Source organism: Clostridium sulfidigenes, assembly GCF_052067195.1.
Lineage (GTDB): Bacteria > Bacillota > Clostridia > Clostridiales > Clostridiaceae > Clostridium_J > Clostridium_J sulfidigenes.
On the sequence record NZ_JBQHQR010000003.1, the window covers coordinates 1 to 230,686 of the forward strand.

Sequence of the window (230,686 nt, forward strand, 5' to 3'; positions counted from 1 at the left end):
TATGCTTTTGATGGATACACCCGTTCCCATACCGAACACGAAGGTTAAGCATCAAGAGGCCGATAGTACTGCACGGGAAGCTGTGTGGGAGGGTAGGTTGTTGCCAGGTCAATGTTCCGCGATAGCTCAACGGTGGAGCACTCGGCTGTTAACCGATAGGTTGGAGGTTCGAATCCTCTTCGCGGAGCCATTTCTTATAATTATAAATTTTATGTAGATGATTTTGTTAATTATCTACTTTTTTTTGTTTTAAAAATAAAATGCTATCACTTCAAAAAAGTACAAACAGTGTTGTTATAAGATATTTTTATAAGGAAAGAATATTAGTTAATTTAAGAAATATAAATAGATATAAAGCTATATTATGGTTTTATTTTATTTATAATTGATTAAATATTATAAATATTCTAACATTTGAAGGAAATTTTGATAATGCATAGAATAAAATATATATTTAATACAATTTTATAAACTTAATACATCCAAATTTAATTTAGGGGGTACGCCTTATGAAAGAGTATAAAATTAATAATTTAAGAAATGTGGGAATAATTGGTCATAGTGGTTCGGGCAAAACAAGTTTGATGGAAAGTTTACTATATTACACTAAAGAGATTGATAGGATTGGAAAAATTGAGGATGGAACTACTGTAAGTGACTATGATGTAGAAGAAAAAAAGCGAGGAATATCTATTTCTACAGCTGTTGCTCATTGTGAATGGAAAGATGTTAAAATTAACTTAGTAGATATGCCAGGTTATTTTGATTTTGAAGGAGAAATAATTGAAGGACTAAGTGCTATCGATATGGCAATGATAACTGTGTGTGGAGTTGCAGGAATTGAGGTAGGAACAGAGAAGGCATGGAATTATGCAGTTGAGCGTAAATTACCGAGAGCTATATTTGTGAACAAATTAGACCGTGAGAATAGTAGCTTTGAAAAAGTTTTAGAGCAATTAAAAAACAAGTTTGGTATGTCTGTTGTGCCTATACAATACCCAATAGGAAAAGAAACAGAACTTAGGGGTATAGTAAATATTATATCTAATAGAGCTAGAATATTTAATCCTAAGACTCATACTATGGAAGAAGGAGAAATCCCAGAGGAGTTAAGAGATAAAGTGGAAGAGTGTAAACAAATGCTCATGGAAGCGGTAGCAGAAACTGATGAAGTTTTGTTAGATAAATATTTTAATGATGGGGAATTAAGTGAAGAAGATATATATCATGGGTTAATCAAAGGGTCATCTACAGGTGATATATGCCCTATAATGTGTGGTTCAGCTATAGCAAGTATAGGAACTGAAACATTATTAGAAGATATAGTAGAATGTTTCCCATCTCCAATAGAGACTAATTTATATATGGCTAAAGATATTAAAAACAATGCATTTATAAATATAAAAATCAATGAAAAAGAACCATTTTCTGCATTGGTATTTAAAACAATAGTTGATCCATTCATTGGTAAATTATCTATGTTTAGAGTTATAACAGGATCTGCAAAATCAGATACTGTTGTATTCAATTCATCTAAAGAAAAAGACGAAAAACTTGGATCACTATATTTTATGAAAGGGAAAAAACAATATCCTACTACAGAAATAAAAGCTGGAGATATTGGAGCAGTTTCAAAATTACAATTTACTAGTACTGGAGATACCATATGTGCTTCAAACAGACCTATTGTATTTAATAGAATGAAATTTCCATTACCAGTATATTCTAGAGCTGTAATACCTAATACAAAGGGAGATGAAGATAAAATATCAAGTGGACTTTCAAAGTTATTGGAAGAAGATCCTACATTCTCAATATCAAGAGATATAGAAAATGCTGAGGTGGTAATTTCAGGTATCGGTACAACACATCTAGAAGTTTTAGTAAGTAAATTGAAAAATAAATTTGGGGCAGATGTAAACCTTAGAATTCCTAAAACACCATATAGAGAAACAATCAAAAAAATTGCAGATGTACAGGGAAAACATAAGAAACAGTCAGGTGGACATGGACAATATGGAGATGTAAAGGTTAAATTTGAACCTAGAAATGATGGGGAAGAGGAATTAGAATTTGTTGATGCAGTAGTAGGAGGTGCTGTTCCTAGACAATATATACCAGCTGTAGAAAAGGGGCTTAGAGATTGTATACTTCATGGAGTACTTGCAGGATATCCAGTTATAAGATTAAAGGCAACATTGCATGATGGTTCATTCCATCCAGTAGATTCCTCAGAAATGGCATTCAAAATAGCATCTTCTTTAGCTTATAAGAAAGGTCTTCAAGAGGCAAATCCAATTCTTTTAGAACCGATAATGTACCTAGAGATAGATATTCCAGATGATTATATGGGAGATGTTATAGCTGATATAAATAAAAAACGTGGAAGAATACTAGGAATGGAGCCGGGATTAAAGGGGCAAAGAATAATAAGTGAAGTACCTCAAGCTGAATTGTATAACTATGCTACTGATTTAAGAAGTATAACAGGGGCTAGAGGAAGCTTTAGAAGTAGATTTGAAAGATATGAAGAAGTTCCAGGCGACTTAGTAGATAAAATTGTATCTGAAAATAAAAAGGAAGCATAAAAATAGTATAGATTTTGTGTAGATATTCTAATTTTATATAAATAGATAAACCTAGTGATAATAGAAATTTTATCACTGGGTTTATTTTTTGTGCAGTGGGTTAATATATAATTAATTACTTTTGGATATTTAATACTTCAAAGAATATATGACTTAAATAATAATGTATAAAAATATGTGAACTTTAACAAACTATAAATAATTATATAATAGGGGGTTGTTTATGTCAGACTATAAAATGAATATATATGGACAGATTAGATTAAGCGATTATAGTTCTATTCATGACTATATGGGAATAATTGGACCGTTAGATAACTTCCAAATTGAGATGAGCGAAGCCAAAGTAGAAGATGCAAAAGTATTATGTAACATTTTGGAAAGCGATAAATTTGATATAGTTGAGAGAGGAGGAAGAAATGATGGTAAGTACTATATTCATGCCACAAAACGAAGATGAAAAATTATTAAAAGATGAATTTGGAATTGGAACTCATAAAATTGTTGAGCAAAACGATAATCTTATGCTACTAGATGAGTTGTTTCATGATACAAAAGTGTTACCTAATAGAATACAATTAGAGAAATTTGATATTTATAAGGATTAATGCGCTAGTATAATTAGTAGGTTTTAGATAGTATGCAAGTATGTAAGTTTTAAGAGGAATTACTATTTGCATATTTTTTTACTTATATAAAAATCTTAATATTCTTAGATATGAATTAAATGTATAAGCATACAATTTAAATGGGGTATATTTGCATATTTAGAGAAGTTATATTAAAATTGGTATATTAATAAGTTTTAATTTAGTGTAGGAGGAGAAGAAGTGACAACAACTGTATATTTAACTCGTCATGGACAAACTCAATGGAATGTAGAAGGGAGGATGCAAGGTTGGAATGACTCTCCTTTAACAGAGCTAGGAGTAAAACAAGCAGAATGGCTTGGAGAGAGATTAAAAGGAATTAATTTAGACAAGATATACTCAAGTTCTAGTGGTAGAGCCTATAAGACAGCAGAAATAATTAATGAAAATAAGAGTGTTGAACTTATAAGTCATGATGGACTAAGAGAATTGAAGTTAGGTAAATTCCAAGGATTGAACCAAGATGAAATAAAGAAAATGTATCCAGAGCAATATTATAATTATTGGAATAAACCAGAAATATATAAACCTGTAGGCGATGGAGAGACCATTGAAGAGCTCATTGAAAGAATTGATAAAGCAATTATGAAAATTATAGAAGAAAATACAGGAAAAAGTATTCTTATAGTTACACATACTATGCCTATAAAAGCATTACTTTGTAGTTTAGAAAATATCGATATAAGTAATTTTTGGATGGAGCCATACATAAAGCAGACAAGCCTTACAACTATAGAGTTTGATGATAAAATACATAAGATAGTGCAGTGTGCAGATATATCACACCATGAATATCAAGTGAAAGAATATAATGAATAGGAAGATAATCATTGGGGGATTGTTAAGTTATGGATAGTTTCTCACTTAAACTATTGGCCTGTGTAACTATGCTAATTGATCATACAGGAGCCATATTTTTCCCAGAAATAATGTTTTTTAGAATCATTGGAAGAGTGGCATTTCCTATATATGCATTTTTAATAACGGAGGGATATAGTAGGACTAAGAATATAAAAAGATATATGTTTAGGCTATTTATTTTAGCTATCATATCACAAATACCTTACATGCTAGCATTTGAGACTAAAGGACTAAATGTATTTTTTACACTTCTTTCAGGAATATTTATTATGATAATACTAGACAAAAAAGTTCATTATTACAAGTTAAAGCATGATATTAAGATATCCAAAGAAGTATTTGATATTTCTATATATATAATTAAATTTGTCATTATATTAGGAATACTATATATCTTAGAGAAATTTCAATCTGATTATGCAATATATGGAGTTTGTATCATATTATGCTTTAAGATGTTTAAAGAGAATTTTAAAAAATTAACCCTTTCTATGATAGGATTGAATTTTTTATATACTATACCATATTTAAAATATTTTATGGAACCATTTGGAGTAAACTTTAGAGTTTTTCTTCAAGCAACTTGCATTAATAGTTTATTTTTTATTTATCATTACAATGGGAGTGAAGGTAAAAAAGTACAATTTCTATTTTATGGGTTTTATCCAGTTCACTTATTAGTTTTAGTATTTATTAGATATATTCTAATAAATGGTATATAATAATTATTGGGGTTTATAGAAAATATTGATGAAAAGGGGATTAATTATGAATAAGATTTTTTTTGTTACTAACAGACAAAAGTTAGGGGATGTGCTTTCTCAAAATTCTATAGCTATCTTTTTTGCTGGACAAGCTCCTTATAAGTCCGCAGATGAGACTTATCCATTTACACCAAACAGAAATTTTTATTATTTAACCGGTATTGATGAAGAAAAAGTAATTATGGTGATGATAAATATTAATGGCAAAGTGTCAGAAATGTTATTTATACAAGAGAATGATCCTGTTATGGCTAAATGGGTTGGCGAAACAATAAGTGAAGATAGAGCAAAAGAAGTTTCAGGTATAGAGGATATTAAGTTTTTAAAAGATTTTGAAAGTACCATTGCAAGTTATTTTGATAGATTTAGTATTGATAATGTGTATTTAGATTTAGAAAGACAAGAATTTAATATTCCACAAACATCATCTCAAAATTTTGCGGTAGATATTATGAAAAGATATCCATATGTAAGAGTTAAAAATATATATCATGATATAGCTTTACTTAGAACTATAAAAAGAGAAGAAGAAATTGAATTAATTAAAAAAGCTATAGATATAACTTATGATGGGATAAAAGAAATATGGAGTAATGCTAAACCAGGCATGAAAGAGTATGAAATTGAAGCATATTTTAATTATATTTTAAAGAAAAATGGAGTTAAGGATTTTGCATTTCCAACTATTGCAGCCACTGGAAAGAATGCAACTATACTTCATTATGTAGATAATAATACTAAGACTGAAGATGGAGAGCTTATGCTTTTAGACTTAGGAGCACAATATAAATATTACAATGGGGATATAAGCAGAACTTTTCCTATCAATGGGAAGTTTTCAGAAAGACAAAAAGAAATATATAATATTGTATTAGAAGCTAATGAAACTGTTATGAAAGCAGTAAAACCAGGAGTTACTACTGGTGAATTACAAGACATAACTAAAAGAGTTCTTGCTCAGGGATGTAAGAGAATTGGCCTTATAAAGGAAGACTCAGAGTTAAACAAATACTACTATCATGGTGTAGCACATCCATTAGGATTAGATACCCATGATGTAGGACCGAGAAATATAGAGCTTAAACCAGGTATGATTATTACAGACGAGCCGGGACTTTATATAGAAGAAGAAGGTATAGGCGTTAGAATTGAAGATGATATTCTAGTTACAGAGGATGGTTATGTAAATCTTTCTGCTCATATAATTAAAAGTATAGAAGATATAGAAATGTTTATGAGTAAAAATAATAATTAATTTCTTAGCACTGAAAGTTTTTTTGTTGAAGATTTATGTATATTAATTAAAGAGTATTTTAATAAGCTCATAGAGAATTTAAGCTTCAGTAGAAGGAGTTTTTCTGCTGGGGCTTAAAACTTGTTTACAGAACAATTTTTTTAATTTTACTAGGAGATATGGAGGAATTTTAATGTTAAAGAGATTTATATCTTATTACAAACCACACAAAACTCTATTTATAATTGATATGATATGTGCATTTTTAGTAGCAGCCATGGATTTAGTATTTCCTATGTTTACAAATTACCTATTAAAGGATGCAATTCCTAATAAGAATCTAAGAACAATATTAATATTTACAATTGTCTTAGTATTATTGTATGTAGTTAAGCTTATAGCAAATTATATAATAGATTATTGGGGTCATGTAATGGGTGTAAGGCTTCAATATGATATGAGAAAAGAAGTTTTTGCCCATCTACAGACATTACCATTTAGCTATTTTGATGATAATAAGACTGGAAATATTATGTCACGTATTGTTAATGATCTAATGGATATTTCTGAGCTGGCACATCATGGACCAGAAGATGTATTTATTTCAATAATAATGCTTATAGGATCCTTTGGGTTACTATGTGCTATAAATATAAAATTAACATTAATAATATTTGCTTGTATACCTATAATTATAATATTTACTATGACTAAGAGAATGAAAATGTCCAAGGCATTTTATGATGTTAGAAAGAAGATAGCTGTAGTTAATACTAAGCTAGAAAATAGTATATCAGGAATAAGAGTTGCTAAATCTTTTACTAATGAAGAATATGAAATGGAAAAGTTTGATGAAGGAAATACTCAATTTAGAACTAGTAGATCTTCTGCTTATAAATATATGGCAGAGTTCATGTCTGGAATGAGATTTTTTGTAGACATGCTAAATGTAGTTGTTTTAGGGTTTGGAGGTTACTTCGTATATAAAGGGGAATTAGGCGTAATTGATCTATCTACTTATTTTCTATATGTAGCATATTTTATGCAACCAATAAGAAGATTAACATCATTTGTGGAACAATATCAATCAGGTATGTCAGGATTTAAGCGTTTTGTAGAGTTAATGGATACTAAACCAGACATAGTAGATAGTGATAATGCAAGAGAATTTAAAGATGTACAAGGTGAAATTGAGTTTAAAAATGCTACCTTTAAATATGAAGGTAGTGAAGAAATATTATCTAATATAAATTTAAAAATAGAAAAAGGTAAGACTTTAGCATTAGTTGGACCATCTGGTGGTGGTAAAACAACTATTTGTCATTTAATTCCAAGATTTTACGAGCTAAATAAAGGAAAAATTACCATTGATGGAGAAGATATTAAGGACATAACATTAAAGTCCTTGAGAAAAAATATAGGAATAGTACAGCAAGATGTATTTCTATTTACAGGAACTATAAAAGATAATATTCTCTATGGAAATCCTGAAGCTGACGATGATGAGGTTATTGAAGCAGCTAAAAATGCTAATATTCACGATTTTATCATGTCACTACCAGAAGGATATGAAACTTATGTAGGGGAAAGAGGAGTAAAATTATCTGGGGGTCAAAAGCAAAGAATATCTATTGCTAGAGTATTTTTAAAGAATCCGCCTATATTAATATTAGATGAGGCTACATCAGCTCTTGATAATACTTCAGAGCTTATAATTCAAAAATCTTTAGAAAAGTTATCTAAGGGAAGAACATCTATTATAGTTGCTCATAGACTATCAACTGTTAAAAATGCAGATGAGATTGTAGTATTAACAAATAAGGGAATAGTTGAAAAAGGTGCTCACAAAGAATTGATTAATAGTGGTGAAATTTATGCTAGGTTGTATAACTCACAGTTTAATGGATATTTTAATGATTCGGAATTAGAGTTCTAAAATTATTAATGATATATCTTTAATAATCCAATCATATTATGTTATTTATTTAAGTAAAAATCATATGATAATATGATTTTTGCTTAAAATAATCTATTATATGAAATTAAAATTATTTATAATACTGGAGGAAAAGATGATTAGAAACAAAGAAAATATAGACAAACTATTAAATGATTTAAAGGAGTTTAGCTATGATAAAGATGGTGCTCTTATTGATGTAATTTTAAATGAAAATCTAAATGTTAAAATAAGATGTTATGAAGAAAAATGCATTAAAATAGAGTATTATGATTATGACAATGCTATATCTACTTTATACAAAGATAGAAAATATATAAATAAAGTGCTTTTCCAATAGGGAAGGTACTTTATTTATATACATTTTTAAAAAATATATTTTAAAAATAATTACAAATTATGGTTTGTCATTGCTGGAATTGGATAGACTAAATATTATAGTATTAGCATTTTGCTATATAGATAAAGGGGTTAGTGTAATGTTTAATAAATATAATGATAGAGCAAGACAAGCATTGATGTATGCTCACGGAGAAGCAAAAAGATTTAGACATGGATATGTAGGCACTGAACATGTACTATTAGGTATTGTGGAAGAGGGCGGCATAGCAGCTAAGGCTCTAGAAAATATGTGTGTTGATGAAATAAAGATTAAAGATAAAATAGAAAAATTAGTTGGCTATGGTGAGGATGAGATATATCCAGAAGAGATATATTTTACGCCTAGAACTAAAAAGCTTATGGAAGTTAGTTTAGTAGAAGCCAGAAATCTAAATGATAAATTTGTATCTCCGGAGCATATATTATTAGCTATACTTAAAGAAGAAGAGGGCGTAGCCTATACAATATTAGATAACTTAGGAACAAACTTCAATGAGTTGCTAGGAATGTTATCCTATAATAAAAAACAATGTGAAATATCATTAAGCAGTAATTCCGACTTTCATGACAGTAGAACTGAAATGAAAATAGAGGAGCCATACAAGTCTAAAAGAAATAAAACTCCAATGATTGATAAGTATGGCAAGGATTTAACTAGATATGCTAGTGAAAATAAGCTTGATCCAGTTATAGGAAGAGAAAGGGATACAGAAAGAGTTTTAGAAATATTATGCAGGAGGCTAAAAAATAATCCATGTTTAATTGGGGACCCTGGAGTGGGCAAGACAGCCATAGTTGAGGGATTAGCACAAAAAATTCAAAGTGATGATGTACCAGAAATGTTATTAAATAAGAGAGTAATCAGTATAGACATGGCTTCTATGGTTGCAGGAGCAAAGTATAGAGGAGAATTTGAAGATAGGTTAAAATCTTTAATGGATGAAGTTTGTAAGAGTGAGGATATTATTTTATTCATTGATGAAATTCATACTATAGTAGGAGCTGGTGGTGCGGAAGGTGCAATAGATGCTTCTAACATTTTAAAACCTGCCCTTGCAAGAGGTGAGCTTCAATGCATAGGAGCGACAACCGTAGATGAATATAGAAAGTATATTGAAAAGGATTCTGCTTTAGAAAGAAGATTTCAACCAATTATAATTGAAGAACCTTCTAAGGAAGATGCTATCCAAATACTTAAAGGGTTAAAGAATAAGTATGAAGAACATCATTCAATTAGAATTACAGATGAAGCTATAAGTGCAGCAGTAAATTTATCAGATAGATATATATCAAATAGATACCTGCCAGATAAAGCAATAGATCTTTTAGATGAAGCAGGGGCTAAAAGTAGAATAGAAAATTTACAAAGAAATGAAGTTGGAATTTTGGAGCAGAAGCTTAAGAAAAAAATTGAAGAAAAATCACAAGCAATAGATATTCAAGATTTTGAAAAGGCAGCATCCATTAGAGATGAGGAATATGAATTAAGACAACAATTAAACTCTAGAAAAAGAACGTTAGTAGAAAGTAATGAAGAAATCAAGATAACGGTAGATGAGGCAGAGATTGCAAAAGTTTTATCAACATGGACTAAAATACCTTTAGAGAAACTTACATCTAAAGAAACTGATAGATTATTAAATTTAGAGAATATTCTTCATAAAAGAGTTATAGGTCAGGATGAAGCTATTGAAGCTATTGCAAAGGCCATAAGGAGATCAAGGGTAGGACTAAGAGATTGCAAGAGACCTATAGGGAGCTTTATATTTCTAGGACCAACAGGGGTAGGAAAAACTGAATTATCTAAAGCGCTTGCAGAAACTATGTTTGATGATGAAAATTCAATAATTAGAATAGATATGACGGAATATATGGAGAAACACTCTGTATCAAAGCTAATTGGTTCACCACCAGGTTATATAGGGTTTAATGAAGGAGGTCAATTAACAGAGAAAGTTAGGAGAAGTCCATATTCTGTAATACTATTTGATGAAATAGAAAAGGCACATGAAGATATATTTAATATTTTACTTCAGGTACTAGAAGATGGAAGACTTACGGATTCTAAGGGAAGGGTTGTAGATTTTAGGAATACTATAATTATAATGACTTCTAATGCAGGCGCATCTACTATAAAAAAACACCGTTCTATAGGATTTGAAAGATTATCTGATGATAAAAATTGTGATAATGAATATAAAAATATGAAAGAAATTATACTTGGCGAAATAAAGAATATCTTTAAGCCAGAACTTTTAAATAGAATTGACGATATAGTAGTATTTCATAAACTTAAAGATGAACACATAATTAAAATTGTTGATATAATCACAAATAATCTATGTGAAAGAGCTAAGCAAAATGATATTATATTAAGGTTTACAGATGAAGCTAAAACATTCATAAGTAAACAAAAAAGAGATAAAGAGTACGGAGCTAGACCCTTAAGAAGAATTATAACTGATATGATTGAGGATAGACTATCTGATGAGATTCTTAAAGGAAATTTCAAAAAGAGTGATATCATACAAATAACAGTTGAAAAAGATGCGTTGAAGTTTATTAAGTGTAGCTAATTACTTCATTGTGTTTAAACAAAAATAGGTATATAATTATGATAGGTATAATACCATATATTTTTAACCACTTTATATAAGTGGTTTTTTTATAGTTAAGAACAATATAATTTACTATATAAAATAATGGTTAAACTCATAGTATAATAAGTATTTTAATTAACGGTTAAGAAATAATAAATTAATATAAAAAATTTAAGGAGCAGATTATGGCAAAGATTAAAAAAGTATATATATGTAATGAGTGTGGCTATGAAGCTCCAAAGTGGTATGGAAAATGTCCTGGATGTAATAGCTGGAACACTATGGGAGAAGAAGTCAAAAGTGAAGCAGTAACTAATTTTAAAAGGTCAGTTACTATGTCTTCTGGAAATAAGCCAAAGAATATTACGGATGTAAAATCCAGTGAATATGAAAGGTTAGATACAGGAATTGGGGAATTAAATAGGGTTGTAGGTGGTGGACTTGTAAAGGGATCATTAACTTTAATATCTGGAGATCCTGGTATTGGTAAGTCTACTATATTGCTACAGAGTGCCAGTAACATTTCACTAAAGTATGGAAAGGTTCTGTATGTATCTGGAGAAGAATCAGAAGAGCAAATAAAAATGAGAGCAGAACGTCTGAAAGCTACAGGAAAAGAGCTTTATGTGGTATCAGAAACCAACATAGATATTATAGAAGAGCATATAACTGAAATGGAGCCAAGGTTTATAATAATAGATTCTATTCAAACATTATATAAACCAACTATTTCGTCTGCTCCAGGGAGTGTATCTCAGGTAAGAGAATGTACTAATGATTTAATGAGAATAGGAAAGACAAAGAATATTCCATTATTTATTGTTGCCCATGTAACTAAACAAGGAGAATTGGCTGGACCAAGAGTTCTTGAACATATGGTGGATACAGTTCTATATTTTGAGGGAGAGCGAACACAAGAGTTTAGAATATTAAGAACCATAAAAAATCGTTTTGGAACTACTAGTGAAATTGGTGTGTTTGAAATGAGAGAAAGTGGTCTTGAGGAAGTAAATGATGCATCTTCAGTATTTTTGCAAGAAAAATCTATGCAACAGGAAGGATCAGTAGTCATTGGGATAGTTGAAGGAACTAGACCTATTTTAGTAGAAATTCAAGCTTTAGCAAGTGAAACTAAAGCTCCGATGCCACGTAGAACTGCAGTAGGTGTTGATAACCAGAGATTAAGTTTGATATTAGCGGTATTAGAAAAAAAATTAAGAGTTCCTTTTTATAACAGTGATGTGTATGTTAACGTGGTAGGTGGACTTAACATTGACGGTACATATGGAGATTTAGGAATAGTTTTAGCGTTAATTTCTAGTGTCAAAGCAAAGGAAATTAAAATAGAAAATTTATTAATTATAGGAGAAGTAGGGTTAACTGGAGAAGTTAGGCCTATAGCGCATGCAGAGAAAATTATAAATGAAGCAATAAAGATGGGTTTTACTAATATAATACTACCAAATAAAAATAAAGCAAAAATAACTAATAAGGGAATAAATTTAATTGGAGTGGATACAGTTAGAGAAGCGGTGTCAAAGATTTTTTAATAATATATAAGAGGACAGTAAATTGTTAAATTAATAATGGAGGAAAATAATGAGGGAACAAGAGCAAAAAGAACTTATGGAAATACTAAAAATTATGTCCCCGGGAACCCTACTGAGGGAAGGATTAGATAATATATTAAGAGCTAAAACTGGAGGATTAATAGTATTAAGTGATAGTAATGCCATATTAGATATGGTAGATGGAGGATTTTCAATAAAATCAGAATATACTCCAGCATATATATATGAACTAGCAAAGATGGATGGAGCTATAGTTATAAGTAGTGACTTAAGGAGGATATTATACGCTAATACACAGCTGATGCCAAATCCATCTATAACTACTCAAGAAACTGGAACTAGACATAGAACAGCTCAAAGAGTTGCAAAGGAAACTGGTGATATAGTAGTAGCAATATCTCAAAGAAGGAATATAATCACTGTATATAAAGATGATATAAAATATGTTCTTAGAGAAAGTAGTGATGTATTAGCTAAGGCTAATCAAGCTATTCAAACCTTAGAAAAATATCAGTTAGTTTTAGAAAGAGTAATAAGTAATCTAAACTTACTGGAGTTACAAGATTTATCGACCCTTTTAGATGTAGTCACAGCAATACAGAGAAATGAAATGGTTATGAGAATAGTTTGTGAGATAGAAACGTACATATGTGAGTTGGGGAATGAAGGTAGACTTATATCTATGCAATTAGGAGAATTAATCAAGGGCGTTGAACAAGAAGGAGTATTTCTTGTGAGAGACTATTGTAGTGATGCTGAGAAATATCTTGATGTTTATAGGAATATAGAAAAATTATCATCTATAGAGTTATTGGATCTTGATATGATAGCTAAGGTATTAGGATATGGTGGAGTTCCTTTAGTTGATAATTTAATATCTACAAAAGGATATAGAATATTAAACAAAATACCTAGATTACCATCGGCAATTATAGAAAATTTAATAAAACATTTCGGAGAGCTTCAAGTGGTAATGAAAGCATCTTATGATGATTTAGATTTAGTTGATGGTGTAGGAGAAGCAAGAGCTAAAACCATTAAAAATGGTCTAAGAAGATTAAAAGAGCAATTTATATTAGATAAACAAATATAGCACAAAGCAATTAAGTTTGTGCTATATTTGTCATCTTAAGTTAATTTTATCGAAGGTAGTTATGTTTTTGTATTCAGTTAAGAGTACATCATATAAGTTTATATCTAAACTATTACATAAGGAAGTTATATAGAATAGGTGATTGCCAATTTCTCGTTCGATGATTTTACGGCAATTATCACATAGCTCTCCTTGTATATGGGAACTAAGAGGTATATCTAAATCATCTAAGGTTAATTTATCTATGGTGTTTTCCTTATCATCATTCAATGAATAATTTATACCCTGTTTTTCAGCTTTAATTTTAACACAACCGCAACTAGTAACAGCTTTTACTACGGATCTGTTAACTCTACTTTCAGATTCCTGCAATTTGCTTAGTATGTCAAGTATACTTTTATGTCTTAATAAAGAACTATCTACAGAATTTTGAAATTCATCAAATATTAGATCCTTCATAACTTTCACTCCTTTATAAATAAAGTTACTTACTTGGAATACCTTTATTTATATAATATATCAATATTACTATTATTCATAGGGGGTAATTTTACTGTTAACAATTTATTTTATGTAAAGAAGTGGGAAATGTGAGTATTACAAATATCTTTATCTTGAAAATTATTTGTTAATTATTATTTGAGAATATCAAACATTTTAAATGTTAATATTATATATAGTTAATCAAATTTTAGTTAATATTCTAATAATCCATTGAAATGTAATTAATGATAATATATATTTAATTTAGTAGGATATTATGGAGAAAATTTGTAAATAATCACAATATAGGTTAAAAAATTAAGGAGGTGCTGTGGTGTTAAAGAAAATATTAAGGGCTTTGTTTACCTTAATAGGAGGAACATTAGGATATGTTTTAGGTGCATGGGGAAATTCTACGGAACTTTTACCTAAGTTAGGAATAAACAATACAGGTTTTATTTCAATAATATTTGTTGTATTATGTATTATTTTTATTGGACTTATATTTTATTTTATTTCACCTTTTATAAACTCAGGAATTGTTAAAGCTATGGAATACTTAGAAAGGTCTGCTCAAAAGATTCCAATAGTAGATATTGTATTTGCAGGTATAGGAGCTTTAATTGGACTTATAATATCAGTATTATTATCTACACTTATTAGAGTGGATTCCATAATAATAACCATAATATCCGTAATTGTTACGGTAATAATTACTGTTTTATTTGCAGATATATGCGTAAGAAAAAAAGATGAAATTATACATGTGTTTACAAGCTTTAAAAAGCCTGGAGCTAATAAGGATTCTAAGATAAAGAATGTTGGCGATAAGCTAAGCCCTAAGGTGTTAGACACATCAGTAATAATTGACGGAAGAATATTTGATATATGTCAAAGTGGTTTTATTGAAAGTACTTTAGTAATTCCTACTTTTGTTTTAGATGAGCTTAGACATATTGCAGATTCCTCAGATTCTTTAAAAAGGACAAAAGGAAGAAGGGGATTAGATATACTTAATAAAATACAGAAAGAGTTAAGTATAGATGTAGAAATATGGGAAGGTGATTTTGAAGATATTAAGGAAGTAGATGTTAAATTACTTAAACTTGCTCAAGTATTGAATGGAAAGGTAATTACTAATGATTATAATTTAAATAAAGTTGCAGAACTTCAGGGAGTACCTGTATTAAATATTAATGAGTTGGCAAATGCTGTAAAACCTGTTTTATTACCAGGAGAAGTTATGAAAACACAGGTAATTAAAGATGGAAAAGAGTCAGGTCAAGGGGTTGCATATTTAGATGATGGAACTATGATTGTCATTGAAGAAGGTAGAAAATATATTGGTGAAAATATATTTGTAGTAGTTACTTCAGTACTTCAAACAGCAGCAGGAAGAATGATATTTGCAAAACCAAAGGAACAATAGTTTTTTATTAAGAAAAATTAAGCGCTAATTTATCATTAGTTTAAGGTTAATTTATTGGAGGAATTATGAGAAAAAATACAGCGATAATATTGGCTGCAGGACAAGGGAAAAGAATGGGATCAAATGTAAACAAGCAGTTTTTGACTTTGGCAGAAAAACCAGTATTATATCATACTATAAAGGCTTTTTCTGACAATAAAAATATAGATGATATTATAGTTCTGTGTGCAGAAGATGAGATGGAGTACTGTAAAAAGAATATAATTGAAAAATATGACCTTAAAAAAGTTAGAGCTTTAGTAAAAGGTGGGAAGGAAAGACAAGACTCTGTATACAATGGATTAAAGGCAATAGAACCTTGTGACATAGTATTAATCCACGATGGAGCTAGACCATTTGTTACTGAGAATATAATAAATGATGGCATTAAGAATGCTGAAAAATATGGTGCATGTACTTGTGGAGTTAAATCAAAGGACACTATAAAAATTAAGGATAAAGAAGGGTTTGCCAAGGAAACCTTAAATAGAGAGGATACTTTTATAGTTCAAACCCCTCAGTGTTTTAAGTATGATATTATATTATTCTGCCATGAAAAATTAAGAAAGACTAAAGAGCAAGTTACTGATGATGCTATGGTTGTTGAAAAATTTGATAGAAAAGTATATCTTTATGAGGGTAGTTATTTAAATATAAAGCTTACAACTCCAGAAGATATGATAATTGGAGAAAATATTTTAAAAAATAAATATAAATATGTAGGCAATATTTAAATATGTATGATATAATGATATTTATTAAAATTTAATATTAATATGTGATGAGGAAGAATAGTAGAAACATACCCACAGAGAGAAAATTCACCGGCTGAAAGATTTTCACACGTTTTGAACCTGTTTCTGAGCAGTAGTTTTAACTACCGGCATGAGCCGTTATAAAATGAAGTATAAATTTTAGGTGGTACCGCGATAGAATTCGCCCTAATTAGGGTGGGTTCTATTTTTTTATTAATAAATATAATTACGAGGTGAATGGAAGATGAAGTTATCAAAGATGTTAATAAGTACACTAAGAGAAGTTCCAGGTGAAGCAGAGATAGCAAGCCATCAACTTATGTTAAGAGCTGGAATGATAAGAAAATCAGCTACAGGAATATACACTTTCATGCCAAATGGAGTTAGAGTGTTAAAAAATGTAGAAAATATAGTTAGAGAAGAAATGGATAGAGCAGGTGCTCAAGAATTTTTAGCTTCTGCACTTATACCAGCAAATCTATGGCAAGAATCTGGAAGATGGGATGTAATGGGATCAGAGATGATTAGGCTTAAAGATCGAAATGGAAGAGATTTTTGTCTTGGACCAACCCATGAAGAAGTATTTACAGATTTAGCGAGAAATGAAATTAAATCTTATAAACAATTACCATTAAATCTTTATCAAATTCAAACCAAATATAGAGATGAGAGAAGACCTAGATTTGGAGTTATGAGATCAAGAGAATTCATAATGAAAGATGCATATAGTTTTGATAAAGATAATGAAGGGTTAGATATATCTTACATGAAGATGTATGAAGCATATAATAAGATATTTACTAGATGTGATTTAGAATTTAGCGCTGTTGAAGCAGATTCAGGAGCTATGGGAGGATCAGGTTCAGCAGAATTTATGGTTAAATCTGATATAGGAGAGGATGAAATAGCTTTCTGTACTGGTTGTAATTATGCTGCGAATACAGAAAAGGCTACATCTAAACTGGAAGATGCAGAGAAAGAAGAAGAAAAGGAATTAAAGAAGATAGCAACTCCAGATGTAAGAACTATAGAAGAGTTAGTAACTTTCTTTAATACTAGTAACAAGAAGTTTGCAAAGACTCTAATATATAAAGCTGATGGCAAAGTTGTGGCAGTAATGGTTAGAGGAGATAGAAGCTTAAATGAAACTAAGGTTTCTAATGCATTAGGTGGAATTATGGAATTAGAGATGGCCGATGCAGAAACTGTCTTAAAGGCTACATCAGCAGAAATAGGATTTGCTGGTCCAATTGGATTACAAGTAGATACACTACTTGTAGATGAAGAAGTTACTAGAATGAGTAATTTTATAGTTGGAGCTAATGATACAGGATATCACTATGAAAATGTAAATTATGAAAGAGATTTTAACGGCATAGTAGGAGATTATAAACTTGTAGCAGAGGGGGATATGTGTCCTAAGTGTGGAAGCCCAATAAATATTAGAAGAGGGGTAGAAGTTGGACATATATTTAAGCTTGGAACTAAGTATTCAGAATCTATGGGAGCTAACTATTTAGATGAAAATGGTAAAGAGAAACCTCTAGTAATGGGATGTTATGGAATTGGTATTAACAGGACTGTAGCAGCTATAATTGAACAGCATCATGATGAAAATGGAATCCTTTGGCCAATGGCTGTTGCACCATATAAAGTAATAGTAATGCCTGCTAATGTTAAAAATGAAGAACAAATGAATAGAGCAGAGAAAATCTATGAGGAGCTTAAAACTAGAGGAGTAGATGTACTTTTAGATGATAGAAATGAAAGAGTTGGAGTTAAGTTTAAGGATGCTGACTTAATTGGAATTCCAATAAGAGTGACAGTAGGTAAAAAAGTAGTGGAAGACATAGTTGAATTTAAGTTAAGAAAAAATCAAGATATTGAAGAAGTAAATATAGAAGATGTAGTAGGCAGAATAGAAAAAGAGTTTATAGCAAATAATTTAAAATTTTAATCATTTGCTATAAAGTAAATTATTTCATTGTAAGTAAATAGGACTGTATTAATAAAATATAGTCCTATTTTACTATAATTTTTAATATTGGTTTTTAGAAGGCCATGTGGTTAATCAAAGTAATAAAATTTAAAGAGAATTTATATTTTCATATAATATATATTCAACTATATAAATATGTTAATAGGAAACTATATAAATATATAACTATATAACTAGTTAACTAGTTGTTGTGGACTCAAGGGGTTCAGAGATTTTGTTATTTTGAAAGAAGTGAAAATAGCCAATTATATTCTATCACTGTAATTTTCAATAGAGCCTATTAAAAATAGAAGAAAAAGATGAAGACAGTGAATAATTAGGGCTTTTAATAACTATATTTTTTAATAATTCATTAATAATAATTGTGTTAGGAGAAAGTTAGATTTGACTATGAAATCTTGAAAATATATAATTATTATGTTTAATTATTATAATAGGATTTATCTCATTAAGGAGAAAAATATGGAATTTGATTTATTGAAAGAAAAATTTAGTGCAAAAGAAGCACATTTAATAAACCCATTAACTCTTGCATTTATAGGTGATGCTGTGTATGAAGTGTTTATAAGAACCTATTTATTAGGCGAAAATAAATCATTGAAAGTACAGCAGTTGCATTTAAAAACTGTTAATTTTGTCAAAGCAAAATCACAGAGTAATTATGCAAAATTAATTTTAGATATGTTTGACGAAGAGGAAATGTCAGTTTTTAAGAGAGGAAGAAATACTAAATCTAGTGCCCCTAAGAACGCAGATGTTGGTGAGTATAGGTGGGCAACAGGATTTGAAGCTGTAATAGGATATTTGTACATTTCAGGAAAGAATGACAGATTAAATTATTTGCTTAATAAAATTATTGAAATGAGTGATAATAATGATAAAAGTTAAACTTATGGAGTTTACTCCAAATCCAGAAAAAATAGTAGCTGCAGCAGCTAAATTATGTTATAGTTCAGTAGGAATTGAGGAAATAACAGAAGGATTAGATGAAGAAACTACAAGTAAATTTATAAAAATGTTGAATAGTTATGGTCATAACTCTCCAGTTGAACATGTAAGCTTTACTTTTGGTATTGAGGGGGTATCCAGAAGCTTAACACATCAATTGGTTAGACATAGAGTTGCTTCTTATTCTCAGCAAAGTCAAAGATATGTTAAGTTAGATGCTTTTGAATATATAATTCCACCATCTATAGAAAAAGATGAGAAGTGTAAGGCTATCTTTGTAGAGGCGATGAAAAAAGATCAGGAAGACTATGATAAATTAGTTGAAGTACTTAAAACTTCTAATTTAGATGTATATATTAATGAACATAAAGCAAGAAAAAAATGTGAAGAAATCACAGAAAAAGAGATGAAATCATTAAAGTCCAAAGCTGAAAAAAGTGCTATTGAGGATGCTAGATATATATTTCCTAATGCATGTGCAACTAAAATTGTAGTTACAATGAATGCTAGAGAGCTTATGCATTTCTTTAGTCATAGATGCTGTATGAGAGCTCAATGGGAAATAAGGGATTTAGCAGATGCTATGCTTAAGGAAGTAAAAAAAGTAGCGCCAAATTTATTTGAAGGATGCGGTCCTAGTTGTGTTAAGGGAAGTTGTTCAGAAGGAGCTATGACTTGCGGTAAGGCTATAGAAATAAGAAATAAGTACTTATCTATATAAAATGTAAATTGATATAGGAATAGATGATAGGAGCGATATAAGGATGGAAGATAAAAGACAAGGTAGTAAAAATGCTAGACCTAAACGTATAGGGAAAAATAGAAGAGATAATAATAGATTTGTAGGTGATGTAAATAGTGAAAGAAGAAATAATCAATCCTACAGAAATGAAAATATTCATAGCAATATAAAAGTTGAAAATTTCAATACAACCTCAAGAGAAGATATGATTGAAGGTAGAAATGCGGTTATTGAAGCTCTAAAATCTGATAGAACAATAGAATATATAATGATAGCACAAGGAGATACTAAAGGATCCATAAGTGTAATTACAGCATTAGCTAAAGAAAAATCTGTAGTAGTTAAATATGTGGATAGAGCAAAACTAGATGGTATAAGTGAAACGGCTGCACATCAAGGGGTAATTGCAATAGTAACTCCATACAATTATTGTGGTATAGTAGATATAATTAATAACGCTAAGGAAAAAGGAGAAGATCCCTTTATATTAGTATTAGATGAAATTGAAGATCCTCATAATTTTGGGTCCATAATAAGAATAGCAGAAGTTTGTGGAGTACATGGGATAATAATTCCAAAAAGAAAAAATGTAGGAGTTACACCTACTGTTTATAAAACTTCAGCTGGGGCTACAGAATACATAAAAATTGCTAAAGTTACAAATATAAATGTAGCTATAGATGAACTAAAGGAATCTGGGATATGGGTATATGGAGCAGATATGCATGGGGCCCAATACTGCTATGATTCGGATTTAAAAGGACCTATAGCTTTAGTTATAGGAAGTGAAGGAAAAGGTATTTCAAAGCTAACTAAATCAAAGTGCGATGTGTTGGTTAAAATACCTATGGTAGGAAAGGTTAATTCATTAAATGCATCAGTAGCATGTGGAATGATAGCATATGAAATATTAAAACAAAGATTGAAGTAGAAGTAAATGGGGTATAGAGTTGAAGCAAATTTTTGTGGATGGGTATAATGTAATTAATAGCTGGCCAGAATTAAATACTATAAAGGACTATAGTTACGAAGCTGCAAGAAATAAGCTTATTGACTTACTTCTTAACTATGCAGCCTTTAAAGGGTGCAGAATAACACTGGTATTTGATGCACATATGGTAAAGGGAAGTATAGAAAAAAAGGATAGAAAAGGAAATTTGACTATAGTTTTTACAAAGCATGATGAAACTGCGGATAGTTATATAGAGAGGACTGTAAATCATATAGGGAGAAAATCAGAGGTCTATGTTGTAACATCTGATTCTCTAGAGCAACAGTTAATATTTCAAAGAGGTGCTAATAGAGTATCGTCTATAGAGTTTTACAGTTGGATTGAGGAAGCAAACAGAAAGATATCTAGGCAGTGTGAGAACAAAAGTTTTCACAATAGAAATCTTTTTGAGGAGGCCATAGATAAAGAAGTGGCAGAAAAGCTAGAAAAGATAAGGAGAAGTAGATAATATATCTTGACTATCTAAATTTTGTTAATGTATAATTCTAATTAGGGTCATTTATGCTTTGGAGGGGATATTGTTGGGAAATACAAGTGGCAATGATGAGTTAAACTCCATGTTTACGGGTAAAAAAGATGAAGATATAGTAGCTATGGCTAAGACGGGGAATAATAGAGCCTTAGAATATCTTCTTTGTAAATATCAGAACTTTGTGAAAGCTAAAGCAAAATCATATTTTTTGATTGGTGCTGATAAAGAAGATATATATCAAGAAGGTATGATTGGTTTATTTAAAGCTATAAGAGATTTTAAGGATGATAAGTTAGCATCTTTTAAGGTTTTTGCAGAATTGTGCATAACAAGACAGATAATCACTGCTGTAAAAACTGCTACAAGACAAAAACATATTCCGCTGAACACTTATATATCACTGAATAAGCCTATATATGACGAAGAATCAGATAGAACTCTATTAGATATATTATCAGGTATAAGGGTATCTGATCCCGAAGAATTGATAATAGATAGAGAAGAGATGGAGAACATAGAAAGTAAGATACAAGAAGTATTGTCAGGCTTAGAAATGGAAGTTTTGAATTCTTATCTTGATGGTAAATCTTATCAAGAAATTGCCAGTGATTTAGATAGGCAAGCAAAATCTATTGATAATGCACTTCAGAGAGTAAAACGTAAACTTGAAAAGTGTTTAGAACAAAGATGAAATCGTATTGACAAACAAAAAAAAATCATTTATAATAAGGAACTGACAAAAATATTTTAAAATAAATACATTATGTATTGAATGCTCATATAGCTCAGTAGGTAGAGCGTCACCTTGGTAAGGTGGAGGTCACCGGTTCAATCCCGGTTATGAGCTCCAGTTATTTTGCAACACACGTGGATAAGTTTACATTAAAAAAGTGAAAATAAAAATGTTTTCTAATTAAGGAGGAATAAGAAATGGCAAAGGAAAAATTTGAAAGAAGCAAACCGCACGTTAATATTGGAACAATAGGACACGTAGACCACGGTAAGACAACATTAACAGCAGCAATAACAACAGTATTAGCAAGTAGAGGATATGCAGAAGCATTCAACTATGCTGATATAGATAAAGCACCAGAAGAGAAGGAAAGAGGAATCACAATCAATACATCACACGTAGAGTATCAAACAGAAACAAGACACTATGCTCACGTTGACTGTCCAGGACACGCAGACTATGTTAAGAACATGATTACAGGAGCAGCACAAATGGATGGAGCAATCCTAGTAGTAAGTGCAGCAGACGGTCCAATGCCTCAAACAAGAGAGCACATACTTCTAGCATCAAGAGTAGGAGTACAATACATAGTTGTATTCTTAAATAAAGCAGATATGGTAGATGATCCAGAATTATTAGAATTAGTAGAAATGGAAATCAGAGAATTATTATCTGAGTATGACTTCCCAGGAGACGATATTCCAATAGTAACAGGATCAGCATTAAAAGCATTAGAAAGCCCAACAGATGAAGCAGCAACACAATGCATCATGGACTTAATGGCAGCAGTAGATAGCTATATCCCAACTCCAGAAAGAGCAACAGATAAAGCATTCTTAATGCCAGTAGAGGACGTATTCACAATAACAGGAAGAGGAACAGTAGCAACAGGAAGAGTTGAGACTGGAATACTAAAAGTTGGAGACGAAATCGAAATCGTAGGATTAACAGAAGAGAAGAGAAAAGTAGTATGTACAGGAGTAGAGATGTTCAGAAAACTTCTAGATGAAGCACAAGCAGGAGATAACATCGGAGCTCTATTAAGAGGAGTACAAAGAGCAGATATACAAAGAGGTCAAGTATTAGCAAAAAGTGGATCAGTACATCCACATATGAAGTTCGTAGGTCAAGTATACGTACTTAAAAAAGAAGAAGGTGGAAGACATACACCATTCTTTGATGGATACAGACCACAGTTCTACTTCAGAACAACAGACGTAACAGGATCAATCAAATTACCAGATGGAATGGAAATGGTAATGCCAGGAGACCACATAGATATGAACGTAGAATTAATCACTCCAATCGCAATGGATGAAGGATTAAGATTCGCAATCAGAGAAGGTGGAAGAACAGTAGGATCAGGAGTTGTAACTTCTATAATCGAATAATTAAGATTTAAAATAGGACTGGGTTCTAAACCTAGTCCTTTTAAAAGAAAAATCAATAAGGTATCTTTAATAATTTTATAGTATAATGATTGCAAGGAATTATTTACAATTGACATAAGTGGTAACTTGTGATAAGTTGTTTAAGTAGCAATTGCAGTTAACGATATATTATCAAGAAAAAATTATTGGTTTTATAAATAAAATTAAATACGCATAAACTAGGAGGTGTAGATTGTGAGAGTTAAAATAACTTTAGCATGTACTGAATGTAAACAAAGAAACTACAACACAATGAAAAATAAAAAGAATAATCCAGACAGGATCGAAATGCAAAAATACTGCAGATTCTGCCACAAACATACACTTCATAAAGAAACAAAATAGTTCTTTAAGAACTTCAAATATTTTGGGGATGTGAAAATTATGGCTGAAAAAGTTGAGGGTAAAGTAATTAACCCTAAAAAACGAATGAAGATAGTACAGTTTTTTATCGACTTAAAAGCGGAATTTAAAAGAGTAACATGGCCTACAAAAGATGAGCTTAAGAAAGCTCTTATGGCGGTAATATGCTTTTGTCTTCTTTATGCAATAACTGTAGGTTTGTTAGATGCTGGTTTTAAAAACCTTTTTAATTTGATTTTTAAATAATTTAAAAGGGAGGTAAGGGGACGGTATAATTACGCCCCTGTAGCTATGACAGGAGAAAAAGCAAGATGGTATGTAGTTCATACATATTCTGGATATGAGAATAAAGTTAAGGCTAATCTTGAAAAAGCTATTGAAAATAGAAATCTTGAAGAGTTCGTTCATGACATTCAAGTTCCTATGGAAGAGCAAGTAGAAATCAAGGATGGCAAAGAAAAAGTTACATTAAGAAAAGTATTTCCAGGATATGTGATGGTTAAGATGGTTATGACTGATGATTCTTGGTATATTGTTAGAAATACTAGAGGGGTTACTGGATTTGTAGGTCCTGGATCAAAACCGGTGCCTTTAACAGAAGATGAAATTCACAATATGGGAATAGTTGAAAAACAAGTTACTGTAGATGTTGAAGTTGGAGAACAAGTGAAGGTTGTATCAGGACCATTTGAAGACTTCATTGTTGCAATTACTGAAATATCTATAGAAAAACATAAAATTAAAGGATTAGTTAACATGTTTGGCAGAGAAACCTCTGTTGAACTTGATTTTAATCAAATACAAAAACTTTAAGACTTAGTAGAATGATGTCTAAAAGACTAAATTCTATTTAAGTGGGAGGACTTATAAAAGTCCGATTACCACAATATAGGAGGTGTAAACTCATGGCTAAGAAAATAACAGGAATGATAAAACTTCAACTTCCTGCAGGAAAGGCAACACCAGCACCACCAGTAGGACCTGCACTTGGTCAACACGGTGTAAATATTATGGGATTCTGTAAGGAGTTCAACGCAAAAACTGCAGATCAACCAGGTATGATAATACCAGTTGTAATTACAGTTTACCAAGACAGATCATTTAGTTTTATACTAAAAACTCCACCAGCAGCAGTATTATTAAAAAAAGCAGCTGGAATAGAGAGTGGATCAGGCGTTCCAAACAGAACTAAGGTTGCAACAGTTTCAGCAGCTAAAGTTAAAGAAATAGCTGAATTAAAGATGCCAGACTTAAATGCTGCATCATTAGAGGCTGCTATGAGCATGATAGCTGGAACAGCTAGAAGCATGGGAATAGTAATCGAAGAGTAATTTCAATTAATTCGGTGGGAGGCAAAAACCGTTAATACCACAAAGGAGGATGCAAAATGGCTAAAATGGGAAAGAATTACATAGAAAGCGCTAAGTTGATAGACAAGAATGCTCTATACACACCAGCAGAATCTATGGAACTTACAATAAAGACATCAAAAGCTAAATTCGATGAAACAATAGAAGTTCACGTAAGACTTGGTGTTGACCCAAGACATGCAGATCAACAAGTAAGAGGAGCAGTAGTACTTCCTCATGGAACAGGTAAAACTGTTAGAGTATTAGTTTTCGCTAAAGGAGATAAAGCAAAAGAAGCAGAAGCTGCTGGAGCTGATTTCGTTGGAGCAGAAGAACTAGTAGATAAAATCCAAAAAGAGAACTGGTTTGAGTTTGACGTAGTTGTAGCTACTCCAGATATGATGGGTGTAGTTGGAAGACTAGGTAGAGTATTAGGACCTAAAGGTTTAATGCCAAACCCTAAATCAGGTACTGTTACATTTGATGTAGCAAAAGCTCTAAATGATATTAAAGCTGGTAAAGTTGAATACAGAGTAGATAAAACAGCTATAGTTCACGTAGGAATTGGTAAGAAGTCTTTCGGATCTGAAAAGTTAATGGATAACTTCCATACTTTAATGGATGCTATTGTTAAGGCTAAACCAGCTGCTGCAAAAGGACAATATATTAAATCTGTTACTGTAGCATCAACTATGGGACCAGGAGTAAAAATTAATCCAACAAAAGTGTTAGATTAATATTGCATTAAAATTTTTAATGTGCTATAATACAAAAGTTGAATATATTCCGTAGACAGTAGGTGCTGAAAAGCGTAACTAAATACCTACCGAGGATGCTAATAAATGATTTTATTGGTCTCTTCGTGTCTACGGAGAGACCTTATTTTTTTAATATACAGTGAAAGCTGTAAGGAGGTGGATACACAGTGCAAAGTAAAAATAGATCTTTAAAAGAAGCAAAAGTTGCTGAAATAAAGGAAAAGTTAGAAAAAGCTCAAGGAGTTGTTCTTAGTGAGTATCAAGGACTAAATGTTGAAGAAGATACACAATTAAGAAAAGCACTAAGAGAAGCAGGTGTTGAATATAGAGTATATAAAAATACACTAGTTACATTAGCTGCAAAGGAATTAGGAATTGAAGGATTAGATCAATATCTTCAAGGACCAGTTTCAATAGCTTTAGGATATGATGATCCAACATCACCAGCTAGAGTTTTAAATGACTTTGCAAAAACTCATAAAAAACTTCAATTAAAAGCAGGAGTAGTCCAAGGTGAGTTATTTGGTGAAGCTCAAATTAAAGAGATCGCATCAATTCCATCAAGAGATGTACTTATTGCAAAACTACTTGGAAGCTTCAAAGCTCCACTTTCAAACTTAGCATATTTATTAAATGCTATAGCTGAGAAAAAAGGTGAAGAAGCAGCAGAGTAATTAGTCTAAGTAAGAATTTAGAAAACGTAGAGAAAATAAAAATATAATTTAAAAATTTCGGAGGTGCATTTTAAAATGACAAGAGAAGATATGATTCAAGCTATAAAAGATATGAGTGTTTTAGAATTAAACGAGTTAGTTAAGGCTTGTGAAGAAGAATTTGGAGTAAGTGCAGCAGCACCAGTAGCAGTTGCAGGTGGAGCAGTTGCTGGAGCAGCAGCTGAAGAAAAAACTGAGTTCGACGTAGTATTAACTAATGCTGGAGCTGGAAAAATAAAAGTTATAAAAGTTGTTAGAGAATTAACTGGATTAGGATTAAAAGAAGCTAAAGATATAGTTGATGGAGCTCCTAAAACAATTAAAGAAGCTGTAAGCAAAGATGATGCTGAAAGCATGAAAGCTAAACTTGAAGAAGTTGGAGCTACTGTAGAAGTAAAATAGTAAGTCAATGGATTTACGTTGTGGAGTACTTAAATTAAGTACTCCATTTTTGTAACAAAAGAAATAAAGATAACTTAATAAATAAGTTTATTATATATTGACATTAAATAAAAATAATGATAATATAATTCAATGCGAATAAGTAAATCAAGTTATGTATACGTCCATATTTATGGAAAAAGTTCTTCGTATATTTATATAGAATTATAATTATGTGAATATTTTTCTACAAATTGGATAGAATTGCATGATGAATAAGTGTAAGTCCGAAACACAAAGTCCTAGGGGAAAGTGTGTCTTGGGTTATTTTAGTTTATACAAGGGGTGAAAATTATATGGTACATCCTGTAAAAGTTGGTAAAAGGGAAAGAATGAGCTTTTCCAAAGTAAAAGATACAGCTGAAATGCCAAACTTAATCGAAGTTCAAATTGATTCATACGATTGGTTTTTAGCTGAAGGATTGCACGAGGTATTTGATGATATTAATCCTATACAAGATTATACTGGCAACTTATCTTTAGAATTTGTCAACTATAAATTGGATATGGAGAACATTAAGTATTCTGTTGAGCAGTGCAAAGAAAGAGATACTACTTATGCAGCACCATTAAAGGTGAAAGTTAGGTTACAAAATAATGAAACAGGAGAAATAAAGGAACAAGAAGTCTTTATGGGTGATTTCCCAATAATGACTGATCAAGGAACCTTTGTTATTAACGGAGCTGAAAGAGTTATAGTAAGTCAGTTAGTTAGATCTCCAGGAGTATATTATAATTATACTGTTGATAAAACTGGTAAAAAGTTATTTTCTTCAACAGTTATACCAAATAGAGGAGCTTGGTTAGAATACGAGACTGACTCTAATGATGTAATTTATGTGAGAATAGACAAGACAAGGAAGTTACCTATCACAGTACTTATGAGGGTAATGCTAAACTATGGAAGTGATGCTGAGATTCTTGAGGTTTTTGGAGAAGAAGAGAGACTTAAAGCATCCTTAGAAAAAGATAATACAAAAGAAAAGAATGATGCATTACTAGAGATTTATAAGAGACTAAGACCTGGTGAGCCACCAACTGTGGATAGTGCCATTTCATTGATAGAGTCTTTATTCTTTGATGCAAAAAGATATGATTTATCAAAAGTAGGTAGATACAAATTTAACAAGAAGTTAGCTGTTAAATGGAGAATTACTAATCAAATAGCTGCTGAAAACATAATTAATCCTTCTACAGGTGAGATTATAGTTGAAAAGGGAAATAAAATAAGTAGGGAATTAGCTGCAGAAATACAAAACTTAGGTATAAATTCTGTAGACATTCAGGTTGATGATAGAGTTATAAGAGTTATAGGAAATAACTTTGTTGATTTATCTAAACATGTAAGCTTTGATATTTCTGAGCTAAACATTAAAGAATATGTTCACTATCCTACATTAAAAGCGATATTAGAAACGTATCATAATGAAGATGAAATTAAAGAACAAATAAAGGCTAGCGCAAACAAGTTGGTTCCAAAACATATAATTAGAGACGATATATATGCTACATTAAGCTATGAGTTGGGATTGGCGTATGGAATAGGATATGTAGATGACATAGACCATTTAGGAAATAGAAGATTAAGATCTGTAGGTGAATTATTACAAAACCAATTTAGAATTGGTTTATCAAGAATGGAAAGAGTAGTCAAAGAAAGAATGACTGTTCAAGATCAAGAAATAATTACTCCACAGGCTTTAATAAATATAAGACCTGTTGTGGCAGCTATAAAGGAGTTCTTTGGAAGTTCACAGCTATCACAATTCATGGATCAAACAAATCCATTATCTGAGTTAACACACAAAAGAAGATTATCTGCATTAGGACCAGGAGGACTATCAAGAGAAAGAGCAGGATTTGAAGTAAGAGACGTTCACTATTCTCATTATGGTAGAATGTGTCCTATAGAGACACCAGAAGGACCTAACATAGGGTTAATTAACTCATTAGCTACATATGCTAAGGTTAATGAATATGGATTTATGCAGACTCCATATAGAGTTGTTGACAAGGAAACAGGTAAAGCTACAGATAAGATTATATATATAACTGCTGATGAAGAAGATAATTATCTTGTAGCACAAGCTAGTGAGCCGTTAGCTGAAGATGGAAGCTTCATAGATAAAAAGGTTACTGTTAGAGAAAAATCAGAAGTTATAATAGTACCAAGAGAGCAAGTAGATCTAATTGATATTTCTCCAAGACAAATTGTATCAGTTGCTACAGCAATGATACCTTTCTTAGAGAATGACGATGCTACTCGTGCACTGATGGGATCAAACATGCAAAGGCAAGCAGTTCCACTTCTAAAAACACAAGCACCAGTAGTTGGTACTGGTATAGAATATAAAGCTGCAGTAGACTCAGGAGTATTACCTAAGGCTAAGAATGCAGGAGTTGTATCTTATGTTAGTGGAAATGAAATAAGAATAAAAAGAGATATAGATGGTGGTACAGATGTATATAACCTATTAAAATTCAAGAGATCTAACTCTGGTACTTGTATAAATCAACGTCCTATAGTTGATAAAGGAGAAAAAGTTGATATAAATACGGTTTTAGCTGATGGTCCTTCTACAGATTTAGGAGAAATTGCATTAGGTAAAAATATTAGAATTGGATTTATAACTTGGGAAGGTTATAACTACGAGGATGCTATGCTTATATCTGAGGAACTAGTAAGAGATGATATCTTTACTTCAGTTCACATTGAAGAATATGAGTCAGAAGCTAGAGATACTAAACTAGGACCAGAAGAGATTACAAGAGACATACCAAACGTAGGTGAGGATGCTCTAAAAGATATAGATGAGCGTGGAATAATAAGAATAGGTGCAGAAGTAAGATCAGGAGATATTTTAGTAGGTAAAGTTACTCCTAAGGGAGAGACTGAACTAACAGCAGAGGAAAGATTATTAAGAGCTATATTCGGAGAGAAGGCAAGGGAAGTAAGAGATACTTCACTAAGAGTTCCTCATGGAGAAGCTGGTATAATTGTAGATGTAAAAGTATTTACAAAAGACAATGCTGATGAACTTCCACCGGGTGTAAATCAATTAGTAAGATGTTATATAGCTCAAAAGAGAAAAATATCTGTTGGAGATAAAATGGCGGGAAGACACGGTAATAAAGGTGTTATATCCAGAGTATTGCCATTAGAAGATATGCCATTCTTACCTGATGGAAGACCACTTCAAATATGTTTAAATCCTCTAGGAGTTCCATCACGTATGAATATAGGTCAGGTACTTGAAGTTCATTTAGGATGGGCTGCTAGTGAACTTGGATGGCATATAGCTACTCCAGTATTTGATGGTGCTTTAGATACAGAAATTCAAGATTGCTTAGAAAAAGCAGGATATAATAGAGATGGTAAGACTGTACTTTATGACGGAAGAACAGGAGAAGCGTTTGATAATAGGGTTACAGTAGGCTACATGTATATATTAAAGCTGCACCACTTAGTTGATGATAAGATACATGCTAGATCTACAGGTCCATACTCATTAGTTACTCAGCAACCATTGGGTGGTAAAGCTCAATTTGGAGGACAAAGATTTGGTGAGATGGAAGTTTGGGCCCTTGAAGCTTATGGATCAGCTCATACACTTCAGGAAATTCTAACAGTTAAGTCAGATGATGTTGTAGGTAGAGTTAAAACTTATGAGGCTATTGTAAAAGGAGAAAATATACCTGAGCCAGGAGTTCCAGAATCATTTAAGGTACTTATTAAAGAACTTCAAGCATTGTGCTTAGATATTAAACTTTTAGATGAGAATCATGAGGAAATTAAACTTAAAGAATCTGTTGATGACGAAGTTGAAGATTTAGAGGTAAACATAGAAGGTAAAGAGGATTCCTTTACTAAAGAACCTGTAAAAGAATATATTGAGCCAATAGATACTGATTCATCAGAAGTAGAAGAGGATTCAGATTTTGAAGACATAAAATTAGATGATTTCGATGATGAATTAGAGCCAAATCTAGATTCAGGTTTAGATATTGATTTAGAATCTGACCTAGACAGTGATTTAGTTTTAGATGATTTTAATGATGAACATTAAATTGAAGGGAGGATGTACCCTTGTTTGAATTAAATAATTTTGATGCAATACAAATAGGGTTAGCTTCACCAGAACAGATCAGAGAGTGGTCTAGAGGGGAAGTAAAAAAACCTGAAACAATCAACTATAGAACATTAAAACCGGAAAGAGATGGTCTGTTCTGCGAGAGAATATTTGGACCAATGAAAGACTGGGAATGTCATTGCGGTAAATACAAAAGAGTTAGATACAAAGGTATAGTGTGTGACAGATGTGGAGTTGAAGTTACAAAATCTAAAGTAAGGCGTGAAAGAATGGGGCATATAGAACTAGCTGCCCCTGTATCTCACATTTGGTATTTTAAAGGAATTCCATCTCGTATGGGATTAATCCTTGATATGTCACCACGTTCTTTAGAGAAAGTACTTTATTTTGCTGCTTATGTAGTGTTAGATCCAAAGGATACACCACTTGATAAGAAGCAAATATTAACAGAAAAAGACTATAGAGAAGCTGTAGATAAATATGGCTATGATGGTTTTGTAGCAGGAATGGGTGCAGAATCTGTAAAAGTCTTATTGCAAGATATAGATTTAGATAAGCTTTCTGCAGAACTTAAAGAAGATTTTAAAACAAGTACAGGACAAAAGAAAATAAGAACTATTAGAAGACTTGATGTTGTAGAATCATTTAGAAAATCAACTAATAAACCAGAGTGGATGATTATAGATGTAATACCTGTTATACCGCCAGATTTAAGACCAATGGTACAATTAGATGGTGGAAGATTTGCTACATCTGACCTAAATGATTTATACAGAAGAGTAATAAATAGAAATAATAGACTTAAAAAATTACTAGATTTACAAGCACCTGATATTATCGTTAGAAATGAGAAAAGAATGCTTCAAGAAGCAGTAGACTCACTAATTGATAATGGAAGAAGAGGTAGACCGGTAACAGGTCCAGGAAATAGACCATTAAAATCTCTATCAGATATGCTTAAAGGAAAGCAAGGAAGATTTAGACAAAACTTGCTTGGTAAGCGTGTTGACTACTCTGGACGTTCAGTTATCGTTGTTGGACCTGAACTTAAGATGTATCAATGTGGACTTCCAAAAGAAATGGCATTAGAATTATTTAAGCCGTTTGTTATGAAAAAATTAACTGAAAGTGGAGTTGCACACAACATTAAGAGTGCAAAGAGAATGGTTGAAAGAGTTCAGCCTCAAGTATGGGATGTCCTTGAAGAGGTAATTCAAGATCATCCAGTATTACTTAACCGTGCTCCAACACTTCATAGATTAGGAATTCAAGCCTTCCAACCAATACTTGTAGAAGGAAGAGCTATAAAACTACATCCGCTTGTATGTACAGCATATAATGCTGACTTTGATGGAGACCAAATGGCGGTACACGTCCCTCTATCAGTTGAAGCACAAGCAGAAGCAAGATTTTTAATGCTTGCAGCGCACAATATTATGAAAGCTTCAGATGGTAAACCGGTTTGTGTACCTACTCAAGATATGGTTCTTGGCTCTTATTACTTAACATTAGATAAAGAAGGCGCTAAGGGTGAAGGAAGAATGTTCTCATCACCAGAAGAAGTGATGATGGCATATGAAGTTAAGGATGTAGATATACATGCAGCTATTAAAGTTAAAGTATCTAAAATTATTAATGGAGAAAAACGTTATGGAATTATAGATACTACATTAGGAAAGCTTATATTTAATGAATCAATACCTCAAAATCTAGGTTTTGTTGATAGAACTCTACCTGAAAATGAATTCAAATTAGAGATAGATTTCTTAGTCAGCAAGAAAAACTTGGGAAATATAATAGATAAATGTTATACATTATATGGTCCTTCTGAAACATCTAAGATGCTTGATAATATAAAAGCAAAAGGATATCATTTCTCTACTATCGGAGCTGTAACAGTAGCTGTTTCTGACATGGAAGTTCCAGAAATTAAGAAAGAATTACTTGCAGAGGCTGATAATACTATTGAAAAGATAGAAAAGATGTATAGAAGAGGATTCATATCTGAAGATGAGAGATATGAAAAAGTTATAGACAAGTGGACAAAAACAACTGAGGAAGTAGCTGACGCTCTTATGGATAGCTTAGATAAGTTTAATCCGATAAATATGATGGCTGACTCAGGAGCCAGAGGATCTAAGAGCCAAATTAAACAATTAGCAGGTATGAGAGGACTTATGGCTAGTCCATCAGGTAAAATCATTGAGCTTCCAATCAGAGCTTCATTTAGAGAAGGACTTGAAGTATTAGAGTATTTCATATCTACTCACGGAGCTAGAAAAGGAAATGCTGATACTGCCCTTAAAACTGCGGACTCTGGATACTTAACAAGAAGACTTGTTGATGTTAGTCAAGATGTTATAGTAAGACAAGAGGATTGTGGAACTAAAGAAGGTTATGAAGTTAGTGAAATTAAAGAAGGAAATGAAGTAATTGAACCACTAAGTGAAAGACTTTCTGGAAGATATAGTGCTCAAGATATAGTTCATCCAGAAACAGGAGAAGTTCTAGTTAAATGTGATGAGTATATGAATGCTGCTATGGCAGAAAAAGTTGAGAAAGCCGGCGTTAAGAAAGTTAAAATAAGATCTGTATTTACTTGTAACGCTAAAATAGGGGTATGTGCTAAATGTTATGGTATGAACATGGCAACAGCTCAAAAAATCGACATAGGTGAGGCTGTTGGTATTATAGCAGCTCAATCTATAGGAGAACCAGGAACTCAGCTTACAATGAGAACATTCCATACAGGTGGAGTTGTTGGAGCAGATATTACTCAGGGTCTTCCAAGGGTTGAAGAATTATTTGAAGCCAGAAAACCAAAGGGGCTTGCAATAGTAAGTGACTGTGCAGGTACAGTAAGAATGGAAGAAACTAAGAAAAAGCGAACTGTTATAGTGACAAGTAACTCCGGTGAAGAGTTTACTTATGAAATACCATTTGGTTCAAGAATTAAAGTAATCAATGGAGATATAATAGACGCTGGAGATGAAATCACTGAAGGATCAGTAAATCCACATGACATAATAAGAATTAAAGGTGTTAAGGGTGTTAAAAACTATCTTTTATCTGAGGTTCAAAAAGTTTATAGATTACAAGGTGTTGATATAAACGATAAGCATCTTGAAGTAGTTATAAGACAAATGACTAGAAAAATAAAGGTAGAAGAATCAGGTGATACTGAGTTACTACCAGGAACAATGATGGATATATTTGATTTTGAAGAAGCAAATGAAAAGGCTTTAGCGCTAGGTGGAAAACCAGCTGAGGGTAAGATTGCACTATTAGGAATAACTAAAGCAGCACTAGCAACTGATTCATTCTTATCAGCAGCGTCATTCCAAGAGACTACAAGAGTTCTTACAGATGCAGCTATCAAAGGAAAGATAGATCCGCTTGTAGGATTAAAGGAAAATGTAATTATAGGTAAGTTAATTCCTGCTGGAACTGGTATGAATAGATACAGGGGAATTGAAATCTGTGAAAATCAGCCAGTTGCAGAGGTAGAAATTAACGCTTAATCTTAGAGTTAGTTCTATTGACATGAATTATATAAAGTGATAAAATACATTTTGTATGTGATTGATAAAATAGTATTTTATCACTTTATGAATTGAAATTATGAGGGGGGTTAGTATGGTGACTAGACTTGTTGGGGAAAAAGTTGTTGGAGTAAAGCAAACAGCTAAAGCCTTAAAGAACAATCTAGGTTGTAAGCTGTATGTTGCAAAAGATGCAGATAGCAAACTACTAGAACCTATACTTAAATTAGCAGTAGACAGATCCCTAGAAATTATAGAAATTGATACTATGAAAGAACTAGGTGTATTATGTGGAATTGATGTTTCAGCTGCAACTGCACTCATAATTTAAGGTTTGCTAATGACTAATTTATTATAGAATATCTATCATAATATTATTGTGTGAATAGATAAGCATTAGTAATTATTTTAAGGAGGTGAAATAATGCCAACTATAAACCAATTAGTAAGAAAAGGTAGAATGACATTAGCTTCAAAATCTACAGCACCAGCATTAAAAGAGTGTCCACAAAAAAGAGGAGTATGTACTGTAGTTAAAACAAGTACTCCTAAGAAGCCGAACTCAGCGTTAAGAAAAGTAGCGAGAGTTAGACTTACAAACGGATACGAAGTAACTGCTTATATTCCAGGTGAAGGACACAACCTACAAGAGCACAGCGTTGTTCTTATAAGAGGAGGAAGAGTAAAAGACCTTCCAGGTTGCAGATACCACATAGTTAGAGGAGCTTTAGACTCTGCTGGAGTAGCAAACAGATTACAATCAAGATCTAAATACGGTGCTAAGAGACCAAAACAAAAATAGGTCTTAGTTAAAGAGTGCTATGCCTTCGAATTTATATAGATTTACATAGATTATAAGAGCAGAGCACTTTGCGGTAGAGATATCGAGTACCTATGAGTTAATTTTACAATGTTAAGGAGGGAAGAAAAGTGCCAAGAAAAGGATTTATTGCAAAAAGAGATGTATTACCAGATCCAATGTACAATTCAAAAGTTGTTACTAAATTAATAAACAGTGTTATGGAAGATGGAAAAAAGGGTGTAGCACAAAAAATATGCTATGATGCTTTCGATATCATTCGTGAGAAAACTGGAAAAGAACCTCTAGAGGTTTTTGAGGCAGCTATGAACAATATAATGCCATTACTTGAGGTTAAAGCTAGAAGAATAGGTGGAGCTACATATCAAGTACCTATCGAGGTTAGACCAGAGAGAAGACAAACATTAGGTATTAGATGGATGTTGCTAGCTTGTGAAAAAAGAGGCGAGAAATATATGAGAGAAAGATTAGCTAATGAGTTAATCGATGCCTCAAACAACACAGGAGCTGCAGTTAAGAAGAGAGAAGATACTCATAAAATGGCTGAAGCAAATAAGGCTTTTGCTCATTACAGATACTAATACAAAGACTGTTTTGGCTAAGGCCAAAACAGTTTTGTCGAATTTAAAATTACTCGTTAAGAGGAGGAAATAGGAATGGCTAGAAAATACCCTTTAGAGAAATTTCGTAATTTCGGAATTATGGCTCACATAGATGCAGGTAAAACTACAACAACAGAGCGTATTTTATTTTATACTGGTAAAACTCATAAGATAGGAGAAACTCATGAAGGTGCATCTCAAATGGACTGGATGGTTCAAGAACAAGAAAGAGGTATAACAATTACTTCTGCTGCAACAACATGTTTTTGGAATGATCATGAATTAAATATTATAGACACTCCTGGACACGTAGATTTCACTGTTGAAGTTGAGAGATCATTAAGAGTACTAGATGGAACGGTTACAGTACTTGACGCAAAGAGTGGAGTTGAACCACAAACTGAAACTGTTTGGAGACAGGCAGACAAGTATGGTGTTCCAAGAATGATTTATGTTAATAAAATGGATGCTACAGGTGCTGATTTCTTTAGATGTATTAAGACTGTAAGAGATAGATTAAAAGCTAATGCAGTACCAATACAAATTCCTGTAGGTGCAGAAGAGAACTTTAAGGGAATGATAGACTTAATAGCTAATCATGCTATCATAACTTATGATGATTTAGGAACAGATGTAAGAATTGAAGAAATTCCTGCAGAATTAGCTGATAAGGCTGAAGAGTATAGAATGGCTATGGTAGAAGCTATAGCAGAAACTGATGAGACTTTAATGGAAAAATACCTTGAAGGTGAAGAAATCACTGAAGAGGAATTACATGTTGCTTTAAGAAAAGCTACTATAGCAAATGAAATAGTTCCATGTATATGTGGATCATCATATAAAAACAAAGGGGTTCAAGAAATGATAAATGGCGTTGTTGCTTATTTACCATCTCCATTAGATATCCCTGCTGTTAATGGTACTACATTAGATGGAGAAGAAGATTCAAGAGAAGCATCAGATGAAGCTCCAATGTCTGCTTTAGCATTTAAAATTGCTACTGACCCATTTGTAGGGAAACTTGCATTTACAAGAGTTTACTCAGGTATAATGAAAGGTGGTACTTATGTACTTAACTCAACTAAGGGTAAAAAGGAAAGAATTGGAAGACTTGTTAAAATGCATGCTAACCATAGAGAAGAAGTAGAAGAGTTAGAAGCAGGTGAAATCGGAGCAGTTATTGGACTTAAAGGAACTACAACAGGAGATACTTTATGTTCTGAAGATAAACCAATAATTCTTGAATCAATGGAATTCCCAGAGCCAGTTATATCTGTAGCTATTGAGCCAAAGACAAAAGCTGGTCAAGAAAAATTAGGAATAGCTTTAGCAAAACTTGCTGAAGAAGATCCAACATTCAAAACTTATACTAATCAAGAAACAGGTCAAACAATCATCGCTGGTATGGGTGAGTTGCACTTAGATATTATCGTAGATAGATTAACAAGAGAATTCAAAGTTGAATGTAACGTTGGTGCACCACAAGTTGCTTATAAAGAAACAATTAGAAAAGCTGTTAAGGCTGAAGCTAAATATGCTAAGCAATCAGGTGGTAAAGGACAATATGGTCACTGCGTAATAGAAATGGAACCAATCGAAGGTGAATATGTATTTGAAAATGCTGTTGTAGGAGGAGCTATTCCTAAAGAATATATTGCTCCAATTGATAATGGTATAAGAGAAGCAGCTAAGAATGGTATAATTGCTGGTTACGAGACTATCAACTTTAAGATTAGACTTGTACACGGATCATACCACGAAGTTGACTCATCAGAAATGGCATTTAAAATTGCTGGATCTATGGCATTTAAAAATGCTATGGCTAAAGCAGACCCAGTATTACTTGAGCCAATGGAAAAAGTTGAAATTACAGTTCCAGAAGAGTACATGGGAGATGTAATGGGAGATGTAAACTCAAGAAGAGGAAGAATTGATGGTATGGAAGCTATTAATGGAGCTCAAATTATTAGAGCCTTCGTTCCATTATCTGAAATGTTTGGATATGCAACTACTTTAAGATCAAAAACACAAGGTAGAGGTGTTTACTCAATGGTATTTGATCACTATGAAGAAGTTCCAAAGAGTATTCAAGAGCAATTAGCTAAAAAGTAATTAAGAATATATATAAAGTGAAAATAAAAATGTTTTCTAATTGAGGAGGAATAAGAAATGGCAAAGGAAAAATTTGAAAGAAGCAAACCGCACGTTAATATTGGAACAATAGGACACGTAGACCACGGTAAGACAACATTAACAGCAGCAATAACAACAGTATTAGCAAGTAGAGGATATGCAGAAGCATTCAACTATGCTGATATAGATAAAGCACCAGAAGAGAAGGAAAGAGGAATCACAATCAATACATCACACGTAGAGTATCAAACAGAAACAAGACACTATGCTCACGTTGACTGTCCAGGACACGCAGACTATGTTAAGAACATGATTACAGGAGCAGCACAAATGGATGGAGCAATCCTAGTAGTAAGTGCAGCAGACGGTCCAATGCCTCAAACAAGAGAGCACATACTTCTAGCATCAAGAGTAGGAGTACAATACATAGTTGTATTCTTAAATAAAGCAGATATGGTAGATGATCCAGAATTATTAGAATTAGTAGAAATGGAAATCAGAGAATTATTATCTGAGTATGACTTCCCAGGAGACGATATTCCAATAGTAACAGGATCAGCATTAAAAGCATTAGAAAGCCCAACAGATGAAGCAGCAACACAATGCATCATGGACTTAATGGCAGCAGTAGATAGCTATATCCCAACTCCAGAAAGAGCAACAGATAAAGCATTCTTAATGCCAGTAGAGGACGTATTCACAATAACAGGAAGAGGAACAGTAGCAACAGGAAGAGTTGAGACTGGAATACTAAAAGTTGGAGACGAAATCGAAATCGTAGGATTAACAGAAGAGAAGAGAAAAGTAGTATGTACAGGAGTAGAGATGTTCAGAAAACTTCTAGATGAAGCACAAGCAGGAGATAACATCGGAGCTCTATTAAGAGGAGTACAAAGAGCAGATATACAAAGAGGTCAAGTATTAGCAAAAAGTGGATCAGTACATCCACATATGAAGTTCGTAGGTCAAGTATACGTACTTAAAAAAGAAGAAGGTGGAAGACATACACCATTCTTTGATGGATACAGACCACAGTTCTACTTCAGAACAACAGACGTAACAGGATCAATCAAATTACCAGATGGAATGGAAATGGTAATGCCAGGAGACCACATAGATATGAACGTAGAATTAATCACTCCAATCGCAATGGATGAAGGATTAAGATTCGCAATCAGAGAAGGTGGAAGAACAGTAGGATCAGGAGTTGTAACTTCTATAATCGAATAATTAAGATTTAAAATAATAAATTATTTATTGTCCTGAAAAGGAAATGTGCACAATAAAACCTAGGTAAAAAGAGAGATGGGGACGCCTATCTCTCTTTTTTATGTCTAAATAACTTCTCCTACAATATATACAATAATGAAATATGAATTGTATAAATAAATATGGAGAAAAATCTATAATAATAGATTTTCATTATTTTACCTATTGAATTTAAATGTTATATGATGTACTATACATAAATATAACTTATATAGTATATTTAATTAAAAATAAAAAAAGTTTACTAATATCTTTATATATTCTGAATTTTAGGCAATTATATAAACAAATAGTTAGTAAAGTTACATATTAAATATATAATATTTTTATTAAAGAAAATTAAAGATATTAAAAATTTACAAGAGTAAAAAATGAATAAAAACTCTTGTCAAAGCTAACAAAATAATGTATACTATAGAAGTTGCAATATGGTAACAGCGATGAGGTAAGAGGTTGCCGGGCTTCCGGGGGAATTCTTAACCGAGCATGCTCAATCAAGAATTGGGCGACGGGGTCTGTTGTGCTGTTGTGTTTCTTAAAACAAGAAACGCCAGGAGCAGTTTACAGAACTTCCGCTGTTGCGCGTAAGAAGTAATAGCGTGCGATGAAAAGGAGGGAATGAAATGTCAAAACAAAAAATCAGAATCAGATTAAAAGCGTTTGATCACACAATACTAGATCAATCAGCAGAGAAGATTGTTGAGACTGCTAAAAACACAGGAGCTAAAGTAGCTGGTCCAGTACCGCTACCAACTGAGAAAGATGTAATAACTGTTCTAAGAGCTCCACACAAATACAAAGATTCAAGAGAGCAGTTCGAAATCAGAACTCATAAAAGACTAATCGATATATTAAGTCCATCACCAAAAACTGTTGATGCGTTAATGAGATTAGACTTACCAGCAGGTGTAGATATCGAAATAAAATTATAATCGTACATAGTACATGAAATTGAACTATGATGTACGGGTAATAGAAAAACTATTACTAACTATTATGATCACAATGTGGTCCGCTAATAAGTAGGAGGTGTATTTAAATGAAAAAAGCTATAATGGGTAAAAAATTAGGAATGACTCAAATATTTGATGAAAATAGAAGAGTAGTACCTGTAACAGTTGTAGAAGCTGGTCCATGTGTAGTAATCCAAAAGAAAACAGTAGAAAATGATGGATATGAAGCCATAAAAGTTGGATTTGGAGATATAAGAGAAAAGTTAGTGAATAAACCTAAGAAAGGTGAATTCGCAAAAGCTGGTGTTGTTGTAAGAAGACACATAAAAGAATTTAGATTAGAGGATACAAGTGCTTACGAAGTAGGTTCTGAAATAAAAGCAGAAATCTTCGCAGCAGGAGATAAAATTGACGTATCTGGAATATCTAAAGGAAAAGGATTCGCTGGCGTTATAAAAAGATGGAACTTCCACAGAGGACCAATGAGCCACGGTTCTAAATTCCATAGAGCAGTAGGTTCAATGGGAGCATCATCAGACCCATCAAGAACATTTAAGAATAAAAAAATGCCTGGTCATATGGGAAATGTTAATACTACAGTGCTAAATCTAGAAGTAGTAAGAGTAATACCTGAAAAGAATATTATTCTTATAAAAGGCGGAATACCAGGACCAAACAAAGGTTTAGTAGTAATAAGAAACGCTGTTAAAGCATAAGGAAAGGAGGATGCAGAATGCCTACAGTAAAAGTGTATAACACTGAGAAAAAAGAAGTTGGAGAAATTCAATTAAATGATAGCATTTTCGGAGTAGAAGTTAGTGTTGAAGCAATGCACCAAGTTGTATTAGCTCAATTAGCTAATAAAAGACAAGGAACTCAAAGTGCTAAGACAAGAGCTGAAGTAAGAGGCGGAGGAATTAAGCCTTGGAGACAAAAAGGAACAGGAAGAGCAAGACAAGGTTCTATAAGAGCTCCACAATGGATTCACGGGGGTATCGTATTTGCACCAAAACCACGTGATTACAGAGTTTCCGTTCCAAAGAGTATGAGAAGAGTAGCTATGAAATCAGCTTTAACTTCAAAAGTACAAGATAATGAAATGATAGTATTAGAAAGCTTGGCTTTCGATGCACCAAAAACTAAAGATATGGTAAAAGTTCTTAATGCTTTTGAAACTAAAAAAACATTAATAGTTGTAGCTGAGTCTAATGAGAATGTTTATAAATCAGCAAGAAACATTCCTGGAGTAGCTGTAGTGCCTGTAAACAACATAAATGTTTACGACATATTAAAGTATGAAAACTTAATGATTACTAGAGACGCTGTATCAAAAATTGAGGAGGTGTATGCATAATGAAAATGACTAGTTATGATATAATAAGAAAACCTGTTATAACTGAAAAAAGTATGGCTGCTATGGCAGAAAGAAAATACACTTTCATCGTTGACATACACGCAAACAAAGTTCAAATAAAAAAAGCTGTTGAAGAAGTTTTCGGAGTAAAAGTTGAAGATGTTAAAACTCTAAGAAATTTAGGTAAAACTAAAAGAGTTGGAGTTCACATTGGAAAAAGAGCTGACTTCAAAAAAGCAGTTATTAAATTAGCAGCTGACAGCAAAACAATTGAATTCTTTGAAGGAATGCAATAATATAACGCATTTATTGGCTAGAGCCAGATAAGCGAAAAGGGAGGGAAACCTAATGGCAGTTAAAAAATTTAACCCTACCACTCCTTCAAGAAGAAATATGACTATGGCTTCATTTGAGGAAATAACAACAGATGTACCTGAAAAGTCACTTCTTGTAAGTAAGAAAAAAACTGGTGGTAGAAATGCTCAAGGTAAAATTACTGTTCGTCACCACGGTGGTGGAGCGAAACAAAAATATAGATTAATAGATTTTAAAAGAACTAAAGATGGTATACCAGCTAAAGTTGCAACTATCGAGTACGATCCTAATAGATCAGCTTACATCGCATTAGTTGTATATGCAGATGGTGAAAAGAGATACATAATAGCTCCAGTTGGATTAAAAGTTGGAGATGTTGTAGTATCTGGATCAGATGCAGACATTAAAGTTGGAAATACACTTCCAATAACTAACATACCAGTAGGTACAATAATTCATAACATTGAATTACAAGTAGGAAAAGGTGCTCAACTTGTTAGATCAGCAGGTTCTTCAGCTCAATTAATGGCTAAAGAAGGAGCTTACGCTCAAGTAAGACTACCAAGCGGAGAAGTTAGATATGTAAGAGTAAACTGCAGAGCTACAATAGGAACAGTTTCAAACTTAACTCACGAAATTGTTAATATAGGTAAAGCAGGAAGAAAGAGACATATGGGTATCAGACCAACAGTAAGAGGATCTGTAATGAACCCTAATGACCACCCACACGGAGGTGGAGAAGGTAAATCTCCAGTAGGTCATGCTAGTCCACGTACTCCATGGGGTAAACCAGCTCTTGGATACAAAACTAGAAAAACTAAGAAATACTCTGACAAATTTATTGTTAAGAAAAGAAATAGTAAATAGTTAGAAGAGAAATAAATTCTCTTCTGATTATAACTACTTTACATGAAGGGAGGCCACTAATAGTGAGTAGATCAATTAAAAAAGGACCTTTTGTAAAAGAGTCTCTTCTAAATAAAATAGAAGAAATGAACAAAGCTGGCGAGAAGAAAGTTATAAAGACTTGGTCAAGAAGCTCTACAATTTTTCCTCAAATGATAGGACACACAATTGCTGTACATGATGGAAGAAAACATGTTCCAGTATATGTTCAAGAAGATATGGTAGGACATAAACTTGGAGAGTTCGCTTTGACTAGAACTTTTAAAGGTCATATCGCGAAGGAAAAATCAAGTAGAATGAGATAGTACGGGAAGGAGGAAATTACCAATGGAAGCTAAAGCTATAGCTAAATATGTAAGAATGTCTCCTATGAAAGTTGGGATTGTTCTTGACCTTATAAGAGATAAGAATGTAAATGAAGCTTTCGCTATATTACAATATACTCCAAAAGATGCAGCTGTTGTTATTAATAAGTTATTAAAATCAGCTGTTGCGAATGCAGAAAACAATTTTAATTTAGACAGAAATAGATTATATGTTGCAGAGGCTCATACAGGTGCAGGTCCAACATTAAAGAGATTTAGACCACACGCTCAAGGTAGAGCATTCAGAATTTTAAAAAGAACTAGCCATATAACTATAGTAGTTAAAGAAAGAGCATAAGAAGGAGGGATATAGAGTGGGTCAAAAAGTACATCCACACGGCCTAAGAGTTGGTGTTATCAAGGATTGGGACGCTAAATGGTATGCAGACAAGAAAAATTTTGCAGATAACTTAGTTGAAGATAATGCTATCAGAGAATATATAAAGAAAAGATTATTCACTGCTGGAATATCTAAAATTGAGATAGAAAGAGCAGCTAAAAGAGTTAAAATAAATATACATACCGCAAAACCTGGAATGGTTATAGGAAAAGGCGGTCAAAGTATAGAAGAGCTTAAAGTTGCATTAAAAGAAGTTGTTAAAGATAAATTTGTTTTAATTAACATAGTAGAAGTTAAAACACCAGAAAACAATGCACAATTAATGGCTGAAAACATAGCAGCTCAATTAGAAAAGAGAATATCTTTCAGAAGAGCTATGAAACAAACGATTCAAAGAGCTATGAGAACAGGTGTTAAAGGAGTTAAGACTGCATGTTCAGGAAGATTAGGCGGAGCTGAAATCGCAAGAACAGAGCAGTATCATGAGGGAACAATCCCACTACAAACTTTAAGAGCTGATATCGACTATGGATTTACAGAAGCTAATACAATCTATGGTAAAATTGGTGTAAAAGTTTGGGTGTATAAAGGTGAGGTTCTTCCAACTAAGAAAGTTCAGAAGGAAGAAAGTAACTCATAATAACGTGTAAGGAAGGAGGAATTTGACATGTTAATGCCTAAAAGAGTTAAACATCGTAAGGTACAACGTGGTAGAATGAGAGGTAAAGCTACAAGAGGTAACTTCATTGCTTATGGAGATTATGCTTTACAAGCAACAGAGTGCGGTTGGATTACAAGCAACCAAATCGAATCTGCCAGAATAGCTATAAATAGATACGTTAAAAGAGGAGGAAAGGTTTGGATAAAAATCTTCCCTGATAAGCCAGTAACTGAAAAACCAGCTGAAACACGTATGGGATCTGGTAAAGGTTCACCAGAGTACTGGGTAGCAGTAATTAAACCAGGTAGAGTATTATTTGAAATATCTGGAGTATCTGAAGAAGCTGCTAGAGAAGCTATGAGACTTGCGTCTCACAAATTACCAGTAACAACCAAATTTGTTACTAGAAGAGATTTTGAGGAAATGGGTGGTGAAATCAATGAAGGCTAATGAATTGAAAGAGTTGAGACAAAGTACTCCTCAAGATTTAAATGTAAAACTATCTGATCTTAAATCAGAATTATTTAACCTTAGATTTCAGTTAGCTACAGGACAGTTAGAAAACCCAATGAGAATTAAACAGGTTAAGAAGTCTATAGCCCAAATTAAAACCATCCTTAGAGAAGAAGAATTAAGGGCTTGTGAGCAGTAATACTGAAAGGAGGTTCATCTTGTGGAAAGAGGAAATAGAAAAAGTAGAATCGGAAGAGTAGTTTCTGACAAAATGGATAAGACAATTGTTGTTGCTGTTGAAACTAAAGTTAGACATCCATTATATGGAAAAACAGTTAATAGAACAACTAAATTTAAGGCTCATGATGAAAATAATGAAGCAAAAGTTAACGATAGAGTATTAATAATGGAAACAAGACCATTATCTAAGGATAAGAGATGGAGACTTGTTGAAATCATGGAAAGAGCTAAATAGTTAACTGAAGGGAGGGTATTTACATGATACAACAACAAACATTATTAAAAGTAGCGGATAACTCTGGTGCTAAAGAAATAATGTGTATTAGAGTACTCGGTGGTTCCAAAAGAAAATGGGGAAACATCGGAGACGTAATTGTTGCTAGCGTTAAAAGTGCAACACCAGGTGGAGTTGTTAAAAAAGGTGACGTAGTAAAAGCAGTTATTGTTAGATCAGTTAAAGGTTTGAGAAGAGCAGACGGGACTTATATCAGATTTGATGAGAACGCAGCTGTTATTATAAAAGACGATAAGAATCCAAAAGGAACTCGTATCTTCGGACCTGTTGCTAGGGAGCTAAGAGATAAAGAATATAATAAAATATTGTCACTAGCACCTGAAGTACTATAGGATAGGGGGTAGCAAAGATGAAAGTTCATGTTAGAAAGAAAGACACTGTTATGGTTATCTCTGGAAAAGATAAAGGTAAAACTGGAGAAGTTTTAGCTGTTTATCCTAAGACTGGAAAAGTTGTAGTTGCTGGCGTTAACGTAGTAACTAAACATCAAAAACCAAACAGACAAAATATGCAAGGTGGAATAGTTAACTTTGAAGCAGCTATTAACAGCTCAAAAGTTATGCTATATTGCGATAAATGTAAGAGCGTAACTAGAATAAGCAATAAAGTACTTGATGATGGTACAAAAGTTAGAGTTTGCAAAAAGTGCGGAGAAACATTTTAATTCGCGAAAGGAGGTTTAACAAATGGTTACAAGACTACAAGAGAAATACAATAGTGAAGTAATACCAGCTATGATGGATAAGTTCGGATACAAAAATATAATGCAAGTACCTAGACTTGAAAAAATAGTTATAAATATGGGAGTTGGCGAAGCTAAAGATAACTCTAAAGTTTTAGATGCTGCTGTAAGTGATATGCAATTAATCACTGGACAAAAAGCTGTATTAACTAGAGCAAAAAAATCAGTTGCCAACTTTAAAATAAGAGATAACATGGCAATTGGATGTAAAGTTACATTAAGAAAAGATAAGATGTTCCAATTTGCGGACAAATTAATGAATATAGCATTACCAAGAGTTAGAGACTTCAGAGGCGTTCCTACTAAGTCATTTGATGGAAGAGGAAATTATGCTTTAGGAATAAAAGAACAATTAATATTCCCTGAAATAGAATATGATAAAATTGATAAAGTAAGAGGAATGGATATAATATTTGTAACTACTGCAAAGACAGACGAGGAAGCAAGAGAATTATTAAGATTCCTTGGAATGCCATTTGCTCAATAAAAGGAGGGAATGACTTGGCACGTAAAGCTTTAATAGAAAAGTGGAAAAAAGAACCAAAATATTCAACTAGAGAATACTCTAGATGCAGATTATGTGGAAGACCACATTCTGTCTTAAAAAAATTTGGTATTTGCCGTATATGTTTCAGAGAACTTGCTTATAAAGGACAAATTCCTGGATGCAAAAAGGCAAGCTGGTAATATACAGATCATAGCGAAAGGAGGCACAATTAATGAATATGACTGATCCGATAGCAGATTTGCTAACACGTGTAAGAAATGCAAATATTGTTAGACATGAAATAGTAGAAGTTCCTTCTTCAACAATAAAGAAAGGCATAGCAAATATTATGCTTCAAGAAGGATATATTAAAAATATAGAAGAATATCAAGATGGAACTGTTTCAATGTTAAGACTTAGCATGAAATATGGCCAAAATAAAGAGAGAGTTATAACAGGACTTAAGAGAATATCTAAACCAGGACTAAGAGTTTATAGTGGTAAGGATGATATCCCTAAAGTTTTAAATGGATTAGGAGTTGCAATAATATCAACTTCTAAAGGATTAGTTTCTGATAGAGAAGCTAGAAAATTAGGATTAGGCGGAGAAGTTATCTGCTACATCTGGTAGTTTATGAACAAGGAGGTGCGATTATGTCAAGAGTAGGAAGACTTCCAATAGCTATACCAGCTGGTGTATCTGTTACAGTAACGCCAGACAACGTTGTTACAGTTAAAGGACCTAAAGGGGAATTAACTAGAACAATGGTGAAGAATATAAACATAGCTATAGAGGATAATCAAGTGGTCGTTACAAGACCAAGCGATATAAAAGAACATAGAGCTCTACACGGATTAACTAGAGCATTATTAAATAATATGGTAATTGGAGTAACTAATGGTTTCGCTAAGACATTACAATTAGTTGGTGTTGGATATAGAGCAACAGCAAAAGGTAAGGGATTAACTTTAAACCTAGGATTCTCACACCCAGTTGAAATAGCTGCTGTAGATGGAATTACATTTGAATTAACAGATGCTAATACTATAGTAGTAAAAGGAATCGACAAGGAATTAGTTGGTAAAGTTGCAGCTGATATAAGAACTTGGAGAAAACCTGAGCCTTACAAAGGAAAGGGTATTAAGTACTCTGATGAAGTTATCAGACGTAAGGAAGGTAAGACTGGTAAATAATAGCTATTAGAAAGGAGAGAATTTCATGTTCAATAAAGCTGATAGAAAGCTATCAAGAGAAAGACGTCATTTAAGAGTACGTAAGAAAATTCATGGAACAGCTGAAAGACCAAGACTTGCAGTGTTCAGAAGTGAAAAGAACATATACGCTCAAATTATAGATGATGTTGCTGGAAGAACATTAGTTGCTGCATCTAGTTTAGATAAAGACTTTTCTCTAAAAGTTGGTAGCAATAAGGAAGCTGCTAAACTAGTTGGTGAAGTAGTAGCTAAAAAAGCAATAGAAGCAGGAATTACTGAAGTTGTATTCGATAGAGGTGGATATGTATACCACGGAAGAGTACAAATGCTTGCAGAAGGTGCAAGAGAAGCAGGACTTAAATTCTAAAAAAAGGAGGTACACACATGAAAATAGATCCTAGCACACTTGATCTTAAAGAGAAAGTTGTACACATAAACAGAGTTGCTAAGGTTGTTAAAGGTGGTAGAAACTTCAGATTCAGCGCACTAGTAGTTGTTGGTGATGAGAACGGACACGTTGGTGTTGGAATGGGAAAATCTATCGAAATACCAGAAGCAATTAGAAAAGGTATCGAAGATGCTAAAAAGAACATCGTTAAAGTTGAATTAGATGGAACTACAGTTCCTCATACTATAGATGGTAAATTTGGAACTGGTACAGTTCACATAATGCCAGCTTCAGAAGGAACAGGTGTTATCGCTGGAGGTCCAGCAAGAGCAGTACTTGAGCTTGCAGGATTAAAAGACGTTAGAGCTAAATCATTAGGTTCAAATAACCCAAGAAATATGGTTAGCGCAACTATAGATGGATTATCAAAATTAAGAACAGCAGAGCAAGTTGCAAAACTTAGAGGCAAAACTGTTGAAGAAATTCTAGGATAGGAGGGGAAAACCTTGGCTAAAGTTAAATTAACATTAGTAAAGAGTTTAATTGGTAGAAAGAAAGATCATATTGCTACTGTAGAGGCTCTTGGATTAAGAAAAATAGGTAAAACTGTTGAGCACGAGGAGACTCCTCAGATCAGAGGTATGATTAATAAAGTAAGTTACCTACTAAAAGTAGAAGAAGCTTAAACTAAGGAGGTGTAAATATGAGACTTCATGAGTTAAGACCTGCAGAAGGTGCAAAAAAATCTCCTAAGAGAATCGGTAGAGGTACTGGTTCAGGTTGGGGTAAAACTGCTGGAAAAGGTCAAAAAGGACAAAACTCAAGATCTGGTGGTGGTGTAAGACCAGGATTTGAGGGAGGTCAAATGCCTTTATATAGAAGACTACCTAAGAGAGGATTTACAAATATATTTGCTAAAGAATATACTTGTATAAACGTAGATAGACTAAACATATTTGAGGATGGAACTGTAGTTACTCCAGAGTTACTTCGTGAATCTGGAATGGCTAAGAGAGTAAACGATGGGATAAAGATTCTTGGAAATGGTAACATTGAAAAGAAATTAACTGTTAAAGCTAATAAGATTTCCAAAGCTGCAGCAGAGAAGATTGAAGCGGCAGGAGGAAAAGTTGAGGTGATATAGATGTTATCAACCCTACGAAACGCTTGGAGAGTTCCTGAGCTAAGAAAAAGAATACTATTTACATTAATGATAGTGGTAATTTTTAGAATGGGTGTGTTTATCCCAGTACCAGGAGTGGATGCTAGTAAGATTGCAACTTTAGTTAGTAGTAATTCTGGTTCCCTTCTAAGTTTCTATGACATGATTGCAGGAGGGGCTTTTAGTAAGTTTAGTATATTTGCTTTAGGTGTTACTCCGTATATCAATGCATCGATTATAATTCAATTACTTACAATTGCAATTCCTTATTTAGAACAACTTTCTAAAGAAGGTCAAGAAGGAAGAAAAAAAATACAGAACTATACTAAATATGCAGCTCTAGTATTTGCTGTTATTCAAGCATATGCAGCATATGCTTTAATTAAAAGCTCAGGAGCTATATTGATAGAAGGTTCAATGGGCCTTTTACTAATAATACTAACAATGACAACAGGTACAGCTTTGTTAGTATGGATAGGTGAACAAATTTCAGTATATGGAATTGGAAGTGGTGTTTCTGTTATTATATTTGTAAATATAATATCTTCACTACCACAAACAGCTTATCAAATAGCAGGGCTTCTTAAAACAGGAGAAGTTAGTCCGGTAGAGGTTGTAATATTCGTAGCAGTAGCTTTAGCTTTATTAATTACAGTAATTGTTATAAATTTAGCAGAACGAAGAATTCCAGTGCAATATGCCGGTAAAGCAATAGGAAGAAAAGTTATAAAAGGTCAATCATCACATATTCCAATAGGATTAAATTCTTCTGGAGTTATGGCGATAATCTTTGGTATGTCAGTAATGCAATTTCCAGCGGTTATAGCACAAATATGGCCTGAATCTTCCTTTGCGGTATTTGTTAATAAGAGTTCTTGGAGTATATTTCAGCAAGATACTATGAGATATGTAGTAGCATACTTTTTATTAGTACTATTCTTTGCTTGGTTCTATACTATAATTACTTTCAAACCAGATGAGATGGCAGAGAATATGAATAAATCGTCAGGATTTATTCCAGGTATAAGGCCAGGTGAAAAAACTGAAATTTACTTAGAGAAGATTTTGACAAGAATATCCCTTTTAGGTGGAACATTTGCTGGAATTATAGCTATAGTGCCTATATTAGCAGCTATATTCAGTAATTTTAAGGGAGTTTCATTTGGTGGAACTAGTTTACTAATTTTAGTTGGTGTATCTCTAGATACTATGAAACAATTAGAATCCCAGCTAGTAATGAGACATTATGAAGGGTTCCTTAAATAAAAATTTTAATTTGGAGTTGATACTAGTGAGAGTTATTTTATTAGGTCCTCCTGGAGCCGGAAAAGGAACTCAGGCAAAGTCAATCTGTAATAAATACTCTATACCACACATATCTACTGGAGATATTTTTAGATATAATATCTCTCAAGCAACGCCTTTAGGGATTGAAGCTAAAAAATATATAGATAAAGGTCATCTAGTACCAGATGAATTAACTATCGATTTAATTAAAGATAGATTAAAGCAGGATGACTGCAAAAATGGATTTTTACTAGATGGTTATCCAAGGACTGTAAATCAAGCAGAGGCTTTAGAAGTTTTACTTAAAGAAATGAGTTTAAAACTAGACACTGCCTTATTGATTGAAGTTCCTAAGGGTTTTATTATAGATAGAATGACAGGAAGACGTGTATGTACTACTTGTGGAGCTAGTTATCACGTAAAATATAATCCTACTAAAAACGATGGAAAATGCGACGTTTGCGGTAGCGTTGTAATACAAAGAGCAGATGATAATGAAGCGACAGTAAGTGAAAGACTTGAAATATATGATGCACAAACACAACCGTTAATAGAATATTATAGAGAGAAAAATCTATTAGCAGAGGTTGATGGAACGCAAGCTATTAATGATGTTTTTAAGAATATCTGTGGTATCTTAGGAGCGATAAATAGTGATGAATATTAAGAGTGATACAGAACTAGAATATATGAGGAGTGCTGGTAAGGTTGTTGCCGATACCCTAGCAATGATTCAAAAGGTAATAAAACCAGGAATAACCACTGCAGAAATTGATAAACTTGCTGAAGAGTTTATATTAGCACAAGGAGCTATACCTTCTTTTAAAGGATATGGAGGATTCCCAGGATCAATATGTGCATCAGTAAATGATGTAGTAATACATGGTATCCCGAATGACACCGTATTAGTTGAAGGAGATATAATCAGTGTTGATTGTGGAGCAATACTTAATGGCTATCATGGTGATGCTGCACGAACTTTTCCAGTAGGAAATATTTCTAAGGAAGCACAACATCTAATAGATGTCACTAAAGAATCTTTCTTTAAGGGCATTGAAAAAGCAGTAGTGGGGAACAGACTTACCGATATTTCAGCAGCTATTCAAAAGCATGCTGAGAGTTTTGGATATTCTGTGGTTAGGGATTTTGTTGGACACGGCATAGGAACTTCTATGCATGAAGACCCACAAGTTCCTAATTACGGCACTGCTGGTAAAGGTCCTAAGTTAGTACACGGTGTAGTACTTGCAATTGAACCTATGATAAACATGGGAAATTACAAAGTTAAAATTAAGCCAGATGGTTGGACTGTAGTGACTAGTGATGGAAAGTTATCTGCCCATTATGAAAATACTATAGCAATAACTAATGAAGGTGTAGAAATACTAACTTTGAGCTAATGAGGTGACTAATGTGGATGATGACAGCCTTTTAGGTAAGGTAGTACATTCAAAATCAGGAAGAGATAAAGGAAAATACTTTATCATTATTGGTATAATAGACGATGAGTATGTCTATATTTCAGATGGAGACCTTAGAAAAATTGATAGGCCAAAGAAAAAGAAAATTAAACATTTATCTTTTACAAATATTTTGGCTGAAGATATTAGAAGTGCTATCTTATGTGATGGAAAGATCAGTAATTCTAAAATAAGAAAATTTTTGCAGGTTGAGGATATAATAGAGGAGGTTTGATTACCCTTATGTCAAAAGATGATATAATTGAAATGCAAGGTGTCGTTTTAGAAACTCTACCTAATGCAACTTTCCAAGTTGAATTAGAGAGTGGGCACAAGATACTTGCTCATATTTCTGGAAAGTTAAGAATGAACTTTATAAGAATTTTACCAGGCGATAAGGTTACAGTAGAACTTTCTCCATATGATTTGACTCGTGGGAGAATAACTTGGAGAGATAAGTAATAAGGAGGGTTAGCTATGAAGGTAAGACCATCAGTTAAACCTATATGTGAAAAATGTAAAGTTATAAAAAGAAAAGGAAGAGTAATGGTTATCTGTGAAAATCCTAAACATAAACAAAAACAAGGTTAATGAAAATAAATAAGTAGTGATACTTAGGAGGTGTAGATTGTAGATGGCAAGAATTGCAGGTATTGACCTACCAAAAGAAAAAAGAGTTGAGATAGGTCTAACTTATATATTTGGTATAGGACTACCAAAATCTCATGAAATACTTGAAGCTACAGGAGTGAATCCTGATACAAGAATCAAGGATTTAACTGAAGATGAAGTAAACACATTAAGAGATTATGTAAATAAGAGCATAATGGTTGAAGGTGATCTTAGAAGAAAAGTTGCCTTAGATATAAAGAGACTTAAAGAAATCGGATGTTATAGAGGAATAAGACATAGAAAAGGTCTTACAGTTAGAGGTCAAAAGACTAAGACTAATGCAAGAACAAGAAAAGGTCCTAAGAAGACTATAGCAGGCAAGAAGAAATAGTAAGGAGGGAATATAATGGCTCAAAAGAAAGTTAGAAGTAGAAGAAAAAAAGAAAGAAAAAATGTTGAGCACGGTGCTGCACACATAAAATCTACTTTCAATAATTCCATCGTTACACTTACTGATGCAGCTGGAAACGCATTGTCATGGGCAAGTGCTGGTGGATTAGGATTTAGAGGTTCAAGAAAAAGTACTCCATTTGCAGCTCAAATGGCAGCTGAAACAGCAGCTAAAGCAGCGATGGAACATGGTTTAAAAAGCATAGAAGTTTATGTTAAAGGTCCAGGAGCAGGTAGAGAAGCGGCTATAAGATCACTTCAAGCTGCAGGATTAGAAGTTACTTTAATCAAAGATGTAACTCCAATTCCACACAATGGATGTAGACCACCAAAAAGAAGAAGAGTTTAATTAACAGGAGGTGTAATGAATGGCAAGATACACAGGCGCTACATGCAGACTTTGTAGAAGAGAGGGCCTTAAGCTTAACCTTAAAGGTGACAGATGCTTCACTGAGAAGTGCGCTTTTACTAGAAGAGGTTATGCACCAGGTCAACACGGTCAAAGCAGAAAGAAAATGTCAAACTATGGAACTCAATTAAGAGAAAAGCAAAAAGCTAAGAGAATATATGGAGTTCTAGAAGGACAATTTAGAAAGTACTATGAGAAAGCTGAAAAGCAAAGAGGAATTACAGGTGAAAACCTATTAAAATTCCTAGAATTAAGATTAGATAACGTTGTTTATAGATTAGGATACGGAAGCTCAAGAGTTGAAGCTAGACAATTAGTAAACCACGGACATTTCTTAGTAAATGGTAAAAAAGTAGATATCGCATCTTACTCTGTTAAAGCTGGAGATGTTATATCAGTTAGAGAAAAAAGCAGATCTTCTGAAAAATTCAAAGTTTTTGCTGAAAATCCAAAAACTCTACCAACTTGGTTAGAAGGAAATATTGAATCATTTGAAGGTAAGGTTGCTTCAATACCAGCAAGAGAAGACATAGACGTTCCTGTTAACGAAACATTAATCGTTGAGTTATACAGTAAATAGTCAATAATGTAATCAGTTGCCCTCGATATAAAAAAACCACTAAATTTAAAAGGAGGGTTATAAATGTTAGAAATTGAAAAGCCAAAAATAGAATGTGTTGAAACCGCTGAAAATGGTACATATGGCAAATTTGTTGTTGAACCATTAGAAAGAGGTTATGGAATAACTTTAGGTAATGCATTAAGAAGAATTCTTCTTTCTTCACTACCTGGAGTTGCTGCTAATTCGATTAAAATTGATGGTGTTTTACACGAATTCTCAACTATACATGGAGTTAAAGAAGATGTTTCTGAGTTAATTCTAAATATAAAAGAATTAGCACTTAAGATGTCTGGTGAGGGCCCAAGAACAATATATATTGATGCTGAAGGTCCTGGTGAAGTTACAGGAGCAGATATTAAAGTGGACGGAGATGTTGAAGTAGTTAATAAGGATCTTCATATTGCTACCCTAGATGATGGTGGAAAGTTATTTATGGAGATAAATATTAATAGTGGTAGAGGTTATGTTTCTCAAAATAAGAACAAAACTGATGATAAGCCAATATCAACTATACCTGTTGATTCAATATATACTCCAGTTAAAAGAGTTAACTTTACAGTTGAGAATACAAGAGTAGGACAGATCACAGATTATGATAAATTAACTATAGAAATTTGGACAAATGGAACTATTAGACCTGATGAAGCTATTGGTTTATCAGCTAAAATTCTTATTGAACACTTTAAACTATTTATGACATTAACTGATCATGCAGATAATGTTGAAATAATGATAGAAAAAGAAGAAGATAAGAAAGAAAAAGTTCTAGAAATGACTATAGAAGAACTAGATTTATCTGTTAGAAGCTTTAACTGCTTAAAGAGAGCTGGTATTAATACTGTTCAAGAGTTAACAGAAAAATCAATGGATGATATGATGAAGGTAAGAAACCTAGGAAAGAAATCTCTTGAAGAGGTTGAGCAAAAACTTGAAGGCTTAGGATTGGGATTCAAACCTAGCGAGGAGTAAGGAGGTATAGAGATGGCACAGCAACGTAAGTTAGGACGTCCAACTGATCAAAGAATGGCAATGCTTAGAAATCTTACGACTAGTTTCTTAAAGCACGGTAGAATTGAAACAACTGAAGCTAGAGCAAAAGAAACTAAAAGATTAGCTGAGAAAATGATAACTTTAGCTAAAAGAGGAGATCTTCATGCTAGAAGACAAGTGCTTGCATTTGTTACAGAAGAGGATGTTGTTAAGAATTTATTTGATAACGTAGCTCCAAAGTACGCTGAGAGAAATGGTGGATACACTAGAATAATGAAAATGGGACCTAGAAGAGGCGACGGAGCAGAGGTTGTTGTATTAGAATTAGTATAATAATTCAAGGGGATTAAGTAAGGCTAACTTAGTCCCCGTTTTGTTATAAAATTGAGTATTAGATAGTAACTCTCTAATGGAGGGATAATTGATGGAAACTAATATAAATTCTAGAGATAATCAAATTGAAAAGCTTAATGAAATTAATAAAATAAATAATTTAAATTCATCCAGTGAAAAAGTACCGGAAGTTATTAGTGAAAACTTGAGATACACTTATCCTCCGGATAGTGAAGGTAATATAAAATTGGCTATAGATGGTGTTAATATTACCATTAATAAGGGTGAGTTTGTAGTTGTATTAGGTCATAATGGATCAGGAAAATCTACTTTTGCAAAACATATAAATGCACTCTTAATTCCAACAGAGGGCAAAATTAGTGTGTCTGGATATGATACTAGTAAAGAAGAAAACATATGGAATGTAAGAAGCAAAGCGGGTATGGTTTTTCAAAACCCTGATAACCAAATTGTTGCAACTATAGTAGAAGAGGATGTAGCTTTTGGACCTGAAAATTTAGGCGTAGAACCTAAGGAGATAAGAAGAAGAGTAGACGAGTCACTTAAGAGAGTAAACATGTATGATTATAAAAAACATGGACCACATCTTCTATCTGGGGGTCAAAAGCAACGTGTAGCTATTGCTGGTATATTAGCTATGATGCCTGAATGCATAGTATTAGATGAGCCAACAGCCATGCTTGATCCATCTGGAAGAAAAGAAGTTATAAATACGATAATGGATTTAAATAAAAACAATGGGATTACAATAGTATACATAACACACTTTATGGAAGAAGCTGTTGCAGCAGATAAGATATATGTTATGGATTCAGGAAAAGTTATAGTAGAAGGAAAGCCAAGAGAAGTATTTCAAAATGTAGAAATTATGAAAAACTTAGGTTTGGATGTACCGCAAATGACAGAATTGGCTTATGAATTAAATAAATCAGGTGTTAATATAAAATCGGATATATTAACTATAGATGAGATGGTGAGAGAATTATGTCAATTAAAATAGAAAATTTAACTCATATATATATGGCTAAAACTCCCTTTGAAAAGGTTGCCCTTAGTAATGTTAATGTGAATATAAATGATGGCGAATTTGTAGCCCTCATTGGACATACAGGCTCAGGTAAATCTACTTTGATACAACACATGAATGGGTTATTAAAACCTAACAAAGGAAAAATATTTGTTGATGGTGTAGATATTACTGCTAGTGGAGTTAAGCTTACGGACATAAGAAAAAAAGTTGGATTAGTATTCCAATATGCAGAGTATCAACTTTTTGAGGAAACAATAGAAAAGGACATAATGTTTGGACCTAAGAATTTAGGGCTTAATGATGTGGAAGCTTTAGCAAGAACTAAAAGAGCCATGGACATGGTAGGTTTAGACTATGAAACTTACAGAAATAAATCTCCATTTGACCTAAGTGGAGGACAAAAAAGAAGAGTAGCAATAGCTGGAGTTGTAGCTATGGAACCAAGGGTTTTAATATTAGATGAACCAACAGCTGGATTAGACCCTAAGGGGAGAGATGAAATTCTAGGAGAGCTATATAAGCTTCATAAATCCTATAACATGACTATCATTCTTGTATCTCATAGCATGGAGGATGTGGCAAAGGTTGCAGACCGTATATTGGTAATGGATGAAGGAAAATGTGTATTAGATGGTACACCACAAGAAATATTCAAAGAAGTAGATACATTAGAAAATGTAGGTCTTGCAGTTCCACAGGTAACATATCTTATGCGAGAATTGAGAAGGGTTGGATTTGAATTACCTGATGATATTTTCACATTAGAACAAGCTAAAAAAGAGTTACTTAAGATACTAGCAAAAAACTAGGCTCTTTTATAAAGTTGTGGAGGAGTAAATATGATTAAAGATATTACCATAGGCCAATATATACCTGGAGAGTCATTTGTCCATAAATTAGATGCTAGGGTAAAAATACTATTTTCCTTACTCTTTATAATAGACTTATTTTTAATAAAAGAGTTCTCAGGATATATTGTTATTTTTATATTTACAATGATGGCTATAATTGTATCTAAGATTCAATTTAGATATATATATAAGGGATTAAAGCCTATATTTATATTAATGATAATAACGGCACTATTTAATGTGTTTTTAACTAGAGGTAACGTATTATTATGGCAATGGGGATTTATTAAAATATATAAAGAAGGTATAGTAACAGCTATATTTATGATACTAAGACTTACTTTTCTTATTATAGGAACATCTCTATTAACATTAACTACATCACCAATAGAACTTACTGATGGAATAGAAAAATTACTAGGACCATTTAAGAAAATTGGTGTACCAGCTCATGAACTTGCCATGATGATGACTATAGCACTACGATTTATACCTACTTTAATGGATGAGACTGATAAAATAATGAAGGCTCAAAAGGCAAGAGGTGCAGATTTTGAAAGTGGAAGTATAGTTAATAGAGCTAAAAGCCTTATACCACTACTTGTACCGCTATTTATTAGCTCCTTTAGAAGAGCTGATGAATTAGCAATGGCAATGGAAGCTAGATGCTATAGAGGTGGAGAAGGCCGAACTAGAATGAAGATACTAAAAGTAACTTCGAGAGATTATGTAGGAATGATTGTTATGTCTGCATTAACTATAATAGTTATATATATGAGATTTTAGATGTAGTAGAATAAAGGGATATATATATGAAAAACGTTAAGTTAATACTAGAATATGATGGAACTAATTATATGGGTTGGCAAAAACAGCCTAAGGGAGAAACCGTTCAAGGAACAGTTGAAAATGCAATCTCTAAGATCACTGGGGAAAAAGTTGAAGTGATTGGTTGTAGCAGAACCGATAGTAAAGTCCATGCTAAAGGATACGTATGTAATTTTAAGACTAGTAGTAATATTCCTGTAGAAAAGTTTAGAGAAGCATTAAATCATGTATTACCAGAAGATATATCTGTAATTAAGTCCTCACAAGTTCATGATGATTTTCATGCTAGATATGATTCAAAAGGGAAGATGTATTGCTATACAATACTAAATACAGAAGTAAGAATGCCCATATGTAGAAATTTTTCATATCACTATAAAAAGAGTTTAGATATAGAGAAAATGAAGGATGCTGCAAAATTTTTTATAGGAACTCATGATTTTGAAGCTTTTAGGAATATTGGAAGTTCAGTTAAAACGACTACAAGAACTATTAGTAAAGTTGATATAGTTAAGAACGAACACTATATCAAAGTATATATAGCTGCTGATGGATTTTTATATAATATGGCAAGAATTATGATAGGAACGCTTATAGATGCAGGAAATGGAAAAATAAAAGCAGAAGATATACCTAAAATAATATTAAGTAGAGATCGAAAAAAAGCAGGCAAAACATGTTCACCCCAAGGTTTGTGTTTAATTGAAGTTTATTATTAATAATAGTAAAAATCATTGACACACCCGGGAAATTGTATTATAATGAATTTTGTTCGTATAATAAATATTTGTGTGTAAGATCCATTAGCCCCGGATCTTTATCCATAGAATTATAATTGTTAAAAATCAGGGAGGTAGTAAGATGAAATCATACTTAGCTAAACCAAGTGAAATACAAAGAAAATGGTATGTAGTAGACGTTGAAGGAATGACTTTAGGTAGAGCTGCAAGTCAAATAGCTTCTATATTAAGAGGTAAAAATAAACCAGAATTTACTCCAAATGTAGATACTGGAGATCACGTAATAGTTGTAAATGCAGAGAAAATTGTTTTAACAGGAAAGAAATTAGATCAAAAAATGTTAAGACATCACTCATTATACCCAGGCGGATTAAAAGAGATCCCTTACAGAGAAGCATTAGCTAAGAAACCAGAATTCGTATTTGAAGAAGCTGTAAGAAGAATGCTTCCAAAAGGAGTTCTTGGAAGACAAATGGCTAAGAAGCTAACAGTTTACAGAGGACCAGAGCACAAAAATCATGCTCAAAAACCAGAAGTATTAGAATTAAAATACTAATATAGTATTGTAAGGAGGAATAAATAATGGCAAAAGTTCAACATTTTGGAACAGGTAGAAGAAAGAAATCAGTTGCTAGAGTAAGACTTGTACCTGGTGAAGGTAAAGTTGTAATAAATAAAAGAGATATGGATAACTACTTTGGATTAGATACATTAAAATTCATAGTTAACCAACCATTAGTATTAACAGGAACTAAAGACAAATTTGACGTTTTAGTTAATGTACACGGTGGTGGATACACAGGTCAAGCTGGAGCTATCAGACACGGAATATCAAGAGCTTTATTAAAAGCTGATGAGAGCTTAAGACCAGAACTTAAGAAAGCTGGATTCTTAACAAGAGACCCAAGAATGAAAGAAAGAAAGAAATACGGTCTTAAAAAAGCAAGAAGAGCTTCTCAATTCTCAAAAAGATAGTATTTGTACATACAACTGTATGTTATATAAAAATAAGGAGTATATATGCAAATATATACTCCTTATTTTTATTTTGTGTAAATTTTTTAGGTAAACTCATTTTATATATAATCAGTAGTGAAGTTTAAATTATAACATTACTTAATATGTTTATAAAAAGTTATGTTAAATTCGTGTTAAATATGTAAATAAGTATTAACATGTTTTTGATTATAGTGTATTATTAATATGGAATTTTAATGGACAAAGAAAAAGTACATATTGTGGAATGAGATTTATTGTAGGAGGTAAATTGATGTATAATATCATATTTTTGATTATTAACCTTTTAGGAGGATTGGGACTTTTTCTATATGGGATGAAGCTTATGGGAGATGGTCTTGAAAATGCAGCAGGAGATAAACTGAAGGGTATTTTTGACAGGATAACATCTAATCCAGTGAAAGGTGTGCTAACAGGTACCATTGTCACTGCTATTATTCAAAGTAGTAGTGCTACTACAGTAATGGTTGTTGGATTTGTTAATGCAGGACTTATGAATTTATATCAAGCAACATCTGTTATAATGGGAGCTAATATTGGTACTACAATAACAGCCCAATTAATAACATTTAAATTTGATGCTTTTGCACCTGTATTTTTAGCCATTGGTGCAGTTATGATACTTTTTTGCAACAAAAGAAAAGTAAAAGAAGTGGGTCAAATTATCCTTGGATTTGGTATATTATTTTTAGGATTAAAACTTATGTCAAGTGCAATGTCACCGCTTAAGGACTCAGTATTCTTTACAAATTTAATACTAAAATTAGAAGGACATACTATATTAGGGCTTTTAATAGGAATGATGATGACAGCTGTCCTTCAAAGTTCATCAGCTTCTACTGGTATACTAGTAGCATTAGCATCTACAGGAAGCTTACCATTAACAGTAGCAATACCAATATTATTAGGTAATAACATTGGTACATGTGTAACAGCATTAATATCTAGCATAGGAACTTCAATAACGGCAAAAAAAGCAGCAGTTATTCACTTGTTATTTAACCTTATAGGAGCTGTTATATTCTTAATTATTCCAGTTACATTCTTAGCTAATATAGTTTTATCAATAAGTCCAGATGTAGGTGCTGAAGCTATACCAAGACAAATAGCAAATGCGCATACCTTATTTAATTTGGTAAATACATTACTATTACTTCCTTTAATTAAATATCTTGTTGCATTTGTTAATAAGATAATTCCTGGTGAAGATGAAAAAGATGTACCAGGTGTTAAATATATAGACGAAAGATTGCTAGAGACTCCAGCAATAGCTTTTGGCCAAACAACTAATGAAATAGTAAGAATGGGTGAGAAGGCAAAGGAAAATTTAAAAGTAGCTATGAATTCTTTTTTACAAGGAGATGAAGAGCTAATAAAGGTAGCATATAATAATGAAAAGATAATTAATCTATTAGAACATGATATAACAAGATATCTAGTTAAGTTATCTAACTCAGATTTAGGTGACGAACAGAGAGCAGAACTAGCTGCATATTTCCATGTGGTAAATGATATTGAGCGTATAGGAGATCATGCAGAGAATATTGCAGATCTTGCTAGTGAGAGAATCACAAAAAGATTAAGTTTTTCTCCAGATGCTATGAATGAAATAAAAGGTATGTTTGACTATACTATAAGTGCAGTAGAAATGAGTATAGAGTGTTTTAAAAGTTATAATAGAGAAAAAGCAGCAGGGATAAGAGGAATAGAAGAAAGAATAGACTCCCTAGAAAAAGAACTAAGGGCATCACACATAAAGAGATTAAACACTGGTGTATGTAATGCTGTAGTGGGAACAATTTTCTTGGATTTGATAAGCAATTTAGAGAGAATAGGGGATCACTCAGTAAATATAGCTGAAATAATATATGAAAACTAAAATTAATAGTTTTTTATAGCTTATGTTAAAACCTTTTGGATAATATATATCCAAAAGGTTTTTATTATATAGGTAAAAGAATAATAGTATGAATTTATGAATAAGTATAATTACAGAGTAATAAAAAAGGTGGGGGAAACCATTAAGAACACTAAATTAATATCAATACTTACAGTAATTATTTTAGGATTCATATGCATGTCTGTAATTAATGTAAACAAGGTGGTTACAACTTATAAAAATGCTGAATCAGAACAAGAAAAAAATAAAGTAATACTAATTGATCCAGGACACGGAGGAATAGATGGAGGTGCTTCATCTAAAGATGGAACTACAGAAAAGGATATAAACCTAAACATTGGACTTCTATTAGGTGCAAATTTAAAAAGTCAAGGATATAAGGTTGAATTTACAAGAACAGAGGATATAGGACTTTATACTGAAGGAAAATCAGTAAAAGAGAAAAAATATGAGGACTTAAATAAAAGAGTAAGTTTGAAGGAAGAAACAAAGTGTGACATATTTGTTAGTATACATCTAAATACATTTCCAGAATCATATTGTAAGGGTGCTCAAGTATGGTACTCCAATTATGAAGGAAGCGAAAGGTTAGCAAATATCATGCAAGGTACATTAAAAGATAAATTGGACCAGTCCAATAAGAGAAAAGCAAAGGCTGCAGGCACTCAATATAAAGTACTGAGAGGAAATGATACTATGGCAGGAGTTATTGTAGAGTGCGGATTTCTAAGTAATCCTGAAGAATATCAAAAGTTAAAGGATGAAGAATATCAAAAGAAAATTGCAGATGCGTTAGCTGAATCTATAAGCATTTACTTGAAAGAAGGAGCAAATTAAAGATAAGAGCCTACTTTTTCTATAAAAGGTGGGCTCTTTATAGAATATACAAAAATGTGAAATTGCAAATGATTAGTCCATATGATATTATGATTAAGGATTGGATTAAGCCATTGGTCCAAAGGGTCAGGAGATGAGATTTTGAACATTACAATTGATAAAAAAAATGGGATACCTCTCTATATCCAAGTAAAAAAACAAATAATGCATCTTATAAAAGATGGAACTTTGAGAGTTGGAAGTAAAATGCCGACAGAAAGAGAATTGTCTCAAGAGTTAGTTGTTAGTAGAAATACCATTAGCGCTGCCTATAATGAACTAGAAGCTAAGGGAGTATTAAAATCTATTCGAGGAAAAGGAACTTTTGTAGCAGAAGAAGTAGTATCATGGCAAAGTTATGATAGCAGAAGGAAGATAAATAAATTTGTGGATTTAGCTCTAGAAGAAGCTTTAGAATGTGGTATAGATCCAGATGATTTTTTAGATATAGTAACAAATAGGGTTAGTGAGAAAAAGGATGTTATGAATAAAGTTACTTCAGCATTTGTAGAATGTAATATTGAGCAAGCGAGAATGTTTAGTAAAGAAATAACATCAATAACAAGTATGAATACGATACCATTTACTTTAACGGACTTAGAAAAAATGAGTGATGACACAAAGGACAAGCTTTCGACTTGTGAAGTAATTATATCACCTTTCAATCATGTAAATGATGTAGATGGATTTTTAAAAGGCTTTAACAAGGAAATACTAGGAGTAGCAGTAAGCCCTAATCTAGAATCCATTGTAAGAATCGCTAGACATCCTTCAGGAACAAAATTTACTTTTATTTGTTTATCTGAAGAGTTTATATTTAAAATTAAGTCAGCACTTGATAATGCGGGTCTTTCAGATTTATCAGTTGAGTATTTTAGTATAACTGAAGAAGCTAAATTAAAACGCATAATTGATAAATCGGAGGTACTAATAGTAACTCCAGGTAGATATAAGGATGTTTGTAAGCTTAACCATGAAAATAAAGAGCTTATAGAATTTTCTTACAACTTAGACTCTACATCAGTGAAGGCGCTTAAGTCAAAAATTGTAGAATTAAAGTATCAAAAAAATTAATTCAGGAGGAATTAAAAATGGAAAAGAAGACATTAGTTCTTGGTGTTATTGGAGCAGATTGTCATGCTGTAGGTAACAAAATCATGGATTATGCATTAACAGAAGCAGGGTTTGAAGTTATCAATATTGGTGTACTATCACCACAAGAAGACTTTATAAATGCTGCAGTGGAAACAAATGCTGATGCAATAATTGTTTCTTCTCTTTATGGACATGGAGAGATTGACTGTAGAGGCTTAAGAGAAAAGTGTGATGAATCAGGATTAAAAGATATCCTTATCTATGTTGGTGGTAACATAGTTGTAGGTAAACAAGATTGGGATGAGGTTTATTCAAGATTTAAAGCAATGGGCTTTAATAGAGTTTACCCACCAGGAACAAGTATAGACACTACTATACATGACTTGAAAGAGGATTTAGGAATAGAATAGACATAAGCACATAAACTAACTAATTAAAGTAGATTTTACTTGGAGTTTTAATAGAGAGCTGGAGTGATTTAAATGAATGCATATTTACTTTTAGACTTTGGTAGTACTTATACCAAATTGACTGCAGTAGATATAGATAATGAAGAAATATTAGCTACAGCCAAGGACATAACAACTATCGAAGATGATATAATGATAGGATTTAATAAAGCTTATGATAAGCTAATGAATAAGCTAGAAGGTAAAGAAGTAAATTTTGTTGAAAAGCTTGCTTGTTCATCTGCAGCTGGAGGCTTAAAGATGGTTGCAATTGGGCTTGTGCCAGATCTTACAGCAGAAGCTGCTAAGAGAGCTGCTTTAGGAGCAGGAGCTCGAGTTATAAAAGTATATAGTTATGAATTAACTAAGGATGAAGTATTAGAGATAAAAAATTCTGATGTAGATATAATTCTTTTAGCCGGTGGTACTAATGGAGGAAATAAACAATGTATTCTACATAACGCAAAGATGCTAGTAGATTTAGATGTTAATCTTCCTATAGTTGTTGCTGGAAACAAAAGTGCTAATGATGAAATAAAAGAATTATTTCAAAAAGCTGGATTCTATTTCAGCATAACAGAAAATGTTATGCCTCAATTAAATGCTTTAAATGTGGAACCAGCAAGAGAAGAAATAAGAAAAGTATTTATGGATAGGATAACTGATGCAAAAGGACTATCCAACGCAGAAAATTATATAAATGGTATACTAATGCCTACACCAGCAGCTGTACTTAAAGCAGCTAGAGTGTTGGGAGAAGGCACCGATGAAGAAGAAGGTATTGGAGACTTAATCATTGTTGATATAGGTGGAGCTACTACTGATGTACACTCTATAGGATATGGAGAGCCAACAAAGGGTGGAGTAAATATGAAGGGGTTAGAGGAACCTTTTGCAAAAAGAACTGTAGAAGGTGACTTAGGTATGAGATATTCAGCTGTGTCTCTTTGGGAAGCAGCAGGTAGTAGAAAGCTTAGAGCATACTTAAATGATAAAGATAGAAAAATACAAATTGAAGAAAGATGTAAATATAGGAATAGCAATATTAAAATGGTACCTGAAACAGATGAAGATATAAAATTTGATGAAGCTATGGCAAAGGCAGCTACAGAACTTTCTATGGAAAGACACTGTGGCACTGTTGAATGCATATACACTCCAATGGGAGCTGTATATAATCAATTAGGAAAAGATCTTATGGATGTAAAATATATGATTGGCACAGGTGGCGTTTTAGTTCATAGCGAACATCCAGGTGAAATATTGAAAGCAGGAACCTTTGATAAAGAAAATGCTACTTCTTTAAGACCTAGAAATCCAAAAACTTTAATAGACAAAACTTATATATTATCATCAATGGGTCTGTTAGCTCAGGATTATCCTGACAAAGCAATAAGAATAATGAAAAAATATTTAGTGGAAGTGTAAATTACTAGGAGGTAAATTAAAGTGGAACTAAAAAACAAAAAGTGGACCGAGGAAGAGTTTTTTAAGACAAGAGAAGAGGTTTTAGCACAATGGCCAACAGGTAAAGAAGTAGATTTACAGGAGGCTATAGACTACAACAAAAAAATTCCAGCACACAAGAACTTTGCTAAAAAATTAATGGAAGCAAAGGAAGCGGGCATAACATTAGCTCAACCTAGGGCCGGTGTAGCTTTATTAGATAGCCACATAGAATTACTAAACTACTTAGACAAAGAAGGTGGAGCAGATCTTCTACCATCAACAATAGATAGTTACACAAGACAAAATAGATATGAAGAATGTGAAGTTGGGATACAAGAAAGTATAAAAGCTAGAAGATCACTTTTAAATGGATTTCCAGGGGTTAACCACGGGGTTAAAGGATGTAGACAAGTATTTGAATCTGTTAACTTACCATTAGAATCAAGACATGGTACTCCAGATGGTAGATTACTTGCAGAAATTACTCATGCATCAGGTTGGACATCAAATGAAGGTGGCGGTATATCATATAATATACCATATGCTAAAAGTGTTACTCTAGAAAAAACTATTCTTGATTGGCAATATTGTGATAGATTAGTAGGTTTCTATGAAGAGCAAGGTATATCTATTAATAGAGAGCCATTTGGTCCATTAACAGGAACTTTAGTACCACCAAGTACATCTAATGCAGTTGCAATAGTAGAAGCATTACTTGCAGCAGAACAAGGTGTTAAGAATATTACAGTTGGATATGGTCAGTGTGGTAACTTAATACAAGACGTAGCAGCAATTAGAGCTCTTGAAGAGCAGTGTAGCGATTACTTAAGAGCGTATGGTTATGGTGATGTTTACCTAACAACAGTATTCCATCAATGGATGGGAGGCTTCCCAGCTGATGAAGCTAAGGCTTTTGGTGTTATATCTACTGGAGCAGCAGCTGCTGCATTAGCAGGGGCTACAAAAGTTATAGTTAAAACCCCACATGAAGCTATAGGTATACCAACAAAAGAAGCAAATGCTCAAGGTATAAGAGCAACTAAAATGACTTTAAATTTATTAAAAGGTCAACAAATGCACTTATCTGATGAACTTAGAACTGAAATTGCTATAATTAAAGCTGAAACAAGATGCATGGTAGATAAGTTATATGAAGTAGGAAACGGTGACTTAGCGAAAGGTGCTGTTAAAGGCTTTGATATGGGAGTTATAGATATTCCATTTGCACCAAGTAAATATAACGCTGGTAAAATGATGCCTGCAAGAGATAATAATGGAGCAGTAAGATATCTTAAATTTGGAAATGTTCCATTTACAGCAGAGCTTAAAGCTTTCAATATGAAAAAGCTAGACGAAAGAGGAAAATACGAAAATCGTCCAGTTGGATTCCAAATGACAATAGATGATATATTTGCTGTAGGAAAAGGAAAGCTTGTTGGAAGACCAGAAAAATAACATTTATAATTTATAAGCTAACAATAAACTAATATAAAATTCTTAAATTATAGAAAGCAAGGTGTATTTAAATGAAAATTGTTGATGTAGTATGTTCTGCAGGAAGAACTGGATTTTATTTTGATGACCAAAGAGCAATAAAAGCTGGAGCTGGTCATGATGGATTTACTTATATTGGAGAGCCAGTAACTGAAGGATTTACATCTATAAGACAAGCAGGAGAATCTATATCTGTAATGTTAATACTTGAAGATGGTCAAGTAGCACACGGTGATTGTGCAGCTGTTCAATATTCAGGAGCAGGTGGACGTGATCCATTATTCTTAGCTAAAGATTTCATACCAGTTATAGAAAAGGAAATAGCACCAAAACTTATAGGTAGAGAATTAACTAACTTTAAATGTTTAGCTGAAGAATTTGATAAAATGTTGGTAAATGGAAAAAGACTTCATACAGCTATAAGATATGGAGTAACTCAAGCTATCCTTGATGGTGTAGCAAAAGCTAAAAAAGTTACTATGGCTGAAGTTGTAAGAGATGAATATAATACTGGAGTAGAAATTAATAGAATTCCTATATTTACTCAATCAGGAGATGACAGATACAACAACGCTGATAAGATGATTATCAAGGGAGCAGATGTTTTACCTCATGCTTTAATAAACAATGTAGAAGAGAAATTAGGCTTAAAGGGCGAAAAGCTTCTGGAATATGTTAAATGGTTAAGTGATAGAGTTTTAAAATTAAGAACTAGTGAAGACTATAACCCAATATTCCATATAGATGTTTATGGAACTATAGGAGTTGCATTTGATTGTGATACAAAAGTAATGGCAGACTACATAGCAACATTGGAAGAGGCTGCTAAACCATTTAAATTAAGAATAGAAGGACCAATGGATGTAGAGCATAGAGAAAGACAAATGGAAGCATTAAAAGAGTTAACAGATGAACTTGATAATAGAAATATCAATGTAGAATTAGTTGCAGATGAATGGTGTAATACTTATGAAGACGTAGCATTCTTTGCAGATAACAACTCAGGACATATGCTTCAAATAAAAACTCCAGATCTTGGAGGAGTAAATAATACAATAGAAGCTATATTGTATTGTAAGAAGAAAAAGGTTGGAGCTTACTGTGGAGGAACATGTAACGAAACAAATAGATCAGCAGAAGTTTGCACTAACATTGCTATGGCTTGTGGAGCAGACCAATGCTTAGCTAAGCCAGGTATGGGTGTTGATGAAGGTTACATGATAGTGAACAATGAAATGAATAGGGTTGTTGCCTTAGTAAATAGAAGAAATAAATAATACATTAGGTATATAGTAAAAAGGCGGTTTAATTAAAACTGCCTTTTTACTTATAATAATTATAAAAATGAGATATATTATTCATGGGATTTAAATTAAACTGTATTAGTGAATTAATATTGAAATAATATATTTAATCAATGAGTTTAGGAGGATTATATATGAGAGAAATTAAAGTTTCACAGATAACAGAAGCTATAAGAAAATTATGTATAGATGCAAATTACTATCTAGGTAGTGATATTAAAAACAGACTTATAAAATCTCATGAGGAAGAAGATTGGGATATTGCAAAGGGAATATTAAACAAAATATTAATCAATGCTGATATAGCTAAAAATGAAGATATGCCTATGTGTCAAGATACTGGTGTGGCATGTGTATTTATAGAAATAGGTCAAGAGGTTCAGGTAGTTGGAGGAGCACTAGAAGATGCAATAAATGAAGGTGTTAGACAAGGATATAAGGATGGCTACCTAAGGAAATCTGTAGTTAAGGATCCTTTAGATAGAGTAAATACAAAGGATAATACTCCAGCTATGATCTACTATAATATAGTTCCAGGAGATAAGCTAAAAATCACTGTGGCACCTAAAGGCTTTGGTTCTGAAAATATGAGTCAAATAAAAATGTTAAAACCTTCTGATGGGCTTCAAGGTGTTAAAGATTTTATAATAAAAGTAGTTAAGGAAGCAGGTCCCAATCCATGTCCACCAATTATTGTTGGAGTAGGAATTGGAGGAACCTTTGATAAGGCTGCAACAATTGCTAAAAAAGCACTTATTAGATCCATAGATGTAAGAAATGAAAATCCATTCTACGCAGAGTTAGAAGAGGAACTAGTAACTATGATAAATGAACTAGGTATAGGGCCTCAAGGATTTGGCGGGAAAACAACAGCATTAGCTGTAAATATAGAAACATATCCAACTCATATTGCAGGCCTTCCAGTAGCTGTAAATATTAATTGTCATGCTACAAGACATGCAGAAATAGAGCTATAATTAGGGGGTAAGGTTTATGGAAAAGAGAATAACTACACCACTAACAGAAGAAAAGGTAAAAGATTTAAAAGCTGGAGACAGTGTTTTATTAAGTGGAGTTATATACACAGGTAGGGATGCAGCTCATAAGAGGCTTGCAGAACTTTTAGAAAAAGGAGAAGAACTTCCTATAGATGTAAAGGATGCTATTATATATTATGTAGGGCCAACTCCAGCAAAGGAAGGAATGGCCATAGGTTCAGCAGGACCAACTACTAGTTATAGAATGGATGCATATACACCAGCACTTTTAGACCATGGTTTAAGAGGAATGATTGGTAAAGGATTAAGAAATGCTGAAGTAATAGAATCTATGAAAAAGAATAAAGCTGTATACTTTGGAGCTATAGGTGGAGCTGCAGCCCTTATTGGTAAATGCGTAAAAAAAGCAGAAATAGTGACTTATGAAGATTTAGGAGCTGAAGCTATAAGAAGACTTGAAGTAGAGAATTTACCTATAGTTGTAGTAATAGATTCAGAAGGAAATAATTTATATGAAGTAGGTAGAGAAGCTTACTTAAGTAGTAAAAAATAAGTTTTATAGGTAGAGGTGATTTAGATGGAAATTAATAAAATTTCAAAGGCTGGAACCCTAGAATCCAATGATATATACGTTATAATCATGCCTAATGAAGAGGGCGGAATAGCTATAGAACTTGAGAGTATGGTTATGAAACAATTTGGAGCTGAAATAGAAAGAGCTATTAGAGAAACTTTAGATACTTTACAAGTAAAAAATGTCATTGTTAAAGCTCAAGATAAAGGGGCTCTTGATTATACAATAAGAGCTAGAATTGAAACTGCAGTAAAAAGAGCGCAGTAGGGGGTATAAATATGAAATTAAGAAGAACTATGCTTTTTATGCCTGGAAATAATCCAGGAATGTTACAAGATGCTGCAATCTTAGGTTCAGATTCTATAATTCTTGATTTGGAGGATGCAGTAAGTCTTACAGAAAAAGATAGTGCTAGAATTCTTGTTAGAGAAGCAATTAAAAATGTTGATTATAGTGGAGTAGAGGTGGTAGTTAGAATAAATCCACTTACTACAGAATTTTCAAGTGAAGATATAGAAGTTATCGGAAGAGTTAAGCCAGATGCATTAATGGTTCCAAAGGCAACGGAAGATGAACTTATAGAGATTAGCAGTAGACTTGAAAAAATAGAAAAAGAAGAAGGCTTTGGAGACAAATCTATAAAGTTAATACCAATAGTGGAAAGTGCTTATGGTGTTGAAAATGTATATAGCATTATAAAATCATCAGACAGAATAGTAGCAGTTCTTTTAGGTGGAGAAGATTTAACTTCTGATATGGGAATTAAGAGAACTAAAGAAGGTAGTGAGATATTTTATGCTAGAAACAGGGTAGCTGTGGCTTGTAAGGCTATGAGAGTAGGGGCTATTGATACTCCATTTACAGATACTAATGACTTTGAAGGATTAGAAAAGGATACTCTACTTGCAAAATCCCTTGGAATGACTGGCAAAGCATCAATTAATCCAAGACAAATTGATACAATACACCAAGTATATGCTCCAACTAAAGCGGAGATAATCCATGCTCAAAGGGTATTAGATGCTATGGAAGAAGCTGAAAGAGAAGGTAAGGGAGTATTTTCTCTGGATGGTAAAATGGTAGATGCACCAGTTATAAATAGAGCAAAAACCACTGTGGAATTAAGTAAAAAACTAGGCCTTATTTAATGAGGGGATTGAGGTGATAATAATATGAAGAATGTATTAGGAAGAGAAATTCCGGAGTATATAGATGGATACGGAAATGTAAAGATTTTTGAAGGTGCTTTTAAAAATATGAATCCTTTAAAAAAGGTGTCAGCAAAGATTAAACCTGTAGTTCCTGGAGATGCAAAGTTAGTAAATTCTTTAGAAGAAGTTTTAGATAAAGTGGAAATTAGGGATGGAATGTGTATATCTTTTCACCATCACTTAAGAAATGGGGATTATATTCTTAACATGGTTGTAGAATCCATGGCTAAAAGAGGAATAAAGAATTTAACTGTGGCAGCAAGTTCTATATTTCCAACTCATAAGCCGCTAGTTGCTTATATTGAAGATGGTACTGTATCTAAAATATATGCAAATTATATATCAGGACCTGTAGCAGATGCTATATCACATGGAAAATTAAAATATCCAGCTATAATGCATACCCATGGTGGAAGATCAAGAGCTATTGAAAGTGGAGATTTACATATCGATATAGCCTTTTTAGCAGCACCTTCTAGTGATATGTATGGTAATATAAATGGACTTACTGGCAAATCTGCTTGTGGCGCTTTAGGATATGCAGTTTCTGATGCAGAATATGCAGACACTGTAATAGCTATTACAGATAACTTAGTGCCATATCCAAACTTCCCAATGGAAATAAACCAAGTTTATGTAGATTATGTAGTGAAGGTAGATTCTATAGGAAATCCAGCAGGAATAGTATCAGGAACTACACAAATTACAAAGGATCCTATAGGCCTTAAAATTGCAAAGAATGCTTTAGATACTATGATAGCTTCAGGACTAGTTAAAGAAGGTATGTCATTTCAAACAGGAGCTGGAGGAATATCTCTAGCTGTAGCTGCAGAGCTTAGAGAATATATGAAGAAGAATGAAATCAAAGGTAGCTTTGCATCTGGTGGAATAACTGGTTATATTGTAGATATGTTTGAAGAAGGATTATTCCAAAGTTTACTAGATGTACAATGTTTTGATTTAAAGGCAGTAGAGTCTTGTGCTAAAAATGAAAAACATATAAATATGTCAGCTTCTATGTATGGAAATGCTCATAACAAGGGAGCTGTAGTAAATAACTTAGATATAGTAATACTTGGAGCAACAGAAATAGATACAAACTTTAATGTAAATGTTACTACTGCTTCAGATGGAACTATAATGGGGGGTTCTGGTGGTCATGCAGACACCGCAGCAGGCTCTAAACTTACTATAATAGTAACAAAACTAACTAAGGCAAGGTTACCAATAATAAAGGATAAGTTAACTACTATAACTACTCCAGGCGAAACTATTGATGTAATAGTAACTGAAAGAGGAATAGCTGTTAACCCTAAGAGGGTTGATTTAATTGAAAAATTAAAAGAAGCAAACCTTAATGTGGTAACTATAGAGGAGTTAAAGGAAATAGCTGAAAAAATAACAGGTACTCCTAAAGCAATAGAATTATCTAAGGATATAGTTGCAGTTGTAGAATATAGGGATGGAACTGTTATAGATGTAGTTAGAAAAACATTATAAATAAAATAACACCTGTCTAAGATATTTTATTCTTAGATAGGCGTTATTTTTTTGTGTTAAATCTTGGTTAGGAAGTTTAAATTTTCTTAATATATGTACAAAATTATTTGGCAATAAGTTAAATTTATATTGTTAAATAAAATAAGAAAGAGTGATGAAATAATGTGGCCTAAAGAAAAATTAAAATTCAATAGAATATTTAAGAAAAAGTTTAACATCAAGACCAGATTAATTTTAGCTTTATCAGTATTAAGCATTAGTACAATAATATTTGGAGTATATTCTATATTTCAAATGATGAAATTACATAATAGCATAGAAGGTATATCAAGTATATATGGTGGTAAAATTCAAAAGTCAGATGAACTTAGTTATCATGTTTTAAATTTTAGAACTAAAGAATATGGATATATAATGGAGACATTTTCAGAAGAAAAAAATAGAATAGAACAAGAAATGAAAGAATCAAAAGGAAATATACAATTAATTTTAGAGGATTATTTTAATTATTGTGATAGCAATAGTGAAAAAAAGGATATTGAAAATATACAAGAAAAACTTAAAGTTTACTTAGAGGTTAATAATGAAGTTATAGAAACAAATAAAAAAAATAAAGAAATGAGAAATGTTTTAACTTTAATTAAGGGAAAATCTAAAAATCAATTTGATGAATTGATAAGCTCTATTGATGAACTTAAACAAAAGAATTTAATTTATTTAGACAGTATAAATAAAGAAGCTAATGAACGTTATAAAAGAGTATTAATTACATTTATAAGCGTAACTTTTGGAATAATTTTATTTACTATTGTAGTGTGTATATATTTAACAATTTCAATTGTATATCCATTAAATAGATTAAAGGGGAAGATAAATGAATTAGTAAATAAAGGTGGTGATTTAACTCAAGATATAATTGTTGAGTCAGGAGATGAAATAGAAGAATTATCACAAGCTATCAATGTGTTTATGAATAATATAAGAAAGATAATAGTGGAAGTTAATAATTCATCAGATAATGTTTTAAGCTCTTCTAGGGATACAGCTAGGTATATAAAAGAGCTTCATATGAATGCAGAAAGAACAACGAATACTGTAGATGAAATTTCCATGGCCATTGAGGAAGCAGCAGTAAACTCTAATGAGGTTAGTGGTTTATCTTTAGGAGTAGAGAGTTTTATAAATGATATAACCCATAAGGCTAAAGAAGGAGAGAAAACTGCAATAGATATTAGAGGGAGGGCTAATGAATTAAAAGACAATGTGGAGGTATCTAACAAGAAGGCACTTCAAATATTAGAAGAAACAAAGAAAAATCTCATAGAAGCTTTGGAAAAATCTAAATCCGTCAGTGAGATAGAAAATTTATCAGGATCAATATTAGATATTGCAAATCAAACAAATTTACTAGCTTTAAATGCATCTATAGAAGCAGCTAGAGCGGGTGAGTACGGTAAAGGCTTTACTGTGGTTGCAAATGAAGTTAGAAATTTAGCGGAACATTCAAGAGTTACCGTAGAAAATATGCAACAGGTAATTAAAAATGTTAAGGAATCTGTAGATACTCTATCTATAAGCTCCAATAAGATTTTAAAATTTATAGATGATATAATAATTAAAGACTATAAAAAAATGTACATCATGGGGGAACAATATAATAGAGATTCTATAATTATAAATGAGTTAACAGAAAGATTTAGTCACATAGCAAAAGAATTAAAGGCTGTTGTATCTACTATAACAAGTTCCATGGTAAATATAAGTGAAACAGTAAATAAAGGATCAACAGGTATAGTTGAAGTTGTAGAAAAGACCAGTTGTTTATACATCAATATTGGAGAGATAGAAAATCAGATGTTGCGAAATGAAGAAAGTGCTAGGGGATTAAAAGTGATTATATCTAAATTTACAATATAAGTTATATAATAAAGTTTTCATTATAAATTATTAATGAAGACTTTTTTTATATTGCAATTAGAATTTATATTACAATACAAAATGGGGAATAAAGATTTTATTTACAGTGCTACTATGATAACATATAAGGAGAAAGTAAATTATTTACTTAGGAGGTTTTTCAATGTCTAAGTTAAAAGATCCTTTTAAGAATGTATGAAAAAGAGAATATAATGGAGGCAAGTATGCCTATAATACCACATTAATAGCAGGAATTATAATAATAAGTATGTTATTTATTATATTAATTTGTCTGTCCTAATATTATAATAAAATTTTTAGTCAATTTATTAATAAAGTAAACTTTATTAAATTAATATCGTATTATTTATATAAAGAGAGGGAAGAAGATGAAGGAATCGCAAGGAAGAGCTCCTATAGAAGATGCCATTCTTGTAAGCAATGTATTAAAGGGAGACGTAGATAGTTTTCAAGTTATAGTTGAGAAATATCAGCTTAATATACTTAGATTTATTTATGGAATGATAAAACAGAAGGAAGCAAGTGAGGATATTACTCAAGAGGTATTTATAACTGTATATAATAAATTAGATATGTATAATAATAAATATAGTTTTATAAATTGGGTTTTGCAGATTGCAAAAAATAAAACCATAGATTATATGAGGAAATATAGAAAGGTTTATGAAAGTGATATTGATGAAGCATATAATATATCATCTTCTGAAATGGGACCGGAAGAATCTTTAGAATATTTAGAAGTAAAAGAAAATGTAAATAAATATATAAAAACTCTAGATCAAGTTGATAAGCAAATATTAAATTTAAGGTATTCTCAGAATTTAACTTTTAGAGATATAGGTGAAATTCTAGATATTACAGAAACTACTGTGAAAAGGAGATACTATAAAGTAAGAGATGGATTCAAAGTCTTTTGCAAGTAAGGTTAGGAGGAGTCACAATGAAATGTAGTCAGTTCAAAGATAAGTTAACAGAATATATTGAAGAAAATTTGTCAGCCGAAGCAGATGAAGAAATGAGGAGTCACCTTTTAACCTGCCAAAGTTGTAAAGAGGATTATGACAAAGAAGTTTTAGAATATAAAACTTTTAAAGAAGCCTTTTCTTATGAAAATATTAACTTTAAAAACTCTACAGAAAAAATAATGGAGAGTATAGATAAAAATAAATATACAAGGGGGAGAAGAGGAATGAAAAGAAAATACAAAGGAGCGTTAGCTATTGCAGCTGCATTTTTATTAGGAGTTATAGTTACTCCTGTAGCTATGAAATTAATGGATGGTAAAGAAATATTTTCAGCAGCTTCATCAGGAAAGGAAGAGAATTCTACTAAGCAAGAAAATATAGTTAAATCTGAAATTGCAGAAGAAAACAACAGTAACGAACCTATAGAAAGCGTTCCAGAGACATCATCAAATGAAGAAAAGACTAGTGATGATATAAAGAAATCAGCAAATGTGAATATTGTTGACTTATATAGTAAATCGGAAGTGACTATGTCTAAGGAGTTAACTTTTAATACACCATTTATAGCTACAGAAGATGGTAAATATGAAGCTAGTATAGAAGGTAAAGGAGAAAAGGCTATAGAAGAGGGAATAGGTATACTTTATGTAAAAGATACGTCTACAAATAAGATGTATGAGTATACTGCAACAGAGAAAGAAAGTCAGCAATCACCACTATCAATAAGTTGGTATGATGACACTCATCTTATGATAGTTCATGGTTTAGGATATGGAACATTAGTTAATGGTGAACGTATTATAATCGTAGATGTAACCACAGGTGAACAAATGCTTATAGCTACGGCTAAGGATAAAGAGCGATTTGTATCTATAACAAGAAAAGATGATAGCTTAATATTAAAATATGTTCTTTATTTAGATGACATGATGAATGATAAAGAAGACAAATCTAAAACTTTTGATAATTATATTCTTGGAGATGTAATAGAAGTAGAATAAGATAGTGTATTGCAACTAAAGGTTGCAATACCTTTTTTCTTATTCATAGTTATTGATAATAAAACTAGTAACATGATAAAATTAGTTGTAAAAAGATATATAGGAATAGATACTATAAAATATAATAAGTTATAAAATAAAATATAAGTGGTGAAGTGATGGTTAATATAAATAAGACTTATAAAAAGGCAATGGATTTTTATTGTGATGGAAGATTAGATAAAGCATTAAATTATTGTGATAGGGTATTAAACAAAGATAGAAGTCATTCTCCTACATTGAATTTAAAGGGACTAATATATTATATTCGTGGACAATTAGAAGAAGCAAAGACTCTTTGGAAGTTAAGCTATAAATTAAATGGAGATATGGTATCTAAAAAGTATTTAGATGATTCTAGACATGATGAAGGGGATATATATATATTTAGTCAAGGTGTACATCTATTTAATGAATTTAAGGTAAAAGATGCTTTAAGGTGTTTTCTAAAGTGTGAAAGTTCCCATTTTAACAGTATAAATCTTTGGAAATACATAGCTAAGTGCCATATGCAATTAGGGCAGCATAATAAAGCTGTTAAATATATAGAAGATATTTTAACTATTGATAAACATAATCCAGAAGCTTTAAGCTTAAAAAAGAAGTTAATAGAATTAAATTTTATACCCAAAGAGACTAGGGTAAAATTTAAGAAGTTTATGGTGGTATTAGGAACAAGTATAGTTGCAGTGTGTATTGTATTATTAATAGGCATTGGAATATTTAAAGGATACAGCAAAACTCATCAATGGTTACAAATCAAACAAGAAAAAAAGAATGAAGCAATTAATAAGGATAAAACAAATTTAGACAATTTCCAAGGAAATAGTGAAAAAATAGAGGGGAATTCTCATAAAGAATCAGAAAGTAATGAAATTAAAAAAGAAATAGAAAAAAATGAGAGTTCTAATATTGAAAATGAAAGTTTTAATGTAAGCACATTAAAATCCTACGTAAAGGCGAAAGACTATGAAAACATTATTAAATACATAGAAAAATATGATATAGAAGGTTTAAGTATAAATGATAGGAACATAGCTCAAAATGCAGTAACTTTAATAAAGGAAAAAGGAGTATTGTCCTTATATGAAAAAGGAGTTAGTTATATTGCAGATAAGAAGTATGATAATTCAATAAAGAACTTCACCTTAGTTTATAAATATAGTGAGGGTATGTATCTAAATGAACATATACTATTTATGATGGCCAGTTCTTATGAAGGTTTAGAAGATATAGAAAATGCAAATAAGTATTATGAGATATATGTAGACAAGTATGAAAAAAATGGTTCATATATAGAACAATGTCTTTACTCTCTAGCAATAAATAATGAGGGAATAGATAAAGAAAAGTCAAAAAAATATGCTGAAATTCTTACTAATAGATTTAGTAAATCAGAATATAACAATAGTAGGATAAAGGCTATATTAAAATAGAACCTATTTATAGTTCTACCATAAATAGAGAGAATGGACTACTTTATAGCTCCATTCTCTCTAATTTTATTTTAAAGTTATTAGACTTCAATTCTAGTAGGATTAACTCTATTAAGGGTATCTATGTGATATGGAGATATAATAATGATGTTACAGAAAAGTAAAAGAATCAAAATGAATTTTTTCATATAATTCATCTCCTTTTTCAGTAATTGCTATTTAGGTTATTATACTCCTTAGTAAAATTTTTATACATTTTTTCTATTTTATCATAGGCTTCATTACTTGAAACATAAAGTGAGTCCATAAAATCTTCCTTTACATCCTTACTATCTCTACGAACTTTTTCAGTTAAAATAGCATATTTAATTTCATATAAGTAATCATTATATGAGGATACAACTTCCGTAAAATCTTTATATAGTGATGAAAAATCATCGGGTATAGACATTTGAGATAAAATGTTTTGTACTGAAGCTAATTTTTTAGAAGTATCATCTATATTAGAAATTAAAAGTTCATAGGTCATATTGCCACTACGACATTTTAAGACATCTTCATAGAAGTTATATTTTAAGCTATCTAGGGATATAACTAACTCTCTTAAAGTATGAATAAATTTAGTAATATCTGCTGATTTTAAATCAGATATTTTCTTTAAATTATTAGAAGATATACAATAGTCTATAGTTGAATCAATTACTGAATACATAGGAACACCTAGATCATAATTATAATCTTTTTTTAGCTTGATTAAGTCATAATAGTTTTCTGTAGCATCTCTGAAGGCTTTTAAATTATTAGCTGCTAGCTGAATATCACTTCCATTAGGATTTTTCAGCATTGCTTCAAGTTGCTCAATAATGAGAATATTTTCATTTAGGCCCTTAGATAAATTTTCATAATTTTCTGGTGAAATTACTTCTTTAGCAGAAGGGTTTGAATTTAAATCTATAGATATATCTATCAAGTCAGCTTTCATTTTGGGTAAAACACTAAGAGCTTTTTCAACATCTATATTATTATCTATTAGGATTTTACAGCTATTATTAACCTTCCATATAGATTTCATAGTGTTAGAAATATATCTTTCTTCTTTGTTAAAAGAAAACTTACTAAAAAAACCATAACTCATAAAAAACAAAATTATACCTATAATAAAAAAGCATAAATATTTCATTACTATGTTGTCTATTATTAATTTTTTTTCACTCACTTACAGCATCCCCCTTTGTATTTGTAAAAAATATATTATAATTCTTTATATTAAAGTTAAAACTAAAATATTCGTGGTTATTAACATTTATTTAATTAAAATATTTTTGTTCTAAAAATTAAAATTTATATTACAAATAGAAGTATTGGTGTATAATTAAAATAGTATTATCGTTAGGTGGTGACTATATGGAAAGCTTTAATGCACTCATAAATATTTTTAAGGGAATGACTATATTTTCTCTAATTGACATTATTGTAGTTTCTTTTATATTTTATAAAGGTTATACATTAATAAAAGAGACAAGAGCAGAACAATTATTAAAAGGAATTGTACTTATATTTTTATTAATACCAGTAAGTGATGTTTTAAACTTAACAACCCTAAATTGGATATTAGAGAATACTTTAACAATTAGTGTTATTTCTATTATAATTATATTTCAGCCTGAAATTAGAAAGGCTTTAGAACATATTGGAAGAACTTCTTTTGTAGATAAAATAATTTATGAAGATGAAGAAGTTATGAAGAGTGTGGTTAATGAAATAGTAGATGCTGTGGAAGTATTGGCTGAAGATAGAGTTGGAGCACTTATAATAATAGAACAAAAGACTGGTCTTGGAGATATTATAAACACGGGAACTAAAATAAACGGTGATGTATCTTCAGCACTTCTTCAAAATATTTTTGTTGTAAATACTCCACTTCACGATGGTGCCACTATCATAAGGAATGATAAGGTTGTAGCATCAGGTTGCTTTTTACCCCTTACAAATGATGATAAGTTAAATAAACAGTTAGGCACAAGGCACAGGGCTGGAATAGGAGTTACAGAGGTAGCAGACTGTATAACTATTATAGTTTCAGAAGAAACGGGGGTAATTTCTTTAGCTATAAATGGAAGATTACTTAGAAATTACGATAAAGATAAGCTGAGAAATGTACTACTTAAAATAATGAAGAGTAGACAAAATAGAAAAGAATCATTTAAAGAGAGGGTAAAGCTATGGATAAGCAAAAAAGACAAGACATCATAATAAGAATTTGTTGTGTAATAGCAGCACTAGTATTGTGGATGTATATTCGTAGTAGCGAAGACCCTGTCACTACTAGTGTAATAAAATATGTACCGGTAAAGATACTAAATGAAGATACTCTTGCAGATAGAGATTTAGTACTAATACCAAATCAAGATTTTTATATAAATTTAACAGTAAAGGCTCCGGCATCCACAATTAAAGATTTAGATAAAAAAGAGTTCACTCTAGTAGCAGACCTTCAAGGGTATGCACTAACCCCGGGAGAAAATAAAGTTCAAGTTAAAGTAAAAGAAGCAATTCCTGGAGTTTCTGTTGTAAACTCTGATGGTCTTCTAATGAAAGTAGATGTGGATACTTTAGCAGATAAATATGTAAATGTAACATCTGGAATTGTAGGTGAAGTAGCTGAAGGATATTATAATGATGATTCTGTAATATCACCTAATTCTGTAAAAATTTCAGGGCCACAAAGATATTTAGATCAAGTGGTAGGAGCGGTAGCTCAAGTAGATATAACTAATACAAGCACTAATATAGATAAAAACTGTAAGGTTACTTTAGTAGATTCAGACGAAAGAGAAGTTACTGGACTATCTATATATCCAGAATATGTGCAGGTGAAAATCCAGGTGAAAAAAGGAAAATATTTGGGGATAAATATACAGACTACTGGAACAGCAGTACCAGGAGTAACTATAGTAAGTACGGAAGCAGCACCAAAGAGTATAGAGGTAGCTGGTGTAAGTGAAATAATAGATAACATAAAAAGCATTAATACAGAACCTATAAATATTAGTAATATAACTGAAAGCACTACGGTAGATGCAAATCTAATAATGCCGGAAGGTGTACACAGTGTAAATAATGAGAAAACTGTAAAAGTTAAAATTACAGTTAAGAAAATTAGTGAAAAGACTTTAAGTATACCAATAAACTATACTAATTTGGGAGAAAAACTTACACTAGAAAACTCAACTCCAACATTAAAGTTAGTTATTACAGGAGAAGAGAGTGAACTAAGTAAAATCAGTGAAGATAAACTTAAGGCTACAGTAGATTTGAAAAGTTTAACAGAAGGCTCCCATGAAGTTAAGATACAATTAGTAGGAGTACCAAATACAGTACAAGTTAAGAGCCAAACACCTGAAAATATAACTATAACCATAAAAGCCAAAACAGAGGAGACAGGTAATAATGACGGTTAAGATAAATAATTTAGTTTTAGGAATAAATGAAGATAGTTTAGCCACCTTAAAATCAAAGGTGGCTAATAAACTTAGAATAAAAGAAAGTGATTTTAAATCCTTTAAAATTACTAAGGAATCTATAGATGCTAGAAAAAAATCAGAAATAAAAATAAATTATGCTGTAGAAATTGAATGTGATAATGAAGCTAAAGTAATAGCTAGAGTAAATAGTAATGATGTTAAATTAGGTGGAGATAATTATAAAGCTGATTTTGAAATTGGAACAAAGAAGCTAGAGAGTAGACCTATAGTAGTAGGAATGGGACCAGCAGGGCTATTTGCGGGACTTCTTTTAGCTGAAAAGGGATATCATCCTCTTATAATTGAGAGAGGTGAAGATGTAGACAGTAGAACTAGAACTATAGATGGCTTTTGGAATAATAGGATACTTAATACAGAAAGTAATGTTCAATTTGGAGAAGGTGGAGCTGGTACTTTTTCAGATGGAAAGCTAACAACTAGAATTAAAGATCATAGATGTGGATATGTTCTAGAAAAACTTGTTTTAGCAGGTGCACCAGAAGAAATTACATATATGGGGAAGCCTCATATCGGAACGGATATATTAAAAAATGTAGTGAAAAATATAAGAGAAAAAATTAAGGAATATGGTGGAGAAGTAAGATTTTCATCTAAACTTGAAGATATATCAATAAGAAATGGTAAAATTTCTGAGATAGTAGTAGAAGGTGAACATATACCTTGTGATAATCTTATACTTGCTACAGGTCATAGTGCTAGAGATACTTATGAAATGCTATTTTCAAAAGGTGTTTCTATATCACCAAAACCCTTTGCCGTTGGTTTTAGAGTTGAACATTTACAGTATATGATAGATGAAAATCAATATGGTAAATATGCAACTCATCCAAAACTAAGGGCTGCAGATTATAAACTAACCTATACGAGTAATAAACTATCTAGATCTGTATACAGTTTTTGTATGTGTCCAGGTGGTCAGGTAGTGGCTTCAGCATCAGAAGAAAATACTGTAGTAGTAAATGGTATGAGCAATTATAAGCGAGATGGGATAAATGCTAATTCTGCTTTAGTAGTATCAGTAGACCCTAGTGATTTTGAAGGAAATACCCCATTAGGGGGAATTGCTTTTCAAAGACGTTATGAAGCTTTAGCTTATGAAGTTGGAGGAAGAAATTATAACGCCCCTGTTCAGCTTGTAAAAGATTTTTTAAATGACAAAGTATCAAAGAATTTTGGAAGGGTGAAACCAACATATACTCCAGGAACTGAATTTGTAGATTTAAAAAGCTGTGCACCAAATTTTGTTGTAGATGCTATAAAAGAAGCATTACCTGTATTTGATAGGAAAATACAAGGATATGCAGGAGAAGATGCAATATTAACAGGTATGGAAACAAGGACTTCTGCCCCTGTAAAAATAAATAGAAATGAAAATTATGAAAGTGTTAATGTTAGAGGATTGTATCCAACGGGTGAAGGTGCTGGATATGCAGGAGGAATTGTATCAGCAGCAGTAGATGGACTTAGAGTGGCAGAACAGATTATCACAGAATATTCACCAAAATAAAACAAAGAGAAACTTGATATTTATATTATCCATTGATAATATAATATTTAAGAAGATTATTTTATCCATTCTTCTTTTCTTTTACGGGGATATGAGTTTGCAGCAAGAAGTGAAGATAGGATTTAGGATAAACAGATTTCTTAGAGCTTTTGCTCATTAGAGATTGTTATCCTTTAGGATAAATTTTGCTAAGATTTAGAAATATATAAATTTTATATACTTCTAAATCTAATGCAAAAAAATTAAAGCTAATATAAATATTTATGTGGAGGTATAGTGATGAGGGAAGATAAGCAAGTATTAGTGATTAATCCAGGATCGACATCTACGAAAATAGCTGTATTTTTGGGGGAGGAATGTATAGCCTCAGCTAGTTTATCTCACAGTGCAGAGGAAGTGAAAAAGTATTCTCATATATGTCAACAAAAGGACATGAGAACGGAAGTCATATATAATTGGCTTAATGAAAACGATTATTCACTTGAAAAGTTTCATGCTGTAGTAGGTAGAGGTGGACTTTTAAGACCTATGCCAGGAGGAACTTATAAGATAACTTACAAGATGTTAGACGACCTTATTGTTGGGTTTCAAGGACAGCATGCTTCAAATTTAGGTGGAGTTATTGCCTTTGAAATTGCAGAGAAGGCAGGAATACCATCTTATATAGTAGATCCTGTTGCTGTTGATGAAGTTGACGAAGTAACAAGAATATCAGGCATGGAAGATATATCTAGGCGTTCTCTTGTGCATGCTTTAAACATTAAAGCTGTAGTAAGAAAAGTATGTGCTGATAAAAACTTAGATTTTGAGAAAAGTAATTTCGTAGTAGCACATATAGGTGGAGGAATAACTGTATCACCAGTAAGAGGTGGCAGAATAATTGATTGCAACAATGCAAATGAAGATGGACCTTTCTCACCAGAAAGAACAGGAGGTCTTCCAGTAGGAGATTTAGTGAAGCTTGCCTTTAGCAATAAGTATACAATGCAAGAATTAAAAAACAAAATTACAAGAGAAGGTGGATTAGTAGCTTATCTTGGAACTAATGACGGAAGAGAAGTTGATAGACGTATCGATGAAGGCGATAAAAAAGCAGAATTAATATTAAGAGCTATGGCATATCAACTTAGTAAAGAAATAGGTGGAATGGCTACTGCACTATGTGGTAACATTGATGCTATAATTTTAACTGGTGGAATAGCTTATAATAAAAGAGTTACTAACTGGATTACTGAAGATGTAAAATTTATTGCACCTGTAGAAATTGTACCAGGTGAAAATGAAATGTTAGCCCTTGCAGAAGGAGCATTAAGGGTATTAAATGGTGAAGAAACACCAAAGATATATGACGATGAAGTTAAATTTGATTAACATTTGGGGGGAATCATAATGATTAAAACATTTGATGAGGTAATTTCTAAGGTTAAATCTCAATCAATGAAGAAAGTAGCAGTAGCAGTAGCACAAGATGAACCAGTGCTTGAAGCTATAAGAGATGCTAAAAAAAATGGCATTGCAGATGCTATCTTAGTTGGAGATAAGGAAGAAATAGTAAAAATTGCAGAAACAATAGGAATGAACATAGATGAGTATGAAATTATAGATGAGAAAGATGTAAACAAGGCATCTATAGAAACTGTTAAACTTGTATCTTCAGGTAGAGCAGATATGATGATGAAGGGCTTAGTTGATACAGCTACCTTCTTAAGAGCAGTACTTAATAAAGAAGTAGGACTTAGAACAGGAAAACAGATGTCACACATTGCAATATTCGAAGTTCCTGGCTATAATAGATTATTATTCGTAACAGATGCAGCTTTTAATATGTATCCAGAACTTAAAGAAAAGATAGATATTATAAAAAATGCAGTTCAAGTAGCTCATGCTCTTGAAAATAACATGCCAAAGGTAGCGCCAATTTGTGCAGTTGAGGTTGTAAACCCTAGTATGCCAGCTACACTTGATGCTGCAAACCTTTCCAAAATGAATGAGAGAGGTCAAATTAAGGGTTGTATAATTGATGGACCATTAGCTCTTGACAATGCACTTTCAAAAGAAGCTGCAGCACATAAAAAAATATCAGGTCCAGTAGCGGGAGAGGCTGATATATTATTAATGGCAAATATAGAAGCAGGAAATGCTGTTTATAAATGCTTAACATATACTACAGAATCTAAGAATGGTGGATTATTAATGGGAGCAGCAGCACCAGTTATAGTAACATCAAGAGCAGATTCACCAGAGACAAAAATGAATTCTATTGCCCTTGCATCATTAGTAGCAGGAAGATAATAAGGAGGAAGAAAATGGGACATAAACAATTGATAATAAATCCAGGTTCAACATCAACAAAGATAGGTGTATATGATGATGAAAATCCTATATTAGTTGAAACTTTAAGACATTCAGCAGAAGAAATAGGTAAATACAAAGAAATATATGACCAATTAGAATTTAGAAAAGAAGTAATATTACAAGTACTAAAAGAAAAAGGCTTCGATATAAAAGAATTATCAGGAGTAGTAGGTAGAGGTGGACTCTTAAAACCTATCGAAGGTGGAACTTATAGTGTAAATGATGCTATGATTAAGGATTTAAAACAAGGAGTTTTAGGACAACATGCCTCTAATCTAGGTGGGATAATAGCTCATGAAATAGCTACAGAAATAAATGTACCGTCTTTTATAGTAGATCCAGTTGTAGTTGATGAGTTAGAAGATGTGGCTAGAATATCTGGTATGCCAGAAATAGATAGAAAGAGTATATTCCATGCCTTAAATCAAAAGGCTGTAGCAAAGAGATATGCTAAAGAAACAAATACTTCTTACGAGGAGCTAAACCTTATAGTAGCTCATATGGGTGGAGGAATATCAGTAGGAGCTCATAAACAAGGAAGAGTTGTAGATGTAAACAATGCACTAGATGGAGAAGGCCCATTCTCACCTGAAAGAAGTGGAGGACTTCCAGTAGGAGATTTAGTTAAACTTTGCTTTAGTGGAAAATACACCATGGATGAAATAAAGAAAAAGATAAACGGTAAAGGTGGAATAGTAGGTTATCTACAAACTAATGATGCTAAACTTGTTGGAGACAGAGTAGCAGAAGGAGATAAGGAAGCTAAATTAATATTTGATGCTATGGCATATCAAGTAGCTAAAGAGATAGGAAGATGTGCTACAGTATTACAAGGAAAAGTTGATGCAATATTACTAACTGGTGGAATTGCATACGGAAAATATATAGTAGAATACATTAAAGAAAGAGTAGAATTTATATCACAAGTAGTTGTTTATCCAGGTGAAGATGAATTACTTGCCTTAGCAGAAGGTGGACTAAGAGTATTAACAGGTCAAGAAGCTGCTAAGGAATATAAATAGGGTGAAGATATGAGTAGAATAAGGGTTTTTACAGGTCACTTTGGAAGTGGAAAGACAGAAATAGCAATAAATTATGCAATTAAGTTAGCTAAAGAAGGGAAAAAAGTAGCCCTTGTAGATTTAGATATAGTAAATCCATATTTTTGTATTAGAGATCTTACACAGGAACTTAAGGAAAAATATAATATAAAGGTTATTTCTTCAAATCCTGAGTATGTTAATGCTGAACTTATGGTAGTACCAGCAGAAGTTAGAAGTGTATTTAACGATAAAAGTTATGAGGTAATTTTTGATATTGGAGGAGATGATTCAGGAGCAATAGCACTTGGTCAATATAACAAACATTTTAGAGAAGAACCTTATGATATGTACTTTGTGATAAATGGTAATAGACCATTTACATCTAATGACAAAGATACTATAGAGTTTCTTAGAGATATAGAAAGAGCTTCAAGATTAAAAGTGACTCATCTAGTATCTAATACAAACTTATCATATGAAACTACAAAGGAACATATAATTAAAGGGGATATGGAAATAGCAGAGATTTCTAAAGAGTTAGATATTCCTCATGCATATACTGTGTGTTCTGAAGAACTTGTAGATGAAGTGGAAGGTAAGATTTCAGGAAAGATATTCCCAATTCACATATATATGTTGCCACCATGGAGAAAAGATTCAATTTAGCACTAATTATCAAGTGCTAAGTTGACATCTTGTACTAAAAAGTGATAAATTATATATATGTAAACGTATTTATATATTATCCTTAGGTATATGGGACAATAAAATGTAAACGTATTACAGCTTAAATGCAGGTCTTAAACAATATATAGTAAATAAAACATTCTAAACTTTCTATATAAGGAGGTAAGTATTATGGCAAAGGTAACTTTTAGGGAAGAAAGATGTAAGGGATGTGGACAATGTATAATTGCATGTCCAAAACAAATCATAACTTATTCTGAGGAACTAAATGTAAAAGGATATCATCCAGCTACAGTTACAGAAGAAAATATGCCTAAGTGCATTGGTTGTGCATCATGTGGAAAAATGTGTCCAGATCTTGTAATTACAGTGGAGAAATAATAGGGGGGAAAGATTCATGTCAGAAAAAGTTTTAATGAAGGGTAATGAAGCCATAGGTGAAGCAGCTATCCAAGCTGGTTGTCAATGTTTCTTCGGATACCCTATAACACCACAAACAGAAATATCAGCATATCTTTCAAGAAAAATGCCTAAAATAGGTAGAGTTTTTCTACAAGCTGAAAGTGAAATTGCTGCAATAAATATGGTATATGGAGCAGCAGGAACTGGAGTAAGATGTATGACATCTTCAAGTTCACCTGGAATAAGTTTAAAAGCAGAAGGAATATCTTATATAGCAGGTGCAGAACTTCCTTGTGTTATCATTAATATAGTTAGAGGTGGTCCAGGCCTTGGTGGAATTCAACCAGCTCAATCAGACTACTTCCAAGCTACTAAAGGTGGTTCTCATGGAGATTTCAATATGCCAGTATATGCACCATGTTCAATTCAAGAAATGGTAGATTTAGTACAAGATGCTTTCGATGTAGCTGATATGTACAGAACTCCTGTTATGGTTATGGGAGATGGAATGCTTGGACAAATGATGGAGCCAGTAGAGTTTAAAGAAAGAAGTGAAAAAAATCTTCCAGAAAAAACTTGGGCTGCTAATGGACTAAACGGAAGAGCTAACCATAATGTAATAAACTCTTTATACTTAAAACCTGAAGGTCTTGAAGCTCATAACTTGAAATTACAAGCAAAATATAAAGCTATAAAAGAAAATGAAACTAAATATGAATTATACAATTGTGAAAATGAAGTAGATTTAATAATGGTTGCATACGGAACAACTTCAAGAATATGCAAGACTGTTATAAAATTAGCTGAAAAAGAAGGAATAAAGTTAGGTTTAATAAGACCAATAACATTATGGCCTTTCCCAGTAGAAGCTTTTGAAAAAACTGTGGACAAAACTAAACATGGTTATGCATCAATAGAGCTTAGCTGTGGTCAAATGGTAGAAGATGTTAGACTTTCTGTTGAAGGAAGAAAACCAGTATTCTTCTTTGGAAGATCAGGTGGAATGGTTCCAAGCCCTAATGAAGTCCTTGAAAATGTTAAAAAATTCATAGGAGGTGCTAAATAATGGCAATAGTATTTCAACCAACAAAAGCATTATTAGACGTGCCTACCCATTACTGCCCAGGATGTACTCATGGAATAATCCACAGACTAGTAGGGGAAGTACTTGAAGAATTAAATGTTATAGATAAAACAATAGGTGTAGCTCCAGTTGGATGTTCAGTTTTGGCATATGACTACTTTGCATGTGATATGTTTGAAGCTGCACACGGAAGAGCACCAGCAGTAGCTACAGGAATAAAAAGATCTAATCCTGATAAAGTTGTATTCACATATCAAGGAGATGGAGACTTAGCAGCTATAGGAACAGCAGAAATTGTACATGCAGCTACAAGAGGAGAGAACATAGTTACAATCTTCGTAAATAACTGTATTTATGGTATGACAGGAGGACAAATGGCTCCAACAACATTACCAGGACAAGTTACAGAAACTTCTCCATATGGAAGAGATGTTAAACTTCAAGGTCATCCAATAAGAGTTTCTGAAATGATATCTACATTAGATGGTGCTTGCTATGTAGAAAGAGTATCAGTAGATAATGTACCACATGTAAATAAAGCTAAAGCTGCTATTAAGAAAGCTTTCCAAAATGCCATTGCTGGAAAAGGTTTCTCAATGGTTGAGGTTCTATCAATATGCCCAACTAACTGGGGATTATCAACTCAAGAGTCACTTGGATGGTTAAGAGATAACATGATGCCATTCTATACTCTAGGTGTTAAAAAAGATACAACAACTGAGGAGGGGAAATAATATGGCATCACAAGAAATAATATTTGCTGGATTTGGTGGACAAGGAATATTATCAATGGGTAAATTCTTAGCTTATGCTGGAATGGATGTTAATATGAATGTTTCATGGTTACCTTCTTATGGACCAGAAATGCGTGGAGGTACTGCAAACTGTTCTGTTATTGTTTCAGACGAAGCTGTTGGTTCTCCAATAGTAACTAACCCTACATCACTAGTTGTTATGAATAGACCTTCCCTTGATAAGTTTGAAAAAGAAATTTTACCAGGTGGACTATTAATATTAGATAGTGACTTAATTGAGAGACCAGTTGAAAGAGAAGATATTGAAGTTATAAAAATACCAGCTCAAACAGAAGCTGATAGCCTTGGAAGTAAACAAATTGCAAACATGGTGCTTCTAGGAGCATTAGTTGCAAAAACACAAATAGTTTCTATGGAAACTTTACTTCAATCTCTAAGAGATCACGGAAAAGAAAAATTCTTTGAAATCAATAGAAAAGCTTTAGAAATTGGAGCATCATACGTAGTAAAATAAGCTTATTAGCTAAAAGTGGCTTTCGCAAAATTAGCTAATCTAAAAGAAATGTTGACCATGCCCATATATTATTAACGCTCAGCCGTTTCGGAATATTGATTTACTAAAGCATTTATTCAAGGCAAAATCTACAATACAACAACTCGTATACACTCAAACAGGTTGTATTGCTTACGATTTTACCATTCATAAATGCTAAGTAAATCTAATATCCCTGCAAATGGCATTCGCTAACAATAATATAAAAGGCAAGCTCAACATTTTTAAGATTAGTAATATATTTTGCGAAAGCCACTTTTTTATATATAACTAAGTAAGAGAATAAGAGTAAAAGTAAAAAGTATAAAACTTAGTGTATAAGTTTTATACTTTTTATTTATGAAAAAAATTGTATAAAAATTCAAAAAACTATTTACAAGCGTAACAATGTTATGTTACTATAACAATATGATAAAAGATTGTTGAATATATGGCTATTTACTATATTAAAGAGCTGTGAGTAATTAGTTGATGTAACATTATTACGTGTAAATAAAATGGAGGTATAAATTATGGTGAGTAATGAACAGTTTGGAGATTTAAAAATATCAGGTTCAGGGAGTGCTGCAGGAGGAAGATATAGGATTGCATCTATCAGTGGAAGTGGAAAAATTGTTGGAGATGTAAACTGTGAAAAATTTAGTATTAGTGGTAGTGGAAAAGTTGAAGGTGCTGTTATAAGTAATGGTTTTAGTATTAGTGGATGCGGAAAGGTAACTGGAGACTTAAACTGCGTTACTGGTAGTATAAGTGGGAGTGGTTCTGTTCTTGGTTCTATTCATGCAAAGAAATTTAACATCAGTGGAAGTGGTAAAATAGGTGGTAATTTTAAAGGTGAAGAGCTCACTGTGGCAGGAGCAGGAAGAATTGAAGGAAGAATAAATGCAACTAATGTTAAGCTTTTAGGTTCAATTAGAGTAGGTCATGGTATTGAGGGAGAGATTATAAATATTAAAGGTGTACTAAAAACCCTAGGAATGGTAAATGGGGATGAAGTAAATATAGAGTTAAATGGTGGTTGTGAGGTTGAAGAAATTGGAGCAACTAAGGTAAGAGTTTTAAAGGAATACTCTACTATGAATGCTATAGGAAGATTTATTTGTAAATTATTTAGTAAGAACTTTGGATATTTAACTATTAGAACTATTGAAGCTGATGAAATTTATTTGGAAAACACCATAGCAGATGTGGTTCGTGGAGGAAAAATTACCATAGGAGAGGGGTGTAAGATTAAAAGAATAGAATACAGTGAGAGTCTTGAAAAACTAAATTCAGAATCTGTTATTGAAGAAGAAATGAAACTATAGATTTTATAATATTTAAATTACTAAAGATAAAAAGTTTAATTAAAGCTAAAAACTAAACTAAAAAAGAGGAGGAAATAAAGTGGAAGAAGAGTTAATTTCTAAAAAAGAAATATTAGATATGACGGGAATATCTTACGGACAACTGTATAGATGGAAGAGAAAAGAACTTATTCCAGAGGAGTGGTTTATAAAAAAATCAAGTTATACAGGTCAAGAAACATTTTTCCCTAGAGAAAAGATAATAAATAGAATAAATAAAATTATAGATCTTAAGGATGATATGCCTTTAGATGATTTAGCAGCTATGTTTACTAACAAACCTAAGGTAGATGATGTAAGTGAAGAGTATCTTATAGAAAAGGAAATTATAAGAGAAGAAACCCTTCCTATATATAAGGATATATTTAGAGAAAAGGAAGAGTATAATTTTAAAGATGTGTTACTCATGGATATTCTTCAAAGGGAATTTGACTTAGGAAAATTAACCATTAGTGAAATAGAAGTTATACTAAAGCTTATTAATAAGGAATATAAAAGTATAGAAGAAAAGGATGGAACACTATATATCATAAGAAGATTAGGAATCGGGATTTGTGTAGTAGCATACAGAGAAAAAATAATTGTGGATGATGGTAGCAAAATCATAGGAGAAATAAACATTAAAAATATTATAGAAAATCTAAAAATGAGATTAACGCTATAGTTAATAATTAATAGTATAAAAATGGGGTGTAAAAATGAATTACGACAATTGTAATGATTTAAAAATAAATGATGACTGGATATCAGAAGGTGGAAACTATAGAGATATAAAAATAAGCGGAGATGGAACTATAAAAGGGGATGTTAATTGTAGAACTATCAATGTTAGTGGAGATGCAGAATTAAAAGGAAATGTATACTGTGAAGACTTGTTTAAGGTAAGTGGAGATGTGGACATAAAAAGTAGCCTGCAATGTGGAATTTTTAGGGTTAGTGGTGATGCAGATATTCATGAAAACTTATCTGTAAAAGACGAATTAAAGGTAAGTGGAGATGTAAATGTTGATGGGAGAGTGGATTGTGGAACTCTTAAAATAAGTGGGGATATCGATGTAAAAAGTAATCTGAATTGCAGTGGTCTATTTCATTTAAGTGGAGATGCGGATATCAGAGGAAACTTGAAAGCAGATAAGATAGAAGCTTCAGGAGATATAGAATGTGGAGGTAAAATTACTGGGGGAGATATAGTCATATCTGGAGATGTAACTGTAAATGATGGCATAGAAGGAGAAAAAATAACTATAAGTGGGGATATAAACAGTAATGGACTAATAAATGGTGATGAGATATACATTACCATGTCAGGAAATCATCATATTAAAGAAATAGGTGGAAGATTTGTAGCAGTAACAGAAAATATATCAAGGAATGGAATAATAGGTTCACTATTTTCAAATTCATTTAAAAATAAAGGAAGCCTTCAATGTGAATGTATAGAAGGTGATGACATACTACTTAAAAATTCTAAGGTAGATATAGTAAGAGGGAAAAATGTTACCATAGGAAAAGGTTCAATAATTAACAAAGTTGAATATTCAGGGGAACTTATCATAGAAGATAATGGAATAGTTAAAGAATCTATAAGGATATAAGTATTAACAGTAAATATACTTTACAATGAGGGGGAAATCATGGAGGAAAAATTAAAAAATCATGGAGAAAATATAAGGTTATGGAATAAGAATTTTTTCTTGCTTTGGCAAGGACAACTAGTATCTATGTTGGGGGACATATTATATATTATGGCATTAAACTTTTGGATACTAGATATTACTGGATCTACTGGACTCATGGGGCTACTAAGTGCGCTTACAATGCTACCAAGAATAGTTTTAGGACCTTTTGCAGGAGTCTTTGTAGATAAGTGGAATAGAAGGAATATCATAGTTATAACAGATTTTATAAGAGGTATAGTTGTTACTTTTGTAGGTATTGCAGGTATATTTGGATTTATACAGGTATGGATGGTATTTGTAGTAGGGATAATTAGTGGCTTATGTTCTGCTTTCTTTGGTCCAGCAGTAAGTTCTATAAAGCCAGAATTAGTTCATGAGTCTAAATTTGTAAAGGCTAATTCAGTTACAAGTCTTGCAACATCTGGTATGGATATGATAGGGAGCGCTGTTGGTGGAATTATATATATTACAATAGGTGCTCCATACATGTTTTTAGCTAATGGTGTATCTTATTTAATTTCAGCTTTTACAGAAATGTTTATAACTGAACCTAAAAGAGAGAAAAAAGATGAAAAAATTACTTTTGTAGATGATTTTAAAGAAGGATTTAGATTCCTTTGGAACTTTAAGGCATTAAGAAACTTATTCTTACTTGCATCATTACTAAATCTGTTTGCTAATGCTGCATTTATATTAATACTCCCATATTTTAAAACTATGCCCTTCCTAGGTGAAGAAAGGTACGGATTTTTTATGGCAGTGATTCCTATGGGAATGTTAATAGGTAGTGGACTTTTATCAATAATTAATATCAAAAAGAATCAGAAATTTAAAATTTATAAATTTGGTGCATTGATATGTCTTGGAACATTACCTTTTGTATTTATAGTGGAAAATTTTTATGTAATGATACCTATAGCATTTATATCCTTTTTATGTAATGTAGTCTTTAATACTATATTTAATTCTGCAATTATGCTTGTAGTACCATCAGACAAGAGAGGCAAGATTGGAGCATTAATGAGTACAATAAGTGGAGGGTTACAGCCAATAGGAGCTTTAGTTGGTGGAGTCTTAGGTGAATTTTTACCTATAAGAGTAGCAGTATTATTTCTTCTAGGAATATCATTTATATTCACTATAGCTTTGGTTTTTGTTAAAGGAAGTAAAGAATTAATGGAGTATGAAAGCAGTGATGGTACTGTAGAAGAGCTTATAGAGAAAACAAATGGTATTGTATTAGAAAGTTAATATGAGATAAGAATAATATATAATAAAAGCAACACAAATTTTGTGTTGCTTTTGTTCATATAGAATGTATAATGGTAAACTGTTATTGTTATGATACATAATTTGTATTATAATTAACCTGTATGTTGTAATGAGAATTTCACATAGTAATGTAAACTTAATAGAAAAAATAAGATTATTGAAGATAAAAAATCATACTAAGAGGAGAAGATTTATATATGAGTAGAATGTTTGGAACCGATGGAGTAAGAGGAATTGCTAATAAGGAATTAACTGTAGACCTTGCATATAAACTTGGAAAAGCGGGAGCATTAGTTTTAACTCAGTGCACTAGCAAACCTAGAATAATCGTAGGGATGGATACAAGAATATCTGGAGATATGCTTGAATCAGCTTTAGTTGCAGGGATTTTATCAGTAGGAGCAGAAGCTCTTTGTTTAGGAGTAGTTCCAACTCCAGCTGTTGCATATTTAACAAAGAAGTATAAGGCAGAAGCAGGGGTTGTAATATCTGCATCACATAATCCTGTTGAATATAATGGTATTAAGTTTTTTAATAAAGATGGATTTAAATTAAGCGATGAATTAGAAGATAAAATTCAGAAGTTAATAGAAAGTGATTTTGAAGGAATCGATATTCCTACAGGAGGAATGTTAGGTAGAAAATACATAGGAGAAGATGCTATAAATGACTATGTAGAATTTGCTAAATCTACTATTGATGGTGATCTAAGTGGTATGAAAATTGCCGTTGACTGTGCCAATGGTGCAGCTTATAAAACATCAGTAAAAGCGTTAAAAGAACTAGGAGCAGAAGTTTTTATCATTAATAGTGATCCAGATGGAATCAATATTAATAAGGATTGTGGATCAACTCATCCTGAGGATCTAATGAAATTTGTTGTTGAAAATAGATGTAACTTAGGATTAGCTTTTGATGGAGATGCAGATAGATGCCTGGCAGTAGATGAAAAAGGAAATCTTGTAAATGGAGATTTCATGATGGTAATAGCAGCTAAACACCTTAAATCTATAGGTAAATTAAATCATGATACAGTTGTTGTAACTGTTATGAGTAACCTTGGACTACACATAGCTTTAAAAGAAGCTGGAATTAAAACTGTTAGTACTAAAGTTGGGGATAGATATGTATTAGAAGAGATGGCTAAAGAGGGCTATTCTATTGGAGGAGAGCAATCAGGTCACGTTATATTCTTAGATTTCAATACAACAGGAGATGGTTTAGTTTCAGGTCTTCAACTTGCAGAGACAGTAAAGAGTACTGGAAAACCATTAAGTGAACTTGCAGCAACAATGAAGGAATTACCACAAGTGTTAGTAAATGCTAAGGTGCCAAACAACATGAAGGACATCCATGAAAAAGATGAAGAAATCATGGCAGATATAAAAGCAATGGAAGATAAAATGGCAGGTTGTGGTAGAGTGTTAATAAGACCTTCAGGTACAGAACCACTAGTAAGAGTAATGCTAGAAGGTGAAAATCAAGAAGAGATAGACAAAATGGCTCATGACCTAGCTAAAAAAATAGAAGAAAAAGCAAATAGATAAATGATAAAAGGGGCTTTCACAAAATAAGCTAATCTAAATAAATATTGAATAAGCACTTATATTATTAACGCTCAGCCGTTTCGGAATATTGATTTACTAAAGCATTTATTCAAGGTAAAATCTACAACACAACAACTCGTATACACTCAAACAAGTTGTGTTGCTTAACGATTTTACCATTCATAAATACTAAGTAAAGAAATGTTTTAGGAGGTTCTTCTAATAAATTAGAAGAACTAAGTTCGAATTACTAAATCATAGATTTAGATTCTTACTTATGCAAATGGCATTCGCTAACAATAATATTAAAGTGCATCTTCAATATTTTATATAAGATTAGCAATATATTTTGTGAAAGCCCCTTATTGGAAGATCAGACTAAAGCTTTTTACTATAGTATACTTGTAGAATTACAAATATAACCATAAATATAATAAGGACAGTCCATAGAGTCCAGAATACAGCAAGGTTAAAAATTCCAGATATCATCAAACCGATATATGCAAGAATATTTATTATAATAGAAGCAGAGCACAAAGATTTTTGTGTGATCAATTGATTTCTTTCATCTTGTTCCTCTAATCTTTTTTCTTTTAATTTCTTTTCATCTTTTAAAAGTTTTTTTATCTTAATGATAAATATTAAACCTATTGTAATTAGCGAAGCACCGATTCCTGTATAAAATCCACTTAAAAAATCAGGTAGATAATCATATTTTCCAACAGAGAATATAAAGCTAATAGCTAGAGTGGCTACTCCTAGAATAATCACAATGTAAAGTAAAGAAATTCTTTTCTTTAGTACTTTTTTGTAGTCCTTATCCGTTGTTGCATTAGATATAATGGCTTCTAATAACATAAATTTTCCTCCTCTAAATCAAAAATAAAGATATCTTCAATATTCATTTCAAAATATTGAGCAATTTTATGGGCCAGCACCAATGAAGCTTTATACTTCCCGTTTTCTAAAGAGATAATTGTTTGTCTAGTAACATCTACAGCATCAGCAAGTTCACTTTGCGTAACACGTTTTTCTTTTCGAAGTTCTTGGATTTTATTTTTCAACTTATCACATCCTGTTCTATTAATGTTATTTGTAATAAATATTAGAATTTAAATGTATAGTATGCTTTACAATTTAAGTATAGTATGCTTTACATTCCATGTCAAGCTTACTATACATTTTTGTATTATTTATTTTATATTTTAAATGTGAAAAACCTTGAAAGCCGCATGGGGAGAACAACTAGTTAACTAGTTATATAGTTTTATAGGTAAATAGATTTATAGTTTCATAGTTAAATATTTATATATAAAAAATTTTAGCTATGTTTATATATAAATATTTGTATAATTTGCATTGAAATTAAATAAATATTAATAATTGTGGAATTAATTTGAAATAAGATAATATTTAATTGAATAATATTATAATTAGGATATGTATATATATAGATGAATTTCATTTAATAGACACTATTAATAAATACCATTGACCAAAATGTATTAAATGAATATAATATAATGAGGTTAATTGGTTTTAGATTTTGGATAAATAAATATTAAAATTTGGTTTTAAAAATTAATTTTAATATTAAGTTCACAAACTTTATTATTCTTTATATCGTATATGTGGAGTATGAGTATAGGAGAGTATATAAAATGTGGACATCCTAACTCTTTTAAAATACACTTTGAAAACCAAGTGTTGGAAAGGAGGGAATAGTCTAACCACGTAACTAAGCGCCAGGACTCTGAGGAGTTGACGAGGATGGGGAGTATCGAATCTTCGGCGGGTGCCCCACGGTATCGCACTACCGTTAACGATTGATAAAGGCAGGAAGTGATTCCTGTTACAAAGCAATCTGGTGTAAAACCTTAACTAAATGTGGATAAGTTGATAAGTATTTTTAAAATCATACTAAATCAAAGGTTTTTCTTATTCATATAGAGTTAAATCTAATTTGAAATAGAAGACATTTAGGAGGAAGATTTTTTTATGTGCGGAATAGTAGGTTATTTTGGAAAGAGAGAAGCAGCGCCATTGCTTATTGAAGGATTAAGTAAACTGGAGTATAGAGGATATGACTCAGCTGGAGTATCTATACTAAATGAGAAGGGTATTGATCTTACAAAATGCAAAGGTAGACTTGCAAATTTAGAAGAAAAGTTAGAAGAAGATCCAATAAAAGGACATATAGGTATAGGACACACTAGATGGGCTACTCATGGTAAGCCATCAGATTTAAATTCACACCCTCATACTAATGGGGATGGAACTATATCTGTAGTTCACAATGGTATTATAGAAAACTATATGGAACTTAGAGAATGGCTTATGGAAAAAGGCTATGAGTTTAAGTCAGAAACAGATACTGAGGTTATTCCAAACCTTGTAGATTTCTACTATAAAGGGGATTTGCTAAAGGCAGTAATGGAAGTTACTAAAAAGCTAGAAGGAAGCTATGCTATAGGAGTTATAGCTGCTAATGAGCCTGATAAACTAGTAGCTGTAAGAAATGAAAGCCCATTAATAGTTGGTCTTGGAGAAGATGAAAACTTCATTGCTTCAGACATACCAGCTGTATTAAATCAAACAAGAAAAGTTTATCTTTTAGAAGATAAAGAATTTGTTGTTATGACTAAAGATGGAATAAAAATATATGACCAAAATGAAAAAGAAGTTAAGAAAGAAGTATTTAATGTAACTTGGGATGCTGATGCTGCTGAAAAAGGTGGATATGATCACTTCATGATGAAGGAAATCCATGAGCAACCAAAGGCTATAAGAGATACTATGGCTTCAAGAATTATTCCTGGTCAACCAATAAGAATCGATGATATAACTATTACAAAAGAACAAATAGAAAAATTAAACAAGGTATATATAGTAGCATGTGGAACTGCATACCATGCTGGATTAGTAGGGAAAAACATTATTGAAAAACTTGCTAGAATACAAGTTGAAGTAGATATAGCATCTGAGTTTAAATATAGAGATCCAATAATAGACGAAAACACTCTTATGATAGTTGTTAGCCAATCTGGAGAAACAGCAGACACTATGTCAGCTTTAAGACTTGCTAAGAAAAAGGGTGCTAGAGTAATAGCTGTTACTAATGTAGTTGGAAGCTCAGCTTCAAGAGAAGCCGATGATATACTATACACTTGGGCAGGTCCAGAAATAGCAGTTGCATCAACAAAGGCTTATGTAACTCAATTAATAGCTATGTACACAATTGCTCTATTCTTTGCAGAACAAAAGGGTACAATACCTCAAGATAAGATAGAAGCTATTAAAACAGAAATGTTAGCTCTTCCGGAAAAAGCAGAAGCAGCACTTAAGTGTGATGATGCAGTTAAGGCTCTAGCAGTTAAAACTTGCTGTGAAAATAACATGTTCTTCCTAGGAAGAGGCCTTGACCATGCTGTAGCAATGGAAGGATCTTTAAAATTAAAAGAGATATCTTATATTCATTCAGAAGCTTATGCTTCAGGAGAATTAAAACATGGTCCAATAGCTTTAATTGAAGAAGGAACAGTAGTAGTAACTATGGCAACTCAAGAAGACTTATTTGATAAGACTGTAAGCAATATGAAAGAAGTTATTGCAAGAGGAGCTAGAGTGTTTGCAGTGGCTCAAGAAGGTCACACAGATATAGAAAAATCTGTAGAATCAGCAATCTACATTCCAAAAGTAATGGACTTATTAGCTCCAGTTATAGCAATAATTCCAATGCAACTATTCTCTTACTACATGTCCATGGAAAAAGGTTGCGATGTAGATAAGCCAAGAAACCTTGCAAAATCAGTTACTGTTGAATAGATAGTAGAAACGTGATGTAAAAATATTTAATTTTAAGATAAATATTGATTATTTGTAATAAAATCGAATTAAAGTTTAATAAAGCAAAAAGACTAGACATTTTAAAATAAAAATGTCTAGTCTTTTTTTATAACTTCTTATGTTTTTTATTGTTATACATATTGCTATCAGCAGTATCCAATGTAGATTGCATTTTTGAAGTAATATGTTCATTAGTAAATACGGATTTTAATACCCTTGCAATTTTTCTAATAAGCATATCACCACTTAAATGCAAAAAGAGTTATTATTATATTTTAAAAATATAGTTAATAATAATATGAAAATTACACAATACTAAGAGTATAAGATTTATATTATATAATACTAACACAAAGATGAAGGAGAATTAATTTATGAAAATAGAAAAAATATCTGACAAAATAATGTACAATGATGAATCCTTAACTAAGAAAATAATTTACAAAGAAGATAAGATATTGAATTTTGTTTTAAATTTTAGACCAGGGCAAGGCGTGCCACCACATAATCATGAGCAAAGTGATTTACTTATTCATGTACTTTGCGGAGATGGCGAAATGACTGTAGATGGAAATTTAAATAAAATAACACAAGGAGATGTAATTCATTGTAAAGGAGTAGAGGTGTTTAGTATAAAAAATACTGGCAATGATGATATGTCATTATTTGTAGTATTAGCTCCAAACCCATCAGCAGTATATTCAAAAGGAATATAAAAGGGGGGTGAATTAATATGACAAATAGGATTATTATAATCGGAAATGGAATAGCAGGAATTACTGCGGTGAAAGCCATAAGAGAAGTAGATAAAGAGTCAGAAGTATTTATATTTGGAGAAGAGAAATTTTACCCATATAACAGAATAAAATTGTCTAAGAATCTATTTGATGAACTCTCTGAAGATAATACTCTTCTTCTAAAGAAATCTTGGTATGAAGAAAATAAGGTTAATATTTACGTAAGCAAAAAAGTGGCAAAGATTAATATTGAAAATAAAGAAGTAGTTTTATGTGATAAAAGTATACTTAAGTATGACAAACTTTTATTAGCAAATGGAGCAAGAAATAATAAACCTCCAGTTGAAGGAATAGAAAAACCAGGTGTATTTAACTTAAGAACGTTACAGGATGCATGGGATATTAAAAGTAAAATGCAAAAGGGTGAAAGTGTTATAAACATTGGTGGAGGAATACAAGGGTTAGAAACTGCTTGGAATTTGAATCAGCATGGAATCAACGTTTCTATTGTTGAGATTCAATCTAGACTAATGCCAAATCAATTAGATGAAAAGGCATCTAAAATACTTCAGGATTCAGTAGAAAAGTTTGGTATTAATATATACTTAAATACGAGAGTTAATAAAATAGCAGGAAATAATGAGGTTGAAGGTGTTGTAACAAGTTCAGATGAATTTATGCCTTGTAACAAGGTTATATATTCTGCTGGAATAAAGCCTAACATAGAAATGTTTGAAGATACGCCTATTAAGTGTGAAAAAGGAATTGTTATAAATGAGAAGATGGAAACTAATATAGCAGATATATATGCAGCTGGTGACGTTGCTGAACTTGATAACTTTGTTCCAGGACTGTGGAATATATCAATAGGCCAGGGTAAAGTTGCAGGATATAATATGATAGGAAAAGATAGTACTTATAAGCATATTGTTCCTGTTACTACTTTAAACGCTTTTAAATTATCCTTATTTTCTATGGGGTGTGTAGATGAAAATGATGCAACTAATGTTCTTGTAGAGGATAATGATGAAGGCCAATATATGAAGGTGTTTGTAAGAGATAGAAAAATAGTAGGGGCTATTGTAATTGGGGATACAAAACGATCACCAATATTAAAATCAGCCATTGAAAAAGAAATATCTTTAGAAGCTATTGATTTATCTAAAATTTCAGTAACAGAATTATTGAATAACATACAAAGTAAAAAATAAAGGAGAGAATAAATATGACAGAAATAAAATTTTGTGAAAATAATTTTACATATGGAACTGAAGATACCATGAAGAAATTACAAGAGAATTATCCTGACGTAGATGTAACAGTAGAATCATGCTTAGGATATTGTGGAGACTGTGCCACTAATCCATATGCACTTGTTAATGACGAAATGATTCTGGCAGATTCGGCAGATGAATTATATGAAAAAATTGAAGAGTTAATATAAAGTCTTTGGCTCATATTGATAACACATAAATATCCTCTTTTTCAATAATTTATTTCCCTAACTTAATTATATCACTTAAAAAATGCAAAATATAGACTTTAAATTTCTAAATTTTGCTATTAAACTAAAGATAATAATTGTTTGGGGGATGGTGCTTTGTACAAAGATTTATTTAAAAATAAAAACTTTACTTTGTTATCTATTGGAGGATTTATTTCTTCTATAGGAGATTATCTTTACAATATAGGTGTAACTGTATACATATATAGCTTAACAAAATCCGTTGGTGCAGTGGCTCTTATGTGGCTTTCTAGGGGTGTTTTAAGAATTCCTATGCTGTATTTATCAGGACTCATAGCTGACTTTTATAATAAGAAAAGGGTTATTATGGTTACTAATCTAGTTAGTGTGATTTTTGCTTTTCTCTTTATTTTTATTAATGGACAGAGATTATGGCTCGTGTATATTCTAGCATTTATTCTGCAATCTCTTAATGACATTGATGTAAGCTCTGAAACTGCCATTCTTCCTGAATTAGTATCTAAGGAAGAGCTGTCCTACTCTAATTCTATTTTTTCATTTTTACAATCCACCAGTGTATTTCTTTCTCCTGCCATTGGAGGAGTTCTTTATAAGCTTTATGGTAGCAATATTTTGTTTACTATAAATGCTATAAGTTTCTTAATTGCTGGAGCCTTATTTAGTCTAATTAAATATGACTTTATAAAGTCTGATAAAGCTGCAACAAGGTCTGGAATAATAAAAAGTGGCATTGAAGGATATAAGATATTTTCAAGATATTCTAGTGTTAAAACTGTATTTATTATAATGAGCATGTTTGCAGTATTAGGAAGGTTTTATGAAACCTATAAAGTAGCAGTTTCTGATATTTTATTAAACCTAAACCCAGAAGGCATTATTTACTTTTCTTATGCTCTGGCTCTTGGAGGACTTTCAGTACCTTTCGTAGTTAAGGTATTATATAAGAAAAATCATGTAATATTATTTACTCTTTCTACAGTAATTATTGGTATTAGCTATATCATATTTGGATATTCACAAAGTTTTATTATAACCTTTGGAATCTTAATTATCTTAGGTCTAGCTCAAAACCTTCAGGGAATATATTCTAGTACTATAATTCAAAATAGTATACCTAAAGAGTATCTTGGAAGAGTATTCTCCTTCTACAAAATACTACTAACTCTCTTTGCTATCCTAGGACTTTTAATTGCTACTCCACTATACAATTTAATCGGTATAGGCAACTCCTTTACAAGCATTGCAGTTATACTAATTATCTTATGTGTGTTGAATTTAAAAAGGAGTTTTAATAGAGCTGTAGATGAAGTTTTAGATATTAGTGAGATATAAATATATTTCATAAATACAGAAGCCTATATATTAATTTACTAGTTAAATTAATATATAGGCTAATTTTGCTTTATAACTAATCAAGTTGCCTGCTGCTTAAATCTATATTTATTTTCATAACTATACACAATTTTAAAAGTATACAATAACTCATATCTATATTATATCATTAATTAATGTAATAATATTACAATTTTTATAAGTGTGTAATAAAAATAAAGGCATGGTGCTCTTGTTATTGAACAATATGTAGATTATCAAGAGTAAATTTCCAAAATACTGTAAAAATACAATGGTCCTAACAAAATAAATTAATTCTTGACATCTCATTCAACATAGAGTAATATGAAGTTAACTTCACATGAAGTGAACTTCATATTACTCTATGTTAGGAGCGATTCGTTTGAAAAACAGATTTACTGAGCTTTATTTATGCTCATTGGCAATTCTCATAATGGGTTTATTTGAAATAACTTTTAATTATACAAGAGCTAGTATTACAGAAGGACTTTATTCAGGTATTATAATGTTTTTCGTAGGGGTAGGGTTTTTAGTTTTCGCTATAACTTCCCACATTAAATATAATGCTAATAGAAAACAGTTGGAAAGAGAGATGTCAAAAGAATATGATGAAAGAGATGACTTAATAGAAGGAAAAGCTTCACATTTTACCATGAGAATTCTAATGAGTGTGATTATGCTTATGATGTTTCTTTCAAAATGGATTACAATTCCAACAAATATTGCTTTATTTATGATTATAATATTTTGCATGATTACCAATATATTAGCTAAAAAATATTATAATTACTTTCTTTAATTAGGAGAACGCTATGAAAAATAGGATAAAAGAATTGCGTTTAGAACATAAGATAACACAACAAGAATTAGCAGATAAAGTATGTGTATCTTCAAGAACAATTATTTCTTTAGAAAAACAACAATATAATCCATCTGTTTTGTTGGCATATAAAATTTCTTCGGTCTTTAACCTACCAATTGAAGAAACTTTTATATTTGAAGAAGATGACTAATTATAAAAATGTATACAATAAAATTGTTAAAATAAAAAATAATGAGCGGAGGAAAATATTATGATAATTCAAAAACTATTATTTATACTTTTCGGAGTAGTATTAATATTATGGGGAGTATATAGAGTGAAAACAGATGAGGCGTTTGTAGGGAAAACACAAACAAGAAAAAATATTTTTAACCTTTTAATACTGGGAGAAGCATCTGGAATAGGCCAATTGTTAGGTGGAATTATATGTATAGTTTTAGGCGTTTTATCTTTTATAATTAAGTAATTTGTAATGTTGAGGAGTTAAGGTTAATAAAAAATGAGATAAAAACCATGATTCTTGAAAACAAGTTTCATGGTTTTTTCATTTAAAGGGATTTGAATGATGACTATAGAATAGTTTAGAGAAAGTTATTAAAAAATTTAAACTATTAATTTATTTAAGTAATAAGGAGAAGAATCATGGAAGAGTTGAAATACAAAGTTCCCAATCGAAAGATAGCTGAAAGAATATTAGAGGAAGCATCTATTTTAAATCCTGGTCCATGGGTGGAACACTCAAGATACGTAGCAGAGGCAGCAGCTTTAGTTGCTCAATATGATAGTGATTTGGATGAAGATACAGCTTATGTACTGGGATTGCTTCACGATATTGGGAGAAGAAATGGTAGACATTATGTAAGACATGCTATTGATGGATATAACTATGCATTAGAAAATGGATATGATTTTGTGGCTAGAATTTCAATCACTCATGGTTTTCTATGCAGTAATGTAGATGATATATGTGGAGAAATGGATTTAAATAAAACAGAATACAACTTTATTAAAAATTATTTAGGTAATATTGAATATAATTCATACGATAAATTAATTCAATTATGTGATGTATTAGCTCTTCCATCAGGATTTTGTTTAATAGAAAAAAGGATGGTTGATGTGGTTATAAGATATGGATTTACTGATTTTACACTAGAGAAATGGAAGAAAACCTTTGAAATAAAAGAATATTTTGAGGGCAAAATAGGAAAATCTATTTATAGTATCTTGCCAGGAATAGAAAAAAATACTTTTGATTAAACTTTTAAATGTCGTAAAAAAGCAAGAGAACTACTAAAACAAAGAATAGGAATAGAAATGTCTTTATGTGGAAGGTGTATTGAGATATGTCCATATACACAGCAATATATTAAAAGAAATTCCAATAGGTGTGATTAGAATATTTTTAAAATATTTAAGTAAGAGATAAGAAGGCTAACTAAATCAATGTTACCTGATTTTCTCTTTTTATTTTGAAGAAAGTTAGAGAGAAAATTAAAAATAAAATAATATAACTCTAAGTTAAATTTCATTAAATTCAATGTTTTTATGTTCTTACCTCCTTAAGCTATTGATCTAACTAAGGCTAAGTCTCCTAGAGTAAAGCAATATTTTAATAAAAACTAGCTTTCACTAATACTTTTCCAACAATTATAAATAAACATTTATGTATAAATATGTTATTTAAGTAAAAATGGTGTTATACTATATACATATTTAGTTAAACGTTAGTTAAATGGTTTAATAAATTAAATAACATTAATATAATGTAAACTATTACTGAGGTGAATAAACAATAGATATATAATATTGTTCAGAGGGGAGGATTCAATAATATAAAGTAATAGACGGGTATGTAAATGGGGGGAAATTATGAGATTAGAAAGTAAAAATTATAATGCGGGGGATATAATTAAAATTCCATTTAAATTTGCACCAGCACAGGCTACATTAATAGCAATACAAAAACTTTTGGATGGTTTAGTTCCAACACTACAAATTTTGGCTACGGCTAAGTTTCTAGATATTGCAATTTTAATATTTAAACAAGAAAAAGATATTAAAGATATAGTAATGCCTTTATTATTTGTGATACTTCTTTTAGCTTACGACTGGATTTCTACGCAATTATCAAAGTTTGCAGAGGTTCAGATTAAAAACAGATTAAGAGGTGAATTCAGGGTAAATATTGTAGAAAAGATAGCAACATTGAGATATAAATATATAGAAAGTCAGGATAGTTGGGATTTGATATCTAGGGTTATAAAGGAGCCAGAAGTTCAATGTACTAAGGCCTATATTTCATCTTTAGATATGATAGCAATGATTTTAAAAATAACAGGAATACTAGTAGTTTTATTTATTCAGGTATGGTGGTCTGCAGTTTTAATTGTTTTAATTTCTGTACCTCTATTTTTTATAGCTTTAAAAAGTGGAAAGGAAACTTATGAAGCAAATAGAGAAGTAGAGAAGAATAAAAGAAAGGTTAAATACTTAGAAGAAGTGTTAAATGGTCGTGAGGCAGTGGAAGAAAGAACCTTGTTTGGCTATTCTGATAAGATTAATAACCAGTGGCATAAAGAGTTTGAAACTGCTAGAAAGCATGAACTTAAGGTAAGCCTTAAATGGTACGTTAATATGAAAACCGGTGGGGTTATTATTGCCATTTTATCTGTATTGATAGTGTTAATTTTAATAGGGCCTGTAACTAGTGGAATTTTATCCATAGGAATGTTTATGTCCATTGTTAATAGCGTATTTGAATTAATACAATATTTAGCTTGGAGCCTTCCTCAGTATGGAGATAATTTAGCAAAGAATAAAGAATATCTTGTTGACTTAACTAACTTTTTAAAATTAGAAGGGGATGAAGGATACTTATTAAGACCAGCTAAGGAGGTTAGCAAATTAAAGTCCTTAGAGTTTAGAAATGTATCTTTTAAATATCCAGGCACAGAAAAGTATATTTTAAAGGATATGTCTTTTGTCATAGAAGAAGGAAGGCATTATGCTTTTGTAGGTGCTAATGGAGCTGGTAAGACTACAATAACTAAGCTTATAACTGGCTTATATGAGGACTTTGAAGGAGAAATTTTGATAAATGGAAAATCTATAAAGGCATATGGACAAGATCAGTTAAAAGCAATGTGCTCTGTAGTGTATCAAGATTTTGCAAGATATTGTATTTCTTTTAGAGATAATATTTTATTAGGAGATATCAATAGCTTTGATAACCTAGATAATATGAATATGGCTATAGAAACTGTTGAACTGCAAGATGTTGTTGGAGGATTACCTCTAGGTATAAGTTCAAACTTAGGTAAAATTAAAAATGATGGTGTAGATTTGTCAGGAGGACAGTGGCAACGTATAGCTATGGCAAGGGGAATTGTAAGTCCTGCATCCATTAGAATTTTAGACGAGCCAACTGCAGCCTTAGATCCTATAAGTGAAAGTAATGTCTATGAAAAATTTGAAGAGATAAGTAGGGGACAAACTACTATATTTATCAGTCATAGGCTTGGCTCAACAAAGATTGCAGATGAAATTTTCGTTATAGGAGATGGAGCCATTGTAGAAAGTGGTTCCTATGAGGAGCTTATGAAGAAAAATGGAATTTATACAAAAATGTATGAAAGTCAAAGGAGTTGGTATATATAATGGAAGGGAAAAGTAAAGATATTTCTTTTTTAAAGATAGTAAGGACGGTTGAACCTATGATAATTAAATCATGTCCTATACTTACAGTGGCAGCTATATTAACTTCAATACTACATAGCTTGGCTTATGTAGTAAATACTTTCATGACACAAAAGTTTTTTGACTCCATTACAGCTACTTTCTCAGGGAAAGTAGAGTTAAAAATAGTATATTTTATGCTAGGAGGACTATGTATTTCATTAGTTCTTACACAAGTGCTTAATGGGATATCTAACTTTTTAGCTAATGCCTTAGTTAATAAGGCAAAAGGAACTATAGGTAAGATATTAAATCATAAAAGCTCAAAGTTAGATGCCGCTGATTTTGAAAATCCAACATTACTTGATGATATTAATAAGGCTCAGAAGGGATTAGAGGGTGGACTTTGGATGTCTTTGATATTAATTGTAATAGTAACCTTCTATATTCCATATTTTATTTTTATGGGTATATATCTTTATAAATTAAAGCCTATACTTTCTATTTCTATTATATTAGTATTTATTCCTGTAGCTATATCACAACTAATTAGAATTAAGATATTCACTAATTTAGAAGATAAGGTAGCTCCAATAAGAAGAGAATATGAACATTATGAAAAATGTATAATGGATAGAGAATATTATAAGGAAACAAGGCTTTTAGGAGGGTTCTTCTATTTCAAAAAAAGATATATAAGTACCTTAGAGCTTATGAATAAAAATAATTGGCAAGCAGAAAAAAAATCAGGACTTGCAGAGCTAGCCATGAAGATGTTAACATTACTTGGTTATATGGGGGTTTTAGCACTTCTTGTATATGCACTTTTAGATGGTTCTATATCAATAGGTGCCTTTGGGGCAGTATTTTCATCTATAGGCTTTATGTTTTCTTTAATGAATGAGCTGATATGTATGCATATAGGAAACATGGCTGAAAATTTAGGTACAGTGAAAAACTTTATTAGATTTTTAGAAATCCCTGAAAGAGAAGGGGAGGACATAGAAATTGTAGGAGTGCCTAGCATTTCAATTGATAATGTAAGCTTTACTTATCCAGGAACTGATACAAGTTCTTTGAAAGACATATCTTTAAAGATGAATTCAGGAGAAACCATTGCCATTGTTGGGGAAAATGGAGCTGGTAAGAGTACCTTAGTTAGGATTCTTACAGGAATATATAGTCCTACTAAAGGTAATGCTTCAATAAATGGTATAGATATAGATAAAATATCAGCTAAAGAATTATATAGGGTTACATCAGGGGTATTTCAAAAATACCAACGATATAAAATGACTTTAAGAGATAATATATCTATAAGTGAAAAATCTAATGCAACAAAGGAAGAACTACTAAAAGATGCTATAGATAAAGCAGATTTTCAGGTTTCAAAGGAAAAATTTGAAGATGGTTATGATACCATGCTATCTAGAGAATTTGATGGTATAGATTTATCTGGTGGGCAATGGCAAAGGCTAGCTATAGCTAGGGGTTTTTACAAGGATAGTAATATGATAATTTTAGATGAACCTACAGCGGCCATAGATCCTATAGAAGAGACTAAAATATATAAGAAGTTTAAAGAAATGTCCAGGGATAAAACTGCTATAATCGTTACTCATAGACTTGGTTCTGCTAAGATTGCAGATAGAATAGTAGTTATGGATAAGGGTGAAATTGTACAAGTAGGTACCCATGATGAACTTATAAGTATAGATGGAAAGTATAGTGAGATGTATGAAGCTCAAAGTAAGTGGTATCTAACTGATCAGGATGAAAAGGCAGTTTGATTTAAGGGATTAATGCAAAATATTTAAAGGTTTGAGTCTGAAATGGGTTAGTAAGTTGGGATATAAAGGCTCTATAAGAGTTTGTAAATTTAAAAATCATGGATAGATATCAGTTATTTATACTGAACTATCCATGATTTTTTTATATTATATTACTAGAGATAATTTGGATACAATCCTAATACTATTGAACATTATACATGCCATTCTTCTCCATGTATTGGAATATAGCTTCTCCGTGTTTTTGTTCTTCCTTTTGTATGTGATTTAATACATCACGAACTCTAGTATCTCTAAATTCGAATATTGTAGTATCATAGGTTCCTGACACATATTTTTCAGTCATCAATAAATCTGTACACATATCAGCATCGGATAAATTAACTCCTCCTGATTGCATATTATTTGTATTAGTTGTGGAACCTTGAGCTGTCATATTTTGTCCTGAGTTTTGATTTTGACTTTGCTGATTTTGTTGACCTTGTTGTTGCTGACCCATTTGAGGAAGTTGACCACTTAATAATTGATTGATACTACCTAGATGGGTTCTTTCTGATTGTCCATTGGCATTAAAAATATCTTTTAACTGACTGTCCTTAGCTTGATTTGCATAATTTGTATACTTTTCAATGCAAATTTCCTCATGTTTTTTTTGATCCTCTAGTAAAGTTCTTTCTTTTTGTGATAATGTTATTTCCATAATACTGCACCTCCGATTATATTTTGTGTAAAACCAATTATTTTATACTAGTAAATGAAATAGCATTGAAATTTAAGAATTAGAATAGAAAAAACAGGTTAACACTCAATTTAGGTGTTAACCTGTTTAGTATATAGATGACATAACAAAGAGAATTATATTACTATAGGGATTTATTTTTTACAGTTTCAGAATTAAAGATTTCTTCATTAAATTCTCCTTCAGCCTTTGCTACAATCATTGTACATACTGCATCACCGGTGATATTGACAGAGGTTCTTGCCATATCTAGAATCCTATCAATACCCATGATTAAAGCTATACCTTCCACTGGTAAACCTACTGATTGTAATACCATGGATAACATGATCATTCCTACACCAGGTACTCCAGCAGTTCCAATTGAAGCTAAGGTGGCTGTTAAAATAACAGTTAAGAAAGAACTTAAGGTTAAATCAACACCATAAATTTGAGCAATAAATACGGTAGCTACACCCTGCATAATAGCAGTTCCATCCATGTTAATAGTTGCCCCTAGTGGTAATGTAAAGGAAGCAACATCCTTTGAGATTCCTAAATTTTCTTCTGCAATTTCCATGGATACTGGTAAGGTTGCACTACTACTTGAGGTAGAAAAAGCTACTGAAATGGCTGGGAAGAATTTCTTGAAAAATTTTATAGGACTTAATCTAGTAAATAATTTTAATAGCCCACCATAGACAATAGTAGCATGAATAAGTAAGCTTATTAAAACTAATGACATATATTTTATTAAAGGTATCATTGCATCAAAGCCTTGAGTGGCAAAGGTACGAGCGATTAAACCAAATACTCCAATGGGTGCAATTATCATTACGAAGTCTACGATTTTCATAATAAGGTCATTTAATTGTTGAAAAAGATTTGTTATCATTTTAGTTTTCTCACCTAGAGTAGATAATCCTACACCTATTAACATGGCAAATACAATAATTTGTAGCATGTTCCCGTTTGCCATGGATGCAATAGGGTTGTTCGGTATCATATCAAGGATAACTTCAACTAATGGTGTAGCTTCTTTAATAGTAACTTCACTTAAGTTTGAACTTGATAAATTTAATCCTACACCTGGTTTAAATACTGTAGACAATGATAATGCAATTGAAATGGCAATAGCGGTAGTAGCTAAGTAAAATAATACTGTTTTTACTCCAATTCTACCTAACTTTTTAATATCTCCCATGCTGGCAGCTCCGTTAACTAGAGAAATAAAAACTAAAGGTACTACAAGCATCATAATAGCTTTTAAAAATGCCTGTCCAACTAAATAGAAAACTCCATTAATTAATAATTCATCACGAATGAAACCCTTTGGAATAAAGTTGAATATAATACCTGTTATTAAACCCAGGATTAATCCGATAAATATTTTTGTTGATAAACTTATTTTGCCTTTTTTCATTTTACCAATCCCTTCTAATGATTTTTATTATATAAATTAAATTTTTGCCTAAAATTATAGAATTATATGGTGAGTAAAATTATATAATGAATAAAAACAAAAGTCAAACTGCAATTATTGGAAAAGTGAAAAATGAATATGAAATATTTTAAAATCAATATAGCATTACTTAATTGAGCGTTAATCTAGTGATAGCGCACATTATCATGGTTATAGATATGGATGTTGAATGTATAAAACTTTTGATATATATAATTAGATTTTGAAGGATTTTAAAATAATTATGCAATATCCGTATAAATAATATCAATGTAGTTAAGAAGAAAGATAAAACTTAAAAAGTTGTTTGAATAAATTAACAAATAATAACATATAAAGGATTGTAATTTGCATGGATATATTTTACACTTAGTATAGTAAGTTAAAAGATACTGTTTATCCGATGCCTACAAGCTCTAATACTCCAATATTCTTTAAAGTGGGAGTAAAGAGCTTTGTTTATATTAAACTTTTTAGGAGGGGAATTTATGTTATTTATATTTATGGGGCCAAGCTGTTCAGGGAAATCTTCAACAGCAGAAGAATTGAAAAAACTTACAGATGTACAGATTTACAGTGGAAAAGATTATTTACGTATGGACAAAAATGAAAATAATGCATGGAAACTATTTGAGGAAATGTTGAAAGAAGGTTGTAATAACAAAGATATACACTCGAAATCAATAATCTACGTAATCTCAGAAAAAAAGGATACAGTAAAACTTAAATTCATTAAGGATGCTATTACTATAAATTTTACAGCGGATGCAGAAATAATAAAATCTAGATTTGCAAAAAGGATGAATGGAGTTTTACCAAAGCCAGTAGAAAGTATGATAGACAAGCAGTTACTTGAATGGAAAGACATAACTGCAAAGTTACATGTAGATACAAGTAAAGACAGTCCTAGTGATATAGCTAAAAAGATATATGATCTAGGATTAATAAATAGTGATGTATAGGTATTTAAGTTGAAGATAGTTATTCATAGAAAGGGAGATAAAAGTGCCTAATAAGAATTCTGGGAAAGCTACACAGGGAAGCAGGCTATATTTACAACAATATATGTTAAATTCTAAAGAAAAGTTATCAGAAATGATAATTTCAGCATCACCTTCATTATTAGCATTTGTTGAAAATGAAGTAAAAATAGATTGGAAATCACCATTAGAAAAAACACAGAAAGGGGAATTCTATGAGTATAGGGATGACTTTCTGGAGGTTTTAGATCTAGATGAAGCGAATTATAAAAAGTTAAAAGAAAAACTTAAAGAATTTTGGCCTAAGAATGGACCACAATGGGATGGATTAGCAGTTATAAATGGAAGTAACAAACAAAGAGGGTTTTTACTTGTAGAAGCAAAGGCTCATATTGATGAAACAAAATCTGATTTAAAAGCTAAGTCAAATGAGAGCATTAATATAATTCAAAGATCTATTCACATAACTCAAGAATATTGTGAAATTGAATATAATGACTGGACAAAGCATTATTATCAGCTAGGTAATAGAATAGCATATTTGTATTTTATGAATGAAATTCTTAATATACCAACTTGGTTAGTATTAATTAATTTTACTGGCGGAGCATATAAAAGTACAAGTTTAAAGGAATGGTTAATACATTATAACCAGATATATAGAAATATGGGCATACATGAAAATTGTAACTTGCTTAATAAAATTATTCAGGTTTTTCCTAACCCTATATAATATATGAATATAAAGATTTATAAATAAGAATGAGAAATAAAAACAGGGATTGTACCAAAAAAAGAAATTTTGTTTATTTTAAGAATAACGCAATTCAATAAAATAACCTAGGGCTTATATTACAGAGTATTATAAGTTCTAGGTTATTTTATTATATCCATTTATGTTACTTAATTGAATATTATGTATTTATATTAAATATCTGTTGTAAAATGTAAAAAATAAAATTATAATATGGTTAAACCATTTTTTACTGATAATACAAAGGTTGCAGTAGCTGCTGGTGATGGGTATTTGCTGCATCCTTTATAAGTAACTATATCGGTAATTATTGATATTATCCATGTCTTGGTTATTTTACCTTAATCTAAAACATCATTTTCGACTAGTAACTAATTTTAACATTGGATATGGAGAGCTGATTAGATGAGTTGGGATTTACTTTTTAGAATAATATTTTTATTGGTATAACAACTGATTGTATTAAACATAAAAGAAGTTTAATACATATACTTTTGTATATTAATTTAATACTATTTACTTTAGATAGCTTCTTTAATTTATTTGCGATCAATATTATAACATTTATTACAACTATTTTTATAGTGGTATTAAGTGCCGTTTATTTGGAGGTCCTTTTTCAAAATTAACTAAATTAGCGGGATTGGCACAAAAATCAGGATTGAAAGGTGTATCATTAAAGGCGGTTAAACTTGTTGCTCAAGGAACAAAAATATTCATCAATATGATAATAAAACCAATGTCACGAAAATATGGTGAATCATGGTTCAGCGCAGTAAGGAGGGTGTTTGCATGAAAAAGATAATTGGAGTAGGTATAATTATTATTGACATAATAGCATTTATCTTGCTATTTAAATTTGTATATAAGAAAGGCGTATATAAAGGAGATATTATCGAACTTCTTTTAGATTCATGTGAGGTTATAGGGCTATTTATAGCTGTATTATTAACTGGAATTGTATTAATAATAATCGATTAAAACAGTAAGTGGTCTGCAAGCATCCCACTAGGGTAACCGTAGCAAGCAGGGTGTACTGACGTCCACCCTGCAAGGATGACTGTCACTTGTCGAATATGCTTATGACAATAATGATAGAGCTACTGGAATTACCCCAACTTCAACAATACCTTATAGCTATGGGGATACCAACTGTAAGGACAAGCTTACTACATATAATGGAAAAGCTATAACCTATGATGCTATAGGTAATCCTTTAACCTATGATGGATATACTTATACATGGGAAATGGGAAGAAGTTTGAAGTCTATATCTAAAACTGGACTTGATATGAGCTTTAAGTATAATGAACAAGGAATAAGAACTGAAAAAACAGTAAACGGTAAAACTACAAAATATTACTTAAATGATGATAGGGTAACTTATGAAACTGATGGTACAGATAAAATTTACTATACCTATGATAGTGATAATAATCTAATAAGTATGAATTTAAATGGTATAGAATATTATTATATAAGAAATGCTCAAGGAGATATAATTGGGTTACATGATAGTGCTGGAGTAGAGGTAGTAAGCTACAGATATGATTCGTGGGGTAAGTTAATATCAATAACTGGTACATTGAAAGATACCGTAGGAGTAAAAAATCCTTATCTTTATAGAGGGTATAGATATGATAAAGAGACAGGCTTCTATTACCTACAAAGTAGATATTATAATGCAGAGTGGGGAAGATTCATTAATGGGGATGATGTAGCAATTTTGCAGCTAGCACAAGGGGAATTGTTAGGAGCTAACTTATTTACTTATTGTGTTAATAATCCGGTAAATTATAGAGACTCAAGTGGGTATTGGCCTTGGTTTGTTCACTGGGGAATCATTATAGGTGAGCTTCTTGGATTGGGTAGCTTTATTAAAAGTGGTGCCTATATTAAAGGCTTAATCAAATATTGGATATGGCTAATACCATTTTTGCTGCTAATATAAAGGTTGCAGTAGCTGCTGGTTATGGGTATTTGCTGCATCCTTCATAAGTAACTATATCGGTAATCATTGATATTATCCATGTTTTGATTATTTTACCTTAATCTAAAACACCATTTTCGACTAGCAACTAATTTCAAACATTGGACACGGAGGGCTGATTAGATGAGTTGGGATTTGCTTTTTAGAATAATATTTTTATTGTGTATTTGTATTGGTATAACAACTGATTGTATTAAACATAAAAGAAGCTTAATACATATACTTTTATATATTAATTTAATACTATTTACTTTAGATAGTTTCTTTAATTTATTTGCGGTTAATATCATAACATTTATTACAACTATTTTTATAGTGATATTATTCATTATTAAATTGTTTAATAAGTGGTTTAAGTAATGTGGTTAGTTAAGGATTTTCTTCCAATATAGATGATATAGATATGATTAGGAGACAGGCCTCAATTACCTACAAAGTAGGTATTATAATGCTGAAATGGGTAGGTTTATTAATGGGGATGATGCGATCGTTTTACAGTTAATAAAGGGTGGTATTCCATATATATAAAATAAAGGAGGTAGTAGCTTGAATATTAATTTAACACATAATTCAATTCGTGTACTAAACTATGTTGAATCTTTTATAATTCTTATATCACAATTTAGTCGAAGAATTTATAATCATTACCTTTTGAGTATTTTATTTTTTTTAATTTTACTATTATTTTTATTCTACTTAAGAGTTAGACTAAATCATTATAGGCAATGTTTTCAAGTAAAAAAATCGCTTATATATTTTTTAATTGAAAACAGTATATTACTAATGGGAATTATATATGTATTGTTAATAGACAATCTTGTTTTTAAAGGATCCAGTGAAGTGAATGTCTTGTTTGTGTTTCCGATAATTATATTTTTATTCCCATCCTTTATCGTAAATCAAAGATTATCTGATAAAGGAAAACAAAAATAACATTTAACTGGGGATAAGGTTACTTATGAAACTGAGGGTGCTAGCTGGCTTAGTTGGTGCATTTGTGGGAGGATTAATAGCAGGTTATGCAAGCGGAGGTCATTGGCTCGTATGTCTTATTGGTGGCTTTGCAGGTGGTGTTGCAGGTGCTATTTTATATTATAAGATCATGCGACCTGATGGAACTGTAAATATTAATTATTATAAAACTTTTTATAGAAAAGCGTGGTAAGTAAAAATATAAAAATTTATGTAGGGAACAATTAAAACATCTTTTTAATTGTTCAAAAGCGAGGGAGAGAAAATATGAAAAAAAAATTATGAAGATTATATGCGGTTATATTCCTATAGTAATTGTAATTATGCTAGCGTCTTTTTCAATAACATATTTAAGAGAAAAATGCGGAGTGCAACCTAAGGTAGCAGCATTGATTGGTATATTTGAATTGTTATTTTGTTTTTATGGATTTATATTTGCAGTTATTGCTATGAAGAATAGATGAGTTTTGTTTATTATTAAGGTACAAACATAAAAGAGGTTATATTATTTTATAGGGTAAGAAAGACAGTCTGAATTTTTTCACTGTCTTTTTTAATTATTTTTTTGACATAAAGTAACATGATGATAAAATTCTTCTACTTCAGCAATAGTTTATAGCAATGGTGATATCAACTGGAAGGACAGGCTAATTGAATATAGCGGAAAAGCTATAACCTATGATGCAATAGGTAATCCTTTAACTTATGATGGGTTTGAAAACCCAACCACTACTACATTAAAAGACAACTAGGCTATTTTATTATATGAATTTATGTAATTTAATTGAAAATAATACATTTAAATTAAATATATGTTGTAGAATGTAAATAAGAAAATTATAATTAAAGAGTATAAAATATACAATTAATCTTATAAATTACATCTAGTGTGGTGATATTTTGAAAAAATTAATATTAGTATCGTCTATCGTTTTAATTTGTTTTGTAACCATCTTTTTTATTGTTGAGATTATCACAAAAAGAAATAATTTAATCATGTCAGCCGAATTACAAACCATATTGGGAATAGGTTTTTTGATTATCAGTATATGCATTTTTGCCTTTTTAATAGTTGTTTTATTGAGGAAAGTAAAAATACCAGCATCTATTGAAGTTAACTTATTGGAGATTTTTATTGCTGCTATATTAATGTTGGTTGTTTCATTTTTCTTAATTTTAGGTAAATCGATTGGGGTGATTTAATGGTTATAAAAATTTATGGAGATATCCCTTCAGAGGAAAGATTGTCAATTAGAATTAACAATGAGGTAAAAATACTGGACAATATAAGTCAAGATGTTTCATTCATCATCAATGAAAGGAAGAGGTATGAAATTGATATTGAACAACAGATTTCAACAAGTAATGTGAAACCAATCTTTATACTACTCTATCTCCTTACTGTCATCATTCAAGGAGTGTTTAATATACTTTTAATGAATACTGACTCAAAATGGTACAGAAATATCAAGGCATATTGCTTAAAAGCAAAGTTAATTATTGATATGCAGCAGGACACAGATGTATGTTTGACATATGTTAACTCTAAATATGATGAAAAAAATAAAATTTGGAAACTTCCAGTATTTACATGTGAACCAAATTTTGTTTCAAACGTTAGTTTTATTTTGAATCCGTGTGATTTTAAAAATCAATACTTTAATTATATTAAGAGAGTAGTATCTGTCGCAGTCATAATAATTTTAGTATTTGTTATCCTTTTATATATTGCAGTAGTCAATTCAAATAACATTGCTATAATTATCCTTTCTGTTTTAATGCTTGGTATAATATCTTTAGTTATGATGTTATCATTTTCGGAACACAAAAGGCTCAAAAATCTTTACCAATCTTTTTTAAAGCAAATACAAGTTGAAATAGAGTAAAAAAATTCAATGGAAAACAATGAGAAAAAAAGCTGTGCCACCGTTAAGATGACACAGATCGTTTTAAAACTATTATTTGAATCATACATGTAAACCAACTATAAGGGGTGCACTAAAGTATCTGCTTGTAGGTGCAACTTCAGGAGGATTAATAGTGCTTCTTTCAAAAATAAGTCTAGTTTTAGGAGTTATTGTTGCTTCAATTATTGGGTCTTATATAGGTCATTGGTAAAATGGGGGTATATTAAATGAGAAAATATAGTGTTGTATGTTTGTTATTTGGAATAGCATTAGGTTGCATTTTGTCAGTAGGTAATAAGGTGGATAAAATTGATAGTATATATAATGTAAGTACTAACATAATTATAGTTTTAATAACATTAGCGTCCATATTTATACTATCAATGTTAAAAGTTGATTATAATATAAAAGTATCACAAGTTATTTTTGGTTATGTACTTGAAATCATTGTTGCTTTAATGGTCAGTTTTATGCTTAATAAATTATAAATACCAAGAAATTTAGTATAGCATATCACATGAGAGTATTATTTTTACCTTTATCATTTTATGAGATTTAATAGTTGATAATTATGGAGATAATAACTGGAAGGACAAGCTAACTACATATAACGGAAAAGCTATAACTTATGATACTATAGGTAATCCTTTGCCCTATATTGGATTCAATAATACCAAGTTTAATTATGTTAATTTGGCTTATATTATTAATTAAATTAGGTGTAAAGAGAAAGCATGAATAACATATTTATTTAATTTATTGTAGTTTTCTATAATTTAGTTTAAGAAGTGAAAGATTTAATTAATTTTCTGTAAAAATAAATGCTGTAATACTTAATGCTAACTAATTGCAAGGAGGAGAGGAATAATGTTTAATAACCCCAAAAAGAACTTTACAAGAATCATTTATGCTTTAGCTAGCTTATCAATGGCATTAGATGTATTTTTAGATATAGTTATAAATCAAAAAGAAATTATAATAGGAATAGTAATATCTTGTGTATTTTTGCTTGTGGCCTTTATGTTTCTTGTTAGAAGCAACTTCATATCATTAAAGAGAAACATAAAAGAAGATCCATCAACTATACAAAGTGCAGATTCCCTTGGGTTTCTTTTAGTTATTTATTTGTTTTATATGGCAATATTTTAATGTGCTAATTAGATGATTTTCAATTATAGATAGTATATTAGAAGAGATTGCAAGTTATATAATTTTAGATAATAAATGTATTATAAAGATATAAGGTTAAATTGAGAACTTGGTTGAAGAGCATGAAAAGTTTAGTATTAATATTGGATAGATTATAATTAATTTACAATAGGGATATAGGTATGAGCTGCATATCTATATCCCTTTCAAAGGAGATAAGTATGTATAGTTTTATTTACAATATAATTGCAATTATAATTGGAGTTATATTTATAATAATAAGCATGTATATTCACGAGATGTCAATTGGAGCTGAAAATTTAGTGTTTTATCCTATGGTAACAATATTTTTTCTGTCATTAGGAATGTGTTTATTATGCTTAGGTATTTATAGCAGAAATAAAAAGGATATTAAAAATTTAGCTATTAGAGCTCTCATTGCTACTCCATTGATTATATTAGTAAGTAGTATTCTAAGTGCTTTTGGAATACCTAATAATTCATGGATAAGAAATATAATTATTGTTTTAGTGGTGTTTTTTCTTTTTAGAGGAATTAAGTGATAGGGAAAAACTTTAATAATGTATATTTCTTGAGGGATTAATTTTATGGAAGGTAGGTATAAAAATGGAATTTGCATTTTCTATAGTATTTCTAATAATAGGTATGGTAATGGGGATATTGCAAGTCATGTTCCTTATAAAACAGCAGAATATTGCAAAGTATAATACATTTAAAATTTCAAAGCATTTAGAAGCAAAATTATCCTATATAGAGGATGGAAGAGTAAGTCTTTACTATAATGAAATGCTAATTGATTATGTTTTAGGATCAAGAGAGGGTGTTTTATATTGGTATATTGTGGGAAATGAGGGGCTATATGTTGTAAATAGATTAAAATCCACCTACGAGATTTATGCAGATATTGATGCTGTTCCTCAAAAGTATGAAAATAATTTTAAAGAAATAATTTAATTAAATTAAGAGGAGTTAATATTTTCAGTTAAGCTTTAGATAAGGAGATGTATATATGAAACTTATAGGTTCTATAATATTTGCAATCACACTAACATTAGGGTTTATCACAGAGCTAATTCAATATAAAAGAGCTCATGATTTTATATTAAATAAGAAGGTTTTTAGCATATCTAAACATATGATGTTGAAAATTATTGATATAGAAACACAAGAAAAGACAGTGTTTCATCATGATAGAAAACCTATTGATAATATTTTAGCAGCAAAGAAGGATATGTTTCGTTGTTATTTAGTAGGAAGCGATGGTTTATATATTATAAACAGATCAAAATCAGCTTATAAAGTTTATGAAGATATTAATTATGTTCCTGTAAAAGAGCAGAAACATTTTAAAGAACTATTACAAGATAATTTAAGTAAATAAATCTGGTGAAATTATTTAGTAAGACGAGTTACTATTCTATTAATAGAAAGAAAATTTAAAATATTTATTTACTTTATAAGTTTTCCATGGTAAAATTTACACATAATATATGGGAGGTGCTATAAAGTGATTATTGCTACTTGTTAATTAATTTTTAATGTAAAAATTAATACTAAAAGAAGTCTTAACTACCTAATTATTTAGGTTTATTTGTTGTGCTTCTTTAAAAAATTTACAAGTAAGCGATGTGAAGTTTATAGAACTAAAATTAAAATCTTTTTTACACTTTATATAGTATATTTATTTTGTAGTGTAAAATATTGTAGATATTTTGGTTGTAATGAGGCGTTGCTTTATTACAGCCTTTTTTAATTTAGTTGAAGAGGTAAAACATCTAACCCTTTAAATTAGATAGGTAAAAATGAAAAAATAAATAGGATAAGGGGTATGAGTATATGAAAAATCAAGTAAATAATAAATTTAAGGAAATATTAAATATATTTAATGAAGCCTATGTTAAAAGGGATATTAATGAAATAGATATCTTTATGGATAAATTATTTGATAAGGATGAAAGTGTAACTATAGTAGGTACATGTGATGACGAGTGGTGTATTGGATATGAAGAAGTTAAGGATATATTTTCAAGTGACTGGGAATATTGGGGAGATTTAAGAGTTATAGCTGATGAGGCTACTGTAATGGAACTTGAAAATACAGCTATAATTTATACTCCAGCTACAGTGAAATATTCTTTTAACAGTAGAAGTGACACATATACACGTTATTTAGGATATATTAAAGAATATTTTGATGAAAGTTCTGATGAAAGTAAAAAATCTAATAAGGTTAAATTAACAGAAATTAATTGGTCCTTGTGCCATTTATTAAATCAAAGGGATGATATAGAAAGAGATTATCTATGGGATATACGCATTTCCTTTATATTAATAAAAAAAGAAAATAGATGGATTATAAAACATATGCAGTTTTCTTTACCTGTAGTTGGACATCTACCAGATGTAAGGGAATATAAAGATAGTTATGATAGAACTGAGGTTAATAAAAAAATAAAGGAACTAGAAGAAGCTTATCATAAAAATAAGTTAATGAAAAATGAAATAATAGATTTAATAAAAGACTTTAATAGTGAGTATCTAGATAAGAATATGGAATTAAATTCAATAATTGATAAATATTTTTCTTCTAATAATATATTTGTTGCTAATACAGATAAAGAAATATTCACTAGTAAAGAAGAAATTAAGAAGTTAATTAAAGATCATAGAGGATGCTATGATGAGATCAGGTTAGATAGTGAAAATTCTATGGTTGATTTTAATGAGGATATAGCTTGGGTAGTAATAAGAGGTACTATGGAAAAAGTTATTTCAGAAGAAGAGTCCTTTGAAAATACAGTTAATAAAATAAAGGATATATTTAATAAGGATTTAGATGATAAAGAGAAGCTTTTTAACATTAGAAGAAGAATTGCTGAAACCTTCAAAGAAAATGCTAAAGGTGAAAATTGTATATGGCCATTTAGATTAGAGGGTGTGCTTATTAAAGAAAATAATAAGTGGGTATTTAAATATCTCCAGTTTGCTTTTCCTTTTAATTATATTCTTGAGGGAAAGACAGAAGCGGCATCTCTGATAAAGAAAAATTAATAACAAAGAGACTAGTAGGGGAAATCCTTACTAGTTTTTTTGCATATGTAAGGTTTATTCAAATAGTATGAAAAGCAATTAAAGGGAATAATATAAATCTCAGTTAATGCAAATAAATATAATTGGGTGATGTAAATGGATAAACTTATAAGCAATAAAAATCTTATAAAAATCAGCTCTAAGACAATAATTATAATTTACTTTATTTTTTTATGTATTGATTTTATAACCAAAGATTTAAAAAACACATATTCAGTGACATTAAAATATTTAGCTATAGTGCTTTGCTTTATCATATCCTTATTAATTAAATCCCATGGATATGGCAAAAGAGATAAAAGTTTAGTTCAGCTTGCTCGGATATTTACTTTAATTGCAGATTATTTTCTTGCAATTTCAGGCAATTATATCATGGGAGTTTTTTTCTTTTCTCTAGTTCAAATAACTTACATAATAAGGCATAGTATTATGGAAAATAGTAACTATAAAAATTTAATGTTTTTTATAGTATCATTGTCCATAGCCTTAACAATTTCATTAAGAATAGAAATAACATCAATAGAAAAAAATCTTGTTGTTCTAGCACTTATATATGCATCTTTATTAATCACTAGTCTTTACTGCTCAGTGAGTACCATAACTAGAGGTAAATATTCTCAAAAAACTTCATGGATAATTGCTTTAGGTATGTTTTTATTTTTTATGTGTGATTTAAATGTGGGACTTTATAATATAGTAGCAAGAGGCAACATAAAATTTTTTCTGGGTTTTTTAATATGGTTATTTTATCTTCCTTCTCAACTTTTACTTACACTAAGTGGATTTAAAGTTCAATATCTAGAGAAATTTTTTAGTAATATTTAACTTTCAAATATTATGAATAATTATTTAAAATCCTACAAAATATAAATACTTAGATAAGAAATGTATTTAGATTAGGATGAAATTAGAGTTATTTAGCTATAATTTCAAATGATTATTATATGTTAGAAAGGAGATGTAAAATAGTTACTTATTTTATTAAAATTTAGTGTATAAGTGTGTTAAAGTATACTCATAAGAAAGGTGTGAGTATATTAAATGCAACATATTACAAATTATAAACCAAAAGATTTTGTTGAATTTTGGTTTGAAAGATTTTTAACACAATTTGACACTAAAATAATAGTTGTTAACAATGAAAGTCTTTCACATCAAGAAGAATTAGTTCAAGACATAATATCAATATTACATGTTTTTAGTTGCAGAATTTATGGTCTTAGAAAGTATAAGAAAAAGATAGAGGAGGATGAATAAATTGGAAAGAGCTTACAAGATAGAGATTAAACCTACTTTAGAGCAAAAAATAAAAATACATCAAACTATAGGTATATCAAGATTTATATATAATTTCTATCTTGCTCATAATAAGGAAATCTATCAAATAGAAAAAAGATTTATAAGTGGTATGGATTTTTCAAAATGGCTTAACAATGAATATATCCCTAAGAACCAAGATAAAAAATGGATAAAGGAAGTATCTTCCAAAGCTACTAAACAAGCCATTATGAATGGGGAAAAAGCTTTCAAAAGATTCTTTAAAGGTGAAAGTGGTTTTCCAAAATTCAAGAAAAAGAAGAATAAAGATGTTAAAGCTTATTTTCCTAAAAATAATAAAACGGATTGGACTATACAAAGACATAGGGTTAAAATACCAACAATTGGTTGGATGAGATTAAAAGAGTATGGATATATACCAACTAACGTTATTGTAAAAAGTGGAGCAGTTAGTCAAAAAGCAGATAGGTATTATGTGTCTATCTTAGTTGAAGAAGATATAAAAGCTAATGATAAAACTTATTCTTGTGGAATAGGTGTTGATTTGGGAATTAAAGACACTACTATATGTAGTAGTGGAATGAAATTTAAAAATATAAATAAGACAAGTAAAGTTAAAAAAATAGAAAGAAAATTAAAAAGAGAACAGAGAAGGCTTTCAAGAAAATATGAAAGTTTAATAATAAGAAATAAAAATAATAAGGAGGTAGCTACTAGACAAAAAATCCAAAAACAAATAGTTAAGGTACAAAAAATCCATCAAAGATTATCTAATATTAGAAATGACTATAATAATAAAATAGTTTCAGAACTAGTGAAAAACAAACCAGTTTTTATAACTATAGAAGATTTAACTATTTCTAATATGATGAAGAATAAACATTTATCTAAAGCTATACAACAACAAAAGTTATATGATTTAACAAATAAACTTATTTCAAAAGCACATAAAAATAATATTGAAATAAGACAAGTGAGTAGATGGTATCCATCATCTAAACTTTGTAACAAATGTGGAAGAATAAAAAAAGACTTAAAGCTTTCGGATAGAATTTATGATTGTGATTGTGGTTATAGTTTAGATAGAGATATAAATGCTTCATATAATCTTAGAGATGCAAGAGAATATAAGATTATCTAACGTTAAATAGATGCTTATATATGTACCGTTGGCTAGATGGGAATTTAAGCCTGTGGAGTGCTAGACAAACCAAAGTAGCTTCGGCAAAATGGAGTACATTGAAACAGGAAAAATCTCAATATGGGTATTTTTGTCCATATTTTGAGTAGCAGAAGATTATGTTATTAATTAAAAATGGTAAAATATTGACCATGGCTGGTGTGAATTATGATAAGGGATGTATATTAATAGATGGGAAAAAAATTATAAAGGTAGGAGAATACATTGATGAAGATAACAGTGACATTTCTAAAGTCATTGATGCAAGCAATTGTATAGTTATGCCTGGAATAATAGAAGCTCATAGTCATATTGGTATTCAAGAAGAAAGAAAAGGTTTCGAAGGTAATGATTGCAATGAAATGACTGAGCCAGTTACACCTTACCTTAAAGCCTTAGATGCTATTAACCCTATGGATTCCACTTTCCACAAGGCTTTGAGTGCTGGGATTACTGGAGTAATGGTTGGACCAGGAAGTTCAAATGTGGTGGGTGGTCAGTTTGTATTTATCAAAACTCACGGTAGAGCAATAGATAATATGGTTGTTCTGGAACCTGCTGCAATGAAGGTTGCATTTGGAGAAAATCCAAAATCAAATTATAATGATAAAGATAAGATGCCAACATCACGTATGTCCATAGCTGCTCTTTTACGAGAAGAGTTGTTTGAAGCTCAGCAATATTATAAAAATAAGAAAAACTCTCAACAATCGGGTAATGAAAACACGGATTTTAATGAAGAGTTTAGAAAAGAATGTTGGATACCTGTATTTGATAAAAAGATACCTTTAAAAGCACATGTACATAGAGCGGATGATATTCTAACTGCAATACGCATAGCTAAGCAATTTGGATTAAAAATGACCCTTGATCATTGTACAGAAGGACATTTAATTGCAGAAGAGATAAAGGAGTCAGGATTCCCAGCTATAATTGGGCCAACGCTATCAGTACGTAATAAAATAGAAACACAAAATATGGATTTTAAAACAGCGGGCTTGTTGCATAAGGCAGGTGTAAAGGTAGCTATTACTACAGACCATCCTGTTACAAGAATACAAGATTTGGCAATTTGTGCTGGATTTGCAGCAAAAGAAGGATTGGGTATAGATGAAGGACTTAAAGCAATTACAATAAATGCAGCTGAAATATGTAATGTATCACATAGAGTTGGAAGTATTGAAGTTGGAAAGGATGCTGATATTGCAATCTTTGATGGCAATCCCATGGAGATATTTACGAAAACTTTGTATACTATAATTGATGGTGAAGTGGTTTATAAACCAGAAGACTAGCTATAATAATCTTTAGGAACAGATTTTTTATTTAAAACTAAATAATTTTTTTATTACTTTATTATAATAAAAGTGGCAACAAAGCCAGATAATACTGTTTTTGTTGCCACTTTCTTACGTGTAGAAACAAATTCCTTTGTTCCCATAAGTTGTGTCTGTGAAATATTATTTGTTGTTGTTGTTGTTATTTTTGTTGTTTTTGTTGTTTTTGTTATTATTGTTGTTATTATTATTGTTGTTTTTGTTATTATTGTTGTTATTATTTTTACAATTGTTGTTTTCCATGACATATCACCTCCTACCTAACTTATAATTTGCAAAAAAAAATATATTATTCATTCTAATAAAAAATTATCAATAAAAATTTTTATGCATAGTTTTTCTTATATAAGTGATTTTACACTAGACTAATTAGCAAAAGTTTTTTAAAATATAAGGTACATTATTTTAAGTTGTAAAATTGATATAAAAGAAAAATATTTTGTTAAATTACACAAAAAAATAAGGTGTTAAAAATTTGATTTCTAATGGCAGTATAGAAATTTATAAAATTAAGCCTTAAGCATAAAAAACAAATTGTAAGATATAATAAAGCTATTAAAAGCTATTTAGGAGGAACATATGATAGAAAAAACACAAAAGAAGACAATAACATATATTGAAGCCATTGCAATAGTAATTGGAATGATAATAGGCTCTGGAATATTCCTAAAACCAGGTATTGTTTTTAATGATGCAGGCTCACCTATAATGGGTATAATGGCTTGGGTAGTTGGAGGTATTATAACTTTAGCTTCTGCTCTTACTATTGCGGAGATAGCTTCATCTATACCTAAAACTGGTGGGTTATATGTTTATCTTGAGGAGCTGTATGGAGAAGTATGGGGTTTCCTATTAGGATGGGTTCAAACAGTAATATCTTATCCTGCATCGGGAGCAGCTTTAGCCATAGCTTTTTCCACTTACGCTACATTTTTTATTCCAATGAATGATTTCCAGCAAAAGCTTCTAGCAGTGGGAATCTTAGTGTTTGTAATAATCATGAATATAATTAGTACTAAATATGGGGGAGCAATTCAAACTATTTCAACGGTGGGAAAGCTTGTTCCAATAGTTGCTATTATTATATTTGGTTTAATTAGTGGTAAAACTCATGATTTTCGCTCCGTTACCGTTATGACTGAAGGAGCTGGTTTTGGAGCTGCAGTATTGGGTACCTTATGGGCTTATGATGGATGGATAGGTGTTACCAATATAGCAGGTGAATTAAAAAATCCTGCTAAGGAAATGCCTAAGGCAATTATTTTTGGAGTTACTTCAGTTATATTTATATATGCACTAATAAGTATAGCAATGGTTAATGTAATGCCCATTGAAAATATAGTTGCATCAACAACACCAGCATCGGATGTAGCAGTTTCACTATTTGGAAAAGGTGGTGCTGCATTTATAACAGCAGGAATTATAGTATCTGTATTTGGAGCTATGAATGGATATTTATTAACAGGTGCTAGAGTGCCGTTAGCTATGGGACAGAGAAAACAATTGCCTTATTCAACTCAACTGGGTAAAATACACAAAAAATTTGGAACTCCTACTAATGCATTAATTCTTGAAGGCGTATTAGCTACTATTTATATTTTCTCGGGAACATTTAATACTCTTACGGACTTATTAATATTTGTTTTATGGATATTCTTTGTCATGGGTGTCTTTGGTATATTTAGACTTAGAAAAAAAGTACCTGCAGATAAAAGACCATATAAAGTTCCTCTTTATCCATTCATTCCGATGGTGGGAATATTGGGAGGAATTTATATATTATATAGTACAATTGTATCTGCGCCATTGAATTCCATAATAGGGATTGGTATAGCTCTTGCTGGTCTTCCAATATTCTATTATTTAAAAAGAAAATAGTGTTCAGCCTCAATGATTGAGCTATGACTCTATATTAATAAAAGATTGATTCGAATAATTATTTGAATCAATCTTTTTTAGAATGTATAGAAAACTATTTACATCAGTCTGTTTTTATTCAGGATTTTAGATTATAACATAATTATAAAGGGCACATTGGTTTATATAAGTTGCATTGTGTTTCTATGAGTTAAGCTAAGGTAGAAAAAAAATGTTGATTTATGTAAAAAGTTGATGTACAATTTATTTGAACAATGTTCAAATAGGGAAGTAGATAAAATGAAAAAATTAAAAAAGAAGATAAAATAATTATATATAATTATAGCCAAACAATTTAATTTTTGAATAATTATACATAATATTTATTATCATGAAAAAAAGTTTATTTATTGTAACAAATGAAAAAAGTCGAAAAATAATATTAAAGTGTATAAAATGTATATTTTTATTGAAAACGGTATAAATCAATAGTAAAATATAGAATTGATGAGATATAATAGGATGAGATTTATATTCAAGCTATATTATGAGGATTATATAAGGAAAATTAAGTAACAGGAAATTATAATAAAAAAGAAAGTGTGTGTGTTAGTATGAAACTTTTTATTAATTTAGGTGTTAAGAAAAAACTTATATCAATATTTTCAGTAATATGTATTTTTATAGTCCTGATAGGAGTATACGGAATAATAGGTTGTGCATCTATAAACAAAAATGCAAATGAAATGTATAGTAATAATTTAGTATCAGTTAAAGATTTAGAAGGAATAAGAGTAAATATAAGTGAAATTACTGCTAATATGCTTAAAATTGTTTTTGAAAGGGATAGATCAAAATTAGATGAACAAATAAAAACTATAGATGATTTAACAAATGAAGATATAATATTGCAAGCTGAGTATGATGAATTACCAGAAATATCACAAGAAGAAGAAGAACTTTATGAAGGATATCAACAGGACTTAGCAAAATATAGAGAGAAAAGAAATCAAGTTATTGAGCTTGCAAAAGCTAATGATTATGATGAAGCAGTTAAGCTATACAATTCAGAAGTAGAACCATTAAGAATTGATACATTTGCAAAAATGGAGAGATGTATTGAAATTAACATAGAAAATGCTGAACAAGTTAATCAAAATAATATAGACGAGTTTAGTAAAGTTAGATACCAAATAATAATCTATACTACAGTAGCCTTTTTAATCATATTATTTATGGCATATATTTTAGGTAAAAATATAGTAAATCCCCTAATGAAAATAAAAGAATTTGCAAAGAGATTATCTGATTATGATTTTTCAATGCCAATTGTTATTACAAGAAAAGATGAATTTGGACAAACTGGCTTGGCATTAAATGCTGCCCAAGAGAATGTAAGTAACTTAGTTAAATTAATAATGGAAGATTCACAAGATATGACCGCAGCATCAGAGGAACTTTCAGCTATAGTTGAAGAGGTATCTTCTAAAGCGGAAGCAATTGATGAAGCAGTAAATAATATAACTGCTGGAATGCAAGAGTCAAGTGCTACAACAGAGGAAATAAGTGCATCAGTTCAGGAAGTTGATTCAAGTATAAATATATTATCTTCAAAAGCAATGGAAGGTAGTAATAATGCAAATGAATTTAAAGGAAGAGCTACTGAAGTTAAAAATAATAGCGAAAAGGCTATAACAGAAACAAGAAATTTATATGATATAAAGCAGAATAATATGGAAAAGGCCATAGAAGATGGAAAAGTAGTAGACAGCATAAAAATTATGGCAGATACTATTGGAAGTATAGCACAGCAAACTAATCTACTTGCACTAAATGCAGCAATAGAAGCAGCTAGGGCTGGGGAGCAAGGCAGAGGATTTGCAGTTGTAGCAGAGGAAGTAAGAAAGCTTGCAGAACAATCTTCAGAGGCAGTAATAAATATTCAAGACACCATAGTTAAAGTGCAAAATGCATTTAAAAGTAGCATTGATACAGGTAGTGACATATTAGAGTTTATAAATACAAGGGTTCATGAACAATTAGATGCTTATGGACAAACTGGTAATCAGTATTTTAATGATTCTGATTTTGTAAGTAGGATGTCAGAAGACATAGCAGCTATGTCAGAAGAAATTACAGCCACCATTGGAGAAGTAAGTAATGCAATTCAAAATATGGCTGGTGCATCACAAAAATCCAGTGAAGAAGCAGTTACAATAAAAGAAGGTATGGATGAAACAACAAAAGCTATAGAGCAAGTAGCATTAACTGCACAAAGTCAAGCTGAATTAGCTGAGAAACTTAATGAAGTTATTAAGATGTTTAAAATATAATTATATCTAAGATTATTTGATTTAATCAATGCTAATTAGTTAAATATTCAAATTGAAAATTATTCTATTTATTAGCACCTTGGTATAGTACTTGAGAAATATAAGTAAGACGAGATATAAATCGAGGGGAGATAAAACAAATGCTAAAAAGGTGGGTTAATAAATTAATGAGTATAAAAAGAGAAGATATTTGGATATTTTTTGTGATAATGTTAGTATTCATTAACTCCTATGTTGTTTATTTAGTTGGTGGAACAGAATCTTCGTTTACTCATTTAATGTATATTCCAATAAGTATAGCAGCATTCTTAGGAGGGATTAAAGGTGCTTTTGGAGCTGCTTTAATTGGTGGGATTGCTATTGGTCCATTTATGTATAAGAATGTATCTGATCAGATAATTCAGGAACCAAGTGCTTGGATATTTAGAACAATTATGTTCATTATTATAGGGATAGTAATTGGAGGATTATTTCAGTATATCAAAAACGCTAAAAGAATTGAGATTGAAAAGTTTTTTAAAAATGAAATTACAGATTTACCCAATGTAAATAAATTAAAAAAAGATTTATTTGAGAAAATTAATAAAAAGAAGGATTTTTCATTAATAGTATTCAAAATTGTAAATATAGATGAAATTAGTACCTATATTGATTACACCATTGGATGGAAATCACTTTTAAAGGCTAGTCAAATTCTTAAAAATATGGTAAATGAACAAGATGTATATTCTATATGTACTGATGAATTGGCTGTTATAATGCCAGAAGGTAATATTGAAGATACTTATAGAAAAGGACTAGAATATATAAATATGTTTAAAGACCCCATTTCTATACAAGGCTTATCAATTAGCTTGACTATTAAAGGAGCCATAGTAAATTATCCTCTACATGGGAATGATTCAAATGATTTATTAAAAAAAGCTAGTATAGCATTAAATGAAGAATGTGATAAATCAGATATTTTTATTTATGATATTTCCATAGAAAAAGGACATAGAGAGAAATATGAAACCATGCTTTCTCTTTATGATGCTTTAAAAAATGATAAATTTCATATTGTATATCATCCTAAAATAGGTTTGCAGAATAATAAAATAATGGGTGCTGAAGCCCTCATAAGATGGAATCGAGGTATTCAAGGTGATGCAAATCCGGAAGAATTTATTAAAATAGCAGAGGATGTAGGAATTATAAGTGAAATAACAAAATGGGTAATAAAAAATACCATTTTTCAAATGGAAAAATGGCGACAGGAAGGTATAATAATAAAAGTTGCAATCAATATATCATCTAAGGATTTAAAAAATAATTCGGTGATGGAATTTACCCAAGAATGTATAAGACAGAGTGGAATAGACCCCAAAAATCTTGAATTTGAGCTTACAGAAAGAGGTATAATAGAAAATGAAAATATGGTAAAATACTTACTAAATGATGTTAGAAAATATGGACTTAAATTTTCACTAGATGATTTTGGAACAGGTTATAATTCTCTTATAAACCTTATTAAGTTACCAATAGATTATATAAAAATTGATAAGTTCTTTATTGATAATATAGATGATGAAGATTGTAAGGTTTTGATTGAAAGTATTATTAATACTGCACATAAGAGGGGTAAGGAAATAATAGCAGAAGGGGTAGAGAAGAAGGAACAAGTGGAAGTGTTAAGCAGAATGGAATGTGATCAAATACAAGGATACTACTTTAGTAAGCCGTTGCCACCTGAAAAGTTAAAAGAGTATGTATTGAATTATGCTTAAATATTAATTTACCTATTAATTTAATATTTATAGATAATGAATTGTATAAACTAGAAACAGATACAATATATGTATTTATTTCTAGTTTTTTTAAGTTTAAAATAAAATAAATTTAATAAATACCAATAAAAATATTAAGTTTACACTATTTTAATATATTTATTGGTACGATAAATAAAACACTAGTTATTAAATATAAGCAGATATATAAGGAGGTTGAAGTTATGAAAATTAAGGGTTTGAAGGTTAAGGGTGTAAAAGTTAAAAGTATTAAAGCGAAGATGATTTTATTACTTATGCCTGTAATAATAGGGTCTATGGCTGCACTGGCTTATATGAGTTATTCAAGTGCAGAAAAGATAATAAATAGTGAACTTGAAATAAACATGAATAGTAAATTAAATGAAAAGTCACAAGAAATTGAAAAGAGTTTGGAGAGGCATCAGAAAATATCTGAAAGTTTAGCTAAAGTGGCTGAGAATTCTGTATCATCGCTGACAGAAGAAAATTATAAAGGTGTGTTGGAAAGCTTAATTGATACAAATGATGAAACCTTTGGAGCTGGTGTTTGGTTTGAACCATTTAAATATAAGAAAGATATTCAGTTATTTGGACCTTATGCATATAAGTTGAACGGTAAAGGCACTTATACAAATGAATATAGTAAGACAGATTATAAAACAGGTGATTGGTATAAAATAGGACAAGACACTGATAAGAGTGTTGAATGGTCATTACCTTATTATGATGATGTAGCGAAAGTTTCTATGATAACTGCTACATGTCCAATGTACGATTCAAATAATAAATTTATAGGAGTTACCACAGCAGATATAGATTTATCTACTTTACAAAATAATATAAAAAATATGGAAATAGGTACAGAAGGAAGAGCATTTTTAATAGATAAAAGTGGTTTATATGTTGCAGATGTAGATGAATCTAAAATTATGAAAATTAATATAAAAGATGATGAAAATTCTACATTGTCAGTGTTAGGTGAAAAAATGTTAACTGATAAGAATGGTCAAGGAACATTTACAGATGATAAAGGAATTCAAAAGGTTTATTATAGCACCGTAGAAGGTACAGAGTGGATTATTGCTGTATGTATTCCTGAGGAAGAAGTATATCTTCAAATTAATTCACTAAGAAATAAAATAAGTATAATAATAGTAGTTGCAATTGTAATAGTAATATTATTTATATTATTTTTTGCTAATTATATAGGGAAGAACATTAAAAAGGTTAATGCTTTTGCTATGAAGATTGCAAATGGAGATTTAACAGAAAAACTAGAATTAAAAAGCAATGATGAGCTTGGTGAAATGAGTAAGTATCTGAATAAGATGACAGAAAACATTCATTCTATCGTAAAAATTATAATGGAGAATTCGGAAAATATAAGTGCATCTGCGGAAGAACTTTCAGCAACTGTTGAGGAATTGGCAGCTAAAACTGTAAATGTTAACGAGGCTGTTAATACTATTGCAGGTGGTATGCAGGAGTCAAGTGCTGCTACAGAGGAGATAACTGCATCTGTTGAAGAAGTGGATTCAAGTGTGAATATATTATCTTCAAAGGCCATGGAAGGAAGCAATAATGCAAGTGATTCTAAAGTGAGAGCCAGCAAGGTAAAGGAGAATAGCAAAGAGATTAAAAAGATAGCAAAAGAACTATACATTCAAAAGGAAGCTAATATGAAGAAGGTTATAGAAGAAAGTTCTGTAATAGATAGCATTAGGGTTATGGCAGATACAATATCATCTATAGCTGATCAAACTAACCTACTAGCTTTAAATGCTGCTATCGAAGCTGCAAGAGCAGGAGAACAAGGACGTGGGTTTGCAGTAGTTGCAGAAGAAGTAAGAAAACTTGCAGAACAATCTTCTGGTGCTGTAGTAGAAATACAAAAAACTATAGAGTCAGTAAAACAAATATTTAATAAAAGTATAGAAACGGGAAATGACATATTAAAATTCATTGATGTAGATATAATGAAAACTTATGATGAATATGAAGAAACAGGTAATCAATATCATTTTGATTCTGATTTTGTAAGTAATATGTCAGAAGAAATAGCAGCTATGTCACAAGAAATTACAGCTACAGTGGGACAAGTAAGCGAAGCCATTCAAAATATGGCTGAGTCTGCTCAAGAATCTAGTGAAAAAGCAGAGACTATAAAAGAAAACATGGATGAAACCACAAAAGCTATAGAGCAAGTAGCTCAAACGGCACAAAGCCAAGCAGAACTGGCACAGCAATTAAATGAAGTGGTTCAGCAATTTAAAATATAAGGTATAAAATTTATATCCTAAAGTGTTCAAAAAATAAAATAATATTTAGTTAAATGAAAAACAGGTGAGGAGTCTCATCTGTTTTTTGTTTTCAAATATAAATTTATGTATAAATAGTTAAATTGTGTTATATAATTATTTATAAGGTTGTAAATATTTAAATAAGGTGATTTTATGGAGAAGGTCCTAATAACCATTATATTAAGTTGTAAAGTTATATATATATTTTTTATGGGAGGAACATGGAATCAACTATTAGATAAAGAAATTAGCTACAAACAGGTAGATTATAATAAAGCAATAAATGTAGAACCCAATTTAGAGAAAATGGCTTCAATTAGAGAAAGTAGTATAATTGACTCTATTCTTAATGAAATTACTTTAGGGCAACAGAAAGCTAAGGTTAATATAAAAAATGTAGAAGTTAATGAAATTAATCTTTTACCTCATATTACAGATGATATTTATGATTCAGGAAAACTCTGTGTACAAAACTCCAAGTTTCAGATTAGTGATGGATTGTTAAAAGAGATTTATGAATTAATTAATTGCTATGGAGCTAGAACATCATTTTATGCAGTAAACATGGAAGATAATATGACTTTAGGATATAATCCTGATATAACATTTCAAACGGCTAGTACTGTTAAAAGTCCATTTGTGTTATACGTCTATAAAAAAATTGATGAGGGTAAGGTTTATTTAGATGATAAAATTAGTTATGATCCACGATTTTATATTGAAGGTGCAGGATTAGTTTCTAGTAACCCTGTTGGTACAGAATATACTTTAGAGGAGTTGATATTTTATACTATTCATTATAGTGATAATACTTCATACAATATGTTACACAATTATCTTTGGGATGAGGGTTATAATGATATGCTTAGAGACCTTGGATGTAAGGAGTTTTATTTAAATAAGGGATACATATGGGGAAGAGGAAGCACCAGAAGTGCTGCACTTATATGGCAAGAAATATATAATTTTAGTAAGCAGTGTGAAAGTGGACAAACATATCTAGATATATTAAAGGATACTGAACATAGTTATATTAGAAATTCACTTAGTGATTATAAAGTAGCTAGTAAATATGGATGGATTCAGGAACATTGCCATGATACAGGAATTGTATTTGCAGATAAACCATATATAATTGCTATTATGACTGACAATGGTGGCAGTTGGTCTGGTGGTGAACAAGTTATGAAGATAAGTATTTGTATAGACAAAGTTATGAAGGAATATAATCAGTGGCAGAATGATAGAATAAGGTATAAGGATAATATTAAATGAGGAGAGTGGAATTACTCTCCTCATTTTTACAAGAATAAAATATTTTCATATAAAAAGATGAAAAGCTTTAAATTGAAAAAATGAAAGAAAACGACAAAATTTTGTTGAAATTTATAATTATTTTATATATAATTTTAAATTAAATACTTCTATATGTTAATAAAGTATAAATAGAAGTTCTAATATTCATTATTTTTTTAAATATAGGATATTGCTATATACTGAAAATTTTTAAAGGGACATTATAGAATTTTAATGTTATTGCAATATATTGTTAATAAAGTGTCAAAAACGATTTATTAATATATTTTATGGTGATTTCAAAATATAGTTAGTATCTGGAAAGCCTTTAAATATAAGGGATAACATTTATGCGGCTATAGAAAATATAATAACTACAAGTAAAATGATGAATATAAATAAAATTACTATTCAATTATCTGAAAATTTGTATTATAATAATTATAAAATATATTCTAAAATTAAATATATTTTATAATTAAATATATTTTAAACAATTATCAAATTTGATAGGGGGAAAGTTATGGATAAAAATACGAGTAACAGAGGACAATGGGCATCTAATATAGGTTTTATATTGGCAGCAGCAGGTTCAGCGGTAGGTTTAGGGAATATATGGAAGTTCCCGTATTTAGCAGGTGCCAATGGAGGAGGAGCTTTTGTTGTTATTTACTTAGTTATGATTGTAATCATTGGATTTGTAATTATGCTAGGTGAGATGGCAATAGGACGAAATACTCATTTAAGTTCAGTGGGAGCATATAAAAAGTTAAGTGAAAAGTGGGCTTTTGTAGGTTTTATTGGAGTAGTTGTGGGATTTTGCATACTAGCATTTTATAGTGTTATAGGTGGCTGGGTACTAAATTATATAGGTAAGTATTTAATTGGAGGTATATCAGGAGCAGAAGCAGGAAATTATTTTAGTGGATTCATAGCAAGTACTACTCAACCTATAGTATGGCACTTAGTATTTATGGTTCTTTGTTGTGTAATAGTATTAAAAGGAATAGCTGGAGGTATAGAAAAAGCAAGTAAATTTATGATGCCAGCGCTATTTATATTATTAGTTATAATTGCTATTAGATCAGTAACTTTAGATGGAGCAATGGAAGGAATAAAGTTTTTTCTAAAACCAGATTTTTCAAAGGTTACAATTGGAACAGTTATGGCAGCCTTAGGACAAGCATTCTTTTCCTTAAGCTTAGGAATGGGGGCGATAATAACCTATGGAAGTTATTTGGGAAAGACAGAAAACTTAGAAAAGAATGCAATAATTATACCAGCTATAGATACAGCAGTGGCTCTTCTTGCTGGATTTGCAGTGTTACCAGCAGTGTTTGCCTTTGGATTTGAGCCGGGAGCTGGACCAAGTCTCATGTTCATAACGTTACCTTCAGTATTTGATTCAATGCCTTTTGGACAATTTTTTGGTATTTTATTTTTTATATTAGTTTTATTTGCAGCATTAACATCAGCCATATCATTGCTTGAAGTTGTAGTAGCCTTTGTAATTGATACTTTTAAAATAGAAAGAAAGAAGACTACTATAATAATATCAACAATTTTATTTTTTATAGGAATACCTTGTTCCTTGGCCAATGGACCAGTTATGAAAGATGTATTAATATTTGGATATAATTTCTTTGACTTTATGAGTTTCTTAGCTGAAAATCTACTTATGCCATTAGGAGGACTTCTGATGTGTATCTTTATAGGATATGTATGGGGTGTTGATAATATCTCAGATGAGATTAGTTGCAATGGTAAATATAGATTTAGAAGTAAACCATTCTTTGTAATAATGATAAAATATATTGCACCAGTTTTAATATTCATTATATGGTTAAATGCCATAGGAGTATTACCGTATATATTAAAAATATTTGGAATAACATTATAATAAATTTAAAGGAATACTACTAAACAATATTATTGTTTTGAGTATTCCTTTATTTAATGTATTATAAAATATATAAAGATATTAATCGGAGGATAGGAGTAGATTACTAATGAATATAAAAGAAGAAAAAAGGCAACTTCGTAATGAAATTATGAAACGTATTGCTGAATTATCAAAGGATTATACTTTAGAAGCGGATAAGAAAATTTATGAAAAAGTAATAAATCTTAAGGAGTATAAAGAAGCAAAGGTTATATTTTGTTTTGTAAGTACAGAAGATGAAATTAATACAAGAAATATCATAGAGAATGCATTAGAAAGTGGTAAAAGAGTTGGAGTTCCCAAATGTATAGGTAAGGGGATTATGGAGGTACATGAAATCAAGGGCTATAAATCTTTAAAGGATGGAAAGTATGGGATATTAGAACCTAAGGATGAATGTCCATTAATTAGGTCAGAAGAAATAGATTTTGCTATAATACCTTGTGTTTCTTGTAATATGGAGGGATATCGTTTAGGTTATGGAGGAGGATTTTATGATCGTTACTTAGAACATGCTACCTTTACTACAGCTGTTATATGTAGAGAAAAGATTACTTGTGACTATATTCCTTATGATGAACATGATGTGAAAATTCATAAAGTGATTACAGATAGATAAATTAAGATAATTCTATTTTGAAATTTTACTAACATAAATAGCTTTTCTCCATATAATAACTATGGATAATATTTTTTAGGAGAAAATTATGGGAAGAGGTTTTATAAAAGTAGAACTTTTTACTGCAAGAGAGGTGGTACCTGTTTCAGGCGGAAATATATTTATTTTAAAAAGTACTTCAGTAGATTTTGATAAAGGGCGTATATTAACTACAGATTCTAGCGGAATAACGAAAATATTAGAAGTAGATACACCAGATATTGAACTATCAAAAAATAAAGATTCTGAGCAAATACCATATTCAGTATATGATTTATATGTTAGAGCTCCTGGATATAAGGATGCAGTAGTAGAAGGGGTTCAAGTTTTTCCTAATGAAGTATCAATACAACAAGTAGAAATGATACCTACTACTAAGGAAAGAGAATTTTTAGAGGAACTAGAGCATAATTATATTCCACCACATCAGTTGATAGAGGAAATGCCTAGGGTTCAGGTAGAGGAGAAAGAGCCAATATTTCAAAGCAAGGTGTTGATAAGACCATATATTCCGGAATTTATAACAGTACATTTGGGTGCACCGTCATCCTATGCAGAAAATGTTACTGTAAGATTTCCAGAATATATAAAGAATGTGGCATCTAGTGAAATATATCCTACTTGGCCAGAGCATGCTATAAGAGCCAATATATATTGTCAAATTTCCTTTGCATTAAATAGAGTATATACAGAGTGGTATAGAAATAAGGGGTATAACTTTCACATAACTAACTCTACAGCCTATGATCAATACTTTATTAAGGGAAGAAATATTTTTGAGAATATTAGTAGAATTGTAGATGATATATTTAATGAATATATTATAAGGGAAGGTTATATGGAACCACTACTGGCACAATATTGTAATGGCACAACTGTAACTTGTAAGGGGTTATCACAATGGGATACTGTAAAACTTGCTACAGATGGATATGAAACTATGGAGATACTAAAAAATTACTATGGTGATAATATTGAACTAACAAAAACTAATGATATAAGAGGTATAGAAGAATCCTTTGGTGGAACTCCATTAAAGCTTAATAGTACAGGAAGTGATGTAGAAACAATTCAAAGACAAATAAATAGAATTTCTAATAATTATCCAGCAATACCTAAAATAGAACCTGTAGATGGAGTGTTTGGATCAGAGACAGAATCATCTGTAAAGGCATTCCAAAGGATATTTAATTTATATGCAGATGGAATCGTTGGAAAATCAACTTGGTATAAAATATCAGGAATTTATGTAGGAGTTAAAAGATTAGCAGAATTAGAGTCAGAAGGAGAAAAATTAGAAAGTACAGGAGAGTATCCTGGATATTTATTAAAGCAAGGCTCCACAGGTGATTCTGTATCCCAAATGCAATATTTCTTAAATTTTATATCTCAATATTACAAAGAAGTGCCTCCAATTAATGGAGATAGTATTTTGGGTGTAAGTACCTTAGATTCAGTAATACAATTTCAAAAGAAATTTGGATTAGATGTAGATGGAATAGTTGGAAAGCAAACTTGGGATAAAATATACTCTGTATATAAAGATATAATTAATGGAAGTAATAAGCCAGAAGGGGATGGATATGAGTATCCAGGATATATATTAAAACAGGGTTCTAGAGGAAATGTCATAAGTAAATTACAAACCTACTTAAGCGCTATAGCAGATAAGTATCCCTCTATAAAAAATATAAATGTGGATGGGATTTTTGGAAAGGCAACAAATCAAGCAGTTATAGATTTTCAAAAGTGCTTTGAATTGAATTCTGATGGTATAGTTGGGCCATTAACTTGGGAGAAGATTGTACAAGTATATCAAGATATTTAATTTAGGAACAATATGATAATTAAGATAAAGCTTATTCTATGGATTTTAATTCCATAGAATAAGCTTTTAATTGTATATAATTTACAATTTGTTTAATTATTTAATCTGTTTTACATAGTATACTATATTTAACAAATAAATCCTTTAGAAAGAAGGTAAAATCCATTGAAGATTATAAAAAGAGTAAGAGCTATGGATAAAAACTATTCAATAAAAGGGAAATCAATAATTCTGAGAACAGTTTTATTTTTTACATTATGCATTTTGATAGTATATATGTCAGCTATTTTAAAATCCTATGCACCAGAGCAGATATCACTATGGAGTTATAAGAAACTAAATAATGAATTAAAAACTGACAAAATTAAAGAACAATCTAATAAAAGCTACAAGCTTATCTCTGTACCATATATAAGTCAAGCTGGAGAATATCCAACAGGATGTGAGGTTGTAAGCACATCTATGATACTAAAATATTATGGATATAACATATCTGTTGATGAGTTTATAGATGATTATTTAGAAAGCTCATTTTTAGAAGAAGTTAATGGAGATTTATATGGTCCTAATCCTAATGAAGCTTTTGTTGGAGACCCAAGAAGTGTATATAGTTATGGGTGTTATGCCCCTGTAATTGTTAATTCATTAAATAAAATCTTAGGAAAAGAGCATTGGGTAAAAAATACCACAGGAAGTGAGTTTAATGAACTTATAGAAAATTATATAGATAAAGACATACCTGTGTTAGTTTGGACAAGTCTTAATTTACTTCCTACTGAATCAGGTGCAGAATGGTATCTGCGAGAATCAGGGGAGAAGTTTCAGTGGATAAGTAATGAGCATTGTATGGTACTTGTAGGTTATGACAAGGATAAGTATTATTTTAATGATCCCTATGAAGGTAATGGGGTAGTTGGCTATGATAAGAAGTTAGTGGAAAAAAGATTTAAGGAATTGGGAGACCAATCAGTAGTTATTTTAAATAATAAATTAATGAATAAAATATATTAACATAAACATGGAGCTTATACTTTAAGAATATTAAAGTATAGGCTCTATATTTTATAAAAGTTAATGAATTATGTTTCATAGCTACCATTCTTATTATGTGAACATATTGTAAGAATTTCTTAAGGTTTATATAAACAATTATTTAATATTTTAAGGGTAATATAGAAGTATAGCTTGAGAGAAGTCATGGTATAATTAATATGAAGTGGAGGGGAGTACAATGAATTACAATGTATTAGTAGTTGATGATGATAAAGAAATAGTAGATGCCATTGAAATATATCTCTCAAACGAAGGATTAAAAATATATAGAGCTTGTGATGGGATTGAAGCTTTAGAAACTTTAGTAGATAAGGAAATACATCTTATCTTGATGGATATAATGATGCCGAGGATGGATGGAATTAGAGCAACTCTTAAAATTAGAGAAGAAAAAAATATTCCAATAATTCTTATTTCTGCAAAGTCAGAGGACACGGATAAAATCTTAGGCTTAAATATGGGAGCAGATGATTATATAACAAAACCTTTTAATCCTTTGGAGTTAATTGCAAGGGTTAAATCACAACTTAGAAGATATGTGACCTTAGGTAATTTTAACAAAGAAGAAGAAAAGGAAGTTTTAAAAAGTGGGGGATTAGAACTAAACACTAAAAATAAGGAAGTATTTGTTGATGGTGAAAGTATAAAACTAACACCTATAGAATTTAAAATTTTAGAATTATTGCTTAAGAATAAAGGAAGAGTATTTTCCATGGAAGAAATATACGAAAGAGTTTGGAATGAAACTAGCTACAATGTAGATAATACTGTAGCTGTGCATATAAGAAGGATTAGAGAAAAAATTGAAATTAATCCAAAGGAACCAAAATATTTAAAGGTGGTGTGGGGAATTGGATACAAAATCGACAAGTGTTGATGAAAAGGATAGAGAGTATGAAGAAATGGTAAAAGACTGTAGAAGAATAAAAATAGCAAAGACTATAGCTATTATAATAACTGTAGTAATGGTATCCATATCCCTAATTTCTTTTAAAGATATTAGAGTTAATAGTGGTATTTTTGATGAAAGAAGTCTATATGGAAGTAAATTTTTAGGAAGTGAAATCAACTCTTTTACAGAAAAGATTCTTGAAGTAATGGAACTTTATAAAACAGAAGATTATATTAAGGAAATAAAAAATTTAACCCAGGAAGAAATTCAATGGAAAAAAGAAATTATAAGAAAGAAGATTCAAGAAGAGTATGATAATGAGCGAAGTAAGTTACATGAAAAATACACTAACAATTGGGATGAAGAGAAGGTTAACAAAGAGGAAGAAGCTATCTATAAAAGTATAGAGGAAAAGTACAATTATAGTGATGAAGAACTAAAAAAGTTAATAGTTGAAGAAAAATTGGTGAATTACAATAGGTATATTAAGACTTTGGACAGTTATTCAAATTTAATGTACATTGCCTATGATAAAGCTAATGACATATGGCTTACCAACTATAAACCAGGTAAGGATGCCATTGCAGAGTTAAAGAAAAATAGTGGCTATTTTTCGGAATATCATATTTCTAGTGGAGTAGAAAATAAAAATATATTTATTAATGGAGAACTTATTAAAGACAAGGAAGTAAATGAATATGGTAACTACAGGGAAGGTTATGGAGCTACTGTAGTAGTGAAACATAGTTATAATGAGAATGGTAATAGTTATACTAATGAAGAGAGTTTTAGAGTAAAGGGAGACTTGGATATATATGTAGCAGTCCCAAGTAAACTAGTAGCTGGAGATAGCATATATAATACCTATGAAAAATTTCTGCAAGCTAATTCTATTGTAGATACAGAAATAGGCATTTTGGTAGCCTCCTTATTTGGGGTAGTAATTATGATTTTTGTCCTTAAGAAGTTTAGATATAAGCCATGCTATTCAAATAGAATAGTAGAAAAATTAAAAAATATGCCTTTAGAATTTAAGTTATTAGGTATATTAATGGGATGGATATCTTATCATATGTTTTTTACACATAATTGGAGTAATGAATATAGATACACCATAAATATTAATAATATAATGGTGGTAACACTAATTTTGATAGCTTATTACTTAATTATCAAAGCCTTGCTTCAAAATTATAAGGAGAATACACTTCTTAAGGATAGTTATGGAGTAAAACTTTATAATCATTTATGTATAGCTATGGAAAAAGGTACTTTAGGAAGAAAATTAGTATTGGTTATAGGAGTATATGTAGCTATTTGTACTAGTGTATCTTTAATGTTAATGGTTATAGTAGGAGCAGTAGGAGCAGTTATTGCCCTTGGCTTTGATATAGTTGCTACAGCAATTGTTATATATAAATTAGTAAAAGAGTTTGCTTATTTAAATAAAATAACTAACGGTGCTAAGCTTATTTCAGAAGGAAAAATTAATGATGATATATCAGAAGAGGGTAAGGGAGCATTAAGAGATCTTGCTCATAGTATAAACAATATGAAGCAAGGACTGAGAAAATCTATAGAAAATGAAAATAAAAGTGAGAAAATGAAAACAGAGCTTATTTCAAATGTATCTCATGATCTTAAAACTCCATTAACATCAATTATTAATTATGTAGATTTACTTAAAAGAATGGGCATTGAACCAGAAGAAGCAAGAGCCTATGTAGAAGTTTTAGATAGAAAATCTCAAAGATTAAAGATATTAATAGAAGACTTATTTGAGGCTTCCAAGGCTGCAAGTGGAGCTATGCAGTTAAACTTTGAAAAAATAGAGTTAAATGCTTTAATAAAGCAGACATTAGGAGAAGCAGAGAATAGAATTCAAGAAGCAAATTTAGATTTTAAAACCAATATACCATCAGAAAAAATATATATTAATGCTGATGGGAGAAAGATTTGGAGAGTATTTGAAAACCTAATTTCTAATGCTATAAAATATTCCCTAAAAAGCACTAGAGTTTATGTAGATGTAAAATCTGAAAATGGTAAGGTATATATAACAATGAAAAATATATCAGCCTATGAATTAAACTTTGATGCTAGTGAGATTACAGAAAGATTTAAAAGAGGAGAAGAATCAAGGAATACAGAAGGTTCAGGCTTAGGTTTAGCCATTGCAAAAAGCATAATAGAACTTCATGACGGAACTTTAGAAATAGGTATAGATGGGGATTTGTTTAAGGTGACTGTTGAGTTTAATATTTATGAATAATACAATCTAAAAAATATATAAAGAGAATATACTACTTGAAAATAGACTAAGTACTTTAGTTAAGTATTTAGTCTATTTTTAAGCAGCTTTTTAAAGCCATGAACTTATTGTAGCTATATGTAATATATGGTATAATATCTGGTGACTGGACGGTCAGTCATTTAAATTTAATAATAATGGGGGTACTAAAGTGTTATCAAAATTCAGCGTGAAGAAACCTATGACTGTTATAGTAGGGGTTGTACTGGTTATTATTCTTGGAATTATATCTTTTACATCAATGACTACTGATTTATTGCCTAGTATAGATTTACCTTATGTAGCAGTAATAACTGCCTATCCTGGTGCAAGTCCAGAGAAAGTTGAGCTTACTGTGACAAAGCCATTAGAACAAGTTTTATCTACTACTAGTGGAGTAGAAGAAATTAATAGTATTTCTAGTGAAAACTCAAGTATGGTTATTATTCAGTTTACTCAAGGGACTAATATGGAAAGCGCTATGATTGAGATGAATGGAAATATTGATATGGTAAAATCCCAACTTGATGATGAAGTGGGGACACCTATGCTAATAAAGATAAATCCAGATATGCTACCAATTGTAGTTGCCAGTGTAGACTTTGATGGGAAAGATATTACTGAAACATCAAAGAAAGTAACAGAGGAGATTATACCTGAATTTGAACGATTGGATGGAGTAGCATCTGTTTCTGGTACAGGGATAATTGAGGAAAGTTTACAAATCGCTCTGAAGCAAGAAAAAATAGATAAACTTAATAATAGAATTCTTAAATCTATTGATGGAAAGCTATCTCAAACTAAAGCAGAATTAGATAAAGCTGAAAAAGCTTTACAAGATGGTAAAGTTAAGTTTAATGAAGAAAGTGATAAGCAGAAGGAAAAGTTATTGGAAGGTAGTATGAGCCTTTCTTCCGGAAAATCTCAAGTTGAACAAGGGCTAAAACTATTAATCCAAGGTCAAGAAGAATTAGAAAAAAAGCGTGATGAGATTAAAAAGGAAAAGGAAAATCTAGAGAAAGTTATAGAAGAACAAATAAAGGCAGGAGAAGAAACTTCAGCAGAAGAAAAATTAAAATTAACACAACTATCTATAACTTTGGAAGCTACTAATAAAAGTATTGAAGAGATTTTAAAGCAAAAGAAGGAATTAGAGAAGAAGTTATCAGAAATTATAGGGGGAGAAAAACAATTAGAAGATGGAAAGGCCACCCTTAACTATGAGTTAGCCAAGGCACAACTTCAATTAGAAGAAAGTGAGGAGGCTATTAAGAAAGGAAAAGAAGAATTTAAAATTGCAGAAGAAAATGCTTATAAAAAAGCAGGATTAGATGGAGTGATTTCCCAAAGTTCATTAAGTAGTATATTAGCAGCAGAAAACTTCTCCATGCCAGCTGGATATATTACAGAAAATAAACATGAGTTTTTAGTTAAGGTAGGAGATCAATTTTCAAATGTAGATGAAATAGAAAATTTAGAATTGATAACCTTGGATATAGATGGTATTGGTACAGTAAAGCTTAAAGATGTGGCAGATATAGGATTTATAAATAATTCCCATGACATGTATGCAAAAATTAATGGTAATGATGGTATTTTACTTTCTTTCCAAAAACAAAGTACAGCTTCCACTGCTGAAGTATCCCATGATATAAATAAAACTATCGAAAAATTATTAAAAGAAAATCCAGATATGCATATAAATCAGCTTAGTGATCAAGGAATGTATATTGATATTGTAATAAATTCTGTATTAAATAACTTAATATTAGGAGGAATTCTTGCGATAGTAATATTACTTGTTTTTTTAAGAGATATAAAACCAACATTTATAATAGCAATGAGTATACCTGTAAGTTTATTATTTGCAATAGGTCTAATGTATTTTAGTGGAGTTACTATGAATGTAATATCTTTAGCAGGACTAGCGTTGGGAGTTGGTATGTTAGTAGATAATAGCATTGTAGTAATTGAAAATATATATAGATTAAGAAGTGAAGGTATGTCTTCGACTAAGGCTGCCGTTTATGGTGCAGCTCAAGTCTCAGGAGCAATATTTGCATCTACGTTAACAACAATTTGTGTATTCTTACCTATTGTATTTACTCAAGGAATATCTCGACAACTGTTTACTGACATGGGACTAACAATTACGTATTCATTGATTGCGAGTTTAATTATAGCCCTAACCTTGGTGCCTACTATGTCATCTACTATGCTAACCAATACTAAAGAAAAGCCCCATAAACTTTTTGATAAAATTGTAGGTATTTATGTAGAGTTACTAGAAAAAGTCCTTAATCATAAGATTATAATTATAGGTTTAGTGGTAGTATTATTAATTTCTAGTGCTTATAGTGCTTTTTCTATGGGGACAGCATTTATGCCAGAGGTTGATAGTAATGAGATAATGGTATCAATAGAAATGCCTAAGGAAAGCACTACCATAGATGCTAGAGAAATGAGTAATAAGGTAATGGATATAATCCTTACAATACCAGATGTTAAAACAGTAGGTGCTATGCAAGGTGGCAACGGTTCCATGGGCCTTCTAGGTGGTAATGGTAGCAATAAAGCGGTATCTATGTATATAATTTTAAAAGACGAAAGAAGTAACACTAGTCAACAAGTGGCTACTAGCATAGATGAAAAGACAAAGGACTTAAATTGTGATATAACTGTAAATTCATCTAATATGGATATGTCAGCTATGGGTGGGTCAGGTATAGAAATTCTTGTTAAAGGTAATGACTTAGATAAACTTAAGGAGATAGCTACTGATTTAACAGGAATTTTAGAAAACACTGAAGGAACAATTGATATATCAAATGGCCTAAAAGATGCATCAGAAGAGACTAGAATTACAGTTGATAAAAATAAGGCACTTAAATATGGACTTACTGTAGCACAAGTATATCAACAAGTAGCTACAGCTATTAAGAATGAAACTAAATCAACTAATATTACAATTAACTCTAATGAATATCCTGTAATAGTTGTAACTGAGTCTAAGGAAGAATTAACAAGGGAAACATTGAAGGATTATACTATAAAAGCTACAGTTAATGGTGAAGAAAAGGAAGTATCCCTTAAGGATATATCTACAATTTCAGAAGACCAGGCATTAGCTTCTATTAATCATAAGAATCAAGTACGAAGTATGTCAGTTACTGCGGGTATAGACAATGAACACAATATTGGACTTGTGAGTAGAGATGTAGAAAGCAAAATAAGTTCTTATAAATTACCTGAGGGATACACCATAGATATTACTGGAGAAAGTGAAACTATTAATGAAACCTTAGGAGATTTAATAAAAATGATTTCACTAGCTATTGTTTTAATATATTTAATAATGGTAGCTCAATTTCAGTCATTATTATCACCATTAATAGTAATGATTACTATACCTCTAGCGTTTACAGGAGGACTCTTAGCATTAGTAATAACTGGTTTCGAGATAAGTATGATTTCCATGTTAGGTTTTCTTGTATTAGCAGGAATTGTAGTTAACAATGGTATAGTTTTTGTTGATTATGTAAATCAATTAAGGTTACAGGGTGTGGATAAAAGAAGTGCTTTAATTGAAACTGGAAAGGCTCGTATTAGACCTATACTTATGACAGCATTAACTACTATTTTAGGACTTTCAACCCTTGCTATGGGAATAGGAATGGGAGCAGATATGATTCAACCAATGGCTATTGTGACCATAGGAGGATTAACCTATGCTACACTATTAACATTATTTATTGTTCCTATTATATACGACATATTGCATAGGAAGGCTTTAGTAGTAGAAGTTGAGGAGGGTAAAAATGTTTGATAATAACTATGGTAAAAGAGAAATAGATATATTTAATGCTGTAATAAAGCTTATTAATGAAGGCATAGACCTGCATTCAGTAAAAGCTGCTGATATTGCAGAAGCAGCTGGTATAGGAAAAGGAACCCTGTATAATTATTTCAAGTCTAAGGAAGAAATACTAGCAAAGGCTATTATATATAATATAGAAATTCAATTTAATGAAGTATTTAGCATAGTTAATAAAGCTCAGGGATTTAAAAATAAATGTTATGGTTTATTTAAATTAATAGAAGAAAATTCTAGAAGCAAAAACTCAAACTTTATATTGGCTTTATCAAGTATTGAAACAGATAAACTAAGACAATATTTAGAAGAAGGTAACCAAATTTTTATAAAGCGAAAGGAAGAAATGTCTGACGCTGTAAGAAGGTTAATGGAAGTTGGAATAGATGAGGGTATAGTTAAAGCACAAGAAAATAGAGAGTATGAATATTATGTATTTATAAGTGCTATGTTAGGCTATTCAAATTATTTTTGTTCTACATCAAACCTTGAAGCCATGGATATAGAAAAGATAAAAGAAAATGCTTACACTTTGATTTTAAAGTCGTTAAGTTAAAGGATTTTAATTAGGGTAGAATTATTAGCAAAGAGGATATATGTTATAATTTAAATATATTATATGTAATTTGGGGAGGAAGTTAGTATGTATTTTGAAAAACCAGGAAAACAGAATACTAAAGATACATTAGAGAGTGCATTAAAAACAGCTCGTAAAAGGAGTATTAAGACTATAGTAGTACCTACTAGTACAGGGAATACTATAGAGGAGCTTCTTAAGTTAGATATAGATGGAATAAACATAGTATGTGTTACACATGTTAATGGGTTTAAAGAACCCGGAGTTCAAGAAATTTCTGCAGAAAAACTAGAATTATTTAAAAGTAGAGGAATTAAGGTTGTAACTACAACCCATGTGCTTAGTGGAGCAGAGCGTGGACTTTCACGTAAGTTTGGAGGAGTAAATCCTGTAGAAATAATTGCATACTCCCTACGTATGTTAGGTCAAGGTACTAAAGTAGCAGTTGAAATAGCAGTAATGGCTTTAGATAGTGGTGCTATAGGATATATGGAGCCCATTATAGCTTTAGGGGGAACAGGCCTAGGAGTAGATACTGCCATTATTATGCGTACGTCTCATGGTTCTAATATTTTAGATTGTAAAATAGATGAATTTATTTGTAAACCAAGTTTATAGTATAATTTTATTTAACTTATTTTAAACTCAATATTCCATTAAGTTTATAGAACTGTCTCAAAACAATTTACTAATATAAGATGTAATTTGTTTTGAGATAGTCTTTTTTGTGGGTAGATTTCATAGTAGTCCTTTATTTTAAGAATAATTTATTTTTATGCTTAAAATTAGTCTAAAGTGCAAAAGCTAAAGTAAAATAATTTATGTTTTATATCAAGGAGGACATTATGAAACTTAAAAGAATGATTTCTATGTTATTAATAATTATAAGTATAATGAATTTTACTGGGTGCGGTAATTTAAAAGGTCCTAAAAATGATGAAGGGCAAATATCTACTACGGCTGGAGGAAATATAATTGTTCCAGTAACAGAGAAACCAGAAATAGTAAACCCTGCATTTACCAATGTAGGAGAGGTTCAGCTAGTGTCTAATATAATTTATTCTCCACTTTTTTCTTATGGAGACGGAGATGTTAAAACTTATCTAGCAGAGTATGTTGACTTTAAGGATAATAAGGAGATAACTGTTAAATTAAAGGGAAATCTAAAATGGCATGATGGCAAACCCATAAATGCAGATGATTTGGAGTATACAATAAACCTGATTTTAGATGAGAATCAGGATTCACCCTTAAGAGAGTATTTAATTATAGATGAAAAGCCTATAAAAGCAGAAAAATTAGATGAATTAACTATTAAAATAACCCTTCCAGTTGAGAGCTCAATGTTTTTGTATAATCTTTCCAAGGTGGTTCCTATTCCTAAACATATTTATGAAAATGAAGGTATAGTTGCCACTTCAGAGGAAAATAAAACACCTATAGGATCTGGGCCCTTTAAATTTAAAGAATGGACTAAAGAAGATAGTATGGTTTTAGAAAAATATGATGATTATTATTCAGGAAGTCCTAAGGCTGATTTCATAACAATAAAAGTATTTTCATCAGAAGAAGCTGCAGAGGAGGCTTTTAATAAGGGAGAGCTAACCATAGTTAAAGCAAGCCCAGAATTATATGATAAAGCCTATAAGGGAGAAGAATTGCAATCTTATACCTTTAGCCAAGGAAGATTAAACTATATAGTTTTTAATCAAAATGTTAGTTCAATGCAAAATATAGTATTTAGAAAAGCACTATCCTATGCTTTAGATAGAAAAGAAATGATAGTTGCAGCCTATGGAGAATCAGGTGCAGAGAAGGTAGAAGAAGGGAATTCAATTTTAATTAAAGAGGCAGAACTATACATAGAAGATGAGGTAGAAGTATATAATCATGATATAGAAAAGTCTAAAGCATTAATAGAAGAAAGTGGAGTTGCTATAAGTAACCTTAAGTTAGCATATAATACTGAAGCCTTTGCTCATAAGGAGTATGCAGAAATTGTACAGAAGCAATTAAAAAACATAGATATAGAGGTTGACATAGTACCTTATGAAAATGTAGATTTTTATAACAAGTTATATAGTAAAGATGATGAATGTGCTTTATACATTAGTGGATATTCTTTAGGATTAGCTCCAGAAGATTATAGAAAGATGTTTGAAACAGGCTCTTACTATAATCAAACAGGATATACTAACTTTAAAGTAGATAATTTATGGAAGGTAGGGGCAGAAGAGGTAGATGCAGATAGAAGAAAAGCAATTTATCGAGATATACAACGTCAGATTGCATCAGATGCAGCAATTTATGCTATAGATTATGAACAAAACCTTATGGTAGCACAAAAAAACCTAGATGGAGTACCAGAAGCTAAACCTACAGCTAATATACTTTTTGAAGATTGGTCAAAGTTACATTTAAATAATAAATAGACTACATGTAATTTAAGCGCTGAAACTTACCTAATAGTATAAGAAAGATTACTTTCAACAATGTAAGGAAATTTCAGCGCTGATTTAATTTTGAATATTTTAAAACTCATTTATAAACCAATAGGATACATTTAAATACCACCATACTTTTTAATAAGAAAATCTATTTTTTCTGGATCTATAGGCCATCCAAGTTCTCTAGTAACATCCAGCATAGCATGGATATTATCCATAGGAGTTTCAACAGGAAGTCCACATCCAGACATTACCGAATAGCCTTTAGGACTATCATAACCATCCCTTATACATATTAATGTAGCTACCTTAACTTCATTAGGAGTACCACTATACATTACAGTAGAAGGATCTACATTTCCCATGATTTTTATTTGGTTTCCTATAGTTTCTTTACACTTTGATAGGCTTACTACATTATCTATGCTAAATGCACTGAAGCCTAAGTCTACTATATCTTGCCAAATAGGATCTGTTTTTCCACAAATATGAACAGAAGGAGTTGAACCTTTATCTTTTATGAAGTTAACTAATTGTTCCATATATGGCGTACAGTATTTTCTGAAATGAGTAGGGCTAATAACAGTGGACGATGCCATAGGTTCACAGATGCTAATTCCAACGCCTTGTTTTAGAGATTCTTTCACAAAAGAAATACAACTATCAAGAGAAATTTTGCATAGTTTATGAACGGCTTCAGGATTTCTTATCATGAGTTTGGTCATTTCTTGAACACCAATTAAGAAACATGCATTAGTGAATGGTCCTACTATTGCTGCACTACAAGGAACTTCAGAACCTATAGCATCTTTTACGATTTTCATAGCTTCTATATGAATAGGAAGCCTTCCATCCTTTAATGGGTTTACAGGGGTAAGTTTACTTAGTTCATCTATAGATTTAATTGCTGGTTCAAGTAGGTCTACAGTATTATCCTCTGGATATTTCATTTTTGCACCCATGGCTTCTGAAATGATAAATAAATCTGTAAATATTTTAGCACCATCTCCACCAAATCTTTTGTGGGTTTCTATAACTGCATGGGATAGAGCTTTACTACTATGATTAAACTCAGAAATTTTTAATCCTGCTACCCTTGCGATACCGTTGGAAAGATTTGGATTGCATTGTATTCTATCGATAGTGTTTCCTTGAGAAATTGCTATAGCCCTTTCCATAGGAGTCATTTTATCTTTAAACATTAGCTACATTCCTCCTTGAAACAAGGTCTTTGGCTAAACGAGCAGCCTTTGAAGCCTCTACTTCATAACCATCTGCCCCTATTTTATCTGCAAAGCTTTGAGAGATGGGTCCACCACCTATCATGACTACAACATCATCTCTAAGTCCAGCATCATTTAACATATCAATAACTACCTTCATATTATCCATAGTTGTAGTCATTAAAGTAGACATTCCAACTAATGTAGCTTTTGTTTCTTTTACTTTATTTATGAATTCCATAGGAGGAACATCTCTTCCTAGGTCATATACTTCAAAACCACAGGTTTCAAGCATAATTTTGAATAAATTTTTACCTATGTCATGGGTATCGCCCTCTACTACACCCACAACAGCCTTATGTTTTATCTCATTAGAAGCAAATTTTAGATGAGGTCTAAACTTATCCATACCTGCATACATAGCATCAGAACACATAAGTAGCTCAGGAATATAATACTCCTCTTCCTCATATAAAATTCCTGCCTTATCCATTCCTACAGCTAAACCAGAAGCTATTCCATCATAGGCATCATATCCTAGATTTAGGTATTCGTCAGCTTTAGCTCTTACTAAATCTTCATCCATATCAAGGACGCTGTTACATAGAGCATCTAAAAGTAAATTTTTCTTTTCGTCCATTTTCACACACACCTTTTTGTTTTATTGTAGGTTTCTATAAATTCATAAAAAAATAAATTTATATCCAAGTATATAATAATATTTTTTTTAGAATAATTTAGCATTATTTGAAATAACTATTAGTTAAATTTATTTATTTAAAATTCTAACTAAAAATAATGAAGAATTATCAAAATATATTGACAAAAATTCTAAAAAGGCATATTATATAGAAAATATATATTTATAATTCTTTGAAAGGAAGAGTAAATATTACTAAGTATGTAAAGCGAGTAGAGGATGGTGGAAGCTCTATGAGAAAAGTAGTATTGAAAGACATCCTGGAGATATTTACCTGAAATGAAAAGTAGGGTAGATCGGATTCCCCCGTTAAAGGGATTGAGATGATAAAGTAAATAATACTTAATCAAATTAGGATGGTACCGTGGATATTGCTTTCGCTCCTATTGGAGTGAAGGTTTTTTTATTTTAATGAAATAGAGCTCATTTCATTAATGTAAGTTTTCTTAGAATACCGGTATAAGGCATCTTCAAATGTCTTAAGAAAATTAATCTATCCTAATATATAATAATTTCTAGAGTGTATAACTCTAAGAATTTATTAGTATTTAATTACTATATCAGCAAGGGTGGTACCGCATATTTTGCCCCTTGAGCCGTTGGCTTAAGGGGCTTTTAAAATGTTTAAATTTAGGAGGTATAACAATGAAAAGAGTATTAGTAAATAATTTAATTGATCATATGAATAAGAAAGTAAAAATATCAGGATGGATTTATCGCATAAGAAAGTTAAAATCTATTTCTTTTATAGTGATAAGAGATAGAACAGGACTAGTGCAATGTGTAGCTGAAAATTCTATTGCTGAAAAAATGGAGTTAAAAACAGAATCTGTAGTTTCTATTGAGGGTGTAGTTAAAGAGGGAAAAAATAAATTAAATAACTTTGAGATTGAAATTGAAAGTATTGAAGTTATTAATTCTACAATAGGGGAACTTCCTATAGAAGTTAATAATAAAGACCTAAACATTAATTTAGACACTATGTTAAATAATAGAGTATTAAGTTTGAGACATGAAAAGATAAGTTCAGTATTTGGCATTCAAAATATACTAGTTCAGGGATTTAGAGAATTTTTAACTAAGGAAGGGTTTACAGAAATTTTCACACCCAAATTAGTATCTGAGGGAGCAGAAGGAGGAACAGAGGTATTTAAGGTTAAATATTTTGAAAGAGAGGCTTATCTAGCTCAAAGCCCTCAGTTTTATAAACAGATGATGGTAGGTGCAGGTTTTGAAAGAGTTTTTGAGATAGCTCATGTATATAGAGCAGAGCAGCATAATACCAATAGGCATTTAAATGAATATATAAGTATGGACTTTGAAATGGGATTTATCGAAGATGAAAGAGAAGTTATGGACATGGAAGAAAGATTATTAAAGTATATTTTAAATAAGGTTAAAGAAGAGGGAAATAAATACTTAGACATACTAGAAGTTAAAATTCCAGAAATTCGGGGAGAAATACCTAGAATGAAGTTGAAGGATGCCTTAGACATATTAGAAAAAGAGTACGGTAAAGAGAACTTAGATGGAGACCTTGACCCAGAGGGTGAAAAACTTATTTATAGATATGCCAAGGAAAGGTTAAACTCAGATTTCATATTTTTAACCCATTACCCAAGGAAAAAGAGACCAATGTACACCATGCCTTGTGGAGAACTAGAGACTTACAGCTTTGACTTATTATTTAGAGGAGTTGAAATAACTACTGGAGGACAAAGAATTCATAATTATAATGAGTTAATAAAAAATATAGAATATAAAGGCCTTAACCCGGAGAATTACAGCAGCTATACCTGTGTATTTAAACAAGGTATGCCAACCCATGGAGGTCTTGCCATAGGATTAGAAAGATTAACGGCTCAGCTATTAGGATTAGAAAATGTAAGAGAAGCATCACTAATTCCTAGGGACAGAACTAGACTTACACCATAAGTGACCTTAGGAGCAAAGTGAGAAAATAAAATTTTATAATTTAGATAAGTGTAAAAATATCTAAGATAATGTGAATGAATTTATAGATAAACTTCTTCTATTTAAAATTTAAATAGAAGAAGTTTATCTATTGTTAAATCAAATTAAAATAAAATGAAAAAATGTTTACATACTATATAAAAGGTGCTAAGCTACAAGTGGAAAATTGTAAAATAATTAATACAAGGGAGGATGAAACATGAAAAAGTCTATAAAAGTAATGTTAACAGCAGTAGCTTTAACACTATCAATGACAGCATTGACAGCATGTGGAACTAAAGATAAAGCTAAAGACAATGAAGGTTCAAGCTCAGAAGTTAAAACTATATCTACTGAAGAGTTAGCAAAAAATATTAAAGATGATAAGTGGATAGTTGTTGATACAAGAGCAAATGATGCATATAATGGTTGGAAATTAGAAGGTGTTGAAAGAGGCGGTCATATTGAGGGTGCTGTAGATTTTTCAGCAGATTGGCTAAATGCAGATACAGAAAAGAAAGAAGAAAGTTTAGCTAAAGATTTAGAAGCAAGAGGAATATCAGCTGATAAAAATGTTATTCTTTATGATGCAAATGGAGAAGATGCAAAAGAAGTAGCTGATTATTTATCTAAAAATGGATTTAAAAATTTATATACATATGATGTTAAGGAATGGGCTAAGGATGAAAATAATGCTATGGTAGCTTATCCTAATTATGAAATGTTAGTTCCAGCATCATGGGTTAAAGATTTAATAGACGGAAAAAAACCAGAAACCTATGAGGGAAAAGAATTTAAAGTATTTGAAGTTTCATGGGGAGAAGAAAAAGATTCTCCAGATTATTTAAAAGGACATATTCCAGGAGCTGTACATATTAATACAGATGAATTAGAAGAAGGACCGCTATGGAATCGTCTTTCAGATGATAAGCTTATAGAATTTGCTAAAGCAAATGGTGTAACTACAGATACAACTGTTGTACTATATGGTGGAGATACTTGTGCAGCTTCAAGAGCAGCAGTTATATTTAAGTATTTAGGAGTAAAAGATGTTAGATTATTAAATGGTGGAACTAGCAAATGGACAAATGCTGGATATGAGGTAGAAACTAAATCTAATCCTAAGGTTGCAGTAGAATCTTTTGGTGCAGATGCTCCGTTAAAAAAGGATTATATTGTTGATTATGATAAAGCACTTACAGCAGTAGATAAACCAGAAGAAAACACATTGGTAGATATTAGAAGTTGGGAAGAGTATATAGGAAAAACTTCAGGATATAGTTATATTAAACCAACAGGACGTCCTGTATGTTCGCTATGGGGTCATGGTGGTAGTGATAGCGCTAGTATGGAAGACTTCAGAAATGAAGACAATACCATGGTTAGTGGGGATCAAATTCTTAAGATGTGGAAAGAATATGGTATTACAACAGATAAAAACTTAATGTTCTTCTGTGGAACAGGTTGGAGAGCCGCTGAAGTTCTATGGTATGCTGATGTAATGGGAATTGAAAATATATCTCTTTATGATGGTGGATGGAATGAATGGAGTGGAAACACTGGAACTAAAGCAGGTCCAGTAGCAACTGGAGAACCGCAAAAATAGATATGAAGTTAGGTAATTGATATGATTATGAAAAGTATTTTAAAGTGGCTAGGTACTATCATTCAAATTTCACTAGTTATATTCACAGCAGTGATATATACTTTATCCAATAAGAAAATGGGATTGGTTAGACACTTTACTTATCAAAATTATAAATGGGATGATATAAATTTAAGGTTATATTTCATTTGTATCTTAAGTTTATTAATAATTGCATTTATAATTTCATCCTATGTTAAGTATAAAAAATCAGTTAAATTTAGAAAGACTATTTATTTTAAAATAAATATTATGTTTATAGCATTAAGTATTATATCAACAGTTTTTGCTATAATATCTAGTACAGATAAACTACTAACATACTATGTTTTTGTATTAGCAACTATATTTATTTTAATAATAGAATTATTAAAAATTAGTTTTCTTCAAATGAAGAAATAAAATTAACTAATAGTAATTTTAATATAAGTTTAAAGTCCGGGATGTTGTTATACATCCCGGACTTTTTTAAAAAATATATTAATTTAATAGTTGCATATCCTTACTTCACAGCTTGAAGTGCAGCTTCATAGTTAGGTTCATCAGTGACTTCACTGCAATATTCTACATAGGTAATTGTGTTATCTTCATCTAATACGAAGACAGCTCTAGTAAGTAATCCTAGTTCATTGATGTATACTCCATATCTATCACCAAATTCTCTAGTTTTATAATCGGAAAGAGTAATTACATTTTTAATTCCAGCAGCTCCACACCATCTACCTTGAGCAAAAGGTAAATCCATTGATATGGTGTATATAGTAACATTATTAAGTTTAGAAGCTTCTTCATTGAATTTTCTAACTTCCATATCACATACACCTGTATCTATAGATGGAACAACTACAAAGATTCTTTTTCCTTTAGTATCTTGTAAAGTAACAGGTTGTAGTTCATTATTAATTAAAGTAAAGTCAGGAGCCTTATCTCCTACTCTTAGTTGAATTCCTTTTAAAGTAATTGGATTGCCTTGAAATGTAATTTCCAAGCATATCATCTCCTTTTAAATTTATATTCCATAGATATAATATGCTCAAATATACTATTTATTATAAGGTTTTATAACAATATTTAAATAGTAAACAATATTATAAAACTGCCTTTACAGCTATAATAATTAAAATAATTCCGCCTAATATTTCAGCTTTTTTACCAAGTAAATCTCCACATTTCTTTCCTATGAAGATGGCAATAAAACTACAAATAAATGTGGTTATACCGATGATACAAATAGCTGGAAGAATAGCAATATTCATAGCGCTAAAGCCAATACCTACTGCAAAAGCATCTATACTAGTAGCTATTCCTTGAAAAAATAAAAGCTTGTAGGTAAGGGGTACAACTTTATTTTCATCTTCTTCTTTATCAGGAAATATACCTTCTTTTAACATATTTGCCCCTATAAATCCTAATATGATTAAAACTAAAATACCAGAATATTTACTTAAAATTTCTGAGAACATTCCTCCTGCATAATAACCTAGAAAAGGCATTGCCCCTTGAAAGAAGCCGAAGAATAAAGGCATAGCCATAATTTTTGTTTTAGTAGCATCCTTGTACACCATACCATTAGTCATAGATACTGCAGCAGCATCCATACTAAGACATAATCCTATCATTATAATTTCAATAGTATTCATTAAAAAACTCCTTAATCTTATTTTATTAAACTTTAAGTTATCTTCCTAATACAAAATAAAAGACCCATGTATAGCAAAGTTTAAAGTATCTCTTTTATTAGAGACATCTTAATTAAGCTATACATGAGTCTTGTTCTTTAAGGCAAGCCAGATTAAAAAAATTAATCATTATGTTGACTTGTCACGTATAAAAATATTATACGCAAACTACTCCCCCACGATACATTATTTTACTATTATATTATAAAACCATGAATAAGTAAACATAATTTACACTTTTATATAAGTTTGATATAAGTAGAAATATTGGATATAATATACATGTAATATAACATGTAGTAACAGTGAAGATCAACAATATAAATTAAACATAAAATTAAACTGAAAAAAATATTATAAAATAGCTTATCTATATATGGAGAATTTACCTATAAAACTATATAAATTTTTATATAGGAAACTATTTACCTACAAAACTATATAACTATATAAATAGTTAACTATTTGTTCTGTTCATGCGGGTTTCGAGGATTTGCTGTTTAAATATTATATTTAAACTTATGTTAAATATATAAGAAATGGATATAGGTACAGTGATGATTTTAAAGTATAAAAAAGTAAGGAGTAATAATGTGGTTGAAGATAAATTTTTAAGCAAAATAAGTAAGTATAATGATGATATTGCTAAATATAAAAAAGATTTTGATAGAATCGGATATTTAAGATTAATAGTAATGATACTAGCCTTGTATTTCACCTATATAGGAATAAAGGGAGAAGTGACAAATAGGGTTCTATTTCTTTCTGTGGTTTTTTATGGAAGTTTTATATTTTTAGTAATATATCATAGAAAAGTAAAAAGTAAATTACAACTGGCTGAGGATATGATTGCAATTAATAATAGATACCTTCAAAGAATTTCTGGACAGTGGATAAACTTTCAAGATTTAGGAGAAGAGTTTGTAAATAAGGAGCACAGATATGCATCTGATTTAGATATTGTGGGTAGTGAATCTTTATTTCAATTAATAAATATAACTAATACTTGGCATGGAAGAAAATCTTTAGCTAATTCTTTATTAGAACCAAGATTTGATTATAATGAAATACTATTAAGACAAGAGGCTATAAAAGAGTTATTTGATGACTTGGATTTTTGTGAGGAAATGGAGTATATAGGTAGAAATAGTAGGAATAGATTAAAAAGTCCTGAAAAATTAATAAAATATGTAGAAGATAAAGGTGTCCTTATAAAATCGAAATTAATTAAAAAGATTATATATTTAATGCCCTTAGTTACAATACCAATTACTTTAATAATACTTATATTTAAAATGAATAATTTTAATTGGTTAATGTATTTGCTTTTAATTGTGCAAACAATTATATGGACAGTATCTACTTTAAAATTAAATTTAGTTCTTGAAGTGGTTAATTATTTTAGAGGAAACCTAGAAGAGTATTTAAACATTTTAAAATTAATAGATAATAAAGATTTTAAATCTAAAAAGTTAAAGAATATAAAAGAGAATTTATTTAAAGATAAAGATTCATCAATTAAAGCTATAAAAAGACTTTCTAACATATCAGAAAGAGTGAATATGAGAAATAATGGATTGTTATATTTAACTTTAAACATACTATTTCTTTGGGATTATCAATGTGTATTTTCTCTTGAGGATTGGAAGGCTGAAAATGGTGATAAAATAGAAAGTTGGCTTTCTAATATTGGAGTTATAGAAGAGCTTATGAGTCTTGCTGTGTTAATTCATATAGATGAAAATGTAACATTACCAACAATAAATCCTATGGGTGCTAAAATAGAGGCACAAGACCTTGGTCATCCTTTGATAAATAGAGATGTACGGGTTAATAATGATTTAAGCATGAAGGAAAATATATTTATAATTACAGGATCAAATATGTCTGGTAAAACTACATTTTTAAGAACTATAGGTATAAATTTAGTTTTAGCCTATGTAGGTGCACCAGTATTTAGTAAGAAAATGGAGTGTAGTTTATTAGAGATATATACATCTATGAGAATAACAGATGATTTAAAAAATGGAATTTCAACTTTTTATGGAGAATTAATTAGAATAAAGGAAATTATTGAAGGTGCAAATAATAATAAAAATATGATTTTTCTTATTGATGAAATTTTTAGAGGAACTAATTCTAAGGATAGGATTACTGGAGCTGAAGCTGTAATTAAAAATTTAAGTAAAGCTGGAGTTATAGGGGCTTTAACTACTCATGATGTAGAATTATGTAGTCTTTCAGAACATAGTGGAATAAAAAATTATCATTTTTCTGAGTATTATAGAGAAAATAAAATATATTTTGATTACAAACTAAAAGTAGGTAAATCTAATACCACAAATGCTAAATATTTAATGAGAATTGTAGGAATTGAAATTTAATTTACGTGGGTTTTTTATATTTGAAGAAAATGATGTAATTTTAAGTATGTATTAAGTACTTTTAAGTTAATATTCTCATGGAAAGTAATATATGTGTTATTATTTTCATAAGATATATAAGGCATCTTCAAAAAATAAATAAGTCAGAATGCTCGTATATTTTGTGTTATACTGCGTCAACAGAACCCTTAGATAGTGCTACTATCTGCGGAACCCGTTTCCTTGTCTAATTCAAAATATACTTTCCATCTTTGACTTATTATTTATTTTCAGATGCCTAAAATAATTAGGGGGAAAGTGTAAATGGGAGAACTATTAGAAATTTTTACTGACAACTTAGGATGGATAATTCTTGCATTAGTGATTATTTGGCTTATTTGTATTACTTGGAAGAAGGCAGCACAGGATAAAGCTATTGTAGTTACAGGACTTAAGAGAAGGGTTATAAGTGGTAAGGGAGGATTTGTTGTTCCATTCTTCGAACAAACCAATAGATTATCACTTGAAAACATGAAGGTTGAAGTAAAGACTCATGAATCCTTAGATAGTAATGGAGTACCAATAGATACTGATGGAGTAGCTATAATAAAGGTTAAGTCAGATCCTGCAAGTGTATTATTAGCTATGGAGCAATTTAATACTGGAAAAGAAAGAGAAACTATTGAAGTAATGAAGGGAACTGTACAGGATGTACTGGAAGGTAAACTAAGAGAAATAGTTTCAAAAATGAGTATTGAAGAGATATACAAAGACAGAGAAATGTTTGCAAATGAAGTTGAAAATGTTGCAAAGTCAGACCTTGAAAGGATGGGTCTTGAAATTAAGACCTTTACAATTAGAGACATAGACGACACTAAGGGATATCTTCAAGCACTTGGTGCTAAGCAAATAGCAGAGGTTAAGAAAAATGCAGCAATAGCTGAGGCAGAAGCAAAGAGAGAAGAGATGCAAAAAACCGCAGAAGCAAAGAGACTTGGAATGGAAGCACAAATATTTGCAGAAGCTGAAATTGCTAGAGCTAATAAAGAGAAGGAATTAAAAGTTCAATCCTTTAAAGAAGAAGAGAAAAAGGCACAAGCTAAGGCAGACTTTGCTTATGAAGTTGAAAAGAATATAGTTCATAAGAAAGTTGTAGAAACCTTAAAGGATGCAGAATTATTTGAAGAACAAAGACAAACTGATATAGCAGAGCAACAAGTACGTAAAAAAGAGAAAGAACTTGAATCTACAGTTAAAAAAGTAGCAGAAGCTGATAAATATAGAGCTGAGCAAGCAGCAGAAGCTGAGAGATTTATGATGATTAAGAGAGCTGAAGCAGAGGCTGAAACAATAAAAATTAAAGGTATGGCAGAAGCAGATGCCATAAGATTAGTAGGAGAGGCTAATGCAGATGCAATGAAGGCTGAGGCAGAGGCTATGAAGAAGAAGGCTGAAGCTTATAAGGAATATGGAGAAGCAGCTATTATTCAAATGTTAACAGATAAGCTTCCAGAGGTAGCAAAGAATATAGCAGAGCCATTATCTAAAACTGAAAAGATGGTTATTATTGACAATGGAGGTCAAGGTGGAGCAGCTAAGGTATCAAAGAACATAGCTAATATCATGGCTGAAGTTCCAGAAGTTATCAATTCCTTAACTGGTATAGACCTTGTAGAGCTGGTAAAGGGAATAACCTTAAATAAGAAAAATGAAGATTTAGAAGATGATGAAGAAAAAACTATTATAGAACCTGAAACTATAGAATCAGAAGTAGAAGAGAGTTCTGTAATAGAATAAATATTTATACAGAAAATAGACTCTAGGCTATTAAATTAATGGCCTAGAGTTTTTATTTTTCAATTTATCATTTTAAGAAAATACAGAGTCTAATAAATGGTTTAGAAGGTTCCATATAAATATGAAATTTATACCAAAACCCCTAGTTATGTTGACAAGGGGGATGTACATTGCTAGAATTAAAAATAGATATTGGTAAAAGTATGGAGAAAAGGTGCCATTAGGGGGGAAAACCATGAATAAAAAATTAAGATTCATAGCAGCGGTAGTTGTAAGCTGTAGTTTAATGTCATCAACAGTGTTAGCAGATGACTTATCAGATGCAAAAAGTAAATCTAAAGAAATTGAAACGCAAATTGAAAGTAATAAGGCTAAAGTATCTGAGTTAGAAGAAAACAGAGATAACATATTAAGTGAAATTTCAGAGTTAGACAACAATATGGACAAGTTATATAGTGAGGTAAATAATTTAGAAGCTCAAATTTCACAGTCAACTAATAAAATAGAAGAGCTAGAAGAAAGATCTAGTGAACTTAAAAAAGAGTTAGAAGCCAATAAAAAGGTCATGGATAAAAGACTAAGAGTTTTATATAAAAACAATGGTACAAGCTACATAGAAATTCTACTTAGTGCCGAAGGTTTTTCAGATTTTTTTGAGAAGATAGATATAATTAATACCTTAATTTCTTTTGACAATGAAGAAATTAATAAATTTAAGGCAAATCAAGAAGAATTAGATAAAAATATAGAGGCTTCCTCTGAAGAAAAGAAAACTTTAGAAAATGCAAAAGCTATTGTGGATGCAAACTTAGAAGAATTAAATGGTAAAAAAGATAAAAAGACAAAACTTATGGCAAAGGCAGAAAATGAATTAGGAACAGCAGAAAAGCTTCTAGCTCAAAATGAAGCAGAATCTGAAGAAATTTTAGCCAGTATAACAGCTATGGAAAAAGCTGCTAGCAGGCCTTCTCGTGGAGGTTCAAGTTCTCAGTCAAATACTAAACCTTCAAATAGTGGATCATCTTCAAGTCAAGTATCTACTAATGGGATGTATTCAATAACAGGAACTAGATATGCTATAACATCTCCATTTGGATATAGAACTAGTCCAGTAGGTAGAGGGCAAGAATTTCATAAAGGAATAGATATAGGTGCTCCATATGGTGCTCCAGTGTATTCTCTTAAGTCTGGAACTGTAACTTATGCAGGATGGATGGAAGGATACGGTAATGTTGTTGTGGTAAGTCATGGAGACATTAGTACATTATACGCTCATAATTCATCTTTATCAGTAAGTGTTGGACAAACAGTAGCAGGAGGACAACAGCTATCAAACGTTGGTTCTACTGGATGGTCAACAGGCCCGCATATACATTTTGAAGTTATTAAAAATGGAACTAATATAGATCCTGCACCTTATTATTTTTAATACAAATTTTTAAAATATAATAAGTTTAACATATATGTAGATAAAAACATCTAAGCATTGGCAAGCCACTAATGCTTAGGTGTTTTTATTTTGAATTTAATTTAGTGTTGACATAGTGTATATAAACGATATATACTGTTAGTATAAAGAAGCAATTTAGCTTAATTTTTTTTAGAAGCACTGTACATACTGAGTATTAACAGAGTTAAACAGTAGTTATAGTAAACTTAATTTTAAATTGAAATTTATAAGAATTAATGGAGGTGTTACTTTGTCCAATAAAATAATAGAAATAAAAAATTTGACTAAAGAATACGAAGATTTTAAGTTGGATAATATTTCATTTAGTTTAGATAGAGGATATATTATGGGCTTTATAGGTGAAAATGGAGCAGGTAAAACAACTACTATAAAACTAATCATGAATTTACTAAAAAGAGATGAAGGTAAAATTGAAATTTTTGGTAAAGATAATATTGACAATGAAAGAGAGATAAAGGAGCGTATAGGATTTGTTTATGATGAATGTTTTTATTATGAAAATCTCTCTATCAAAGATAATGAAAAAATAATCTCTGGTTTTTATAAAAGGTGGAATACTAAGGTCTTTGAAAATTATTTAAGAAAGTTTAACTTAAATAAAAAGCAAAAGGTAAAGGAATTATCCAAAGGAATGAAAATGAAATTTGCCATTGCGTTAGCATTAAGTCATAATGCAGAATTTTTAATACTAGATGAACCAGCTTCAGGGCTAGATCCAGTTATGAGACGTGATATTTTAGATGTATTTCAAGAGGTTATACAAGACGAAAATGTAGGAATTTTAATTTCCAGCCATATAATTTCTGATTTAGAGAAGATATCAGATTATATAACTTATATTCAAAAGGGGAAGATAGTTTTCTCTAAAGCCACTAGTGAATTAATGGAGGAATATAAAATAATTAAAGGGGATAAGGCTCTATTAAGTAAACTTGATGAAGAAGCTATATATGGATTGAGAGAAACACCATATGGTTTTGAAGGAATAATTAAAGATAAACACATTGAAAAAAGTATAAGGCAGAAAATTATTAGTGAGAAACCATCTTTAGAGGAAATTATGGTAGCTATGAATAAGGGGGTAAGAAAATAAATGTGGAAAATGGCCATGAGAGATTTAAGGGGAGTATTTAATCTATACAGCAATAAAAGTGGACTAATAATGATAGTGGTAGTTATATTGTTTGGAGTTGGGAATAAAGGAGCTGGCTTATTTAATTATTTTTTACTAATGGGTGGGGTAATTAGTATAGCCTTTACTGAAATGGAAGCTAGAGATAAGATTCATATTAGTATACTTAGTAGTCCTTGTAAAAGAAGTGATTATGTATTAGGTAAGTTTCTGTTTTCTATTATGTGGATAATCATAGTAACAGTAATAGGAGTGCTATTAAATAATCTAATTTATATGATATATCCAGCAGAGTATTTAAAATTGCCTCCATCTGTAATTAAAGGAACTGTTAGTTATATTCTTATATTTGTAGCTCTTTATTATTGTGTATATTTTTCATTGGGAATAAAGTTTGCAAAGATATTTTACTTTGTTATCTTCTTTGTTATAATGGCAGGAACTTTAACCATAGGTGAGTATCTTAAAGGAGAAGCATTACCTGGGTGGTTATCTAGCATAGAAAGACTTTTAGTGATATTTCAAAGTAATACTTTAGGAAGTAACATTATATTAAGTGCACTGGTATTAGGTATTTTAGCTTTAATTGCTACTATATCAGTGGTTATTTATGAAAAGAAAGATTTTTAGGAGGAGAATTTATGGGAGCTCTTTTAAAAAAGGATTTTATAACTAGTCGATATATTTATACTATTTCTCTTTTAGTTGTAGGAATAGCATTATGTTTTGCTTCTATGTATAGCTTTGAAGCTACACTTTTGATTTATTTATTGGGAACCTTCATAGTACCGTTAATAGCAAATAAATTTACAGCCACAGATGAAATGAGAAGAAACTATGATGTAATTATTAATAGCTTTCCGGTAAGAAGAGTTGATGTAGTGATAAGTAAATTTATTTATTATTTCATAATTTATGTTTTATGTTCATCTATACTTATGTCAATAGTATTATTAGTTGGAAACTTTAATCAAGAAAATTTATATATAATTTATATTATCCAATCTTTATCCTTTATATATTACTGTTTAATAATTGGGGTTACGAATTTTATATACTATAGATATGATTATAGTGTTGCTGCAAAATACTCTGCAATCATTATTATAGCAGTTATTAATGTGCCTATATTTATTTTGAAGCTTATTGATAAGATACGTCCTAATATTTTCAAAGGAATTAGTAAGTATTTATTAGTAAGTACAATTCCTAGAGTGTATTTAGCTATAGGTATTACTCTAATAGGAATTATAATATATTTTTTCTTTATAGTATTGTCTATAATTGGATATAGAAAGAGAGACTTATAGGTGGGAAAAATTTACAGAATACATTTAAACTTGGAGGAAATTCAATGAATATAATAATAAACAACTCTTCGGGAGAACCCATATATTCTCAGATAGAAAAACAAATAAAGGACGATATTTTAACAAATAAGTTAGAGCCTAATGAGCCATTGCCATCTATACGAGGACTTGCTAAAGATCTGAGAATTAGTGTAATTACAACTAAGAGAGCTTATGATGAGCTAGAACGAGAAGGGTTTATATACACAGTTCCAGGGAAGGGATCCTTTGTAAATGTTCAAGATAAGGAACTCTTAAAAGAATCTATCATGAGAAATATGGAAGACTATCTAATTAAGGCAATAGAGGAAGGTTCTAAAGCTGGAATATCAGTAGAAGAAATCATAGAAAGTTTAAGAGTGCTTGCTGAAGAATATAACCTATAGTAGGAGGAATATGATGGATAATATATTATATGTGGATAATTTATGTAAAAAATATAAAAATTTTAAGTTGAATAATGTTTCTTTACAGTTGCCTAAGGGATTTATTATGGGGTTAATTGGGGAAAATGGAGCAGGTAAAACTACATTAATAAAACTTATAATGAATTTAGCAAAGAAGGATAGTGGAGATATAAAAGTATTTGATAAAGATAACGTTAAGTTTGAAAGGGAAATAAAAGATAGAATAGGTTTTGTTTATGATGAAGTTTGCTACTATGACCATATGTCTTTAAAAGAAAATGGCAACATGGTTTCTATGTTATATAGTAAGTGGGATAAGAATAAATTTAATTATTATTTAAATAAGTTTGAGCTTAATAAGGATAAAAAACTAAAAGAATTGTCTAAGGGGATGAGAATGAAGTTTTCATTATGTATAGCCCTTAGCCATGGAGCAGAGTTTATAATAATGGATGAACCTACTGTGGGATTAGACCCAGTGGTTAGAACCGAAGTTTTAGAAGAACTTCAAAGTCTAATGGAAAATGAAAATATGGGGGTATTAATATCTACGCATATAACTTCAGACCTTGAAAGAATAGCAGATTATATTACTTTTATAAAGGATGGAAGTATTATATTCTCAAAATCAAAAGATGAAATAATGGAATCCTACAAAATTGTTAAAGGGGATTGTAATATCCTTACAAAGGAAGTTGAGAAACACTTCGAAGGCATAAGTAAAAATAGATTTGGTTTCGAAGGGTTGACATCACAAGTTGATAAAGTAAGAGAAATTTTAGGAGATAATATTGTAGTAGATAGGGCTACCATAGAGGATATAATGATTTTAAAAAAGTAAATTGAATATATGTAAGTTAAATATGTTATTTACCATGGTTTATGTATAACAAATTAATTAGTTATACATAAACCATGGTATTTTGTTATATCAAATATAATTAGGGAAAATTGAAATAATAAAATAATTTCAAGAAAAATGCATATTAAAATTATGTAGACATTCTTCGTAGTGCGAAGTAAAATATTTATTGAGGTGTTGTAGAAATATTAATAGCATAAAATTTTATAGTGGTGGGGATTGATATTATGGAGAAAAGAATAGACTTAACAGAAGGGTCTATAAGTGGAAAGCTAGTTCAATTAGCTCTTCCTATTATGGCAACTTCATTTATCCAAATGGCATACAATCTAACAGACATGCTTTGGGTTGGAAGAATAGGAAGTACAGCAGTAGCAGCAGTAGGAACAGCAGGTTTTTTTAGTAACTTAGCTGCAGCTCTTACCATGATAGCTAAGGTAGGTGCAGAGGTAAAAGTATCCCAAAGCTTGGGACGTAAAGATGAAAAAGCTACAAGAAATTATATTGTTAGTGCCCTACAAATTAATATAGTATTATCTTTAATCATGGGAATAATAATACTATTATTTAGAAGTAAGTTTTTAGCCTTTTTTCAGTTAGAAAATATGAAAGTTATATCCATGGCAGAAACTTATCTAGCTACAATAGCTATGGGGATGGTTATAACAAATTTAATACCAGTACTAACAGCAATATTTAATGGAGCAGGTAACAGTAAGACACCATTTATTATTAACACTGTTGGTTTAGTAGTTAATATAGTATTTGACCCAATTTTAATTTATGGTATGGGACCTATTCCAAAGATGGGAGTCTTAGGAGCGGCCTTAGCAACAATAGGGTCACAAAGTATAGTTGTAACTTGTTTCTTAATATCTATTTTAAAGAGTAAAGAAAAATATTTGAAATTTACTCTATTAAAGAAACCTGATTTTAGAGCTATAAAAACTATATGTAAACTTGGAATTCCTTCTGGAGTTCAAAGCGGATTATTTACTACTTTTTCTATTTTAATAGCAAGGGTAATAGCTGGATCTGGTGAAGTCGCTATAGCAGTACAAAAAGTCGGAGTTCAAATTGAAGCAATAACTTGGATGACTGCAGGTGGATTTTCAACAGCCCTTAGTTCTTTTGTAGGACAAAATTATGGAGCCAAAAAATATGATAGAATTAAGGAAGGCTATAAAGCTACTATTTTAATAGCAGGTGTAGTTGGGATTTTAGCCACTCTAGTATTAATAATAGGTGGAAAAGGAATTTTTTCAGTATTCATAAAAGAAGAAGAAGCTATAAGGTTAGGTACAGATTATTTAAGAATACTTGGGTATTCTCAATTGTTTATGTGTATTGAAATTACAACAGTAGGAATGTTCAATGGTTTGGGACGAACATATATACCTGCAGCTGTAAGCATTATACTGACAGGACTTAGAGTTCCAGCATCTATGATATTATCATCACCAAACCTTTTAGGCATAGATGGAGTTTGGTGGAGCATTAGTATGAGTAGTGTACTTAAAGGAATAACTATTGTGATGATTCTATATTACATGACTAAAAAGAAGAATTTATTACTAGATAATACATCAGAAGATAATATATCTGTAGAAGTGATTTAATACAAAGTAGAAGGCTGTGTCAAAATGAAATTTAGATTGTTTTGACATAGCCACTTTTATTATTTTATCATTTGGAGCTTTTCTATGACTACACTATAAGAGCCATCTGGAGATGTAACTTCTACTTTTTCACCTAAATTTCTTTTGTATAACGCTTTTCCTAAAGGACACTCTATGCTAATTTTATTGTTAAGAGGATCTGCTTCAACGGTGGTTACCATGGTGAAATCTTCTTCCTCATCATCATCTAGAAATCTTAGGGTTACAATTTTTCCAATACCAACCTGATTTTCTGATGTGTCATCATTTATTATTTTTGCCGTTTTAATCATTTTTTCTAGATATCCCATACGTCTATTATTGTCAGCTCTGTTCTTTTTAGCTGCTTTATACTCAAAATTTTCACTTAAGTCTCCATGAGCTCTAGCTTCTTTTAATTCTTCATTTATCTGAAATCTAACCACATTTTTTCTATGTTCAAGTTCATCTTTTAGAATTTGAAGTGATTTTTCAGTGAGATAGTTATACATAATTTAAAACCTACCTTCTAAACTAAATTATATTTATATAACACTATTATACAGCTAAAGATATTAATACAATATACTCTTTTAAATAATATGATTTAGTTAAGGGCTCTGTTGAAAATTACAGTGATAGAACATATAAAATCTAAGAATAAATTAAGAAAAGGACTTATTTAAAATTACTTTAAAATAAGTCCTACTCGATAAATAAATTATTAATTTGAAAATAATATGTGTTAACTAATATAGTAATTCATTAACGGAACTGAGTTTGAATAAGTCGAACCAGCGGGCTTTCTGGATATAAAATATTGGAAAGTTCATTATAAAGAATAGTAATTCTAAATAATCCACTAGAGGCTGGTGTAAATTCATCAACTTGATAATATAATACTAAACCTTCAGGAGTTAAATAGAATTTTTGAGTATCTGTAACTCCGGTATATGGTGTAGTGAAATTTATATTCATTTCATTAGCTTTTTGTGTAGCTATATCACTAACAATTTCAGTATAGTTCATGCTATTATTAAATAAATTACCAAAGTCATAAACCTCTCCAGTATTAACATCCATAGTTAAAGAAGTAAATAAAGTACTGCCAGCTGGATTATCTTCAGTTTCTGTGTATAAAGACATTACTATACTTAATAGACCATCAGAATTTAGAGGAACTTCATAAGCACTTTCTACTTTTGTAAAGTTCACCTTTTCAGGAACTAAAACTTCATTAAGCCATAAAGAATTCAATGAATCAATAATTTCTTGATTCACTATACTAGTAGTATCTCCATTTTCAGCATTTTGAATAAATGGATATTCAAGTTTGAATTGTGAAGGTGATAATACTTGAGTTTCTAGGGTAGGTGTAAGATTATCTTCTGGTGGGGTATAGCGTCTACCAAAGCATTCAAAGTAATCTATTCTGTTTAAGCTTATACCAAAGTAAACCCATCTCCAACCAGTCCATCTAAATCCATAGGCAGTTCGTCTATCTACATTAATAAGCCACGCCCAAAAAGAATTTCCGTTACGAAGCCATATATATACAAATTGGAATCTACAAGGTCTTATAGATCCAGGGGATACAGCTTTAGTCTGTGGTCCTGAAGAAAATGATTTCTTAGGCGTCATATTTGGGGGAGGTCCTGGAGGTCCTCCAGATTGTGGACCTGAAGGTGAACCAGGTTGTGATACTGGGGGTCTTGGTGGTTGATTCCATGGTGGTGCTGATGGGCCAGGACCTCCTGGGAAAAATGGAGGTACTATCCTTTCATCAAAACACTCATTACAACTTTCTTCGTCATCTAAGTATCTATCAGTATAATAATTTTGTGAGTTTATATCATAGGGTTTCCTAATGAACATAACATGCTCCTTAATAGTATTACAATATCATAATATACAATTTAAATTGGAATGTGATTTTAAAAAAAGTTTTTTTATAAATACATAAAAAAATTTTTTCATGACATACTATTATCATACCAATAAAATCATTATTTGTTTTGTAGTAAGTTTTCATGCCTGTGAATGTTTAAGTGAATTTCATAGAAACGAGAATTTGAAGGAGGAATAGCTTATGAAGAATGTTTATCAATCTACACATATAGCTACTAGCCCCAAAACAAAGCAGCAACTAAGGAAATTTAAAGAGGAATTTTCTGAAGAGTTATCATGGGATAAAGAACGGGGTAAGTACCGGAAATAATATCATGATAGTGTAATGATTTTATTGTTATAATAAATGGTGAAAGCCTTTCTGCACAGTAGCAGAAGGGCTTTCTTTTATAAGAGTTATTGACATAAAAGTTTTTATAAGTAATTATATAAATATAATTGTATAAGTAATGGATGGAAAGGATGATTAGTAATGGTTAATATAGGAAACTCCTGGGATGAAAAGCTAAAAGGAGAGTTTGATAAGCCTTATTACATAAAGTTAAGACAATTTTTGATTAGTGAATATAAAACTAGAAATGTATTTCCAGATATGAATAATATTTTTAATGCCCTTAAATTTACATCTTATGAGGATGTTAAGGTGGTAATATTGGGGCAAGATCCATATCATGGAGCTGGTCAGGCACATGGATTATCTTTTTCAGTTCAACCTGGGGTTAGAATTCCACCATCTCTTTTAAATATGTATAAGGAATTAAAAAGTGATTTAGAGTGCTATGTTCCTAATAATGGTTACTTAGTTCCTTGGGCAAAACAAGGAGTATTACTTTTGAATGCTGTACTTACAGTAAGAGAAGGTGAGGCCAATTCACATAAAAATAAGGGCTGGGAATGTTTTACTGATAGAATAATATCATTATTAAATGAAAGGGAGAAGCCTATAGTATTTTTATTATGGGGAAATAATGCAAAGGAAAAAATGAAGTTTATTACAAATCCTAATCACTATATTTTAACTTCGGTACATCCAAGTCCTTTATCTGCAACTAGAGGATTTATGGGATGTAAGCATTTCTCAAAGACTAACGATATATTAAAGTCTTATGGACAAAAGGAGATTGATTGGCAAATACCTAATATTAATTCATAGCATATTTGAAATTCAAATAGATAAAATATAACTATTTAATATTATAATTATTAAAGTTTATTTATTAGCAAATAGTTATAATGAAGATGAATTAAATATGAAAGAGGGTATATGTAATGATTGAAAAAATTAGTGTGAAAAAGGTTAGAGAAGTTGCAGAAGAACATTTCAGAAAAGGTGAGTTTTATTGTTCAGAAGCAATAGTTGCATCCATTAAAAGTAACTTTGAAGTAGACATGCCAGATGAAATGATTGCCATGGCTTCTGGATTCCCAGTAGGTATTGGAAAATCGAAATGTACATGTGGAGCTGTTACAGGAGCTGTTTTATGTCTTGGATACTTTTTTGGAAGAACTAAAGGAAGTAATCCTCAAGATCCCAAGAGTGTTAAAGCTTTACAGTTAGCCTATGAATTACAAGATAGTTTTAGACAAAAGCATAAATGTTTATGTTGCAGTGTTCAAACTAAAGGTATGGATATGGCATCTGGTGAGCATAAAGCACAATGCATAAGATTTACTGGAGAAATGGCAGAAAAGGCTGCAGAAATTATTGTAAGAGAATTAAATATTGAAAATATTGATGAATAGTTGAGGAATATGAGTATGAATTATATAAAAAAAATACCATTGCCAATGGCAGCTGTAATGCTAGCTTTAGCTTCATTAGGAAATTTATTATCATCATACAATATATTATTTAAAAATATCCTCGGAGTGATATCTGCAATAATATTAATACTTCTTACAATAAAGATTATAACTTGCTGGAAAGATGTAAAAGAAGAAATAAAAAATCCCGTTATTGCAGCAGTTATACCTACCTACTCCATGGGAGTTATGCTTTTATCTGCATATTTAAAAGAAGTATCTTTCTCATCTGGAGTTATTCTATGGTGGGTTGGGGTACTAATACATATAGGACTAATAATATTTTATACTAAAAACTTTATATTAAAATTTGATATTAAGAAGATGTTTCCAAGTACATTTATTGTTTATGTGGGAATAGGTGTAGGTGGAATAACTGCACCAGTATTTAAATTAGCTCAACTAGGACAAGCTTTTTTCTGGATTGCCTTTATTTCACTTATTATTTTAATTCCTGTTTTGGGTTATAGAACCCTTATAGTAAAGGGGATACCAGAACCAGCCCTTCCAACCACTGTAATATTTGCAGCACCAGCTGCACTTACACTTGCTGCATATTTAAATTCTTTTTCAGAAAAGAATATTAATATGGTCATGTTTTTAGCAGTATTGGTAATGGTATTATATATATGTGGAATAGTGTATCTTGTACAGGGGTTAAGACTTAAATTTTATCCCAGTTATGCTGCATTTACATTCCCTATGGTAATAAGTGCAATTGCAATGAAGGGTACTAATGGATTTTTGATGAAAGCTGGAAAAGAAATTTCTTGGCTGAAATATGTAGTTAAATTTCAAGAGGTAATTGCAACTGTTATAGTATTATATGTGCTTATAAGATTTTTAATGTTTATACTAAAAAAGGATACAGTTAAAGTAAATACTACAATATCAAGATAATTTAAATATTAATTTTAAATAAACTCTATGGAGAATATCTCTTCATAGAGTTTTGTTCCTTATTAATGAAAATTAATGATGGATTTTATGAAGAATTTTATATAGAAAGTAGAAAATATATTATGGATAAAAATTCATTTAATACAATATTGTTCATAATAAACATTAAACATACAACTTATATATAAATATCGATAAAATTCCCTTTAAAATAATAAAAATTATTTAAAAATAGGTTGATTTTTGTAATCGATTAAATTAAACTAGATAATTGAGTGGAAATTTAATGTCTAAGGTTTCTAGAAGTAAATTAACTACTTTTAAAAGAAATCAATTATAGGGGGAAAAAAATGGCTAAAAAAGACGGAATACAAACTGATGCTTCATTAAAGAGAGATCTTGGACTAGCTGCAGCTACAGCTATCGTAGTTGGGAATGTAATAGGTTCAGGAATTTTTATGTCACCGGCAAGTTTCGCAAGAGTAACAAACCCAAAAGTAGCTATACTAGCATGGGTTTTAACTTCAATAGGATCATTACTTATTGCTTTAAGCTTTGCTAATTTAGGATCAAAAATGCCTAAAACTGGAGGTCCTATTGTTTATACAAGAGCTGCCTTCGGTGATTTTGCAGGTTTTCTAATTGCATGGTCCTTTTGGATAGGTGCATGGGTAGGAAATGCTGCTATAATTACAGCATTTATGAGTTATTTTACATACTTTGTTCCAGAAGCAAGCAATCCACTAGCAGCATTCTTGATATCTTCTGCAGTGGTGTGGATATTTACATTAATAAATATATATGGTGTAAAATATGTTGGAAAAATAGGAGTTATATCAACAGTATTAAAAATTGCAGTACTTGTAGTATTTATTGTAATTGCTGCACTAAATTTTGATCCAAGCTATATGAAGACTGTATCTAGTCCAGAAGTGAGCGGAATGGGAACATTACCATCAGCTATAGCTATAGCACTATGGGCTTTTGTAGGATTAGAAAGTGCTACAGTAGCAGGTGGAGAAATAAAAAATCCAGAGAAAAATATTAAAAAAAGTACTATATATGGAATAGTAATAGTGTCTGCCATATATATAGTAATGAGTGTTGTTTCTATGGGTGCTATGGATCAAGCAGCTCTTGCAAATTCAGATGCACCGCTAGCAGATATTATAAATAAAGCTACAGGAGCTTCATGGGGGGGAACTTTCATAGCAGCTGGTGCACTAATTTCTACTTTAGGAGCAACTTCTGGATGGTTATTAACAACAGCTAGAAGTGCTGTTGGAGCAGCTGAAGATGGATTATTCCCAGCAATATTTAAACGTATAAATCCTAAATTTAATACTCCTGTGGCATCTCTTGTTATAGGAAGTATATGCATGAATTTACTTTTAATAATGAACTATGTAGGGTCTCTTAGAAGTGCCTTTGACTTTATGATATTACTAGCTACATTATCTTTCTTACCAGCATACACATTCTCAGCAGCTGCTGAAATAGTATTACTATGTAAGAAATCAAAAGATTTTAGCTTTATAAACTTCTTAAAGAGTTCATTCTTCTCATTACTTGCATTTGCTTATTCTATATATGCTATATATGGAACAGGAGCTGATGTAGTAATGTATGGATTTATATTAATGCTTGTAGGAATACCAATATATGTTTACATGATGCTTCAGAAAAATAAAGAAGATAAGAACATAGATAAAATAAGAGAAGCTGCAGGCTTAGAGAAATAGTATAGATTTTACTAATTTACTAAGTATGCAAAATAATAACAGTCTGATTTAAAATAATTTAAATCAGACTGTTTTCTTAAATTTCTAATATAATCTTAACTACTTTAACTATTATATTTTAAGAATAGATTGATGTCTTCTTCTATCATTTTTAAAGAAGTTATCCAAAAGTCTTTAGCAGAGATATCAATATTCATTATTTTAGCTACATCACTTAAAGAATTTTTTCCTGTTGCTGAAAGAAGGGTTTTATATTGTTCTGGGAAGGAATCGCCTCTCTTTAGGTATTCTGCATAAAGACCTTTTGCAAATAATTGACCAAAGGCATAAGGGAAGTTATAGAAATTATTTTCAGCATAATAGTAATGAGTTTTACAAGCCCACATGTATGGATGAAGGAAGTTAGAATCAAGGCCATCTCCATAAGCTTCTTTTTGGGCATTAACCATTATTTCATTTAAATCTTTTACACTAAGAGAGCTTTCTTTTCTTATTTTAAATAATTCACTCTCAAATAGAAATCTACTATAAATATCAACTATAACTTGAGTACAGTCACTAATTTCAGTTTCTAAGATAGAGAAAGCCTCTTCTTTAGTAGCTGTTTTAATAGCAGCTTTTTTTACTATAGTCTCACAGAAGTTAGAAGCTGTTTCTGCTATTGGCATAGGATAATGTGCATTTAATATACTTTCATTGTTAAGGCAATATCCATGATACCCATGACCAAGCTCATGGGAAAGGGTAACTACATCACTAAAGGTATTACCATAGTTTAATAACACTCTACTCTCACCTACATGAGGAAGTCTAGAGCAAAATGCACCTCCTACCTTTCCTTCTTTAGGTAAAACATCTATCCATGATTTTTCCATGGCATTTTTAGCGAAATCTGCTAAGTCATCACTAAAGGTTCTAAAATTATCAATTACACACTTACATCCATCTTCATAGGTGTAAGTCATATCAGCATTACCCATAGGTGCAAATAAATCATAAAATGGTAGACCATTTTTATGGCCTAAAAGTTCGCCTTTTCTTTTGAGATACTTTCTAAATATAGGTAGATATTCTTTAATAGCATCTAGCATAGAGTCTAAAATTTTTCTATCCATCCTTGAATTAAAAAGAGTTTTATCTAGTGGAGAAGGAAAACCTCTCATATCACAAAGTGTTATAACTTCACCCTTTATTCCATTAATTGCAGCAGCCATACCATCATGAATTTTTTCATAAGCCTTAATTTCAGCATCATAAGCTTTTCTTCTAATAGTTGAGTCAGCATCATAAGCCATGTTTCTAATCATAGATAAAGGTAGTTGTTTATTTTCTCCATATAGTTCTATATCAACCATAAGGCTAGAGGTTAGCACGTTTTTAAGTTTGCACCAAGCATCTGATCCAGTATTTTTCATTTTTGCTATTATAGCTTCTTCTTTATCACTTAGCATATATTTTGCATTTTCTGCTTTTTCTTTAAGGAAAAAATTATGTTCACTAAGTAATCTAGAACCTTGAATTATTTTATCTAAATCTTTAAGATTCCCAATCCATTTTGTAATTTTAGCTTCGCTTTCAGCTAGATTACTAATTTTAGAAGAAAGAATATCATCATATTTTAAAGCAGTTGAATTTTTGGTATCTACACTAAGAGTTAAGTGAACCATACTACCTAATTTTCTTGCTAGAGTTTTTAATTCTATATTCATAGATATGAAATTTTCTAACAACTTATCAGGTGAATCTGTACTATCAATAATGTTATTAGTAGTAGTTATGAAATATTCTATAAGTTCATCTAGCTTATCCAAATCCTCTTTAAATTCATTGCATTCAAAGGAAGAATAAAGCTCTTTAAGACTCCAATTAAGTTCCAAATTTATCATCTCCTTGTATATTTTAACACTATTATAGCACAATAATACTTTAATGGTAAAATAAAGCTAAAAATGTTCTATTATAAAAATAGCAAAAATCATTATTCTACATATTATAGATTATGAGAAGTGAAATGTTAAACTGGATTACTAATATTATTCTAGGAGGAAATTATGAGAAAGAAAACTATTAAGTTATTAAGTGCTTTAATTTGTGCATTTATATGTGTTGGCTTATTTACAGGATGTAATAAAAATAAGACATCAGACAAAGAAAATCAAGGAAATAAAGATAAAATAACAACTATACGACTTAATGAAGTAACTAGATCCATTTTTTATGCACCAATGTATGCAGCAATTAGTGAGGGATTCTTTGAAGAAGAAGGAATTGAGATTGAACTTTCCACAGGCCAAGGTGCAGATAAAACTATGCAACAACTTATTAGTGGAAGTGTTGATATTGGATTTTCAGGACCAGAGCAAGTAATGTATATTTATAATCAAGGTAGAGAAGATTATCCAGTAGTATTTGCCCAGTTAACTCAAAAGGACGGATCATTCTTAGTATCTAGAGAAAAACATAATGAGTTTTCATGGCAAGACATTAAAGGAAAGACAGTTATAGGAGGAAGACCTGGTGGAGTACCTGAAATGGCTCTTGAGTATGTATTAAAAAATGAGAATATCGACAAAGAAAAAGAGTTAAATTTAGTTACTAATATAGCATTTGACGCAGTTCCAGGAGCATTTAAAGGCGGTACTGGAGACTATGCTGCAATATTTGAACCAACTGCTAGTGTAATAGCAAATGAAATAAATGGATCTGTAGTAGCATCTATTGGAGAAAGCACTGGAAACCTTCCATATACATGTTTTTATACTGTTCAATCTTATATTAATGAGAATGAAGACTTGTTAGTAAGATTTGTTAAGGCTATTCAAAAGGGGCAGGAGTGGGTAATGTCTAATGAGGATGCTACAGTTGCCACTTCTATAAAAGATTTCTTTCCAGGAACAGATGAAGAAGTAATAGAAACAGTTGTGAAAAATTATAAAAAAATAGAGGCTTACGCTAAAACTCCAACGGTAAGTGAAGAGGATATGAATAGATTAATGGATATTATAGAATCCTACGACTCTGAACTTTTAACTAAAAGACCACCATTTAAAGATATAGTTAATAATTCAATTAGTGAAAAGGCTATGAAGAAATAAAGAAAAAATGATTTTTTTAGAATCATTAAAATCTATAAATTGTATATACAAATAAATAATTTTAAAGGAACATGTCTTTAGGATTTTAAAGGCATATTCCTTTTATTTATATATGGTATAAGTTTTATTATCAACATTTATTATAACCTCATATATTAGTACTATAAAATATTAAAGAACTTTAAAGCTAAGGATTATAAGTAATTATAGAAAAGAAATTAGAAAACTAAGAAGATAAAAAATAAAGATATGGAGATGGAGATATGAATAGAATACAGATAAAGAATGTTTACATGAATTATCATACACTATCTGCAGAGACTGTTGCTTTAAAAGATATTAACTTCACAGTAGACGGTGGAGAGTTCGTAAGTATAGTTGGACCTTCAGGATGCGGAAAATCCACACTTTTAAATATAGTATCTGGGCTTATTGAAGCTTCATCAGGAGATATATTAGTTGATGGACGTGTTCAAGAAGGGTACTCAGATAAAATTGGATACATGTTTCAAAAGGATCAACTTTTTGAGTGGTTAACGGTATTGCAGAATGTAAGTATAGGATTAAAAATTAAAAAAATGATGAATGATGATGCGAAAATAAAGTTAGAGAAATTATTAAAAAACTATAATCTATGGGAATTTAAGGACCATTATCCAAAACAGTTATCAGGCGGCATGAGGCAAAGAGTTGCTTTAATTAGAACCTTAGCTTTAGACCCAGAAGTTTTACTTTTAGATGAACCATTTTCAGCCCTAGATTATCAAACTAGACTCAATGTCAGTGATGAAATATATGAAATAATTAAAAATGAAGGTAAAACAGCCATTATGGTCACCCATGACATTTCAGAGGCTGTGTCTATGTCATCTAGAGTAATAGTGCTATCAAAAAGACCGGCGGTAATAAAGAAAATTATAAAGATAGAATTTGATGGAGAAAATCTAACTCCTTTAAAGTGTCGTGAACACAGTAAGTTTAGAGTATATTTTAATGATATATGGAAGGAGATGGATTATGATGATAAGTAAGGAACATGAAGAATATTTAAAGAAGGTAAAAAGAAACAGAAGAAAGATTATTTTTACTAGAATACTTATATTAGTTGCATTTTTTCTTCTTTGGGAAGTATTAGGCAATTTAAAGATTATTGACCCGTTTTTAACCAGTACACCATTAAGAATGTTTAAGAGTTTTATGAAGTTGTATAATGAGGGAGCTTTAATTAATCATATAACAATAACTTGTTTTGAAACTATAATTGGATTTACTTTAGGAACCTTTTTAGGGACTATAATTGCAATAATGTTGTGGTGGTCAGACTTTCTTTCCAATGTTTTAGATCCATATATTGTAGTCCTAAATGCACTTCCTAAAGTAGCTTTAGGACCTATAATAATATTCTGGGCAGGGAATGGAATGAAGGCAATTATAATCATGGCATTGTTAATCTCCATAATTTCTACAATAATAAGTATACTTTCAGGCTTTAGAGAAGTAGAAGAAGATAAAATAAAACTCTTAAAGACCTTTGGTGCGTCAAAGTTTAAAATTCTAACTAACTTAATCATTCCTGCTACCACACCAACTTTTATATCTGCACTAAAGATTAGTGTAGGACTTTCTTGGGTAGGAGTTATAATGGGAGAATTTTTAGTAGCAAAAAAAGGACTTGGTTTCTTAATAGTATATGGAGGACAAGTAGCACAATTAGATATGGTAATGATGAGTGTAGTTATTCTTTCAATAATTGCTTATTTAATGTATGAAGTAGTTCACTATTTTGAAAAAAAATATGCCACAAAGTTATAAAATAAAAAATAATCCATTACATTTATCAGATTTTAATAAGTGTAGTGGATTTATTATATAAATATAAGATACTAGAGTATAATAAATGTTTATATTAATAATAGAAATAGTACAAGATTATGATATAATTAAGCATGCAGATAGGGGGAAAAATTATGAAGACAAAAAAAGCATTAGCGTACATAACGTTAATAGGTGTAGTGGTAGCTTGGGGAATTTCTTTTGTTAGTATAAAAGTAGTATTAGATGCATTTTCACCTGTAGCAATGGCCTTTGTTAGGTTTTTTATTGCCACTGTAACACTTATTATAATAAAACAATTTACAAATAAGGAGAAAGTTAATAAAGAAGATTATGGAAGATTGGCTGTTAGTGGAATTTTTGCTATCACCTTATATTTCTTCTTTGAAAATAATGGTATATTAAGGGTGTCTGCTAATTCAGCATCCATAATAGTAGCTACTTTACCTGTAGCAGCAATAATAGCAGATAAAATATTTTATAAAACAAAGATATCTAGATTAAGTGTAATTAGTATTATAGTATCTATATTTGGAATTTATTTAGTTATAGGAAAAGATGTAGTAGGTGGGTCTTTATCAGGATATCTTTATATGTTTGGTAGTGTAATAGCATGGTGTGGGTATTTAATAATTACAAAACCTCTGTTTAAAAAATATTCTAATATAACCATTACAACCTATCAGTCTATTTTTGGTACACTAGCATTTATACCATTATTACCTTTTGAAACTATAAACTTCCAGATGATTAATGGTAATATAATTTTAAATCTTTTATTTTTAGCATTAATATGTTCTTCTTTTGGAAACTTTGGATATAATTTTGCTTTTAAGGAATTAGATGTAGGTATATCTACTTTATTCTTAAACCTATGTCCTGTAGTTACTTTTATATTTAGTTTCTTTATACTTGGAGAAACTTTGAGATTTAGTCAAATAATAGGTTCAATAATTATTATAGCAGCTGTATACATTGCAACTAAACCGCCTAAAGTACAATCAGAACTTGACGATAATATTAAAAAGGTGGATTTTAATTAATAGTCTATAGGAGTTGTATACTAGGGAGGGAGTACTATGAAAAAGCTTTTTGCATTGTTTATATTAGCACTTTCCTTTGTAGCATTAACAATTACATTTAACATATATATTTATGAAAGTAAAAAGGTTAGTGCTCTTCAAGATCATATGAGTTTTTTAGCTAGTAAGGGCAATGTTAGTTATATAAGTTCAGCGGAAGAAGCTAGGCTTGAGAAGGAAGAAAAGAGAAGGAAAAAAGAAGAAGAAAAGGTAGCAAAAGAAGAAGCTAAAAGAAAAGCTAAGGAAGAAGCAGAAGCTAAAAAAGCTGAAGAAAAGCGATTAAAAGAAGAAGAGCTTCAGAGAAAGAAAGATGAATTAGAAAAAGCATTAAATGCATCAAAGCAAATAAATCTAGATGTAGCTATAATTAATCAGTTGCCAGAATATAAAAATGGATGTGAGGCAACATCTTTAACTATGATGCTAAATTATGCAGGAGTTAACGTTAGTAAGGATTCTGTAATTGGAAAGGTCAAGAGGGACTTAACTCCAATTAAATATGACTCAAAAGGCGGTATAATAGAATGGGGAAACCCAAAGAAGGGGTTTGTTGGAGATATAACAGGTAAAACGCCTGGATATTCTATAGATCCTGTGGCTCTTGCACCAGTAATAAATGAATACTTACCAGATAAAGCGCTAGATTTGACAGGCTGTGATTATGGTGAGTTGGAAAATGTACTATCAAGTGGAAGACCAATTGTAGTATGGATAACATCTACTTTTAAAGAACCGAAAGTCTCTCATACTTGGACCAGTAATGGAGCGGTTATAAATTCTTATTTTACTCAACATGCAGTATTAATCACAGGTATGGATGAGGATTCAATATATTATAATGATCCTTTAACTGGAGTTAAAAATGCAAAGGTTGATAAAAGCACATTTAAGTCAGTATGGACAAAGATGGGTAAAAAGGCATTATCCTATTATAAATAAAAAAATAAAAATAAGATAAAAGTGGTTTTGATTTAATATGTATTTAAATTAAAACCATTTTTTCATTAAGAAATTTATGGAATATAATCATATAATTAAGTGGATGAATTAATTTATAAAGGGCAAAATATAAGTGGACAAGAGTTATATGACTAAAAATAATATAAAGACAGTAAAAAGTAGAAAGTAGTTTTTAGAATTATATATAGTAAACAAATACAAGGAGGAAAAACCATGAAAAAATTTTTAAAACTACTTATGATGATGCTTTTTTTATTTGTATTAATGCTGGCGAAAAATATATATAAAAATAATACAGCTAGTGCTATTACTGTATCAAAAAACATACTTTTAGATATACCTATGATTAAGCAGTTGCCAGAATACCATAATGGTTGTGAAGCTACATCTTTAACCATGATGTTAAATTATGCAGGAATAAAGGTGGATAAAGCAACAGTAATTTCAAAAATGAAAAAAGATACTACTCCAATAAAGCGTGATTCAACAGGGAAAATAGTAGAATGGGGAAATCCACAGATTGGTTTTGTAGGAGATATTACAGGGAAAAGTCCAGGGTATTCTATTGATCCAGTTGCATTAGCACCAATAATTGATTATTATTTGCCAGGAAAGACTTTAGATTTAACTGGATGTAGCTATGAGACTTTGGAGAATACAATGTTAAGTGGAAGACCGGTAGTTGTTTGGATAACTGTATATTTTAATAATCCAACTTTTCCACATAATTGGACGAGCAATGGAAAAGTTGTAAAAGCAGATTTTTCACAGCATTCAGTATTACTTACAGGTATGGATGAAAAATCATTATATTATAATGATCCATTATCAGGAGCAAAAAATTCAAAAATAGATAAGACAGTTTTCCAATCTGTTTGGACTAAGATGGGAAGAAAAGCTTTATCTTATAATAAGTAAAATAAAAAACTCTATATCTAATCATAATACTAGATATAGAGTTTAAATTTTTATAAATAGGAGTACTGCTAGTTACCTAGAATTCCAACTGATGTTAAAGCATTAGATACTGCTTGTACTTCAGTCGAATTTGCTCCATATAAGTCTGTTGCAGCTTGTATTAAACCAAGTCTTGCTTGAGAGAAGTTTGTAGTGGAGTTAAAATAAACAGTTAATGCTCTATAATATATATCAGCAGTTTTTTCACAGCCTATATTTTGAGCAACTAAATAAGCGGCTTTATTCGGAATCCCAGAGTTGATGTGAACTCCACCCCAGTCTCCAGATTGTGTGTTTGGTAGATTCTGATAATTATTCATGTGAGCAGGTTGATCATATAGTGTTGGATTTGCTAAGCTTCTTAACGCATCTCCTGATACTTTTGGAGTATAAATTTCATCTCCAACTACCCAATCAGAAGAATTGAATGTCCATTGACCGCCATTTGCAACATTGTACTTGTCATAGGTTTGTACTAAAACACCTAGAACGTCTGACATAGATTCGTTTAATGCTCCAGATTGGTTTTCATAAGCAAGGTCTGCAGAATTTGAAGTTACTCCATGAGTCATTTCGTGAGCAACTACATCAAGATCTCCTGATAATGGTGCAAAATAGGATCCATCGCCATCGCCATAAACCATTTTATATCCATTCCAAAAGGCATTATTATAACGGGAGCCATAGTGTACAACAGAAGTTAAGGACATACCTCTATTATCTAAACTATTTCTATTAAATAAATCTTTATAAAAATCATATACAACTTCTGCATAGCTATGGGCGCTTACTGCAGCTTTATCAGAAACTGTAGTACTAGAACTTGTCATTAAAGTACCTGTTGTTGTAGTTCTATAGTTAGCTGTATAAGTGTTTATAGTTCCAGTCATAGGTTTGGTGGTATCTTTTAATTGATATGAGTTAGTTTTATTTTGGTATAAATTTAATTCTCTAGTAGTACCATTTACAGCAATGCCTGTACCAGTAACTGGACCAGCTTCTCTTATTAAACTTTCTGTTTTTATAATATCACCACTATAAACATCTACAAAGATTTCCCAGCTTTCCATTTCAGGAAGATCATAAGCAAGATTTATTTTATAAACTTCATAAGCATTTTTATCGTCGAAGTATATATAATTTTCAGCTCTGACTTCTTCTGTTAATTCAGTAAATGTCTTAGAAGCTTTAGCTATTTCTATAGCTTTATCTGCAGTAAGAGGTTTATTATTCTTTTTAGTTACTGAGGATATTCTATTTTCTAAAGTTCCTGTTAGCCCAGTAATAACACCATTTTTATCAAAGTGTGCAGTTATAGTTTTCCCATAAACTTTTTTTCCGTCAAAGGTTTGCTGAAGTTTTATATGGGTAAATCCTAAATCATCTTGTTCAGCAGTGATAAGAGAAAAGTTATTTTTAATATTTTTCATATTGAATAGTGACATGTTTTCATTTAAGAAATCAATAACACTACTAGAAGATGGATTAACAGTTTCCGATAGAACACCACTTATAAATAGTTTCATTCCATCTTTGTTGTCAATGTGAACTTTCTCCTTACCTTTGTTTAAATTTTTGAATTCCTTTAAGATATCTGCTTTATTTTTTGTAGGTTTTTCTAAGCCTTGTGCACTTACAGGTTGAAAAGTGAAGGTTGCAGCTAAAGCTACAGTTGCAAGAATTGAAATTAGTTTTTTGTTCATAAGATCATCCCCTTATTAATATTATACTTTTATTATATATTTTTGTATCAAAAATGCTATAAAAAGTTTAAGTCAAATTACTTTAACAGTTTACAGTGAAACAATGGATATTACATATTGTATCACGAAAAATGTAGTATCTTGTAAATAAATTTTTATTTTCATCTTAAAATTCTATGAATATATAAAAAAAGAATATATTTTTATGGAATAATATGTATTTGAGATGCATATTATATATAAATGTAGTATCCAATTTATTGTAGTATTAATTTAAAAATGATATGATTTAAGATGAAGTAGAAAATAATAAATCAAAACTTAGGTATAGAAGGGGTTTAATAAGAAGGCTATGGATAGAAGTGTGGAGTTTATAAGTGGAAATAAAAAAATAAAGTTATTAAGAAAACAACTAAGAATGACTCAGCAAGAATTTCAAGATTCTCATTTTACCAGAGGATATTTAGGTTTATTGGAAAATGGAAGAAGGAATATTACATTACAGGCATCAAAGATTATTACCGAAAAGTTTATGAAAAAAGCAAAAGAATTGAATATTGAATTAGAGCTAGAAGAAGATTATTTTTCAAGAAGTGTGGAAGAGGATGCCAACTTATATTGTGAAAAAATCCTTAAAAATGATTTATCCATAGATGAGTTAAACGAAATTATGAATATTGGAGAAGAGTATAACTTGAATTCAATTAAAGCCAAGGTATACAGAAGAAAGGGAGACCTTTATTTTGGAGAAAATCAATATCTAGAAGCCTATAAAAATTATTTTTATTCTATGGATATTTTAAGAGGCGAAGAGCTAAATAGTGAAATATGTTATGTTTATAATAGATTAGGGTACTCTAAATCACTACTTCTTGATTATGAAGAGGCTATTGTATATTTTAATAAAGCTATTTATAATGCAGAGATGTTTAAAGATGAAAAGGTTTTAAGGTATGCTACATATAATTTGTCAGTAGCATATAGCTGTATAAATAAATTTCATGAAGCTATAGATATTATAAATAAATTTATCAATAGGATTGAGTTTGAAAAAGAATTTTTAAATTATGTTTATGTGAATATATTAAAGGCTAACTGTTATGAAGGATTAAATGAAATAGATAATGCTATAACAATACTTCAGGAATTAATTGAAATAGTAAAGAAAAGAAATGATAAGGAAAGTACTAGATTATTAGGACTCATATATAACAATCTAGGTTCCTTATATAGACGAGAAGAAAAATTATCTAAGGCCTTGGATTACTATAATAAATCTCAACAAATTAGAAATAAGGTTGATAATAAAAATGTATCTCACACCTTAATTGAAAAAGCTAATATTTATGTTAGTAAAAAGCTTTATGACGAGGCTATAATGATAATAGAACTTGGTATTGAAAAAGCTAACGAATATAATGATTATGAGTATATATTTAAGGGTTATGAACTTCTTGAGCAAATTTACTGTGAATTAAATATGAAAGAAGAATTAGAAAAGGTTATAGAAGCTGCTATTGGGGTTTTGAAAAATACTAATAATTCAGATTTGAAGATAAAATATTATACTAAACTTCAAGAACTTTATTTTAAAAATAAAGAATATGAAAAGGCAGAAAGGTGCTTATATATGATACAAAGTTTATTGCAATCTGTTTCTTTCAATGATAAAATATGTATAAAGGAGGTGCTTTGATAAATGAGTAAGTTTTGTAAAAAGATGTGTGTATTAGGAGTTTTTGTTTTACTATGTGCAACAGTTATTGGTATTCCTAAAAATGGAGAACATCCACCATTCTTAGGAAGTATTAGCTCAAGTGAATTACTATAGTTTATAGTTAATGAAAGTGGCTATTTTAATATGGAGCTATCTATTTTAAAATAGCTCTTTTTACATATAGAATTAAAAATTAGTATAATAAAAGGACTGAGAATTTCTCAGTCCTTAGTTACATTAAAGTCTGTTTACTCTATTATCTTTCTTTACTCTCAATTTCTTTGACAATTCTTTCAATGAATTTATCTATAGAAATTGAACCCTCATCTCCGTTTTTACGGCTTCTTACTGCAACTTCTTTATTTTCAGCTTCTTTTTCTCCTACAACTAAGATATAAGGAGCTCTTTCATTACGTGCTTCTCTAATCTTATAACCAATTTTTTCTGCTCTGTAGTCAACTTCAACCCTAATATTATTTTTCTTAAGTTCAGCATAAACTTCATCAGCATAGTCATGATACTTCTCAGAGATTGGAAGTAGTTTAACTTGAACTGGTGCAAGCCATACTGGGAATGCTCCTGCATACTTTTCAATAAGAAGGGCAAGAGTTCTTTCATAGCAACCAATAGAAGTTCTATGAATAACATATGGATATTTTTCTTGACCATCCTTATCTACATAAGTCATTCCAAATCTTTCAGCAAGAGAGAAGTCTATTTGAGCTGTAATTATAGTGTCCTCTTTACCATGAACATTTTTAATCTGAAGATCAAGTTTAGGACCATAGAAGGCAGCTTCACCAACAGCTTCAGTATATTCAATTCCAAGATGATTTAAGATTTCTCTCATCTTATTTTGAACCGCATTCCAAGCTTCAGGTTCTCCAATATATTTTTCTTTATTATTTTCATCCCATAGAGATAATCTATAGCTAATATCTTCTCTAAGACCTAGAGTATCAAGCATATAGTTAATCAAGTCAACTACCCCTTTAAACTCATCTTCAAGTTGATCTGGTCTACATGCAAGGTGACCTTCAGAAATTGTAAATTGTCTTACACGAATTAATCCATGCATTTCTCCAGAAGATTCATTTCTAAATAATGTAGAAGTTTCAGCATATCTTAGAGGTAAGTCTCTATAACTTTTAGATTCAGCTTTATAAACTGTGAATTGGAATGGACAAGTCATAGGTCTTAATGCAAATACTTCATTATCCTTTTCTTCATTACCTAGTACAAACATTCCTTCTTTATAATGGTCCCAGTGTCCAGATATTTTATATAAATCACTTTTAGCCATTAATGGTGTTTTAGTTAAAAGGTAGCCTCTTTTTTGCTCTTCATCTTCAACCCATCTTTGAAGAAGTTGAACAATTCTAGCACCCTTAGGCATTAGAAGAGGTAGACCTTGACCTATTGGTTCAGAGGTAGTAAATAACTTTAGTTCTCTTCCAAGCTTATTGTGGTCACGTTTTTTAGCTTCTTCTACAGCTTCTAGGTATTCATCTAGTTCTGCTTTCTTTGTAAAGGCAGTTCCATAAATACGAGCAAGCATTTTATTTTTTTCGTTTCCTCTCCAATAAGCTCCTGCAAGTTTAGTTAACTTGAAAGCTTTCACTGGTTTTGTAGTCATTAAGTGAGGACCAGCACAAAGGTCAGTAAACTCACCTTGTTTATAGAAAGTTATGATTTCACCTTCTGGTAGATCTTCTATAAGTTCTATCTTATAAGGTTCATCTTGTTCCTTCATAAGTTTAATCGCTTCTTCTCTTGGAAGTTGAAAACATTCAATTGATAAATCTTCCTTAACTATTTTTTTCATTTCAGCTTCTATTTTATCTAAATCTTCGTTAGAAAATCCACCTTCAAGGTCGAAGTCATAGTAGAAGCCATTATCTATAGCGGGTCCTATAGCAAGTTTTGCTTCAGGAAATAGTCTTTTAACAGCTTGTGATAATATGTGAGCAGCTGTATGTCTAAAAGCTCTTCTACCTTCATCCTCATTAAAAGTTAAAATATTCAATTCACAATCCTCTTTAACTATATAACGAAGGTCTGCAGTTTTTCCATTTACTGTTCCAGCTGTAGCGACTCTAGCGAGTCCTTCAGAAATACTTTTTGCAATTTCAATAATACTCATTTCATTTTCTAATTCTTTAACTGATCCATCTTTTAAAGTAATTTTAATCATTTAAAAATCTCCCTTCTATATCTAATATTCTAGCCAAAAACTTTAAGTGAGAGTCCAAATCTTTGATTTGGTTCCTCGAACTTACTCCACCGAATGTATGTGAGATGGAGTTTCATATCGAGCAAAGCGAGAAAAGTAAATCTTTGATTTGGTCCTCGAATTTACTTCATCCAACCTATGTGAGGTGGAGTTTCATCTTATATAAAATAAAAAAACTCGTCACTTTTCATAAAGAAAAGGGACGAGGTATACCCGTGGTTCCACCCAAATTGTCCTTAAACTTATTAAAATTAGATTATAAAGATAACTAATTTAACAAATTGATATAAAGGACCACTTTAAAAACTATAACGTAGTTAACGGACTTTATTAGAGTCACTCAGAGGTGGTCTTCAACATGATTTATTTAAAAGCAATTTCAGCTACTGTGCTTTCTCTCTGTAAATAAAGTGACATATCTACTGTCCTCTTCATTGCGATAATATTATTAGTTATTATTCTATTATATCATAAATCTTAGGTTATGATGCAGAAATTATTAACTTTATTTTAGCATATATATGTTTAATGTCAACATAAATTGTTAAGTAAATAAAGAATAATAAGAAAGGATTACATTTAATTTATATTTATGTAAATTTATAATATGTTAGCGAAATAAATAGTATAATTATATTAAGGATTGCTTGAAATTAAGAAATATTTAAGTGGAAATATATAATTAGAGGTGAGGATATACTATGAATCGTAATACTAATCTAAATGTTATGGATGAAATGTACTATAGTGATTTATGGATAAAATTATGCAAGAGAAGTAAAGATATTATTCTCACTAAGGATGAAATAAAAAAGTACAATGCTGAAGGAATTAAAAAGGGATATATTTATGATATATTTAATGAACCCAATGAAGTAGCTAAAGAATATGTAGTTACTATGATAAATTGTGTAAGTAAGATTCCGGAAGGTGATAGATACAAGAATGGTAGTAAAGTAAACAAGGAATATTATGATAAACTTATTGATGATATGAATTTAAAAGAAATAAAGGACAAGATTTCTATAGAATATGGATTGGTGGTAAAGAGGGGAAGTATAAGAACATTTCCTACTAGTGATAGAGTATTTAAGGGGGATAAAGAATATGATTTAGACAGATTTATGGAAAGTGCTATATATGCAGCGGAACCTTGTATTATATATGCTTTTAGTAAAGATGGAAAATGGTGTTTTTGCAAAACTTATAATTATTTAGGATGGATTAAAAAAGAGAATATAGCTTTTGGAAGTAAAAAAGAAATAGAAGAATATTGTAAATGCAAAGATTTCATTGTAGTTACAGGTAAAAAGATAAATCTCGGTTATAATCCTTTTATAAAGGCATTAAGAAATTTAGATATTGATATGGGAGTAAAACTACCTATAGAAACTAATTTGAGCAAGGAAGAATTAATTTATGATATGTATAGTGAAGGTAATTATGTAGTTAAGTATCCACTAAGAGAAAGTAATGGTGAATTAAAGTTTACTAATATTTTAATTCCATACAATGAAGATGTTCATAGAGGATATTTAAAATGTAACAGAAGTAATATATTAAAACAAATATTTAAATTCCAAGGAGAAAGGTATGGGTGGGGTGGAGAATTCAATGGAAGAGATTGTTCTTCCCTTATCATAGATACCTTTAGAAGTTTTGGAATACAATTTCCAAGAAATAGTGGTGATCAATTAAAAAAATCAGTTGGGAAAACATTGCTTGTTCATAAAGAAATGACTTATCATGAAAGATTGAAAATGTTAGATAGCTTGAAACCTGGAACCCTTATATTTTTAAATGGGCATGTAGCTATGTTCATAGGGAATTATAAAAATAGTCATTATATAATTCACGATGTAATAGGAGTATTTGTAAATAAAAAGGATTATGAAAAGAAAAATAAAGGGCAGAAGGAACAGGTTAATGAAGAAAAGATATACTTAGGAATAAAGGGTGTAACAGTATCTGAATTAAAAGAGATATACACCTCTAGTGGAAAACCATATATTGAAGAGATTATTGGAATTAAGGACATATTCAATTAAAGTTAGAAGCAAGTAATAGTAATAAAAAACAAAATATAGAAAAGATTATTTAAGAAAGGGATAAACTAATGAATCAATGGCTATACGGAATAGATAAGGGAATAACTGATGCTATACATTTTGGGTTACAGAATAAAATTTTTGATACTATAATGCCATTCATAACAAGGCTGGGAGATGCAGGGTTTATATGGATAGCAATTAGCATTATTCTTATATGCACTAAAAAATATAGAAAAGTAGGAATAACAAGTTTACTAGCAATATCTATAGGTACAATTTTAACAGAGGGAGTAATAAAGCATTTAGTGGAGAGAGTAAGACCAATTATTGCATATCCTATAGATAATCCTCTAATAAAACTGCCTATTAGTTTTTCTTTTCCATCAGGGCATACTGCATCTTCTATAGCTGTAGCATATGTACTTTCCACATATATTAAGAGATATAAGTTTTATTTCATATCTTTGGCAATCTTAATAGGTTTTTCTAGAATATATTTGTATGTTCATTATTTTTCTGATGTATTAGGTGGAGCAGTAGTTGGACTTGTAAGTGGAATTCTAGCTGTGTATATAATGGGGAAAATTAATAAGCGAAAAGAAAAAAATTGGAATATTAGCATATAAAATAACTAAAGGGGTGTCTCAAAATAAGCTAAATTTTATTAAAGTACAAGCTCAATACTTAGTAAGATTTAGTGAATTATTTTGAAACAACCCTTATAAACAGACTTTGTAATTGGGTAAAGTTATAAAATTCAATTGTTAATTTATAAAACGAATATCAGCTGAATTGTGATTTAAAGGTCTAAATACATATCCTTGAGCTTTTAAACCTTCAAGAATTTTTGGCATTGCATCTAATGTGGTATATTTGAAGTTTGTATCATGCATTAATATATTAGCTGTATTAACGTTAGAGCTACCATCAAGAACACTTTTTATTATACTTTTTTCATCCAATGTTACCTTAGTAGCATCTGAAGAATCAACATTCCAGTCAAAATAGGTGTACCCACGGTCTTTTAGGGCTTTAAAAATACAATTAGGCATATTTTTATGTTCACTCATATATCCTGTATTTGAACCACCTGGGAATCGTAAAATTTTAGAGGGTTCTTTACCGGTTATTTCTTTTAGCTTATTATCAAGAGCTTCCACATCACTAATAAAGGCCTTAGTAGATGAATAAATCTTTTGATAATTATGACTATATGTATGGTTAGCAAGAACATGTCCACGATTAACGATTTCTCTATAAATATCATCAAAGCCTTCTTTGTATATTACAAAAAAAGTCGCTTTAGCATTGTATTTGTCAAGTACATCTAACAGTTCCAAGGTATTAGATGAAGGACCATCGTCAAAGGTTAAATGAGCAATCTTTTTTTGTGACATTGCCTTATCATATGTGGATTGTTTTTCACTTAGTTCTTTTTCTAACTTAACATTTTCTGCAAGTATAGAGTTGTTAGACGATGATAAAGAATCGATTTCTTTTAATAGATTACTTTGCTTACTAGAAGCTACAAACATTTTTGTTGTTGCTAATATTGATATAAAAAAACATAAACATAAAGCTGATAAGGATATAATACTTAATATAGAGGGTTTCTTTCTTCTTTTTCTAATATTCCCTTTTGATGATTCAAGATTAATATTGTAATTCATGATTTTAGCTCCTTATGTTAATTATTAAATTCAGCAAGTTCGTCAAGTAAGGCATCTAAATCTGAACTTGACTCTAGCAAGTTCTTATTTACTTTATGTAAATTAGCCTTTGTAGCTTTAAGGGATTCTATTTCAGTAGATAATTCATTATTTTTAAACTGGTATTCTTTCTCCTTTGAATTAGCAAAGACTGAAATTCCTATAAATATGAAGCAAAATATAGAAGCCATTACACAGAGTTTACCATGTGAGTTATTATTTTTTTTAGAATGAAATAAAGTATTTTTCATAAGAATCTCCTTTAATTAGTTATTATGTTTTATACTAATAATTATAAAGGATATATTATGTATAATCATTACGAAATAGTAACAATTTGAAAATTTTTTTGTTGTTTTTTATATTTTAAATTTAATTGTAAACAGTTTTGTGGTAGAAATTACATTGTAAAATTAAATAGGTGTATTTAAGGAGAAGGTATAAGTATGTATATTAACATGCCAAGGTATATAGAGAATTGTATTAATGACATAGAAAGAAATGGCTTTGAAGCTTACATAGTAGGTGGGTGTGTAAGAGATAGTATTATAGGTAAAAAGCCTAATGACTGGGACATATGTACCTCAGCAACTCCAAAGGAAATAAAGGAAATATTTATAGATAAAAAAACTATAGATGTAGGAATTGAACATGGAACAGTGGTAGTATTAATGGAAAATGAAGCAGTAGAAATAACTACATTTAGAGTAGATGGGAATTATTCCGATGGGAGAAGACCAGATAGAGTAGAATTTACTTCAAAACTTATAGATGATTTAGGAAGAAGAGATTTTACTATAAATGCTATAGCTTATAATCATAAAATAGGAATAATAGATTATTTTAATGGAATTAAGGATATAGAAAATAAGGTTATAAGGTGTGTAGGAGAACCAAATAAAAGATTTAAAGAAGACTCATTAAGGACAATGCGAGGATTAAGATTTATGGCACAGTTAAACTACAAAATAGAAAAAGAAACTCTAATTGCCATAGAGAATAACAAGGAGCTTCTTAAGAAAATTTCTAGGGAGAGAATAATTGTAGAGTTAAATAAGCTAATACTATCTGATTACCCTGGTGATGGAATTAAATATATGCTTAGTATGGGAATTATGCCTATATTAGTACCTTATCTATATAAAGATAAAGAAAAATATATTTATGATTTCTTTAAGGTAAAAGAATGTATTAAGGTTATAGAGGGATGTCCTAAAAAACTTTATGTGAGATTAACTGTATTTTTGTACTATATATTAAAAAGTAATAAAGATGAAAATAGTATAAGAATTGATTATAAAGAGAATACATCTAAGTTAATACCTAAACAAGACATAAAGATAAGCATTAAATGTAAAGAAATTCTTAAAGAACTTCATTATGATAATAGGACAATAAAGAATGTAAGTACACTTATAGCATATTATGATACTCCAATTTATGAAGATAAAGCATATCTTAAAAGGCTATTACAAGGAACAGGATTAGATGTATTAGGAGAATTAATAATTGTAAAAGATATAACGAAAACATTTTTAAAAGAAGAAAACTTAGAAATGATAACTCAATTCAATTTAAATAAGACGAGAATAGAATTAATTGTAGATGAAATTATGAAAAATGAAGAAGTCTATAGGAAGACTGACTTGAAAATTACAGGAAAAGATTTAATAAATTTAGGGGTAAAAGAAGGCATAGTAATAGGAAAAATATTAGATGAATTATTAGAAATGGTTATTAAAGATCCTAAATATAATAATAAAGAAAAGCTAACTATATATGTAAAAGAAATATATGAAAAGTATAAAAGCAATGAAAATAAATAAAAAAATAAGACCGCTATGATTTAATCAATTAGTTAATCATAGGGTCTCTTACCTTATCTATATTCATGGTGTTTAGGATTTGCTGAAACTTTTTCTACAGCTCTAATAACTTGAGCAGTTATAGAAATTTCTTCTTGCTTGTCAATTTCATTTAAAGCAGTAGTATAAATTTTACCTTCTTCACTAACCACATACTTGGGTTTTATAGAATTTAGGGCAAGAGCAGACATATCATCAAGGCACTTTTGACAAGTACAAATATTAGGATAATCTTTAAGCACACTTTTTAAAACATGTTCAACTTGATCTTCTGCATAATTTTTGTAAGGTGGCATAAAAAAATTCCTTTCTAACATAAGTCTATTGGTAATTATTTTTAATTACCAATAGACTTTAATTAATTATTTTAAATAAAATTATAATTCCATTTTCTTAACGTTTTCTGGGATTATAAGATCTGCAAGTGTTGCATTTTTTACATCTTCAATAGTAGCTTCTGGTCCAAGTTCCTTAAGAACAAGACCTTCTGAAGTTACTTCAAGAACTGCCATTTCAGTAATAATTAAGTTTACTTGATGAGCAGCAGTTAAAGGAAGTGTACATTTCTTTAATATTTTTGGATTACCTTTAGCTGTATGTTCCATAGCTACTATAACTTTTTTAGCTCCAACAACTAGGTCCATAGCTCCGCCCATTCCAGGAACCATTTTACCAGGAATCATCCAGTTTGCAAGGTTTCCTTCTTGGTCAACTTCTAAAGCTCCAAGTACAGTAGCAGCAACATGACCGCCTCTGATTATTCCGAAAGATACAGAAGAATCAAAGAATGCAGCTCCAGGGATAACAGTAACATGTTGTCCGCCAGCATTTACTAGGTCTTTTTGCTCTTCTCCAGGAGCAGGAGCAGCACCAATTCCTATGAATCCATTTTCAGATTGTAATGTTACATCTATGCCTTCTGGTATATAGTTAGCTACCATTGTTGGAAGACCTATACCTAGATTAACTACGTCTCCATCGTTAAGTTCTTTTGCAACTCTTTTAGCAATGACTTCTCTTATCATGTTCTTATCCATGTTAGTTCTCCCCCTTTACTATATAATCAACAAAGATATATGGTGTCATAACTACGTTTGGATCTATATCTCCAACTTCTACAAGCTCTTCAGCTTGAACGATTACAGTATCTGCAGCAGTAGCTATTAAAGGATTGAAGTTTCTTGTTGCTTGATTGTAGTATACGTTTCCTTTTTTATCAACCTTTGAACCGAATAAAAGAGCAACATCTGCTTTAAGAGGTTTTTCAAGAATGTATTCTTGTCCATCAACAGTAATAACTTCTTTACCGTCTTGTACAATTGTTCCAAGGCCAGTTGGAGTTAAGAATCCACCAAGACCAGCTCCGCCACATCTGATTCTTTCAGCAAGTGTTCCTTGAGGTGATAATTCTACTTCCATTTCTCCAGAATTCATTTGGTTTCCAGTTTCTTTGTTTGTACCAATATGTGATGCAATAGTTTTCTTAACTTGTTTGTTAACTATTAACTTACCAATACCTCTATCTGGAAATCCAGTATCGTTTGCTATGATAGTTAAATCTTTAACGCCTTTTTTAACTAAAGCATCTATAATAGCTTCTGGAGTACCTACAGCTAAAAATCCACCTATCATAACAGTCATTCCATCTTGAATTTTAGCAACTGCTTCATCAATTGAAATAAGTTTATTCATATGTTTAACCCTCCATAAATAAAAAATTTTCTTCCATACTAGTTTACCCCTAATTTAAATATTTTGCAATGTATAAAGGCTGATTAAATTTTTAATTAAAAAACTAATGAAATTATTTATTTTAAATTATTAAGGTCTAATTTTGTTAAATATTACACGAAATACTTAAAACTATATTTTCTTCATTTAATATATTTATCGATATAAATAGGTATATATGGAAATATTTATATAGATAAATATAAAACTAGTTACCTAGGAAACTATATAAATATATAAATAGTTAACTAGTTGTTCTCGCCACAAGGGTTTCAGGGATTTTGATATTTTAAAAGTGGGGGAAAGGCTGTATTAAAATAGAAAGAATTAATGGATTTATTTTTTGATTTAGTTAGAGTAATGGGTAAGTATAGAGATGTTTAGATACTTATAAATAAGCTAATGATATTAAATAATAATTATTGGCTTATGTTATAATTAGGTAATAATAAAGGAAGAAAGACACTATAAGAAATTGTGAAAAATATAAATAAATTTAAAAGTTAGGAAGTGAGATTTTGGGAATTAGATTTATTTACGGTAGAGCAGGCACAGGTAAGAGTTATACCTGTATTGAAGAAATCTATGAAAAATCCTTTGATAATAAAACTCCATTAATATTAATAGTTCCAGAGCAGTTATCCTTTAGAGCAGAGAAGGCTCTCATTGAGAGGATTGGTGCCACTGGAATAAATAATGTACATCTTTTAAGTTTTAAAAGATTAGCTTTTACTATTTTTAATGAAGTTGGTGGAGTAACTCATAAGTACATGAATGATACAGGAAAAGCAATAATTGTAGGAAGAGCTATAGATGAGGCAAAAGATAAACTTAGCATATTTAAACAAGCTACAAAACAAAAGGGTTTTATAGATAAAATCATAGGAGTACTTACCGAATTTAAAAGACATAAAATTACTCCACAGACTCTTAAAGATTTAAAGGAAAATGTGGATGAAAGTTCACTACTAGTGGATAAGTTAAGTGATATTGAAGCAATTTATTCAAAGTTTCAAGATAAACTTAGTGAAGGATATTTTGATCCTGAAGATAATTTAACTATTTTAAAAGAAAAGATTGAAGAAAGTAGGTTTTTAAAGGGAGCAGAAGTGTGGATAGATGAATTTAGTGGCTTCACTCCTCAGCAATATGACATCATAGGAAAACTTTTAAGAGCTTGTGCCAATGTCAATATAACAATACCCTATGGTGGGGATGAGGTCAAAGATAAAAATGAGGATACTAATCCTTTTTATCCAATTTATACTACAGAAGAAAAGCTTACAAAACTTGCACAAGATTATGGATACTATCCTAAAAATAATCTTCATTTACACATTGGACATAGATTTAAAGAAAGTGAGGAATTGTCCTTCTTAGAGGAAAACTACTTTAATAATATGGGGAAAGCATTAAAAGTTCCTACAAAAAATATAAGTATATTTAAAGCTCAGAATCCCTATGGAGAAGTAGAGTATGTAGCCAAGGAAATCTTGAAATTAGTTAGAGAGAAGGACTTTAGATATAAGGACATTATAGTTATAAGTAGAGATTTGGAAAATTATAAGGATATAGTTAGGGTAATATTTGAAGAATATGAGATTCCATTTTTTATTGATGATAAGGAAGATATAGCTTCAAATCCATTGGTTGTATATATAACTTCACTTTTAAACATATTTTCTAAAGGATTTAGAGATAATTCCATAGTTAATTATTTTAAAAGTGGTTTTGCAAATTTATCACCATCAGAAGTAGATTTACTAGAGAATTATGTTTTAGAGTATGGCATTAAAACTAGGAAAAAGTGGATAGATGGTAATGAGGAGTATTGGAGAGAGAGTTCTAAGTATGAGAATATAATAGAAATAAAAAATAAAGGAATAGAACCTCTCATTAAATTAGAGGAGAAATTAAAGGGTAAACATAAGGTTAAAGATATTTGCTCAAGTATTTATAAATTCTTAGTTGATAATAGAGTTTATGAAAATGTCAATGAATATATAGAGAAATTTAAGAGAGATAATAATCTTTTATTAGTGGATGAGTATAGTAGTATCTGGAATATGCTTATTGAGCTTTTAGATCAGTTTGTAGATATTCTTGGAGAAGAAGTGGTGACCATTGAAGAGTTTAATAATATCCTATCTATGGGCATATCCCATAATAAAATGGGGTTAATTCCAACATCTATGGATCAAGTAGTAGTAGGAAGTGCTGAGAGAATAAAGGCTCAAGAGGTAAAGGTAGCTATAGTTGTTGGTGTAAATGATGGGGTACTTCCAAGGATTACAGGTGATGAAGGTCTATTTAATGATAATGATAGAATAGTGTTTAAAAATAATAATATAAGTGTGGCAGATAATAGTTTTGAACTAGCCTTTGGAGAACAATATTTAATATACAATTTGCTAAGTATTGCAAGTAATCTATTATATATTACTTATCCAATTGCTGATTTAGAAGGAAAGACTAAGAGATATTCCATGGTGATTCCAAGGCTAAAAGCCCTATTTCCTAATGTTTTGGAGAATACAGATATATTAAAGGATGAAGTTGGAGAAGATGAAAAAGGCATAGTAGGAAAGACTCCTACCTTTAATAATTTAATAAAAAAGCTCCATGAATATATAGAGAAAGATGAGATAACAGACCTTTGGAAGGAGATATATAGATATTATTATCAGGAGCCAGAATATAGAGAAAAACTTCTCAAGGTAATAAGTGGCTTTACCTATAAAAATCATATAGAAGCCATAAGTAAAGATAAAATAAGGCAATTATATGGGAAAAGTCTCAGTGTATCTAAAATAGAAGCCTATGCAAATTGCTCCTTTGGCTATTTTGTAAAGTATGGTCTTAAAGCTAAGGAAAGAAAGATTTATACCTTTGCACCCCTGGATTTTGGAAATCTAATTCATGAAGGCCTTGAAAAGTTTTCTAAAAGAGTAGAGAAAGAAAAAGCGGTGTGGGGAACTTTAGATAAAGAATTTTGTGAAAGAGTTATAAGTGATGTTATATCAGAGCTTATAAATTCTGAGGAACATAGAATATTAAAAAGTTCTAAGAGATATGAATATATAGCTACAAGGGTAAAAAGAATTTTATATAGAATGGTGTTAATCATTAATGAGCAGATGGAAAGGGGAACTTTTCAGCCTATGGGCTATGAAATTTCCTTTGGCTTTGAAAAAGATGATTATTATCCACCAATACCAATAACTTTATCCACAGGAGAAGTAGTAAAGTTACAAGGAAAGATTGATAGAGTGGATAAAACCTCAATAGATGGGGTTAATTATTATAGAGTTGTGGATTATAAAACAGGAAAAATAGACTTAGATATAAATGATGTATATAATGGATTAAAAATTCAATTACTAACTTATTTAGATGCAATTTTAACCCTTGAACAAGAAAAAATGTCTAAAAAACCAGTGGTATCAGAAGGAAAAGGAAGAACAATGCCAGGAGCTATGGTATATCTTTCTGTGGATGATCCAATAATGGATGGGTCTAAAAAACTTACCATGGAGAATTTAGAAGAGGAAGTATTAAAGGCGTTAAAAATGAAGGGAATCGTCATAAGAGATTTAAAGGTGATTAAGGAAATGGATAAAACCATAGAAAAAGGAGGAACCTCTTCCATAATTCCTGTAGCTTTAAATAAACCCAAAAAGGGTAGTGATGAAGCCGAATTTTCAAAGAATAATAGCTCAGTGATAACCTATGAAGGTTTTAATGTGCTAAGAAGTCACATGAAGGAAAAGGTTAGAGAAATCTGTGAAGATATGTTAGAGGGAATTATAGAAGTAACTCCATGTAAAAACGGAAAAAGCTATTACTGTGAATTTTGTGAGTTTTCTTCTATATGTCAGTTTGATGAAACCATGGGAATTAATAATTTTAAAGTAATGCCTAGAAGAAATAAAAAAGAACTTCTTCAGCAGCTTGAAATAGAAGGAAAAGGTGGTGAAGGTAATGAGTAGTGTTAAATGGACAGAGGATCAACAAAAGGCCATTGATATTAGATATAGAAACACATTAGTATCTGCAGCAGCAGGTTCTGGAAAAACTGCAGTTTTAGTTGAAAGAATTATAAAAATTATCACAGATAGAGATAATCCTGTGGATATTGATAAATTACTTATAGTAACCTTTACTAATGCAGCAGCGGCAGAGATGAGAGAACGTATAGGAGAAGCTATTAATAAAAGAATTAAAGAGGAGCCTAATAATAGAAACCTCCAAACTCAATTAATACTTCTTAATAAGGCGAGTATATCAACTCTTCACTCCTTTTGTTTAAACCTAATTAAAAATAACTTTCATCAACTAGATATAGAACCAAACTTTAGAGTTGGGGATACTACGGAGATAAATCTTTTAAAGGTAGAAGCCCTAGAAGAACTTATGGAAGGGAAATATATTGAAGGAAAAGAGGAATTTATAGAGCTAGTAGAGAGTTATTGTGATAATAAAAGTGATAGAGCTTTGGCAGAAATGGTGCTAAGATTATATAACTTTTCTATGAGTATGGGTGCTCCTGTCGCTTGGTTAAAAGCCAAAGCTGAAATTTTCAATGTGGGTGAAGATTTTTCCTTTGAAAAATTACCTTTTAAGGATGCCTTACTAAAGGAATTAAGAGAAGATATAATAAATGCTTTAGAGATAAATAATGAAGGGTTAGATTTTGTACTAAATAATCCTATTACTTATAAATATAAGGATACGTTTGAAAATGATGGAGAAATATTAGAGAGAACTTTAACAATAATTGAAGGTGAACTAAAGGAAGATAGACAATACATTGAAGAAACTGGTTTTGGAAGAATTCCAACTTTAACAAAGTTAACAGAGGAAGAGAAAGTAATACAAAAAAAAGCCAAGGATTTAAGAGATGCTGCTAAGGAAATATATGTGGAGGTAAAGAGTAAGATATTAAATGCTACTTCTGAGGAAAATATTAAAATTACTAAAAAACTTTATCCATTAATGAAGGAACTAACAAACCTAGTAATAGAATTTAAAGATATCTTTGATAAGAAAAAGAGAGAAAGAGGTATCATAGATTTCAATGACCAGGAACATTTTGCCCTTGAAATTTTAAGAGATAAGGAAGATAAAAATAAACCATCAAGCATTGCTTTGGAGCTTAAAGATAAATTTGAAGAAATACTAGTAGATGAATATCAAGATTCAAATAGTGTTCAGGAAGAAATAATCAATCTTATTTGTAGAACAGAAAAGGATACAAGAAACGTATTCATGGTTGGAGACTTAAAGCAAAGTATATATAGGTTTAGAATGGCAAAGCCCGAGCTATTTAAAAATAAGAAGGAAACCTACACTAAAAATGGAGATGATTATAATGCTCTTATTACTCTCCATAAAAATTTTAGAAGTAGAAGAGAGGTTATAGACGGGATAAACTATATCTTTAATGCTGTTATGAGTGAGGATGTAGGGGAACTAGCCTATGATGAAAGTGAAGAGCTAAAGGTTGGAGCCAGTTATAAAGAGTTTTCAGGTGAAGGTAATATTGGTGGAGAGGTGGAATTTAACCTTATAAACCTTGATTATGAAGATGTTGAAGCTAATGAAAATAATGAAATAGAAGAAGAGCTTCAAGAACAAAGTGATATCACAAATAGTGAGGAAGAACTGGATAAAGAAGAACTAGATTCCATGCAGCTAGAGGCTAGATTCGTGGCAAAACGAATAAGAGAGTTAATGGAGCATCATGGGGGAAATTCGTTAAAGGTATATGATAAGAACTTAGATGATTATAGAAGAGCTACCTATAAGGATATGGTTATTCTTTTAAGGTCAAGTAATAAGCTTTCTCCTATATTTATAGAAGAATTCAAAAGAGTAGGAATTCCTCTTTTCTCAGAAGGGGGAGGGGGATATTTTGATACTCTTGAAGTAAAGACAGTTATAAGTGCTTTAGAAATTATAGATAATCCAATACAAGATATTCCTCTAATTGCTGTATTAAGGTCACCTATTGGTGGATTCACTACAGAAGAGTTAGCAGATATAAGAATTTCTAATAAAAATGTGAGTTTTTATCATGCCATGGTAGGCCTTTTAGATTATGAGAAAAAGGATTATGAAGATGAAAACCTTAGTGATACTTGGGAAGAAATCTATAATAATACTGCTCTAAAAATAAAAATAAAAACTTTCCTAGATAAAATAAATAACTGGAGATTAGAAAGTAAATATACCCCTATAAATCAGCTCATATGGGAAATTATAACGGATACAGGCTACTACGGTTATGTGGGAGCATTGCCTGGAGGAGAGCAAAGACAGGCTAACTTAAAAATTTTGTTTAAGAGAGCTAAGGATTTTGAAAGAACTAGCTATAGAGGATTATATAACTTTATAAACTTTATAAGTAATATAAAAACTAGTAGTGAAGATATGGGAAGTGCTAAAATCATAGGAGAAAATGAAGATGTAGTAAGAATCATGAGTATTCATAAAAGTAAGGGCTTAGAGTTTCCTATAGTATTTCTTTGCGGTCTTGGAAAGAGATTTAATGAAGGTGATTTAAAAGGCAAGATACTATTCCACCATGAATTAGGTTTTGGACCTACTTATATTGATTTAGATAATAGAGTTAGTTATAACACATCTCAAAGGGAGTTTATAAGCAAAAAAATTCAAGGGGAAAACAAGTCAGAAGAGATGAGACTTTTATATGTTGCCCTAACTAGAGCAAAGGAAAAATTAATCTTAGTTGGAAGTGGTAAGGCTCTAGATAAGAAAATTGAAAAATGGTCTGGGACAGGTATAGATGAAAATGGAAGTATAAAATCAACCTATGTAAAAAATCAAAAAAATTACCTGGATTGGATAGGAGCTTCTCTTATAAATCATAAAGCTGGAGAACCCCTAAGGCATTATAATGAAAATATTATAAATGAAGATTTCAAAGAAGATCATAGTAGGTTTAAGGTAGCTATATATCCTAGAGAAATTTTTGAAGAAATAGAGGATGCAGCCTTAGAAGAAGTGCCGGTAAAGGAAAAAATAAATAAACTTTTAGATAATGCTGATGAAAATATAAGTAAAGATTATTATAAAGTAATTAAAGAAAGATTAGAATTTACTTATAAATATGAGGAAGCAACAAAGCTGCCTACGGTAATAACTGTTACAGAGTTAAAAGAGCTTCACAATAATCTACCAGAAGCCAATAGAGAAAATAATCTATATATAGAAGGTGATGGTTTAGATGAAGATAATTATAAAACTATAACCTATGGAGATGAAGTAGAAGGACCGAGAAAGTTTAGGCCTCTAATGCAAACACCACTATTTCTTCAAGAAAAAAAAGGATTAACTCCATCAGAGGTGGGAACTGCTTATCACAATATAATGCAAAGATTAGACCTAAGTGGTGACCTTGCTAAAGATGACATTACAAGGCAAATTAATACCATGGTAGAGAAGGAGCTAATAACCTTTGAAGCAGCAAAATCAGTTAAGGTAGATAAAATTCTTAAGTTTTTACAGAGTAACATAGGAAAAAAAGTAATAGAAGCTTTTAAAGAAAACTCTTTAAAAAGAGAGCTGCCTTTTAGAGTGGAAATCAATGCTTCTACTATTTATCCTAATGTTAGTAAAGAAACTTACTTAGAAGAAAAGATGCTTTTAAGAGGAGTTATAGATTGTTACTTTGAAGAGGGAGAAGAAGGGATTATTTTAGACTATAAAACTGATTATGTAAAACCAGATAATATAGAAGAAATTAAAGAAAGATATAAAGTGCAATTAGATTATTATAGTAAAGCTATAAAAGATGCCTTTAAGAAAGAAAAAGTAAGGAAATACTTATACTTATTTTCACTAGATAAAGAAGTTGAAGTAGAATAAAGTAAGATAGTTTTTAATACTAGATATAATTATTTGATTGAAAGAGGGATACTATGATTGATAGATATATCTTAATGGATAAAGACCTTGAAGTGGGTGAATTAACCTATAATGTGGCTGATAAAAAGTTTAGTTTTAATAGGTATGAAAATGTAACAAATAGAACTCATCTTCCCTTGGGAATGTACAGCTATATAAATTGGAATCATAATTACAAACCTACCCATGATGATATAGTATTTTGGCTATCAGATAGAGTGGTTCCAAAGGAAAGACAAAATATAGATGAAATACTTAGAGTTATGGGATTAATAGATTATGATATGTGGGAGTTATGTAGAAGAACAAGAGCCATGTGTATGGAAGATTACTTTTGGCTTAGTAAGGGTGAGAAATTTGAAGAAGTTCATATAAGATATTTATCTGAGCATGGAAGAATAAAAGAAACTCCAATACCTTTTCCAGTAGAGGAATATCCCCCAGAATATATTGTAACTAAGGATGGAAAGATAACAAAAAATTTAGTGAGGTAAGAACCTCACTAATTTTTTTGTAGTAAATTAACCTTTTAAAAAGGAATTTTATGTATCTTGTAGAATAAGTTATTCAATTAAAGTATTGGAGTTGAGTACTTATGGAAGAGGTAAATAAAACACTAGTAACTTCATTGTATAATAAAATAAACTTGTATCTAGATATTGTAGAGATATTTGAATATTTACAGAAAGAATTTTCAAGCTATTTTAAATATGATAGCTCTATTACAGAGTCTTTGACAAAGGAATTCAGTGGAGATTTTAATACCTTTGTTATAGTAGAAGAAAAGGAAAGAATTGAAAAAGTTTTTCATAAAGTACATACTAGTGAAGATCATAAGGTAAGCTGCAATGTTTTAAGTAAGGAAGTAAAAATAGATAAGAAATTCATCCATGATATTTTAGATAGTATAGAAAAAAATATAAATTCTAGGTTAAATCTATTTAAAAAGAAATGTGAGCTAGAGGTGTATACATTTCAGATGAAACATGGTGAGAAAGAAATATATAATGAACTAAATAGATATGTTTATGAGGATATGGAAGGCACATTATCATACATAGAAATAGGAGTTGTTCAGCTTAAAAACATTGTAATGGGTGTTTTAGATGAAGAAATAAAATCTTATCATAGGTTTATTTGGAATACATTCAAAGAATTAATGGTTGATTTAAGGGGAATAGGTACCTTAAATAAGGGTGATATTTCAGAAAAAATAATTATTAAAGAAGATGAGATTTTAAATTCCTTAGATATTTTAAAAGAAAAGATATCAGAAGTAGTAAGGAAAGAATTTATAGAAGTACTACTTAACTTAATTAATGAAGCCTTTGGAGATGAATTTACTAAAAGAATAAAAGCTTATAAAAAAGAATTAAATAAATATTTAGCCAAAGAAATTTGTGAATCAAATTTAACTAAAATAGAATCATTAGGATATGCAACTACTTATGATAATTCTATGAAAAATAGAGAATATACCATAGGATATAAGGTGTTTTCCTTAGAGCATGACTTTTTAAATATGATGATGAATATAAGTAAATTTAGCTTTGATGAAATAACAGATGAAATAGAACTCAGTATAAACAGTATATTTTATAATGAATTTACTAGACTAATTTATTATATAAATAGTGAAGAAGAGTTTTATGCCATGTGTAGAAGTTTTCAAGATAAGTTTAATTATATAACTTGTGAAATTATTAAATCTTCATTAAAGTCCATAAAGGATAATTATTATAACTCTATTATAGATATACTCATGGATAATATGAAATCTATCAGTGGTATTAATGTTTTTAAATCTATAGATAGCTATAGAGGAAATATAAAAATATATAATCAAGGCTTAATTATGGATTTATATAATAAATGGAATAAGATGTATGGTAATTATAATGAGCTAAAGAAGTACTGTATAGATATATCTAATATACTAATTTTAGATGAAAAAGATATTTTAAAGGAGTATTTTCAGTTGGATTTTAAAGAAGATAGTATATTCAAAGGTGAATATTACTGTGACTTTAAGGCATTGGAAAGAAAAAAGGAAGAACTTTATAATAATATAGTTTTTATAAAAGAAAAACTATTAAAGACTCTTCAAGGAGATTTTACAACTTATTTTGATCATTTATTTCAAAGTATAGGAAAAAATTTAGAATATGCAAAATCAGAAGAAAGATATTATAATTTTAAAATTAAACCAAGTGATATGTAAAAAGAGTAGATAAGCTGGCTTGTATGCAGTTTATCTACTCTCCTTTATTATACAAGAAATAGCTAGAGGTAGTTATGTTAGTAGAAATGTGATTATATTTATCATCTTCATGTAGCTTTTTATATTCAAGGGATTTTTCTTTAAAATCTTTATTTCCATCCATGGAGTATAGGGCATCATAGACTATAGATGCATCCAGATATCTTTTCCTTTCAATAAGAGAAGTAATACATTTATTGAGATGGTTTATAGATACTTTATATTTGTTTTGCTTAAAATACACATATCCCATTATGAAATCATAATCAATCCTACTAGATTCTCTTAAGATTCCATAATTAATAGATTTTTTCTTAGTTATAATATCACTTATTTTATTTGTGTTATAAAGTAGTACAAGTTCACAAATTTTAAATATATTTGTAATATTAGGGTCTTCAAATTTATCGAAAACTTCATTAATGGTATCATAGGCTTTATCTATTTCATTTTTATATAGATAGGCATTAAAAAGATTGATATAGCATTTGCCAGATTCAAAGAGATTATCTATATAATAAAAAAAGAATATGGCTTTTTTTATATGTTCAATTGCTTTTTCATAGTTTTTAATAGAAAAGTAAGCAATATTCAGATTTGAATGTATAAGAGCAAGAACTGATGTAGATAAGGTATCAAGATTATTTTTTAAAAACTCTCCATAGAAACTAATAGCTTCTTCATATTTGTATGTATAAAGATAATAAGCACCAATATTATTGATAATAATAAAATAAGTTTTTACATTTTTTAAATTATAGGCCTCTAGATAATTTAATCCCTTAATGAGATAATTATAGTTTTCTACATCAGAAAATGAATTTATAACTAGTCGTCCTAGAGTAGTTATAGCAATAGCTAAGTTTTCAGCATATAAGGGCTTTAAATCATCATGTAAAAGACAAAAAAGACCTTCACACTTTTCTAAAAGGGCTTTACTTTCTTCTTTACAGCTAAGTTTATAATAGCTTAATCCTAGATAATAGGTAGTGATAAAGTCATAGGGCGTAATTGTATCTATGATTTTATTATATTCTTTATTTACATATAATTCTTTTAGATTTTTGCTTATGGATGAAATAGATGCATTAAATGGAGTAGTATTCTCACAAAATAAATCACTTATTGATAGATTTAAAACCTTTGATATATGCATTAATTGAGGAATTGAAGGATAAATGTAACCATTTTCAATTTTGCTTAAAGTGGTTCTATCAAGAATGTCACAACTTAAATCGTTTTGAGTAAGCCTAGCCCCTTTACGAGAAGTTTTAATTTTAAGTCCAATACTATTTTTCAAAAAATCACCCCTTTAAAGTTTTACTCTAGCTGAAACTCAATGTTAATAATATTATTATAACTTAAATTAGTAAAATGTACTACAAATTGTAACAAAAGGATGTGTATTATTAAGTAAATTTCATATATTATTAAATAAAAGATTAGAAAGTAATGCATAAAAATTCGATATGTGAGCTATTTTCACAAAAATAGAAAAAGGAAAGAGTTGGATAGGAAAATTATGAATTATAAAAAGGTTACTGATGTAAGTTCTTCTAATTTATAGAATAAGGAAAATACAGGTGTATATAAGGTTTTTAGTATTAACATTGTTTTTATATAATAGAGTAAAGTTAGAATTTTTATATTTATAATTAGTAGAATTGTTATAGTGTAAAACTAATCAAGGGGGAATTGATATGTCTTTATTAAAAACTAATAATCTAACAAAGAATTATGGGATAAAAGAAACTTTGGTTAGAGCATTAAAGCCTACCAGTATTGAAGTGGAAAAGGGAGAATTTGTTGTCATTGTAGGACCAAGTGGTTCAGGGAAAAGTACTTTGCTTCATCTTTTAGCTGGCCTTGATAAACCATCAGCTGGACAAGTGTTTATAAATGATAAAGATATTTATTCCATGAGTGAGAAAGAGATTTCTAGGTATAGAAGGAGAAATATAGGTTTTATCTTTCAAGCTTTTAACCTTATTCCAATTCTTTCAGCAGAAGAAAATATAAAGTTACCTGTACTTATGGATAATAAAAAAGTAGATGAAGCCTATATTAGTGAACTTATGGAAATCCTTGATATTAAAGAGAGAAAGAATCATTTACCAGGAGAATTATCAGGAGGTCAGCAGCAAAGAGTATCTATAGCTAGAGCACTAGCTAATAAACCATCAATAATACTTGCAGACGAGCCTACTGGTAATCTAGATAGTAAAAACAGTAAGGAAGTATTAGAACTTTTAAAGGGAACTATAAAAAAGTATAACCAAACCCTAGTAATGATAACTCATGACAGTGATATTGCTAAAATGGCAGATAGAATCATAACAATTTCTGATGGAATGATAATAGATGATAAGAAGGTGTCTTAATGAAGAGCTTTTGGGGAATAGTACCAAGATATATTATAAAAAATAAAAAAAGGGTATCATCTATAGCTGTAGGGATAGTTCTTGGCATTACCTTAATTATGTCATTATCTATAATTCAAGAAGCGTGGACTAAAGCGTTGATTCAGGCACAAAAGGACTGGCTTGGCGCATATTACGATATAAATATAGGTACGTCAGATGGTAAGACATTGGATAAACTAAAGGTAGATGACGTAGTAAATGATTTAGCAGTTATTCTTCCACTTGGAAGTTTAAAAGTAGAAAACACAAAATATTCTATTGCCATTAGTGGATATGATGAAAATATTGATAGTTTTATGAATATAAAATTTATAGAAGGTCATAAACCAAATTATGACAATGAAATTGCTTTAGAACAATGGATACTGGATTATTTTCCTAAAGAGTACAAGATAGGAGATAAAATCAAGTTAAAATATGAATTGGGTTATGGTTCCAATGAAGAAATAGAAAGTGAATTTACATTAGTAGGTATATTTGATTATAAATGTAGTATGACAGACAATAGTTCAGAGGCTATTGGATGGGTAACTAGAAATTTTGCTGATAAACAACTAGAAAATGAAAAAATACAATATAACGGATTTATAAATTTAAATCCGGAGTATTCTATAAATAAAGGAAATATTGAACTAAGTAACCAAGGCGAGTATTCCAATATACATTTCCAAGCTAATTACGAAAAGATAAACTTATTAAGACAAATAAAAATTTTACATACTATGAGTTATATTTTATTTGTTATTTTTGGAATAGTAGTAAGCATAATTATTTATAATATATTTGCAGTATCTGTAATGGAGAGGAAAAAGCAATTTGGAATTTTAAGAGCTATGGGGTTATCACAAAATAGAATAAAAGCTTTAGTAATAATAGAGGGAGTAGTTATAGGTATAATTTCCATACCTATAGGAATAATTATTGGAAACACCATTACAAAATTATTGATGATATCTTTAGAATATGAAGAGCTTTTTAGTTTATTAGTAATGCCTAAAATAGGAGTGGTATCTTCCGTTGTTATTGGGTTAATTTCTCTTATTATAGGTACCTATTTCCCATCAAAGAAAGCATCGAAGATATCTCCAATGGAAGCTATAAGTGAAAGTGAAAGTATTAATTTTAAAAAGAATTCACTTTCAGTTGATAATATTAAATTTCATGGTAAAGAAGTTAGATTTTCAAGTACCATGGCAATTATGAATATTAAAAGGAATAAAAAAAAGTTTATAACTTCCATAATATCTTTAAGTGTGACCATTGTATTACTATTATCTTCATATTATTTAATAAAGCAAGCAGATCCAATTGAAAGTTTTAAGAATAGTTATGGAGGTGCAGATTTTAAAATTACAACCAATAATGCAGGGTTAAATAAAGATTCTATAAATAAAATAAGTAATATATATGGAGTAAGCATTCTTTCAAAGATTAAAATTGGATATCCTCAATTATATATTGATAAAGAGATGATAACAGAGGATGGATTAAGCTATTTAGAGAGAAGAAATAAAGGTAATGAAACAGAAAATAGCAATTATAATTTTCCTGCAATTGTCTATGGATATGATGATTTGAATTTAGAAGGTATTAAGGACAACATAATAGAAGGAAGCATAGATAATTCAAATAGTGAACCTATAGTAATTATTGTTCAAGATTTAAATGAATATAATTACACAAACATCAAAGTAGGTGATGAAGTAGAATTACTTTTGGAGAAGTTCAATGATAAAGGTGAAAAAATAGGGGCTTCTACTGAAATATTTAAGGTTAGTGCTATAGTGGATAGTGAAAAATTTAGAGTTTCCGATGGGCGCATTAGTGTTGCAGCTATTCTTAGTGATGGGGATGCAACAAAATACTTAGATATGAATGGATATAATATAATTGATATGGAAGTTGATGAGGGTATAAAATATGAAGAAGCTCAAATCAACTTAGAAAGTACTGTAAAGAAAATGAGAGAAGTAAATCTAGAATCTTATAAGGAAAAGTACGAAGAAATAAAAAAGCAAAATGTTCAAATAAGTTTTGTATTATATAGTTTTATACTTATAGTTGCCACTATAAGTATGATTAACTTAATAAACATTATGAAGATGAATGTGTTAATGAGAAGCAAAGAAATTGGAATGCTGAGGTCCATAGGCTTTGGGATTGATGAAGTAAAGCAAATGATTATGGTTGAAGGAGTACTATATGGTGCTGTATCAAGTATATGTGGATGTACATTAGGAACGTTATTTACGTATTTCATGCACGTGATAGGTAGAAATACAACTTGGGATTTCCCATTTGCAGTAATATTAATTATATCTTTAGCCACAATAACTGTAACAACGCTATCATCTGTAATTTCTAGTAGGCAACTATTTAAATCAAGCATAGTAGATTCCATTAGAAGTGTAGAATAGAGAATAAATTTAATTTTAGACTTAAGTGAATTACATAATAAATAAGGAAAAATAAAAATAAGCCTCATAATTTTAAAAAATAATTATGAGGTATTTTTGCAAAAATGTTTATAATGTAGATGATAAGAAGGTGTCTTAATGAAGAGCTTTTGGGGAATAGTACCAAGATATATTAAAAAAAGTGGCTCTAGAGTTTTCTTTATGGCAACAGGAATAGTATTATCAGTAATGCTGATTGCATCTTTGTCAATAATGAAAGAGTCATATTTAGATTATAAAATTAAAGAAGACATAGAGATTAATGGAGGAAACTATGATATTAGAATTCAAGGAAAAGGATATGGAAATTTAGATAATCTTAATAAAGAAAGTATTGTAGACAAGGTATCTCTAGTTACACCTTTAGGAATATCTAAAATTGAGCATTCAAAGTATTCTATTGATATTAGAGGATATGAAGAAAATATAGCTGAATTTATAAATATTGATATAGTGGAAGGACGTAGTCCAAGCTCAGACAATGAAATAGCATTAGAACAATGGATTTTAGACTATCTTCCTAAAAAATATAAAGTAGGAGATAAAATAAAATTAGATTATGATTTAAACTATGAAACTAGTAATGGCTTTAAAAGTTTAAACGGAAGTAATGAATTTACTTTAGTTGGAGTTTTTAAATATACTTCTGCATTAAATTCTGAAGTAGGAAAGGCTTGGGTAACTAGAGAGTTTGCAGATAAAAAAATTAAAGAAAATAAACTTAAAGAAAAAGGGATTGTTTATGAAGGTTATATATACTTAAATCCTAAACATAATATTGCGGATGGAAAACTTTTATTAGATAGTTCTAATGAATATCATAATGTTTTATTCGTTGATAATTCTGGTAAGGAATTTTTCCTACAGGCAATAAAAATTATAAATTTAATATGCAATATTTTATTTATTATTGTGGGGATTGTAGTTAGTATAAATATCTATAATATATTTATGGTTTCCGTAGCTGAAAGGAAAAAAGAATTTGGGATGATAAGAGCTATTGGGGCATCCTCGGGGAGAATAAAATTAATGGTTCTTGCAGAAGGATTAATTTTAGGAGTTATTTTTATTCCTATAGGATTAATTATTGGAAATACAATTACAAAAGGAATAATGATTATTTTAGGATATGAGAGAATCAGTAGTTTATTTACAATACCAGTAAGTGGTATTGTAGTTTCTGTAATTGTAGGATTGTTTTCAATTATATTAGGTTCATATTTACCAGCTAGAAATGCATCAAAGGTATCACCTATGGAAGCAATACAAGGGAATAAAGAAATAAATATTACCAAGAAAAGAATGAGTTTTCAAACTATGTTTTTTGGTGGTAAAGAAATAAAATTTCATACTAAAATTGCAATAACAAATATCAGGCGAAATAAGAAAAAGTTTATAACATCAGTAACTTCATTAAGTATAACTATTATAATGATTATGTCAGTATTTTATTTGATAGGTGAATCAGATCCTGTAAATAAACTAAAGAATAGTTATGGAGATTCAAAGTTTAAAATTTCATCTTATTCCAATACAGGAATAACAGATAAAGAATTAGAGAAAATTTCTAATGTAGAAGGATTAAATATTATTTCCAAGGTCAAAGAGTTAAATGTGGATATGGATATTTCTAAAGAAATGTTAACAACAGAAGGTTATTCTTACTTTAAATCGGAAAGCAAAAAGGATAAATTTAAAGCAAAACAAATTCAAGAAGGTGTATATAGATTTAATCCCAAGGTTTACGGATATAGTAATGAGAATTTGGAAGAATTAAAAAAGTGGGTAATAGATGGAGATATTGATATTAAGGAGATGAATAAACGACCTATTGTAATTCTTATACAAAACTTAAGTTCTTATAATTATACTGAAATTAAATCAGGGGATAAAATAAAAATTGGAGTTACCTTATATGATCAAGAAGGCAATTCTTCAGGCTATTCAAGTGAAGAGTTTGAAGTAGGTGCCATTGTTACTGAAGAAGGAATAACAATAGGGGATGGTATGGCTAAAAATGTTGTTATAGTTAGTAATGATGTAGCAGTAGAGAATTTGCACATGAAAGGATATCAAAAGATTGATGTAGGGCTTGATAAAAATGCTAATTATGATAAAAGTGAATCACAGCTAAGGGGTGTAATAAATAGTATAGCTGATGCAACTATGGAATCATTTAAAGAAAAACTAGAAGAGGTAAAGAAAAATAACATACAGTTAATTTTTATTCTTTATAATTTTGTATTTATTGTAGGAGTAGTTAGTGTAATTAATTTAATAAATATTATGAAGATGAATGTAATTACAAGGAACAAAGAAATTGGAATGATGAGAGCTATAGGACTTGGAGAAGATGAAGTAAAAAGTATGATAAGAACTGAAGGGTTTTTATATGGAATTACAGCAAGTGTTGTTGGGTCTACTTTAGGGAGTTTATTAACTTACATTATTCATAATAAAGTAGTGAATAATGTAGTATGGAAATTTCCAGCTATAACTATAATAGTTATTTGTGTAGCAACAATTACCATTACAACCTTATCATCTGTAATTTCTAGTAGGCAACTATTTAAATCAAGCATAGTAGATTCCATTAGAAGTGTAGAATAAATAGAATACTATATAATATATTATGTAATATTATATAACTTATAAGTTTGCTTTATATACTTTTAGGTACTAACAGTTTTTTTCATTGAACCAAGTGGTACAATTAACAGAATATAAGTAATATTTTAAATTGAATGGAGTTGGTATTATGTCAGTGGATTTGTTTAAAAAAGCTAATGCTAAGGATTCAGAGTTTAAGGGAAGAAGCGCTGATACAGAAAAATATTATTATAATCACTCTTTTAAAGCAAATATGATAGCTACTGGAATTATTGTTGCTGTAATTTTAGGGTTTATTTACTTACTTATTTGATAATAATACAAAAAGCCTAGAAAGGGTAGTTCCTTTCTAGGCTTTCTTTTTAGTCTTCAATATAATTTAAAAGGTTATTAAAACCTATTCTATAAACAGTAGTTGCAAAGGTCTCCCCTTGGATTTTATGAGCATTATAGAAGGATAAAAGTTTATCCATTACCTTAGGAATTTCCTCTATGCCATAAAATTTAGGTAATATGTGTGGAGGACAGGCTAATTCTGTACTATTAATATAAATAGTTAATCCTGTTCCTGCTGAAGATAGGGCTAAGAATGAACAGTTACCAATACAATTTCCACATCTTAAACACTTGTCCTCATGTAGTACTAATTCTTTGTTAATTTTTTCAAGGGCGCCACTAGGACAATATTTAGTACATCTTGTACATGCTATACATTCACGTTGATTTAAATCTACTTTTGTACCATTAATTATTCCTATTGAATCTTTATATATTTCACTATACTTGTCTACTATATCTACTAGTTTAGTTAAATCACTTTCATTATAATTTTCTGCCGGTGTAGGTAGTGTGCTTCTCTTAAAAATAGACTCACAGTTATCATATAAGAAGCCTTGAACCTTTCTTCTTAATTCTATTGAAGTTTCATCTAATTTTTCATCAAAGGCCTTAGTAATATCTTTAGTATAATTAGTCATAAATATATTCTCCTTTTATAAAATATAATCCCTATAATAATTGTAATATGATTTAATAATAGAATAGCAAAGTATATTATTAGGTTCAAGATTTACTATAAATATAAGTTGAGTAGTATTGTTGTAAATACTTAACAGCTAAGGTATACTTTTATTATCATTAAATGTATTTTGTGATTAGAAGGGGAGTCTTATGATGATGGAGGATAAAGAGTTACTAAAAACACTTTGTATGTCTCATGGCCCTAGTGGAAGAGAACACTGGCTTGGAGATTATGTGACAGAGGTATTTTCAGAATTTGGACAAGTTACTAGGGATAATTTAAATAATATAATTATTCATAAGAAGGGTAAGGGCAAAGGTAAAATCATGCTTATGGCTCACCTGGATGAAGTATTTATGATTATAACAGAGGTAAAAGAAAATGGATTTTTAGCATTTAAAGGTAATGGTATTGATCCTAAGACTTTAGTTTCTAAAGAGGTTATAATCCATGGAAAAGAAGCTATTCACGGTATTATAGGAATTAAGCCACCTCACTTAATGAAGGATGAAGATCGTAAAAAAGCAGTAACTATAGATTCTTTATTGATTGATACAGGATATTCTAAGGAGTCTTTAGAGAACATAGTTAAACCAGGAGATTATGTTACTGTTAAGGGAAACTATAAAGAACTTTTAAATAATAATGTAAGTGTTAAAACTGTTGACGATAGAGGTGGAGTTGTAGCTTTATATAGATGTGCTAAGGAACTTAAAAATATAGAACATGATATGGATGTTTATTTTGTATGCTCTGCTCAAGAGGAAGTCGGTCATAGAGGTGCTAAAACTGCTACTAATAGAATTAATCCAGATATAGGTATTGCTGTAGATGTTACCTTCGATTGTGGAATGTATGGTCTTGAACATGGTGATACTGAACTAGGTAAGGGTGGAGTAATCTGTATAGGTCCTAATATTCATCCTAAGGTTAGAAAGCATCTTATGAAGGTTTGTAAAGAATATAATATTCCATTTCAATTAGAAGTGGAAGCCGGAAATACAGGAACAGATGCTTGGGATATTCAAGTAGCTGGTGAAGGGGTTGCTACACTTCTTATATCAATTCCTATAAAATACATGCATACTTCAGTGGAAACTGTAAATATGGATGATATAAAAAACACAGGATATATGATGGCAAAGCTAATAGAAAGTATAAAGGGTGAAGAATTGGAGGAATTAGTATGTTTTTAGATGAGATTCTTCAAAAGAACGGTATTTTAGATAAATTGACTTCTTTAAGTGGTCCTTCAGGATTTGAGGGAGAAGTAAGGGGCTTTATTAAAGAACAGGTTACCCCTTATGTAGATGAGATTTTTATAGATAGAATGGGAAATATTATTGTTCATAAAAAGGGTAAAGGAAAAAAAGTAATAGTTGATGCTCATATGGATGAGGTAGGTTTTATAATAACTGGCTACAATGAGGATGGAAGCTTAAGATTTAGTGCTTTAGGAGGGATAAATGCTAAGATAATACCTTCTAAGACTGTACTTATAGGGCCTAATAAAATACCAGGAGTTATTGGAGCAAAACCAATTCACCTTCAAGGAGCAGAGGAGAGAGAAAAGGGTCTAAATTATAGTGATTGCTGTATTGATATAGGAGCTAGGTCTAGAAAACAAAGTGAGGAGCTTATAGATCTAGGGGAGTATGTAGTTTTTGATACAGAGTATGATGAATTTGGAGAAGGGCTTGTAAAGGGAAAGGCCTTTGATGATAGAGTAGGATGCTTTGTACTTATGGAGGCATTAAAGGAAAATTATGATGTAGACCTATATGGAGTGTTTGCAGTTCAAGAAGAAGTTGGAGAAAGAGGTGCTTTCATTTCGTCTTTAAATTTAAAGGGAGATTTAGGAATTGCTTTAGAGGGTACAATATGTGCAGATATGCCAAGTGTTCCTAAGCACTTAAGAGCTACTGAAGTTGGAAGAGGACCAGCTATATCAATAATGGATTTAACTAGTATATTCGATGTTGATGTGGCTGATGACATTATGGAAGTAGGGAATAATTTAAATATTCCATATCAAAGAAGAAAAGCTATAGCTGGAGGAAATGATGCAGCTACTTTCCATGGCACAGGATCTGGGGCAAAGATTGCTACTATTTCAGTTCCATGTAGATATATCCATTCTTCAGTTTCAGTAGCATCAAAGGAAGACATAAAGAACACAGTTAAATTATTAGTAGAATACTTAAAAACACTATAGATTTTGGAGGTATTTGTGATGAATAAATTATTTGAAGATTTAGTAGGAGCATTTGGAGTTAGTGGACATGAGGAAGAAGTTAGAAGTGTAATTGTTGAGCAATTAAATTCACTAGAAGTTGAAAATAAGGTAGATAACATGGGAAATGTTATAGCTAAAATAGGTAGAAGTAATGGAGAGGAAGAAAAGAGAATTATGATTTCTTCTCATATGGATACCATGGGATTTATAGTTATGTATATTGAAGATAATGGTTTCTTGAGAATTGGAAAAGTAGGAGAATTTGATGAAGCTGCCTTTGTGAATAATATGGTAGAATTTGAAAACGGAAATTCAGGAAGAATTTGCGGAACTAAAGATAGTCCTAAAATAGATGACATGTATATAGATTTAGGAGTAGAAAGTAGAGAAGAGGCTTTAGAACTAGTAAGAGAAGGAGATGTATGTATTATTACATCTAATGTTATAGAGGAAGAAAAGAATATAATTGCACCAGCTTTAGATAATAGAGTAGGCTGTTATATGTCACTAAAATCTATAGAGAAACTTATAGAGAATAAAGAATCATTAGAGAAGTTAGATAAGGAAATATATTTTGTATTTTCGACTCAAAACACTTTAGGAGGAAGAGGAGCAAGAGCAGCTGCTTATGAAATAAATCCTATGTATGCTTTAGTTGTAGATGGAGAAAATGCTGGAGATACATTAGGGGGAAGTGGAAAGTTTTCTTTAGGAAAGGGTACAGGAATAAAGTTCATGGATAGAACTTTGTTAATGCATCATGAAGTGAAAGAACAATTGGAAAAAGTTTATGAGAAAATGGATAAAAAGCCACATTATATCTTTGGTGAAACTCAAGGGGATGGTAAAACAATCCATAAAGAGGGAGTAGGAGTTAAGACTGGAACTTTGATTTATCCTGTAAGATATAAGGATACAAATATGGAAATGGTTAATTATAAAGATATAGAAGAAGGAATAGAAGTTATTTATAATTATATTACATTATAATATAAGGTTATTTAAATAGTTCTATAGACATAGCTTTTAGAGAATATACAAAAAAATAATAAATATTAGAGCCTTCACTTTAAGAATATGAGTGAAGGCTCAATTTAGTTTAGGATTAATTTGCTTTAAATTATAAGTTAGTAACTATTTTGCAGCGTAATAGCATCTTTTCGGAGATTCTATTTTATCCTCTGCTTTAAGTGATTTTATAGCTTTATCTACCTCTTTTTTGTCAATACCAGCCTTTTCAGCAATTTCTCCAGCTTTTAATGGCTCAGATGAATTTTTCAGTACTTCTAAAACTTTATCTACCATGTTAACACCTCTTTTAATAATTATAGTTATTTAATAATATTTATTATATAGTATTTTAATAAATATATCAACAATATTATATTTTATTTATTGTTTGTAATTTATGATAAAGGGATTCTCGTCTATCATCTTTTACTTTAAAGGAATTTCTAACCCTGCTGACTAAAGATCTATCTATGTCTGCTATGAGAATATCCTCCACACCTTCCTCTGTGCTACCTATAATTTTACCTAAAGGGTCTATAATTAAAGAATTTCCACTATAGTTTATATTATTACCAATACCAATTCTATTAACTCCGGCAATATAGCATTGATTTTCCATAGCTCTACTTCTAAGTAAGGTTATCCAGTGTTCTTTTCTACTTTCAGGCCAATTAGCAGCTACAGTAATTAAGTCACATTTTTTTGAAGCTATTTGAAAGATTTCAGGGAATCTTAAGTCATAGCATATAAAAGGTGAAAGGGTTATTTCATCAATTTGTGCAAAGCATATTTCCTCGCCACCAATGTAGTATTTACTTTCTTCACCATAGGAGAAAGGATGTATTTTAGAGTAGTTACATAGAATGTTTCCATTAGAAGATATTATTGTATAATTATTTTTTCCTTTTATATCATTAGTAATACCCTGAATATAACCAATTCCTGCATTAATGCAATAACTTTTGCATAAACTAGAAATGTAGGAAACCGTAGAAAAATCAAATTCTTTTAATTTTTCTATGTTCATTGTAAAGCCAGTAAAAGATAGTTCAGGAAATAAAAGTAAGTCTATTTTTAGCTCTTTAGCTTTTTTAAAAAATTCTTTGCTTGCTGATAAGTTAAATTGCTTATTTTCCCATAAAATATTATTCTGTACCAGTCCAATTTTCACAATATCACCCCTTATATTACTAATTATAATATATTTTAAAGTTATTATTCATAATAATCCTAAGAAATTTATTATTTTATAAGAAAGTTAATACTAATTTATATGAAGGGTGATTTGTTTAATTATGTTAAAGAAAGTGGTATAATTAAGGGAAACTTAGCTCCAATAATAGGTCAATTTTTAATTGAGTTTATAAATTCTTCATACTGTCTATATACTGCCTGGATAAGAGGTCAATATTATAATATATAGACAATAGAATAATGTAAAAGGTAGGGGTATTGCCTATGAAAATAACTGAAAACACAGTGAAAATGGCATTGAGATATAAGAACCATCATATATCTTCATTAGCTTCACAGTTAGCTTTTGATATGCTGTTTTCATTTTTCCCATTTTTGATTTTATTACTAACTCTAGTTGGATTTATAAACGTAGATCCCATAGAAGTGATTGGAAGTTTACAAAATATAATGCCCGAGGAATTATATAATTTAGTATCTACTTTAGCCCTTCAATTGTTACAAACCAGAAATGGAAATTTATTATCTTTTTCATTAATGTTCTCCCTTTATACAGCATCTAGAGCTTTTAGAGCCATAAGATACGGGTTAAACAGAGCATATAATGAAGAGGAAGATAAAAATAAGATAAAGTTAATAATACTCTCCGTTTTATTTATGATAGTGATATCTTTTATGATAATATTTGTACTAGGTTTTTTAGTCTTTGGAGAGATGATAAGTTTAGAATTAGTTCAATGGTTAGACCTTGATATTAAGTTATTTTATTTTATACGATATTTAAGGTACCCAATTGGTTTTGCAGGTATGATAGTTATATTTACAGCCATATATAAGCTTATACCTTCAAGACGAATAAAATGTAGAGAGGCCTTGCCAGGGGCTATATTCACAAGTATTGCTTGGATAATTTTATCAATGGGGTTTGCATTTTATGTAAACAACTATGGGAAATATACTGATATTTACGGAAGCATAGGAGTGGTTATTGTTTTGATGGTTTGGTTACAAATAACATCTACTACAATTTTATTAGGGGGAGAACTGAATGCACTATTAATGTATGATAAAGAAAATAACTTCAAAATATAAGAAACTCATGTTTAATATTAACACTTATGAGAATGTTTAGTTTAATTATTTGTAATATTGTGTTAAGATAATGAAGAAGAATGACAATGATGTAGAATATTGTATAAGGTCAATGGTAATGGAGGGTATGAGATGAAGGTTAGAAAGGCTATAATTCCAGCAGCAGGTTTAGGAACTAGATTCTTGCCAGCTACAAAAGCGGTGCCTAAAGAGATGATTCCAATTGTAGATAGACCTACTATAGAGTATATAGTAGAAGAGGCTGTGGCTTCAGGTATAGAAGAAATACTTATAATAACAGGTAGAAATAAAAAAGCTATAGAAGATCATTTTGATAGAGCTGTAGAGCTAGAAATGAATCTTGAGAGAGACGGGAAGAAGGAACTTTTAGAGTTAGTCCATAAGTCAACTAACATGGCTAATATCCATTATATTAGGCAAAAGAATCCAAAGGGGTTAGGCCATGCCATAAGTTGTGCTAAAGCTTTTGTTGGAGACGAACCCTTTGCAGTTATGCTAGGAGATGACATAGTAGATAGTGAAGTTCCTTGTTTAAAGCAATTAATGGATGCTTATGATAAGCATGGTACTTCAATTTTAGGAGTTCAAGAAGTAGCCAAAGAAAATGTAAATAAATATGGAATTGTAAAAGGCGATAAAATTAATGATAGAGAGTATGTAGTTAAGGACTTAGTGGAAAAGCCAAAGGTTGAAGAAGCGCCATCTAATGTGGCTATTTTAGGTAGATATATTATAACTCCTGAAATATTTGACATACTAGAAGATACTAAACCAGGAAAAGGAAATGAAATACAATTAACTGATGGTTTAAAAACTCTAATGGAAAAGGAAAGTATGCATGCTTATATTTTTGAAGGTAGAAGATACGATGTAGGTGATAAATTAGGATTTTTAGAAGCTACAGTGGAATTTGCTTTAAAAAGACAAGATTTACAAGATAACTTTAAAAAATTTTTGGAAGAAAAATTTAATTTAAAGCATATATAATTTAATAATAAAGTATAAAAACTGGTATATAATCCCAATGATATATATCAGTTTTTATTTTATATATCAAATTTTATTATTTTTACTCAGAAGAGGTACGGAGACTTATTCTCATTAACCTGTCAAGAAAAAAATGTAGAATAATAGTAGAAAAATGTAGTAAAAAAAGTATTAATTTTAGTGTAAAATGATTAAGTGGTACATTGAGTAACGTTAAAATTGGAGGATAAATAATGGAGTTTAAGAATAAGGAAGATTTGGAGTTTTACAACAACATTTCGGAACCTATTATAGTTATAGATAGTAATAATGAAATTAAATACTGCAATGAAGGAGCGTTAGAATTTTTAGGAGTTCAAAGTATTGATTCAATTGAAGAGTTGGATATAAACACAATGATAAAGTTCTCTACGTTGAAGAGTGGTGTCTTTGATGTAAAGGATTTTATAAAAAATGATAGAAGTGAGAGAATTCGTGCAAGTATAGATACAAGAATATATAAAGAAATAGAAATAGAATTAGTTTTTAGAAGTATAAAAGTTGGTAATAGTGAAGGCACCTTAATGTTGTTGAAAAATATAGTAAGTAATAATCTCCATTTTAAATCAGAAGTTATCAATAAAGACAATAGCAAATTAGAGGAGCATGAAGAATTTAAATATATTGTAGTAGATAAAGACGAGGATGAAGCCTTCATCTCAACAAAAGAAATAGACTTAAATATAAATTTTTATAAAGCTATTTTTGCTAATAGTACCACTGGAATTGTAATAGAAAAGGAAAATAGAATTAGTTATATAAATAAAGTTGCTATGGATATAATTGGAGACCCAAAAAGTGATACCTTTTTAGGTAAAAGTATTTTTGAAATAATTAAGTTAGATTCTATACAATATAATGATGAATTTTTGAAAAAACAGTATTCTAAATATAATTCTAGTTTGAACATAGTAGAAAGAAAGTTTATTAGAGAAGATGGGAGCATTGTTTATTGTGAAGTTACACCCATGTGTTTTGTGAATGATAATGATATATATTCTATATTTTTAATTAGGGATATAACAAGAAGAATAAAAGTAGAGGAAGCAGTAATAAGCAATAGGGATAATTATGTTGAGCTTCTTAAACTTTTACCCTTTGGTATGGTTATATATTCTGATGGTAAGCTTGAAATAGGTAATGAGGCTTTAGTTAATATTTTAGGACTTAACGGTATAGATGAATTAAAAAATTTATCCTATATAGATATAGTAGATGAAGAATATAAAGATGTAGTTAAAGAAATGTATTTTGATGCTCAATTTAGAGGAAAATCTACAGAATTTAAGGAAGTTAAAGTTAGAAGGGAATATGGAGCACTAATAGATGCTGAGATTGCAAGTTTCGGAATAAATTTTAGTTATGGAAGATCTGTAGTGTTTTTAATTCAAGAAGTTACAGAACGCAAAAAGGCTCAATTAAATAAAGTTAAATTGGAACAAGCTATAAAATATGATAAGTTAAAAACTGAATTTATATCTAATATGTCCCATGAGCTAAAAACACCATTGAATATAATATTAAGTACTGTACAAGTATTGCAATACAATTATAAAGATAAAAATGATGAGCAATTGGATAGATATCTAGATTTAATGAAAGTAAATAGCTATAGGCTATTAAGACTAATAAATAACTTAATAGATGTTACTAGAATTGATGTAGGTAACTTAAAAATGAATTTTGGCAATTATGATATAGTAGCTATAGTAGAGGATATAACTATGGCTGCAGTAGAGTATGTGGAAAGTAAAGGTATGACTTTAATATTCGATACTGATGTTGAAGAAAAAATTATAGGAATTGATAGAGAAAATATAGAAAGAATAATATTAAACCTATTATCAAATGCAGTTAAATTTTCTAAGGATGACGGAACTATTATGGTATCTATTCATGATTTAGGGGACAAGGTTCAAATTTCAGTGAAGGATAATGGAATTGGTATTCCAGAAGAACTTCAGGAAAAGATATTTGATAGATTTGTGCAAGGTGAGGATCTATTTACCAGATCTCACGAGGGGAGTGGAATAGGATTATCCCTAGTAAAATCTATAGTTGAAAATCATGGTGGAAAGACATATGTAAAAAGTATTGTTAATGGAGGAAGTGAATTTATTGTAGAACTTCCAAACATTCTTTCTAAAAATCAATTTTGTTCAACAAATCTATATCATGCTGATAAATATAATTTAGAAAGAATAAAAATTGAGTTTTCAGATATATATAGATAAGAATATTTAAAATGCTATTGGAATAGTTGTTCCAATAGCATTTTATTTTTCATACATTAAAAGAATGGTTAAGATATTTTTAATAATATGTTTAAAAAATATATTCATGGGTAAAATTACAAAAAATGATATGTTTTTTTGGAGGTATATGATGAATAGAATAGTTTTAGTTGGTAGATTGACACGAGACCCTGAAATTAAAGTTTTTGAAGATAGTAGTAAGGTTTTTACTAGATTGGTTTTGGCTGTAGATAGACCTTATAAAACTGCATCGGGAGAAAAACATGTAGATTTCATTCCAGTAGTATTAAGAGGAAAGAAAGCCGAAATTGTTAATGAATATCTAATTAAAGGAAGTGTTATTAGTGTAACTGGTAGACTTCAAAGTAGGCATTATGAAGGTGAAGATGGACAGAAAAAGTACATATCAGAAGTTATAGCAGATGAATTTCAGTTCATGAATACTAAGAAACCTAAAGAAGAAATTGGTTAAATCTACATGACTTAAATTGTTATTTTAGTAAATCGCATATATGTGTATAACAATCTAAACAATATTTTTAATCAGTAAAGCCTACTCTATTGTAATATCACAATAGAGTAGGCTTTTTTAAATTAATTAATAATAAGTAAAAAAATATTTATTTATTAAAAAGTCACAGGTTAGTATATTAAAAATATTTGGATAATAGGCATATTAAGAGTATAATAAATTCATAAGGCAAAACTTTAATCTTATTTAAAATGGTAAATTTTAGGTATGAAATATAGATTAAAGTTAAGCAAAATATAAGGGTAGAGGGGTTTATTATGGAGCTTGAAAAATTTAAAGTATTTAGAGAGAAAGCAATGGAAAACATATCTAAAGTTATAATTGGTAAAGAGCATATAATTGATAAAATAATAGTATCATTTATAACTTCTGGTCATGTATTATTAGAAGATGTTCCAGGACTTGGAAAGACTAAACTATGCAAAACATTGTCAAAAACTATGAATTGTAGCTTTAAAAGAATTCAATTTACACCAGACTTATTACCTTCGGACTTAACAGGAATATATTTTTATAATCAACAATCAAAAGAGTTTGAATTTAGAGAAGGACCTCTTCTAAGTCAAATTGTTTTAGCTGACGAAATAAATAGAGCTACGCCAAGAACACAATCTGCTTTACTTGAGTGTATGGAAGAGAGACAGATAACAGTAGAAGGAAATACGATAAAGTTAAAGAGGCCATTCTTTGTTATAGCAACTCAAAATCCAGTAGAACAATTTGGTACATTCCCGTTACCAGAAGCTCAATTAGATAGATTTTTTATGAGACTATCTATGGGGTATCCAAGCTATGATGAAGAAATAAAAATGATGGATAGGTTTATAGGAAAAGATCCACTAGACTCCCTAGAGTCTGCTATAACTATAGAAGAAATAAACTATGTTCAAGAGAATTATAATAAAGTTCATGTTAGTGATGAAATAAGAAGATACATAGTAGATTTAGTCAATGCTACTAGAACTAACAGTGAAATAGAATTGGGATGTAGTCCTAGAGCTACATTAAATCTTATGAAAGGTTGTCAAGCATTAGCTGCTATTAGAGAAAGAGATTATGTGATTCTTGAAGATGTGAAAGAGCTTGCAGTACCTATAATGAGCCATAGAATTATCTTGAAAAGCGAAATAAATAGTGGCAGTGAGAAGAGTGAAAGAGTTATACAAAACATTCTCGCAACTATAGAAACTCCAATAGATAGGCAATAGAGGTGTATTATGATACTTCAAATATTTGTTTTTGCAGCAATTGTAATTATACTGGTAAATATAATGAGTTTTATTACTGAAAAAGGGTATGAAAACTTAAAGGTGTATAGGGAAATAAAACCAGATAGGGTAACTGTGGGCGAAGAATTTACAATAACTATGAAAGTAGAAAACAATAAAAGAATGCCCGTTCTATTCTTGGTGGTGGAAGAAAGAATACCTGTTGAATTAAGATTTGTTGGCGAAGTTTCTACTTACAAATATGGAAATGATAATTGGCACATATGCAAGTATGTAATGGGTAAATTTCAAAGGAAAAGTAGAACTTATACTTTAGTAGGAAAAAAAAGAGGAGCTTACATAATAAAGTGCATGAATATTTTTATAGGGGATATGTTGGGACTAAATATTAAAAGTAGAGAGCAGAATGATTATATTGAAATTTTAATTTATCCTAAGGTAAAATCCATAGGAAGCTTTAGATTTGATGTGACAAATTTTTTAGGAGATAATACAGTAAGGAGATGGATACATAAGGATCCTTTGTATATAAAAGGAGTAAGAGAGTATAACGTTGAAGATAGAATGAAGGATATTCATTGGAAAACTTCATTAAAGGCAGATAAGCTTATGGTTAAGGACTATGATTATACTTCAGAACAACAGATGGTTATAATCCTTAATACACAATGTGGAGATCCTTGTTGTAATTATATAGATGAAGAGATTATAGAAACATCTATAGATATTGCAGTTGCATTAGCTGCAAAAGCATCTAAAGAAAGTATCCCAACAGGTATTTGGAGTAATGCACATTTGATTTACTGTAATGAAAATTCTGTAAATGAGATTGAGCCGAAGGTAGGAAGTTTTAATAGGATATTGGAGTTTTGTACTAGAATATATCTTGCTGTAAAATATGAACTTAATGAATACTTAAAGAGTAGAATGCCTTATTTTGATAAAAGTTGTACCTATGTATTAATTACTACTTATTTAAATGAAAAAGATATTAGGATTTTAAATATTCTAGTGGCAAAGGGTTATAAAATAAAGATTATAGATGTTTCTAGAGAAAACAGAATTAAAAATATCAAAGGGATTGATAAAATTTCATATAAGGGGGAGATGAAGTAATGAGTTGGTCTGAACAAGTTAGGCTTTATTATGATATAACATTCAGTATGCTAACATCTATTGTTTGGATGATAGTAACAGCTCTTATATTTTCTAAGGATATGAAATTTTCAATATTCATTTTAATGATGATATCTATATTAACTAGTAAATATTTACTAAGAAAAGGTAAGAAGGCAGAGACTTGTATTGCATTTTCTTTAATCCCAATTATTATTTTTGAAGTATTTAGTCAAGAAATAATAATTGCCATTGTAGATATAATATTTGTAGCGTTAATCAGTGCTGTTTTACTTAGAGAAACTAATGAAAATATAAACTATGATAGGTATAAAAATATTTTTATAAATGGAATTTCTTATATTTTTATAGCATCAATTATCTGTAGTATGTTCAAGCCTATTTATGCAGGAATTGTATTTAGAGGTATAATTATATATCTCATTTTAATGGTTATTACTATGAGAGAAACTATGGGATATTGCTATAATATAAAAAGTTCAAAAGCCAACAAAATTATAAATATATCTCTAATTTCAGTGGCATTATTAACTACACAGGAGTTTTTTTATAATATATTTGTGAAGATAGTTTCAATTTTATATGGAGGAATTGAATTTATAACTGAATTAATAATAGATGTAATAGTAAAAATTATTGGAATTCCAATGACTTGGATTTTTAATGCTTTACAAAAACTATTTACTGAAAGACGAGGAGCTTTAGAAGATATATTTGGAAGAATAGATTCAGGTAGTAAAAATCCCCAAAATATAAAAGAATTAACGCCAGAAATGGTAACAGCAAGTCCCACATTTATATTTATAATGAAGGTTATAGTTACAATAATATTAATATTAATTGTAACTAGTATCATAAGAAAAATAATAAAAGGTACTAATTTAAATAGAGATGATGGTTATACTGAAATAATTGAAGAGATTGAGCAAAAGGATCCTGGTTATAAAAAAGTTATAGATAAAATCAAAAAAATATTTAGAAAGAAGGGTACCCCTAGGGAAGAAGTTTTATATAAGTATAGTGAGTTTGTAGAAGTTGCAAATAAAAAAGAGATTTTTAAGACATACATGACTCCAAGACAACTTGGTAATATTGTTAAGATAAAAGTGGATAACTGTATGGAAGTTGATGAAGTTACTAATATGTATAATGAAGCAAAGTTTTCCACACATATTATAAACAAGTCTTATGAACAAAAAGTGGAAAAGTATGTGGATAACATCAATAAAAATATAAAAAAGTGACAAGAAAAATTAATCTACAATAAAAGACAAGAAAACTCACATAATATTAACATTTTATCCACTGATATATTAACAATAACAAATAGTTTTGTATAACTGTAAAGAATAAGTAATTTTGTGAAATAAGGTGTAAATTTTGAGGGGGAATATATTATTGTTGCCTACAAGAATTTACACATTATTTTTTTATATAGTGATACAATTTCTTTAGGCAATAAAATGTTGTAGTTTTATTGCTATAAATGGTTTTACATTATTTGGGGGTGCTTTTATGATAATTGAGACATTGAAATCTAACATGGTATGTGAAGAGAATACTATAGAATACACTTATAATTTAATTCAATCAGAATTAGAGGTCCATATGAATGGTGAAAGAAGGGTTATAGATGTATATGGTGTAGAAATAGAAAGTGAAGTGAAAAATAAAGGCAAACATGTAAAGCAATACAAAGAACATGTAGAATGTATAACTCCTAATAGATATAAGGGAAGTGAACTTCTGGGATTATTAAAAAATAATGTAGTCTCACCAATACATCTTATAGATATTATAGAAGAATATATAGAGGCATATTATGCTGATTTTGACGAACTTGTACAAGCAATAGCAAATTAATTATAACTATTATTATTTATATGAGTAGTTTATAAAGTTAAACTTAATTAATATGATAATTGAAAATATTATCATCATATACTTTCATATATATATAAGTTATAGTTGATATTAACCTATTTATTTATTAAAATTAAAGATGTAAAAATATGTTTATAATTTAATTATAAGTATATGAAATATTTAGGTTTGGAGGTGAGATGGTGATAGTAGGAGTTGGAGTAGATATAGTTGAAATAAGACGTATAAAAGATGTAATGGAAAGAAATGAAAAGTTTTTAGAAAAAATATTTACAAGTAAAGAAATACAATATTTGAAAACTAGGAATTTAAGGCCGGAATATGTAGCAGGTAGGTTTGCTGCAAAGGAAGCGGTTTCAAAAGCACTAGGAACAGGATTTAGAGGATTCAACTTCAGAGATATAATAGTAGATAGTACTACTCTTGGTAAACCTACAGTCACATTAGAAGGGCAGGCAAAAAATATTGCTAACAAGAATGGGAATACAACTATTCATCTGAGTATTTCTCACGGATGCGATAGTGCTATTGCCTATGCTGTTTTGGAGGTCGTTTAATATGGTAAATCCTTTTGATAAATTAAAAAGTAATAGATTAGGGTTTATAGGATTTAAACATAGGGCCATACAAATGGATAAGGAAATGATACAAAGTATATTAAAAGCTAGAGATGATGATACCTACAAAGGAGATTATGGACAAGCATTTATATTAGCTGGCTCTATGGGTTTTTCTGGTGCTGCATATCTTACTACTCAAAGTGCAGTAAGAAGTGGCGCTGGATTAGTGACCCTTTGCGTTCCTAAAGAAATACAGGAAATAATGAGCA

General features: G+C 30.4%; 224 protein-coding genes, 2 tRNA genes, 1 rRNA gene, 1 pseudogene and 3 other annotated features (1 of these 231 cut by a window edge). Of the genes and pseudogenes, 202 read left to right on the forward strand and 26 right to left on the reverse strand.

What is annotated here, in order from left to right:
* The 13 genes from rrf to disA all read left to right on the forward strand — a co-directional run.
* Positions 1 to 109 (forward strand): 5S ribosomal RNA (gene rrf, locus ACTNBA_RS03825); the annotation flags it as partial.
* Positions 110 to 115: 6 nt separating this feature from the next.
* A tRNA-Asn gene (locus ACTNBA_RS03830) sits at positions 116 to 190 on the forward strand.
* A 319-nt stretch (positions 191 to 509) separates the two neighbouring features.
* On the forward strand, positions 510 to 2,588 hold the full coding sequence (gene fusA, locus ACTNBA_RS03835) for an elongation factor G (RefSeq protein WP_441072712.1): 2,079 nt from the start codon (positions 510 to 512) through the stop codon (positions 2,586 to 2,588).
* A 223-nt stretch (positions 2,589 to 2,811) separates the two neighbouring features.
* On the forward strand, positions 2,812 to 3,048 hold the full coding sequence (locus ACTNBA_RS03840; RefSeq protein ID WP_035135200.1) for a hypothetical protein: 237 nt from the start codon (positions 2,812 to 2,814) through the stop codon (positions 3,046 to 3,048).
* Positions 3,008 to 3,196, forward strand: coding sequence for a hypothetical protein (locus ACTNBA_RS03845; protein WP_156964386.1), 189 nt, complete (start codon positions 3,008 to 3,010; stop codon positions 3,194 to 3,196). Before ACTNBA_RS03840 ends, ACTNBA_RS03845 begins: the two co-directional genes overlap by 41 nt.
* 222 nt (positions 3,197 to 3,418) lie before the next feature.
* On the forward strand, positions 3,419 to 4,057 hold the full coding sequence (locus ACTNBA_RS03850; RefSeq protein ID WP_441072714.1) for a histidine phosphatase family protein: 639 nt from the start codon (positions 3,419 to 3,421) through the stop codon (positions 4,055 to 4,057).
* A gap of 29 nt (positions 4,058 to 4,086) precedes the next feature.
* The gene (locus tag ACTNBA_RS03855) at positions 4,087 to 4,821 is read left to right on the forward strand and encodes a TraX family protein (RefSeq protein WP_441072716.1); all 735 of its coding nucleotides are present in this window, start codon (positions 4,087 to 4,089) and stop codon (positions 4,819 to 4,821) included.
* A 46-nt stretch (positions 4,822 to 4,867) separates the two neighbouring features.
* Positions 4,868 to 6,118, forward strand: a complete 1,251-nt coding sequence (locus tag ACTNBA_RS03860) for an aminopeptidase P family protein (protein WP_441072718.1) — start codon at positions 4,868 to 4,870, stop codon at positions 6,116 to 6,118.
* A 172-nt stretch (positions 6,119 to 6,290) separates the two neighbouring features.
* A complete protein-coding gene (locus ACTNBA_RS03865; protein WP_441072720.1) occupies positions 6,291 to 8,033 on the forward strand; it encodes an ABC transporter ATP-binding protein in 1,743 nt (580 codons plus the stop codon).
* 136 nt (positions 8,034 to 8,169) lie between these two features.
* Positions 8,170 to 8,394: a hypothetical protein gene (locus ACTNBA_RS03870; RefSeq protein ID WP_035135188.1), complete on the forward strand. Its 225-nt coding sequence runs from the start codon at positions 8,170 to 8,172 to the stop codon at positions 8,392 to 8,394.
* Positions 8,395 to 8,533: 139 nt separating this feature from the next.
* Positions 8,534 to 11,011: an ATP-dependent Clp protease ATP-binding subunit gene (locus ACTNBA_RS03875; RefSeq protein ID WP_441072722.1), complete on the forward strand. Its 2,478-nt coding sequence runs from the start codon at positions 8,534 to 8,536 to the stop codon at positions 11,009 to 11,011.
* A gap of 209 nt (positions 11,012 to 11,220) precedes the next feature.
* Entirely contained in the window at positions 11,221 to 12,585 is a 1,365-nt protein-coding gene (radA, locus tag ACTNBA_RS03880) for a DNA repair protein RadA (protein WP_441072724.1), read from the forward strand.
* A gap of 49 nt (positions 12,586 to 12,634) precedes the next feature.
* Positions 12,635 to 13,699: a DNA integrity scanning diadenylate cyclase DisA gene (gene disA / locus ACTNBA_RS03885; RefSeq protein ID WP_441072726.1), complete on the forward strand. Its 1,065-nt coding sequence runs from the start codon at positions 12,635 to 12,637 to the stop codon at positions 13,697 to 13,699.
* 30 nt (positions 13,700 to 13,729) lie between these two features.
* Here the strand turns inward: disA and ACTNBA_RS03890 are convergent, their stop codons facing one another.
* On the reverse strand, positions 13,730 to 14,158 hold the full coding sequence (locus tag ACTNBA_RS03890) for a nucleoside triphosphate pyrophosphohydrolase family protein (RefSeq protein WP_150843587.1): 429 nt from the start codon (positions 14,156 to 14,158) through the stop codon (positions 13,730 to 13,732).
* Between the two features lie 358 nt (positions 14,159 to 14,516).
* Here ACTNBA_RS03890 and ACTNBA_RS03895 point away from each other — a divergent pair, with 358 nt between their 5' ends.
* From ACTNBA_RS03895 to ACTNBA_RS04280, 78 genes are all read left to right on the forward strand, one after another.
* Positions 14,517 to 15,611 (forward strand): PIN domain-containing protein, encoded by a 1,095-nt coding sequence (locus tag ACTNBA_RS03895; RefSeq protein ID WP_150843588.1) that lies wholly within the window; start codon positions 14,517 to 14,519, stop codon positions 15,609 to 15,611.
* Between the two features lie 65 nt (positions 15,612 to 15,676).
* On the forward strand, positions 15,677 to 16,384 hold the full coding sequence (gene ispD / locus ACTNBA_RS03900) for a 2-C-methyl-D-erythritol 4-phosphate cytidylyltransferase (RefSeq protein ID WP_441072728.1): 708 nt from the start codon (positions 15,677 to 15,679) through the stop codon (positions 16,382 to 16,384).
* Between the two features lie 265 nt (positions 16,385 to 16,649).
* Positions 16,650 to 18,362: a proline--tRNA ligase gene (locus ACTNBA_RS03905; protein ID WP_441072730.1), complete on the forward strand. Its 1,713-nt coding sequence runs from the start codon at positions 16,650 to 16,652 to the stop codon at positions 18,360 to 18,362.
* 504 nt (positions 18,363 to 18,866) lie between these two features.
* Entirely contained in the window at positions 18,867 to 19,292 is a 426-nt protein-coding gene (locus tag ACTNBA_RS03910) for a ribonuclease III domain-containing protein (protein ID WP_150843591.1), read from the forward strand.
* Positions 19,276 to 20,073 carry an FAD-dependent thymidylate synthase gene (thyX, locus tag ACTNBA_RS03915; RefSeq protein WP_441072953.1) on the forward strand — a complete coding sequence of 266 codons (798 nt, stop codon included), beginning with the start codon at positions 19,276 to 19,278 and terminating at the stop codon, positions 20,071 to 20,073. The genes ACTNBA_RS03910 and thyX overlap by 17 nt, the downstream gene beginning before the upstream one ends.
* Positions 20,074 to 20,299: 226 nt before the next feature.
* On the forward strand, positions 20,300 to 21,025 hold the full coding sequence (rlmB, locus tag ACTNBA_RS03920) for a 23S rRNA (guanosine(2251)-2'-O)-methyltransferase RlmB (RefSeq protein WP_441072954.1): 726 nt from the start codon (positions 20,300 to 20,302) through the stop codon (positions 21,023 to 21,025).
* A 19-nt stretch (positions 21,026 to 21,044) separates the two neighbouring features.
* Positions 21,045 to 21,554, forward strand: a complete 510-nt coding sequence (locus ACTNBA_RS03925) for an NYN domain-containing protein (RefSeq protein WP_346847805.1) — start codon at positions 21,045 to 21,047, stop codon at positions 21,552 to 21,554.
* Between the two features lie 109 nt (positions 21,555 to 21,663).
* On the forward strand, positions 21,664 to 22,269 hold the full coding sequence (gene sigH, locus ACTNBA_RS03930; RefSeq protein WP_150843595.1) for an RNA polymerase sporulation sigma factor SigH: 606 nt from the start codon (positions 21,664 to 21,666) through the stop codon (positions 22,267 to 22,269).
* Between the two features lie 83 nt (positions 22,270 to 22,352).
* A tRNA-Thr gene (locus tag ACTNBA_RS03935) sits at positions 22,353 to 22,428 on the forward strand.
* Positions 22,429 to 22,508: 80 nt separating this feature from the next.
* On the forward strand, positions 22,509 to 23,702 hold the full coding sequence (gene tuf / locus ACTNBA_RS03940) for an elongation factor Tu (protein ID WP_346847802.1): 1,194 nt from the start codon (positions 22,509 to 22,511) through the stop codon (positions 23,700 to 23,702).
* A gap of 234 nt (positions 23,703 to 23,936) precedes the next feature.
* Positions 23,937 to 24,086, forward strand: a complete 150-nt coding sequence (gene rpmG, locus ACTNBA_RS03945; protein WP_035135045.1) for a 50S ribosomal protein L33 — start codon at positions 23,937 to 23,939, stop codon at positions 24,084 to 24,086.
* A 39-nt stretch (positions 24,087 to 24,125) separates the two neighbouring features.
* The gene (secE, locus tag ACTNBA_RS03950; RefSeq protein ID WP_035135043.1) at positions 24,126 to 24,350 is read left to right on the forward strand and encodes a preprotein translocase subunit SecE; all 225 of its coding nucleotides are present in this window, start codon (positions 24,126 to 24,128) and stop codon (positions 24,348 to 24,350) included.
* Positions 24,351 to 24,395: 45 nt separating this feature from the next.
* A complete protein-coding gene (gene nusG / locus ACTNBA_RS03955) occupies positions 24,396 to 24,917 on the forward strand; it encodes a transcription termination/antitermination protein NusG (RefSeq protein WP_035135041.1) in 522 nt (173 codons plus the stop codon).
* A gap of 92 nt (positions 24,918 to 25,009) precedes the next feature.
* Complete coding sequence (rplK, locus tag ACTNBA_RS03960; RefSeq protein ID WP_035135039.1) at positions 25,010 to 25,435, forward strand: 50S ribosomal protein L11; 426 nt, start codon at positions 25,010 to 25,012, stop codon at positions 25,433 to 25,435.
* 65 nt (positions 25,436 to 25,500) lie between these two features.
* Positions 25,501 to 26,190 (forward strand): 50S ribosomal protein L1, encoded by a 690-nt coding sequence (rplA, locus tag ACTNBA_RS03965; RefSeq protein ID WP_035135051.1) that lies wholly within the window; start codon positions 25,501 to 25,503, stop codon positions 26,188 to 26,190.
* 31 nt (positions 26,191 to 26,221) lie between these two features.
* Positions 26,222 to 26,347: a sequence feature (ribosomal protein L10 leader region), on the forward strand.
* Between the two features lie 31 nt (positions 26,348 to 26,378).
* Positions 26,379 to 26,885, forward strand: coding sequence for a 50S ribosomal protein L10 (gene rplJ, locus ACTNBA_RS03970; protein ID WP_035135037.1), 507 nt, complete (start codon positions 26,379 to 26,381; stop codon positions 26,883 to 26,885).
* A gap of 75 nt (positions 26,886 to 26,960) precedes the next feature.
* Positions 26,961 to 27,326, forward strand: coding sequence for a 50S ribosomal protein L7/L12 (gene rplL / locus ACTNBA_RS03975; protein WP_035135036.1), 366 nt, complete (start codon positions 26,961 to 26,963; stop codon positions 27,324 to 27,326).
* A gap of 335 nt (positions 27,327 to 27,661) precedes the next feature.
* Positions 27,662 to 31,432 carry a DNA-directed RNA polymerase subunit beta gene (gene rpoB, locus ACTNBA_RS03980; protein WP_441072955.1) on the forward strand — a complete coding sequence of 1,257 codons (3,771 nt, stop codon included), beginning with the start codon at positions 27,662 to 27,664 and terminating at the stop codon, positions 31,430 to 31,432.
* Positions 31,433 to 31,452: 20 nt separating this feature from the next.
* On the forward strand, positions 31,453 to 34,977 hold the full coding sequence (gene rpoC / locus ACTNBA_RS03985) for a DNA-directed RNA polymerase subunit beta' (RefSeq protein WP_441072735.1): 3,525 nt from the start codon (positions 31,453 to 31,455) through the stop codon (positions 34,975 to 34,977).
* Between the two features lie 115 nt (positions 34,978 to 35,092).
* Entirely contained in the window at positions 35,093 to 35,329 is a 237-nt protein-coding gene (locus ACTNBA_RS03990; protein ID WP_346847803.1) for a ribosomal L7Ae/L30e/S12e/Gadd45 family protein, read from the forward strand.
* Between the two features lie 93 nt (positions 35,330 to 35,422).
* Positions 35,423 to 35,800, forward strand: coding sequence for a 30S ribosomal protein S12 (rpsL, locus tag ACTNBA_RS03995; protein ID WP_035135030.1), 378 nt, complete (start codon positions 35,423 to 35,425; stop codon positions 35,798 to 35,800).
* Positions 35,801 to 35,928: 128 nt separating this feature from the next.
* A complete protein-coding gene (gene rpsG / locus ACTNBA_RS04000) occupies positions 35,929 to 36,399 on the forward strand; it encodes a 30S ribosomal protein S7 (protein ID WP_035135028.1) in 471 nt (156 codons plus the stop codon).
* 75 nt (positions 36,400 to 36,474) lie between these two features.
* The gene (gene fusA / locus ACTNBA_RS04005; RefSeq protein ID WP_035135026.1) at positions 36,475 to 38,532 is read left to right on the forward strand and encodes an elongation factor G; all 2,058 of its coding nucleotides are present in this window, start codon (positions 36,475 to 36,477) and stop codon (positions 38,530 to 38,532) included.
* Positions 38,533 to 38,589: 57 nt separating this feature from the next.
* The gene (tuf, locus tag ACTNBA_RS04010) at positions 38,590 to 39,783 is read left to right on the forward strand and encodes an elongation factor Tu (RefSeq protein ID WP_346847802.1); all 1,194 of its coding nucleotides are present in this window, start codon (positions 38,590 to 38,592) and stop codon (positions 39,781 to 39,783) included.
* Between the two features lie 662 nt (positions 39,784 to 40,445).
* Entirely contained in the window at positions 40,446 to 40,754 is a 309-nt protein-coding gene (gene rpsJ, locus ACTNBA_RS04015; RefSeq protein WP_035133283.1) for a 30S ribosomal protein S10, read from the forward strand.
* 107 nt (positions 40,755 to 40,861) lie between these two features.
* Positions 40,862 to 41,491 (forward strand): 50S ribosomal protein L3, encoded by a 630-nt coding sequence (rplC, locus tag ACTNBA_RS04020; protein ID WP_346876707.1) that lies wholly within the window; start codon positions 40,862 to 40,864, stop codon positions 41,489 to 41,491.
* A gap of 17 nt (positions 41,492 to 41,508) precedes the next feature.
* Positions 41,509 to 42,129 carry a 50S ribosomal protein L4 gene (gene rplD / locus ACTNBA_RS04025; protein WP_035133287.1) on the forward strand — a complete coding sequence of 207 codons (621 nt, stop codon included), beginning with the start codon at positions 41,509 to 41,511 and terminating at the stop codon, positions 42,127 to 42,129.
* Positions 42,129 to 42,425 carry a 50S ribosomal protein L23 gene (rplW, locus tag ACTNBA_RS04030; RefSeq protein WP_150845873.1) on the forward strand — a complete coding sequence of 99 codons (297 nt, stop codon included), beginning with the start codon at positions 42,129 to 42,131 and terminating at the stop codon, positions 42,423 to 42,425. The genes rplD and rplW overlap by 1 nt, the downstream gene beginning before the upstream one ends.
* 52 nt (positions 42,426 to 42,477) lie before the next feature.
* Positions 42,478 to 43,311, forward strand: coding sequence for a 50S ribosomal protein L2 (gene rplB / locus ACTNBA_RS04035; RefSeq protein WP_035133291.1), 834 nt, complete (start codon positions 42,478 to 42,480; stop codon positions 43,309 to 43,311).
* Between the two features lie 62 nt (positions 43,312 to 43,373).
* Positions 43,374 to 43,655 (forward strand): 30S ribosomal protein S19, encoded by a 282-nt coding sequence (rpsS, locus tag ACTNBA_RS04040; protein WP_035133294.1) that lies wholly within the window; start codon positions 43,374 to 43,376, stop codon positions 43,653 to 43,655.
* A gap of 22 nt (positions 43,656 to 43,677) precedes the next feature.
* Positions 43,678 to 44,013, forward strand: coding sequence for a 50S ribosomal protein L22 (gene rplV, locus ACTNBA_RS04045; RefSeq protein WP_150845875.1), 336 nt, complete (start codon positions 43,678 to 43,680; stop codon positions 44,011 to 44,013).
* Between the two features lie 16 nt (positions 44,014 to 44,029).
* Complete coding sequence (gene rpsC / locus ACTNBA_RS04050) at positions 44,030 to 44,695, forward strand: 30S ribosomal protein S3 (protein ID WP_150845876.1); 666 nt, start codon at positions 44,030 to 44,032, stop codon at positions 44,693 to 44,695.
* Positions 44,696 to 44,722: 27 nt separating this feature from the next.
* Positions 44,723 to 45,166 (forward strand): 50S ribosomal protein L16, encoded by a 444-nt coding sequence (gene rplP / locus ACTNBA_RS04055; RefSeq protein ID WP_035133300.1) that lies wholly within the window; start codon positions 44,723 to 44,725, stop codon positions 45,164 to 45,166.
* On the forward strand, positions 45,156 to 45,368 hold the full coding sequence (gene rpmC, locus ACTNBA_RS04060; protein ID WP_035133305.1) for a 50S ribosomal protein L29: 213 nt from the start codon (positions 45,156 to 45,158) through the stop codon (positions 45,366 to 45,368). The genes rplP and rpmC overlap by 11 nt, the downstream gene beginning before the upstream one ends.
* Before the next feature lie 21 nt (positions 45,369 to 45,389).
* Positions 45,390 to 45,644 carry a 30S ribosomal protein S17 gene (gene rpsQ, locus ACTNBA_RS04065; RefSeq protein WP_035133308.1) on the forward strand — a complete coding sequence of 85 codons (255 nt, stop codon included), beginning with the start codon at positions 45,390 to 45,392 and terminating at the stop codon, positions 45,642 to 45,644.
* A 23-nt stretch (positions 45,645 to 45,667) separates the two neighbouring features.
* Positions 45,668 to 46,036 carry a 50S ribosomal protein L14 gene (gene rplN / locus ACTNBA_RS04070; RefSeq protein ID WP_035133311.1) on the forward strand — a complete coding sequence of 123 codons (369 nt, stop codon included), beginning with the start codon at positions 45,668 to 45,670 and terminating at the stop codon, positions 46,034 to 46,036.
* A gap of 17 nt (positions 46,037 to 46,053) precedes the next feature.
* The gene (gene rplX / locus ACTNBA_RS04075; RefSeq protein ID WP_035133314.1) at positions 46,054 to 46,368 is read left to right on the forward strand and encodes a 50S ribosomal protein L24; all 315 of its coding nucleotides are present in this window, start codon (positions 46,054 to 46,056) and stop codon (positions 46,366 to 46,368) included.
* Positions 46,369 to 46,390: 22 nt separating this feature from the next.
* Positions 46,391 to 46,933 carry a 50S ribosomal protein L5 gene (gene rplE, locus ACTNBA_RS04080; protein WP_035133316.1) on the forward strand — a complete coding sequence of 181 codons (543 nt, stop codon included), beginning with the start codon at positions 46,391 to 46,393 and terminating at the stop codon, positions 46,931 to 46,933.
* 14 nt (positions 46,934 to 46,947) lie between these two features.
* On the forward strand, positions 46,948 to 47,133 hold the full coding sequence (locus ACTNBA_RS04085) for a type Z 30S ribosomal protein S14 (protein WP_035133318.1): 186 nt from the start codon (positions 46,948 to 46,950) through the stop codon (positions 47,131 to 47,133).
* A gap of 32 nt (positions 47,134 to 47,165) precedes the next feature.
* On the forward strand, positions 47,166 to 47,564 hold the full coding sequence (rpsH, locus tag ACTNBA_RS04090) for a 30S ribosomal protein S8 (RefSeq protein ID WP_035133320.1): 399 nt from the start codon (positions 47,166 to 47,168) through the stop codon (positions 47,562 to 47,564).
* Between the two features lie 23 nt (positions 47,565 to 47,587).
* Positions 47,588 to 48,127 (forward strand): 50S ribosomal protein L6, encoded by a 540-nt coding sequence (rplF, locus tag ACTNBA_RS04095; RefSeq protein WP_035133322.1) that lies wholly within the window; start codon positions 47,588 to 47,590, stop codon positions 48,125 to 48,127.
* A 25-nt stretch (positions 48,128 to 48,152) separates the two neighbouring features.
* Entirely contained in the window at positions 48,153 to 48,515 is a 363-nt protein-coding gene (rplR, locus tag ACTNBA_RS04100; RefSeq protein WP_150845878.1) for a 50S ribosomal protein L18, read from the forward strand.
* A gap of 17 nt (positions 48,516 to 48,532) precedes the next feature.
* Complete coding sequence (gene rpsE, locus ACTNBA_RS04105; protein WP_035133326.1) at positions 48,533 to 49,030, forward strand: 30S ribosomal protein S5; 498 nt, start codon at positions 48,533 to 48,535, stop codon at positions 49,028 to 49,030.
* 12 nt (positions 49,031 to 49,042) lie between these two features.
* Complete coding sequence (rpmD, locus tag ACTNBA_RS04110) at positions 49,043 to 49,222, forward strand: 50S ribosomal protein L30 (RefSeq protein ID WP_035133328.1); 180 nt, start codon at positions 49,043 to 49,045, stop codon at positions 49,220 to 49,222.
* Positions 49,223 to 49,239: 17 nt separating this feature from the next.
* A complete protein-coding gene (rplO, locus tag ACTNBA_RS04115; protein WP_035133331.1) occupies positions 49,240 to 49,680 on the forward strand; it encodes a 50S ribosomal protein L15 in 441 nt (146 codons plus the stop codon).
* Entirely contained in the window at positions 49,681 to 50,964 is a 1,284-nt protein-coding gene (gene secY / locus ACTNBA_RS04120; RefSeq protein ID WP_441072747.1) for a preprotein translocase subunit SecY, read from the forward strand.
* A 25-nt stretch (positions 50,965 to 50,989) separates the two neighbouring features.
* A complete protein-coding gene (locus tag ACTNBA_RS04125; protein ID WP_035133451.1) occupies positions 50,990 to 51,652 on the forward strand; it encodes an adenylate kinase in 663 nt (220 codons plus the stop codon).
* Positions 51,639 to 52,385 carry a type I methionyl aminopeptidase gene (gene map / locus ACTNBA_RS04130; RefSeq protein ID WP_035133335.1) on the forward strand — a complete coding sequence of 249 codons (747 nt, stop codon included), beginning with the start codon at positions 51,639 to 51,641 and terminating at the stop codon, positions 52,383 to 52,385. Before ACTNBA_RS04125 ends, map begins: the two co-directional genes overlap by 14 nt.
* Positions 52,386 to 52,398: 13 nt before the next feature.
* Positions 52,399 to 52,680 carry an RNA-binding protein gene (locus ACTNBA_RS04135; RefSeq protein WP_441072749.1) on the forward strand — a complete coding sequence of 94 codons (282 nt, stop codon included), beginning with the start codon at positions 52,399 to 52,401 and terminating at the stop codon, positions 52,678 to 52,680.
* Positions 52,681 to 52,688: 8 nt separating this feature from the next.
* A complete protein-coding gene (gene infA, locus ACTNBA_RS04140) occupies positions 52,689 to 52,907 on the forward strand; it encodes a translation initiation factor IF-1 (protein ID WP_035133338.1) in 219 nt (72 codons plus the stop codon).
* 15 nt (positions 52,908 to 52,922) lie between these two features.
* Entirely contained in the window at positions 52,923 to 53,036 is a 114-nt protein-coding gene (gene rpmJ, locus ACTNBA_RS04145) for a 50S ribosomal protein L36 (protein WP_003373491.1), read from the forward strand.
* Between the two features lie 43 nt (positions 53,037 to 53,079).
* Positions 53,080 to 53,448, forward strand: a complete 369-nt coding sequence (gene rpsM / locus ACTNBA_RS04150) for a 30S ribosomal protein S13 (protein WP_441072752.1) — start codon at positions 53,080 to 53,082, stop codon at positions 53,446 to 53,448.
* Between the two features lie 15 nt (positions 53,449 to 53,463).
* The gene (gene rpsK, locus ACTNBA_RS04155; RefSeq protein ID WP_035133342.1) at positions 53,464 to 53,856 is read left to right on the forward strand and encodes a 30S ribosomal protein S11; all 393 of its coding nucleotides are present in this window, start codon (positions 53,464 to 53,466) and stop codon (positions 53,854 to 53,856) included.
* 19 nt (positions 53,857 to 53,875) lie between these two features.
* A complete protein-coding gene (gene rpsD, locus ACTNBA_RS04160) occupies positions 53,876 to 54,496 on the forward strand; it encodes a 30S ribosomal protein S4 (RefSeq protein ID WP_150845882.1) in 621 nt (206 codons plus the stop codon).
* A 63-nt stretch (positions 54,497 to 54,559) separates the two neighbouring features.
* Positions 54,560 to 55,507 (forward strand): DNA-directed RNA polymerase subunit alpha, encoded by a 948-nt coding sequence (locus tag ACTNBA_RS04165; RefSeq protein ID WP_035133346.1) that lies wholly within the window; start codon positions 54,560 to 54,562, stop codon positions 55,505 to 55,507.
* A 12-nt stretch (positions 55,508 to 55,519) separates the two neighbouring features.
* A complete protein-coding gene (gene rplQ, locus ACTNBA_RS04170; protein ID WP_035133348.1) occupies positions 55,520 to 55,861 on the forward strand; it encodes a 50S ribosomal protein L17 in 342 nt (113 codons plus the stop codon).
* 91 nt (positions 55,862 to 55,952) lie between these two features.
* A complete protein-coding gene (locus ACTNBA_RS04175) occupies positions 55,953 to 56,882 on the forward strand; it encodes an energy-coupling factor transporter ATPase (RefSeq protein ID WP_441072756.1) in 930 nt (309 codons plus the stop codon).
* Positions 56,867 to 57,721, forward strand: a complete 855-nt coding sequence (locus ACTNBA_RS04180) for an energy-coupling factor transporter ATPase (RefSeq protein ID WP_441072758.1) — start codon at positions 56,867 to 56,869, stop codon at positions 57,719 to 57,721. Before ACTNBA_RS04175 ends, ACTNBA_RS04180 begins: the two co-directional genes overlap by 16 nt.
* 30 nt (positions 57,722 to 57,751) lie before the next feature.
* Positions 57,752 to 58,549 (forward strand): CbiQ family ECF transporter T component, encoded by a 798-nt coding sequence (locus ACTNBA_RS04185; protein WP_150845886.1) that lies wholly within the window; start codon positions 57,752 to 57,754, stop codon positions 58,547 to 58,549.
* A 26-nt stretch (positions 58,550 to 58,575) separates the two neighbouring features.
* On the forward strand, positions 58,576 to 59,310 hold the full coding sequence (gene truA / locus ACTNBA_RS04190; RefSeq protein ID WP_441072760.1) for a tRNA pseudouridine(38-40) synthase TruA: 735 nt from the start codon (positions 58,576 to 58,578) through the stop codon (positions 59,308 to 59,310).
* A gap of 142 nt (positions 59,311 to 59,452) precedes the next feature.
* On the forward strand, positions 59,453 to 59,887 hold the full coding sequence (rplM, locus tag ACTNBA_RS04195; RefSeq protein ID WP_035133357.1) for a 50S ribosomal protein L13: 435 nt from the start codon (positions 59,453 to 59,455) through the stop codon (positions 59,885 to 59,887).
* Between the two features lie 26 nt (positions 59,888 to 59,913).
* Positions 59,914 to 60,306 (forward strand): 30S ribosomal protein S9, encoded by a 393-nt coding sequence (gene rpsI / locus ACTNBA_RS04200; protein WP_035133359.1) that lies wholly within the window; start codon positions 59,914 to 59,916, stop codon positions 60,304 to 60,306.
* Positions 60,307 to 60,601: 295 nt separating this feature from the next.
* Positions 60,602 to 62,227, forward strand: a complete 1,626-nt coding sequence (locus ACTNBA_RS04205; RefSeq protein WP_441072763.1) for a Na/Pi cotransporter family protein — start codon at positions 60,602 to 60,604, stop codon at positions 62,225 to 62,227.
* A gap of 96 nt (positions 62,228 to 62,323) precedes the next feature.
* The gene (gene cwlD, locus ACTNBA_RS04210) at positions 62,324 to 63,085 is read left to right on the forward strand and encodes an N-acetylmuramoyl-L-alanine amidase CwlD (RefSeq protein ID WP_441072765.1); all 762 of its coding nucleotides are present in this window, start codon (positions 62,324 to 62,326) and stop codon (positions 63,083 to 63,085) included.
* A gap of 141 nt (positions 63,086 to 63,226) precedes the next feature.
* Positions 63,227 to 64,198: a GntR family transcriptional regulator gene (locus ACTNBA_RS04215; RefSeq protein WP_035133363.1), complete on the forward strand. Its 972-nt coding sequence runs from the start codon at positions 63,227 to 63,229 to the stop codon at positions 64,196 to 64,198.
* A 17-nt stretch (positions 64,199 to 64,215) separates the two neighbouring features.
* A complete protein-coding gene (glmS, locus tag ACTNBA_RS04220; RefSeq protein ID WP_035133365.1) occupies positions 64,216 to 64,629 on the forward strand; it encodes a methylaspartate mutase subunit S in 414 nt (137 codons plus the stop codon).
* Between the two features lie 72 nt (positions 64,630 to 64,701).
* On the forward strand, positions 64,702 to 66,096 hold the full coding sequence (glmL, locus tag ACTNBA_RS04225) for a methylaspartate mutase accessory protein GlmL (protein ID WP_035133367.1): 1,395 nt from the start codon (positions 64,702 to 64,704) through the stop codon (positions 66,094 to 66,096).
* Positions 66,097 to 66,117: 21 nt separating this feature from the next.
* Positions 66,118 to 67,572: a methylaspartate mutase subunit E gene (locus ACTNBA_RS04230; RefSeq protein ID WP_035133368.1), complete on the forward strand. Its 1,455-nt coding sequence runs from the start codon at positions 66,118 to 66,120 to the stop codon at positions 67,570 to 67,572.
* Between the two features lie 71 nt (positions 67,573 to 67,643).
* Complete coding sequence (locus tag ACTNBA_RS04235; protein WP_441072768.1) at positions 67,644 to 68,888, forward strand: methylaspartate ammonia-lyase; 1,245 nt, start codon at positions 67,644 to 67,646, stop codon at positions 68,886 to 68,888.
* Positions 68,889 to 69,049: 161 nt separating this feature from the next.
* Positions 69,050 to 69,892, forward strand: a complete 843-nt coding sequence (locus ACTNBA_RS04240; RefSeq protein ID WP_150845893.1) for a fumarate hydratase — start codon at positions 69,050 to 69,052, stop codon at positions 69,890 to 69,892.
* Positions 69,893 to 69,908: 16 nt separating this feature from the next.
* Complete coding sequence (locus tag ACTNBA_RS04245) at positions 69,909 to 70,466, forward strand: Fe-S-containing hydro-lyase (protein WP_441072771.1); 558 nt, start codon at positions 69,909 to 69,911, stop codon at positions 70,464 to 70,466.
* A gap of 24 nt (positions 70,467 to 70,490) precedes the next feature.
* Positions 70,491 to 70,754, forward strand: a complete 264-nt coding sequence (citD, locus tag ACTNBA_RS04250) for a citrate lyase acyl carrier protein (RefSeq protein WP_035133374.1) — start codon at positions 70,491 to 70,493, stop codon at positions 70,752 to 70,754.
* A gap of 11 nt (positions 70,755 to 70,765) precedes the next feature.
* Positions 70,766 to 71,635 (forward strand): HpcH/HpaI aldolase/citrate lyase family protein, encoded by an 870-nt coding sequence (locus ACTNBA_RS04255; protein ID WP_035133375.1) that lies wholly within the window; start codon positions 70,766 to 70,768, stop codon positions 71,633 to 71,635.
* Positions 71,636 to 71,659: 24 nt separating this feature from the next.
* A complete protein-coding gene (gene citF, locus ACTNBA_RS04260; protein ID WP_441072772.1) occupies positions 71,660 to 73,198 on the forward strand; it encodes a citrate lyase subunit alpha in 1,539 nt (512 codons plus the stop codon).
* A gap of 162 nt (positions 73,199 to 73,360) precedes the next feature.
* Positions 73,361 to 75,115 (forward strand): methyl-accepting chemotaxis protein, encoded by a 1,755-nt coding sequence (locus ACTNBA_RS04265; RefSeq protein ID WP_441072773.1) that lies wholly within the window; start codon positions 73,361 to 73,363, stop codon positions 75,113 to 75,115.
* Positions 75,116 to 75,504: 389 nt separating this feature from the next.
* A complete protein-coding gene (locus tag ACTNBA_RS04270) occupies positions 75,505 to 76,059 on the forward strand; it encodes an RNA polymerase sigma factor (RefSeq protein WP_441072774.1) in 555 nt (184 codons plus the stop codon).
* 17 nt (positions 76,060 to 76,076) lie between these two features.
* Complete coding sequence (locus tag ACTNBA_RS04275; RefSeq protein ID WP_441072775.1) at positions 76,077 to 77,102, forward strand: DUF4652 domain-containing protein; 1,026 nt, start codon at positions 76,077 to 76,079, stop codon at positions 77,100 to 77,102.
* A gap of 158 nt (positions 77,103 to 77,260) precedes the next feature.
* A complete protein-coding gene (locus ACTNBA_RS04280; protein ID WP_441072776.1) occupies positions 77,261 to 78,577 on the forward strand; it encodes a tetratricopeptide repeat protein in 1,317 nt (438 codons plus the stop codon).
* A 205-nt stretch (positions 78,578 to 78,782) separates the two neighbouring features.
* On the opposite strand, the gene ACTNBA_RS04285 is transcribed toward ACTNBA_RS04280, so the two are convergent.
* A complete protein-coding gene (locus ACTNBA_RS04285) occupies positions 78,783 to 79,793 on the reverse strand; it encodes a hypothetical protein (RefSeq protein ID WP_441072777.1) in 1,011 nt (336 codons plus the stop codon).
* 188 nt (positions 79,794 to 79,981) lie between these two features.
* Between ACTNBA_RS04285 and cdaA the strand changes: the two genes are divergently transcribed.
* The 16 genes from cdaA to glmM all read left to right on the forward strand — a co-directional run bounded on the left by cdaA (position 79,982) and on the right by glmM (position 96,352).
* The gene (gene cdaA / locus ACTNBA_RS04290) at positions 79,982 to 80,830 is read left to right on the forward strand and encodes a diadenylate cyclase CdaA (RefSeq protein ID WP_035133386.1); all 849 of its coding nucleotides are present in this window, start codon (positions 79,982 to 79,984) and stop codon (positions 80,828 to 80,830) included.
* Positions 80,800 to 82,038, forward strand: coding sequence for a CdaR family protein (locus ACTNBA_RS04295; protein WP_441072778.1), 1,239 nt, complete (start codon positions 80,800 to 80,802; stop codon positions 82,036 to 82,038). The genes cdaA and ACTNBA_RS04295 overlap by 31 nt, the downstream gene beginning before the upstream one ends.
* A complete protein-coding gene (locus ACTNBA_RS04300; RefSeq protein ID WP_441072779.1) occupies positions 82,028 to 83,629 on the forward strand; it encodes an NAD(P)/FAD-dependent oxidoreductase in 1,602 nt (533 codons plus the stop codon). The genes ACTNBA_RS04295 and ACTNBA_RS04300 overlap by 11 nt, the downstream gene beginning before the upstream one ends.
* Positions 83,630 to 83,908: 279 nt before the next feature.
* Positions 83,909 to 85,000: a butyrate kinase gene (gene buk, locus ACTNBA_RS04305; RefSeq protein ID WP_346847780.1), complete on the forward strand. Its 1,092-nt coding sequence runs from the start codon at positions 83,909 to 83,911 to the stop codon at positions 84,998 to 85,000.
* Between the two features lie 18 nt (positions 85,001 to 85,018).
* Entirely contained in the window at positions 85,019 to 85,921 is a 903-nt protein-coding gene (gene ptb, locus ACTNBA_RS04310) for a phosphate butyryltransferase (protein WP_441072780.1), read from the forward strand.
* A gap of 14 nt (positions 85,922 to 85,935) precedes the next feature.
* Entirely contained in the window at positions 85,936 to 87,006 is a 1,071-nt protein-coding gene (buk, locus tag ACTNBA_RS04315; RefSeq protein WP_346867645.1) for a butyrate kinase, read from the forward strand.
* A gap of 9 nt (positions 87,007 to 87,015) precedes the next feature.
* Positions 87,016 to 87,693, forward strand: coding sequence for a nucleotide-binding protein (locus ACTNBA_RS04320; protein ID WP_441072781.1), 678 nt, complete (start codon positions 87,016 to 87,018; stop codon positions 87,691 to 87,693).
* 192 nt (positions 87,694 to 87,885) lie between these two features.
* Entirely contained in the window at positions 87,886 to 88,095 is a 210-nt protein-coding gene (locus tag ACTNBA_RS04325) for a 4Fe-4S binding protein (RefSeq protein ID WP_035133400.1), read from the forward strand.
* A gap of 16 nt (positions 88,096 to 88,111) precedes the next feature.
* Positions 88,112 to 89,182 carry a 3-methyl-2-oxobutanoate dehydrogenase subunit VorB gene (locus tag ACTNBA_RS04330; RefSeq protein ID WP_035133402.1) on the forward strand — a complete coding sequence of 357 codons (1,071 nt, stop codon included), beginning with the start codon at positions 88,112 to 88,114 and terminating at the stop codon, positions 89,180 to 89,182.
* The gene (locus ACTNBA_RS04335) at positions 89,182 to 89,934 is read left to right on the forward strand and encodes a thiamine pyrophosphate-dependent enzyme (RefSeq protein ID WP_035133404.1); all 753 of its coding nucleotides are present in this window, start codon (positions 89,182 to 89,184) and stop codon (positions 89,932 to 89,934) included. Before ACTNBA_RS04330 ends, ACTNBA_RS04335 begins: the two co-directional genes overlap by 1 nt.
* 1 nt (position 89,935) lies before the next feature.
* Positions 89,936 to 90,469 carry a 2-oxoacid:ferredoxin oxidoreductase subunit gamma family protein gene (locus tag ACTNBA_RS04340; protein WP_035133406.1) on the forward strand — a complete coding sequence of 178 codons (534 nt, stop codon included), beginning with the start codon at positions 89,936 to 89,938 and terminating at the stop codon, positions 90,467 to 90,469.
* A 551-nt stretch (positions 90,470 to 91,020) separates the two neighbouring features.
* Positions 91,021 to 91,815, forward strand: a complete 795-nt coding sequence (locus tag ACTNBA_RS04345) for a polymer-forming cytoskeletal protein (protein ID WP_441072782.1) — start codon at positions 91,021 to 91,023, stop codon at positions 91,813 to 91,815.
* 79 nt (positions 91,816 to 91,894) lie between these two features.
* Positions 91,895 to 92,518 carry a DUF4004 family protein gene (locus ACTNBA_RS04350; RefSeq protein WP_441072783.1) on the forward strand — a complete coding sequence of 208 codons (624 nt, stop codon included), beginning with the start codon at positions 91,895 to 91,897 and terminating at the stop codon, positions 92,516 to 92,518.
* 34 nt (positions 92,519 to 92,552) lie between these two features.
* Positions 92,553 to 93,449: a polymer-forming cytoskeletal protein gene (locus tag ACTNBA_RS04355; RefSeq protein ID WP_441072784.1), complete on the forward strand. Its 897-nt coding sequence runs from the start codon at positions 92,553 to 92,555 to the stop codon at positions 93,447 to 93,449.
* Positions 93,450 to 93,488: 39 nt separating this feature from the next.
* Entirely contained in the window at positions 93,489 to 94,784 is a 1,296-nt protein-coding gene (locus ACTNBA_RS04360) for an MFS transporter (protein WP_441072785.1), read from the forward strand.
* Positions 94,785 to 95,002: 218 nt separating this feature from the next.
* Entirely contained in the window at positions 95,003 to 96,352 is a 1,350-nt protein-coding gene (glmM, locus tag ACTNBA_RS04365) for a phosphoglucosamine mutase (protein WP_441072786.1), read from the forward strand.
* Between the two features lie 378 nt (positions 96,353 to 96,730).
* Here glmM and ACTNBA_RS04370 read toward each other — a convergent pair whose 3' ends face one another.
* A complete protein-coding gene (locus ACTNBA_RS04370) occupies positions 96,731 to 97,210 on the reverse strand; it encodes a hypothetical protein (protein WP_441072787.1) in 480 nt (159 codons plus the stop codon).
* Positions 97,201 to 97,416, reverse strand: a complete 216-nt coding sequence (locus tag ACTNBA_RS04375; RefSeq protein ID WP_035133418.1) for a helix-turn-helix transcriptional regulator — start codon at positions 97,414 to 97,416, stop codon at positions 97,201 to 97,203. The genes ACTNBA_RS04370 and ACTNBA_RS04375 overlap by 10 nt, the downstream gene beginning before the upstream one ends.
* A gap of 934 nt (positions 97,417 to 98,350) precedes the next feature.
* Here ACTNBA_RS04375 and glmS (ACTNBA_RS04380) point away from each other — a divergent pair.
* The gene (gene glmS / locus ACTNBA_RS04380; protein WP_441072788.1) at positions 98,351 to 100,177 is read left to right on the forward strand and encodes a glutamine--fructose-6-phosphate transaminase (isomerizing); all 1,827 of its coding nucleotides are present in this window, start codon (positions 98,351 to 98,353) and stop codon (positions 100,175 to 100,177) included.
* A 127-nt stretch (positions 100,178 to 100,304) separates the two neighbouring features.
* Here the strand turns inward: glmS (ACTNBA_RS04380) and ACTNBA_RS04385 are convergent, their stop codons facing one another.
* Positions 100,305 to 100,436 (reverse strand): hypothetical protein, encoded by a 132-nt coding sequence (locus ACTNBA_RS04385; RefSeq protein ID WP_441072789.1) that lies wholly within the window; start codon positions 100,434 to 100,436, stop codon positions 100,305 to 100,307.
* A 136-nt stretch (positions 100,437 to 100,572) separates the two neighbouring features.
* Between ACTNBA_RS04385 and ACTNBA_RS04390 the strand changes: the two genes are divergently transcribed.
* The 10 genes from ACTNBA_RS04390 (at position 100,573) to ACTNBA_RS04435 (ending at position 110,065) form a co-directional block, all read left to right on the forward strand.
* Entirely contained in the window at positions 100,573 to 100,914 is a 342-nt protein-coding gene (locus ACTNBA_RS04390) for a cupin domain-containing protein (RefSeq protein WP_441072790.1), read from the forward strand.
* A 17-nt stretch (positions 100,915 to 100,931) separates the two neighbouring features.
* Positions 100,932 to 102,146, forward strand: a complete 1,215-nt coding sequence (locus ACTNBA_RS04395; RefSeq protein WP_441072791.1) for an NAD(P)/FAD-dependent oxidoreductase — start codon at positions 100,932 to 100,934, stop codon at positions 102,144 to 102,146.
* A 14-nt stretch (positions 102,147 to 102,160) separates the two neighbouring features.
* Positions 102,161 to 102,379 carry a DUF1450 domain-containing protein gene (locus ACTNBA_RS04400; RefSeq protein ID WP_150845930.1) on the forward strand — a complete coding sequence of 73 codons (219 nt, stop codon included), beginning with the start codon at positions 102,161 to 102,163 and terminating at the stop codon, positions 102,377 to 102,379.
* Positions 102,380 to 102,535: 156 nt separating this feature from the next.
* Positions 102,536 to 103,753: an MFS transporter gene (locus ACTNBA_RS04405; protein WP_441072792.1), complete on the forward strand. Its 1,218-nt coding sequence runs from the start codon at positions 102,536 to 102,538 to the stop codon at positions 103,751 to 103,753.
* Positions 103,754 to 104,156: 403 nt separating this feature from the next.
* Positions 104,157 to 104,573, forward strand: a complete 417-nt coding sequence (locus ACTNBA_RS04410; RefSeq protein ID WP_441072793.1) for a DUF2178 domain-containing protein — start codon at positions 104,157 to 104,159, stop codon at positions 104,571 to 104,573.
* Between the two features lie 13 nt (positions 104,574 to 104,586).
* On the forward strand, positions 104,587 to 104,787 hold the full coding sequence (locus tag ACTNBA_RS04415; RefSeq protein WP_346847762.1) for a helix-turn-helix transcriptional regulator: 201 nt from the start codon (positions 104,587 to 104,589) through the stop codon (positions 104,785 to 104,787).
* A gap of 60 nt (positions 104,788 to 104,847) precedes the next feature.
* The gene (locus ACTNBA_RS04420) at positions 104,848 to 105,063 is read left to right on the forward strand and encodes a hypothetical protein (RefSeq protein ID WP_441072794.1); all 216 of its coding nucleotides are present in this window, start codon (positions 104,848 to 104,850) and stop codon (positions 105,061 to 105,063) included.
* 176 nt (positions 105,064 to 105,239) lie between these two features.
* Positions 105,240 to 105,857, forward strand: coding sequence for an HD domain-containing protein (locus ACTNBA_RS04425; protein ID WP_441072795.1), 618 nt, complete (start codon positions 105,240 to 105,242; stop codon positions 105,855 to 105,857).
* Positions 105,858 to 106,469: 612 nt separating this feature from the next.
* Positions 106,470 to 108,257 carry an ABC transporter ATP-binding protein gene (locus tag ACTNBA_RS04430; protein ID WP_441072796.1) on the forward strand — a complete coding sequence of 596 codons (1,788 nt, stop codon included), beginning with the start codon at positions 106,470 to 106,472 and terminating at the stop codon, positions 108,255 to 108,257.
* A complete protein-coding gene (locus ACTNBA_RS04435; RefSeq protein WP_441072797.1) occupies positions 108,257 to 110,065 on the forward strand; it encodes an ABC transporter ATP-binding protein in 1,809 nt (602 codons plus the stop codon). The genes ACTNBA_RS04430 and ACTNBA_RS04435 overlap by 1 nt, the downstream gene beginning before the upstream one ends.
* Before the next feature lie 184 nt (positions 110,066 to 110,249).
* Here the strand turns inward: ACTNBA_RS04435 and ACTNBA_RS04440 are convergent, their stop codons facing one another.
* On the reverse strand, positions 110,250 to 110,765 hold the full coding sequence (locus ACTNBA_RS04440) for a spore coat protein (RefSeq protein WP_035133436.1): 516 nt from the start codon (positions 110,763 to 110,765) through the stop codon (positions 110,250 to 110,252).
* Positions 110,766 to 110,928: 163 nt separating this feature from the next.
* Positions 110,929 to 112,206: a dicarboxylate/amino acid:cation symporter gene (locus ACTNBA_RS04445; RefSeq protein WP_441072798.1), complete on the reverse strand. Its 1,278-nt coding sequence runs from the start codon at positions 112,204 to 112,206 to the stop codon at positions 110,929 to 110,931.
* Between the two features lie 527 nt (positions 112,207 to 112,733).
* On the opposite strand from ACTNBA_RS04445, the gene ACTNBA_RS04450 reads away from it, so the two are divergent.
* The 19 genes and pseudogenes from ACTNBA_RS04450 to ACTNBA_RS04540 all read left to right on the forward strand — a co-directional run bounded on the left by ACTNBA_RS04450 (position 112,734) and on the right by ACTNBA_RS04540 (position 126,861).
* Complete coding sequence (locus ACTNBA_RS04450) at positions 112,734 to 113,207, forward strand: hypothetical protein (RefSeq protein WP_441072799.1); 474 nt, start codon at positions 112,734 to 112,736, stop codon at positions 113,205 to 113,207.
* A 43-nt stretch (positions 113,208 to 113,250) separates the two neighbouring features.
* On the forward strand, positions 113,251 to 113,958 hold the full coding sequence (locus ACTNBA_RS04455) for a hypothetical protein (protein WP_441072800.1): 708 nt from the start codon (positions 113,251 to 113,253) through the stop codon (positions 113,956 to 113,958).
* Positions 113,959 to 114,771: 813 nt separating this feature from the next.
* On the forward strand, positions 114,772 to 114,960 hold the full coding sequence (locus tag ACTNBA_RS04460; protein ID WP_441072801.1) for a hypothetical protein: 189 nt from the start codon (positions 114,772 to 114,774) through the stop codon (positions 114,958 to 114,960).
* Between the two features lie 79 nt (positions 114,961 to 115,039).
* The gene (locus tag ACTNBA_RS04465; RefSeq protein WP_502361625.1) at positions 115,040 to 115,930 is read left to right on the forward strand and encodes an RHS repeat-associated core domain-containing protein; all 891 of its coding nucleotides are present in this window, start codon (positions 115,040 to 115,042) and stop codon (positions 115,928 to 115,930) included.
* Between the two features lie 997 nt (positions 115,931 to 116,927).
* A complete protein-coding gene (locus ACTNBA_RS04470; protein ID WP_441072803.1) occupies positions 116,928 to 117,134 on the forward strand; it encodes a hypothetical protein in 207 nt (68 codons plus the stop codon).
* Between the two features lie 88 nt (positions 117,135 to 117,222).
* Positions 117,223 to 117,405, forward strand: a complete 183-nt coding sequence (locus ACTNBA_RS04475; RefSeq protein ID WP_441072804.1) for a hypothetical protein — start codon at positions 117,223 to 117,225, stop codon at positions 117,403 to 117,405.
* A gap of 436 nt (positions 117,406 to 117,841) precedes the next feature.
* Positions 117,842 to 118,144: a hypothetical protein gene (locus tag ACTNBA_RS04480; RefSeq protein ID WP_441072805.1), complete on the forward strand. Its 303-nt coding sequence runs from the start codon at positions 117,842 to 117,844 to the stop codon at positions 118,142 to 118,144.
* Positions 118,144 to 118,827, forward strand: coding sequence for a hypothetical protein (locus ACTNBA_RS04485; protein WP_441072806.1), 684 nt, complete (start codon positions 118,144 to 118,146; stop codon positions 118,825 to 118,827). Before ACTNBA_RS04480 ends, ACTNBA_RS04485 begins: the two co-directional genes overlap by 1 nt.
* A gap of 76 nt (positions 118,828 to 118,903) precedes the next feature.
* Positions 118,904 to 119,059: a hypothetical protein gene (locus ACTNBA_RS04490; protein WP_441072808.1), complete on the forward strand. Its 156-nt coding sequence runs from the start codon at positions 118,904 to 118,906 to the stop codon at positions 119,057 to 119,059.
* Positions 119,060 to 119,075: 16 nt separating this feature from the next.
* A complete protein-coding gene (locus ACTNBA_RS04495; RefSeq protein WP_441072810.1) occupies positions 119,076 to 119,336 on the forward strand; it encodes a hypothetical protein in 261 nt (86 codons plus the stop codon).
* 379 nt (positions 119,337 to 119,715) lie between these two features.
* Positions 119,716 to 119,997 carry a hypothetical protein gene (locus ACTNBA_RS04500; protein ID WP_441072812.1) on the forward strand — a complete coding sequence of 94 codons (282 nt, stop codon included), beginning with the start codon at positions 119,716 to 119,718 and terminating at the stop codon, positions 119,995 to 119,997.
* Positions 119,998 to 120,218: 221 nt separating this feature from the next.
* On the forward strand, positions 120,219 to 120,560 hold the full coding sequence (locus ACTNBA_RS04505; protein WP_441072814.1) for a hypothetical protein: 342 nt from the start codon (positions 120,219 to 120,221) through the stop codon (positions 120,558 to 120,560).
* Between the two features lie 64 nt (positions 120,561 to 120,624).
* Entirely contained in the window at positions 120,625 to 120,972 is a 348-nt protein-coding gene (locus tag ACTNBA_RS04510; RefSeq protein ID WP_441072816.1) for a hypothetical protein, read from the forward strand.
* Between the two features lie 55 nt (positions 120,973 to 121,027).
* Positions 121,028 to 121,399 carry a hypothetical protein gene (locus ACTNBA_RS04515; RefSeq protein ID WP_441072818.1) on the forward strand — a complete coding sequence of 124 codons (372 nt, stop codon included), beginning with the start codon at positions 121,028 to 121,030 and terminating at the stop codon, positions 121,397 to 121,399.
* Between the two features lie 455 nt (positions 121,400 to 121,854).
* Complete coding sequence (locus ACTNBA_RS04520) at positions 121,855 to 123,069, forward strand: nuclear transport factor 2 family protein (protein WP_441072820.1); 1,215 nt, start codon at positions 121,855 to 121,857, stop codon at positions 123,067 to 123,069.
* 135 nt (positions 123,070 to 123,204) lie between these two features.
* Positions 123,205 to 123,933, forward strand: coding sequence for a hypothetical protein (locus ACTNBA_RS04525; RefSeq protein ID WP_441072822.1), 729 nt, complete (start codon positions 123,205 to 123,207; stop codon positions 123,931 to 123,933).
* Between the two features lie 225 nt (positions 123,934 to 124,158).
* Positions 124,159 to 124,395: pseudogene (locus tag ACTNBA_RS04530) on the forward strand (IS607 family transposase); the annotation flags it as partial.
* The gene (locus tag ACTNBA_RS04535) at positions 124,367 to 125,527 is read left to right on the forward strand and encodes an RNA-guided endonuclease InsQ/TnpB family protein (protein WP_441072824.1); all 1,161 of its coding nucleotides are present in this window, start codon (positions 124,367 to 124,369) and stop codon (positions 125,525 to 125,527) included. The pseudogene ACTNBA_RS04530 and the gene ACTNBA_RS04535, both read left to right, overlap by 29 nt.
* 158 nt (positions 125,528 to 125,685) lie before the next feature.
* Positions 125,686 to 126,861: an amidohydrolase gene (locus tag ACTNBA_RS04540; RefSeq protein WP_441072826.1), complete on the forward strand. Its 1,176-nt coding sequence runs from the start codon at positions 125,686 to 125,688 to the stop codon at positions 126,859 to 126,861.
* Between the two features lie 53 nt (positions 126,862 to 126,914).
* Here ACTNBA_RS04540 and ACTNBA_RS04545 read toward each other — a convergent pair whose 3' ends face one another.
* On the reverse strand, positions 126,915 to 127,151 hold the full coding sequence (locus ACTNBA_RS04545; protein ID WP_441072827.1) for a hypothetical protein: 237 nt from the start codon (positions 127,149 to 127,151) through the stop codon (positions 126,915 to 126,917).
* Between the two features lie 331 nt (positions 127,152 to 127,482).
* Between ACTNBA_RS04545 and ACTNBA_RS04550 the strand changes: the two genes are divergently transcribed.
* The 15 genes from ACTNBA_RS04550 to ACTNBA_RS04620 all read left to right on the forward strand — a co-directional run bounded on the left by ACTNBA_RS04550 (position 127,483) and on the right by ACTNBA_RS04620 (position 152,019).
* On the forward strand, positions 127,483 to 128,781 hold the full coding sequence (locus ACTNBA_RS04550; RefSeq protein ID WP_441072828.1) for an APC family permease: 1,299 nt from the start codon (positions 127,483 to 127,485) through the stop codon (positions 128,779 to 128,781).
* Between the two features lie 593 nt (positions 128,782 to 129,374).
* Positions 129,375 to 131,093, forward strand: coding sequence for a methyl-accepting chemotaxis protein (locus ACTNBA_RS04555; protein WP_441072829.1), 1,719 nt, complete (start codon positions 129,375 to 129,377; stop codon positions 131,091 to 131,093).
* Between the two features lie 140 nt (positions 131,094 to 131,233).
* Complete coding sequence (locus ACTNBA_RS04560) at positions 131,234 to 132,859, forward strand: bifunctional diguanylate cyclase/phosphodiesterase (protein ID WP_441072830.1); 1,626 nt, start codon at positions 131,234 to 131,236, stop codon at positions 132,857 to 132,859.
* Positions 132,860 to 133,083: 224 nt separating this feature from the next.
* On the forward strand, positions 133,084 to 135,159 hold the full coding sequence (locus ACTNBA_RS04565; protein ID WP_441072831.1) for a methyl-accepting chemotaxis protein: 2,076 nt from the start codon (positions 133,084 to 133,086) through the stop codon (positions 135,157 to 135,159).
* Positions 135,160 to 135,333: 174 nt separating this feature from the next.
* Complete coding sequence (locus tag ACTNBA_RS04570) at positions 135,334 to 136,455, forward strand: serine hydrolase (RefSeq protein WP_441072832.1); 1,122 nt, start codon at positions 135,334 to 135,336, stop codon at positions 136,453 to 136,455.
* 544 nt (positions 136,456 to 136,999) lie between these two features.
* A complete protein-coding gene (locus ACTNBA_RS04575; RefSeq protein WP_441072833.1) occupies positions 137,000 to 138,376 on the forward strand; it encodes a sodium-dependent transporter in 1,377 nt (458 codons plus the stop codon).
* 109 nt (positions 138,377 to 138,485) lie between these two features.
* The gene (locus ACTNBA_RS04580; protein ID WP_441072834.1) at positions 138,486 to 139,037 is read left to right on the forward strand and encodes a 5-formyltetrahydrofolate cyclo-ligase; all 552 of its coding nucleotides are present in this window, start codon (positions 138,486 to 138,488) and stop codon (positions 139,035 to 139,037) included.
* Between the two features lie 88 nt (positions 139,038 to 139,125).
* The gene (locus ACTNBA_RS04585) at positions 139,126 to 140,904 is read left to right on the forward strand and encodes a peptidoglycan-binding protein (RefSeq protein ID WP_441072835.1); all 1,779 of its coding nucleotides are present in this window, start codon (positions 139,126 to 139,128) and stop codon (positions 140,902 to 140,904) included.
* Between the two features lie 165 nt (positions 140,905 to 141,069).
* Positions 141,070 to 141,915 (forward strand): C39 family peptidase, encoded by an 846-nt coding sequence (locus ACTNBA_RS04590; RefSeq protein ID WP_441072836.1) that lies wholly within the window; start codon positions 141,070 to 141,072, stop codon positions 141,913 to 141,915.
* A 220-nt stretch (positions 141,916 to 142,135) separates the two neighbouring features.
* A complete protein-coding gene (locus ACTNBA_RS04595) occupies positions 142,136 to 142,834 on the forward strand; it encodes a response regulator transcription factor (protein WP_035132303.1) in 699 nt (232 codons plus the stop codon).
* Complete coding sequence (locus ACTNBA_RS04600) at positions 142,809 to 145,121, forward strand: histidine kinase dimerization/phospho-acceptor domain-containing protein (protein ID WP_441072837.1); 2,313 nt, start codon at positions 142,809 to 142,811, stop codon at positions 145,119 to 145,121. The genes ACTNBA_RS04595 and ACTNBA_RS04600 overlap by 26 nt, the downstream gene beginning before the upstream one ends.
* A 190-nt stretch (positions 145,122 to 145,311) precedes the next feature.
* A complete protein-coding gene (locus tag ACTNBA_RS04605; protein ID WP_441072838.1) occupies positions 145,312 to 148,965 on the forward strand; it encodes an efflux RND transporter permease subunit in 3,654 nt (1,217 codons plus the stop codon).
* Complete coding sequence (locus tag ACTNBA_RS04610; protein ID WP_441072839.1) at positions 148,958 to 149,566, forward strand: TetR/AcrR family transcriptional regulator; 609 nt, start codon at positions 148,958 to 148,960, stop codon at positions 149,564 to 149,566. The genes ACTNBA_RS04605 and ACTNBA_RS04610 overlap by 8 nt, the downstream gene beginning before the upstream one ends.
* 87 nt (positions 149,567 to 149,653) lie before the next feature.
* Positions 149,654 to 150,205 carry a pyruvate kinase alpha/beta domain-containing protein gene (locus ACTNBA_RS04615; protein ID WP_150845961.1) on the forward strand — a complete coding sequence of 184 codons (552 nt, stop codon included), beginning with the start codon at positions 149,654 to 149,656 and terminating at the stop codon, positions 150,203 to 150,205.
* A 227-nt stretch (positions 150,206 to 150,432) separates the two neighbouring features.
* Positions 150,433 to 152,019 carry an ABC transporter substrate-binding protein gene (locus ACTNBA_RS04620; RefSeq protein ID WP_441072840.1) on the forward strand — a complete coding sequence of 529 codons (1,587 nt, stop codon included), beginning with the start codon at positions 150,433 to 150,435 and terminating at the stop codon, positions 152,017 to 152,019.
* A gap of 131 nt (positions 152,020 to 152,150) precedes the next feature.
* On the opposite strand, the gene ACTNBA_RS04625 is transcribed toward ACTNBA_RS04620, so the two are convergent.
* Both ACTNBA_RS04625 and ACTNBA_RS04630 read right to left on the reverse strand, forming a co-directional pair.
* A complete protein-coding gene (locus ACTNBA_RS04625; protein ID WP_150845963.1) occupies positions 152,151 to 153,236 on the reverse strand; it encodes a uroporphyrinogen decarboxylase family protein in 1,086 nt (361 codons plus the stop codon).
* Positions 153,229 to 153,897 (reverse strand): cobalamin B12-binding domain-containing protein, encoded by a 669-nt coding sequence (locus tag ACTNBA_RS04630; protein WP_035132322.1) that lies wholly within the window; start codon positions 153,895 to 153,897, stop codon positions 153,229 to 153,231. Before ACTNBA_RS04630 ends, ACTNBA_RS04625 begins: the two co-directional genes overlap by 8 nt.
* Positions 153,898 to 154,121: 224 nt before the next feature.
* Positions 154,122 to 154,345 (forward strand) — a binding site (T-box leader).
* A 257-nt stretch (positions 154,346 to 154,602) separates the two neighbouring features.
* Between ACTNBA_RS04630 and aspS the strand changes: the two genes are divergently transcribed.
* The 3 genes from aspS (at position 154,603) to ACTNBA_RS04645 (ending at position 157,957) form a co-directional block, all read left to right on the forward strand.
* Positions 154,603 to 155,892 carry an aspartate--tRNA(Asn) ligase gene (gene aspS, locus ACTNBA_RS04635; protein WP_441072841.1) on the forward strand — a complete coding sequence of 430 codons (1,290 nt, stop codon included), beginning with the start codon at positions 154,603 to 154,605 and terminating at the stop codon, positions 155,890 to 155,892.
* 238 nt (positions 155,893 to 156,130) lie between these two features.
* Positions 156,131 to 157,516, forward strand: coding sequence for a rhodanese-like domain-containing protein (locus tag ACTNBA_RS04640; RefSeq protein ID WP_441072842.1), 1,386 nt, complete (start codon positions 156,131 to 156,133; stop codon positions 157,514 to 157,516).
* Between the two features lie 27 nt (positions 157,517 to 157,543).
* Positions 157,544 to 157,957: a hypothetical protein gene (locus tag ACTNBA_RS04645; RefSeq protein WP_441072843.1), complete on the forward strand. Its 414-nt coding sequence runs from the start codon at positions 157,544 to 157,546 to the stop codon at positions 157,955 to 157,957.
* Between the two features lie 100 nt (positions 157,958 to 158,057).
* Here ACTNBA_RS04645 and tpx read toward each other — a convergent pair whose 3' ends face one another.
* Positions 158,058 to 158,543 (reverse strand): thiol peroxidase, encoded by a 486-nt coding sequence (gene tpx, locus ACTNBA_RS04650; protein ID WP_346847731.1) that lies wholly within the window; start codon positions 158,541 to 158,543, stop codon positions 158,058 to 158,060.
* Between the two features lie 100 nt (positions 158,544 to 158,643).
* Complete coding sequence (locus tag ACTNBA_RS04655) at positions 158,644 to 159,195, reverse strand: manganese efflux pump MntP (protein ID WP_441072844.1); 552 nt, start codon at positions 159,193 to 159,195, stop codon at positions 158,644 to 158,646.
* Positions 159,196 to 159,827: 632 nt separating this feature from the next.
* Between ACTNBA_RS04655 and ACTNBA_RS04660 the strand changes: the two genes are divergently transcribed.
* The 9 genes from ACTNBA_RS04660 to ACTNBA_RS04700 all read left to right on the forward strand — a co-directional run bounded on the left by ACTNBA_RS04660 (position 159,828) and on the right by ACTNBA_RS04700 (position 170,234).
* Positions 159,828 to 161,618 (forward strand): MutS family DNA mismatch repair protein, encoded by a 1,791-nt coding sequence (locus ACTNBA_RS04660; protein ID WP_441072845.1) that lies wholly within the window; start codon positions 159,828 to 159,830, stop codon positions 161,616 to 161,618.
* A 303-nt stretch (positions 161,619 to 161,921) separates the two neighbouring features.
* Positions 161,922 to 163,394 carry a flotillin family protein gene (locus ACTNBA_RS04665; protein WP_051824008.1) on the forward strand — a complete coding sequence of 491 codons (1,473 nt, stop codon included), beginning with the start codon at positions 161,922 to 161,924 and terminating at the stop codon, positions 163,392 to 163,394.
* Positions 163,395 to 163,629: 235 nt separating this feature from the next.
* The gene (locus tag ACTNBA_RS04670; protein WP_441072846.1) at positions 163,630 to 164,823 is read left to right on the forward strand and encodes a murein hydrolase activator EnvC family protein; all 1,194 of its coding nucleotides are present in this window, start codon (positions 163,630 to 163,632) and stop codon (positions 164,821 to 164,823) included.
* Between the two features lie 271 nt (positions 164,824 to 165,094).
* On the forward strand, positions 165,095 to 165,958 hold the full coding sequence (locus ACTNBA_RS04675) for an ABC transporter ATP-binding protein (RefSeq protein WP_441072847.1): 864 nt from the start codon (positions 165,095 to 165,097) through the stop codon (positions 165,956 to 165,958).
* Positions 165,959 to 166,627, forward strand: coding sequence for an ABC-2 transporter permease (locus tag ACTNBA_RS04680; RefSeq protein WP_441072848.1), 669 nt, complete (start codon positions 165,959 to 165,961; stop codon positions 166,625 to 166,627). It begins immediately after the preceding gene.
* Between the two features lie 11 nt (positions 166,628 to 166,638).
* The gene (locus tag ACTNBA_RS04685) at positions 166,639 to 167,307 is read left to right on the forward strand and encodes an ABC-2 transporter permease (RefSeq protein WP_441072849.1); all 669 of its coding nucleotides are present in this window, start codon (positions 166,639 to 166,641) and stop codon (positions 167,305 to 167,307) included.
* 44 nt (positions 167,308 to 167,351) lie between these two features.
* Positions 167,352 to 167,732: a GntR family transcriptional regulator gene (locus tag ACTNBA_RS04690; protein WP_035132342.1), complete on the forward strand. Its 381-nt coding sequence runs from the start codon at positions 167,352 to 167,354 to the stop codon at positions 167,730 to 167,732.
* A gap of 13 nt (positions 167,733 to 167,745) precedes the next feature.
* Positions 167,746 to 168,594 (forward strand): ABC transporter ATP-binding protein, encoded by an 849-nt coding sequence (locus tag ACTNBA_RS04695; protein ID WP_441072850.1) that lies wholly within the window; start codon positions 167,746 to 167,748, stop codon positions 168,592 to 168,594.
* 248 nt (positions 168,595 to 168,842) lie between these two features.
* Positions 168,843 to 170,234: an MATE family efflux transporter gene (locus ACTNBA_RS04700; RefSeq protein WP_441072851.1), complete on the forward strand. Its 1,392-nt coding sequence runs from the start codon at positions 168,843 to 168,845 to the stop codon at positions 170,232 to 170,234.
* A 59-nt stretch (positions 170,235 to 170,293) separates the two neighbouring features.
* On the opposite strand, the gene greA is transcribed toward ACTNBA_RS04700, so the two are convergent.
* Both greA and ACTNBA_RS04710 read right to left on the reverse strand, forming a co-directional pair.
* The gene (greA, locus tag ACTNBA_RS04705) at positions 170,294 to 170,764 is read right to left on the reverse strand and encodes a transcription elongation factor GreA (protein ID WP_441072852.1); all 471 of its coding nucleotides are present in this window, start codon (positions 170,762 to 170,764) and stop codon (positions 170,294 to 170,296) included.
* Positions 170,765 to 171,017: 253 nt separating this feature from the next.
* The gene (locus ACTNBA_RS04710) at positions 171,018 to 172,127 is read right to left on the reverse strand and encodes a DUF3298 and DUF4163 domain-containing protein (protein WP_441072853.1); all 1,110 of its coding nucleotides are present in this window, start codon (positions 172,125 to 172,127) and stop codon (positions 171,018 to 171,020) included.
* Positions 172,128 to 172,341: 214 nt separating this feature from the next.
* Here ACTNBA_RS04710 and ACTNBA_RS04715 point away from each other — a divergent pair, with 214 nt between their 5' ends.
* From ACTNBA_RS04715 to ACTNBA_RS04735, 5 genes are all read left to right on the forward strand, one after another.
* Complete coding sequence (locus ACTNBA_RS04715) at positions 172,342 to 172,470, forward strand: hypothetical protein (RefSeq protein ID WP_278245237.1); 129 nt, start codon at positions 172,342 to 172,344, stop codon at positions 172,468 to 172,470.
* A 162-nt stretch (positions 172,471 to 172,632) separates the two neighbouring features.
* Positions 172,633 to 173,313, forward strand: a complete 681-nt coding sequence (locus ACTNBA_RS04720) for a uracil-DNA glycosylase (RefSeq protein WP_441072854.1) — start codon at positions 172,633 to 172,635, stop codon at positions 173,311 to 173,313.
* A 116-nt stretch (positions 173,314 to 173,429) separates the two neighbouring features.
* On the forward strand, positions 173,430 to 173,903 hold the full coding sequence (locus tag ACTNBA_RS04725) for a C-GCAxxG-C-C family (seleno)protein (RefSeq protein WP_035132349.1): 474 nt from the start codon (positions 173,430 to 173,432) through the stop codon (positions 173,901 to 173,903).
* A gap of 15 nt (positions 173,904 to 173,918) precedes the next feature.
* The gene (locus ACTNBA_RS04730; RefSeq protein ID WP_441072855.1) at positions 173,919 to 174,863 is read left to right on the forward strand and encodes a TDT family transporter; all 945 of its coding nucleotides are present in this window, start codon (positions 173,919 to 173,921) and stop codon (positions 174,861 to 174,863) included.
* A 350-nt stretch (positions 174,864 to 175,213) separates the two neighbouring features.
* Entirely contained in the window at positions 175,214 to 176,605 is a 1,392-nt protein-coding gene (locus tag ACTNBA_RS04735; protein ID WP_441072856.1) for an amino acid permease, read from the forward strand.
* A gap of 104 nt (positions 176,606 to 176,709) precedes the next feature.
* On the opposite strand, the gene ACTNBA_RS04740 is transcribed toward ACTNBA_RS04735, so the two are convergent.
* Positions 176,710 to 178,482, reverse strand: coding sequence for a M3 family oligoendopeptidase (locus ACTNBA_RS04740; protein WP_441072857.1), 1,773 nt, complete (start codon positions 178,480 to 178,482; stop codon positions 176,710 to 176,712).
* Positions 178,483 to 178,656: 174 nt separating this feature from the next.
* Here ACTNBA_RS04740 and ACTNBA_RS04745 point away from each other — a divergent pair, with 174 nt between their 5' ends.
* The 6 genes from ACTNBA_RS04745 (at position 178,657) to ACTNBA_RS04770 (ending at position 184,493) form a co-directional block, all read left to right on the forward strand.
* On the forward strand, positions 178,657 to 179,700 hold the full coding sequence (locus tag ACTNBA_RS04745; RefSeq protein ID WP_441072858.1) for an ABC transporter substrate-binding protein: 1,044 nt from the start codon (positions 178,657 to 178,659) through the stop codon (positions 179,698 to 179,700).
* Positions 179,701 to 179,963: 263 nt separating this feature from the next.
* Positions 179,964 to 180,731 carry an ABC transporter ATP-binding protein gene (locus tag ACTNBA_RS04750; protein WP_441072859.1) on the forward strand — a complete coding sequence of 256 codons (768 nt, stop codon included), beginning with the start codon at positions 179,964 to 179,966 and terminating at the stop codon, positions 180,729 to 180,731.
* Positions 180,718 to 181,512: an ABC transporter permease gene (locus tag ACTNBA_RS04755; RefSeq protein WP_414632080.1), complete on the forward strand. Its 795-nt coding sequence runs from the start codon at positions 180,718 to 180,720 to the stop codon at positions 181,510 to 181,512. The genes ACTNBA_RS04750 and ACTNBA_RS04755 overlap by 14 nt, the downstream gene beginning before the upstream one ends.
* 155 nt (positions 181,513 to 181,667) lie before the next feature.
* A complete protein-coding gene (locus ACTNBA_RS04760; protein ID WP_441072860.1) occupies positions 181,668 to 182,576 on the forward strand; it encodes a DMT family transporter in 909 nt (302 codons plus the stop codon).
* Between the two features lie 36 nt (positions 182,577 to 182,612).
* Positions 182,613 to 183,554 carry a C39 family peptidase gene (locus ACTNBA_RS04765; RefSeq protein ID WP_441072861.1) on the forward strand — a complete coding sequence of 314 codons (942 nt, stop codon included), beginning with the start codon at positions 182,613 to 182,615 and terminating at the stop codon, positions 183,552 to 183,554.
* 234 nt (positions 183,555 to 183,788) lie between these two features.
* Complete coding sequence (locus ACTNBA_RS04770; RefSeq protein ID WP_441072862.1) at positions 183,789 to 184,493, forward strand: C39 family peptidase; 705 nt, start codon at positions 183,789 to 183,791, stop codon at positions 184,491 to 184,493.
* A gap of 68 nt (positions 184,494 to 184,561) precedes the next feature.
* On the opposite strand, the gene ACTNBA_RS04775 is transcribed toward ACTNBA_RS04770, so the two are convergent.
* The gene (locus tag ACTNBA_RS04775; protein WP_441072863.1) at positions 184,562 to 186,235 is read right to left on the reverse strand and encodes a M4 family metallopeptidase; all 1,674 of its coding nucleotides are present in this window, start codon (positions 186,233 to 186,235) and stop codon (positions 184,562 to 184,564) included.
* A 352-nt stretch (positions 186,236 to 186,587) separates the two neighbouring features.
* Here ACTNBA_RS04775 and ACTNBA_RS04780 point away from each other — a divergent pair, with 352 nt between their 5' ends.
* Both ACTNBA_RS04780 and ACTNBA_RS04785 read left to right on the forward strand, forming a co-directional pair.
* Positions 186,588 to 187,931, forward strand: coding sequence for a helix-turn-helix domain-containing protein (locus ACTNBA_RS04780; RefSeq protein WP_441072864.1), 1,344 nt, complete (start codon positions 186,588 to 186,590; stop codon positions 187,929 to 187,931).
* A 3-nt stretch (positions 187,932 to 187,934) separates the two neighbouring features.
* Entirely contained in the window at positions 187,935 to 188,066 is a 132-nt protein-coding gene (locus ACTNBA_RS04785) for a hypothetical protein (RefSeq protein ID WP_441072865.1), read from the forward strand.
* A 142-nt stretch (positions 188,067 to 188,208) separates the two neighbouring features.
* Here the strand turns inward: ACTNBA_RS04785 and thrS are convergent, their stop codons facing one another.
* The gene (gene thrS / locus ACTNBA_RS04790; protein ID WP_441072866.1) at positions 188,209 to 190,146 is read right to left on the reverse strand and encodes a threonine--tRNA ligase; all 1,938 of its coding nucleotides are present in this window, start codon (positions 190,144 to 190,146) and stop codon (positions 188,209 to 188,211) included.
* A gap of 234 nt (positions 190,147 to 190,380) precedes the next feature.
* Positions 190,381 to 190,629 (reverse strand) — a binding site (T-box leader).
* A 257-nt stretch (positions 190,630 to 190,886) separates the two neighbouring features.
* Here thrS and ACTNBA_RS04795 point away from each other — a divergent pair.
* Both ACTNBA_RS04795 and ACTNBA_RS04800 read left to right on the forward strand, forming a co-directional pair.
* On the forward strand, positions 190,887 to 192,233 hold the full coding sequence (locus tag ACTNBA_RS04795; protein ID WP_441072867.1) for an SH3 domain-containing protein: 1,347 nt from the start codon (positions 190,887 to 190,889) through the stop codon (positions 192,231 to 192,233).
* A gap of 68 nt (positions 192,234 to 192,301) precedes the next feature.
* Complete coding sequence (locus ACTNBA_RS04800) at positions 192,302 to 192,862, forward strand: phosphatase PAP2 family protein (protein WP_441072868.1); 561 nt, start codon at positions 192,302 to 192,304, stop codon at positions 192,860 to 192,862.
* Between the two features lie 138 nt (positions 192,863 to 193,000).
* On the opposite strand, the gene ACTNBA_RS04805 is transcribed toward ACTNBA_RS04800, so the two are convergent.
* Positions 193,001 to 193,906 (reverse strand): polysaccharide deacetylase family protein, encoded by a 906-nt coding sequence (locus ACTNBA_RS04805; protein ID WP_441072869.1) that lies wholly within the window; start codon positions 193,904 to 193,906, stop codon positions 193,001 to 193,003.
* 17 nt (positions 193,907 to 193,923) lie between these two features.
* Positions 193,924 to 194,196, reverse strand: coding sequence for a hypothetical protein (locus tag ACTNBA_RS04810; protein ID WP_441072870.1), 273 nt, complete (start codon positions 194,194 to 194,196; stop codon positions 193,924 to 193,926).
* 195 nt (positions 194,197 to 194,391) lie between these two features.
* On the opposite strand from ACTNBA_RS04810, the gene ACTNBA_RS04815 reads away from it, so the two are divergent.
* Positions 194,392 to 195,771 (forward strand): CCA tRNA nucleotidyltransferase, encoded by a 1,380-nt coding sequence (locus ACTNBA_RS04815; RefSeq protein ID WP_441072871.1) that lies wholly within the window; start codon positions 194,392 to 194,394, stop codon positions 195,769 to 195,771.
* A 53-nt stretch (positions 195,772 to 195,824) separates the two neighbouring features.
* Here ACTNBA_RS04815 and ACTNBA_RS04820 read toward each other — a convergent pair whose 3' ends face one another.
* From ACTNBA_RS04820 to atoD, 3 genes are read right to left on the reverse strand one after another with little or no spacing between them, the layout of a single operon-like run.
* Positions 195,825 to 196,127 (reverse strand): late competence development ComFB family protein, encoded by a 303-nt coding sequence (locus ACTNBA_RS04820; protein ID WP_441072872.1) that lies wholly within the window; start codon positions 196,125 to 196,127, stop codon positions 195,825 to 195,827.
* Positions 196,128 to 196,187: 60 nt separating this feature from the next.
* Positions 196,188 to 196,847 carry a 3-oxoacid CoA-transferase subunit B gene (locus tag ACTNBA_RS04825; RefSeq protein ID WP_035135145.1) on the reverse strand — a complete coding sequence of 220 codons (660 nt, stop codon included), beginning with the start codon at positions 196,845 to 196,847 and terminating at the stop codon, positions 196,188 to 196,190.
* Position 196,848: 1 nt separating this feature from the next.
* Complete coding sequence (atoD, locus tag ACTNBA_RS04830) at positions 196,849 to 197,502, reverse strand: acetate CoA-transferase subunit alpha (protein ID WP_035135146.1); 654 nt, start codon at positions 197,500 to 197,502, stop codon at positions 196,849 to 196,851.
* Between the two features lie 557 nt (positions 197,503 to 198,059).
* Between atoD and addB the strand changes: the two genes are divergently transcribed.
* The 4 genes from addB to ACTNBA_RS04850 all read left to right on the forward strand — a co-directional run bounded on the left by addB (position 198,060) and on the right by ACTNBA_RS04850 (position 207,691).
* Complete coding sequence (gene addB / locus ACTNBA_RS04835) at positions 198,060 to 201,530, forward strand: helicase-exonuclease AddAB subunit AddB (protein ID WP_441072873.1); 3,471 nt, start codon at positions 198,060 to 198,062, stop codon at positions 201,528 to 201,530.
* The gene (addA, locus tag ACTNBA_RS04840; RefSeq protein ID WP_441072874.1) at positions 201,523 to 205,431 is read left to right on the forward strand and encodes a helicase-exonuclease AddAB subunit AddA; all 3,909 of its coding nucleotides are present in this window, start codon (positions 201,523 to 201,525) and stop codon (positions 205,429 to 205,431) included. Before addB ends, addA begins: the two co-directional genes overlap by 8 nt.
* Positions 205,432 to 205,484: 53 nt before the next feature.
* Positions 205,485 to 205,964, forward strand: a complete 480-nt coding sequence (locus ACTNBA_RS04845; RefSeq protein WP_346868108.1) for a hypothetical protein — start codon at positions 205,485 to 205,487, stop codon at positions 205,962 to 205,964.
* A 101-nt stretch (positions 205,965 to 206,065) separates the two neighbouring features.
* Positions 206,066 to 207,691: a hypothetical protein gene (locus ACTNBA_RS04850; RefSeq protein ID WP_441072875.1), complete on the forward strand. Its 1,626-nt coding sequence runs from the start codon at positions 206,066 to 206,068 to the stop codon at positions 207,689 to 207,691.
* A gap of 34 nt (positions 207,692 to 207,725) precedes the next feature.
* On the opposite strand, the gene ACTNBA_RS04855 is transcribed toward ACTNBA_RS04850, so the two are convergent.
* The gene (locus ACTNBA_RS04855; RefSeq protein ID WP_441072876.1) at positions 207,726 to 209,030 is read right to left on the reverse strand and encodes a helix-turn-helix domain-containing protein; all 1,305 of its coding nucleotides are present in this window, start codon (positions 209,028 to 209,030) and stop codon (positions 207,726 to 207,728) included.
* 400 nt (positions 209,031 to 209,430) lie between these two features.
* Here ACTNBA_RS04855 and ACTNBA_RS04860 point away from each other — a divergent pair, with 400 nt between their 5' ends.
* The 4 genes from ACTNBA_RS04860 to ACTNBA_RS04875 all read left to right on the forward strand — a co-directional run bounded on the left by ACTNBA_RS04860 (position 209,431) and on the right by ACTNBA_RS04875 (position 215,532).
* Positions 209,431 to 210,111, forward strand: coding sequence for an ABC transporter ATP-binding protein (locus tag ACTNBA_RS04860; RefSeq protein ID WP_441072877.1), 681 nt, complete (start codon positions 209,431 to 209,433; stop codon positions 210,109 to 210,111).
* Positions 210,111 to 212,570 carry an ABC transporter permease gene (locus ACTNBA_RS04865; protein ID WP_441072878.1) on the forward strand — a complete coding sequence of 820 codons (2,460 nt, stop codon included), beginning with the start codon at positions 210,111 to 210,113 and terminating at the stop codon, positions 212,568 to 212,570. The genes ACTNBA_RS04860 and ACTNBA_RS04865 overlap by 1 nt, the downstream gene beginning before the upstream one ends.
* A gap of 138 nt (positions 212,571 to 212,708) precedes the next feature.
* Positions 212,709 to 215,219 (forward strand): ABC transporter permease, encoded by a 2,511-nt coding sequence (locus ACTNBA_RS04870; protein ID WP_441072879.1) that lies wholly within the window; start codon positions 212,709 to 212,711, stop codon positions 215,217 to 215,219.
* Positions 215,220 to 215,367: 148 nt separating this feature from the next.
* Entirely contained in the window at positions 215,368 to 215,532 is a 165-nt protein-coding gene (locus ACTNBA_RS04875) for a hypothetical protein (protein ID WP_441072880.1), read from the forward strand.
* Positions 215,533 to 215,581: 49 nt separating this feature from the next.
* On the opposite strand, the gene ACTNBA_RS04880 is transcribed toward ACTNBA_RS04875, so the two are convergent.
* Positions 215,582 to 216,196, reverse strand: coding sequence for a 4Fe-4S dicluster domain-containing protein (locus ACTNBA_RS04880; protein WP_441072881.1), 615 nt, complete (start codon positions 216,194 to 216,196; stop codon positions 215,582 to 215,584).
* 199 nt (positions 216,197 to 216,395) lie between these two features.
* Between ACTNBA_RS04880 and ACTNBA_RS04885 the strand changes: the two genes are divergently transcribed.
* From ACTNBA_RS04885 to ACTNBA_RS04895, 3 genes are read left to right on the forward strand one after another with little or no spacing between them, the layout of a single operon-like run.
* Positions 216,396 to 217,436 (forward strand): M20/M25/M40 family metallo-hydrolase, encoded by a 1,041-nt coding sequence (locus ACTNBA_RS04885; RefSeq protein ID WP_346876649.1) that lies wholly within the window; start codon positions 216,396 to 216,398, stop codon positions 217,434 to 217,436.
* Positions 217,427 to 218,455, forward strand: a complete 1,029-nt coding sequence (locus ACTNBA_RS04890) for a M42 family metallopeptidase (RefSeq protein ID WP_441072882.1) — start codon at positions 217,427 to 217,429, stop codon at positions 218,453 to 218,455. The genes ACTNBA_RS04885 and ACTNBA_RS04890 overlap by 10 nt, the downstream gene beginning before the upstream one ends.
* 18 nt (positions 218,456 to 218,473) lie before the next feature.
* The gene (locus ACTNBA_RS04895) at positions 218,474 to 219,466 is read left to right on the forward strand and encodes a M42 family metallopeptidase (protein WP_441072883.1); all 993 of its coding nucleotides are present in this window, start codon (positions 218,474 to 218,476) and stop codon (positions 219,464 to 219,466) included.
* 144 nt (positions 219,467 to 219,610) lie between these two features.
* Here the strand turns inward: ACTNBA_RS04895 and ACTNBA_RS04900 are convergent, their stop codons facing one another.
* A complete protein-coding gene (locus ACTNBA_RS04900) occupies positions 219,611 to 219,781 on the reverse strand; it encodes an HTH domain-containing protein (RefSeq protein ID WP_084178217.1) in 171 nt (56 codons plus the stop codon).
* A gap of 76 nt (positions 219,782 to 219,857) precedes the next feature.
* On the reverse strand, positions 219,858 to 220,658 hold the full coding sequence (locus tag ACTNBA_RS04905) for a nitrilase-related carbon-nitrogen hydrolase (protein ID WP_441072884.1): 801 nt from the start codon (positions 220,656 to 220,658) through the stop codon (positions 219,858 to 219,860).
* A 102-nt stretch (positions 220,659 to 220,760) separates the two neighbouring features.
* Between ACTNBA_RS04905 and ACTNBA_RS04910 the strand changes: the two genes are divergently transcribed.
* The 11 genes from ACTNBA_RS04910 to ACTNBA_RS04960 all read left to right on the forward strand — a co-directional run.
* Positions 220,761 to 220,910: a hypothetical protein gene (locus tag ACTNBA_RS04910; RefSeq protein WP_441072885.1), complete on the forward strand. Its 150-nt coding sequence runs from the start codon at positions 220,761 to 220,763 to the stop codon at positions 220,908 to 220,910.
* Positions 220,911 to 220,945: 35 nt separating this feature from the next.
* Entirely contained in the window at positions 220,946 to 221,773 is an 828-nt protein-coding gene (locus ACTNBA_RS04915; RefSeq protein ID WP_150841638.1) for a YhjD/YihY/BrkB family envelope integrity protein, read from the forward strand.
* A gap of 132 nt (positions 221,774 to 221,905) precedes the next feature.
* Positions 221,906 to 222,781, forward strand: a complete 876-nt coding sequence (gene galU / locus ACTNBA_RS04920) for a UTP--glucose-1-phosphate uridylyltransferase GalU (RefSeq protein WP_346873739.1) — start codon at positions 221,906 to 221,908, stop codon at positions 222,779 to 222,781.
* A gap of 233 nt (positions 222,782 to 223,014) precedes the next feature.
* Positions 223,015 to 225,054 carry a PAS domain-containing sensor histidine kinase gene (locus ACTNBA_RS04925; protein ID WP_441072886.1) on the forward strand — a complete coding sequence of 680 codons (2,040 nt, stop codon included), beginning with the start codon at positions 223,015 to 223,017 and terminating at the stop codon, positions 225,052 to 225,054.
* 151 nt (positions 225,055 to 225,205) lie between these two features.
* The gene (locus tag ACTNBA_RS04930) at positions 225,206 to 225,547 is read left to right on the forward strand and encodes a single-stranded DNA-binding protein (protein ID WP_035132193.1); all 342 of its coding nucleotides are present in this window, start codon (positions 225,206 to 225,208) and stop codon (positions 225,545 to 225,547) included.
* 317 nt (positions 225,548 to 225,864) lie between these two features.
* Complete coding sequence (locus ACTNBA_RS04935) at positions 225,865 to 226,815, forward strand: AAA family ATPase (RefSeq protein WP_051824000.1); 951 nt, start codon at positions 225,865 to 225,867, stop codon at positions 226,813 to 226,815.
* A gap of 9 nt (positions 226,816 to 226,824) precedes the next feature.
* On the forward strand, positions 226,825 to 227,952 hold the full coding sequence (locus ACTNBA_RS04940) for a DUF58 domain-containing protein (protein WP_441072887.1): 1,128 nt from the start codon (positions 226,825 to 226,827) through the stop codon (positions 227,950 to 227,952).
* A complete protein-coding gene (locus ACTNBA_RS04945) occupies positions 227,952 to 229,217 on the forward strand; it encodes a hypothetical protein (RefSeq protein WP_441072888.1) in 1,266 nt (421 codons plus the stop codon). Before ACTNBA_RS04940 ends, ACTNBA_RS04945 begins: the two co-directional genes overlap by 1 nt.
* A gap of 271 nt (positions 229,218 to 229,488) precedes the next feature.
* Positions 229,489 to 229,836: a DUF6514 family protein gene (locus tag ACTNBA_RS04950; protein WP_346847687.1), complete on the forward strand. Its 348-nt coding sequence runs from the start codon at positions 229,489 to 229,491 to the stop codon at positions 229,834 to 229,836.
* Positions 229,837 to 230,039: 203 nt separating this feature from the next.
* Positions 230,040 to 230,414 carry a holo-ACP synthase gene (locus ACTNBA_RS04955; protein WP_346873761.1) on the forward strand — a complete coding sequence of 125 codons (375 nt, stop codon included), beginning with the start codon at positions 230,040 to 230,042 and terminating at the stop codon, positions 230,412 to 230,414.
* A gap of 1 nt (position 230,415) precedes the next feature.
* Positions 230,416 to 230,686: the beginning of an NAD(P)H-hydrate dehydratase gene (locus ACTNBA_RS04960; RefSeq protein WP_441072889.1), read on the forward strand. It continues 632 nt past the right edge of the window; only the first 271 of its 903 coding nucleotides appear in the window; it begins with the start codon at positions 230,416 to 230,418; its stop codon lies beyond the right edge, outside the window.

Excerpts from the sequence above, each read along its gene's own strand:
- fusA (WP_441072712.1), top strand. The coding sequence starts at position 510 with ATGAAAGAGTATAAAATTAATAATTTAAGAAATGTGGGAATAATTGGT.
- ACTNBA_RS03840 (WP_035135200.1), top strand. The coding sequence starts at position 2,812 with ATGTCAGACTATAAAATGAATATATATGGACAGATTAGATTAAGCGAT.
- ACTNBA_RS03845 (WP_156964386.1), top strand. The coding sequence starts at position 3,008 with ATGATGGTAAGTACTATATTCATGCCACAAAACGAAGATGAAAAATTA.
- ACTNBA_RS03855 (WP_441072716.1), top strand. The coding sequence starts at position 4,087 with ATGGATAGTTTCTCACTTAAACTATTGGCCTGTGTAACTATGCTAATT.
- ACTNBA_RS03860 (WP_441072718.1), top strand. The coding sequence starts at position 4,868 with ATGAATAAGATTTTTTTTGTTACTAACAGACAAAAGTTAGGGGATGTG.
- ACTNBA_RS03865 (WP_441072720.1), top strand. The coding sequence starts at position 6,291 with ATGTTAAAGAGATTTATATCTTATTACAAACCACACAAAACTCTATTT.
- ACTNBA_RS03870 (WP_035135188.1), top strand. The coding sequence starts at position 8,170 with ATGATTAGAAACAAAGAAAATATAGACAAACTATTAAATGATTTAAAG.
- ACTNBA_RS03875 (WP_441072722.1), top strand. The coding sequence starts at position 8,534 with ATGTTTAATAAATATAATGATAGAGCAAGACAAGCATTGATGTATGCT.
- radA (WP_441072724.1), top strand. The coding sequence starts at position 11,221 with ATGGCAAAGATTAAAAAAGTATATATATGTAATGAGTGTGGCTATGAA.
- disA (WP_441072726.1), top strand. The coding sequence starts at position 12,635 with ATGAGGGAACAAGAGCAAAAAGAACTTATGGAAATACTAAAAATTATG.
- ACTNBA_RS03890 (WP_150843587.1), bottom strand. The coding sequence starts at position 14,158 with ATGAAGGATCTAATATTTGATGAATTTCAAAATTCTGTAGATAGTTCT.
- ispD (WP_441072728.1), top strand. The coding sequence starts at position 15,677 with ATGAGAAAAAATACAGCGATAATATTGGCTGCAGGACAAGGGAAAAGA.
- ACTNBA_RS03905 (WP_441072730.1), top strand. The coding sequence starts at position 16,650 with ATGAAGTTATCAAAGATGTTAATAAGTACACTAAGAGAAGTTCCAGGT.
- ACTNBA_RS03910 (WP_150843591.1), top strand. The coding sequence starts at position 18,867 with ATGGAATTTGATTTATTGAAAGAAAAATTTAGTGCAAAAGAAGCACAT.
- rlmB (WP_441072954.1), top strand. The coding sequence starts at position 20,300 with ATGATTGAAGGTAGAAATGCGGTTATTGAAGCTCTAAAATCTGATAGA.
- sigH (WP_150843595.1), top strand. The coding sequence starts at position 21,664 with ATGTTTACGGGTAAAAAAGATGAAGATATAGTAGCTATGGCTAAGACG.
- tuf (WP_346847802.1), top strand. The coding sequence starts at position 22,509 with ATGGCAAAGGAAAAATTTGAAAGAAGCAAACCGCACGTTAATATTGGA.
- secE (WP_035135043.1), top strand. The coding sequence starts at position 24,126 with ATGGCTGAAAAAGTTGAGGGTAAAGTAATTAACCCTAAAAAACGAATG.
- nusG (WP_035135041.1), top strand. The coding sequence starts at position 24,396 with ATGACAGGAGAAAAAGCAAGATGGTATGTAGTTCATACATATTCTGGA.
- rplK (WP_035135039.1), top strand. The coding sequence starts at position 25,010 with ATGGCTAAGAAAATAACAGGAATGATAAAACTTCAACTTCCTGCAGGA.
- rplA (WP_035135051.1), top strand. The coding sequence starts at position 25,501 with ATGGGAAAGAATTACATAGAAAGCGCTAAGTTGATAGACAAGAATGCT.
- rplL (WP_035135036.1), top strand. The coding sequence starts at position 26,961 with ATGACAAGAGAAGATATGATTCAAGCTATAAAAGATATGAGTGTTTTA.
- rpoB (WP_441072955.1), top strand. The coding sequence starts at position 27,662 with ATGGTACATCCTGTAAAAGTTGGTAAAAGGGAAAGAATGAGCTTTTCC.
- ACTNBA_RS03990 (WP_346847803.1), top strand. The coding sequence starts at position 35,093 with ATGGTGACTAGACTTGTTGGGGAAAAAGTTGTTGGAGTAAAGCAAACA.
- rpsL (WP_035135030.1), top strand. The coding sequence starts at position 35,423 with ATGCCAACTATAAACCAATTAGTAAGAAAAGGTAGAATGACATTAGCT.
- fusA (WP_035135026.1), top strand. The coding sequence starts at position 36,475 with ATGGCTAGAAAATACCCTTTAGAGAAATTTCGTAATTTCGGAATTATG.
- tuf (WP_346847802.1), top strand. The coding sequence starts at position 38,590 with ATGGCAAAGGAAAAATTTGAAAGAAGCAAACCGCACGTTAATATTGGA.
- rpsJ (WP_035133283.1), top strand. The coding sequence starts at position 40,446 with ATGTCAAAACAAAAAATCAGAATCAGATTAAAAGCGTTTGATCACACA.
- rplC (WP_346876707.1), top strand. The coding sequence starts at position 40,862 with ATGAAAAAAGCTATAATGGGTAAAAAATTAGGAATGACTCAAATATTT.
- rplD (WP_035133287.1), top strand. The coding sequence starts at position 41,509 with ATGCCTACAGTAAAAGTGTATAACACTGAGAAAAAAGAAGTTGGAGAA.
- rplW (WP_150845873.1), top strand. The coding sequence starts at position 42,129 with ATGAAAATGACTAGTTATGATATAATAAGAAAACCTGTTATAACTGAA.
- rplB (WP_035133291.1), top strand. The coding sequence starts at position 42,478 with ATGGCAGTTAAAAAATTTAACCCTACCACTCCTTCAAGAAGAAATATG.
- rplV (WP_150845875.1), top strand. The coding sequence starts at position 43,678 with ATGGAAGCTAAAGCTATAGCTAAATATGTAAGAATGTCTCCTATGAAA.
- rplP (WP_035133300.1), top strand. The coding sequence starts at position 44,723 with ATGTTAATGCCTAAAAGAGTTAAACATCGTAAGGTACAACGTGGTAGA.
- rpmC (WP_035133305.1), top strand. The coding sequence starts at position 45,156 with ATGAAGGCTAATGAATTGAAAGAGTTGAGACAAAGTACTCCTCAAGAT.
- rplN (WP_035133311.1), top strand. The coding sequence starts at position 45,668 with ATGATACAACAACAAACATTATTAAAAGTAGCGGATAACTCTGGTGCT.
- rplX (WP_035133314.1), top strand. The coding sequence starts at position 46,054 with ATGAAAGTTCATGTTAGAAAGAAAGACACTGTTATGGTTATCTCTGGA.
- rplE (WP_035133316.1), top strand. The coding sequence starts at position 46,391 with ATGGTTACAAGACTACAAGAGAAATACAATAGTGAAGTAATACCAGCT.
- rpsH (WP_035133320.1), top strand. The coding sequence starts at position 47,166 with ATGAATATGACTGATCCGATAGCAGATTTGCTAACACGTGTAAGAAAT.
- rplF (WP_035133322.1), top strand. The coding sequence starts at position 47,588 with ATGTCAAGAGTAGGAAGACTTCCAATAGCTATACCAGCTGGTGTATCT.
- rplR (WP_150845878.1), top strand. The coding sequence starts at position 48,153 with ATGTTCAATAAAGCTGATAGAAAGCTATCAAGAGAAAGACGTCATTTA.
- rpsE (WP_035133326.1), top strand. The coding sequence starts at position 48,533 with ATGAAAATAGATCCTAGCACACTTGATCTTAAAGAGAAAGTTGTACAC.
- rplO (WP_035133331.1), top strand. The coding sequence starts at position 49,240 with ATGAGACTTCATGAGTTAAGACCTGCAGAAGGTGCAAAAAAATCTCCT.
- secY (WP_441072747.1), top strand. The coding sequence starts at position 49,681 with ATGTTATCAACCCTACGAAACGCTTGGAGAGTTCCTGAGCTAAGAAAA.
- infA (WP_035133338.1), top strand. The coding sequence starts at position 52,689 with ATGTCAAAAGATGATATAATTGAAATGCAAGGTGTCGTTTTAGAAACT.
- rpmJ (WP_003373491.1), top strand. The coding sequence starts at position 52,923 with ATGAAGGTAAGACCATCAGTTAAACCTATATGTGAAAAATGTAAAGTT.
- rpsM (WP_441072752.1), top strand. The coding sequence starts at position 53,080 with ATGGCAAGAATTGCAGGTATTGACCTACCAAAAGAAAAAAGAGTTGAG.
- rpsK (WP_035133342.1), top strand. The coding sequence starts at position 53,464 with ATGGCTCAAAAGAAAGTTAGAAGTAGAAGAAAAAAAGAAAGAAAAAAT.
- rpsD (WP_150845882.1), top strand. The coding sequence starts at position 53,876 with ATGGCAAGATACACAGGCGCTACATGCAGACTTTGTAGAAGAGAGGGC.
- ACTNBA_RS04165 (WP_035133346.1), top strand. The coding sequence starts at position 54,560 with ATGTTAGAAATTGAAAAGCCAAAAATAGAATGTGTTGAAACCGCTGAA.
- rplQ (WP_035133348.1), top strand. The coding sequence starts at position 55,520 with ATGGCACAGCAACGTAAGTTAGGACGTCCAACTGATCAAAGAATGGCA.
- ACTNBA_RS04175 (WP_441072756.1), top strand. The coding sequence starts at position 55,953 with ATGGAAACTAATATAAATTCTAGAGATAATCAAATTGAAAAGCTTAAT.
- ACTNBA_RS04180 (WP_441072758.1), top strand. The coding sequence starts at position 56,867 with ATGTCAATTAAAATAGAAAATTTAACTCATATATATATGGCTAAAACT.
- ACTNBA_RS04185 (WP_150845886.1), top strand. The coding sequence starts at position 57,752 with ATGATTAAAGATATTACCATAGGCCAATATATACCTGGAGAGTCATTT.
- truA (WP_441072760.1), top strand. The coding sequence starts at position 58,576 with ATGAAAAACGTTAAGTTAATACTAGAATATGATGGAACTAATTATATG.
- rplM (WP_035133357.1), top strand. The coding sequence starts at position 59,453 with ATGAAATCATACTTAGCTAAACCAAGTGAAATACAAAGAAAATGGTAT.
- rpsI (WP_035133359.1), top strand. The coding sequence starts at position 59,914 with ATGGCAAAAGTTCAACATTTTGGAACAGGTAGAAGAAAGAAATCAGTT.
- ACTNBA_RS04205 (WP_441072763.1), top strand. The coding sequence starts at position 60,602 with ATGTATAATATCATATTTTTGATTATTAACCTTTTAGGAGGATTGGGA.
- cwlD (WP_441072765.1), top strand. The coding sequence starts at position 62,324 with ATGAATAAGTATAATTACAGAGTAATAAAAAAGGTGGGGGAAACCATT.
- glmS (WP_035133365.1), top strand. The coding sequence starts at position 64,216 with ATGGAAAAGAAGACATTAGTTCTTGGTGTTATTGGAGCAGATTGTCAT.
- glmL (WP_035133367.1), top strand. The coding sequence starts at position 64,702 with ATGAATGCATATTTACTTTTAGACTTTGGTAGTACTTATACCAAATTG.
- ACTNBA_RS04235 (WP_441072768.1), top strand. The coding sequence starts at position 67,644 with ATGAAAATTGTTGATGTAGTATGTTCTGCAGGAAGAACTGGATTTTAT.
- ACTNBA_RS04240 (WP_150845893.1), top strand. The coding sequence starts at position 69,050 with ATGAGAGAAATTAAAGTTTCACAGATAACAGAAGCTATAAGAAAATTA.
- ACTNBA_RS04245 (WP_441072771.1), top strand. The coding sequence starts at position 69,909 with ATGGAAAAGAGAATAACTACACCACTAACAGAAGAAAAGGTAAAAGAT.
- citD (WP_035133374.1), top strand. The coding sequence starts at position 70,491 with ATGGAAATTAATAAAATTTCAAAGGCTGGAACCCTAGAATCCAATGAT.
- ACTNBA_RS04255 (WP_035133375.1), top strand. The coding sequence starts at position 70,766 with ATGAAATTAAGAAGAACTATGCTTTTTATGCCTGGAAATAATCCAGGA.
- citF (WP_441072772.1), top strand. The coding sequence starts at position 71,660 with ATGAAGAATGTATTAGGAAGAGAAATTCCGGAGTATATAGATGGATAC.
- ACTNBA_RS04265 (WP_441072773.1), top strand. The coding sequence starts at position 73,361 with ATGTGGCCTAAAGAAAAATTAAAATTCAATAGAATATTTAAGAAAAAG.
- ACTNBA_RS04270 (WP_441072774.1), top strand. The coding sequence starts at position 75,505 with ATGAAGGAATCGCAAGGAAGAGCTCCTATAGAAGATGCCATTCTTGTA.
- ACTNBA_RS04275 (WP_441072775.1), top strand. The coding sequence starts at position 76,077 with ATGAAATGTAGTCAGTTCAAAGATAAGTTAACAGAATATATTGAAGAA.
- ACTNBA_RS04280 (WP_441072776.1), top strand. The coding sequence starts at position 77,261 with ATGGTTAATATAAATAAGACTTATAAAAAGGCAATGGATTTTTATTGT.
- cdaA (WP_035133386.1), top strand. The coding sequence starts at position 79,982 with ATGGAAAGCTTTAATGCACTCATAAATATTTTTAAGGGAATGACTATA.
- ACTNBA_RS04295 (WP_441072778.1), top strand. The coding sequence starts at position 80,800 with ATGGATAAGCAAAAAAGACAAGACATCATAATAAGAATTTGTTGTGTA.
- ACTNBA_RS04300 (WP_441072779.1), top strand. The coding sequence starts at position 82,028 with ATGACGGTTAAGATAAATAATTTAGTTTTAGGAATAAATGAAGATAGT.
- buk (WP_346847780.1), top strand. The coding sequence starts at position 83,909 with ATGAGGGAAGATAAGCAAGTATTAGTGATTAATCCAGGATCGACATCT.
- ptb (WP_441072780.1), top strand. The coding sequence starts at position 85,019 with ATGATTAAAACATTTGATGAGGTAATTTCTAAGGTTAAATCTCAATCA.
- buk (WP_346867645.1), top strand. The coding sequence starts at position 85,936 with ATGGGACATAAACAATTGATAATAAATCCAGGTTCAACATCAACAAAG.
- ACTNBA_RS04320 (WP_441072781.1), top strand. The coding sequence starts at position 87,016 with ATGAGTAGAATAAGGGTTTTTACAGGTCACTTTGGAAGTGGAAAGACA.
- ACTNBA_RS04325 (WP_035133400.1), top strand. The coding sequence starts at position 87,886 with ATGGCAAAGGTAACTTTTAGGGAAGAAAGATGTAAGGGATGTGGACAA.
- ACTNBA_RS04330 (WP_035133402.1), top strand. The coding sequence starts at position 88,112 with ATGTCAGAAAAAGTTTTAATGAAGGGTAATGAAGCCATAGGTGAAGCA.
- ACTNBA_RS04335 (WP_035133404.1), top strand. The coding sequence starts at position 89,182 with ATGGCAATAGTATTTCAACCAACAAAAGCATTATTAGACGTGCCTACC.
- ACTNBA_RS04340 (WP_035133406.1), top strand. The coding sequence starts at position 89,936 with ATGGCATCACAAGAAATAATATTTGCTGGATTTGGTGGACAAGGAATA.
- ACTNBA_RS04345 (WP_441072782.1), top strand. The coding sequence starts at position 91,021 with ATGGTGAGTAATGAACAGTTTGGAGATTTAAAAATATCAGGTTCAGGG.
- ACTNBA_RS04355 (WP_441072784.1), top strand. The coding sequence starts at position 92,553 with ATGAATTACGACAATTGTAATGATTTAAAAATAAATGATGACTGGATA.
- ACTNBA_RS04360 (WP_441072785.1), top strand. The coding sequence starts at position 93,489 with ATGGAGGAAAAATTAAAAAATCATGGAGAAAATATAAGGTTATGGAAT.
- glmM (WP_441072786.1), top strand. The coding sequence starts at position 95,003 with ATGAGTAGAATGTTTGGAACCGATGGAGTAAGAGGAATTGCTAATAAG.
- ACTNBA_RS04370 (WP_441072787.1), bottom strand. The coding sequence starts at position 97,210 with ATGTTATTAGAAGCCATTATATCTAATGCAACAACGGATAAGGACTAC.
- glmS (WP_441072788.1), top strand. The coding sequence starts at position 98,351 with ATGTGCGGAATAGTAGGTTATTTTGGAAAGAGAGAAGCAGCGCCATTG.
- ACTNBA_RS04385 (WP_441072789.1), bottom strand. The coding sequence starts at position 100,436 with ATGCTTATTAGAAAAATTGCAAGGGTATTAAAATCCGTATTTACTAAT.
- ACTNBA_RS04390 (WP_441072790.1), top strand. The coding sequence starts at position 100,573 with ATGAAAATAGAAAAAATATCTGACAAAATAATGTACAATGATGAATCC.
- ACTNBA_RS04395 (WP_441072791.1), top strand. The coding sequence starts at position 100,932 with ATGACAAATAGGATTATTATAATCGGAAATGGAATAGCAGGAATTACT.
- ACTNBA_RS04400 (WP_150845930.1), top strand. The coding sequence starts at position 102,161 with ATGACAGAAATAAAATTTTGTGAAAATAATTTTACATATGGAACTGAA.
- ACTNBA_RS04415 (WP_346847762.1), top strand. The coding sequence starts at position 104,587 with ATGAAAAATAGGATAAAAGAATTGCGTTTAGAACATAAGATAACACAA.
- ACTNBA_RS04420 (WP_441072794.1), top strand. The coding sequence starts at position 104,848 with ATGATAATTCAAAAACTATTATTTATACTTTTCGGAGTAGTATTAATA.
- ACTNBA_RS04425 (WP_441072795.1), top strand. The coding sequence starts at position 105,240 with ATGGAAGAGTTGAAATACAAAGTTCCCAATCGAAAGATAGCTGAAAGA.
- ACTNBA_RS04430 (WP_441072796.1), top strand. The coding sequence starts at position 106,470 with ATGAGATTAGAAAGTAAAAATTATAATGCGGGGGATATAATTAAAATT.
- ACTNBA_RS04435 (WP_441072797.1), top strand. The coding sequence starts at position 108,257 with ATGGAAGGGAAAAGTAAAGATATTTCTTTTTTAAAGATAGTAAGGACG.
- ACTNBA_RS04440 (WP_035133436.1), bottom strand. The coding sequence starts at position 110,765 with ATGGAAATAACATTATCACAAAAAGAAAGAACTTTACTAGAGGATCAA.
- ACTNBA_RS04445 (WP_441072798.1), bottom strand. The coding sequence starts at position 112,206 with ATGAAAAAAGGCAAAATAAGTTTATCAACAAAAATATTTATCGGATTA.
- ACTNBA_RS04450 (WP_441072799.1), top strand. The coding sequence starts at position 112,734 with ATGTTATTTATATTTATGGGGCCAAGCTGTTCAGGGAAATCTTCAACA.
- ACTNBA_RS04460 (WP_441072801.1), top strand. The coding sequence starts at position 114,772 with ATGAAAAAGATAATTGGAGTAGGTATAATTATTATTGACATAATAGCA.
- ACTNBA_RS04470 (WP_441072803.1), top strand. The coding sequence starts at position 116,928 with ATGAAACTGAGGGTGCTAGCTGGCTTAGTTGGTGCATTTGTGGGAGGA.
- ACTNBA_RS04475 (WP_441072804.1), top strand. The coding sequence starts at position 117,223 with ATGAAGATTATATGCGGTTATATTCCTATAGTAATTGTAATTATGCTA.
- ACTNBA_RS04485 (WP_441072806.1), top strand. The coding sequence starts at position 118,144 with ATGGTTATAAAAATTTATGGAGATATCCCTTCAGAGGAAAGATTGTCA.
- ACTNBA_RS04495 (WP_441072810.1), top strand. The coding sequence starts at position 119,076 with ATGAGAAAATATAGTGTTGTATGTTTGTTATTTGGAATAGCATTAGGT.
- ACTNBA_RS04500 (WP_441072812.1), top strand. The coding sequence starts at position 119,716 with ATGTTTAATAACCCCAAAAAGAACTTTACAAGAATCATTTATGCTTTA.
- ACTNBA_RS04505 (WP_441072814.1), top strand. The coding sequence starts at position 120,219 with ATGTATAGTTTTATTTACAATATAATTGCAATTATAATTGGAGTTATA.
- ACTNBA_RS04510 (WP_441072816.1), top strand. The coding sequence starts at position 120,625 with ATGGAATTTGCATTTTCTATAGTATTTCTAATAATAGGTATGGTAATG.
- ACTNBA_RS04515 (WP_441072818.1), top strand. The coding sequence starts at position 121,028 with ATGAAACTTATAGGTTCTATAATATTTGCAATCACACTAACATTAGGG.
- ACTNBA_RS04520 (WP_441072820.1), top strand. The coding sequence starts at position 121,855 with ATGAAAAATCAAGTAAATAATAAATTTAAGGAAATATTAAATATATTT.
- ACTNBA_RS04525 (WP_441072822.1), top strand. The coding sequence starts at position 123,205 with ATGGATAAACTTATAAGCAATAAAAATCTTATAAAAATCAGCTCTAAG.
- ACTNBA_RS04540 (WP_441072826.1), top strand. The coding sequence starts at position 125,686 with ATGTTATTAATTAAAAATGGTAAAATATTGACCATGGCTGGTGTGAAT.
- ACTNBA_RS04545 (WP_441072827.1), bottom strand. The coding sequence starts at position 127,151 with ATGTCATGGAAAACAACAATTGTAAAAATAATAACAACAATAATAACA.
- ACTNBA_RS04550 (WP_441072828.1), top strand. The coding sequence starts at position 127,483 with ATGATAGAAAAAACACAAAAGAAGACAATAACATATATTGAAGCCATT.
- ACTNBA_RS04555 (WP_441072829.1), top strand. The coding sequence starts at position 129,375 with ATGAAACTTTTTATTAATTTAGGTGTTAAGAAAAAACTTATATCAATA.
- ACTNBA_RS04560 (WP_441072830.1), top strand. The coding sequence starts at position 131,234 with ATGCTAAAAAGGTGGGTTAATAAATTAATGAGTATAAAAAGAGAAGAT.
- ACTNBA_RS04565 (WP_441072831.1), top strand. The coding sequence starts at position 133,084 with ATGAAAATTAAGGGTTTGAAGGTTAAGGGTGTAAAAGTTAAAAGTATT.
- ACTNBA_RS04570 (WP_441072832.1), top strand. The coding sequence starts at position 135,334 with ATGGAGAAGGTCCTAATAACCATTATATTAAGTTGTAAAGTTATATAT.
- ACTNBA_RS04575 (WP_441072833.1), top strand. The coding sequence starts at position 137,000 with ATGGATAAAAATACGAGTAACAGAGGACAATGGGCATCTAATATAGGT.
- ACTNBA_RS04580 (WP_441072834.1), top strand. The coding sequence starts at position 138,486 with ATGAATATAAAAGAAGAAAAAAGGCAACTTCGTAATGAAATTATGAAA.
- ACTNBA_RS04585 (WP_441072835.1), top strand. The coding sequence starts at position 139,126 with ATGGGAAGAGGTTTTATAAAAGTAGAACTTTTTACTGCAAGAGAGGTG.
- ACTNBA_RS04595 (WP_035132303.1), top strand. The coding sequence starts at position 142,136 with ATGAATTACAATGTATTAGTAGTTGATGATGATAAAGAAATAGTAGAT.
- ACTNBA_RS04610 (WP_441072839.1), top strand. The coding sequence starts at position 148,958 with ATGTTTGATAATAACTATGGTAAAAGAGAAATAGATATATTTAATGCT.
- ACTNBA_RS04615 (WP_150845961.1), top strand. The coding sequence starts at position 149,654 with ATGTATTTTGAAAAACCAGGAAAACAGAATACTAAAGATACATTAGAG.
- ACTNBA_RS04620 (WP_441072840.1), top strand. The coding sequence starts at position 150,433 with ATGAAACTTAAAAGAATGATTTCTATGTTATTAATAATTATAAGTATA.
- ACTNBA_RS04625 (WP_150845963.1), bottom strand. The coding sequence starts at position 153,236 with ATGTTTAAAGATAAAATGACTCCTATGGAAAGGGCTATAGCAATTTCT.
- ACTNBA_RS04630 (WP_035132322.1), bottom strand. The coding sequence starts at position 153,897 with ATGGACGAAAAGAAAAATTTACTTTTAGATGCTCTATGTAACAGCGTC.
- aspS (WP_441072841.1), top strand. The coding sequence starts at position 154,603 with ATGAAAAGAGTATTAGTAAATAATTTAATTGATCATATGAATAAGAAA.
- ACTNBA_RS04640 (WP_441072842.1), top strand. The coding sequence starts at position 156,131 with ATGAAAAAGTCTATAAAAGTAATGTTAACAGCAGTAGCTTTAACACTA.
- ACTNBA_RS04645 (WP_441072843.1), top strand. The coding sequence starts at position 157,544 with ATGAAAAGTATTTTAAAGTGGCTAGGTACTATCATTCAAATTTCACTA.
- ACTNBA_RS04655 (WP_441072844.1), bottom strand. The coding sequence starts at position 159,195 with ATGAATACTATTGAAATTATAATGATAGGATTATGTCTTAGTATGGAT.
- ACTNBA_RS04665 (WP_051824008.1), top strand. The coding sequence starts at position 161,922 with ATGGGAGAACTATTAGAAATTTTTACTGACAACTTAGGATGGATAATT.
- ACTNBA_RS04670 (WP_441072846.1), top strand. The coding sequence starts at position 163,630 with ATGAATAAAAAATTAAGATTCATAGCAGCGGTAGTTGTAAGCTGTAGT.
- ACTNBA_RS04680 (WP_441072848.1), top strand. The coding sequence starts at position 165,959 with ATGTGGAAAATGGCCATGAGAGATTTAAGGGGAGTATTTAATCTATAC.
- ACTNBA_RS04685 (WP_441072849.1), top strand. The coding sequence starts at position 166,639 with ATGGGAGCTCTTTTAAAAAAGGATTTTATAACTAGTCGATATATTTAT.
- ACTNBA_RS04690 (WP_035132342.1), top strand. The coding sequence starts at position 167,352 with ATGAATATAATAATAAACAACTCTTCGGGAGAACCCATATATTCTCAG.
- ACTNBA_RS04695 (WP_441072850.1), top strand. The coding sequence starts at position 167,746 with ATGGATAATATATTATATGTGGATAATTTATGTAAAAAATATAAAAAT.
- ACTNBA_RS04700 (WP_441072851.1), top strand. The coding sequence starts at position 168,843 with ATGGAGAAAAGAATAGACTTAACAGAAGGGTCTATAAGTGGAAAGCTA.
- greA (WP_441072852.1), bottom strand. The coding sequence starts at position 170,764 with ATGTATAACTATCTCACTGAAAAATCACTTCAAATTCTAAAAGATGAA.
- ACTNBA_RS04710 (WP_441072853.1), bottom strand. The coding sequence starts at position 172,127 with ATGTTCATTAGGAAACCCTATGATATAAACTCACAAAATTATTATACT.
- ACTNBA_RS04715 (WP_278245237.1), top strand. The coding sequence starts at position 172,342 with ATGAAGAATGTTTATCAATCTACACATATAGCTACTAGCCCCAAAACA.
- ACTNBA_RS04720 (WP_441072854.1), top strand. The coding sequence starts at position 172,633 with ATGGTTAATATAGGAAACTCCTGGGATGAAAAGCTAAAAGGAGAGTTT.
- ACTNBA_RS04725 (WP_035132349.1), top strand. The coding sequence starts at position 173,430 with ATGATTGAAAAAATTAGTGTGAAAAAGGTTAGAGAAGTTGCAGAAGAA.
- ACTNBA_RS04730 (WP_441072855.1), top strand. The coding sequence starts at position 173,919 with ATGAATTATATAAAAAAAATACCATTGCCAATGGCAGCTGTAATGCTA.
- ACTNBA_RS04735 (WP_441072856.1), top strand. The coding sequence starts at position 175,214 with ATGGCTAAAAAAGACGGAATACAAACTGATGCTTCATTAAAGAGAGAT.
- ACTNBA_RS04745 (WP_441072858.1), top strand. The coding sequence starts at position 178,657 with ATGAGAAAGAAAACTATTAAGTTATTAAGTGCTTTAATTTGTGCATTT.
- ACTNBA_RS04750 (WP_441072859.1), top strand. The coding sequence starts at position 179,964 with ATGAATAGAATACAGATAAAGAATGTTTACATGAATTATCATACACTA.
- ACTNBA_RS04755 (WP_414632080.1), top strand. The coding sequence starts at position 180,718 with ATGATGATAAGTAAGGAACATGAAGAATATTTAAAGAAGGTAAAAAGA.
- ACTNBA_RS04760 (WP_441072860.1), top strand. The coding sequence starts at position 181,668 with ATGAAGACAAAAAAAGCATTAGCGTACATAACGTTAATAGGTGTAGTG.
- ACTNBA_RS04765 (WP_441072861.1), top strand. The coding sequence starts at position 182,613 with ATGAAAAAGCTTTTTGCATTGTTTATATTAGCACTTTCCTTTGTAGCA.
- ACTNBA_RS04770 (WP_441072862.1), top strand. The coding sequence starts at position 183,789 with ATGAAAAAATTTTTAAAACTACTTATGATGATGCTTTTTTTATTTGTA.
- ACTNBA_RS04775 (WP_441072863.1), bottom strand. The coding sequence starts at position 186,235 with ATGAACAAAAAACTAATTTCAATTCTTGCAACTGTAGCTTTAGCTGCA.
- ACTNBA_RS04780 (WP_441072864.1), top strand. The coding sequence starts at position 186,588 with ATGGATAGAAGTGTGGAGTTTATAAGTGGAAATAAAAAAATAAAGTTA.
- ACTNBA_RS04785 (WP_441072865.1), top strand. The coding sequence starts at position 187,935 with ATGAGTAAGTTTTGTAAAAAGATGTGTGTATTAGGAGTTTTTGTTTTA.
- thrS (WP_441072866.1), bottom strand. The coding sequence starts at position 190,146 with ATGATTAAAATTACTTTAAAAGATGGATCAGTTAAAGAATTAGAAAAT.
- ACTNBA_RS04795 (WP_441072867.1), top strand. The coding sequence starts at position 190,887 with ATGAATCGTAATACTAATCTAAATGTTATGGATGAAATGTACTATAGT.
- ACTNBA_RS04800 (WP_441072868.1), top strand. The coding sequence starts at position 192,302 with ATGAATCAATGGCTATACGGAATAGATAAGGGAATAACTGATGCTATA.
- ACTNBA_RS04805 (WP_441072869.1), bottom strand. The coding sequence starts at position 193,906 with ATGAATTACAATATTAATCTTGAATCATCAAAAGGGAATATTAGAAAA.
- ACTNBA_RS04810 (WP_441072870.1), bottom strand. The coding sequence starts at position 194,196 with ATGAAAAATACTTTATTTCATTCTAAAAAAAATAATAACTCACATGGT.
- ACTNBA_RS04815 (WP_441072871.1), top strand. The coding sequence starts at position 194,392 with ATGTATATTAACATGCCAAGGTATATAGAGAATTGTATTAATGACATA.
- ACTNBA_RS04820 (WP_441072872.1), bottom strand. The coding sequence starts at position 196,127 with ATGTTAGAAAGGAATTTTTTTATGCCACCTTACAAAAATTATGCAGAA.
- ACTNBA_RS04825 (WP_035135145.1), bottom strand. The coding sequence starts at position 196,847 with ATGGATAAGAACATGATAAGAGAAGTCATTGCTAAAAGAGTTGCAAAA.
- atoD (WP_035135146.1), bottom strand. The coding sequence starts at position 197,502 with ATGAATAAACTTATTTCAATTGATGAAGCAGTTGCTAAAATTCAAGAT.
- addA (WP_441072874.1), top strand. The coding sequence starts at position 201,523 with ATGAGTAGTGTTAAATGGACAGAGGATCAACAAAAGGCCATTGATATT.
- ACTNBA_RS04845 (WP_346868108.1), top strand. The coding sequence starts at position 205,485 with ATGATTGATAGATATATCTTAATGGATAAAGACCTTGAAGTGGGTGAA.
- ACTNBA_RS04850 (WP_441072875.1), top strand. The coding sequence starts at position 206,066 with ATGGAAGAGGTAAATAAAACACTAGTAACTTCATTGTATAATAAAATA.
- ACTNBA_RS04860 (WP_441072877.1), top strand. The coding sequence starts at position 209,431 with ATGTCTTTATTAAAAACTAATAATCTAACAAAGAATTATGGGATAAAA.
- ACTNBA_RS04865 (WP_441072878.1), top strand. The coding sequence starts at position 210,111 with ATGAAGAGCTTTTGGGGAATAGTACCAAGATATATTATAAAAAATAAA.
- ACTNBA_RS04870 (WP_441072879.1), top strand. The coding sequence starts at position 212,709 with ATGAAGAGCTTTTGGGGAATAGTACCAAGATATATTAAAAAAAGTGGC.
- ACTNBA_RS04875 (WP_441072880.1), top strand. The coding sequence starts at position 215,368 with ATGTCAGTGGATTTGTTTAAAAAAGCTAATGCTAAGGATTCAGAGTTT.
- ACTNBA_RS04880 (WP_441072881.1), bottom strand. The coding sequence starts at position 216,196 with ATGACTAATTATACTAAAGATATTACTAAGGCCTTTGATGAAAAATTA.
- ACTNBA_RS04885 (WP_346876649.1), top strand. The coding sequence starts at position 216,396 with ATGGAGGATAAAGAGTTACTAAAAACACTTTGTATGTCTCATGGCCCT.
- ACTNBA_RS04890 (WP_441072882.1), top strand. The coding sequence starts at position 217,427 with ATGTTTTTAGATGAGATTCTTCAAAAGAACGGTATTTTAGATAAATTG.
- ACTNBA_RS04895 (WP_441072883.1), top strand. The coding sequence starts at position 218,474 with ATGAATAAATTATTTGAAGATTTAGTAGGAGCATTTGGAGTTAGTGGA.
- ACTNBA_RS04900 (WP_084178217.1), bottom strand. The coding sequence starts at position 219,781 with ATGGTAGATAAAGTTTTAGAAGTACTGAAAAATTCATCTGAGCCATTA.
- ACTNBA_RS04910 (WP_441072885.1), top strand. The coding sequence starts at position 220,761 with ATGAAGGGTGATTTGTTTAATTATGTTAAAGAAAGTGGTATAATTAAG.
- ACTNBA_RS04915 (WP_150841638.1), top strand. The coding sequence starts at position 220,946 with ATGAAAATAACTGAAAACACAGTGAAAATGGCATTGAGATATAAGAAC.
- galU (WP_346873739.1), top strand. The coding sequence starts at position 221,906 with ATGAAGGTTAGAAAGGCTATAATTCCAGCAGCAGGTTTAGGAACTAGA.
- ACTNBA_RS04925 (WP_441072886.1), top strand. The coding sequence starts at position 223,015 with ATGGAGTTTAAGAATAAGGAAGATTTGGAGTTTTACAACAACATTTCG.
- ACTNBA_RS04930 (WP_035132193.1), top strand. The coding sequence starts at position 225,206 with ATGAATAGAATAGTTTTAGTTGGTAGATTGACACGAGACCCTGAAATT.
- ACTNBA_RS04935 (WP_051824000.1), top strand. The coding sequence starts at position 225,865 with ATGGAGCTTGAAAAATTTAAAGTATTTAGAGAGAAAGCAATGGAAAAC.
- ACTNBA_RS04940 (WP_441072887.1), top strand. The coding sequence starts at position 226,825 with ATGATACTTCAAATATTTGTTTTTGCAGCAATTGTAATTATACTGGTA.
- ACTNBA_RS04945 (WP_441072888.1), top strand. The coding sequence starts at position 227,952 with ATGAGTTGGTCTGAACAAGTTAGGCTTTATTATGATATAACATTCAGT.
- ACTNBA_RS04950 (WP_346847687.1), top strand. The coding sequence starts at position 229,489 with ATGATAATTGAGACATTGAAATCTAACATGGTATGTGAAGAGAATACT.